Annotated in this window: 180 protein-coding genes, 1 other RNA gene and 2 pseudogenes (1 of these 183 cut by a window edge); 119 read left to right on the top strand and 64 right to left on the bottom strand. The window is 37.8% G+C overall.

The features are described from left to right. From ESZ36_RS13510 to ESZ36_RS13445, 14 genes and pseudogenes are all read left to right on the top strand, one after another. Window positions 1–393, top strand: the 3' end of a protein-coding gene (locus ESZ36_RS13510; protein ID WP_146788862.1) for a YcjF family protein. It extends 735 nt beyond the left edge of the window; 393 of the gene's 1128 nt are visible here — the last part of the coding sequence; its start codon lies beyond the left edge, outside the window; the stop codon is at window positions 391–393. A gap of 221 nt (window positions 394–614) precedes the next feature. Then, window positions 615–1430 (top strand): annotated as a pseudogene (gene phhA, locus ESZ36_RS13505) (phenylalanine 4-monooxygenase); the annotation flags it as partial. A 112-nt stretch (window positions 1431–1542) separates the two neighbouring features. Then, window positions 1543–1896, top strand: coding sequence for a 4a-hydroxytetrahydrobiopterin dehydratase (locus ESZ36_RS13500; protein WP_146788858.1), 354 nt, complete (start codon window positions 1543–1545; stop codon window positions 1894–1896). 177 nt (window positions 1897–2073) lie between these two features. Then, window positions 2074–3624: a transcriptional regulator TyrR gene (gene tyrR / locus ESZ36_RS13495; protein ID WP_146788855.1), complete on the top strand. Its 1551-nt coding sequence runs from the start codon at window positions 2074–2076 to the stop codon at window positions 3622–3624. Between the two features lie 195 nt (window positions 3625–3819). Continuing rightward, entirely contained in the window at window positions 3820–4809 is a 990-nt protein-coding gene (locus ESZ36_RS13490) for a fumarylacetoacetate hydrolase family protein (RefSeq protein WP_146788854.1), read from the top strand. 160 nt (window positions 4810–4969) lie between these two features. Further along, complete coding sequence (maiA, locus tag ESZ36_RS13485) at window positions 4970–5608, top strand: maleylacetoacetate isomerase (RefSeq protein ID WP_146788852.1); 639 nt, start codon at window positions 4970–4972, stop codon at window positions 5606–5608. A 214-nt stretch (window positions 5609–5822) separates the two neighbouring features. After that, window positions 5823–6734 carry a DUF3014 domain-containing protein gene (locus ESZ36_RS13480; protein ID WP_146788850.1) on the top strand — a complete coding sequence of 304 codons (912 nt, stop codon included), beginning with the start codon at window positions 5823–5825 and terminating at the stop codon, window positions 6732–6734. A gap of 130 nt (window positions 6735–6864) precedes the next feature. Further along, window positions 6865–6961: signal recognition particle sRNA small type (ffs, locus tag ESZ36_RS13475), an RNA gene on the top strand. A gap of 69 nt (window positions 6962–7030) precedes the next feature. Then, window positions 7031–8116: a site-specific integrase gene (locus ESZ36_RS13470; RefSeq protein ID WP_146788848.1), complete on the top strand. Its 1086-nt coding sequence runs from the start codon at window positions 7031–7033 to the stop codon at window positions 8114–8116. A gap of 265 nt (window positions 8117–8381) precedes the next feature. Next, complete coding sequence (locus ESZ36_RS13465; protein ID WP_146788846.1) at window positions 8382–8957, top strand: hypothetical protein; 576 nt, start codon at window positions 8382–8384, stop codon at window positions 8955–8957. Between the two features lie 835 nt (window positions 8958–9792). Next, entirely contained in the window at window positions 9793–10464 is a 672-nt protein-coding gene (locus ESZ36_RS13460) for a recombinase family protein (RefSeq protein ID WP_146788844.1), read from the top strand. Between the two features lie 57 nt (window positions 10465–10521). Beyond that, window positions 10522–11487, top strand: a complete 966-nt coding sequence (locus ESZ36_RS13455; protein ID WP_170235845.1) for an AAA family ATPase — start codon at window positions 10522–10524, stop codon at window positions 11485–11487. A gap of 7 nt (window positions 11488–11494) precedes the next feature. Next, window positions 11495–12091 (top strand): hypothetical protein, encoded by a 597-nt coding sequence (locus tag ESZ36_RS13450; protein ID WP_146788840.1) that lies wholly within the window; start codon window positions 11495–11497, stop codon window positions 12089–12091. Between the two features lie 1437 nt (window positions 12092–13528). Then, window positions 13529–16432 (top strand): TonB-dependent receptor domain-containing protein, encoded by a 2904-nt coding sequence (locus tag ESZ36_RS13445; protein ID WP_146788838.1) that lies wholly within the window; start codon window positions 13529–13531, stop codon window positions 16430–16432. Window positions 16433–16915: 483 nt separating this feature from the next. Here ESZ36_RS13445 and ESZ36_RS13440 read toward each other — a convergent pair whose 3' ends face one another. Beyond that, window positions 16916–17185, bottom strand: coding sequence for a late competence development ComFB family protein (locus tag ESZ36_RS13440; protein ID WP_146788836.1), 270 nt, complete (start codon window positions 17183–17185; stop codon window positions 16916–16918). 106 nt (window positions 17186–17291) lie between these two features. Then, a complete protein-coding gene (gene priC / locus ESZ36_RS13435; RefSeq protein ID WP_146788834.1) occupies window positions 17292–17975 on the bottom strand; it encodes a primosomal replication protein PriC in 684 nt (227 codons plus the stop codon). A gap of 663 nt (window positions 17976–18638) precedes the next feature. Here priC and ESZ36_RS22930 point away from each other — a divergent pair. The 14 genes from ESZ36_RS22930 (at window position 18639) to ESZ36_RS13370 (ending at window position 32259) form a co-directional block, all read left to right on the top strand. Next, window positions 18639–19721 (top strand): TonB-dependent receptor plug domain-containing protein, encoded by a 1083-nt coding sequence (locus ESZ36_RS22930; protein WP_246129102.1) that lies wholly within the window; start codon window positions 18639–18641, stop codon window positions 19719–19721. 63 nt (window positions 19722–19784) lie between these two features. Continuing rightward, the gene (locus ESZ36_RS22925; RefSeq protein WP_246129101.1) at window positions 19785–21290 is read left to right on the top strand and encodes a TonB-dependent receptor; all 1506 of its coding nucleotides are present in this window, start codon (window positions 19785–19787) and stop codon (window positions 21288–21290) included. A gap of 547 nt (window positions 21291–21837) precedes the next feature. Beyond that, window positions 21838–22617 (top strand): DUF3450 domain-containing protein, encoded by a 780-nt coding sequence (locus tag ESZ36_RS13425; RefSeq protein ID WP_146788832.1) that lies wholly within the window; start codon window positions 21838–21840, stop codon window positions 22615–22617. Continuing rightward, the gene (locus tag ESZ36_RS13420) at window positions 22617–23966 is read left to right on the top strand and encodes a MotA/TolQ/ExbB proton channel family protein (RefSeq protein WP_146788830.1); all 1350 of its coding nucleotides are present in this window, start codon (window positions 22617–22619) and stop codon (window positions 23964–23966) included. The genes ESZ36_RS13425 and ESZ36_RS13420 overlap by 1 nt, the downstream gene beginning before the upstream one ends. Then, complete coding sequence (locus ESZ36_RS13415) at window positions 23966–24490, top strand: MotA/TolQ/ExbB proton channel family protein (protein ID WP_146788828.1); 525 nt, start codon at window positions 23966–23968, stop codon at window positions 24488–24490. Before ESZ36_RS13420 ends, ESZ36_RS13415 begins: the two co-directional genes overlap by 1 nt. Before the next feature lie 12 nt (window positions 24491–24502). After that, window positions 24503–24904: an ExbD/TolR family protein gene (locus ESZ36_RS13410; RefSeq protein ID WP_011044506.1), complete on the top strand. Its 402-nt coding sequence runs from the start codon at window positions 24503–24505 to the stop codon at window positions 24902–24904. A 3-nt stretch (window positions 24905–24907) separates the two neighbouring features. Continuing rightward, on the top strand, window positions 24908–25519 hold the full coding sequence (locus ESZ36_RS13405) for an energy transducer TonB (protein WP_146788826.1): 612 nt from the start codon (window positions 24908–24910) through the stop codon (window positions 25517–25519). A gap of 5 nt (window positions 25520–25524) precedes the next feature. Then, entirely contained in the window at window positions 25525–26820 is a 1296-nt protein-coding gene (locus ESZ36_RS13400; RefSeq protein WP_146788824.1) for a tetratricopeptide repeat protein, read from the top strand. A 193-nt stretch (window positions 26821–27013) separates the two neighbouring features. Further along, window positions 27014–27439 carry an HvfA family oxazolone/thioamide-modified RiPP metallophore gene (locus ESZ36_RS13395; RefSeq protein WP_146788822.1) on the top strand — a complete coding sequence of 142 codons (426 nt, stop codon included), beginning with the start codon at window positions 27014–27016 and terminating at the stop codon, window positions 27437–27439. 270 nt (window positions 27440–27709) lie between these two features. Continuing rightward, entirely contained in the window at window positions 27710–28390 is a 681-nt protein-coding gene (locus ESZ36_RS13390; RefSeq protein WP_146788820.1) for a YehS family protein, read from the top strand. Window positions 28391–28544: 154 nt separating this feature from the next. Beyond that, window positions 28545–28940, top strand: a complete 396-nt coding sequence (locus ESZ36_RS13385) for a response regulator (protein WP_146788819.1) — start codon at window positions 28545–28547, stop codon at window positions 28938–28940. Window positions 28941–29056: 116 nt separating this feature from the next. Beyond that, entirely contained in the window at window positions 29057–29602 is a 546-nt protein-coding gene (gene apt, locus ESZ36_RS13380) for an adenine phosphoribosyltransferase (protein WP_146788817.1), read from the top strand. 29 nt (window positions 29603–29631) lie between these two features. After that, window positions 29632–31779 (top strand): DNA polymerase III subunit gamma/tau, encoded by a 2148-nt coding sequence (gene dnaX, locus ESZ36_RS13375; RefSeq protein ID WP_146788815.1) that lies wholly within the window; start codon window positions 29632–29634, stop codon window positions 31777–31779. A 153-nt stretch (window positions 31780–31932) separates the two neighbouring features. Further along, window positions 31933–32259, top strand: coding sequence for a YbaB/EbfC family nucleoid-associated protein (locus ESZ36_RS13370; protein WP_011044496.1), 327 nt, complete (start codon window positions 31933–31935; stop codon window positions 32257–32259). A gap of 302 nt (window positions 32260–32561) precedes the next feature. Here ESZ36_RS13370 and ESZ36_RS13365 read toward each other — a convergent pair whose 3' ends face one another. The 3 genes from ESZ36_RS13365 to bglX all read right to left on the bottom strand — a co-directional run bounded on the left by ESZ36_RS13365 (window position 32562) and on the right by bglX (window position 37120). Next, on the bottom strand, window positions 32562–32864 hold the full coding sequence (locus ESZ36_RS13365) for a hypothetical protein (RefSeq protein ID WP_146788813.1): 303 nt from the start codon (window positions 32862–32864) through the stop codon (window positions 32562–32564). Between the two features lie 209 nt (window positions 32865–33073). After that, window positions 33074–34822, bottom strand: coding sequence for a glycoside hydrolase family 3 protein (locus ESZ36_RS13360; protein ID WP_238383554.1), 1749 nt, complete (start codon window positions 34820–34822; stop codon window positions 33074–33076). 75 nt (window positions 34823–34897) lie between these two features. Further along, window positions 34898–37120 carry a beta-glucosidase BglX gene (bglX, locus tag ESZ36_RS13355; protein ID WP_146788809.1) on the bottom strand — a complete coding sequence of 741 codons (2223 nt, stop codon included), beginning with the start codon at window positions 37118–37120 and terminating at the stop codon, window positions 34898–34900. 381 nt (window positions 37121–37501) lie between these two features. Here bglX and ESZ36_RS13350 point away from each other — a divergent pair, with 381 nt between their 5' ends. The 6 genes from ESZ36_RS13350 to ESZ36_RS13325 all read left to right on the top strand — a co-directional run bounded on the left by ESZ36_RS13350 (window position 37502) and on the right by ESZ36_RS13325 (window position 47722). Then, window positions 37502–39016, top strand: coding sequence for an MFS transporter (locus ESZ36_RS13350; protein WP_146788807.1), 1515 nt, complete (start codon window positions 37502–37504; stop codon window positions 39014–39016). Window positions 39017–39752: 736 nt separating this feature from the next. Further along, window positions 39753–42737, top strand: coding sequence for a TonB-dependent receptor (locus tag ESZ36_RS13345; protein WP_146788805.1), 2985 nt, complete (start codon window positions 39753–39755; stop codon window positions 42735–42737). Window positions 42738–42865: 128 nt separating this feature from the next. Continuing rightward, window positions 42866–43597: a SapC family protein gene (locus ESZ36_RS13340; protein ID WP_146788803.1), complete on the top strand. Its 732-nt coding sequence runs from the start codon at window positions 42866–42868 to the stop codon at window positions 43595–43597. Between the two features lie 9 nt (window positions 43598–43606). After that, window positions 43607–44614, top strand: coding sequence for a cupin-like domain-containing protein (locus ESZ36_RS13335; protein ID WP_146788802.1), 1008 nt, complete (start codon window positions 43607–43609; stop codon window positions 44612–44614). A gap of 13 nt (window positions 44615–44627) precedes the next feature. Beyond that, window positions 44628–46118 (top strand): tryptophan halogenase family protein, encoded by a 1491-nt coding sequence (locus ESZ36_RS13330; protein WP_011044487.1) that lies wholly within the window; start codon window positions 44628–44630, stop codon window positions 46116–46118. Between the two features lie 272 nt (window positions 46119–46390). Beyond that, window positions 46391–47722, top strand: a complete 1332-nt coding sequence (locus ESZ36_RS13325) for a glycoside-pentoside-hexuronide (GPH):cation symporter (protein WP_146788800.1) — start codon at window positions 46391–46393, stop codon at window positions 47720–47722. Window positions 47723–48342: 620 nt separating this feature from the next. On the opposite strand, the gene ESZ36_RS13320 is transcribed toward ESZ36_RS13325, so the two are convergent. From ESZ36_RS13320 to ESZ36_RS13300, 5 genes are all read right to left on the bottom strand, one after another. Next, window positions 48343–49122 carry a polysaccharide deacetylase family protein gene (locus ESZ36_RS13320; protein WP_146788798.1) on the bottom strand — a complete coding sequence of 260 codons (780 nt, stop codon included), beginning with the start codon at window positions 49120–49122 and terminating at the stop codon, window positions 48343–48345. 117 nt (window positions 49123–49239) lie between these two features. Continuing rightward, the gene (locus ESZ36_RS13315; protein ID WP_146788796.1) at window positions 49240–49668 is read right to left on the bottom strand and encodes a VOC family protein; all 429 of its coding nucleotides are present in this window, start codon (window positions 49666–49668) and stop codon (window positions 49240–49242) included. Window positions 49669–49781: 113 nt separating this feature from the next. Beyond that, the gene (locus tag ESZ36_RS13310; protein WP_146788795.1) at window positions 49782–50621 is read right to left on the bottom strand and encodes an SDR family NAD(P)-dependent oxidoreductase; all 840 of its coding nucleotides are present in this window, start codon (window positions 50619–50621) and stop codon (window positions 49782–49784) included. A 249-nt stretch (window positions 50622–50870) separates the two neighbouring features. Then, window positions 50871–51500 carry a glycoside hydrolase family 16 protein gene (locus ESZ36_RS13305; RefSeq protein ID WP_246129100.1) on the bottom strand — a complete coding sequence of 210 codons (630 nt, stop codon included), beginning with the start codon at window positions 51498–51500 and terminating at the stop codon, window positions 50871–50873. 310 nt (window positions 51501–51810) lie between these two features. Beyond that, complete coding sequence (locus ESZ36_RS13300) at window positions 51811–53628, bottom strand: glycoside hydrolase family 3 protein (protein WP_146788793.1); 1818 nt, start codon at window positions 53626–53628, stop codon at window positions 51811–51813. Window positions 53629–54540: 912 nt separating this feature from the next. Between ESZ36_RS13300 and ESZ36_RS13295 the strand changes: the two genes are divergently transcribed. The 11 genes from ESZ36_RS13295 to ESZ36_RS13240 all read left to right on the top strand — a co-directional run bounded on the left by ESZ36_RS13295 (window position 54541) and on the right by ESZ36_RS13240 (window position 78345). Then, the gene (locus ESZ36_RS13295; RefSeq protein ID WP_246129099.1) at window positions 54541–55986 is read left to right on the top strand and encodes a malectin domain-containing carbohydrate-binding protein; all 1446 of its coding nucleotides are present in this window, start codon (window positions 54541–54543) and stop codon (window positions 55984–55986) included. A gap of 112 nt (window positions 55987–56098) precedes the next feature. Next, window positions 56099–59548, top strand: coding sequence for a hypothetical protein (locus ESZ36_RS13290; protein WP_146788791.1), 3450 nt, complete (start codon window positions 56099–56101; stop codon window positions 59546–59548). A 68-nt stretch (window positions 59549–59616) separates the two neighbouring features. After that, complete coding sequence (locus ESZ36_RS13285) at window positions 59617–60504, top strand: glycoside hydrolase family 17 protein (RefSeq protein ID WP_170235844.1); 888 nt, start codon at window positions 59617–59619, stop codon at window positions 60502–60504. Beyond that, window positions 60497–61507, top strand: coding sequence for a glycoside hydrolase family 17 protein (locus ESZ36_RS13280; RefSeq protein ID WP_246129098.1), 1011 nt, complete (start codon window positions 60497–60499; stop codon window positions 61505–61507). The genes ESZ36_RS13285 and ESZ36_RS13280 overlap by 8 nt, the downstream gene beginning before the upstream one ends. A gap of 207 nt (window positions 61508–61714) precedes the next feature. After that, on the top strand, window positions 61715–62845 hold the full coding sequence (locus ESZ36_RS13275; RefSeq protein ID WP_246129097.1) for a sensor histidine kinase: 1131 nt from the start codon (window positions 61715–61717) through the stop codon (window positions 62843–62845). Between the two features lie 50 nt (window positions 62846–62895). Then, on the top strand, window positions 62896–63723 hold the full coding sequence (locus ESZ36_RS13270; protein WP_146788789.1) for a LytR/AlgR family response regulator transcription factor: 828 nt from the start codon (window positions 62896–62898) through the stop codon (window positions 63721–63723). A 537-nt stretch (window positions 63724–64260) separates the two neighbouring features. Next, window positions 64261–64911: a PEP-CTERM sorting domain-containing protein gene (locus tag ESZ36_RS13265; protein ID WP_146788788.1), complete on the top strand. Its 651-nt coding sequence runs from the start codon at window positions 64261–64263 to the stop codon at window positions 64909–64911. 9 nt (window positions 64912–64920) lie between these two features. Further along, on the top strand, window positions 64921–75012 hold the full coding sequence (locus tag ESZ36_RS22550; protein WP_170235843.1) for a carbohydrate binding domain-containing protein: 10092 nt from the start codon (window positions 64921–64923) through the stop codon (window positions 75010–75012). A gap of 224 nt (window positions 75013–75236) precedes the next feature. Continuing rightward, the gene (locus ESZ36_RS13250) at window positions 75237–76016 is read left to right on the top strand and encodes a sugar-binding protein (protein WP_146788786.1); all 780 of its coding nucleotides are present in this window, start codon (window positions 75237–75239) and stop codon (window positions 76014–76016) included. Window positions 76017–76069: 53 nt separating this feature from the next. Then, entirely contained in the window at window positions 76070–77773 is a 1704-nt protein-coding gene (locus ESZ36_RS13245) for a glycoside hydrolase family 30 protein (RefSeq protein ID WP_146788784.1), read from the top strand. Between the two features lie 59 nt (window positions 77774–77832). Continuing rightward, complete coding sequence (locus tag ESZ36_RS13240) at window positions 77833–78345, top strand: phosphatase domain-containing protein (protein ID WP_146788782.1); 513 nt, start codon at window positions 77833–77835, stop codon at window positions 78343–78345. 68 nt (window positions 78346–78413) lie between these two features. Here the strand turns inward: ESZ36_RS13240 and ESZ36_RS13235 are convergent, their stop codons facing one another. Next, complete coding sequence (locus ESZ36_RS13235; RefSeq protein WP_146788780.1) at window positions 78414–79778, bottom strand: MATE family efflux transporter; 1365 nt, start codon at window positions 79776–79778, stop codon at window positions 78414–78416. Window positions 79779–79895: 117 nt separating this feature from the next. Here ESZ36_RS13235 and ESZ36_RS13230 point away from each other — a divergent pair, with 117 nt between their 5' ends. Beyond that, window positions 79896–80813, top strand: coding sequence for a helix-turn-helix domain-containing protein (locus ESZ36_RS13230; RefSeq protein WP_146788779.1), 918 nt, complete (start codon window positions 79896–79898; stop codon window positions 80811–80813). A 250-nt stretch (window positions 80814–81063) separates the two neighbouring features. Here the strand turns inward: ESZ36_RS13230 and ESZ36_RS13225 are convergent, their stop codons facing one another. The 6 genes from ESZ36_RS13225 to ESZ36_RS13200 all read right to left on the bottom strand — a co-directional run bounded on the left by ESZ36_RS13225 (window position 81064) and on the right by ESZ36_RS13200 (window position 88144). Next, window positions 81064–81303 carry a hypothetical protein gene (locus ESZ36_RS13225; RefSeq protein WP_146788777.1) on the bottom strand — a complete coding sequence of 80 codons (240 nt, stop codon included), beginning with the start codon at window positions 81301–81303 and terminating at the stop codon, window positions 81064–81066. Window positions 81304–81694: 391 nt separating this feature from the next. After that, window positions 81695–82687, bottom strand: a complete 993-nt coding sequence (locus ESZ36_RS13220) for a glucokinase (protein ID WP_011044463.1) — start codon at window positions 82685–82687, stop codon at window positions 81695–81697. Between the two features lie 57 nt (window positions 82688–82744). Next, entirely contained in the window at window positions 82745–83746 is a 1002-nt protein-coding gene (locus ESZ36_RS13215) for a LacI family DNA-binding transcriptional regulator (RefSeq protein WP_011044462.1), read from the bottom strand. A 77-nt stretch (window positions 83747–83823) separates the two neighbouring features. After that, entirely contained in the window at window positions 83824–85152 is a 1329-nt protein-coding gene (locus tag ESZ36_RS13210) for a glycoside-pentoside-hexuronide (GPH):cation symporter (RefSeq protein WP_146788775.1), read from the bottom strand. 66 nt (window positions 85153–85218) lie between these two features. Continuing rightward, a complete protein-coding gene (locus ESZ36_RS13205) occupies window positions 85219–86754 on the bottom strand; it encodes an MFS transporter (protein WP_146788773.1) in 1536 nt (511 codons plus the stop codon). A 58-nt stretch (window positions 86755–86812) separates the two neighbouring features. Then, entirely contained in the window at window positions 86813–88144 is a 1332-nt protein-coding gene (locus tag ESZ36_RS13200; protein WP_146788771.1) for a GH1 family beta-glucosidase, read from the bottom strand. A gap of 277 nt (window positions 88145–88421) precedes the next feature. Between ESZ36_RS13200 and ESZ36_RS13195 the strand changes: the two genes are divergently transcribed. After that, window positions 88422–89690, top strand: coding sequence for a sugar MFS transporter (locus ESZ36_RS13195; protein WP_146788769.1), 1269 nt, complete (start codon window positions 88422–88424; stop codon window positions 89688–89690). 147 nt (window positions 89691–89837) lie between these two features. Further along, window positions 89838–90745: pseudogene (locus ESZ36_RS13190) on the top strand (glycoside hydrolase family 3 N-terminal domain-containing protein); the annotation flags it as partial. Between the two features lie 364 nt (window positions 90746–91109). Here ESZ36_RS13190 and ESZ36_RS13185 read toward each other — a convergent pair. The 4 genes from ESZ36_RS13185 to ESZ36_RS13170 form a co-directional block, all read right to left on the bottom strand. Next, window positions 91110–91637: a sugar phosphate isomerase/epimerase family protein gene (locus ESZ36_RS13185; RefSeq protein ID WP_246129096.1), complete on the bottom strand. Its 528-nt coding sequence runs from the start codon at window positions 91635–91637 to the stop codon at window positions 91110–91112. Window positions 91638–91724: 87 nt separating this feature from the next. Further along, window positions 91725–93209, bottom strand: a complete 1485-nt coding sequence (locus ESZ36_RS13180) for a tryptophan halogenase family protein (RefSeq protein ID WP_146788767.1) — start codon at window positions 93207–93209, stop codon at window positions 91725–91727. 23 nt (window positions 93210–93232) lie between these two features. Further along, the gene (locus ESZ36_RS13175; RefSeq protein ID WP_146788764.1) at window positions 93233–94780 is read right to left on the bottom strand and encodes a tryptophan halogenase family protein; all 1548 of its coding nucleotides are present in this window, start codon (window positions 94778–94780) and stop codon (window positions 93233–93235) included. Window positions 94781–94880: 100 nt separating this feature from the next. After that, the gene (locus ESZ36_RS13170; RefSeq protein WP_146788761.1) at window positions 94881–97865 is read right to left on the bottom strand and encodes a TonB-dependent receptor; all 2985 of its coding nucleotides are present in this window, start codon (window positions 97863–97865) and stop codon (window positions 94881–94883) included. Window positions 97866–98304: 439 nt separating this feature from the next. Between ESZ36_RS13170 and ESZ36_RS13165 the strand changes: the two genes are divergently transcribed. The 6 genes from ESZ36_RS13165 to recR all read left to right on the top strand — a co-directional run bounded on the left by ESZ36_RS13165 (window position 98305) and on the right by recR (window position 107017). Then, window positions 98305–99708 carry an MFS transporter gene (locus ESZ36_RS13165; protein WP_146788758.1) on the top strand — a complete coding sequence of 468 codons (1404 nt, stop codon included), beginning with the start codon at window positions 98305–98307 and terminating at the stop codon, window positions 99706–99708. After that, window positions 99701–102109: a GH36-type glycosyl hydrolase domain-containing protein gene (locus ESZ36_RS13160; protein ID WP_146788754.1), complete on the top strand. Its 2409-nt coding sequence runs from the start codon at window positions 99701–99703 to the stop codon at window positions 102107–102109. The genes ESZ36_RS13165 and ESZ36_RS13160 overlap by 8 nt, the downstream gene beginning before the upstream one ends. Then, the gene (locus tag ESZ36_RS13155) at window positions 102106–102663 is read left to right on the top strand and encodes a gluconokinase (RefSeq protein WP_246129095.1); all 558 of its coding nucleotides are present in this window, start codon (window positions 102106–102108) and stop codon (window positions 102661–102663) included. Before ESZ36_RS13160 ends, ESZ36_RS13155 begins: the two co-directional genes overlap by 4 nt. Then, a complete protein-coding gene (locus tag ESZ36_RS13150) occupies window positions 102647–103405 on the top strand; it encodes a sugar-binding protein (RefSeq protein WP_146788752.1) in 759 nt (252 codons plus the stop codon). The genes ESZ36_RS13155 and ESZ36_RS13150 overlap by 17 nt, the downstream gene beginning before the upstream one ends. Before the next feature lie 299 nt (window positions 103406–103704). Then, complete coding sequence (locus ESZ36_RS13145) at window positions 103705–106188, top strand: beta-glucosidase (RefSeq protein ID WP_146789005.1); 2484 nt, start codon at window positions 103705–103707, stop codon at window positions 106186–106188. Between the two features lie 223 nt (window positions 106189–106411). Continuing rightward, window positions 106412–107017: a recombination mediator RecR gene (gene recR, locus ESZ36_RS13140; protein ID WP_146788749.1), complete on the top strand. Its 606-nt coding sequence runs from the start codon at window positions 106412–106414 to the stop codon at window positions 107015–107017. Between the two features lie 80 nt (window positions 107018–107097). On the opposite strand, the gene ESZ36_RS13135 is transcribed toward recR, so the two are convergent. The 3 genes from ESZ36_RS13135 to ESZ36_RS13125 form a co-directional block, all read right to left on the bottom strand. After that, window positions 107098–107496 (bottom strand): SUI1 family translation initiation factor, encoded by a 399-nt coding sequence (locus ESZ36_RS13135; protein ID WP_342779734.1) that lies wholly within the window; start codon window positions 107494–107496, stop codon window positions 107098–107100. Between the two features lie 167 nt (window positions 107497–107663). Beyond that, window positions 107664–108590 (bottom strand): electron transfer flavoprotein subunit alpha/FixB family protein, encoded by a 927-nt coding sequence (locus ESZ36_RS13130; RefSeq protein WP_146788747.1) that lies wholly within the window; start codon window positions 108588–108590, stop codon window positions 107664–107666. Then, window positions 108587–109339, bottom strand: coding sequence for an electron transfer flavoprotein subunit beta/FixA family protein (locus tag ESZ36_RS13125; RefSeq protein WP_146788745.1), 753 nt, complete (start codon window positions 109337–109339; stop codon window positions 108587–108589). Before ESZ36_RS13125 ends, ESZ36_RS13130 begins: the two co-directional genes overlap by 4 nt. Window positions 109340–109583: 244 nt before the next feature. Here ESZ36_RS13125 and ESZ36_RS13120 point away from each other — a divergent pair, with 244 nt between their 5' ends. Continuing rightward, window positions 109584–111245: an electron transfer flavoprotein-ubiquinone oxidoreductase gene (locus ESZ36_RS13120; protein ID WP_146788742.1), complete on the top strand. Its 1662-nt coding sequence runs from the start codon at window positions 109584–109586 to the stop codon at window positions 111243–111245. 226 nt (window positions 111246–111471) lie between these two features. Here ESZ36_RS13120 and ESZ36_RS13115 read toward each other — a convergent pair whose 3' ends face one another. The 4 genes from ESZ36_RS13115 to ESZ36_RS13100 all read right to left on the bottom strand — a co-directional run bounded on the left by ESZ36_RS13115 (window position 111472) and on the right by ESZ36_RS13100 (window position 115851). Further along, complete coding sequence (locus ESZ36_RS13115) at window positions 111472–112272, bottom strand: YggN family protein (RefSeq protein ID WP_146788740.1); 801 nt, start codon at window positions 112270–112272, stop codon at window positions 111472–111474. 5 nt (window positions 112273–112277) lie between these two features. Continuing rightward, on the bottom strand, window positions 112278–113966 hold the full coding sequence (locus ESZ36_RS13110; RefSeq protein WP_146788738.1) for a flagellar assembly protein A: 1689 nt from the start codon (window positions 113964–113966) through the stop codon (window positions 112278–112280). A 103-nt stretch (window positions 113967–114069) separates the two neighbouring features. After that, on the bottom strand, window positions 114070–114396 hold the full coding sequence (locus ESZ36_RS13105; protein WP_146788735.1) for a hypothetical protein: 327 nt from the start codon (window positions 114394–114396) through the stop codon (window positions 114070–114072). A gap of 156 nt (window positions 114397–114552) precedes the next feature. Next, entirely contained in the window at window positions 114553–115851 is a 1299-nt protein-coding gene (locus ESZ36_RS13100; protein WP_146788732.1) for a CinA family nicotinamide mononucleotide deamidase-related protein, read from the bottom strand. Window positions 115852–116272: 421 nt separating this feature from the next. On the opposite strand from ESZ36_RS13100, the gene ESZ36_RS13095 reads away from it, so the two are divergent. Further along, a complete protein-coding gene (locus ESZ36_RS13095) occupies window positions 116273–116662 on the top strand; it encodes a hypothetical protein (RefSeq protein ID WP_146788729.1) in 390 nt (129 codons plus the stop codon). A gap of 64 nt (window positions 116663–116726) precedes the next feature. Next, window positions 116727–117647 carry a 4-hydroxy-tetrahydrodipicolinate synthase gene (gene dapA, locus ESZ36_RS13090; protein WP_146788726.1) on the top strand — a complete coding sequence of 307 codons (921 nt, stop codon included), beginning with the start codon at window positions 116727–116729 and terminating at the stop codon, window positions 117645–117647. 36 nt (window positions 117648–117683) lie between these two features. On the opposite strand, the gene ESZ36_RS13085 is transcribed toward dapA, so the two are convergent. Further along, the gene (locus tag ESZ36_RS13085; RefSeq protein WP_146788723.1) at window positions 117684–118667 is read right to left on the bottom strand and encodes an RluA family pseudouridine synthase; all 984 of its coding nucleotides are present in this window, start codon (window positions 118665–118667) and stop codon (window positions 117684–117686) included. Between the two features lie 124 nt (window positions 118668–118791). Here ESZ36_RS13085 and ESZ36_RS13080 point away from each other — a divergent pair, with 124 nt between their 5' ends. Together ESZ36_RS13080 and ESZ36_RS13075 are read left to right on the top strand one after the other, a co-directional pair. Then, a complete protein-coding gene (locus ESZ36_RS13080; RefSeq protein WP_146788720.1) occupies window positions 118792–119130 on the top strand; it encodes a ribonuclease E inhibitor RraB in 339 nt (112 codons plus the stop codon). Window positions 119131–119223: 93 nt separating this feature from the next. Then, entirely contained in the window at window positions 119224–119439 is a 216-nt protein-coding gene (locus tag ESZ36_RS13075; protein WP_146788717.1) for a hypothetical protein, read from the top strand. 307 nt (window positions 119440–119746) lie between these two features. Here ESZ36_RS13075 and ESZ36_RS13070 read toward each other — a convergent pair whose 3' ends face one another. Both ESZ36_RS13070 and purL read right to left on the bottom strand, forming a co-directional pair. Beyond that, a complete protein-coding gene (locus ESZ36_RS13070) occupies window positions 119747–120433 on the bottom strand; it encodes a nitroreductase family protein (protein WP_146788715.1) in 687 nt (228 codons plus the stop codon). Between the two features lie 241 nt (window positions 120434–120674). Next, window positions 120675–124649 (bottom strand): phosphoribosylformylglycinamidine synthase, encoded by a 3975-nt coding sequence (gene purL, locus ESZ36_RS13065; protein WP_425457392.1) that lies wholly within the window; start codon window positions 124647–124649, stop codon window positions 120675–120677. Window positions 124650–124850: 201 nt separating this feature from the next. On the opposite strand from purL, the gene mltF reads away from it, so the two are divergent. Together mltF and ESZ36_RS22540 are read left to right on the top strand one after the other, a co-directional pair. Next, window positions 124851–126395, top strand: coding sequence for a membrane-bound lytic murein transglycosylase MltF (gene mltF, locus ESZ36_RS13060; RefSeq protein ID WP_146788999.1), 1545 nt, complete (start codon window positions 124851–124853; stop codon window positions 126393–126395). 217 nt (window positions 126396–126612) lie between these two features. Continuing rightward, the gene (locus tag ESZ36_RS22540; protein ID WP_170235842.1) at window positions 126613–126753 is read left to right on the top strand and encodes a hypothetical protein; all 141 of its coding nucleotides are present in this window, start codon (window positions 126613–126615) and stop codon (window positions 126751–126753) included. A 240-nt stretch (window positions 126754–126993) separates the two neighbouring features. Here the strand turns inward: ESZ36_RS22540 and ESZ36_RS13055 are convergent, their stop codons facing one another. The 9 genes from ESZ36_RS13055 to ESZ36_RS13015 all read right to left on the bottom strand — a co-directional run bounded on the left by ESZ36_RS13055 (window position 126994) and on the right by ESZ36_RS13015 (window position 135919). Then, window positions 126994–127737 carry a PP2C family protein-serine/threonine phosphatase gene (locus ESZ36_RS13055; protein ID WP_146788712.1) on the bottom strand — a complete coding sequence of 248 codons (744 nt, stop codon included), beginning with the start codon at window positions 127735–127737 and terminating at the stop codon, window positions 126994–126996. 170 nt (window positions 127738–127907) lie between these two features. Next, window positions 127908–130253: a serine/threonine-protein kinase gene (locus ESZ36_RS13050; RefSeq protein ID WP_146788709.1), complete on the bottom strand. Its 2346-nt coding sequence runs from the start codon at window positions 130251–130253 to the stop codon at window positions 127908–127910. A 148-nt stretch (window positions 130254–130401) separates the two neighbouring features. Continuing rightward, window positions 130402–130950 carry a tRNA adenosine(34) deaminase TadA gene (gene tadA / locus ESZ36_RS13045; RefSeq protein WP_146788706.1) on the bottom strand — a complete coding sequence of 183 codons (549 nt, stop codon included), beginning with the start codon at window positions 130948–130950 and terminating at the stop codon, window positions 130402–130404. Continuing rightward, window positions 130947–132113, bottom strand: coding sequence for a radical SAM family heme chaperone HemW (hemW, locus tag ESZ36_RS13040; RefSeq protein WP_146788704.1), 1167 nt, complete (start codon window positions 132111–132113; stop codon window positions 130947–130949). The genes tadA and hemW overlap by 4 nt, the downstream gene beginning before the upstream one ends. A 23-nt stretch (window positions 132114–132136) precedes the next feature. Continuing rightward, window positions 132137–132751, bottom strand: coding sequence for an RdgB/HAM1 family non-canonical purine NTP pyrophosphatase (rdgB, locus tag ESZ36_RS13035; protein ID WP_211357790.1), 615 nt, complete (start codon window positions 132749–132751; stop codon window positions 132137–132139). A 467-nt stretch (window positions 132752–133218) separates the two neighbouring features. Next, complete coding sequence (locus tag ESZ36_RS13030) at window positions 133219–133659, bottom strand: DUF4426 domain-containing protein (RefSeq protein WP_146788698.1); 441 nt, start codon at window positions 133657–133659, stop codon at window positions 133219–133221. Between the two features lie 86 nt (window positions 133660–133745). Continuing rightward, complete coding sequence (locus ESZ36_RS13025; RefSeq protein ID WP_146788697.1) at window positions 133746–134291, bottom strand: YggT family protein; 546 nt, start codon at window positions 134289–134291, stop codon at window positions 133746–133748. A gap of 60 nt (window positions 134292–134351) precedes the next feature. Further along, entirely contained in the window at window positions 134352–135173 is an 822-nt protein-coding gene (gene proC, locus ESZ36_RS13020) for a pyrroline-5-carboxylate reductase (protein ID WP_146788694.1), read from the bottom strand. A gap of 26 nt (window positions 135174–135199) precedes the next feature. Then, a complete protein-coding gene (locus ESZ36_RS13015; protein WP_146788692.1) occupies window positions 135200–135919 on the bottom strand; it encodes a YggS family pyridoxal phosphate-dependent enzyme in 720 nt (239 codons plus the stop codon). Between the two features lie 145 nt (window positions 135920–136064). Here ESZ36_RS13015 and ESZ36_RS13010 point away from each other — a divergent pair, with 145 nt between their 5' ends. Both ESZ36_RS13010 and ESZ36_RS13005 read left to right on the top strand, forming a co-directional pair. Continuing rightward, window positions 136065–137108, top strand: a complete 1044-nt coding sequence (locus ESZ36_RS13010) for a type IV pilus twitching motility protein PilT (RefSeq protein WP_146788689.1) — start codon at window positions 136065–136067, stop codon at window positions 137106–137108. Window positions 137109–137155: 47 nt separating this feature from the next. Then, window positions 137156–138283 (top strand): PilT/PilU family type 4a pilus ATPase, encoded by a 1128-nt coding sequence (locus ESZ36_RS13005; RefSeq protein ID WP_146788687.1) that lies wholly within the window; start codon window positions 137156–137158, stop codon window positions 138281–138283. Window positions 138284–138434: 151 nt separating this feature from the next. On the opposite strand, the gene ESZ36_RS13000 is transcribed toward ESZ36_RS13005, so the two are convergent. Beyond that, a complete protein-coding gene (locus tag ESZ36_RS13000) occupies window positions 138435–138983 on the bottom strand; it encodes a hypothetical protein (RefSeq protein ID WP_146788684.1) in 549 nt (182 codons plus the stop codon). Between the two features lie 284 nt (window positions 138984–139267). Between ESZ36_RS13000 and cobT the strand changes: the two genes are divergently transcribed. From cobT to ESZ36_RS12970, 6 genes are all read left to right on the top strand, one after another. Beyond that, window positions 139268–140446, top strand: coding sequence for a nicotinate-nucleotide--dimethylbenzimidazole phosphoribosyltransferase (gene cobT, locus ESZ36_RS12995; RefSeq protein WP_146788683.1), 1179 nt, complete (start codon window positions 139268–139270; stop codon window positions 140444–140446). Then, entirely contained in the window at window positions 140443–141285 is an 843-nt protein-coding gene (locus tag ESZ36_RS12990; RefSeq protein WP_146788680.1) for an adenosylcobinamide-GDP ribazoletransferase, read from the top strand. Before cobT ends, ESZ36_RS12990 begins: the two co-directional genes overlap by 4 nt. Then, window positions 141282–141833, top strand: a complete 552-nt coding sequence (cobU, locus tag ESZ36_RS12985) for a bifunctional adenosylcobinamide kinase/adenosylcobinamide-phosphate guanylyltransferase (protein WP_146788677.1) — start codon at window positions 141282–141284, stop codon at window positions 141831–141833. Before ESZ36_RS12990 ends, cobU begins: the two co-directional genes overlap by 4 nt. A gap of 14 nt (window positions 141834–141847) precedes the next feature. After that, window positions 141848–142648, top strand: a complete 801-nt coding sequence (locus tag ESZ36_RS12980) for a histidine phosphatase family protein (protein ID WP_146788674.1) — start codon at window positions 141848–141850, stop codon at window positions 142646–142648. Between the two features lies 1 nt (window position 142649). After that, window positions 142650–144245 carry a cobyric acid synthase gene (locus tag ESZ36_RS12975; protein WP_146788671.1) on the top strand — a complete coding sequence of 532 codons (1596 nt, stop codon included), beginning with the start codon at window positions 142650–142652 and terminating at the stop codon, window positions 144243–144245. Between the two features lie 137 nt (window positions 144246–144382). Next, complete coding sequence (locus ESZ36_RS12970) at window positions 144383–144799, top strand: putative zinc-binding protein (protein WP_146788668.1); 417 nt, start codon at window positions 144383–144385, stop codon at window positions 144797–144799. A gap of 103 nt (window positions 144800–144902) precedes the next feature. On the opposite strand, the gene ESZ36_RS12965 is transcribed toward ESZ36_RS12970, so the two are convergent. From ESZ36_RS12965 to ESZ36_RS12955, 3 genes are all read right to left on the bottom strand, one after another. After that, window positions 144903–146048 (bottom strand): hypothetical protein, encoded by a 1146-nt coding sequence (locus ESZ36_RS12965; RefSeq protein ID WP_146788665.1) that lies wholly within the window; start codon window positions 146046–146048, stop codon window positions 144903–144905. Between the two features lie 112 nt (window positions 146049–146160). Next, entirely contained in the window at window positions 146161–146463 is a 303-nt protein-coding gene (locus ESZ36_RS12960; RefSeq protein ID WP_146788662.1) for a DUF3301 domain-containing protein, read from the bottom strand. Between the two features lie 28 nt (window positions 146464–146491). Further along, window positions 146492–147544 (bottom strand): DUF3549 family protein, encoded by a 1053-nt coding sequence (locus ESZ36_RS12955; protein ID WP_146788659.1) that lies wholly within the window; start codon window positions 147542–147544, stop codon window positions 146492–146494. A gap of 148 nt (window positions 147545–147692) precedes the next feature. Here ESZ36_RS12955 and ESZ36_RS12950 point away from each other — a divergent pair, with 148 nt between their 5' ends. Beyond that, window positions 147693–148040 (top strand): YqcC family protein, encoded by a 348-nt coding sequence (locus tag ESZ36_RS12950; protein ID WP_146788656.1) that lies wholly within the window; start codon window positions 147693–147695, stop codon window positions 148038–148040. A 157-nt stretch (window positions 148041–148197) separates the two neighbouring features. Then, on the top strand, window positions 148198–149016 hold the full coding sequence (locus ESZ36_RS12945; protein ID WP_425457394.1) for a pseudouridine synthase: 819 nt from the start codon (window positions 148198–148200) through the stop codon (window positions 149014–149016). 141 nt (window positions 149017–149157) lie between these two features. On the opposite strand, the gene ESZ36_RS12940 is transcribed toward ESZ36_RS12945, so the two are convergent. Then, entirely contained in the window at window positions 149158–149736 is a 579-nt protein-coding gene (locus tag ESZ36_RS12940) for a 5-formyltetrahydrofolate cyclo-ligase (RefSeq protein WP_146788653.1), read from the bottom strand. A 153-nt stretch (window positions 149737–149889) separates the two neighbouring features. Next, the gene (locus ESZ36_RS12935) at window positions 149890–151329 is read right to left on the bottom strand and encodes a peptide MFS transporter (RefSeq protein ID WP_146788650.1); all 1440 of its coding nucleotides are present in this window, start codon (window positions 151327–151329) and stop codon (window positions 149890–149892) included. A 379-nt stretch (window positions 151330–151708) separates the two neighbouring features. Here ESZ36_RS12935 and ESZ36_RS12930 point away from each other — a divergent pair, with 379 nt between their 5' ends. The 9 genes from ESZ36_RS12930 (at window position 151709) to ESZ36_RS12885 (ending at window position 165738) form a co-directional block, all read left to right on the top strand. Further along, window positions 151709–154474 (top strand): SLBB domain-containing protein, encoded by a 2766-nt coding sequence (locus ESZ36_RS12930; RefSeq protein ID WP_146788647.1) that lies wholly within the window; start codon window positions 151709–151711, stop codon window positions 154472–154474. A gap of 360 nt (window positions 154475–154834) precedes the next feature. Beyond that, window positions 154835–156115 (top strand): Vi polysaccharide biosynthesis UDP-N-acetylglucosamine C-6 dehydrogenase TviB, encoded by a 1281-nt coding sequence (gene tviB, locus ESZ36_RS12920; protein WP_146788644.1) that lies wholly within the window; start codon window positions 154835–154837, stop codon window positions 156113–156115. Window positions 156116–156210: 95 nt separating this feature from the next. Beyond that, a complete protein-coding gene (locus ESZ36_RS12915; protein WP_146788641.1) occupies window positions 156211–157245 on the top strand; it encodes an NAD-dependent epimerase/dehydratase family protein in 1035 nt (344 codons plus the stop codon). A gap of 375 nt (window positions 157246–157620) precedes the next feature. After that, window positions 157621–159939: an ABC transporter permease subunit gene (locus ESZ36_RS12910; protein WP_146788638.1), complete on the top strand. Its 2319-nt coding sequence runs from the start codon at window positions 157621–157623 to the stop codon at window positions 159937–159939. Window positions 159940–160125: 186 nt separating this feature from the next. Further along, window positions 160126–161763 carry a phosphate ABC transporter permease PstA gene (gene pstA, locus ESZ36_RS12905; protein ID WP_146788635.1) on the top strand — a complete coding sequence of 546 codons (1638 nt, stop codon included), beginning with the start codon at window positions 160126–160128 and terminating at the stop codon, window positions 161761–161763. A 165-nt stretch (window positions 161764–161928) separates the two neighbouring features. Further along, on the top strand, window positions 161929–162768 hold the full coding sequence (gene pstB / locus ESZ36_RS12900) for a phosphate ABC transporter ATP-binding protein PstB (protein ID WP_146788632.1): 840 nt from the start codon (window positions 161929–161931) through the stop codon (window positions 162766–162768). A gap of 64 nt (window positions 162769–162832) precedes the next feature. Continuing rightward, window positions 162833–163534 (top strand): phosphate signaling complex protein PhoU, encoded by a 702-nt coding sequence (gene phoU, locus ESZ36_RS12895; protein ID WP_146788629.1) that lies wholly within the window; start codon window positions 162833–162835, stop codon window positions 163532–163534. A 217-nt stretch (window positions 163535–163751) separates the two neighbouring features. After that, window positions 163752–164432 (top strand): TIGR00153 family protein, encoded by a 681-nt coding sequence (locus tag ESZ36_RS12890; RefSeq protein ID WP_146788626.1) that lies wholly within the window; start codon window positions 163752–163754, stop codon window positions 164430–164432. Window positions 164433–164442: 10 nt separating this feature from the next. Next, window positions 164443–165738, top strand: coding sequence for an inorganic phosphate transporter (locus ESZ36_RS12885; protein WP_146788623.1), 1296 nt, complete (start codon window positions 164443–164445; stop codon window positions 165736–165738). Window positions 165739–165869: 131 nt separating this feature from the next. On the opposite strand, the gene ESZ36_RS12880 is transcribed toward ESZ36_RS12885, so the two are convergent. Then, complete coding sequence (locus ESZ36_RS12880) at window positions 165870–166148, bottom strand: peptidylprolyl isomerase (protein WP_146788620.1); 279 nt, start codon at window positions 166146–166148, stop codon at window positions 165870–165872. 427 nt (window positions 166149–166575) lie between these two features. Between ESZ36_RS12880 and ESZ36_RS12875 the strand changes: the two genes are divergently transcribed. The 9 genes from ESZ36_RS12875 to ESZ36_RS12830 all read left to right on the top strand — a co-directional run bounded on the left by ESZ36_RS12875 (window position 166576) and on the right by ESZ36_RS12830 (window position 178880). Further along, complete coding sequence (locus tag ESZ36_RS12875; RefSeq protein ID WP_146788617.1) at window positions 166576–167127, top strand: DUF2058 domain-containing protein; 552 nt, start codon at window positions 166576–166578, stop codon at window positions 167125–167127. Between the two features lie 516 nt (window positions 167128–167643). Next, on the top strand, window positions 167644–168012 hold the full coding sequence (locus ESZ36_RS12865) for a glutaredoxin family protein (protein WP_146788996.1): 369 nt from the start codon (window positions 167644–167646) through the stop codon (window positions 168010–168012). A gap of 151 nt (window positions 168013–168163) precedes the next feature. Continuing rightward, entirely contained in the window at window positions 168164–169180 is a 1017-nt protein-coding gene (gene msrP, locus ESZ36_RS12860; protein WP_146788615.1) for a protein-methionine-sulfoxide reductase catalytic subunit MsrP, read from the top strand. Between the two features lie 14 nt (window positions 169181–169194). Then, window positions 169195–169824: a protein-methionine-sulfoxide reductase heme-binding subunit MsrQ gene (msrQ, locus tag ESZ36_RS12855; RefSeq protein ID WP_146788612.1), complete on the top strand. Its 630-nt coding sequence runs from the start codon at window positions 169195–169197 to the stop codon at window positions 169822–169824. A gap of 121 nt (window positions 169825–169945) precedes the next feature. Next, a complete protein-coding gene (locus ESZ36_RS12850) occupies window positions 169946–172135 on the top strand; it encodes a bacteriohemerythrin (RefSeq protein ID WP_146788609.1) in 2190 nt (729 codons plus the stop codon). A gap of 257 nt (window positions 172136–172392) precedes the next feature. Continuing rightward, on the top strand, window positions 172393–173826 hold the full coding sequence (locus ESZ36_RS12845; protein ID WP_246129104.1) for an amidohydrolase: 1434 nt from the start codon (window positions 172393–172395) through the stop codon (window positions 173824–173826). 8 nt (window positions 173827–173834) lie between these two features. Next, window positions 173835–175136, top strand: coding sequence for an amidohydrolase family protein (locus ESZ36_RS12840; protein ID WP_146788604.1), 1302 nt, complete (start codon window positions 173835–173837; stop codon window positions 175134–175136). 251 nt (window positions 175137–175387) lie between these two features. Next, window positions 175388–177595, top strand: a complete 2208-nt coding sequence (locus ESZ36_RS12835; protein ID WP_146788601.1) for a patatin-like phospholipase family protein — start codon at window positions 175388–175390, stop codon at window positions 177593–177595. Window positions 177596–177956: 361 nt separating this feature from the next. Further along, the gene (locus ESZ36_RS12830; protein WP_146788598.1) at window positions 177957–178880 is read left to right on the top strand and encodes a D-hexose-6-phosphate mutarotase; all 924 of its coding nucleotides are present in this window, start codon (window positions 177957–177959) and stop codon (window positions 178878–178880) included. Window positions 178881–178897: 17 nt separating this feature from the next. On the opposite strand, the gene mutH is transcribed toward ESZ36_RS12830, so the two are convergent. Continuing rightward, a complete protein-coding gene (gene mutH, locus ESZ36_RS12825) occupies window positions 178898–179566 on the bottom strand; it encodes a DNA mismatch repair endonuclease MutH (protein WP_146788595.1) in 669 nt (222 codons plus the stop codon). A gap of 151 nt (window positions 179567–179717) precedes the next feature. Here mutH and rppH point away from each other — a divergent pair, with 151 nt between their 5' ends. The 5 genes from rppH (at window position 179718) to ESZ36_RS12800 (ending at window position 185541) form a co-directional block, all read left to right on the top strand. After that, the gene (rppH, locus tag ESZ36_RS12820) at window positions 179718–180233 is read left to right on the top strand and encodes an RNA pyrophosphohydrolase (protein WP_146788592.1); all 516 of its coding nucleotides are present in this window, start codon (window positions 179718–179720) and stop codon (window positions 180231–180233) included. A gap of 164 nt (window positions 180234–180397) precedes the next feature. Further along, window positions 180398–182752 carry a phosphoenolpyruvate--protein phosphotransferase gene (gene ptsP / locus ESZ36_RS12815; RefSeq protein WP_146788589.1) on the top strand — a complete coding sequence of 785 codons (2355 nt, stop codon included), beginning with the start codon at window positions 180398–180400 and terminating at the stop codon, window positions 182750–182752. Between the two features lie 85 nt (window positions 182753–182837). Beyond that, window positions 182838–183632: a sulfite exporter TauE/SafE family protein gene (locus ESZ36_RS12810; RefSeq protein ID WP_146788586.1), complete on the top strand. Its 795-nt coding sequence runs from the start codon at window positions 182838–182840 to the stop codon at window positions 183630–183632. Window positions 183633–183799: 167 nt separating this feature from the next. Beyond that, window positions 183800–184690 (top strand): prolipoprotein diacylglyceryl transferase, encoded by an 891-nt coding sequence (gene lgt, locus ESZ36_RS12805; RefSeq protein WP_146788583.1) that lies wholly within the window; start codon window positions 183800–183802, stop codon window positions 184688–184690. Next, a complete protein-coding gene (locus ESZ36_RS12800) occupies window positions 184690–185541 on the top strand; it encodes a thymidylate synthase (protein ID WP_146788580.1) in 852 nt (283 codons plus the stop codon). Before lgt ends, ESZ36_RS12800 begins: the two co-directional genes overlap by 1 nt. Before the next feature lie 174 nt (window positions 185542–185715). Here the strand turns inward: ESZ36_RS12800 and purU are convergent, their stop codons facing one another. Further along, entirely contained in the window at window positions 185716–186594 is an 879-nt protein-coding gene (gene purU / locus ESZ36_RS12795) for a formyltetrahydrofolate deformylase (protein ID WP_146788577.1), read from the bottom strand. A gap of 531 nt (window positions 186595–187125) precedes the next feature. Between purU and ESZ36_RS12790 the strand changes: the two genes are divergently transcribed. Both ESZ36_RS12790 and ESZ36_RS12785 read left to right on the top strand, forming a co-directional pair. Continuing rightward, the gene (locus ESZ36_RS12790) at window positions 187126–187587 is read left to right on the top strand and encodes an SRPBCC family protein (RefSeq protein ID WP_246129094.1); all 462 of its coding nucleotides are present in this window, start codon (window positions 187126–187128) and stop codon (window positions 187585–187587) included. Further along, window positions 187584–188408: a sterol desaturase family protein gene (locus ESZ36_RS12785; RefSeq protein ID WP_146788571.1), complete on the top strand. Its 825-nt coding sequence runs from the start codon at window positions 187584–187586 to the stop codon at window positions 188406–188408. The genes ESZ36_RS12790 and ESZ36_RS12785 overlap by 4 nt, the downstream gene beginning before the upstream one ends. A 113-nt stretch (window positions 188409–188521) precedes the next feature. Here the strand turns inward: ESZ36_RS12785 and ESZ36_RS12780 are convergent, their stop codons facing one another. From ESZ36_RS12780 to pabB, 3 genes are all read right to left on the bottom strand, one after another. After that, window positions 188522–189898 carry an L-serine ammonia-lyase gene (locus ESZ36_RS12780; protein ID WP_146788568.1) on the bottom strand — a complete coding sequence of 459 codons (1377 nt, stop codon included), beginning with the start codon at window positions 189896–189898 and terminating at the stop codon, window positions 188522–188524. A 599-nt stretch (window positions 189899–190497) separates the two neighbouring features. Beyond that, window positions 190498–191073: a CoA pyrophosphatase gene (locus ESZ36_RS12770; RefSeq protein WP_146788562.1), complete on the bottom strand. Its 576-nt coding sequence runs from the start codon at window positions 191071–191073 to the stop codon at window positions 190498–190500. A 72-nt stretch (window positions 191074–191145) separates the two neighbouring features. Beyond that, entirely contained in the window at window positions 191146–192645 is a 1500-nt protein-coding gene (gene pabB, locus ESZ36_RS12765) for an aminodeoxychorismate synthase component I (RefSeq protein ID WP_146788559.1), read from the bottom strand. A gap of 143 nt (window positions 192646–192788) precedes the next feature. On the opposite strand from pabB, the gene ESZ36_RS12760 reads away from it, so the two are divergent. Further along, entirely contained in the window at window positions 192789–194312 is a 1524-nt protein-coding gene (locus tag ESZ36_RS12760; RefSeq protein WP_146788556.1) for a fumarate hydratase, read from the top strand. A 124-nt stretch (window positions 194313–194436) separates the two neighbouring features. Here ESZ36_RS12760 and ESZ36_RS12755 read toward each other — a convergent pair whose 3' ends face one another. Further along, window positions 194437–194676, bottom strand: coding sequence for a hypothetical protein (locus tag ESZ36_RS12755; RefSeq protein WP_146788553.1), 240 nt, complete (start codon window positions 194674–194676; stop codon window positions 194437–194439). A gap of 104 nt (window positions 194677–194780) precedes the next feature. Beyond that, on the bottom strand, window positions 194781–195482 hold the full coding sequence (locus tag ESZ36_RS12750) for a pirin family protein (RefSeq protein ID WP_146788549.1): 702 nt from the start codon (window positions 195480–195482) through the stop codon (window positions 194781–194783). Between the two features lie 192 nt (window positions 195483–195674). On the opposite strand from ESZ36_RS12750, the gene ESZ36_RS12745 reads away from it, so the two are divergent. From ESZ36_RS12745 to ESZ36_RS12730, 4 genes are all read left to right on the top strand, one after another. Beyond that, window positions 195675–196583: a LysR family transcriptional regulator gene (locus ESZ36_RS12745; RefSeq protein WP_146788546.1), complete on the top strand. Its 909-nt coding sequence runs from the start codon at window positions 195675–195677 to the stop codon at window positions 196581–196583. A gap of 115 nt (window positions 196584–196698) precedes the next feature. Continuing rightward, window positions 196699–197253 carry a heme NO-binding domain-containing protein gene (locus ESZ36_RS12740; protein WP_146788543.1) on the top strand — a complete coding sequence of 185 codons (555 nt, stop codon included), beginning with the start codon at window positions 196699–196701 and terminating at the stop codon, window positions 197251–197253. Next, complete coding sequence (locus ESZ36_RS12735; RefSeq protein ID WP_146788540.1) at window positions 197246–198187, top strand: sensor histidine kinase; 942 nt, start codon at window positions 197246–197248, stop codon at window positions 198185–198187. The genes ESZ36_RS12740 and ESZ36_RS12735 overlap by 8 nt, the downstream gene beginning before the upstream one ends. A gap of 225 nt (window positions 198188–198412) precedes the next feature. Then, window positions 198413–198814 (top strand): YkgJ family cysteine cluster protein, encoded by a 402-nt coding sequence (locus tag ESZ36_RS12730; protein WP_146788537.1) that lies wholly within the window; start codon window positions 198413–198415, stop codon window positions 198812–198814. Between the two features lie 91 nt (window positions 198815–198905). Here the strand turns inward: ESZ36_RS12730 and ESZ36_RS12725 are convergent, their stop codons facing one another. From ESZ36_RS12725 to ESZ36_RS12715, 3 genes are all read right to left on the bottom strand, one after another. Further along, complete coding sequence (locus ESZ36_RS12725) at window positions 198906–199244, bottom strand: DUF805 domain-containing protein (RefSeq protein ID WP_146788534.1); 339 nt, start codon at window positions 199242–199244, stop codon at window positions 198906–198908. A gap of 67 nt (window positions 199245–199311) precedes the next feature. Then, a complete protein-coding gene (locus tag ESZ36_RS12720; protein ID WP_146788531.1) occupies window positions 199312–199683 on the bottom strand; it encodes a hypothetical protein in 372 nt (123 codons plus the stop codon). A gap of 137 nt (window positions 199684–199820) precedes the next feature. Continuing rightward, window positions 199821–200792: a LysR family transcriptional regulator gene (locus ESZ36_RS12715; RefSeq protein ID WP_146788528.1), complete on the bottom strand. Its 972-nt coding sequence runs from the start codon at window positions 200790–200792 to the stop codon at window positions 199821–199823. Between the two features lie 326 nt (window positions 200793–201118). Between ESZ36_RS12715 and ESZ36_RS12710 the strand changes: the two genes are divergently transcribed. Further along, window positions 201119–202786 (top strand): hypothetical protein, encoded by a 1668-nt coding sequence (locus ESZ36_RS12710; RefSeq protein ID WP_146788525.1) that lies wholly within the window; start codon window positions 201119–201121, stop codon window positions 202784–202786. A 202-nt stretch (window positions 202787–202988) separates the two neighbouring features. On the opposite strand, the gene ESZ36_RS12705 is transcribed toward ESZ36_RS12710, so the two are convergent. Then, complete coding sequence (locus ESZ36_RS12705; RefSeq protein WP_146788522.1) at window positions 202989–203795, bottom strand: AraC family transcriptional regulator; 807 nt, start codon at window positions 203793–203795, stop codon at window positions 202989–202991. Between the two features lie 184 nt (window positions 203796–203979). Here ESZ36_RS12705 and ESZ36_RS12700 point away from each other — a divergent pair, with 184 nt between their 5' ends. Then, complete coding sequence (locus tag ESZ36_RS12700; RefSeq protein ID WP_146788519.1) at window positions 203980–205185, top strand: MFS transporter; 1206 nt, start codon at window positions 203980–203982, stop codon at window positions 205183–205185. A 74-nt stretch (window positions 205186–205259) separates the two neighbouring features. Here the strand turns inward: ESZ36_RS12700 and ESZ36_RS12695 are convergent, their stop codons facing one another. Further along, on the bottom strand, window positions 205260–206183 hold the full coding sequence (locus tag ESZ36_RS12695; protein WP_146788516.1) for a LysR family transcriptional regulator: 924 nt from the start codon (window positions 206181–206183) through the stop codon (window positions 205260–205262). A gap of 177 nt (window positions 206184–206360) precedes the next feature. On the opposite strand from ESZ36_RS12695, the gene ESZ36_RS12690 reads away from it, so the two are divergent. From ESZ36_RS12690 to nudC, 3 genes are all read left to right on the top strand, one after another. Then, complete coding sequence (locus ESZ36_RS12690; protein ID WP_246129093.1) at window positions 206361–206930, top strand: cytochrome b; 570 nt, start codon at window positions 206361–206363, stop codon at window positions 206928–206930. A gap of 160 nt (window positions 206931–207090) precedes the next feature. Continuing rightward, window positions 207091–207690 (top strand): YceI family protein, encoded by a 600-nt coding sequence (locus tag ESZ36_RS12685; protein ID WP_146788513.1) that lies wholly within the window; start codon window positions 207091–207093, stop codon window positions 207688–207690. Between the two features lie 419 nt (window positions 207691–208109). Then, window positions 208110–209141 (top strand): NAD(+) diphosphatase, encoded by a 1032-nt coding sequence (gene nudC / locus ESZ36_RS12680; RefSeq protein WP_146788510.1) that lies wholly within the window; start codon window positions 208110–208112, stop codon window positions 209139–209141. A gap of 147 nt (window positions 209142–209288) precedes the next feature. On the opposite strand, the gene pcaF is transcribed toward nudC, so the two are convergent. The 4 genes from pcaF to ESZ36_RS12660 all read right to left on the bottom strand — a co-directional run bounded on the left by pcaF (window position 209289) and on the right by ESZ36_RS12660 (window position 213569). Continuing rightward, window positions 209289–210518: a 3-oxoadipyl-CoA thiolase gene (gene pcaF, locus ESZ36_RS12675; protein ID WP_146788507.1), complete on the bottom strand. Its 1230-nt coding sequence runs from the start codon at window positions 210516–210518 to the stop codon at window positions 209289–209291. A gap of 230 nt (window positions 210519–210748) precedes the next feature. Then, entirely contained in the window at window positions 210749–212059 is a 1311-nt protein-coding gene (locus ESZ36_RS12670) for an aspartate aminotransferase family protein (protein ID WP_146788505.1), read from the bottom strand. Next, window positions 212059–212802, bottom strand: a complete 744-nt coding sequence (locus tag ESZ36_RS12665; RefSeq protein ID WP_146788503.1) for a 3-oxoacid CoA-transferase subunit B — start codon at window positions 212800–212802, stop codon at window positions 212059–212061. Before ESZ36_RS12665 ends, ESZ36_RS12670 begins: the two co-directional genes overlap by 1 nt. Then, a complete protein-coding gene (locus ESZ36_RS12660) occupies window positions 212799–213569 on the bottom strand; it encodes a 3-oxoacid CoA-transferase subunit A (RefSeq protein ID WP_246129092.1) in 771 nt (256 codons plus the stop codon). The genes ESZ36_RS12665 and ESZ36_RS12660 overlap by 4 nt, the downstream gene beginning before the upstream one ends. A 128-nt stretch (window positions 213570–213697) precedes the next feature. Between ESZ36_RS12660 and ESZ36_RS12655 the strand changes: the two genes are divergently transcribed. The 3 genes from ESZ36_RS12655 to ESZ36_RS12645 all read left to right on the top strand — a co-directional run bounded on the left by ESZ36_RS12655 (window position 213698) and on the right by ESZ36_RS12645 (window position 216881). Next, a complete protein-coding gene (locus ESZ36_RS12655; RefSeq protein ID WP_146788500.1) occupies window positions 213698–214501 on the top strand; it encodes an IclR family transcriptional regulator domain-containing protein in 804 nt (267 codons plus the stop codon). Between the two features lie 99 nt (window positions 214502–214600). Next, window positions 214601–215956 carry a DNA recombination protein RmuC gene (locus tag ESZ36_RS12650; RefSeq protein WP_146788497.1) on the top strand — a complete coding sequence of 452 codons (1356 nt, stop codon included), beginning with the start codon at window positions 214601–214603 and terminating at the stop codon, window positions 215954–215956. 160 nt (window positions 215957–216116) lie between these two features. After that, window positions 216117–216881 carry a substrate-binding periplasmic protein gene (locus ESZ36_RS12645; protein WP_146788494.1) on the top strand — a complete coding sequence of 255 codons (765 nt, stop codon included), beginning with the start codon at window positions 216117–216119 and terminating at the stop codon, window positions 216879–216881. A 76-nt stretch (window positions 216882–216957) separates the two neighbouring features. Here the strand turns inward: ESZ36_RS12645 and ESZ36_RS12640 are convergent, their stop codons facing one another. After that, on the bottom strand, window positions 216958–218295 hold the full coding sequence (locus ESZ36_RS12640; protein ID WP_146788491.1) for a sodium-dependent transporter: 1338 nt from the start codon (window positions 218293–218295) through the stop codon (window positions 216958–216960). Between the two features lie 219 nt (window positions 218296–218514). On the opposite strand from ESZ36_RS12640, the gene ESZ36_RS12635 reads away from it, so the two are divergent. The 10 genes from ESZ36_RS12635 (at window position 218515) to ESZ36_RS12590 (ending at window position 230256) form a co-directional block, all read left to right on the top strand. Beyond that, on the top strand, window positions 218515–219174 hold the full coding sequence (locus tag ESZ36_RS12635) for an MBL fold metallo-hydrolase (RefSeq protein ID WP_146788488.1): 660 nt from the start codon (window positions 218515–218517) through the stop codon (window positions 219172–219174). Then, window positions 219174–219848, top strand: a complete 675-nt coding sequence (locus tag ESZ36_RS12630; protein WP_246129091.1) for an ion transporter — start codon at window positions 219174–219176, stop codon at window positions 219846–219848. The genes ESZ36_RS12635 and ESZ36_RS12630 overlap by 1 nt, the downstream gene beginning before the upstream one ends. Window positions 219849–220718: 870 nt before the next feature. After that, entirely contained in the window at window positions 220719–220976 is a 258-nt protein-coding gene (locus ESZ36_RS12625; RefSeq protein ID WP_146788485.1) for a hypothetical protein, read from the top strand. Between the two features lie 120 nt (window positions 220977–221096). After that, a complete protein-coding gene (locus tag ESZ36_RS12620) occupies window positions 221097–222224 on the top strand; it encodes a tyrosine-type recombinase/integrase (RefSeq protein ID WP_146788482.1) in 1128 nt (375 codons plus the stop codon). Then, the gene (locus ESZ36_RS12615; protein WP_146788479.1) at window positions 222224–224299 is read left to right on the top strand and encodes a hypothetical protein; all 2076 of its coding nucleotides are present in this window, start codon (window positions 222224–222226) and stop codon (window positions 224297–224299) included. The genes ESZ36_RS12620 and ESZ36_RS12615 overlap by 1 nt, the downstream gene beginning before the upstream one ends. Before the next feature lie 9 nt (window positions 224300–224308). Beyond that, window positions 224309–226288 carry a site-specific integrase gene (locus ESZ36_RS12610; RefSeq protein WP_146788476.1) on the top strand — a complete coding sequence of 660 codons (1980 nt, stop codon included), beginning with the start codon at window positions 224309–224311 and terminating at the stop codon, window positions 226286–226288. Then, window positions 226275–226907 carry a hypothetical protein gene (locus ESZ36_RS12605; protein ID WP_146788473.1) on the top strand — a complete coding sequence of 211 codons (633 nt, stop codon included), beginning with the start codon at window positions 226275–226277 and terminating at the stop codon, window positions 226905–226907. Before ESZ36_RS12610 ends, ESZ36_RS12605 begins: the two co-directional genes overlap by 14 nt. 51 nt (window positions 226908–226958) lie before the next feature. After that, the gene (locus ESZ36_RS12600) at window positions 226959–227387 is read left to right on the top strand and encodes a VPA1267 family protein (RefSeq protein ID WP_146788470.1); all 429 of its coding nucleotides are present in this window, start codon (window positions 226959–226961) and stop codon (window positions 227385–227387) included. After that, window positions 227387–229615, top strand: a complete 2229-nt coding sequence (locus ESZ36_RS12595; protein ID WP_146788467.1) for an AAA family ATPase — start codon at window positions 227387–227389, stop codon at window positions 229613–229615. The genes ESZ36_RS12600 and ESZ36_RS12595 overlap by 1 nt, the downstream gene beginning before the upstream one ends. Window positions 229616–229836: 221 nt before the next feature. Further along, window positions 229837–230256 (top strand): tyrosine-type recombinase/integrase, encoded by a 420-nt coding sequence (locus tag ESZ36_RS12590; RefSeq protein ID WP_246129090.1) that lies wholly within the window; start codon window positions 229837–229839, stop codon window positions 230254–230256. Window positions 230257–230686: the final 430 nt, after the last annotated feature.

Below are 230686 nucleotides of genomic sequence, written 5' to 3'. Positions count from 1 at the left end.
ATTGCTCTAAGCCCCGTTGCTTTAATAGATATGTTGATTATGTTATCGCGTAATTTACGTATGATAAATAAAATAGCAGGACTTTACGGCTTAAAATTAGGGTATTGGAGTCGTATTAAGTTAATAAAGCAAGTTTTTGTTAATATGGCTTATGCTGGCGCTAGCGAGTTAGTTGCTGATTTTGGCAGTGATATGTTGGGTGCCGAATTGTTAGGTAAGTTATCTGCCCGATTTGCGCAAGGATTGGGTGCTGGAATGCTTACGGCGAGGTTAGGCGCTAAAACAATGGAGCTATGCCGACCTATACCTTTTAAAGAAAAACCAAAGTTAACGCAAGTCCGTAAAAAAATTGCTCAGCAAATTAAAACCTTAGTCAGCCCTTCAAAAAAATAGCAGCACAATAATATTGTGCTGTAATTAATCATGTAACCTTTCATGTACAACAAATGCCTTTGTTTGTTTTTTGACCGTTTCGTGTTGCTTTATTTTATCTCCCTAGATGTCTTAAGATGAATACAGTAATAAAACAAAAATTTAATTCATTAACACCTTAACGTTAAGGCGTTTATGAAAAAATTATTTTATAAAAACGATAACAACGTCGCTTAAGAAGAAAGGTAAATAACATGGCAAAAGGAACAAAGTATGCTTCGAAGGTACCTGATGAACATGGCTTCATACAGTGGTCTACAGAAGAGAACCTCATTTGGCAAGAGCTGTTCACTCGTCAAATAACATGCATTAAAGATAAAGCGTGTGATGAATATCATGAAGGTTTAGCAAAATTAAACTTACCGACTGACCGAATACCTCAACTCGATGAAGTAAGTAAGGTCTTAAAAGCATCTACTGGTTGGGAATGTTACCCAGTTCCTGCATTAATAGGTTTTGGCGAATTCTTTAGATTACTCTCTGAAAAGAAGTTTCCTGTTGCTACTTTTATTCGTAGTAGGGAAGAAATGGATTACTTGCAGGAACCAGATATTTTTCATGAAATATTTGGTCATTGCCCATTACTGACCAACTCATCATTTGCAAATTATACCGAAGCCTATGGAAAAATGGGCTTAAATGCGACTAAAGAGCAGCGCGTGTTTTTAGCGCGCTTGTATTGGTTTACTATTGAATTTGGTTTGCTTGATACACCAAAAGGGCTGCGTATATACGGTGGTGGAGTGCTTTCTTCTCCTGGAGAAACCGATTACGCCATGAATAATACTGACGTTGATCGTAAGCCTTTTGATATATTAGATGTCTTAAGAACCCCTTATCGAATAGATATTATGCAGCCAATTTACTATTTGCTAACCAAAGTCTCTGATTTAGATGACATTCGAAAATTTGAAGTTGATGACATCATGGAACTGGTTGCTGAAGCAGAAGCACTTGGTTTGCATCAGGCTAAATTTCCGGTAAAACAAGCCAGTTAATATTTCTATAAAAAGTAAAAAATACTAACTCAGTACTAACTCAGTACTCATTCAGTGATGATTAAATAATAATTATTGCTAATAAACCTAAAGAATTGATTAAGGATAAATAATGACCGCACAATCAAACAATAAATTAGCGAGCCAAGTCTGTGAAGCTTGTCATGTTGACGCACCGAAAGTAAGTGACGAAGAACTCAAAGAACTTATAGGATTAATTCCTGATTGGGTGCCACAAGTACGCGATAATGTCATGATGCTTGAACGTGAATACAAGTTTAAAAATTATAAATTATCATGGGCATTTGCTAACAAAGTTTCTGAATTAGCAGAAAGTGAATTTCATCATCCGTCAATATTACTTGAATGGGGTAAAGTTACCGTAACTTGGTGGACGCACTCTATTGGTGGTTTGCACAAGAATGATTTTATTTGTGCAGCGAAAACAGATCAGTTGGGTGATTAAATCGTTCCAATAGAATAATTAGCCAAATAAAGACACAGCATATTATACAAAATGTAACTTGGTTAATGTTGTGCTTTCTTATCGTAAAAATTAGTTTACAATAGCCCTTTCTTTAAACTCTAGATTTAAATTCTTGAGTTGAATTCTTGAGTTAAATTCTTGATTAAGGGCTATTGAATGCGTTTGGAAATTACTTGTCATGACCGTGTTGGCATGGGACAAAAAGTATTAGGTATCTTTGTCGAACACGGCATTAATGTACGTGGCATTGAATTAATGCAACCTGGCCGTATTTTTATTAATATTCCCAGTTTAGATTTCTCTGATTTACAAACATTTATGCCACAATTACGCTTGCTTGAAGGAGTAGGCGATGTGAAAACTGCACCTTACATGCCATCTGAGCGTGAAAGAAATGAACTTGCTACCTTAATAAAAACCTTTCCAGACCCCTTTATATCAATTTACAGAAAGGGCAATATCCGAATTGTTAACACCATCGCCTCTAGTATTATTGGTGAGAGTGAAACGTCTCTAGTCGGTCAACACATTAGCTTGTGGTTGAAAGGTTTCAACTTTAATCGTTGGTTAGATGCCAATGATGTACTTGCTCAGACTCGACGTTTGAAATTCCAAGGTGATGACTTTGTCGCGGATATAATGCCAATTCACGTTGCTGATGAGGAAGACAAGCAAGTTCTTGCTGGCGCTGTGCTCATTTTAAAGTCTGAAGCACGACTTGGCCAACAAATGAATGTTTTTAAACAACCTAGTGAGAATACTTTTTCTGGTATTCAAGCAAGTTCAAGCGCAATGCGAAAAGTCATTCGCGAAGCTAAACGTATGTCGTCACTCGACTCTTCAATTTTAATCATGGGTGAAACGGGTACCGGTAAAGAGTTATTAGCAAGAGCGTGTCATGGTGCTAGTGAACGCGCAGAACATCCTTTTATGACATTAAACTGTGCCGCATTACCTGATGATGTTGCAGAATCTGAATTATTTGGTGTCGGTGAAAAAGAGCAAGAATCAAGTAAACGTGGAATCTTTGAACTTGCTGATGGCGGTACTGTATTTCTTGATGAAATTGGCGAAATGTCAGCCAAGTTACAAAGTAAATTGTTGCGAGTAATTCAACACGGCAGCTTTAGACGTGTGGATTCTGAGCAAGAAGTTACCGTGAATGTACGTATCATTAGCTCTACCAACAAAGATCTACTTAATCTTGTTTCAATAGGTGATTTTAGAGAAGATCTCTATTATAGATTAAACGTATTTGGCCTCACATTACCAGCGCTTAGAGAACGTCGTAGTGACATTTTACCACTTGCTGAGTTTTTTATTATCAAAGCCGCACAGCAAATTGGCCGTACCCATCTTAAGGTAAGCGATGACTGTCGTGATTTTATTGAGCACTATCCATGGCCGGGTAATATTCGTCAGTTAGAGAATGTACTAACACGTGCTGCTTCGTTGCTGGAGGGGGATGAGATAGAAACTACCCATTTACAGTTACCTGCTTATACCCGTGAACACGGCTATTTAGAACAAGAGTTCGAAGGTACCTTAGATGCTGCAGTTAAAAGCTTTGAAGCAGATTTATTACGTAAATTGTATCCTGCTTATCCAAGTACTAGACAACTCGCTAAAAAACTTGGCCTTAGCCACACTGCGATTGCAAATAAGTTACGTGAATACGATATTAATAAAAAGACAGTTAAAATTTAATTTTGTTTAGTTGAATTGATATAACTTGGCATCAATGCGTGTATTTTCGACAACTTGATAGTGTAATAAAAGCCGTAAAGAAAATTTTCCGTCTTGTTTTCACTAAGCTGCCACTATTGCTTGGTTGTCAGTGAAAAAATTCGTACCATACTTTTATGCTTTAAATGTATCGATAACTATTAGAAAGGTTTAAGAATGAAACTAGCAACACTTAAGAATAATACACGCGATGGTCAACTGGTAGTTGTTAACCGCGCTCTGGATAAAGCGGTAGTGGTTAGTCATATTGCTGCAACTTTACAAGCAGCTCTTGATAATTGGAGTGAGATTTCACCAAAACTAGCTGAAGTTTATCAATCACTAAATAATGATGAAATTACTGATACTTTAGTTTTTGAACAAACGGCATGTGAATCACCTTTACCTAGAGCTTATCAATGGGCTGACGGTAGCGCTTATGTAAACCATGTTGAATTGGTGCGTAAAGCAAGAAATGCTGAAATGCCTGCAACATTCTGGACAGATCCACTAATGTACCAAGGTGGCTCAGACGCATTTATTGGTCCTCGTGATGATATCTCAATTGCCAGTGAAGAATATGGGATTGATTTTGAATCTGAAGTTGCTGTGATCACTGATGATGTTCCTATGGGTATATCGGTAGAGCAAGCCGCGAATCATATTAAGTTATTAATGTTGGTAAATGATGTTTCTCTACGTAATCTTATTCCAGGTGAATTAGCGAAAGGTTTTGGCTTTTTTGCATCAAAACCTTCAAGTGCATTTTCTCCAGTAGCAGTAACGCCTGATGAACTTGGTGATGCGTGGGATGGCAAAAAATTGCACCTACCATTGACTACACATCTAAATGAAACGCTGTTTGGCCAACCAAATTGCGGTGTGGACATGACGTTTGATTTTCCAACGATTGTTGCTCATGCTGCAAAAACACGACCACTTTCAACTGGTTGTGTTATTGGCTCAGGTACGATTTCAAACTATGACCGTTCAGTAGGATCAAGTTGTTTAGCTGAAATACGTATGTTAGAAATAATTGCTGACGGTAAGCCAAGTACCCCATTTATGAGTTTTGGTGATACTGTTCGCATTGAAATGTTTGACAGTGAAGGCGCAAGTATTTTTGGCTCAATTGATCAAAAAGTGGTTGAGTATAAAGCGCAGTAATTTTTAAGTTGCGGTAAACTTATACATCGGCTTTAACTCAGCTTTTAAAATATAATAAAAAAATGCTAATTATCAACACAGGGCTAACTACAGTAGTTAACTTGGTCAGGTAATTAGCATTTTTGTTTGTAAAGAATAATAACCCTGATAAGGAAACACTATGAAACTTTATGGCTATTGGCGCTCAACAGCAGCGTATCGAGTCCGAATTGCACTGCACTTAAAAGGTATTGCCTTTGAGTCAATCTCAGTGCATCTTGTTAAGAATGGTGGAGAACAGCATCATAGTACTTACAGTGAGCTCAACCCAAATCAATTAGTGCCTACTTTAGTTGATGGTGATTTCTCTTTAAACCAATCTTTGGCTATTATTGATTACTTGGAACAAACTACCAGCGCAAACGCTTTATATCCAAAAGAAGCAAAAAGTAGAGCGAAAGTACATGCTTTAGCGTTAGATATAGCTTGCGAGATTCACCCCCTCAATAACTTACGAGTGCAGCAATATTTAACTAACTCATTAAATATAACCGATGAAGCGAAGCAATTATGGGTTGAATACTGGATGAATGTTGGCTTTATCGCTATAGAAAAGCAATTAGCGAGCAGTGCAGGGCTGTATTGTTTTGCCAATACAGTGAGTGTTGCTGATATCTGTTTAGTAGCGCAAGTTTATAATGCTCATCGATTTAACGTCGATATGAGCGCTTACCCAATTATTAATAAAATAGTCAAAAATTGTAATGAATTACCTGCTTTTATTAACGCATTACCAGAAAACCAGTCAGATGCACAGTAAGAGGGCTCAAACTCGTCGATGCTTTAAAAATATTGATATTAAATAGCCTTCCGTAAAGAAGTCGGCTATTTTTAAGTAATAGATATTCTTAAATAATAAATAGTACAAAAAACCACATAAAAAACAATAAAAAACGTTTTGGTGGTTGCATCACAAGAGAAAAAGCGTTGCAATAATACCTTACTCAGCATTAACAAAAATAATTCGGATGGCAATGGAAAATTCAGAACCTACACAACAACAAGAGCAGGACAAGAGTGAAAGAAACTCAGGTCCGCTTATTATTTTTATTGTTACGTTCATCTTAGTGGCTGTGGCTTTATGGCAGTTTTCGGGTGGAAAAATCGAAAAGCGCCCTATAGACTCAAGTGAATTATTAAAACAAGAGCCAGTGATGCCAGCTTCTCTCACTACACAAGAGCAGGAAGAAGATGAAGAGCTTATAGAGTTACCGCTAACTGTTGCTGTCGAAGATGTAGAGCCGATAGTACAGGAAGTGACTATCATTTTACCAAAATTAGATGAAAGTGATGATTGGTTACAAGCGAAGTTACCAGATTTAACTTGGCGAAATGAATTATTACCACTGCTAATCACGGATGATATTATTCGCCGTTTTGTTGTTTTTACCGATAATTTTGCTCAAGGCCAACTGGCCTATGAACATAGCCTTTTTATTCAGCCTAAGGAGAAGTTCTCTGTTGATGAGCAGTCAATCAATGTTGATAGCGAGCAAAATGTATGGGGATGGGACAGTAAGACAAGCAAGCGTTTTGATCTATACGTTGATTTGCTGCGCTCTGTGGATAGCACAACGCTAGTTAATTGGTATATTGATATGAAGCCATTAATTGATGAGGCATACAGTGAATTAGGTTATGAAGAAGATTTTACTCACACATTGCAAGATGCAATAACCAGAGTACTTGATATGGATCTGCCTAAGTCCACCATGGATGTAACTCGAACCAGTGTAATGTATAAATATCAGGATCCTCAATTAGAAGCATTAGAGGATAGTGATAAACTTCTGTTGCGTATTGGCAAAGAAAACCTATTGATTATTAAGTCGGTATTATTAGAAATTAATGAAAAATTAGCTAAAAAAGTAGAAAGTAAAAGTTAATTTAGATAATAAGAGTAAAAAACAATCAAGTAGTCGTTTTTTTCTAACTTCTACTTGCATCTGTTCAAATGATTAGCGATAATTTGCGCCGCTTTAAGGATATGATTCTTTAAAGCCTCTATGGTGACCCTTTCGGTCCCCTCGCAATGATACTCTGTGAACTCGGCCAGGTCCGGAAGGAAGCAACCGCAGCAGACGACTCATGTGCCGAGGTGTGGCTGATTGGGTTGCCACCAATCTCCCAATAAATCAATAGCTTAGACTCAATATAGCGTAACTGCTACATAGGGTGCTACATGCTTGCTACTAAAATTCCTTATCTTCATTGTCGAAATGGTATCTATTACTACCGAAATCAGTCCGTTTGGAAGTCTTTACGTACCCGTTGTAAAAAAGAAGCCTTTAAATTACTTATAAATGTTCTACACGGCACGATGAGAGAGGTCGATAAATCTCCCATGGAAGTGTCTTGTGATGCTAAAGCATCAAAGCCACAATCGTCTGCTGCGGTTGCTTCTACTCCTAAGTTTGGTTTACTAATCAAAGCTTACTTAGATGAAAACGGTCATAGATGGTCGTTGCGTGAATACACACGTATTGAAAACTCCCTTAAGTTCTTACCTAAAACTAACCTCAATAAAGAAGCTGCTATTGCGGTTAAGCAATCACTGTTAAAAATCAAAACAATACCAACATTCAACCGATACCTTAAATACTTCAATGCTTTCTTTAGGTGGGTTATCGCTAACAACGTAGAGGTGACTATCAATCCCTTTGATGGTTTAAAGGTTATGGAGAAGAAAACATCACAAGCCAGTAAACGTAATGCTTATAACCCAGAACAATTAGCTGAGTTATACAGATTCGCTAATAAGTACGGTAATAAAAGCATTCAGTACTGGTTGATTATGATTGGTCGGTATACAGGGGCGAGAATGAATGAGATATGTCAACTTAAGCCTAATGATATAACATCCGAGGCTATTCATATTCGAGGTGATGTTCTTAAAACGGATAATGCTAAACGCTCAATACCTACACACCCTAAACTGATTGAGTTAGGTATTCTTGAATGGGTAGCTGAATGTAAGAAAGAACGTTTATTTCATGAATGGCGACCAGTTAGAGGGAGCTTTAGTCATGCAGGGAGTCGTTGGTTCAGTCGTAATAATCCATTCAAGTCGGGTATCAAAGGTGAAAAAGCTACCGTAGATTTTCATTCACTGAGACATACGGTGGCTACTGAATTGAAACAAGGTGGTGTAGCTAGCCAATTCGCTGCTCAGATACTTGGTCATTCAAATGGCAATATCACTTATGATAGGTATGGGAAATGCGTAAATATATCAATATTGAAAGAGGCAATGCTGTTTATAAAGTGATGACTGTTATGTGCGCATTGCTGACTCTAGCAATTAATCTTTTTCCCTATATTTTCTAATGCGTAGTTCTATCATGTTATTTTTATAGGCGTATTACTGATAATTCTCAGTAATGTCCATCTTCATCTCTAAATAAAATCAACAAAAACAAAAACATAATAACAGTTTCAAATTAAAGACTATTGAGTTATTTTACTAAACAATCAAGTAGATGGGAGTTACTGAAACGTTTACATAATAAGTTGCTATATTTCAAGGATTGTTTATGCGTAAATATCTATATTTGACAGAAGTAGAATGGGCTGATGCGTGGATTAAAGGAGGTTTAATTCCAATTTCTCTTGCAAGCTCATATCTCTCAGAAGACCGTGCAGGAATATTTACTCCTGATGAAAACCTGATCCATGAATCCGCAGTGCCTATTCCTAGTCTAAGACAGCACGGGATTCATATTGAAGGTTCAAGAAATATAACTATAAAAAACTTCACAAGTAATGGAATTAAACAGCCAGATATCATCAAAGCCAATTACTACAAAGAAGACGGCCTTATTCTTTCATTTTGTAATACCTTTAGTGAAGATATAGCTAAAAAAATGGAAAAGAAAGCCTGTGTAGAAATTATTAATATTGAAAAACTACGTCAGAATATTGATAGACAACTAGGTTGTAAAGGTATCATGGATTCTTGTAGATATACTTCAGATCATAATCGTAATCACTTTTTAAAATCTAGCGAAGATTCATGGCAAGATGAATTTAGGTTATTTTGGAAAACGACTAGAGAGAAATGGGTTCAAATACCAGCGAACTCAGCAGAGTTGGTTAAAGTGTTCGATTGAAAGATAAGAAAATAAACAAGGACACGTAACTGTTGGCTTTTGCTCCTTCGTCGCTAATTTTAGCCGACAATTTTTTTCCTCTTAATGAGACGTTATCGATACAAAATCTAATCCAAATATACTATTCATATAAATGGCTAATGTCTCTTTTGTGGTATTAAGGGAAGTAGTTGCAGGTGAATTTGAATAAATGAATGATTTTAGTCCTCTGTGCCCCTTATTGATTAGGGTGTGTAGGGGGCTTTTTTCTTTTAGGTAACGCTACTGCCATTAAATCTGAGATTGGCAGGCATTACCCATTAGCTGTAAGAAACAGCCCTGTTTCAGCATGTTTTGACAAAACCTAAAGTTAAGTGCTTTGTAATCCTTTACCTAAAGGCCTTTTTAGGTGTTTTAAGGGGCGTTATCTTAAAGCCAATAAGTGCTACTAAAAGGGCGATAAGTACCCTTAAAACCTCTCTCATACGCCGTGATGGGGCGTTTGTAATTAGCCTTACCACCAATTAACGCACTGATTTATAACGTTATATTTAATAAATGACTCATCAGAATATATTTAATAGCTTAATAAAAGTGTATCCCCTTTACTTTTGAAACCCAAAATCGGGATCTGGCTCAAGTACACGTGTATAAAGGCTCTTAAAAGGGGAATGGCAATATTGATTGTTTCCGTAGCTATAGGCTTGGAGCGTTTTACCTTCTCCTTGTTCATTTAGGGCAGGGCTTATACGAACACAATATCACCTCACAAAATAGTTCATTTAAAGTTGTTGTTGACTTTATGAACCGATACCGTATAAACTCTAGACTCTAAATGAACTTACATGAGGTTGTTATGTTAGTAGGTTATGCAAGAACAAGTACTGTTGACCAAGTCGCAGGTTTTGAGTCCCAAATTAAAGAACTAACTAATATTGGTTGTGAGCGGATTTTTCAAGAGCAAGTAAGTAGTGTTGGTAAAAGAGAACAGCTTGATATTTGTTTATCATTCTTAAGAAGTGATGACGTTTTGATAGTCACTAAACTTGACCGTCTAGCACGTAGCGTATCAAATCTTCTATCGATTGTTGAAGGCATTGAAAATAAGGGATGTCAGCTAAGAATCTTAGATATGAACTTTGATACTTCAACTCCACAAGGAAAAATGATGCTTAGCGTGTTCGGGGCTGTTGCTCAATTCGAGCGTGAAATTATGTTGGAGAGACAAAGAGAGGGAATAGCTAAGGCAAAAGCAGAAGGGAAGTATAAGGGTCGCAAGCCTACGGCAATGGCAAAGGTTGATGAATTTAAGGCACTTGTATCTGAAGGTCTAAAGCCTTTAGAAATAATGGAGAGATTAAATATAGGTAAAACAAGTTTTTATAAACTTAAGCAAGCAACCTTGGAAGACATCGATAAAACTATATTAGAAAGCATATTATCTACCACTTATATAGATAACGAAGTAAAAGAATCTAAAGGGCTAAAGCCAATTGAAGCTTTGTCTAATTTGATAGTGAAAGACTAGCGAAAGATGGAGGAATTCTTAAGAAAAAGTGAGTATTTTTATAATCATAGGACAGACATGAAACCTTTACTTGATGGCTTTCTTTATGAATCGGAGTCATTGTTTTTCTATGGTGCAAGTGGAAGCGGAAAAAGTCTTTTTGCTTATGCATTTGCTGTAGCAATTGCAGGTGAATCTGGTGAGTTCCTAAGCATTCCATGCGCGACTAATAAAAAAGTTTTATATATAGATGGGGAAATGCATTACAACACAATTTGCGACCGTTTTGAGAGCTTGGGTGAATCAAATAATTTAGATTACCTGTCTAGTACAGACATGGTTAGTAATAAAGTTAATCCAATAAACTTAAACGAAGAAGTTAACTTTGAAGAGTTGGTGGATATAGTTATTAAGAATCAACATGACCTAGTAGTAATAGATAATGTTCGTACTTTATTTCAACTGACAGATGAAGGCAGTTCTGAGTCATGGCAAAGAGTAAATGACTTGATTTTTAGACTTAGAGCGGCAGGTGCTAGTGTAATTATGATTCATCATACTACTAAAGAAGCTTATAAAATTGATGGTGAATTGATTTGGTCTGGTTCAAGTAATGCAATCACTGTGGTGGATAGAACTTGTGGAATAGATAAAATAGCAGACCAATCCTTTTCTTTAGTTACAGGTATTAAAGAAGGGCGTAGTGGGGATGGTTGGAATATGGCTCTTAATGACATGGCCTTTAAAGTTACTGATAAAGGTCTGTCTACATTTGATTATCATTTAGATATTGTCGAACAATTAAATTCTTATCATTATTGGTTGCTTAACCAATTAGATATGAAATCGCGTGATAAATTAAAAGTCTTTAATCATCGTTTTGGTTTAGGCCTTGGAAAAAAACTCACTATCGAACCTGTCTGGGAAGCAAGTAAACATATGTGGCAAATGGTTGAAGACGATTTTGACTTATCTGCATTCAGGCATTTATTGAAAACTGGTGAATTACCTTCTCAGAATCCTGATAACAAACCACTTTTTTAGGTGACTAATGAGTAAATATGCAACTTCAATTGGTGAAGATAAATGGTTGTCAGACAACGGCTATAATAAGCAAGATTTACCTATTGTATATAAAGATAAAACAGGCAAAGTGAAACGGGCTTATCCTGATTTGATGTTATATCGTGAGGAAGGTAATGAATTAATCATTGTCGAGTATAAACACAACAGCGAGCTTAATAGGTATACATATTTTGAAGCGGCTGAAAAAGCTCAGTGTCGCTTGAGGGCTGATAGATTTAAGGTAAAGCCTGAATGCTTTATTCGTCTCCATAGTTGGAGTAATTCTATTCACAAACAAATAGCTGTTTTGCAATGGGCTAAAGAGTGGATGAAAGGTACTTCAGTAAAGCTAGTGATAGTTAATCCATCAATGCAAAAGCAAAGAGTAAAAATACTTAAAGGTAAAAATAGTAATCTCAAACTGACCTTTAATTATGCAAATAGAAATCAAATTGAAATGCTTACACCCCATGAGTTTAAGAATAAATATGAAGCGTATGGTCAGCTTTTATTAAAAGATAAAAGACTGGAAATGGCTGAATATGCAACTACCTATATTACTAATTACCTGAAAAATAGGTAGTAGTCTCCCTAAAACAGCCTGAAGAAATAGGGCAACATTGCAACACTAAGGGGGTACACTTGAACAGAGCTATATATAGTAGAAGGATGACAATAAACTCGAGATTATACTATATCAATATATAGGCTGCAAAACAGCCCTATATCTACTGGCAGCTTTATAAAGAGTGCAAAGCAACACCATTATCAAAAATTAAAGTTGATATTATCTGTGTGTTATTGCTACGGTAGTTGATACAATATAATTTAAATTAATCTTCTAACTATTTGATTTTAAACCAAACGGGACGAGTGTTGGCTCTGATTGGGTTGCCACCAACTCCCAATTTTATATCTCTCTTCTATTTACATCAAAAAATTCAAATGCTTTAGTGATAGCTTTTCTTTACTTTCATATCAGAAAAACTCTGAATATGATAATAAACTCATGTCGACTTTATGTTGAATATGACGTTTTGGTAATTGAGTTAAACCACAGATGTTACATCGATAATAAAACCTACATCGTATTTATGTTCAAACTTTGCCCAGACATAATTTTGTCTAATTAGTTTTTCGTAGAAGTTATGAATATCATCTGAAGTTTACACAAAAACTTTTGCAAAATAATTGGGCAAGTAATGCCAAATCTACTAAATAGTTCTACGACATCAATATAGAACGTTTTCCAGTACCCAAGCTCGCCTATTAATCTAACTTCTTTTTCAGTAGTAAATAAATGCCTAAAAGAAAAATTGCTATTTTGAATCAGGCGATTAGATCTCTATTTATTGTTTAATTTAACAAGCAGCTTTATTTGTTCAGAGAAATGATCAATCAGGGTAGTTAAACGGCTAATAGTCATTCACATTTAGAATTGGGTATATATAAGAATATATAGAATTCGTAATGTTTGAAAATAATCATTTTGTAATTAAAAATGTACGGGTAATTATTTTATCCATTTAAGGTGTTGTTTTTGTTGTAAATATTTCTATTTTAATTTATTTGTAAATTAGTGCTGTAGCACTAACTAATACTCTGTTTAATCTTTAAGTTTATGTTTTTATTGCTTATTATTTTTATTGTTGGTGTTTGTTACTTAATTGTAAATTTGTTAATGTTTTTTTTACAGTTATTTTTGAAGTGTAATTTATACATTGTTTTTAATGCATTGCTTGGTTGTAAGTAGTTGTAATTGTTGGTATTAATGTTGAGTTGTTGTTTTTGTTGAGTTGTTTCTGATATGAGTATTATTGTATCTAAATGTTAAAGTTATTACTATTTTGTTACAAATAGTGTTGACGATTCTGCTAATCCCCGTTTACTATCTTAATCGGCAGGTCAGGTCTTACAACTTGATAAGAGATAAACGAGGCAATATAGCCTTGAATCTTTTCGTAATAAAAACAAACAAATAAATAAACAACCAATCACTTATGTGATCCAGGGAGTAAACATGTATAACAATAGTAAAGTAGCTAAAGCAATACGACTAGCTATGATAGTGACTGCAAGTGCAGCAGCAACAATTTCAGCGCCAGTTTTTGCAGCTGAAGCTGATGAGCTTGAAAAAGTAGAGCGTATTTCTGTTACTGGTTCTCGAATTAAAAGAGCCGAATTATCAACACCATCTCCGACACTCACTATTGATGCAGCAGAATTAGTGCGTTTTGGTAACCCAGATCTTGGTAGCATGTTAGCTGAATTACCAGCACTAGGCGCAACAAGTACTATTATTGGTAACAATAATAGTAACGGTTCGGCAGGCCTAAGTTCTGTTGATTTACGCCGTTTAGGCACTAAACGTACTTTAGTATTAATTAATGGTAAACGTCATGTTGCCGGCTCTCCTGGTTCTGCTCAGGTTGATTTATCAACAATTCCAGCAGCGTTAATTGAACGTGTTGAAGTCATTACCGGTGGTGCTTCTGCAATATACGGCTCTGATGCTGTTTCAGGTGTTGTTAACGTTATCTTGAAAAAAGACTTTGATGGTTTAGAGTTTAATTTGACAGGTGGTAACTCAACTGAAAGTGTTGGCAATGAAAACTATACTTTCAGTGTGTTAGGCGGTACCGATATAGCTGATGGTAGAGGTAATATAACCTTCTTCGCTGGTATTGAAGATACCACTGAAGTGATGTCTGCAGCTGTTCGCCAATGGGATAGCTGGGGAACTGTAATTAACCCTGATAATGAAGGCGAAGAAGACGGCGTTTTTGATAAGTTCCGTCGACCTAATGTTGGTTCTGAAATGATCAATGATTTCGGTGTAATGAACCCATTTAGCGGCGATCGTTTTACTTTTGATAAAAGTGGCAATAGACAAGATGCTTGTACACGTAGTTTAGATAATAGTTTTGCTTTTGGTGAACTCGAAGCAAGTTGTGGTGATCGTGGTTTCTTCGGTGAGCAGTACGAGAACTATATCCCTGGCGTACAACGTACTTCAGTTGGTTCTACTATAAATTATGAAATCACTGAAAATATCAACTTCTCCGGTGACTTTAAATATACGAGAGCTGATATACAGCAACAATTCCAACCTAGTTTCCGATTCGGTAGTATTGATATTAATGTTGCTGATAACGCTTTCTTAAGTGATGACGTAAGAGCTGAGCTTGGTGGAACTGGTGAAGCTTCAATGGCTAAGTTCTTTGGTGAGCTCGGTAACCGTTCAGCTAAAAACACCCGTGAATTGTTCCGTTTTGTTGGTGGTATAGATGGTTTCTTCTCGTTAGGTGATACTGATTTAGATTATGAGTTATTCTACATTTACGGTGAAACTACCAATGACCGCGTAGGCGAAAATGACTTAATTCCGGGTAACCTAGTTGCGGGCATTGATTCAGTTATTGATCCTGCAACAGGACAGGCCGTTTGTCGTAGTCAGTTAGAAAGTGCGCAAGGTGCTGATTACACTGATCCTGCTACGGTTGATGCTGGTAGTTGTGTTGCTTATAATCCATTTGGTTTTGCTCAATCTTCTCCTGAAGCATTAGATTGGGTGTCTGCCGATGTAACGCGTCAAGATGTTATTAAACAAGAAGTGATTGGTGGTAGTTTAGCTGGTGATACCGGTGCGTTCTTCGAGCTACCTGGTGGTGCTGTTGTCATAGCCGCTGGTTTTGAGTACCGTACTGAATCATCATCAACGATTACTGATGAATTAACTAAAAGTGGTGCAACCACTAACTCTGCAACACCAGATGAGTTTGGTGAGTATGACGTAACTGAAATGTTCGTTGAAGTTAGCTTACCACTTATAGCCGGACAGTTTTTAGCTGAAGAATTAACACTTGATGCTGCATACCGTTATTCTGATTATTCTCATGCTGGCTCTGTTGATGCGTGGAAAGTGGGTATGGTATATGCTCCTATTGAAGATTTACGTTTCCGTGGTACTTACGGTGCAGCGGTACGTGCGCCAAACATTTCTGAAGCCTTTAGCCCACAATCACCAGGATTTGCACGTGTGAGCGATCCTTGTGATGCTGATAATATTCTTGACGATCCAGATCGTGTAAGTAACTGTGCTGCACTAGGTATTCCTGTAGGATTCCAGGCAAATGATAATGTAAGTATCAATACTTTCTCAGGTGGTAATGATGAGTTAACACCTGAAGAGTCAACTTCACTGACTGTTGGTACTGTATGGACGCCAAGCTACTTAGAAGGCTTCACAGTTACATTAGATTTCTACGATATTGAAATTGAAGATGCAATTATCGAAGTAGCCTCACAAGATATTGCTGATAACTGTGTGGATGCAACTGGCGGTCCTGATGCTGTTTATTGTGGTGCTGTTGATCGTGACCCAACAACGCATGATATTGACTTAGTTCGTTCTGGTTTCTTAAATGCATCTGCCTATAATACTTCTGGTATTGATTTAGAGATGCGATATAACTTTGCACTTGATAGCTTGGGTGCCCCAGGTGAACTACATTTAAGTTTATTCGTGAATAAACTGCTTGAGTTAGAGCAATTTGAATTTAAAGATCGCCCTGATGAAATTGATGTTGAACTTGGTGAAACAGGTGATCCTGAGTGGCAAGCACGTATGTCAGCAACTTATAGCTTAGATGATTTATCAGTTACTTGGCAATCTCGTTATATTGACCGTGTAGTAACTTATGATGTATCACCTGGCGGTGGTTCACCTGAAGATTTAGAACAAGGTTATATCCCTTCAGTTACCACCCATGATTTATCATTTAACTACATTGTTAGTGAAAATGTAAAAGTGAATGCAGGTCTTCGTAATATTTTTGATAAATTACCGAAAGGCTGGACTAATAATCCAATGTATGACCTAGTTGGTCGTCGTGCATATGCTGGAGTAACTGTTAATTTTTAACAGTACTTTTCAATTTATTTAGCTAGTTTAAAGCCTGAATTTATTGTTAAAGTGAAGTTCGTGTCTGAACTATGGGCCGTACTTCTAACTAAATAATAATCCCTAACCTTCGTAAGGTTAGGGATTTTTTTATGTTTAAAAATAAGTGGGTACAATATCTAAATGTTTTGAATTCGAAGGACTACTTTACTGCTACTTTTGTATTTTAATAAACAAAGTATTGAATATTCATTATGTTATGTAATGTTTGAGGGGATAACTATATCTAGAAAATAATAGATGACATTAAGTCAAATTGAAAAAGTATGCCATACAAAAGGTGAGTCAAGATTATGGAACAATACTAGGGCTTAGTTATTGATCGATTAACAGCTACAGCTCACCAATAATCTTAAACTGTTGGATAGGTCACTATATCGAATTTTCAGTGTATTCATATTTGTTGAAGTGTGGCTGATTGAGGTGCCACTAAACTTCAACCTTTTAGGTATTAACTCTATTTACATCCATAAACTCAAGAGCTTTAGCAATCGCTTTTTTTACTTTATTTTCCATCTCGAAACGTTCAGAAGGAGGCAAATAAAATGCCATGTCGACTTCATGTCGAATGTAACGAGTTGGTAATTGATTTAGAACCACACAAGTTAAATCAGCAATAAAATCGACATCATACTTTTCATCAAACTTTGCCGAGACAAAATGTTGCATAACTAGTTTTTCATAATAGTTATGAATATCATCTGAAATTTTCATAGAACCTCTTTTTAAAATAATTGAGCAAGTAATACTCTATCGAACTAATACAAAGAGTAACCTTAGTTAAAACAAATTGCGAGTACATAAGGTGATGATTTTATTGCTATCTGAGTTTACTTTTCTCTGCTTGCTCTATATTTCGCTCAATTGAGGAGATGGCTTTACGACACCGCCCTAAACGTTGGTGTAGAGCAAGTACTTCCTGTGATAGTTTATCAGTATTTGCGCTTTTAGAACGAATGCGTTGTTGCTCGCGCTCGGTGATCATATCCCTTAATCTTCTTTCGAACTCATGATGTTCACTTAACTGTTGATATAGCTGATGGCTTGAGAGTAAAACTGATTTAGCCATTTTATTATATGCATCGCTTTGCTTTAATTGAGCAGCCTTAGCTGCTTTTACTCGAACATTTTTTTTAGCGTCAAAGCTTGCTTGTGCAGCTTGGTGCATAGTTTGGTTAGATTGAATGGCATTCATTAATGCTGAAATCTGTTGTTCTATTCGTTGTAAGGAAGATTTTGCAAACTCAGCTTTGTTAACACTGTCTCCACTTAACGCATATAACCGAGAAAATTCATTCAATCGTTTTTTGACTTCTTCAACGTATATAAAAATTTTATCACTTTCAGTAGTAAATAAATGCTGGGAGAAAAGGTTGTTATTTTCGATCAATCGATGAGACTTTTGTTTGCTGTTTAATTGATCCGTTTGTTTTGCTTGAGCAGATATATGTTCTAGCAATGTTGATAAACGACTAATAGCAATTTCATGTCTATTTTGGGGCATATGTAGAGCAATAAAGTTATGTTAACAGCGATTATAGCGTAGTTCTGAGTAAAGAAAAAACAGTATTAAACGTACACATCAATAACCCAATGTAACAATAAATGAAATTTGTCACATTAGAAAAACTATGACTTTGTAATTATAAATGTACATCATGATTTTTATTTCGCCTTATATTACTGTTTATTAACAGTAAATTAAATTGGTTATATGTGCACTTTTATTTTGCTGAATCATTGGAGGGGTTCTTGATACTTAATTAAGTATTTGTAATTAATGGCTTTTTATGTTTGTTATGAATTTGTAAATATTTATAAGGTGTATTTTTTACATTTTTTATTAAAATAAATATTATCATTTTACTAAAATACAAATAAATCACTTAAATTGTTTTAATTCAATGTGTTGCTGTTGTTTTTTTATGAAATTAATTGCAGTAAATGTTTGTCAAAATGTATGTCAGAATGTGTCCATATGTTAAAAATATTACTATTAGGTTGCAATTGGTGTTGACGATTACTGTAATTCCCGTTTACTATCTTAGCCGACAGATCAGGTATACAACTTGATAAAAGATTAACTAGGCAGCATAGCCTTGAGTCTTTACAAAATAAAAAACAAACAAATAAACAACCAATCACTTATGTGATCCAGGGAGTAAACATGTATAACAATAGTAAAGTAGCTAAAGCAATCCGCGTAGCGATGATGTTCGGAGCAGGCGCTGCAGCAGCAATTTCAGCACCAACTTTTGCGGCTGATGAAGGCTTAGAAGAAGTTGAGAAAATTGAAGTAACTGGTTCTCGTATCAAACGTACTGATATGGAAGCAGCTAGCCCAGTAAGTATTTTTTCTGCAGCAGATATCGCAGCTTCAGGTGTTACTTCATTAGAAGGTTTCATCAAGCAGATCCCTGCAATTAACGGCGCACAATTAGGTTCTAACGTAAACAACGCTAGTGCTGGTTTTGCTACAGCATCACTTCGTGGTTTAGGTTCAGGCCGTACATTGATTCTAATCAATGGTCGTCGCTTTAACTCTGGCGATTTGAACTCTATCCCTACCTCGTTTATCGAGCGCGTTGAAGTTACAGCACAATATGATGTAACAGGTGAAGGCGACGGCGATACAGCTAAGTTTTCAATCGTAACTGGTGCCTCTAATGATAAAGGTAATGTTGTATTCTCAGTAGATTACACTGACCGTGAAGAAGTTACTCAAGCAGATAGAAAATACTCAGAATGTCCACTTTGGGATGATGGCGTAGGTACTGAAACATACTGTGGTGGTTCATCACATTCTTATTTTGGTCGTGTAAACGTTCCTGAAGTAAATCCTATGGGACTTGAAGCTGGTCGTTATGTAACACTTGATGGTAAAGCTGTACCGTTTAGCACAGCTGATCATGGTTATAACTATGCTGCAACTAGTTACTTAGTTACTCCGGTTAAAATATTCTCTGTAAATGCTGCGTCTACTTATGAAATATCTGACTCAATCACAGCATTTGCTGAAGGTGGTTATTCAAACCGTCAATCAAGTCAAAAAATGGCACCTGCAGCAACATTCTGGAGTGCTCCAGTAGGAGCTGATCATCCTGATAATATTTATGGTGTAGATGTTTCAATTAACCGTCGTATCACTGAAGGTGGTGGTCGTGGTTTTGAACAAGATACAAATGATTACCGCGTAGTTGGTGGTTTAGAAGGTGAATTTGACAACGGTTGGGGTTGGGATGTTTCATAAAACTACTCTCGCTTTGTTGATACACGTGTTAACACCGGTGAGTTAAACCGTCCAAATACTGAAATGTTGTTAGATCCAACGGCATGTGCAGCTGATGATGGTTGTGCAGCAGTTGGTTATTGGAACCCGTTTGCTAAAAACACAATGACACAAGAGCAAAGTGATTTTGCTTCAGTAACGTTCTCTCCTGTACGTAAAGGTACAACAACACAGTTTATGGCTAACTTATCTGGTGATCTTGGTGACCTTGAATTACCAGGTGGTGCTATTCAGTGGGCTGCTGGTTATGAACGTCGTACCGAGTATTACTTAAATGAACCAGATGGTGCTGAAGCATTAGGTCAAGTATATGGCCAAGCTGGTGAAAGAACGGAAGGTGATTATTCTGTTGAAGAAGTATACGCAGAATTTAACTTCCCAATATTATCAGGTGTACCTTTTGCTGAACGTTTAACGTTTACTGCAGCGGTAAGAGCATCTGATTATAGTAACTTAGAAGATACAGCAACTAACACTAAGTTTGGTTTTGAGTGGGAACCTGTAGATGGTTTATTAACTCGTGCAACATTTGCAGAGGGCTTTAGAGCTCCAAGCATTACTGAATTATTTGACCCTCAAGAGCAATCAGCCCTAAGTTATACTGATCCTTGTTGGAGTTACGGTTCAAGCACAAATGCAACACTTAAAGCTAACTGTGCAGCAGATGGCCTACCAGCAGACTTTACTTCTGATACGCAATCAAACGCTATCGTAGGTGGTAATCCAGATTTAGAAGCTGAAGAGTCAGAAAGTATTACTGTAGGTATTGTATACTCAGGTATCGAAAACTTCTCTGTTGCTTTTGATTACTTTGATATCAAAATTGAGCAAGGTATCGGTACTGCTGGTGTAGATAACATTGCTAATGAATGTTACAACAGCGTTGCTTTCTCAAGCCCATTATGTGCGTTAATTAAAGGTAGTAAATACGGTCCTTTAGATACTCCTCCTCACCCAACATCACCTCGTCGTAATGTAAGTGAAGTACTTTCAGGTGTATTGGTAACTAACGCTAACCTTTCAACGTTTGAAACTTCAGGTGTTGATTTTGACTTTAGCTACAATATGGATCTTGGTGGTGGTACATTTACTACTACCTTAAATGGTACATACTTAATGGCCTATGACTACACGCTTACTGCAGGTAGTGATACTATTGAAGCCGCAGGCATGGTTGCAGCTGACCAATGGGAAGGTAACCCAGCAGTTTTCGCTGAATGGAGAACTAACTTAGGTTTTAACTTCGCAACAGACGACTATTCAGCTAACGTGACTTTCCGTTACCAATCTGAAGGTGAGGACATTAGTGCGACAGATACTACGTTAGATTCAGTAGCTGATTCTGTAGTTTATACTGATATCCAAGGTACTTATTACATCAATGATACTTACACCATCTCTGCTGGTGCACGTAACTTGTTCGATGTTAAACCTCCTTACATTTCTAACTACGATGATTCGAATACTGTAAACTATTCTTATGATTTAGCGGGTCAATATTTATATGTTAAAGCTACTGCTAGATTTTAATCGCTAGTTAGTATGATTTAACCAATAAATTGTGAAAATATTACTAAGCCCTACTAAATAGTAGGGCTTTTTTTTTGCGATTTATTCGGTTTTTGTAAACATATCTTTATAATAATAAGTTCGTAATAACGAATGTTTTGCTCGTTTATCGAGCGTTTAACGCAAATAAATTTGACTTACTACGAAGATGTTAGTAAAACATACTTCTACAAAATTTTTGTCCCTTAAATTATGATTTCGACTCATCTATATTTAAGTAATTTTGTTAGTAATTAAGATATATTTTTTTATTAGTCTATTTCTTGCAGTCATTCAATAACGCTAAGTTATCGGTTTACTTCTAAAGATAGTTTAATAAAAAATACATAATATCGTCTTTTAAAGTCTCACCTTGACAGCACTGCTGTCATTTGGGATTATTGATTTGTTGTATTCATAAAAATTTACATATAAAAACGACAGACTTTTATATTTGAGGTAATCAACGGATTTACAAAATTTGTTTAATTCGGGTTATCAAAATTAAAAATAGCAATGGTTGGGAACTATGTCCAAAGTAAGTAAGAAAAGCCTCATCGCAACAGCGATGGTTGGCGCACTGGCACTAGCGGGCAGCAATATAGCTGCTGCTGACGCATTAACAGACCTTCAAAAAGCTGAAGCGAAAATCTTCAAGCAATCAACAAAGTCACAAGCTAAAATAAATAGCATTTACGAACAAACGCAAGACCTTCTTGCTGAGTACCGTAATACTGTTGATGAAGCTGACGTATTACGTGGTTATAACGACCATGTTCAACGTATGGTTGATGATCAAAAAGCTAATGTTGTTTCATTGCAAAGACAAATTGATAGCATCGACGAGTTTAAACAAGGTGTTGTACCATTAATGTACAAGATGATTGATACGCTTGAAACATTCATTAAGTTAGATGTTCCAATGAACATTGATCGTCGTAATGCTCGCGTTGCTAATCTTCGTGCAGTAATGGACGATTCAAATGTTACAACGTCTGAGCAATTCCGTTTAGTACTTGAAGCTTATGAAATTGAAGCGGGTTACGGAACTATCTTTGATGCTTATCAAGGCGAAATAGATCTAGGCGGTCGCACACTTACTGCTGATTTCGTTCATATGGGCCGTATTGCATTTGTAGCACAATCACTAGATGCGAAGCATTCTTGGTTATGGAACAATAATACACGTGCATGGGAAGAATTAGGCGATGAATATTTAAAGCCTGTTACCGATGCTATCCGTATGGCACGTAAACAACTTCCAATGGATTTAACTAAATTACCAGTATTTGCAGCAGGAGCGAAATAATGAAAAAAGTTATTAATTTTGTATTGCTAGCAGCGTCATTGACGACTGGTTTCGTAGCAACAACTCAAGCAAATGAATTAGATGATTTACTAAAACAAGTTAAAGCTGATCGCGTATCAGAAGCTAAACTTGATAAAAAACGTGAAGCTGAATTTTTATCTGAACGAGCTGATAAAACTGCTTTATTAAATAAAGCGAAAAAAGAATTATCAAATCAAAATGTTCGTAACAAACGTTTAACTAAAGAATATGCGGCTAATGAAATTACGTTAGCGCAAAAAGAAGTTGAATTAGATAATGCGACTGGTACTTTAGGTGAAATGTTTGGTGTTTCACGTGCTGCAGCAGCAAATGCATTTGGTCAAATTAGTACTTCAATTGTAAGTGCTGAATTTCCTAACCGTGGTGAAGCGCTTAACCGCATTGCTAACGCTAAAGAAATCCCAAGCATCGCTGATCTAGAAGAGTTATGGTTTTCTTTACAAACCGAAATGACTGAATCAGGTAAAATCTCACAGTTTAGTGTTGATGTTACTAATCTAGATGGTACTAAATCTACTGAAACTATCACTCGTATAGGTACGTTTAACTTAGTATCGGCTAACGGTTACTTAACTTATAATGATGAAGTTTCTCAAGTTCAACCATTACCTAAGCAACCTGCAGGTTACATAACTGAAACAGCATCTAACTTCTCTGGTGTAACTTCTGGTTATGCAGCTGTTTATGTGGATCCTTCTCGCGGCGGAATCTTATCTTTAGAAACACGTAAGAAAACGTTAGAAGAGTTCTTCCATGAAGGTAAAGAAGTTGGTTATGCCATCACGGTATTATTAATTTTTGGTTGTATCATTGCACTTGAACGTTTAATCGTTTTAGGTGGCATGAGCTCAAGAATTAAATCTCAAGAGAAAAATCTTGATAAGCCAAATGAAAATAACCCTCTTGGTCGTTTACTTAAAGTTTTCTATGATAACCAATCAGTAGATGCTGAAACGTTAGAGCTTAAACTTGATGAAGCCATTCTTCGTGAAACGCCTAAAGTTGACCGTGGTATAAACTTAATCAAAATGTTTGCCGCTATTGCTCCTCTAATGGGTCTGTTAGGTACTGTTATTGGTATGATCATGACTTTCCAAACGATAACCTTGTTTGGTACTGGTGACCCGAAAATTATGGCTGGTAACATCTCTCTTGCGCTTGTAACTACAGCATTAGGTCTAATTTGTGCACTTCCACTTATCTTAATCCACTCAGTTGTTGCTGGTAAGAGTAAGTCAGTGTTACAAAAATTAGACGAGCAGAGCGCTGGTTTAATCGCTGCTATTGCAGAGAAGGGGTCTAAATAATGTTATTCCTGATAGAGCTTTGGGAATCTGTCAGGGGTTTTATTGCGACGGGTGGTAACGTACTTTATGTTGTTGCCTTCGCACTCTTATTGATGTGGATATTGATGATAGAACGCTATTGGTTCTTAGCATCAGTCTACCCAACTATGAGAGATGATATCATCGCTCGTTGGGATGCACGCCAAGATACAACTTCTTGGTATGCACATCGAATTAGAGAGACTTGGATCTCCGAAGCAGACGAGTTACTTGAACAGCGTATGATAACCATTAGAACCTTAGTGGCAATGTGTCCTCTTATCGGCTTACTGGGAACAGTAACGGGTATGATTGGCGTATTTGAAGTTATGGCTGAACAAGGTACTGGTAATCCGCGTCTAATGGCCGCTGGTATATCGCAAGCAACTATTCCGACTATGGCCGGTATGGTAGCTGCATTATCAGGTGTGTTCTTTAGTTCAAGATTAGACGCTAAAGTTAAACTAGCAAAGGCTAAACTGGTTGACAGTTTACCTCACCACTAGAGAGATATATTCATGGCACGTAAACGTATTCGTGAAGACGAAGAAGCAGTAATTGATATGACACCGATGCTTGACATCGTGTTCATCATGCTGATCTTCTTCATCGTAACCACTTCTTTTGTAAAAGAAGCTGGTATTGAAGTAAATAAACCTAAAGCGGCTAATCAAACTAAGCAAAAAAATGCCAATATCTTTGTTGCAATCAAAGATAATGGTGAAATTTGGTTAGATAAAGGTCGAGTTGATATTGAGCGTGTTGGTGCAAGAATTGAAAAATTACTTGCTGAACAACCTACCGATGTTGTAATCATTCAAGCTGACAAAGATGCCAAACATGGTGTTGTTGTTAAAGTAATGGATGCAATTAAAGAGGCTGGTATAGATCGAATTTCTATCGCGGCTGCGAAGGGGTAAGATATGGTTCGCTTTTTAGTATCAATACTACTAGGCGTTGTAGTTACCTTTGGCTTATTTGCTTTTATGGCCTTTCTTGTTTCTAGCGGTGATAGAAACAAGGAAGAGCAACAAGAAAATATTATTGTAGAGGTAAATACTACTCCGCCAAAGTCTGCAGCAGAACAACGTCGACGTGTACCGCCGCCACCGCCTCCGCCGCCAAAAGCTCCACCGAAGCAACAAACACCGGAACCTGAAGCCAGCAATGATACTGGTGGTTTAAACTTCAACATGCCGGGTGTTCAAATGGCAGGTGCTTCAACTGGTTTGTCAGCTCCTGGAGCTGGTATGGGACGAGATGGCGATGCTACACCGATAGTTCGTATCGAACCTAAGTATCCGATTCAAGCTGCTCGAGATGGTAAAGAAGGTTATGTTATTCTTTCTTTTACTATCAACAAAATTGGTGGTGTTGAAGATGTTAAAGTACTTGAAGCTCAACCTAAGCGTGTGTTTGATAAAGAAGCCAAACGTGCACTTAGAAAGTGGAAGTACAAGCCGAAAGTTGTTGAAGGTAAACCTCTGAGACAACCAGGTTTAACGGTTCAACTTGACTTCAAAATGGGAGGTTAATAGTTATGTTTAATAAATTAGTGTTTAAAAATTTAAAACTTAAAAAATTATCGACTTCTCTTGTTGTGGTTGCCTCACTACTTGTTGCGCAAGCACCTTTTGCAAATTATGCAGAAGCTGCTGGTGCTGAGAAGGTTGAGAAGAAGAAGAAACGTCCTACGCAATTAGTTGGCCCACGTGTTGGTAAAAAAGTACAAAAAGCTTTTGAAGCTTATAGTGCTGATGATATCAAAGGTGCTCTAGTTATTTTGTTGGATATTGAAGCTTCAAAACCATATGACAAAGCTTATGTCTCTCGTATGGTTGCTATTATGTATGCAACGTTGGGTAACAATGATCAAAAAACTATTGAATATCTAAAGAAAGCCATAGAACCTGATCTTCTTAATGAAGTTGATCATAGCGACTCTTTAAAGTTATTGGGTGATATGCAGATGCAAACCAAAGACTATAAAGGCGCGCTAAAAAGTTTTTATGCTTGGATGGAATTCTCTGGTAAGAACGATGGTCCAACCTATGTGAAAATTGCAAATGCATACTACTCATTAAAGCAATTAGATAAGGTTATTGAGCCTGCGGATAAAGCTATTGCTGCTTTTGGTGATAAACCAAATCAGAACCCATACATCTTAAAAATTACTTCTTACTATGAACGTAAAATGTATAAAGAAGCTGTAACGGTTCTAGAAACAGTAATACAAGTTTTTCCAAAAAATAAGCAGTGGTGGACACAATTACCAATGTTTTACTTGCTGATTGAGGATTATGATAAAGCAGTTCAAACTCTTGATTTAGCATATAAACTTGGTCACTTGGATAAAGAAAGTCAAATTAAAACATTAGCGAGTTTATACTCTCAAACTGAAGCGCCTTATAAGGCTGCCCAGTTGTTAGAAAAATACATCGCTTCTGGTTTAGTTAAACGTGATGATAAAAATATCTCTACGTTAGCTAACGCTTGGCATTCTGCACAACATATCGATAAAGCGGCAGGTTATTATGGTGAATTAGCCAAAATGACTAGCAATGCGAAGCATTATCGCAAACAAGGTATGTTGTTAAAACAAGATGAGCAATTTTCTAAGGCAATTGTTGCTTTGAATAAGGCTATTGAACTTGGTGTTTCTAACCAAGGTCGTATTCAAATGAGTATTGCAGAATCATATTTCTATTTAGAGAAGAATAAGAAAGCATATGCGGCAATTCTAAAAGCCATGAAAGATCCTAGTGCACGTAAGTCTGCAAAGGGTTGGAAAAGCTTTATTGTTGATACAGCAAAACGCAAAAACGTCACTATTTAGTTATTACTAACTAAAATAAATGTTATAAAAAAGCCAGTTATCTTTAAAAGGGATAGCTGGCTTTTTATTGTATAAAATACAATACAGGTGAAATTTTTATTAACACTTGCAGGTCTATGTTAAAAGTCATATAACTAAATCTCAATAATAATGAGATCACTTCAAAATAAGCACAGATAAAAGGAAATAAATTATGAATATAGTTAAGAAATCAACAATTGCAATGGTAATGAGTTTACTTGCCTTCGGCCTTTTCACTAGTAATATTGCTAAAGCAGAGTCAAACCCATTTGCTTCAGGTGAGTTAGTCACTATCGTTACTGACCATAAAGATGGAAAATGTGGCGAAGGTAAATGTGGCGAAGGCAAAATGAAAGATGCCAAAAAAGCTAAATGTGGCGAAGGAAAATGTGGTGAAGGTAAAATGAAAGACGCCAAAAAAGCTAAATGCGGCGAAGGTAAATGTGGCGAAGGCAAAATGAAAGACGCCAAGAAAGCTAAATGTGGTGAAGGTAAATGTGGCGAAGGTAAAATGAAAGACGCCAAAAAAGGTAAATGTGGTGAAGGCAAATGTGGCGAAGGTAAGTCAAAAGAAAAAAGTAAAAAATGTGGTGGTTAATTAACCTCTCATGAATGAGCAATATTAAAAAATAAACGGGCAGTTGCCCGTTTTTTATTGCCCATGATTATCTAGATTTTACTCAGGTCGTTCTAAATAATAGGTTGATGTGCGCGGCTTAAAAGTAAATCCTACCGACGCTTATTGATAATTTCAAGAATATGAGAGGGTGAATGAGAGTGCCCTAGATAAGTATTTTAATAACATATAGGTTAGCCATTACCTTAGCGTGTATAATGGCGTAATTGTGCTTATGTATTGGATATTACCGTGAATAATAATGATGTTTTACGCAAGTTGCGTTATACCTTTAACTTTAATGATAAACAAATGGTAGCGATCTTTGCCTCAGCAGGTGAAGAAGTAAGTCGTGAGCAAGTCAGTCAGTGGCTGAAAAAAGATAATGATAGTGATTTTGTCGCCTTATTTGATACAAAATTAGCTGTATTTTTAAATGGCTTTATCAATGAAAAGCGTGGTAAAAAACCGGGTCCTATGGCAACACCTGAAAAGCGTTTATCAAATAATATCATTTTGACTAAACTCAAAATTGCACTAAACCTACAAGCTGAACAAATAATTGCATTATTAGAAAGTGTCGATTTTAGAATCAGTAAGCCAGAATTGAGTGCATTTTCACGTAAAGTTGACCATCAGCATTATCGTGAGTGTAAAGATCAAGTTTTACGAAACCTTTTACATGCTATAGATAAAACTTATCATGTTGAAAGAACAGGTAAAATAGTTAGCCCTACTACATCGGATCCTAAAGTTGCTGCAGGTAATTCAAAACCTAGTAATAATAAAAAGGATTTCGTTAAGAAGAAAGCTAATAAAGCAGCACCGGCATCGCCTTGGGTTGAAGGTGCAAGACCTAATGCAAGCAATGTTTATGTTAACCCAAATAGCACTGCTGGTTCTAAACGTCAAAAGCTTAAGCTGTCAAAGTAACTATCATGTTGGCATCTAAACAATACGTTTGTGCTAATTTGACGTTACATTACGATCATTTTGTTACGTAATATATCTACGTTAGCCCTATATACTCAAATAATTATAGGGTAACATTCGCGCCAAATTAGCTTTGAAAATTTAAAAATTGTATATGAATATATTAGTTGTTGATGATAATAAAACTGTTCAAGAAAAGCTTGCAGCGTTTATCATCTCACAAGGACACAATGTCGATTTAGCCATTAATGGTCTAGACGCATTAGGAAAAGCACAACAAGGAAACTATCAACTCTTTGTCATTGATCATTTAATGCCGTTGATGAATGGTTTACAGCTTACTAAAAACCTCAGGGCTAACCAGTTAACTTCGTCAGTCCCTGTGCTTTTTATGACCACACAAGGTTCTCACACACTTAAGGGCTTAGTTGAGTTTAGCCTTTTTGATAAAATAATTGATAAGCCAATTAATGAAGAACACTTCCTTACTATTTTATCTGAATTATCAGCTGTTCACTTTGAGAGCGATACACTGCAAGCTAATTTATAATTTTGCTTAACTAACCGTTTTATCGCTATAAAAAGTGGGGGAATTGTTTTATGCTCAGCATATCTATCTATTAACTTACTTTTAGAAACCGTATTCAATGGTTTTAACTCGTTATTATGAATAAAACACAGCAACAACAACTTATCAATGCGATCCATACTATTCCAGACTACCCTGTTAAAGGCATCATGTTTCGCGATGTGACTAGTTTATTAGAAGATGCAGAAGCTTTTAAACTGGTAATAGAACTTTTAGAAAATAAATATAAAGGTAAAGGCTTTACTAAAGTCGTTGGCACCGAAGCGCGTGGTTTCCTTTTTGGTGCACCTTTAGCGCTAGCCTTGAATATCGGTTTTATTCCAGTAAGAAAGCCGGGTAAACTACCTCGTCCTACCTACTCGCAAGCTTATCAGTTAGAGTATGGAGAAGATATTTTAGAAATTCATCAAGATGCATTAACCCCTGAAGATAATGTTTTAATTATTGATGATTTATTGGCAACAGGTGGCACCATTGAGGCGACTACTAAATTGATTCGCCGTTTAGGTGCACAAGTGCAAGAAGCTGGTTTCGTTATCTCCTTACCTGATCTAGGTGGAGAAAAATGTCTTGCAGAGATTAATATTACTCCTTATTCTTTGATACAATATCAAGGCGAATAGTTTATCCAAGAATCTAAAAGTAATTTAATATGAGTTATCAAGTCCTAGCAAGAAAATGGCGTCCAAAAAACTTCCAGCAATTGATGGGGCAAGAACATGTCGTCAATGTGCTTGCAAATGCTTTATCTCAAAAGCGTTTACATCATGCTTACCTTTTTACAGGTACGCGAGGTGTTGGTAAAACTACGATTGCACGGATTTTTGCTAAGAGCCTAAATTGCGAGCTTGGAATAACAGATAAACCCTGTGGAAAATGTGATGCCTGTATTGATATTGACCAAGGGCGTTTCGTTGATCTTTTGGAAATAGATGCAGCTTCTAAAACGAAAGTTGATGATACGCGTGAAATTCTAGATAACGTCCAATATGCACCCAGTAGAGGTAGATTTAAGGTTTACCTGATTGATGAGGTACATATGTTATCTCGTCATAGCTTTAATGCGTTACTAAAAACGTTAGAAGAGCCACCTGAGCATGTTAAATTTATTTTAGCGACTACAGATCCCCAAAAATTACCTATTACGGTATTGTCACGTTGCCTACAATTTCATTTAAAGGCGTTAACCGTCAAACAAATTGAAGATAAGCTTGCTGAAATATTATCTCAAGAACAAGTAAGCCACGAGCAAGGTTGTCTGACATTATTAGCTAAAGCCGCTCGCGGCAGTATGCGAGATTCATTAAGTTTAACCGACCAGGCTATTGCTCAAGGGCAAGGGAATATTAGCTTAACTAATATTCAACAGATGCTCGGTGGTATAGATCAAAACTGGGTTTATCAGCTGGTAATTACCTTACTAAAACAAGATAGCCAAGCGTTGATGGCTTTATCTCAAGAGATAGCCTCTTATGCGCCAAGTTATAGCCGTTTATTTGCCGAATTAATTCAACTATTTCATCAAATTGCTTTAATGCAAATAGTTGAGCAACCTTTTGATTTACCAGCAGACCTATTGGCTTTATTGAAAAAATTTAGTCAAGCTATGTCTGCTGAAGACGTTCAACTTTATTACCAGATAAGCCTTAATGGCCGTAAAGACTTACCGTACGCTTTTGATGAACAAGCTGCTTTTGATATGACGCTATTGCGACTATTTGCTTTTAAACCAATGCAAAAGTCACAGCTTGCCAATGAATCTATTATAAAAAATGGTGAGCAGACAACAGCGATTAGCTTCGATGATGATAACTTGTCAAAAACCACTGGAACCCTTTCAAATAATGCTGGCATAGCTAAAGCAGCTGTTACAGAGGCCGTTGTTGAGAGCTTAGCTGAAGTGGATATTAGTGACTCCGCTGCTGCTACGGAGAATACTCAACAAGCTGAGTTAAATGAGCAAATACTTGCCATTGAGCAACAAGCTAATGAACTTAAACAAAGTGAGAGTAAATCATTAAACCAAGCCCCAGCGCAGCAAATAACTCCTCAAGAAGTTAAAATATCAAAGCAAGCGCCAGTGGTGGAAAGTAATAAAGAACAGCAGTATACACCGCCGATTGTACCCAACGAGCAAGAAGGGCAGCTTAGTATCAATAGTCCGGTAGGCTCAGTACTCGCGACTCGAAATATGCTACGTAGCCGAAAAAAAGAGTTGGAGAAGCAAACAAAAAAGTCCAGTGACGCAGCTCTGCGTCAACCTAACAGGGCAGACAATAGTAAAGATAGAAGTAAGGACAGTGCTAACGCGACAGTTAAACCACAAGTACCATCAACTGAAAGCTTGGTAATTGCGCCTGAACCTGATTTACCGTTTCACCAAGATAGTATCGATCCCGCAAAAGTAACAAAAGCGAACCAAGTTGATAAATGGGCGCATATGATTGATTCAATGCAGCTTACTGGGCGTATTCGTCAATTAGCAATACATGCAACGATCAGTGAAAATTCTACTGATGATAATTTGATTCTTAAGTTAGATCAGGCAACTAGACATTTAAGTACTGAAATCGCTCATCAACATTTACAGAGCGCTATTTGTGAATTTTTAACGAGAGAAATCACGGTTACACTCGATATTGTGGAAGAAACGGTTGCCGACCCATACCAAATTCAATCGCAAATAAACGACAAACGTCTTGAGTACGCTACAACTTTATTAAAAGAAGATACCGTAGTAATTGCCTTGCAAGATACTTTTCAAGCAATTTTGAATGAAGAGAGTATTTCACCTCGCTAATGTTGAATGATAACTTTGAACGTTTCTTTTGGAACTGCCATTATTCTTTTAGAATAAATTCATTTCAAAACTTACAGTGTTTCAGGTAAAATACTTACATTGAGCATTTAAATATAATTTATAAACAGTCTACTTAGAAATATTGGAGAATAAATGATGAAAGGCGGAATGGGTAACTTAATGAAGCAAGCCCAACAAATGCAGGCTAAAATGGCTAAAGCGCAAGAAGAACTAGCGCAAATGGAAGTTGTTGGTGAAGCAGGCGCAGGTATGGTGAAAGTAACAATGACGGGTAGTCATAGTGTTCGTAAAGTTGAGCTTGATGACAGCTTAATGGAAGATGATAAAGACATGATTGAAGATTTACTAGCGGCTGCTGTAAATGATGCTGTACGTCGTGTTGAAGAGCAAAATAAAGATAAAATGGGCGCACTTACTGGCGGTATGCAATTACCACCAGGGATGAAAATGCCGTTTTAAATATAAATCCATTATATAACAGTGGTTTAATAGTTATTTAAAGCTAAAAAGTGGAAGAGGGGACAATATTAAGTTCATTTCAAAAGCTCTTTCTAACCCAATAAAAAAGCTCGAGAGGTTCTTGAGTTTTTTTGATGGAAAATCTGTAGTAACAATCTAATTATTTTAGTTGGCCGAGTTTATTAGTTATGTGATTAATATAATCTGGTTCGTCATCGTCAATCGATTCCCCCCGTATATTTTTTTATTAATCCTCTGTCTTTATACCCCATTTACTGTGCCAAAATTGTTTCCTGCCATTTTCATTGAACTTGGCTCAAAATAATAATTTCATATTGTTCAGCATCACTGAACAGTAGCTCTTTGCTGGATTTCAAGTTGATATGAATAAATTTTGCATTAAGAATAAAAAGAAATGCTGATTTCTTTGGTACATTTATTTTTTGAAATATTCTACTTGAGAGTACACTGGGATAATAAGGTGAAATAGGCATAGCAGAGCTATTTCTTACGTAATTATAAGAAATAATGTTACCTATCTCTTTAGAGATAAGCTCTCTCCCCATTCGTTTAGCAAAAAGATCTGCCATAGCTCTTACTGCCAATGTCCAGTTTTCCTTAGGCATTAAGCAGGTTGGTGGTACTTTGTGACATACTCCACAATATTGATTTACAATATCGGGATTATTGGCTTATTTTATTGGTGCTTTTGTACTTTTTTTGGCAATAGCGCTAACTTAAATAGAGTAAAAATAAAATTAGTGCTTTAGAGGTTGGCATTAAGTTGTCTCTGACAACGATCTTTTACTTGATTTTAATAATGTAATCCAAAACCTTGAGGGAATAGTGGCAAAGAGCTTGTTACGGTGTTTTTAGGCCAATCAAAGGATAGTTTACCTTGAAAATTAACATCTCCAAATATAACATCACTAATTCCTTGTCCTTCAGTACCAGGTAACCACGCGACAACAAATGCTGCTGACTCTTCAAGTTCTGAATTAATAATTAGTGTTCTACCCGATATTAAAATGACAACGACAGGTAATCCTTTATCAGTAAGTTCTTTAATTGTTGCATAATCTTCCGAGTGTAAGCTTTGTAATTCTATCGTGCTTCCATAAGGCTCTGAAACATTAATTTGACCATTTATTTGTGATCCTGCTTCTATAATAAGATTATCGTCATTTCTAATATCACCAAATCCTTCAGCGTAGGGGGTTTCACCAATGACTACAATAGCAACATCGTGATCATTTGCATTTACATGTTCAACTTGTTCTCTTAAAAACGCATTAGGTGCAATTTTTTTAATACCGTGCCATATCGATGTTGCTTGCTCAAACTCATCATTTCCTGAAACACCTTGCCAAGCTATTGTAAATCCACCACATTGATGACCAATGTTATTAGCATTTTTTCCTGTTACTAAAATACGTGCCGCTTTATCTAAAGGTAGTGTGTTTTGATGGTTTTTAAGTAAAACGAGTGATTTTCTAACTGCTTTACGTGCAACTTCTCTGTGCTCCATAGAGCCAAAGCTATTATCATTTGCCCATTTTCGTTTACTTGGTTTAGGGGCTTCAAGTAAGCCCATTGCGACTTTTACTGTAAGAATTCTACGTACAGCGTCATTAACTCTTGAAATTGATACTGTCCCTAATTCTACGTGGTTACTTAAGTATCGAATAAATTGTTTCCAGTTTTCTGAAACCAAAAACATATCAATGCCCGAATTTACGCCTTGTGCAATTGATAAGTAGAAATCGTCTGAAAGATAGTCAATGCCGTTCATGTCGGAGACGACAAAACCAGAGAACTTAAGCTGTTTTTTTAAAATATCAGTAAGTAGAAACTTATGGCCATGGCATTTGTCACCATTCCAGCTATTGAACGATGCCATGACCGTCATCACTCCCGAGTTAATCGCTGTGATGTATGGACTTATATGAGTTTTATTTAACACTTGCCACGAAATTTTGGCATCACCTTGATCAATACCGTAAGACGTTGCTCCGTCGCCAACCCAATGTTTTGCACAAGCGAGAATACCTTCGGTGTGTAGTTGATTTTGCAGTCCCGTAATAATGTTATTGACATATTTATTAGTTATATCGGGTGATTGTGAAAAACTTTCGTAAAACCGACCCCAATGCTGGTTTTTTGCAACCGCAAGATTTGGTGCAAAGGTCCAGTCAAGGCCACTGGCCAATACTTCTTTACGGGTAATGATGGCTATTTCTTTAATCAGTGCGGGATCGTTAGCAGCGCCTAAGCCGATATTATGAGGAAAAATAGTGGCTTGACAAAGGTTATTATGACCATGAATAGCATCTACCCCGAAAAGTAAGGGTATGCCATGATGACATGCATCTTTTACTGATGAGCTTTGCCAATAGCTGTCAGCCATTGTTAACCAATCTTTAAGTTTGTTTTCCCCAGGGGTAGAGCCCGCACCACACATAACTGAACCTAAATGAAACTTTTTTGCTTCTGCGGGCGTACAGCTTTGCCGTTCAGCTTGTGTCATTTGTCCAATTTTTTGTGCTAATGTCATATTTGACATTAGTTCATCCACTTTAGTTTTTATCACTAAGTTATTAAGTAATGAGTGCATATTATTTTTATATCCAGTAATTTCTCAATCTGTCACTTCAAATTCTGTTTTTAGCGTCGTGCTTGAATCCCCGCCGATCCAAACATGGAATAGTCCGGCTTCGGGTTTATATTCCATTTGTTGGTTATAAAACGCAAGTTCATCAGTGTGTAGTTTAAATGTGACTACCATGCTTTCACCTTTTCCTAAAGTGATTCGTTGAAAACCCTTAAGCTCTTTTATAGGGCGAGTTACATTACCAACAATATCTCTAATATAGAGTTGAACTACCTCTTCTGCATTATAATTACCAACATTGTTAATCGTTGCACTTACTTCAACAGCGCCCCCCATAGGAATCACTTTATTATTTAATTTGATCTTTGTATAACAAAATTGACTATAGGATAGGCCAAAGCCAAAAGGAAATAATGGAGAGAAATGAGTATCTAAATAGGTTGCAGTCATACCAAAGGAAGTTTGTGGCGCTCTCATTTTAATATTATCTATATTAATAAATTTTTCATCAATGGGGGGTCTGCCAGAATTTTTTTGTGCATAATAAAGTGGAATTTGACCAACCGTTCGAGGAAAGGTAACCGGTAATTTTCCTGACGGACTTTCTACCCCAAACAATAAATCAGTGATAGCAGGACCTGCCATTGTTCCTGGGTGCCATGCAAACAAAATGGCATCTACTTTTGAAATGATTTTTTCCAAAGTAATGGGCCTTCCAGCCATTATCACCAAAATAATAGGTGTCCCCGTTGCGTGGATTACATTAATCAGTTGTTCCTGAGCACCGGGTAAATCGATGCTCGACCGACAATGAGCTTCTCCCGATAAAATAGCTTCTTCACCTAAAAACATCAACGCTATATCTGCATTTATTGCTGTATCAATCGCTTCAGCGAAACCGTCGTGATGGTTGCAACGCGTGGTTTCCATCCCTACAGCATAGTTTATATTAAATGCGTTTTTGGCTACTTCTTTTAATGCATTCAAACACGTATGGCTTTGGTTTTCTTTACCATCAAAAGCCCACGTGCCCATTTGTTCATAACCATCATCTGCAAGAGGCCCTATTACCGCAAGGGTATTAATTGCCGATTTAGCTATGGGTAATATTTGATTATCATTTTTTAACAAGACACAACTTTTTATTACTGCTTCTTTAGCAATGCTTAGATGGTCTGTATTTAAACTATTTGATGGTTGATTTGGGGATGTAATGGCAGATTCAAAAAGCCCTAAGTTAAATTTCAGTGTGAGTATTCGTTTTACAACACTGTCAATTTTATCTAGGGAGATAACGTTATTATTCATTAAATGCTTCATGTGTTTCAAGTAACAATCACTGGCCATTTCCATGTCGATCCCCGCAGTACATGCTTTACCTGCAGCGTCATAATCATCGAAGGCAAATCCATGTATGACTAACTGTGGAACGGCTTCCCAATCACTGACTACAGGGCCAGAATAGTTCCATTCGTCGCGGAGTACAGTAGTTAAAAGCCAGTTGTTTCCTGTGACTGGTACACCATTTAAATCGCTGAAAGATGCCATAAATGTGGCAACTCCGGATTCGGCTATCGCTTTAAATGGGGGGAGATAAACGTTGCGTAGCTCGTTTTCTGGAATATTAGTTGTGTTGTAATCTTTTCCACCTTCACTTGCTCCGTAGCCTGCAAAATGTTTAGCACAAGCAGCAATTGAATTTGTGTCTGATAAACTGTCACCCTGAAACCCTTTTACCATTGAGTTTGCAAGGGTCTTACATAAATATGGGTCTTCTCCTAGACTTTCAGCAATTCTCCCCCAACGAGGATCTCGAGCAATATCGATCATGGGTGCAAAGGTCCAGTTTATACCACTATTTGAAGACTCTATTGCAGCAATCTTAGCGCACCGTTCAACAATTTTTGGCGACCATGTTGCGGCTTGAGCAAGTGGTATGGGAAAAATGGTGTTAAAGCCATGAATCACATCTCGACCAATTAATAATGGTATGCCTAGTGGTGATTCTTGTATAGCAATCCGTTGTAACTCGTTAATTGTGTCAAGGTCCACTTCATTAAGAATAGAACCTACATGTCCAGCTATGACCGCCTTGCGCATGTTTTTTGACACAATACATCCATCTCCAGAAAGTTGACTCATTTGGCCAATTTTCTCTTCGATAGTCATTCTCGATAGCAGTGTAAGTACTTCAGATTCTACATCCGAAAAATTTAACTCATGAACTTGTTGACACGATTTTGATAGCATTTACTTCCCTTAAATTTATTTGTTGGATTGCGTTGTTACGGATGAAAATATTATTCCGTATGTAAGTATGTTAGGAGAAGCTATATACCTACATTATTACTAATAATTCAGGATACAAGTTAAATACGACAAGGTGGACTTATCAGTAGATTATCTGGACTTTAAAAAGATTTTTTAGGGATAGTGGCGTTACGTTTCTAGGTGTTCATATTTGTATTAAATAGCATTATTGACCATTTCACCGTTTTTTGAAGGTCATCTCATCGTTTTAGTATTGAGTATTTTTCTTATCTATATAATGTGTTTTTTGTTCAATTATGCTCGGAGAACAAGGTGTAATTTTAGCATAGCACTCATAAAAATTAATATTGGAATAAAAATATGGCCCATACTGTAGAAACAAGTGATAGAGATAAGATTCCGTTTGTTCAAAAATTCATATATGGCTTAGGGGCATTTGTTAATAATTTATTGGGTGCTGCGATTGGCGGTATGCTTATTGTCTTGAATCTTGGTTTAGGGATGAACCCTGTTTTGGTAGGTCTTATTGGTGCCTTGCCTAGATTAACTGATGCGATAACAGATCCTTTAATGGGCTATATTTCTGACCACACTAAATCAAAATGGGGTCGTCGCAGGCCTTATATTTTCTTTGGCGCTATAGCAGCTGCAGTCATTTTTGCTTTACTGTGGCAACTTCCCCGAGATCAAAGTGAAAATTTTTATTTTTGGTTCTTTTTGATTGGTTCAATCATTTTTTATTTAGCTTATACCGTATTTGCAACACCTTGGGTAGCTTTGGGATATGAGTTAACGCCTGATTATCATGAACGAACTAGGCTCATGGCGGTACAAAATTTCATGGGACAAATGGCTTGGTTAGTGGCTCCTTGGTTCCTATGGTTTATGCAAAATGATATATTATTTGAAGATATGATTGAAGGAGCAGGGTGGTTAGCTATTATTATTGGCGTTTTTACTGTCTGTGTTGGGATTTTACCCGCTATATTTTTGAAAGAACGTTCAAAACATCAAGAAGAAAAAACAAACAAAGAAAGTTTGAATGTCAGCTCAAGTGATAAAAATGAAGCTAACGAAGAATTCCCAGCTGGCTTCAAGGACTTTATCAAGGGCTTTTTAACAACCATTAAATTTAAGCCATTTCTTTATTTATGCGCTGCAACCTTTCTAGTATTTAACGGTTTTATGTTGGTCTCTTCGTTTCAAACTTACGTCATTATTTATTATGTTTTTGGTGGTGATCAATCATTAGGTGCTGAATTTGCTGGCTGGGCTGGAACGGTGTCAGCAATATCAACATTTTGTGTTATTTTTCTTGTCACCAAACTATCTACCATAATGGGAAAACGTAATGCCTTCTTTTTCTCGACAGGTGTTTCTATTATTGGTTATGCACTTAAATGGGTTTGCTATACACCAGAAAGTCCGATGTTGTTGTTAATCCCTTCAATTTTTATTGCTTTTGGTCTAGGTGGATTGTTCACCTTAATGGGATCTATGGTTGCAGATGTATGTGATCTTGATGAATTGAATACCAAACAAAGACGAGAGGGAATGTTTGGCTCAATTTATTGGTGGGTTGTAAAACTCGGAATGGCTGTAGCACTCGCTGCAGGTGGTTTTCTACTCAATGCGACAGGATTTGATGTTGCATTAGCAGGCCAACAGTCAGCAGACACTATTTTCTTCATGCGTTTATGCGATGTGATTATCCCGATAATAACCTCGTTAATCGCTATTTGGATGATAATGGCTTATCCATTAACTGAAGATAAAGCGCGTGAAGTGCGAGAAGCTCTAGAAGCTCGACGTGGAAAAATGACCGTCGATGATGACGAACCTATACAGAACGTTGAATTAAATACTTCATCGTAAAGCTTCTTATATAATGCATACTCAAAGTCACTTGGGTATGCAGTTATAACAATCACACTAACTATACCCGTTACCAATCAAAGTGCAGGATTTCAGTGGGAATTAAAATGACTTTAGGCAAGGAAGATAATTTAAGCATAGTCACTATATGCTTTGATTATTTAACGACGTATAAAGTTATTTTAAGCCCATCATGTTGCTCAAGCACTCTGAAACATGCATCTTGAATGGTAGCGGGTATATGTATTCATTTCTACTTGTTCAATAGAACAATCACTGTGTTATCCCTACTGAAACACTCATAAACTCTGTCTCCATAATACATTCAAAATGTATTGAAAAGCTTAAGCGTAAACATAATACCCCCTAAGTTTACAGCGAAAACATTCCATCTAACCTCAATATTATTCACCATAGTACTAACATTGGCACGGTCCTAAAAAGTATTACCAAAGATAATCAATGACTTTTTAAACTTAACTACAGGGATAAATATGGGGCTTAATAGATGTAAATGCCCTTTTTTTAACTAGTCCACTTTACCTTGTAAAAGGGGGCGTTTGAGCGTAAAGGCATAGGTTTTCTATTTTGAAAGAGTAGTATCATATTTGGGCAATATGTACGATTTATTGTATTAATGAATATTATTTGATTAAAAATAGTGTCAGCTCAGAGAACACATTCGTTTACGCATAAATTATAAGGTGTTGAATAAATAGCATCAAGGGGAACTAATATGATCCAGAAAACATTTACTAAAACAAGAATTGCAACGAGCTTGTCACTGATACTTGGAGCAACTGCTTTACCTGCACTATCAGCAGAAGAAGTAAGTTTAAAAGATAAAGAAAACGTTGAAGTAATAGCCGTCACAGGTATCCGCAGTAGCTTAGTCAAAGCGATGGATATCAAACGTAGCGCACAAGGTGTTGTTGATGCTATATCATCAGAGGATATGGGTAAATTTCCTGATTCTAACTTAGCTGAATCATTACAGCGCATCTCTGGTGTATCAATTGACAGATCTAACGGTGAAGGCTCTAAAGTTACTGTTCGTGGTTTAGGTCCAGACTTCAACTTAGTCACTTTAAATGGCCGTCAAATGCCTTCGTCTAACCTTGAATCTACTGTCATTAGTAACTCTCGCTCATTTGATTTTGCTAATCTTGCTTCTGAAGCTGTCAGCGGTGTAGAAGTTTATAAAACTGCTAAAGCAGAAGTGTCAAGTGGCGGTATCGGTGCAACTATCAACATTTTGACAGCAAGACCACTTAATACACCAGGACAAAAAGCGTCTCTTGGGGTCAAAGCTGTGATGGACCAGTCAACTGACGAAGGTGATAGCGTCACCCCTGAAATTTCAGGTCTTTATAGTAATACTTTTGCCGATGATACCATTGGTTTTGGTATTTCATTTAGTCACCAAGAAAGAAATGGTGCAACTAAAGAGGCTGTTGTTCCACAATGGCATACTCAAGCCATTGCCCCCGTTGATGGCTGGAATGGCGGTATCAATAATACGGACTGGGAAGATGGTGATACATTCAACCGTCCACAACAATTTCGTTACAACTTTACCGAATTTGATCGCACCAGAGATAATGGACAACTTGTTTTTCAATATGCTCCAAGTGACCGCATCACTATTACTGCTGATTATACTTTTTCAGAACAAACGGTTGAGTCTACATCAAACGGCATTGGTGCTTGGTTTTGGGAAGGTGAAACTATTGATGGCAGCTTAAATGAATTTACAACAGGCACAAACCACTCTCCTGTTGTTTGGCATTCAGGCGCTGGTCCTGATTTATCATTCTCTACGTCATCAGATGCTTCAAAAAATACCAATGAATCAATTGGTTTAAATCTAGAATGGCAAGCTACTGATAACCTAAGATTTGAACTTGATTATCACGACTCTTCAGCAAAATCGAAAGCAGATAGCCCTTACGGTAATAGCTCAACTATGGAGTATGCCGTTAACTCTCGTCAGAGTACCACGATTGATTTTAGGCCTGACTTCCCTGTAATGTCTATTTCACAATTGGACGGTTTAACAGGCAGTCCCGCTGAATTAATTACAACAGGTAGTTCTTTAAGAAACAGCCAATTTGAAAATGATTTGTCTCAAATTCAGTTAAGAGGGCAATACGTTTTTGATGAGGGTGTTATCACGAGTGTAGATTTTGGTATCTCAAAAACTGAGAATGATATTAGAGCTTCGATTATGACGGCTCAGCGAGATACTTGGGGCGGTGAAGGCAGTGTAGATGATGTTACCGATAGTTTGTTTACGCCGGGTAGCAGCTCTTCTCAATTAGATAACTTACCAAGTACAGGAACTAACGCGGCAGGAGAAACAATTGACCTTTTTGACTTGTTTTACAATTTTAGTTTTGTCGATGCATCGAATGAAGTAGCCTCTTATGCTGCGCCAGCTAATAGTAATAACGAAGTTTCGCCTGGTATTTGGCCATGCGCAGATCGTTTTTGTGTGAATGAACAATGGACAACTGACGAACTTATATCAGAAGAATATACTGCTATTTATGCTCAAATAAATATGGAATTTGAAATTGCAGATATGCCCTTAGATATATCTGCGGGTTTCCGTTATGAAGAAACTGATGTTAAAGCAAGCGCAATGGTACCTGCATACACAGGTGTGGATTGGGTTTCTAACAATGAATTTTCAACAGTTGATACTGGAGAAAGCGCCTTTACTAACTTTGATGGCGATTATAATAACTTTTTACCTAACCTTGATATCAGTTTAGAGATTGATGATGATTGGGTAGCAAGAGCCTCATTCGGTAAAACACTTTCAAGACCTACCTACAATAATATTCGAGGTGGTGTTGGTATTGGTGAAATCAGACAAGGTTTTGCGACAGCTAGCAGTGGTGATCCGGGCTTAATTCCTTTTGAGTCTGTCAATGTTGATTTATCATTAGAATGGTACTTTGACGAAGGAAGTTATGCGTCTGTAGGTTATTTTAGAAAAGATATAGAAAACTTCATTGGCACAACGAAAAATAAAAGTGAATTATTCGGCCTTAGAAGTCCTACAAGTGGACCTCGCTTTGATGAAGCTATGGCTGCCGTAGGTAGTAGTGACAATACTGCCATTAGACAATATATTTTTGATAACTATCCAGAGTCAAGCACCATAACCGGCGTAGACGCAAGCGGAACCACAACAGGGCAAATACACTCTGTTGCCGAAGATGAACTAATTCAGTTTGATGTCACTGTGCCATTTAATGAGCGTGATGCTACTATCGATGGTTTTGAAATAGCTTTCCAACATGCACTTGAAAGTGGCTTTGGTATACAAGCCAACTTAACTTTCGTAGATAGTGATGCTGAATATGACCCAACCGTTTTTGACAGTCAATTTGCCCTTCCTGGCTTAAGTGATACTGCCAACTTAGTCGCATTTTACGATAAAAATGGCATACAAATTCGTATCGCTTATAACTGGCGTGATGAATTCTTAGTGAAAACTGACAACAACCTTAATAACCCGCGCATCAATGAGTCATACTCACAAATTGACATCAATGCGAGTTATAACATCAGTGAAGACTTAGTTGTGTTTTTTGAAGGAATTAACATAACAGATGAAACTCAACGTATGTATAGCCGTAGCAGAAACGAACTGTTAAATGCTATTCAAACAGGTCCTCGTTACAATATCGGCGCTCGCTATACTTTCTAACGACGTCTTTATAATTTAAAAAACCGCCATTGGGCGGTTTTTTATCAATTAAAACTAAATATGTCTATGCTTTACTGTTTATAGATAATTGTTTATGCGTAATATTTCAAATAAAAAAGAGATACATTATGTCAAATCATCAAATGTTGAATAATGAACAACATAGAAGCTTAAAGGTTGATACACAAAGAAGCTCTGAGTTAGGCGATAATATAATGCTTACACTTACCTTTCCTAATGAGTTTTATGATATTCAAGCTTATTATCCTATTGTTTTTCATAAAGATGAAGCAACAGAAAAATTTCAATCATACGCACTACTTGGCTTGGAAAAGAAAGAAAATTTATTTTTAACTAATGGCGATTGGGATTGTGGTTACCTTCCTCATACAATTAAGGCACAACCTTTCTTAATTGGTTTTCAGAACCAAGAAATAAATGGCAAGGTACAAAAACAAAGAGTTATCCACCTTGATGTCGATAGTCCTAGAATTAATAAAGAACGAGGTGAGAGCATATTCACAGAGTTTGGTCAAAAGACTCCTTTTATAGAGCATATAGGCGACGTTTTGGGAGAGATAGATAAAGGTTTTGCAGAGAGTCAAGATTTTCTAAACTTCTTAAATGAGTATAACTTACTAGAAAAATTTGTTTTTGATATAGAACTTAACGATAAAAGTCATAATAGATTATCTGGATTCTATACTATCAATGAAGAATCATTAAATAACTTAACATCTCAACAGCTGGCTGAATTAAGTCAGAAGGGCTTTTTAAAACCACTCTATATGGCAATAGCATCACTTCTAAATATGGGTGATTTAATCAAAAGAAAAAACAAGTTATTACAAACAACGTAGAGAAATAAAATGTTAGGAACTCTTAAAAAAATTGCCAGTGTAGAGGGTATATCTGCTTGTGATGTTCCTTCTTTTATAATCGAATCAAAACAGCCACTTATTTTAAAGGGCTTTATTAAAGATTGGCCCATGGTTAAAAAAGGGCAAGAATCTGAAGCCGCATTACAGCGTTATCTTTTGAAATATGCTAGTGGCCAAGATTTAGTCGTTGGTTGCGGAGCACCTGATATTGACGGGCGCATATTCTATAACAAAGCACTCACAGCGCTTAACTGCAAAGCCTATAAAATGTCATTAGCAGACTTGTTTGGACAAATAAATAAGTCCCAAGGTGATACACCTCCTTCTCTTTATTATATGGGTACAACACCTGTAGATGCATACTTCCCCAACTTAAGAAAAGAAAACAATATTCATATAGCAGGTAAATCACCCGCTATGAATATGTGGATGGGCAATGAAAGTACAATACCTGCCCATTACGATGTACCTAATAATATAGCCTGTAATATCTATGGCAAAAGACGTTTTACGTTATTCCCACCAGAACAAATTGAAAACCTTTATATTGGCCCACTTGATTTCACCCCTGCGGGACAATCAATAAGCCTAGTTGACTTTAAAAAACCCGATTTTATTAAATACCCTAAGTTCAAACAAGCATTAGCACATGCCCAAGTTGCGGAATTAGAAGCGGGTGATGCACTATTTTTACCCAGTATGTGGTGGCACCATGTTGAAGGTTTAGCACATTTTAATTTGTTAACCACATTTTGGTGGTCATCCACCGACCATCTTACTGATGAGTCTGGTAACGCTTTGCTTTATGCCGTTATGGCGCTTAGGAACTTGCCAAAAGATAAAAAAGATATTTGGTTCAATTTATTTAAATATTATATTTTTGAAGCGACGCCATTAGATCACATTCCAGAACATGCAAAAGGGATGCTCAATCCTCAAAGTGAAAAAGCATTACGAAAGTTTAAAGATTACCTAATTAAACGTTTACGCTATTAGTAAGGAATTACAAATGAATAATCTATCAGAAGTAAAAAATGTTGTTATTGCTGGCGGAGGAACCGCTGGCTGGATGGCTGCAACAGCATTAGCAAAACTTATTGGTAATAACTTAAATATTACCTTAGTTGAGTCCGATGAAATATCAACGGTTGGTGTTGGCGAAGCAACAATTCCCCCTCTGTTAACATTTCATAAAATGTTAAAGATTAATGAAGCTGAATTTATGAGTAGTGTAAACGCAACATTTAAACTCGGCATCAATTTTGAAAATTGGAAAGATAACGATAGCGAATATTTTCACTCTTTTGGCACTACTGGTAGGGATTGTTGGGCAACAACATTTTTACAATTTTACAATCGAAGTAAAAAAGAAGGCTATCAGGCAAAGTATGAAGAATATTGCTTAGAACTCCAAGCTGGACTAAATGAAAAATTCGCTCACCTGCCAAATAGTGGCTTGAAATACGCTTACCATATGGATGCAACATTATACGCAAAATTTTTACGTAAACTATCTGAAAAAAATGGCGTAAAAAGAATAGAAGGTAAAATAGAGCAAGTGAATATCGATGAGAAATCAGGTTTTATAAAATCTCTTACCTTGCTTTCAGGCGTAACTATAGAAGGTGATTTATTCATTGACTGTACGGGTTTTAGAGGTGTACTGATTGAGCAAGCTTTACATACTGGCTACGATGATTGGTCACACTGGCTGCCATGTGATCGCGCTGTTGCAGTGCAAACAGAAAGTACTGAAGAGCCTAAACCTTATACGCGTTCTATTGCCCATGAATCTGGATGGCAATGGAAGATTCCATTACAAAATAGAACAGGAAACGGCCTCGTCTATTGTAGTAAATATTTGAATGATGAAAACGCTGAGAAACTGTTGCTTGAAAATGTTGAAGGTAAAACATTAAAGAAACCTTTATTTATTAAATTTACCCCCGGCCAGCGCCGAAAACATTGGAATAAAAACTGTGTAGCCTTAGGTTTATCAAGTGGTTTCATTGAGCCTTTAGAGTCTACCAGTATACATTTAATTCAACGAGGTATTATTAGACTGATGCAAATGTTCCCTAAGATGGGGATAACTGACTCAGTAATAAATGAATATAATTATCAATCTGAAGAAGAAATTCGATACATTAGAGATTTTATCATTTTGCATTACCATGTTACCAATAGAAACGATTCAACTTTTTGGCGTTATTGTAGCAAAATGGATGTTCCAAGTTCATTGAGTCATCGTATTGAATTATTTAAAGAACATGGTTATGTCTTTAAAGCACCATGGGATTTATTTGCTGAGAATTCTTGGGTTCAAGTCATGTTAGGGCAAGGTTTGTCCCCACAAAATCACCATCCAATAGCTGATATGATGTCAACGAATGAACAAGACATGTTTTTAAATGGTATTAAAAATTCGATAGAGCAAACGGTCAAATCACTACCTACGCATAAACAATACTTAGATCAATATTGTAATTCTAAAGCCTAATTGATGTGTTGATGAACACTGAGACCTGCGCTACTTCAAGATGCAGGTTTCAGTATTTAAGCAGTATTGCTGAAAAATAGAGCAACAACAGCTTGATGCTTAATCTCTTCCAGTGTCAGGGCGAACAGTGACAATAATGATAAAAAGACAACAGTATTTTCAGCTTTACCTTTCATGGTAAATAACCGAAAAAAGTATGATGGTAATATCACCCAAGTATTGAATTCATTAATTCAACTATCATCATACCAAAGAATTAGAAGTGAGATTTTATGTTAACAATACGAGAAAAAATTGCCTATGGCTTAGGTGATACTGCCAGTAATATCATTTTTCAAACAGTGATGATGTTTTTGCTGATATTTTATACCGATGTCGTTGGTCTTTCTCCCGCGCTGGTGGGTACTTTATTTTTAGTGGTTCGACTTTTTGATGCGATTACTGACCCCTTAATGGGGGCTATGGCAGATAGAACTAAAACCCGATGGGGACAGTTTAGGCCTTATATTTTATGGTTAGCGGTGCCTTTTGGCATAATCTCAGTCATGGCATTTACTACACCGGACTTTTCCTATAATGGAAAAGTTGTTTATGCCTTTGCCACCTACACTTTACTTATGATTGCGTATACGGCGATTAATATCCCGTATTCTGCATTAGGCGGTGTATTAACAGCAGAGCCTTCTGAGCGTGTTTCTGTGCAATCTTATCGCTTTGTTTTAGGCATGTTAGGCGGGCTTATTGTCGCAGCCAGTACACTTCCGTTAGTTGAGTGGTTTGGTGAAGGTGATAAAGCCAAAGGTTATCAATTAACCATGATGGCGATGAGTCTTTTAGGTGTGGTGTTATTTTTATTATGCTTTAGTGGCACTAATGAAAGGGTCTCCACGCCCGCAGAGCAAAAAACGTCATTTTTTGATGACTTAAGATCACTTTGGAAAAATGACCAGTGGCGAATCTTATGCTTAGCGGGTCTCTTTTTATTAACGGGACAAGTATTAAGAGCGACTTTAGCTATTTATTATGTGAAATATGTTCTTAATCTCGAACAGCATATAACTTTGTTTATTACACTCGGAATGATTGGTAGTATTTTAGGGTGTGCTTTGGCTCAACCCCTTGCCAAAAAAGTTTGTAAGATCAAAGCGTATATAACGCTTCAATTAATCGCAGCATTCATATGTATCATCAGTTATTTTGTCCCTAAAGAATATGACATCATGGCCTTTGCATTGTTTTTCCTTTGGAGTTTCTTTTTACAAATGGCGACACCACTGTTATGGGCCAAAATGGCCGATACCATTGACTATGGCCACTGGAAAACAGGTGTTCGTATTACGGGAATGGTTTATTCTGCCGTGGTGTTTTTTATTAAGCTGGGTGTCGCTTTTGGTGGCGCTTTTGCCGGTTGGTTGCTTGCTTATTATGGCTACCAAGCCGATGTTGAACAGACGGAGGCGACTCAGCAAGGGATCTTATTGTCCTTTACTCTTTATCCTGCAATTGGCTCAATTCTAGTAGCTTTAGTGATGCGTTGGTATGTTCTTGATAATAAAAGGGTAGAGCAGATTCATGGTGAGCTCAATGAAGCACAACAAGCGTAATATATACCCGTTACCAATCAAAGTGCAGGATTTCAGTGGGAATTAAAATGACTTTAGGCAAGGAAGATAATTTAAGCATAGTCATTCTATGGTTTAATTATTTAACGACGTATAAAGTGATTTTAAGTCCATCATAGAAGCGCTTGAGCAACATCACTTCATCGTTGCTGTGACTTATAATGGCGCTACATGGATGTGGCTTATTAGAGAATGCAGGAGCATATTCTCCTGAATAACCATTATTTCATCACAGCGCCTTGAATTGAAATTGCTTAAGCACTCTGAAACATGCACTTTGAATGGTAATGGGTATATAGCTACTATTTATAAGGTTTAAACTTGCAGACGTATCAATAGCTCTATTTTCATGAGTGTTAGTAATCAAGTTAATTATATCGAGGAAATGGCTACAAACTGGGTGTTATAAAATGTTATCAAGAGTGGCTGGAAGATATTGACTATATACTTAAGCCTCAATTAATTAATTGAGGCTTGGTCTCGGCCTGTTAATTGAATTCATTACGTTGATTGGTTTTTGTATCGTTAATGACTTTTGTTGCACTTAAAACTTGATATTAAGGGGGGTAAATTTCCCGAGTCTGCATACATTCATGAAATAATTATTCCATGTTACCTACATATTTCATCAAATTTATATATGAATCTACATAATAGGCATCCTGATTATTCGCTAAGAAAGTTAATAACGCGGCATGAGCCTCGGATGAAACAGATAAATAATCTCCCCCCACACCATGAAAAATAATATTCACTAATAATATTTCAGAAGGGATATTTTTAATATAATCAATTAGTTCCTTTCCTGTTGAATTTGTTGGATCCCATATAAGAGAAAACCTTTTGTCAGCCCCGTGACCTTTAATCGCAGTAAAAAGATGATTTACTTTACTGAGGTACTCTTCACCACCGACGAGTAAATCACCACAGGGAACGGTATAAGTACGTTCGGTTTTGCCATCAATAGCTTTAAGAAAGGTATTAGCAATTGTCAGTTCCTCAACCATTTGTGAGGCGCTGTAATTATCAAGGTCATGATGTTCTTGAACCCACTCCCTATTTGGTAGTGAGGCACTGCATGGATGATAGATACTATGATTTCCTAGTTCATGGCCATTTTTTGCTGCTGCTCTCCATTCCCCCATTCGTGCATTCATCACAGGGGAGTTTGGAATGACATAAAAGGATGCTTTTAGATTATATTTATCCAGCTCAGGAATCACATTGTCCAATTGGCTGTTTAGGGCATCATCATAGGAAAGACTTACAGCTAATTTATTCCCTTTAGGCCAAGTGAAATCATTATTTTTAGCATGAGAGTTACTAGATACTGAAAATAGTAATGCTAAAAGTAGAAAGGTAGTTTTTATCTTAAAAATCATTTGAATTTCGCTCCAAAACGTAAATATTATAGTGCAGGTTTTTTAGTCGTTGTAGTCTCTACTTAGTGCTATAAAGTTGATTAGTTTTTGTATTGATGACGTCCAGTTTTTAGATCATTATTTTATGATTAGACTTCCATCTTCATTGAACTCCCAACAATCACCAAATGCTATTTCCCATAAATACCCATCTGGATCTGAAAAGTAACCACTATAGCCCCCCCAAAAAACATTTTTAGCTGGTTTTTCGATATTGCCACCAGCAGTCTTGGCTAATTCCAATATAGAATCTACCTCTACTTTAGATCGAGTATTGTGAGCAAATGTAACACCTGAAAATCCTGAAGGATTTGAATTAAGACTAGGAAATACATCTTCTGCTAGTTCATCTAAAGGGTATAAAGCTAAACACACACCACTAGTTTTAAAAAAAATAATACCATCTTCAGGCTTTTTCGATGATGGAAACCCAAGAGTTGTATAAAAATCAAAAGACTTTTTTAGGTTTTTTACACCTAACGTGATGATGCTGATACGTGGTTCCATGACTCTATTCTCTTTTAATAACTTAAACTATATAGCTTTAATATTTCATTAAAGTACGGATTTACTACTATTTTTCAGTGACTTACTAGTCCGGTTAAGTCCAGATCTAAACACTAAACGTCTTGTGCCGTTAAAGGGCGTGGTTGCTCTCCATTGATGTCAGTGAAACCATATTCTTGGGCAAGCTTTGCGGCAACCAATACCCGTCCCGATTTTTTCATGATATCAGTATCGCTAGCAAGTGCTACAACTGCCCGTCCAATAAATTGTGGTGATTCAGAATTGGATAAATCTAAATGCTTTGCAGCTTTCATTACCGACTCAGTACGTACAAGGCCAGGATACAGAGAAACAGCAGCAATATTATGTTCTCGTAACTCTTCTGCCATACACGCTACCATATGATCGGAGGCGGCTTTAGCAGTACCGTATGCTACTCCTTTGTCATTACGTTGAGCGGCGAAAAATGAAAGAGTAATTATAAGGGAATCTTCTTGCTGCATTAATAGCGGTACAGCAAGTACGCTGGATATATAATTGGCTCGAACTCCAGATTGAAACATAGCGTCCCAACGTGAAATTGGTACAGTCCAAAATCCATTTTCATGCCAGAACTCGGTACCATCAGTATAATGTTCGTAACCACCCCAAACATTATTAACCAGAATATTCAGTCGCTTATTCTCTGCATTAATACGATTAAACGCGGCTTCCACTTCAGAATCAATGTTATGGTCACATTGAATAGCCACACATTCTCCCCCTAATTTAATGACCTCTTCAACTGTCTGGTGGATTGTTCCGGACAGGCATGAAGCAGATTTCCCTTCCTCGACAGTTCTTCCCGTAATATAGACTTTCGCGCCTGCTTCGCCCAAGCTAAGCGCAATACCTTTTCCAATACCACGGCTTGCTCCAGTAACAAGTGCAACCTTACCGAATAGAGGTTTCATTCAAAGTCCTGAAAATTAATCCTTTTGAATAGTCGGATATTACTAAAACAGAGGTCTCAAAAAGACAGTGCCAATAGCCGAGCTAAAAGGAGGGGTGATATGGATACAAGCAGACATCAACGCATGTTCAGCGTTCAGCACCATTGGGATATCGGTAATAGCAACTGGCCATAAATAAGGCGATTCACCTGTAAATGTTCAAGGGATGCGACAAAGGTATCCCTGTACATGGTTAATGAAAAGCTACTATTAATACCAGGCTTCGTGCTTCACCCAATCGACTTCCATAACCCAGTTAGCGGTCATGGCTGAATCATTGATCTTGGCAAAATTCAAGATGGCGAAGAAGGGCTCAGCAAGTTTATCTGCTTCACCAGGGAGTCGATATACTTCAACTTCATCTAGGCGGAAAATAACATCATCGCCAACCCATTCCACTGAATAATCATGGTATTCGTCTAGCTTGGCTTCTTGTACCAACATTAGGGCTTGCCAATCACCGTCTCCACACTTGCCATTACTTTTAATGGCTCGTGCTGCATAATGATCTGGGCCGCCATCACTGTGATGCTCAAAAATATCAATTTCACCCGAGCCGACCATAGGCCAACACACGTTTTCATCAGGCTGTTGTACGGGGGGCTCATTATTTTGAGCACCGAGGAGCCACCAAGCAGGGAACATGCCGGATTGACCACTGTTTTCGACTTTTAAGCGAGCGGTCCATTTGCCTTTAACAAATTCCTTAAGATTTTTAGAAGCTATACGACCTGCAACATATTGGGTCTCCGGATGTTGTTTGCCATGTTTGTCAAAATTATCACAACTGCGTTTCTCGCCAGTATCGATAACTTTCAGCTTGATGCTGCCATTGCTCACTTCACGCGTGCCAAACTGGTTGTCTGGAACATAACATTGGGTCTCATTATTAACCCAGATGCGCTGATCTTGCCAGTTGTCGGGGTTGAACGTATCGAAACCATCGAAAAAATCAACGTGCCAATTGCTCACTGTGCTTTGTTGTTTCATTGACTCGTTAGTTGTTACTTCGCCAGAGCATGCAATTAGTAGTAATGCTGATGCAAGTGGGATCAGGGGTAAAGTAGACTTCATATATTCTCCAAGAGTTTAAATTGTTATATTCTGTTAAATTGGTTATTTCTGGTTAAGTAAAGGCGTTTTACCGACGTTAATAATCTTGTAAACCATAGCCAAATTTAAATAACTCATGATCAGCGTTCGGCGCTAGTGGTATATCGGTCACGGCAACCGGCCATGAATAAGGTGACTTACCTGTTGGTTTGAAGCCATTGGTGGCAAACAAGAAATCGGCAACACCAGCACCTTCAGAGCCGGGTAACCAAGCTGCTATAAACGCATCACTCTTGTCTAAATCTTCGCTAATAGCCAAGACCCGACCTGAAATAAGTATCACAATGACTTTTTTACCGAGACTTTTGCAGCCAGTAATGAGTTTTTTGTGGGCATCACTTAGCCATAACTCATCACTGTCGCCGAGTGCCTCGGCATAAGGAAACTCTCCAACTACCACTACAGCTTTGCTTGCAAGCATATCCGGATAACAACCCTGTTCAGCATATTCAACATGCATTCCTTGCGCTTTGATACCGTCATAAATGGTCGTTGCCCCGCGATAATTTTCTGTTTGTCCCTGCCAGTGAATAGACCAACCACCACTTTGCAGACCACTGTTATTGCCATGTTTACCGATCACGGCAATCGAGTCAGATGAGCTTAGTGGCAATGCATCATTGTCGCTTTTCAACAGCACCAATGATTCTCGCACCGCTTGTCGGGCAACCGCTCGATGTGCAGGGGAACCAACACTTTTGGCGAATTCCTTTTTGGCAAAGGGATCTGAAAACAGGCCAAGATTAAATTTCATGGTTAAAATTCTGCGCACGGCATCATCAATGCGGCTCATTGGGACAGTTTGATCAAGCACCGATGCTTTAAGTTTTGCCATGAACTCATTGTGATTGCCCGGTTGCATGGCTATATCAATACCAGCGTTGATAACGGTATGGGGATCTCCAAAGCGCAATCCGCCATTCCAGTCGCTAACAACAACACCTTCAAAGCCCAGTTCACCTTTTAATACATCGGTGACTAAGTGAGTATGTTGATGCATATTATGGCCATTATAAGAGTTAAACCCAACCATGATAGACGCAACGCCCTCGTTAACGGCCGCGGTGTATGGGGGTAAATAGTGTTCGCGCATGACTTGGTCAGTCATTATCGCATTTCCGCCTTCAACCCCGCCGTCAGTGGCGCCGTCACCGATAAAATGTTTTGCGGTGGCTGCTACCGTATCACGGTGGGCAAGGCTCGTTCCTTGATGTCCCTGAACAGACGCGATAACGGCCGCTGTGGTTAAATCTCTGTCTTCAGTATATCCCTCATAAACTCGTCCCCAGTGCTCATGTTGCGGCATGGCAATGCAAGGTGAAAACGTCCAGTTAAACCCCGTGCCGGCAACTTCTAATGCGGTAATTTGAGCGGCATGTTTAATCAAGCTCATATTTCTGGTGGCAGCCATACCAATGTTATGAGGAAAAATTACCGCACCTTCAAAGGTATTTTGACCATGAACGGCATCGACCGCAATCAGCAGCGGAATACCCAAGCGGGTTTGTAAGGCACTGGCTTGAAACTCATTAAACTTGTTTACCCAGTCCATGGCATTAGGCCCTGGTGTCGGGCCTTCAGTATGAATGATAGAGCCGATACGTTTATCACGGACAATTTCAGGGGACACATTATTGTGCCAAATTGATTGGGTCATTTGGCCAATTTTTTCATCCAAATTCATCACTAGTAACAGCGCATCAATCATCTGTTCCTGAGTTTTGTATTGGCACAAATCAAACTGCTGTGTTCCCCATATACAGATCACATTTGCGTCGACTTTAGTATTTTTTGTCCCAAAGGTTGTGCATCCAAAGATCACTAATGACAAAACTAATAACCACAATGTTTTCATCTCTGTCCTTTTTTATACTTTTTTACAGAACTTTGTTCTGGTTTCATTTTGTAAAATCAATGTAGACAAATCCAGCTTACTTAATACTTTTTCTTAATACTTTTTGTGGTGTTCTATCTACATTAAATAATCCCCAATGCTTTTCTGCATCCTTTAAATTATCCGGCTTTCCCTTCCATGGTTAATCAAATACCTCGAAAAAGAAGAAAGTGGTGTTGCTTGATTTAGCTCATTGTTTAATTTCATCAAAGTACTGTTTTTAATTTGCTTCGCTGGCGTGTTCACCAAATTCATTTGCACTAAGTGCCCAACCTCTTTCAGTAATGCTAAGCAGCTTGGCTAAAGCGTTTTACGGCGAGAGCTGTAGAATTATCATCAACCCTATAATTAATAGCGATATTAAATTTTTTTATTTAGTAAAAATGTTAGCTGTTTTTTTGTTATAAAACGGATTAAGTTTCATCAATTTTTTTCATATAAATTAAATTTTAAACCTAGCTAAGGGAATATCGACAATAGGTAACATATTGTTTAAATATTGAGCGCTGTTGGCCTGCTATATATCAGCAATAATAAATAACACTAATAATTATAATTTCAGGGTTGGTGAAATAATAATAGTTAAAAGCGGTCAAGCGGACTATCTGGAGGATGAAACGAACTACTGGCCTTGTTCTTATCATATATTTCAATTGTATTGGTCAAAGGACTATTTTACTGGCTTCATAGGAGTAATTTCTTAGATATATATTCTCGCTGAAAATAACTATTTGTCGTATTTACCGCACCCTCAGTCCGTTTTAACTCGTTTTGATTGTCATTATTTCAGGCTACTTTATTGTTGAATGTAATTATTTAATACCAAATAACAAATGTATTGTTTATTTACACTTGTTTAAGGTTTGAGAACAAATGAAAAAAAATTTAAACATTAATCGCTTGAAAAGCACTTTGCTTTCAATGACAGCCATCCTAGTTTTATGTGCATGCACTTCGGAGGAAAGTATAAAAACCATCCCAGCAACTAAACAGTCTTCTCAGCTATCCACTGAAAATGCAGTTAAAGAAAAATCGAACTCTCATGCTTTTAATCGCAATATTGTCTGGGCCGTTAATATCGGTGGAGAGCAGTATCAAGGTTCTGATGGAATCACATATCAAACTGACAGCTTAGTGTTAGGAGACAATAAAGGCACTATATATGAGGCAATTAAAGGATCGCAAGATAGTGCTCTTTTTCAAAGCTATCGCTTTGGCGATTTAACCATACAACAGCCAGTAGAAAATGGCAGCTATGAAGTTACTTTTAAATTTGTAGAGCCAGAAAACCCTGCTATTGGAGAGCGCGTTTTTGATGTGTACGCTCAGGGGCAGTTAGTTATTGATGAGCTTGATATAAAACTGGCACGCGATGGTAAAAACAAATCTGAGCTGGTACGTGCTGTTCATGATGTCACCGTCACTGATGGATTGCTTAATATTGAACTAAAGGCATCTAAAGGGCAGGCTATTCTAAATGCGCTCGTGGTACGTAAAACCACCACCACATCAGTAGAAATACAATCCTCAAATGATTGGGAGTTAGTTTGGAACGATGAGTTCGACTATGAAGGTAAACCGGATCCAAGCAAATGGAGCTATGACATCTGGCCTGCAGGTAAGGTAAATGATGAAGACCAAACGTACACTGATCTTCTTGAAAACGTTCAGGTTAAAGATGGAAACCTCATTATTACCGCTCACAAAGAAGACTATGGTAATGCTAAATACACGTCGGGCAGAATTCATTCCCAAGGAAAAGGTGATTTATTATATGGGCGTGTTGAAGTAAGAGCCAAACTGCCTAAAGGGCAAGGAACATGGTCTGCTATTTGGATGTTACCTAGTGATCCCTTTAAGTACGAAACAACTTGCTCACAAGATGAAGACTGGCAAGGAAATTCAACTTGTGATGCTTGGCCTAATTCTGGTGAAATTGACATCATGGAACATGTTGGTTACGACATGCAAACAATTCATGGCACTGTACATAATAAGGCATATTATTGGGTTAATTCGGAACAAAGAAAAGCAAGTTTCGAAGGTGAAACTGTTGACCAAGCTTTTCATGTTTACTCCATAGAATGGACACCAGAACATATTATTGTGTTCTTTGATGAAACCCCATATTTCTTTTATTCAAACGAGTCAACTGGTTGGGAGGCTTGGCCCTTTGATCATCCTTACCACGTTATTCTCAATCTAGCGATTGGTGGTTCGTGGGGTAGGGCTGGGGGACCCATTGATGACAGTATTTTTCCTGTATCAATGGAAGTCGACTACGTGAGAGTTTTTAAACCATTACCTGGAAAGAATTAACTTTGAATCCATTAACAAAATAACGAGTAGATACAGACGTAAGAATTAAACTGTACTGACTAATTTAAATATTTAAGTAGCACATAGGCCGCTAGTTAAGGTAGGAATTAACATGAAAAATTGTAAAACAGATAACAATCAAACAACCGGTGAATTCATTATGTTAGATGATGAGCGATATTACGCCATCAATAATGTTAACAACATGGCACCCTTTTTTATCAGTGTTATCTCAAATAGTGATCATTGGCTATTTGTATCCTCTACGGGTGGCTTAACTGCCGGAAGAGTTTCTCCAGAAACAGCATTATTTCCGTATATCACAGTAGATAGAATACATGAAAGTGATCTTCATACGGGTTGTAAGACGCTATTACGTGTTGATCACAATGGGGACATTGTAAATTGGGAACCCTTTAATCGTGAACATGACAATCGCTATAACATTACGCGTAATATATATAAAAACTTATTGGGCAATAAGCTTTGTTTTGAAGAAATAAATAATGATCTTCAGCTTAAATATAAATACACATGGGCGACAAGTGAAGAGTTTGGTTTTGTTCGTCAATGTGAGTTGGTGAACTTATCAGACAAAGCTGCAAATGTTGAACTTATTGATGGTTTTCAAAATATTCTACCTGCAGGAACACCACGTTTTACGCAAACTAATTCAAGTAATTTAGTTGATGCATATAAGTGGACTGAATTGGATGAAAGTTCAGGATTGGCATTTTTTACTGTTTACTCTGGTATTACTGATAGAGCAGAGCCTTGTGAGTCCTTAAAAACAAACACGGTATTTTGTTCAGGTTTAGAGCAGTCAAAAATATTACTGTCGTCTGAACAGCTAGCTAATTTTCGCACAGGAATGCCAGTAAAACAGGAAACACATAAACGTGGTATTCGTGGCGCATTCTTAGTGAATTCAACTATAACACTGGAGCCGCTTAAGAATAAAACTTGGCAATTTGTTGCTAATGTTGAACAAAGTCAAAGCCAAGCAACAAAACTGCGTAGTCAATTATCTCATACCTCAACATTGGAAAATAACATACTTTCGTCTATTGCGCAGGGCTCTGATGGCTTAGCTCGTATCATGGCAACAGCAGATGGTTTTCAAGTCACTGCAGAAGAAAATGTTTCTGTACACCATTACGCTAACGTGCAGTTTAATGTGCTGCGTGGTGGTGCTTTTGATGAACATTATCAAATATCGTCAAAAGATTTCTCAAGTACCGTTAACTTGTTTAATAGCGATGTTTATTTACGTCACCAAGAGTTTTTTAGATGTTTGCCTGAAAGCATCAATATTGAGCAATTACTTTCACAGGTTAAGCAACAAGAAGATCAACAGCTCGAACGTCTTTGTTATGAATATCTGCCGATATTTTTTGGTCTAAGACATGGAGACCCAAGTCGTCCATGGAACCAATTTGCCATTAAACTAAAAGATGACAACAACAATAGTTTGTTGACCTATCAAGGTAATTGGCGAGACATTTTTCAAAATTGGGAAGCGTTAACATTCAGCTACCCTAAGTTTATTGAAAATGTGATAGCCAAATTCGTTAACGCTTCCACCATTGATGGCTATAACCCTTATCGTATAACGAAAGAGGGAATTGACTGGGAGGTTGAAGAGCCAGATGACCCATGGAGTTATATCGGTTATTGGGGTGATCATCAGATCATTTATTTACAAAAAATGTTGGAACTTTCAAAATCGTTTCATCCAGAAAAACTGAGCGAATTGTTACGTCAACCACTGTTTAGTTACGCTAATGTGCCCTATAGAATAAAACCATTTAATGCCTTAGTTAAAAATGCCAAAAGCACCGTTACTTATGATGAAGAGTTAGCTGAACGAATTGAAAAACGTGTTAGCAAAATAGGTGCTGATGGTAAATTGATGCTCGACTCAAGTGGTGAAGTTTATCAAGTTAACTTACTTGAAAAGTTAATGGTACCACTACTTTGTAAGTTGGGTAATTTAGTGATAGATGGAGGCATTTGGCTAAATACCCAAAGACCTGAATGGAATGATGCCAATAATGCCTTAGTGGGGCAGGGGGTATCTGTCGTGACTTTATATTATTTACGCAGATATGTTTGTTTCTTGCAAAAGTTATTAGCGAAAGAGTCAGAATCGACCATTATTTCTAAAGAAGTAAACGATTGGATCGTTGAAACGGCTAATGCATTGAAGAAAGTGCGTCCGTTATTAAATAATGCACCAATAAGTGCCGATGAACGTTATCAATGTGCATTTGAACTAGGGCAGGCATCAAGTCGATACCGCGAAACCATTTACAGTCAAGAAGCATTCTCTGGAAAAATGTTGCAACCAATTGAAGAAATTAAGTCAATGCTTGAAGATGCCTTGGCTGCAATTGAGCATACTATTCACACTAATGAGCGCGAAGATGGCCTTTATAATGCCTATAACTTACTTGCCTTTGAACAGGAAAGCTTAACTATTGATGACCTTTATCCTATGTTGGAAGGGCAAGTGGCAGCGTTAAGTTCCGGCTCATTTAGCTCAGAGAAAGTTATCTCTGTGGTAGAGGCATTGTTTAAAAGCGATGTTTATCGTAAAGACCAAGATACCTTTATGCTATATCCAGACAGAAAGTTACCTAGCTTTTTGCAAAAAAACTGTGTTGATACTAATAAAGTTCAAACAAATCCTTTGTTAAAGCAAATGCTTAGAGAGCAGGATGAACGCATCATTTTGCAAGATAGTGATGGCGTATATCGCTTTAATGCAGACTTAACCAATGCTGATGATTTAATGACACAGTTAGATGCGCTGTCTGGTGTTTATGGCGATCTAGTTGAAATGTCGAGATCTCTCTTAGTCGCTATTTATGAAGAAGTTTTTAATCATCAGGAGTTTACTGGGCGTTCTGGTGGCATGTTTGGTTTTGAAGGTTTAGGTTGTATTTATTGGCATATGGTCGCTAAGTTATTACTAGCGGTAGAAGAAAACTTTTTCACTGCGGTAGATAATGGTGAAGATGAAGGTACTTGCACCCATTTAGGTAAGTTGTATTACCGAGTGCGTGAAGGATTAGGCTTTAATAAAACACCGAGTGAATATGGTGCATTCCCTGCGGACCCTTATTCTCATACCCCAAAACATGCCGGCGCTCAACAACCAGGGATGACTGGACAAGTTAAAGAAGAAATCCTTGCCCGTTTTGGCGAGTTGGGGATTAGGGTCAAAGCAGGCACAGTTCAATTTCAAACTAATTTACTACGCCCATGTGAGTTTGTTAAAGAAGTAACCCCATTTACTTATTTGGATGTTGATGATAATTGGCAAGAAATTACAGTACCTGAATCGGGGTTAGCCTTTACTTGGTGTCAGGTTCCCATTGTTTATCAAGTCAGTGATCGTGAAGAGTCAACATTGACGATTACATGGGAAGATGGGAGACAGCAAATCTTAAATCAATTGACGTTACCAGAGAAAGAAAGCTCAAACTTGTTCTTACGCAATGGTCATATTCGTCAAATTTCACTTAACCTAAATTCAACTCAGCTCTTCTCTGAATGAGATTGCTGAGTAAATAATACTAATAAAACGTTATTTGAATAATAAAACGAAATTTTTTGGAGTACAAAATGTCGAGTAAATACAATAAGTATATGTCATTGGCAGGTGTGAATTTTTCAAACTTGTCAGTTGATGAATTGCGAGCTTTAGCAAGCAATATTTTAACTGAGAAAATTCATGGCATATCTTTTAGTCCCTATGTTGAAGTACAAGGACCGGGTACACAAATTGAAGCGGAACAAATATCTGAGCGTTTAAACATAATTAAGCCCAATATAAATTGGGTACGCTCTTTTTCTTGTACAGAAGGTAATGAAAAAATCCCCGCTATTTCAAAAGCCAATGGCCTTAATACTATGGTAGGTGTTTGGTTAGATAGCGATCTAGAAAACAATGAAAAAGAGCTCGCTAATGCCATTTGTGCTGCAACAGAAGGACATGTCGATATTTTGGCGGTAGGCAATGAAGTACTACTGCGTGGTGATTTATCGGAAGAGCAATTGTTGGACTATATCAATCGCGCCAAACAAGCCTTGCCGAATGTTGAAGTGGGTTATGTTGATGCTTACTTTGAATTTGAAGATTACCCACGGATAGCCGATGCCTGTGATGTTATTTTAGCCAATTGTTACCCATTCTGGGAAGGCTGCTCAGCGGATTATGCGTTACTTTATATGAAAGATATGTATCGACGTGCCGTGAAAGCAGGTAAGGGCAAAAGAGTCATTATCACCGAAACCGGTTGGCCGAATGTTGGTACTGCTGAAAGAGGTGCAGAGCCATCGTATGAAAATGCCTTGAAGTATTTTATAAATACTTACTTATGGGCGGAAGAAGATGGTATCGAAATTTTCTATTTTTCATCATTTGATGAAACATGGAAAGTCGCTGATGAAGGCGATGTAGGTGCTTATTGGGGACTTTGGGATAAAGACGGGAAAATGAAATATGTTTAAGAAACACAGTGATAAAGTAGCAACAATTAGTTCAATGAATTTAAGCCATGCCAATGCTATTTGTTATTCTGGCTATCGTGATGGACAAAACCCAAGAGAGGGCATTTATCCAACGTATGACGAAGTTAAGGAAGACTTACTTATACTAGCAAGCAATTGGAATTACCTTCGTATTTACGATTGTGGACCACATGCTGAAATTGTTTTAGATGTTATTCGTATAGAAGCATTACATTTCAAAGTAATGCTCGGTGTTGATATGGCTGCTGAAATGAGTAACCCTCATTGTCCATGGGGTGCTGAATTTAGCGAAGAAACTCTTAGTGCTAACCGACAGAATAACTGTAATGAAATACATAAAATGATCGAGTTATCATTAAAGTATGATGACATTGTTTTCTCAGTATCTGTCGGTAATGAAGCTAGCGTTGAATGGACCGATCATATGGTGCCAGTGGATAGACTAGTGAATTATGTTCGTCAAATCAAAAAAGAAATTAAACAACCTGTTACTTTTTGCGAAAACTACGTTCCATGGACGTACAAATTGGAGCCTTTGGTTGCTGAATTAGATTTTATTTCCATTCATACTTATCCTGCATGGGAATTTAGAACAATGGAAGATGCGCTCGAATATACCAAACAAAATTATTATAGTGTGGCAAATCATTACCCTGATAAGCCAGTGATTATTACTGAAGCGGGTTGGACAACGGCATCAAATGGCAGGGGTATAGAACCGTGGAATGCTAACGAAGACTTACAGGCACATTACTATGAGGAATTGCTTGCATGGACAACACAAGAGAAAATATTAACCTTTGTCTTTGAAGCTTTTGATGAACCATGGAAGGGCTCGTCAGATCCACTAGAGCCAGAAAAACATTGGGGATTGTTTTATGTTGATCGCACACCTAAGTTAGTCATGAAAGACATATTCCCCAGAAAAACAACTCATGCAGATACAATCGTTAATATTAATACACAGGATGAAGTGGCCTAATTTCATTTAGCGGTGTAGCTTATTTAATAACCCTCGTTTTTTAAACGGGGGTTATTGTTTTTATAGACTAAGATAATGACTTAATGGTATTTATTATTTTTTACTGTTTGCGTTAAGGTGGGTCATACATGCGACGGATAGGAATTTTACGATCGATCCGGTTGATAATAAGTTGTAACATAATAAGTTGAAACGCCAGGAGACACTATGTCCGAACATTTTTTACAACAAAAATACAACTCTATATCAGAAAATCCTATCTACCTATTTTGGTTTTTACAGTTCTGTTTTTGGTCTTTTGTTTCTTTAATCAGTCTAGTTTCCTTAACACTTTGGTATGTTCAAATAGATGTTGCACACCTAAATCACACCTTTTTACAATCTTTTGTTGGTGTAGTATTCTCACTGCCCTTGTATTGGGTTTTTATGAGGTGTTGGAATACCTCCATTTTTATACGTGTATTCGTTAGTATTACTTCGGTATTATTGATTTCTTTTATCTGGACAGTTATTAGGGTAGAACTCTACATAAGACTGACGGGCACTGATGAAATTTGGACTCAATTTGGCGGTTGGTATTTTAGTAGTATCTTTATTTATTTTTGCTGGGCCGGTTTTTATCATGGTATTCGCTATTATCAATTATTGCAATTTGAACATGAAATTATGCTTAAAAAGGAAGCTGAAGCAAAAACAGAACAATTAAAAAGGTTAAGTGCACAGACCGTTGCAAGAGATGCCAAAATCAAAATGCTTAGGTATCAGTTAAATCCACATTTTCTTTGTAATACATTGAATGCGATAAACTCTCTGATTGAATCTGAGTTAGCAGAAAAAGCACAGCAGATGACGGTTCAGTTGAGTAAATTCTTACGTTATTCACTAGATAATGACCCTGATACTAAAATAGCGTTAGAATTTGAATTAAAAGCATTAAAACTTTATTTAGAAATAGAAAAAACTCGCTTTGGAGAGCGACTTCAACTAGATTTTAAAATATCAGAAGTAGCAAAATCCGCGTTAATTCCTAGTTTATTACTGCAGCCTCTTATTGAAAATTCGATGAAGCATGTTATTGCACAAAATGAAGAAGGTGGAGTCATAAGTTTATCGGCTGATGTAATTGATAATATGTTGGTACTAGAATTAAGTGATACAGGGGCAGCTAAATGTGTTGATATAAATAAAATTAAGAGTAAAACAGGCCGAGGTGTTGGACTGCGTAATATCGATGAACGCCTTAAAGCGTTATATAACGATAATTATGTATATAATCTTAATGTTAGACCTTCTGGTGGTTTAAAAAATACCATTAAATTACCACTGGATATCGGCTGAACCTGATATAGTTAATCAAGCATATAATTCAATGAAGGTTAGTTAGCTTTATGCCTAAATTAAGAACAATAATAGTTGATGATGAGCCATTGGCACTTAATTTATTACGTGCCAAATTAAATAAAGTTCCTGAAATCGAAATAATTGCTGAGTGTAAGAACGGTAGAGAAGCAATTGAGAAGACAATGGACTTGGCACCCGATCTGATCTTTCTGGATATTCAAATGCCCGGTGTTGACGGTTTTGGTGTTATTAAAAAACTCCAATCAGACATTGTACCCTTGGTAATTTTTACCACGGCCTTTGAGCAATACGCATTAGATGCTTTTGATGTACATGCTGTTGATTATATTCTTAAGCCAATAGATGAAGAACGAATTACTCGGGCAGTTAGTCGAGCGATTGTCCGCTTTGAAACCGAAGAAGAAACTGAGCATAAATCAAGAATTATTGGTGCAATAGATACCATTAATGAAAGAGAAAATAGTGCTAGTTCAAGCCAAAGCTCACAAGGGCAAAGTTCATTAGGCCAAAACAAGGGTAATCTAGAGCATAAAATAATCATTAAAGATAGAGATGATATTACTTTGCTAAAACAGGCTGATATTGAGTGGGTTGACGCCGCAGGTGATTATTGCTGTGTTCACGCTCAAGGTGTTACTCATATTAAGCGAAGTACGCTAAAAAACTTGTTAGATGATTTAGATCCATCAATATTTAAACGAGTTCACCGTTCAACAATAGTAAATCTTAACTATATTCAAAAAGTTATACCTCATACCAAAGGCGAATATTTTCTAAAGCTTGGAGAGTATGATCAAGTCAAAGTTAGTCGAAACTACCGAGACGTGATCAAGGACTTTTTATCTGACTGGTAGCGGAATATCCCTATATTTCGCAATCGATGACAGTTATTAAATTGAATTATGACCCGGTAATTCAACTTATGCATCTAGCTTTTACCGCTTGTCCTTAAACTGTCATACCCATATTCACCTTACTCCTTATAAAAAGTAATCATTACTGCGGTTAATTATTTCATAAATTGTGAATATTTGAAATTTGAGCCTCACTGTATCCTTTAATTGATGTCATCAATTTCCCATTCATCGCTGCTAAAGTCCATGTTGGCGCATTGTCATTTTAACTTATCCGATTCGTCTTTGACAAAGTCCATGTTAGCGCATTGCCGTTGTTTAATTAATCACCTAATAAGATGATTGATTGTCGCCTATGTTTCAGTATTTATTGTCTTTACTTGATTGATTTTAATAGGCGAACAGAAAACCAGTACTGTGAAGAAATATGATTAGTACGGTCATGTTCAAAAACATTCAAATTATCTCGATAACGTTGAATGTCTATTTATCAATTCTAAAGCTGGGATGCACTAACAAAAAATATTGGGGTAGAAGATGAATATATTAACAAAGGGGATTGCGGCATTAGGTTTACTGATTGTTGCCACACAATCTCAAGCGACGCTTATAACCAATGGTAGTTTTGGAACTACAGGGAGTTGTAATCTAAGTGGTTGGGAAGAATATGGTGATGTTAGCACAAATGATGTTTCAGGAGTGTGCTTGGCAGAACTTAAGGTTAACGATTTCCCTGATTTTGAAGCAGAATTATGGCAAGGACTCGCCTTTGATGCTGATACTGATTATGTCTTAACGATAGACTTTAATGTTGATAGCACTTTTCTTGATAACTTTTTTGATGACTATTTATCCATCAGTTTAATTAACGATGATTTCGATATTTTAGAGTTATTCTCACTGAATATTACGGGGACTGATAGTTTCTATGAATCTTTAGCAATAAGTGCTGATGAGCTTACCAGTTATACCAATCAAGGCTGGTCTTTATCATTTTATCTTTACGATGAAGGTGGTGAATTTGATGAAAACACCTCATTTGTTTCAATCAATAATGTATTTATTGAAGAAGCTCCCACTGATGTACCTGAGCCATCGAGCTTAGCAATATTTGCGCTTGGTTTTGCCGGTTTAATGAGCCGTAGAAAACTAGCGAATGAATTAGTCCGTAAATCAATAAAAAAATAAGGGCATCTAATGCAGATAAATAATTTCTTTAAAGGGTTTTGTTGCATATTTTTCTTACTATTGTCTAATGCAGCATTCGCTGATTGGGCAACACTCGACGATGATATTTCTATATCTACTTCTAAAGCGCGTTATGTTCGTGGACAAAACGCTTATATTGTTCAAATAAAAATAACCAATAATGGCTCTGAAGAATTTACAGGTCCGTTTCGCGTCTTAATCGAAAATTCTACACTTCCCGTAAAAGACCAAGATGGTACAACGGATACTGGCGTACCTTACTTCGATTTAGTACCAACTAAACTGACGCCTAACTCGTCTAAATCAGTAACCGCTCGATTCGAATATGCGCGTCGTAGTCGTCTTACTTTCGATACCAGCTTTCAAAGCAACCCTCCTCCAGAAGATGCCGATATTGACGGCGTTATTGATGATCTTGATTTATGTCCAGATACTGCTGCAGATGCTGAAGTTAATGAAAATGGGTGTGCTCTTACACAATTAGATAGCGATAATGACACCGTTAATGATGCCCTTGATATATGTCCTGACACAGCAATAGATGCTGACGTTAATGAAGAGGGTTGTTCCGCAGCTCAATTAGACGACGGCAATATTAGCACTGAGCTTTCTATCAATGGTGATTTTGAAACGGGCGATACTTCCGGCTGGACTTCATACGCAGAGGATAACAGTGGCTCTTTTTCGGCAACTAATGTTCAGGCTAAAAATGGTACTTTTTCAGGCAATCTTATTGCAAGCGTACCTGTAGACGGTGGCCCTGCATCGTTTCCTGTGATCAAACAAGCTAACCTAGGTGCGGGTACTGTTCCACCTAACACATCAATCACTATTTCGTTCGATTTAGTTGGTTCGGTCGAAGGGGCTGGCGGTGTTATTTTTGCTGAATTTTTCTCTGAGTTAGACGCCGGTGGTGTTTCTAAAGCTGAAATCCTAGGTGGTGCTCCGATTTTTCCTAACGGTACGTGGACTAATTATAGCTTCACAACGACCACTGGTAGCGATGCTAGCGGTGGAGTGACATTGCAACTTAAAGCTGACTGTGGCGCTAATGCAGGCTGTATGATCGATGCTTATTTCGACAATGTCTCTGTTATTATCGATAACGATGGTGGCGACAATGGCGGTGACGATACTGGTGGTGACACTGGCACAGGAAACAGCACTTATGGTCTTGAAGTTACAAGCGAAACTAGCGTTACTTTATTTGTTAATAATATCGGTTGGGCTGATGCTCATTACTCGGTAAATGGTGCTCCACAACAAAATGTTCGCATGGAAAATGCGGGTAATCATAACGCCCATACTGTTGAAGGTTTAATAAACGATGACGTGATTGTTTATTCATTCACTTATGAGCAAGATACTGGTGGCGCAATAGACTCTGAAAGCATTACCTATGTTGTTGGTACAGGCGAAGTTGGCTCCGGAGGTGGTGATACAGGTGGCGATACGAGTACAGGCGAAGAAGTGCTAGCTAATGGTAGTTTCGACTCCGGCACTGAAGGTTGGAACGGTGGAACTATTATCGCTGAAGGCGATAACAATGTTTTTGTTGCTGAAGTTGCAGCTCCGGGTAATCCTTGGGATGTTAACTTAAGCCAAATAATGACTATTATTCCTGATGCAACTTATGTTTTAATTTTTAAAGCAAAAGCATCAGTGGCACGCACTATTATTGCAGGCTTAGGTTTAGCGCACGACCCGTGGACTAATGTTACTGAAACAGCAGCCCTTACTCGAGATTGGCAAACATTCACTTACACCTTAACCACTTCTGGTTTTGGTGATGACAACAGCCGTGTTTTATTTGATATGGGCGCTGAAGCCGGTACGGTTTATCTTGATGATATTAGTGTAACACTGCAAAGCGGTGATGATACTGGTGAAGATGATTACGTAGATACTTCAACATACTTCCTTGAACCTCCTACAGATTACGTTCGTACTGCTGTTGATGCTAATGATCCAAGTACATACAACATTTCCAACTATGGTGCTGGTAATATTTCTGACAGTGTTAATCCAGATGGTTATACCTGCACTTATGATTATGGTAATTGGATAGGCAGCGCGGGTGTTACTGAACCTGGCGTGAGTGGTTGTGATCCTATTGGCACGCCTACTTATCTTCATCCACAAGTTATTGGCGATATAGCCAATGATCCAACACCAACTCATAAATGGTGGGGTTCAATTCCATTTCATGGCGAAATGGCGATTGGCGATCCTAACCAAGCGGCTTATATTACTCCAGACCCAATCGCCGCACGTGTATCTAATAAAGGTGTTCGTGTTCTAGGCATTCCTACAGGTATGCGTGGCGATGATGGCAAATTTGTTTATGCTATCCCTGATCCTTTCAACGAAGTATTTGACGGTATTGCCGTATCAAACTCTGTTTTTACTGAGCTTGATGCTTATCTTAAAGATTACAGCGACGGTTCGGTAACAGTACAATGGCAGTCAGGTAATAAACCAGTAATGGAAGCCACTTTTGTTCATGGCTCTCCTTATATTTACTTCAAAGCTTTTCGTGGTCAAATTGTTGTAAAAACTAAAGCTGCTGATGGCGGAGAAAAAGGTACTTTTTATCAACAAGGTAATAGCTTAGGTGTTTGGACTGACGTTGCGGGTATTCGTAATGACTTCCTTATCACCGGTGAAGGGTCAACTACCTTTGACGAGATTTCATCAAATGCGATTACGGTCAATAATGATAGCAATGAAATTACTTTAACCTTACTGCCGCCAAATGGCGCAATAACACCAAGTAATAACACCGCTGACTTCTTTGCTGCATTAGCACGAAATGTTGTTCGTAAAGTCGATATTGATTATTCAGTAAATCGTTCAGACAACAGCGTAACAGTTTCACACAGCTACCTTGATAGTGAAGGTAATGCGGTAGAAACGGCTGCTGGTATGTTACCAATGGCGTGGAAAAATAGTTCACAAGCCGTTAGTGCACATAAAGTACGAAGCGCACGTGGCATAGTGAAGTTTAGTCAAACATCGGCATTTTCTTATGAACTTCCATTTGTGGGTGTTTTACCTACGTTACCGTCAACTATCGGTGATTTTGATAATCAATACCTTATTGACTTAGTGACTGAATATCTTGATAAAGGTCCAGAGCAATGGAACCTCAATAATGATGGCAATGTTGCCAACGATACTTATTGGGCAGGTAAAAGCTACGGTAAAATGGCAGAGATGGTGGCAATCGCCCGCTCTATTGGTATGGACACCGAAGCTGATGCTTTCATCACTTGGTTAAAAGCTGAATTAGAAGACTGGTTTACTGCAGACACTAATGGCAGCTTAGATACACAAAAGTACTTCGTTTATGATGATGAATGGAGCTCTTTGTTAGGTATGCAAGAGTCATTTGGATCTCACCAAAGTTTAAATGATCATCATTTCCATTATGGCTACTTTGTTCGTGCAGCAGCTGAAATTTGTCGCGTAGATGCCGCTTGGTGTGGCAGCGACCAATATGGTCCTATGATTGATTTGTTAATTCGTGATTATGCGGCAAGCAAAGACGATAGTATGTTTCCATACTTGCGAAACTTTGATCCCGCTAACGGTTTTTCTTGGGCATCAGGTAATGCAAACTTTGCTTTAGGTAACAACAACGAGTCAACGTCTGAAGCAGCTAATGCTTACGGTGCTATTGCTTTATACGGCATGATCACGGGTAACGATGCGTTAATAGAAAAAGGCATGTATTTACACGCGTCATCTACGTCTGCTTACTGGGAATATTGGAATAACATTGACCGTTTTCGCAATGAGTCAGCTGATTACCCTGATCGTGGTAATGATTACGATAACTTCCCTGCGGATTATAATCGTATTAATACTTCAATTATTTGGGGAACGGGTAGTTCATTCTCAACTTGGTTTAGTGGTGCTTATGCTCATATTTTAGGCATTCAAGGTTTACCGCTTAACCCATTAGTTTTACATGTGGGTCAATACCCTGATTACATGAAGGAGTATGTTGCGCTTGGTTTAGAAGAGTCAAGCAACGGTAAGCCGTCTGGTTTAGCTGACGACCAATGGCGCGATATCTGGTGGAACCTTTGGGCGATGACAGATGCCGATGCTTCATTTGCTGATTATCAAACAATGGCACCTAATTATTCGACTGAAACGGGCGAAAGTAAAGCGCATACCTACCATTGGGTGAAAACATGGCAAGAACTAGGTCACTTAAAAACAGGTTCAGGTGATCTAACCGCTAACCACCCTGCAGCAGTTGCCTTTGATAACTATGGTAAAACTACTTATATCGCTTATAACTTTGGCGATACCTCAATAACGGTAACTTATAGCAATGGTCAACAACTCAATGTTGCCGCTAATAGCTTTGAAATCGTTACTGTTGGTGAAAGCACTGACCCTGGAGATTCAGGTACTGGCGGCGATACAGGTACTGGTGGAGATACTGGTACTGAAAATGAGCTATTAACTAACAGTTCTTTTGATAACGGTACTGAAGGTTGGAATGGCGGTAACGTTACGTTAGAAGGCGACAACAGTGTCTTTATTGCAGAGGTAGCAGCACCAGGTAACCCTTGGGATGTTAACTTAAGCCAAATAATGACCATTGTTCCTGATGCAACTTATGTTTTAAGCTTTAAAGCAAAAGCATCTGTAGCTCGTACTATTATTGCTGGTTTAGGATTAGCGCATGACCCATGGACAAATGTAGTTGAAACACCAGAGCTAACTACTGACTGGCAAACATTTACTTATACCTTAACCACAACAGGTTTGGGTGATGACAACAGTCGCGTATTATTTGATATGGGTGCTGAAGCGGGTACGGTTTATCTTGATGATATCAGTGTAACGCTACAAAGTGGTGGTGACACGGGTACTGGCGGTGACGACACTGGCGGCGATACTACACCTAGCGGTATTGCAGCTATTGATTTTGAAACTGATGGAGTAGGTGCAAACTTTGCTTGGAACGTCTTTGAAAATGAAGATAATCCAGCGGTTCAAATCGTTGCTAACCCATACTCTGGTAGTAATAACTCTTCATCTACAGTAGCAATGTTTACGGCGAGACAAGCTGGTGCTGCTTGGGCTGGTGCTGAATCAGCTCACGGTGAATTTGGCCCAATGACGTTAGATGCGACTAACAGCATTGTAAAAATAATGGTTTATAAAACTGTCATCAGTGATGTAGCGCTTAAATTTGCTATCGCTAGTGGTGGTGCTCAAGCAGACATTAAAGTAGCTAATACCTTAATCAATGAATGGGAAGAATTAACCTTTGATTTTTCAGGTCAAATTGGTACAGCTGAAAGTATTAACATTGATCAAATCATTGTATTCCCAGACTTTAATGCTGCTCGTGAACATGACAATGTTGTTTATTTTGACAACATCACATTTAATGGTGCAAGCGATACTGGCACTGGTGGTGATACGGGAGCTGGCGGAAACACTGGTACTGGAGTAGAGCTGTCTATTAATGGGGATTTTGAAGCGGGCGATACTTCCGGGTGGATCTCATTCGCAACTGATAACAACGGCTCTTTTGCAGCGACTAGTGTTCAAGCTAATGGCGGTACATTTTCGGGAAATCTAATTGCTAACGTGCCAGCTGAAGGTGGTCCTGCATCATTTCCTGTAGTCAAGCAAGCCAACATCGGTATTGGCACTGTAGTACCTAATACACCTATCACCATTTCGTTCGACCTATTTGGATCTATGGCGGGTGTAGGCGGTGTCGTTTTTGCTGAGTTTTTCTCTGAGCTAGACGGCGGTGGTGTTTCAAAGGCAGAACTGCTTGGTGGCGCACCCATGTTCCCGAACGGTACGTGGACTCATTATAGTTTCACGACTACTACAGGCAACGATGTAAGTGGTGGCGTGACGATGCAACTTAAGGCTGACTGTGGCGCTAATGCAGGTTGTATGGTTGATGCTTATTTCGACAACGTCTCTGTTACTGTTGAAAGTGATGGTAGTGATACTGGCGGTGGAGACACTGGCGGCGATACTGACACAGGTGGTGATACAGGAACTGGAGGTGGCACAGACACTGCAATATCTGATTTTGAAGCTGAAACTAGTACTTACGTATTTTCTGACTTTGACGGTGGCGTTGCGACTATCGCTGCGAACCCAGATATGTCAGGTGTTAATACCAGTGCTCAAGTTGGACAAATGCTGAAGTTTGCAGGTCAACACTGGGGCGGAACAACATATACATTACCTAGCGCTATAGATATTAGCGATACTGTTTTCACTATGAACGTTTGGTCACAACGTGCTGTTCCTGTTTTATTTAAACTTGAAGGCATGAATGTTGAAAGAATTGTTAACCATACTGGTTCAGGCTGGGAAATGTTAACGTTTGATTTTGCAGGTGAAACAGGCACAGGCGTAACCGCGATTACCTTGATTTTCGATTTAGGTATTATGGGTGATGCAGCAGGCGACCCTGCCAACTGGACATTCTACTTTGACGATATCAACATTGTTAGTGGTGGAAATGACGGTAGTGATACAGGTACTGGTGGTACAGAGCCAAGTGAAGATTGGTCTATGGTATGGAACGATGAGTTTGACGGTACCGACATTGACTTAAGTAAATGGGAACATGAAGTAAACTGTAGTGGTGGTGGTAACAACGAGAAACAATGTTATACCAGCAATCCAGAAAACTCATTTGTTGACAGTGGTATTTTAAAAATTGTTGCTAAACCAGAGTCTGGGCAAGCTTTACCTTATAGTTCAGCACGTTTACGTACTAAATATAAAGGTGACTGGAAATACGGCCGAGTTGAAGTAAGAGCTAAACCTCCACAAGGACAAGGTTCATTCCCTGCAATTTGGATGTTACCTACGGATGAAGTTTATGGCGGCTGGCCACATTCAGGTGAAATTGATATTTTTGAATCTGTTAATTTGAAAACAGTTAACAGCCAAGGTATTGAAGAAGCCTATGTGCACGGTAATCTTTGGTATGGTCGTAGCTGGCCAAATCAATCAAACAGTGGATCTCATTTCGGTTTACCTGAAAATGAGAACCCTGCTGACGGATTTCATACTTATGCAATCGAATGGGAAGAAGGCGAAATTCGCTGGTATGTTGATGGTTACTTATATCAAACACAATTAAGATCACAAGTGAATATTGACAGTGACGGCGATGCTAATGGCTTAGTTCACCGTGGTTGGTTTGCTGACTATGAGAATGAATTCCATTGGGATAACTCGCCATTTAACCAAGACTTCCACTTGATATTAAACTTTGCCGTGGGGGGAAGTTGGTCTGAAAATGTTAATAATGGTGGTATCGATGCCTCAGCCTTTAATGCTAATAATGCATTTGAATTTGATTATGTTCGTGTTTATGAGTGTTCAGTAAACCCAACGACAGGTCAAGGTTGTGCTAGCGTTCGTGATGGTTATTTAGATCCTATTAGCGAGGGTGGTTCATTAGTTGATGGTGATGCACCAACACCAATAAAACCTTCAACAGGTGAAGCAATTGATCTCGTTGTATTTGATAATGCTAATAATGAAAGTTGGCCTGCATGGAGCAGTAATGAAGAAACAACTTTTGCTATTGTTACCGATGATGTCGACCATGACCAAGTGGTTGAATTTTCAATGGGAGCAGCGCCGGCTGTCGTCGGTTTTAATACCTCTCAAGCGGATATTCCAGTAGCGTATGACGGTTCACCGATGTTAAATAACGGTTGGTTGGAATTTGACATGAAATTGGTGACGCCACCAAATAATGCCAATGCCAACTGGAATTTGAAAGTTGAACAAGGTGGTACAACGACTGAATCGCTTATTCAAATATCTACACCCACCGCAGAATGGCAGCATTATGCAATATCACTAAACGATTTAAGTAATGCTGGTTTAGAGCTAAACGGTATTGACGTTATCATGATTTTTCCAGATTGGGCTCAAGGTGAAGGTGCTGTCTTTAGAGTAGATAATATCACTATTTTGCAAGGTGAAAACACTGGCGGCGATAGCGGCTCTGGTGGAGACACAGGTGACGGAGATTCTGGTCCAGTTGCAGGTGAAGAAATTCTAAGCAATGGTTCTTTTGATAATGGCACTGAAGGTTGGATAGGCGCTGTTGCTGTTAATACCGAAGGTGATAATACTTTCTATCAAGCGGATATTGCAGTAGCAGGTAACCCATGGGATGTTAACTTAAGTCAAATAATGACTTTAATTCCCGGTGAAACTTATGTTTTATCGTTTAAAGCAAAAGCATCTATAGCGCGGAGTATGATTGCCGGTCTTGGTCTTAATTCAGACCCATGGACAAATGTTACGGAAACCGTAGCATTAACGACGGAGTGGCAAACCTATAACTATGTGTTCACTATTGCAGGTTTTGGTGATGATAACAGCCGGGTGTTGTTTGATTTAGGCGCTGAAGCAGGTTCAGTTTATATTGATGATGTTAGTGTTTCTATTCAAGCTAATACCGACGGAAATACTGGTGGTGGAGATACTGGAGGTCAAGTAGTTGACGATGAGTTTGTTATTATTTCTTCTACGGATGACACTGATGTTAGCCTTACCCCAGATACTATTGGTGAATGGAGCACTGGCACGGTAATTCAAGCTGATGTTACTTTTGATGGCTTAATGGGGTGGGAGCTTACTTCTAGTGCTAACTCACCAGAACAAGGTAACTGGGGCACTGTATTAGCTTTCCAAAACGGTATTTTGGGTGACTTTAGTTTATTCAACCGTGTTGAATTAACACTAGCGACTAGTGGCGGTTATGATGGTGGCTTTAAAGTGGCGATATCAGCTAACGGAGTTAGTAAAGAAATTAGCCTGCCTCTAGATCAAAGTATTGCAACTTGGCAAACAATTTCAATTGATGCTGCTGATATCCCATTGAACTTATCATCAATTGATTGGATTGCCGTCTATGGTATTGGTGGCCAAACAGGTGTTTCAACCATTAATGTTACTGACTTTAGTTTAGTTAAAGATGACATTATCGCGTTTGATAATGAAACGATGAGTGACTATGTCTTTATTTCATCCGATGCAGATATCACCAGCGACATCATTGTTGATGACGATAACAACAGTGCTGCTGGCAACATTATCTTTGGTGAGTGGAGCACAGGTACGACAATAAGCGAAATTAACTATTCAGGTTTAGATGCTATTCAACTTACCGCTGGTGGTGGTTGGGGTGCAGTACTTTCCCTACAGGGCGATATTTCTGATGGCGTAAATGTTGATAACTATGATGTAGATATGACGAACTATACCAACATTAAGTTTAAAGTTGCTTCACAAGGTGCTTTCGAGCGTTACGCGTTAACAATTGTCTCCAAAGTGGGTAACAATGAAACTGCTCAAGAAGTTAGCTTTAGTTTAGCAAACCCCGCTGATTGGAATAGCATTGATATAGATTTAGCACAGTACGGTGTTAATTTATCAAATGTAAATCAAATGGCATTGTTTGGTGTTTATGCGGGCGGCTCTGCTAGCCAAAAAATCTATATCACTGATATGGTGCTTTATGATTCGGGTAAAGTGGCACCAGCAAAAGACAGCTCAGATGATAAATTTGTATTTTTCTCTTCTAGCGGCGAGAGTTCAGATATGATCTTTGATGGCGATGACTCAGCGCATAATGGCAATACCACTATTAGCGAATGGTCAACTGGCACCACGCTAACATCTGATGTTGTTTACAATGGCTTAAATGCTTTTGAATTAACAAAAGGTGCAGGTTGGGGCGCGGTACTTGCGTTAATGGGAGATACTTATGGAGGTGTGCAAGAGTACAAATTAGATGTGGCTAAATATAGCACCATTAATTTCAAAATTGCTGCTCAAGGTGCCTTCTCTGCTTATTTTATCGATTTTATTGTTGATGGTGCAGAATTCAAAGTACCGGTTACGGTTAATAGTAACTGGACAGAGGTAAGCATCAATGTGGCTGATATACCACTTAACTTATCTAAACTTACACAAATAGCGATATTTGGTGAAGGTGGTGGTGTAGGTAATAAAATTTACATTACTGATTTAAATATTTCAAAATAAATAGCTAATTTATTAACTTCCTAGCCCTACTTACCTTTTGGTCAGTAGGGCTTTTTGATGTCTATACACATAACTACCTGCATACTTTCCAACTTACCGCAGCATTAATCCGCTTTAGCGTAATACAGTTGTCTTGTTGAAATCATCATTAGATGATGAATCATCAGGTTGTTAATTTCAGGGATTGTCTTGGGGATGAACTTCCACTAAAAGAGAGAATAATAATGACAAAAATAAAAGTTCTAAATGTTAGTTTAACAACACTTTTTATGTTGTTTTTTTTTCAGGCTCACAGTGCATATTCCAAAGAGTCTCATGCTCCTGAACGAACAGAATATTTTGCTCCTTACGCAGGAAAAGCGATTAAAGTTGATGGGATCGCTGACGAAAGTATATGGCAATCAGCTAAATGGCAAAACTTAGACCAACGTTGGTTAGGTCCAGAGTTTTCAAAAGAAGACTTTCAAGGCCGCTACAAAGTTGTTTGGAGCAAATCCAAGTTATATATTTTGACTGAAATTGTGGATGATATTTTAATTGATACCCATCGTGACCCATTAACTCAGTATTGGGATGATGACACGTTAGAGATATTTTTAGACGAAGATTTCTCTGGCGGTGATCATCAGTATAACCATAATGCTTTTGCCTACCATATGTCTTTGGACAATCAAGCGATAGATATAGGGACAAATAAACTTGCTCAAAGTTATTCACACCATGTTGAAAGCCGTTGGTTACAGCAGGGTAACAAGCTGTTCTGGGAGCTAGGCATTGAGATCTATCAAGATAATTACCAGGACGTTCTACAAGGAAAGGACGATAACAATAAAGCTATTGAGTTATTTGCAGGTAAAGTCATGGGCTTAATGGTTGCTTATTGCGATAACGATGGCAGCGAACTAAGAGAAAATTTTATTGGCTCTGAATCAGCCGCAGGTAAATCGCCTGACCGTGGTTGGAAAGATGCGGGCATGTTTGGCAAGTTAATTCTATCCAAGTAGATAGGTTAACTAAATTACCCATTAATAATTCTTTAGATAGTGGAAAGTGAGTCATGAAAAACAAAGCGATACTCATCGGGCTCATATCTTCTATAACGTTGACTGGCTGTATGTTTCAAGATCAAGGATCTCAAGTGAATAACAAGACGAAAGAAATTAGTTATCATTTATCAACAACAAGTGAAATTCTGTTAACGAGTGAGGCGGGTGCTAAAGTTTCACCACAGCCAAGCTTGACCTTTCAACAAGGTAAAGCTCAAGGTAAAGTGATTACCATTAGACCTGATATTATTAAACAGAACATATTGGGTATTGGTACTTCTTTTACCGAATCTTCTGCTTTTGTTCTTGCGCATTTAAGCAAAGAAAAAAGAGCAGAAGTCATGGAAAATATTTATGGTGAAAAAGGGGCTAATTTTTCCATTGCTAGAACTCATATTGGCGCGACAGACTTTGCTGTGGATGGTAAGTATTCTTATGCACCAGTTAAAGATGATGTAGAACTCTCGTCTTTTAGTATCGCTGTTGATCAAGATGGTTTTAAACAGCAAGACCATGCAGGTATTAAAGATGAGCAATTCGATTTATTGCCAATGATCAAACAAGCCTATGAAATTAAAAGTAAACAAAGTGATAAAGATTTAAGAATAGTAGCATCAGCATGGACAGCACCACCATGGATGAAAGACATTGAAGACTATTATATTAAACCTACAGCGAAAAATAACCATCAGGGAACAGGTGGGGAGTTAAAGCCGCAATATAGAGCAACGTATGCTGATTACCTTATTAAATACCTTGATGCCTATAAAAAAGAAGGCATTGATATTTGGGGACTAACTCCGGTAAATGAACCTCATGGTAATAGTGGTCAGTGGGAAAGTATGCATTTCACGCCTAAAACACAAAGTGCTTTTATTAAAGATCATTTGGGACCAAAATTAAAAGTAAGTGCTCATGAGAAGGTAAAATTACTCATTTATGATCAAAATCGTGATGAAATGGAGCATTGGACAGATGAAATATTAGCGGATAAAGAAACGGCTCAGTATGTTTATGGTACGGCGGTTCATTGGTATGAAAGTACAAATAAGGTTAACGAAGAAGTCTTTGATCGTGTTCATAATAAATTCCCCGAGTTTTCGATTATTCACACAGAAGGCACCATTGATGATTTAGGTAAAGATGCACCAGAAGGTATTTTAGATCCCATCCGATTTAAAGAGTCTAACTGGTTTAATAATGATAACTTTTGGTGGAATGAAAATGCGACCGATTGGGCGTATACCGCGACATGGGCACCAAAGCCAGAAGAACACCCAATTTATACACCAGTGCATCGTTATGCCCGAAACATTATTGTGAGTTTAGATCACTGGCTTGAAGGCTGGATTGATTGGAACATTGTACTCGATAGTAATGGTGGACCTAATCATGTTGGAAATTTCTGTGGTGCACCGATTATGATAGATACTGAAACGGGAGAGGTGTATTACACGCCAATTTATCATGTACTGGCTCAGTTTAGTCGAACGATCCGCCCTGGCGATAAAGCATTGCAAGTAGAAACTCAATTAGCTGGGCTAGATAGTGATGCATTGCATGCAAGTGCGGCCATGAGTAAAAGCAATTTAGTTAGTACACAATTGTTAAACACAACCAAAGCAGCTATTAACTTTTCACTACAAATTGGTGATCAATTTGTAGAAGTGTCAATTCCTGCTAATTCTGTTCAAACAATTCAAGTTCAATTATAAGTGCTTATATACAAGAGCATACTAAATGCTCTTGTATATATTAAATGTGAGAAAATTTAATGAATATACATCCCTTCGAAACCTTAGCACTGTCAAATGGGGCAAAGCTATTATTTACACCTTGCCCCGGAACTAAAGCTGTTAACCTTGAGCAGTCAATACTGCAACTCAAGCAACAGGGCGTATCTATGTTGCTTACCCTAATGTTTGATAAAGAAATGCTAGAAAATAATGCCATTAAGCTGCCACTGCTTTGCCATAAATATAAGATCCAATGGCTACAACTCCCCATTATTGATGATGAAGCCCCGCAAGAGGCGTTTCATCAAGAGTGGCAAAAGAAGAAAGATCGAATCCTGAATGAGATTAAGAATAGAGGGGTGGTAGCTGTACATTGCAAGGGGGGGACAGGACGAACAGGCACTGTTATTTCTTTATTACTATTACAACTTGGCTGGTCAGCAGATGAAATTAAACAAGAAGTACAATTAATAAAACCCAAAGCATTAAGAATTCAAAAGCAAATTAACTATTTAAATAGTCAGTTGAAAAACTCGGCAGATAAGTTTTGATTACTATTAAAAAGGTTTTTAATAGTAAAGGACAGTAACCGCGTTAAGTTAATTAAGCGTAGCGCCAACTACGCCATACTTTCAGCGGTTAGGTTTTTTAACCAGTGCCTAGTTTTCATTATGAAAATAAACATAACTGCTTTAATTATTTCCTCAGAGTAAGCGATGAGAGCGACCCAATACAGGGGTAACATAAAGTAGAATGCTGCCATAAATGTTAATGGTATGCTTATTATCCACATCCCCGATATATCTATGAACATACAATACTTATTATCACCTCCAGCACGCAATATCCCCATAGCAATAGTCATGTTGAATACTTTTAAACAGGTTCCAAAGCAAATCAATACCAAAATTTCTTGGGATAATGTGATTGTTTCTGATGATAAATTACTGAATGGCATAAAGACCAAATATTGATATTGGAGTAATATTAACGCAAGTAAAAAGGTAATGATTGGCGCACTAATAGCGTAGTTCTTGGCTAAAGACCATGCATTTGAAAACTCATTTTTACCTAAACGCTGACCAACTAAAATTGCGCACGCGGAAGCGAAGCCGAAAAAGAACGAAACGAGTAAACCTTCGATAGGGGCTAATAGACTCATGACAGCAAGCTCTTGTGTACCAATTCGTCCATATATCAGTTGATATACAAAAGTGCCTAAAGACCAAACGCCAAAGCTCAACATCATTGGCCAAACTAAGGTAAGTAATTTAGTCCACGCTTGTTTGTTATAAAAATCAGCACAAAAGAACGTTGTTGGAAAAATACTGTGCTTAACTTTTGCTAAGTAAGCAAGTATTAATAAAGCATGAAGTGCTCGAGCAAGCATTGTGGCTAAAGCAGCCCCAATGACACCCATTGGCTCTATACCTAAGCCACCTTTGATTAACCAATAGTTTAAAATAATATTAGTAATAATGGCGATGATACTAATAAACATAGGGAAAATTACTTGCCCAAGCCCCCTTAAGGCATTTTCAAATATCATCACAACGACAACAAAAATCAAACTAGGCATTGTTAACCACAAATAGCTGGTCCCTGTGTTTATAACGCTGGGATCTGTTGTGGCAATACCCATTATATTACCAGCGAATAAGAAGGTAATCAGTAATATAGGCAGTAATATTCCGGCAGCAATGACAAGCGTTTTAACAATTATTTGTCTAATCACACCTATTTGCCCTGCACCAAAGTGCTGCGCAGATAAAGTGCCAACACCAGAGGCAAGTCCCGCTAAGATTATTAAAAAAACAAATTGAATTCGGTTACCAAGCCCAACAGAAGCGACGGCAGTATCACCTAAGTGGCCCACCATCATAATGTCGCTCATACCTAGCATGGTGACCAATATGCTCTGTAAAGAGATAGGCCAAGCTAATTTAATACTTTGCTTTAATGATGAAGGTTCATTATTACTCATTGGTTTTAGTCATTATAGTTTACTAGAATATTGCATAGAATTATAAAATATAGTGATAAAATAAACATAAGTGAAATTGTCATGTATCATGTTTAAAACTATCCTTTTGGTGATTTTATGTGGCAAGATATTTTAAATATTCATCCTGATTGTATAGAGGATTTCATTAATTTTGATAAATTACCAGGCCAAGCAGCTAGTCTTATAGCCTTTGCAGGAATGTCGTATTTACAAACAGAGTATAAAATTGGAAAAACAGGTAAAGGAAATATTTGTTTAAATAATGAAAATAACAGCGGACATGTTCATTACTTAATTTCTACTCATGCAGGAGAGGGAAAGATCAAGCTTGGTAATAACGAATATTTAGTTAAACCCGGTAGTATTGTTTTACTGCCAGCAGGAACTCCTTTTTTGTATGAACTTTCGGGTGAATATTGGGAAATGTGTTGGTTGTTATTGCATGATTGCTCTGAATATAAGTTTGTTCATCAACTACATCCTTCAGTTTATTCCAGTATAAATGCGGAACGACTGTATCAAACAATGTCACTTATTAGAGAATTCCAACACGGTGAAAGTATTTATCAGTCAGATATTATATTGCGCTTAGTAGAAGTCTTAGTTTATCAAATTGCGCAAACACTGAATATGGGGCAACAACTAACAAAGCAACAACAAAAGTTTCACTCCCTAATACGACGTGTAAATAAGCAATTACAACTGTCTTGGACTGTTAAGCAATTAGCTGCAGAAATGCATATGTCTGAGCCGCATTTTTTTCGTTTATGTAAGAAAGAAATGGGAATGACACCAATCAAATTATTAACTCACACTCGCTTAGAATATGCTTGCTACTTACTTCGTTATACCCAATATAATTTAGACCAAATAGCTGACACAGTAGGCTATGGCGATAGTGCAAGCTTTGCTCACCGTTTTAAGAAAGACTATGGTTTAAGCCCTGGTCGCTGGCGTAAGGAACAGATTAATAATTTTCAATCTAATGACATTGAAAATGGTGAGCAAAGATAATTTTTATGTATAACAATCATTACTATAAGAGCTCTTAAGTTCTATCTCGTAAAGGGAAATGTCATTAACTTAAGGTAAAAAATGCCCTTGTAAGTGGGTAGAAAGTTAGGTAATTGTTAAATCAAACCCTGCTGCGGTACCTGTTAGTTCAACGCAATAATCCTGACTACTAGTTTAGCTGTCTTGGCGAGATCCATACATAGAGGGTCCCAACTTGGAATTTGAATTTGTTTCATATTATATACTCCACTTAGTTGTTTATTGTGAGCCACTTTTCATCAGACTGATGGTTTTCAACCAGCCCTTCAATTATTGCCATACCGTGTACGCCGTCATTTATACCCGGATAATCGAATGTATGAGGACTCGCAGCGTCTAAATATCCTTCAGGGTGTCCCATAGGCGTGCGAATATTAGCTAGTGATAATGAGGTATGATTACCACCCGTTCTTAGTATTTGTATTGGCTCCTTTAACCATTTTAGTATCACGCTTTTAGGTTCTTGTTGTTGCCATTCTACGCGGTCTTTTTCACCATAAATACGAATCGTTAAGTTATTCTCTTTGCCAGTAGCAACTTGATTTAAATAGTTTGCGCTCCTAGAGCCGAGTTAGGGGTTACAACATTAACCTCTATTGAGTTTGAGCCGTTTTTTTAGGGGACAAATAGGGGACATTTGCAGATTAAGAATGATGAAATTTGAATACCAATAATACTTTTTACGTCAATGAAAACGAGATCTAATGATAGTTAATAACAAATAATCAAGGTACCTTCATTTGGGATGAAAATGCCGTTTTAAGTCGCTTTTACAATCGAGTCTTTGTAATAAAAAAGCTCAAGATTACTTGAGCTTTTTATAATTCAACTGCTTACTTGAACTATGGGAAAACTTGATTGAGGTAAGCAGCTGCACCGAGTAATCCTGGTTGGCTTTCGGTAATGATGTAAGTAGGTATCTGCTCGTTTAAATGAGACATACGTCCTTTAGTTTCAAACCTTGCTCTAAACTCACTGTTTTTCAGATAATCGATAAACCTAGGCACTATGCCACCCGCTATGTACACGCCACCAAAAGAGCCCGTGGTTAATGCTAAGTTACCCGAAAAGCTTCCTAAAATTTTGCAAAATTGTGACAACGCTTGTTGGCATATAGGACAAGTTCCAGCTATTGCTTGAGTACTAATTTCTTTAGCGGATAACTTACTTTGCTCAGCGTTTGTCGCTTCTTGATTATTGATTATTACTAATGCTTGGTATATTTGTTCTAATCCATAGCCAGAAAGTAACTGTTCATAAGAGAGTCGTTTTTTAGTTGTTTTTAATTGTTGAAATATTTTTACATCAAGTTCATCTACCGGTGCAAAATCGGTATGTCCCCCTTCGCCACCTAAACAGTACCAGTGATTGTTAATGTTTACTAAATTAGCAACACCCAGACCAGTTCCTGGGCCACATACCGCAATAGGCTGTTTATTTTCGGCTTCGCCGTGACCAATTTTTACTTTTTGCTTATCACTCAATAACGGAATAGCCATTGCAATAGCAGTATAATCATTTATTAGCGTTAAACTATGTAATTTAAGCTCTTCCTTAAGCTGTTTTTGTGAAAACTTCCAGGGCAAGTTTGTCATCGAGATTGAGTCTGTATCAACAGGACAAGCTATAGCTAAACAAGCATTAACTTGGGAGTTAAGTAAGCCATTTTCCTTTAAATAATGATAAATCACATTACTTAAATGTGGAAAGTCCTTGCATTGATAAGTCTTAATTTCGTTGATATTATTGTCTTTATCAGTGATTGCTAGTCTGATATTGGTACCACCAATATCAGCCACTAAATTAATTACTTGAGTATCTTGTGAATTTTTCATTTTTTATGTTACTTCTCTTTCAAATGTATTTATTTTTTAACTGTACTGACCGTTGCGCTAAGTTTTGGAAATAATGGAATCTCTAGTGATAAGTGTCGGCTCAAAGAAGTGAGTAATAGAGATATTCTTTTGTTGATAAATATTTTTTAACACCAATTTCGCAGTCATATGCCCCATCGAATTTACCGGATTGTCTATCGTCGTTAGTTTGGGATAGGTATGGCGTGCAAAAATGATATTATCAAAGCCTATTATGGATAGATCTCTAGGTAGAGAAAGTCCTTGCTCTCGGGCATAAGTTATCGCGCCTGAAGCCATTTCATCATTGGCACAAATTAATGCACTAAATCCTTTGTTACTCTCATTGAAGTATTTTAAACCGTCGCTACCGCCTTTTTCTTTGAAGTCACCTTCAAAATATAAGGTGTCATTAAAAGAAATATTATTTTCTGCTAATGCTCGTTTATGACCTACTAATCTGTCTTTTGAATCGGCTTTAAATTGTGGTCCACCGATATAAGCAATAGCAGAGTGACCTAATTCTATTACTGATTGGGTGGCAAGATATCCACCTAATTCATTATTTAAGCTAATACAATTTTCACTGATCTCATCGACGTACCGACTCATTAAATAAACCGGTGTGTGGCCTTTACACAAATCAATGAGGTATTCATCGCTAACCGCTTCTACATGCAAAATAATAGCATCGCAATTTCGGCTAATTAAAAACTCGATACCGTCTTTCTCTTTATCTTCTTCACTGTGCCCAGTGGTAATAATGACATGTTTGCCCGCCGCTCTTAATTCGGACTCTATGCCAGCCATCATTTGGCCAAAGAATGGTCCATGTAATTCTGACACTAAAATTCCCACACTATTGGTTCTGTTTGATGCTAATGATTGCGCAATAGAATTAGGACGGTAACCAAGCTCTGCCATCGCATCCATAACTTTTTGGCGTGTTTTATCGCTAACTTGTGGGCTTTTATTTATCACACGAGAAACGGTTGCTAAAGAGACTCTAGCAAGTTTTGAAACTTCGTATATTGTCGCCATGTTATTCCTAGGTTGTGCAATTAAATTGTAAATAATTTGAGTAGTAACGGCAAAATTCTAGCATATTCGTCAATAAGTTACTTAGTCTCCGTGCTTAATTCTACCTGTATTTGAACGACTCTTTGTTCGATTAAGGTATATTTTCGCATTACCCAAGCTACAGCAAATGAACCTAATGCAGGTAAAACGGTAAATGATAATAATAAACCTTGCTTGGTAGCCTCACTCTGTTCTAAATCAGCTTGGTAACCGTAAAAAGTTAATAACCATCCAGCAAGTGCACCACCAATAGCAATACCCATTTTGATAAAAAATATTACGCCAGAATAAACAAGGCCTGTTACCCTAATACCTGTTTTTTTATGACCATAGTCAATGGTATCTGCCATTTTTGCCCACAGTAGTGGTGAAGCCATATCAAGAAAAAACTTCCAAGCAATAAAGGCGACAAACGCAAGAATAATTTGGTTGGGGGAAATAAGAAAACTCGCTAGGCATATAACTGCGGATAAACTTTGCAGTGCTATATAGGCTTTTATTTTACATACACGTTTAGCGAGCGGCTGTGCTACCGCGCAACCTATCATACTTGCCACTACGCCTAGTGTTAAAAATGACGTGATTAAATCTTCGCGCCCGAGAAAGTACTTAACATAATAAACAGCAAGGGTAAGGCGTAAAACTTGCCCCGTGAGTAAATAAAAAGAAGCAATACATAATATGCGCCATTGGTCATTCTTCCATAATGATTGCAGATTTTCTTTCATCGATGAGTCTTGGTTTTCTGGTGGTTTTACTCGTTCTTTTGTTCCTAAGAAACATAACAAAAACAAGACGACGCCTAAGCTGCTCATTGCGACCATTGTATATTGGTAGCCTTTTGCAGTATCGCCTTGGCCAAACCATTCCACCATTGGCATAGTTGCGCCTGCAACAATGACGCCGCCTAACATACCAAATACAAAACGATATGATTGTACCGTGACTCGCTCTTTTGCATCAGCAGTAATAACACCGCCTAAACCACAATAAGGAATATTGATTGCCGTATAAGCAATCATAAGAAGGGTATAAGTGACAAAAGCATAGATAACTTTATTATTACCGGTTAAGTCGGGTGTGGTGAAAGCTAATATACTGATCAAAGCAAAAGGTAGCGCTAACCACAGCAGATAAGGACGGAACTGTCCCCACTTAGTGCGGGTTTTATCGGCTAAGTTGCCCATGATTGGATCGGTAACCGCATCGATTAGTCGTACGAATAAAAACATAGTACCAACCACAGCAGGAGATAAACCAACAACGTCAGTGTAAAACAGTAATAAGAACATCATTACCGTTTGAAAGATTATATTACTGGCAGTATCACCTAAACCATAAGCAATTTTTTCTCTTACACTAATCATTAATATCCTACTTTTTTATTATCTAAATTTGTTCATGTAAGCTTAAAATAAAACTATTTAAAATTATTAAGCTGCAGCTAAAGGTGTTCTACGTAGGATTAATTCATTACCAATTTGTTTATTTTGCTTACAAGTTAGCGGGTAAAAAATCATTAAGGCAGCGCCAGCAAAGGCAAAGGAAGCTGGAATCCAGCTCATTAATAATTGCATGCCAGGCAGTGACGCTGCGATAGTTGATTTGTCCATGCCATCATAGCCATAGCCAGCAAGCACAACCAATACTAGTGCACCAGCAAAACCACCGCCGGTTTTTTGAACGAACGTTCCAGCAGAATAAATGAGGCCGGTTGCACGGCGACCATTTTTCCATTCAGAGTAATCCGCTGAATCACCTAGCATGGTAAAGAATAATGTTGGCATTATGGCCGCAAAAAATTCAGCACTACAACCTAAAGCAAAAATAGCACTAACATTGCCCTTAGGTACCCAATAAAAAGCAGTAGTAAGCAAACCACTTAGCAGAAGTGAGACAATAAACAATTGTCGTTTACCTAACTTTTTTGATAAATAACTTGTTGATAATGCGCCTAATATAGAAACGAGTAATAAGGCAATAAAGTATTTCCCTGCCATGAGTTCATCACCCACTTGGTATTTGAAATAGTAGGCAATAGTGCCGTATTTAATGCCATTAAACATCATAGTTAGAAAACCAATGCCGAGTAATATTAACCAAGGTTTATTGGTAAGTAAGTCAACCATATCTCTTTGAGTACCACCTAAGTTTTTAGGTGTTTTTTTGATTAACCTCTTAATGAGAATTAACATGGAGCCCATGATAATAACAAAAAATATGCCGCTATAAATATCACGGTAATAGAATAATAATGTCATCGCTAATAGTGGAAGAACAATAAAAGGTAGGTTTTTACTTAAATCGAGCAAGTCAGATTTTAAATTACTTGATTCATCAATGTTTGGCGTAACACGCTCTTTGGTACTCGCAAAAGTAATTAACATTAAGGCTATCAAAATTGCGGCAAATAAGTACATGCTATATTGATAACCTATGGCATCATTACCCTCACCAAAATAGGCAACTAAGTCAGGTAGAAAACCCATTACAAGCAAACCACCTGCAAAGGCACCAGCAAAACGAAAGCCAGATAAACTAGTACGCTCTGTATCACTTGGCGTCATCACGCCCATTAACGCCGAATAAGGTACGTTGTTTACTGTGTATGCAAGCGTCAAACCGATATAGGTTACATAAGCATAAATAAGTTTGTTGCTATAACTTAAGTCAGGAGTAGTGAAACTTAGTACCATAAACAAGGCTAAAAAAGGTGTTGACCATAATATCCAAGGGCGAAACTTTCCCCAACGAGTATTCGTTCTATCGCCAATCATACCCATTATTATGTCGGTTACACCATCTGATAAACGTACCACCAAAAATAGCATGGCGGCAGCGGCAGCGGTTAAACCAAAAGTATCAGTATAAAATACGGCTAAGTAAGCTAAAGCACCGCGCCAAACTAAATTAGCTGCAGCATCGCCCATGGCGTAACCTACTTTTTCATAAAAGGGAAGTTTAGTCATTTGGTTTCCTGTCATTTAACTGAGATGTTTAACTGAAATACTTAGCTGATACATTCAATTATCTATTCGTAATTAACGCTTTATAAGCAAGTCCGCTAGCTTTAATTGTTCTTACTTGTGTTTCATAATCGACATAAACAATGCCAAAGCGTTTCAAATAACCTTCAGCCCATTCAAAGTTGTCCATTAAACTCCAGGCAAAATAACCATCAACTTTTACACCCTGTTCAATAGCGTCATTAACGGCATTTAAGTGTTGTTGATAATAATCTACTCTATCTTGATCATTTACCACACCATCGATAATCTTATCAGCCATTGCCGCACCGTTCTCAGTGATATAAACAGGGGGAAGTCTGTATTTTTCATTAAGAGAAACTAAGAGTTCGGTAAAGGCTTTGGGATAAATTTCCCAACCAATATCTGTACGAGGTTCTGGGGGATCTATTTGTAAGAAGTGCTCATCAACATCGGCGCGATAAATCGCTCGTGTATAGAAATTGACACCTAAATAATCCATAGAATGAGCAATGATTGCCATATCCCCCTCATGAATATCAGGTTGTTGGGCAGCTGGCAGTGTCGATAAGATTTCTGGATACTTGCCATCAAACAATGGCTTTATATACCATTGATTAAAATAATCATCTGCAAAGGCTGCAGCAATTATGTCAGCTAAAGATTCCGATTCAGGATAACAAGGCGTAAAGTTAAGTACGATACCATTTAACGTATTAGGACTATTTTTAGCTAATACTTCCATTGCTAAGCCATGAGCAAGTAATAAATGGTGCGCTGCTTTTTTGCCAAATTCTTTTCCGATTATCCCCGGTGCATGAGTACCTACTTCATATCCTAAAAAGGCACTACAAAAAGGTTCATTTAGTGTTGCGTAAGCATGAACACGATGACCAAAAACCTTTGAAATTAAATTAGCGTAATTTCTGAATTCATAAGCGGTTTCTCGATTTAACCAGCCACCTTTATCTTCAAGATGCTGTGGCAAATCCCAATGATATAGTGTAACAAATGCTTTAATACGCTTGGACTTTAGCGTATCTAAAATGTTCATATAGTAAGCGACACCTTCTTGGTTTAGCTCACCTGACTCTGTTATTACGCGTGGCCATGAAATAGATAACCGATAGGCATCAACACCTATTGAATCAATTAATTCAATATCGTCTTGCCAACGATTGAAATGATCACAAGCCATTTCACCATTTGACCCATCAGCAATTGTATTTGGTGTGTCACAAAAAGTGTCCCAAATGCAGGGAAGTCTTGATGCTTTTCCACCTTCAATTTGAAATGAAGCGGTTGCTACACCGTATACAAAATCTTTTGAAAGCATTTTAGATTGAGTGGGTAGAGTCAGTTTGACAGTCATTAACTAAATACCTATTTCTTAAGCCAATTAATTTTGGCAATTATCTTTTTTTTATGTGAGCGCTTACAAAAAAGGTTGATAAATGTATCTGGATGCTCTTTAATATGGATGTAAGCGCTTACATTTAGGTTAGAGCTTTATAAGACTTAGGTCAACCATTTTCATGGTGTTTCAATTTAAATTTATTTAATGCATTGAAACATAACGTTTTATTTATATTTCATTAGTCAGTGACAAGTTAAGTAATAACAACAAAGTAATTTAAGAAGAGGGAATTATGGCAACGCATTCAAATTCAGGTACTTTTAATCAGGTGAACGATATGCCAGACAATAAAAATTTTGCATTCGCTCTAACGTCATTAACGTCGTTATTTTTTATGTGGGGGTTTATAACGTGTCTAAATGATATTTTAATTCCGCATTTGAAAGGCGTTTTTGATTTATCTTATAGTAAGGCTATGTTGGTACAATTTTGCTTTTTTGGTGCATATTTCCTTTTTTCATTACCCGCAGGAGCAATCGTGAAAAAGCTGGGTTATCAAAAAGGTATTGTTTTAGGGCTGCTCATCGCTGCTATTGGTTGCTTATTTTTCTATCCTGCTGCATCTATGCATAGTTATCCCGTTTTCTTGATGGCTTTATTTATATTGGCTAGTGGTATTACCTTACTTCAAGTATCAGCTAACCCATATGTAAGTATGTTAGGTGATGCTAAAACTGCATCATCTCGTTTGACCATGACACAAGCGTTTAACGCTTTAGGCACAACAGTAGCACCATTTTTTGGCGCCTTTCTAATTTTAAATGAAGCAGCTGATGCCCTGTCGCCCCAAACGTCAGCAGAATCAGTTCAAATGCCTTATGTTTTTCTAGCAGCTATGTTATTAGTTCTGGCTGCCGTTTTTGCTTGGTTAAAATTACCCAATTTATCCTTGGTCGAAGAAGACGCTCAAAAAGATGAACAAGAGGATAGTGGCAGTGCGTGGCAATATCGTCACTTGGTACTCGGTGCTGTTGGTATCTTCGTCTATGTTGGTGCTGAAGTTGCTATTGGTAGCTTTTTGGTCAGCTTTTTTGCCGAGCCTTCGATTGCTGGTTTAGAAGAATACCAAGCAGCAAAGTATATTGCTTATTATTGGGGAGGAGCTATGGTAGGACGTTTTATTGGTGCTGCTGTTATGCAAAAAGTTGCTGCGGGTAAAGCACTATTTTTTAACGCAACGCTCGCCGTTATATTGATTTTAGTTGCTGTATTCTCTTCAGGTACACTTGCCATGGTGGCAATTTTGCTTGTTGGTTTATGTAATTCAATTATGTTTCCGACAATTTTTAGTTTAGCCATTCAAGGCTTAGGTAAGCATACCAGTCAAGGTTCGGGTATCTTATGTTTAGCAATTGTTGGCGGTGCAATTATTCCTCTTTTTCAAGGTGTTTTAGCAGACAATATTGGTGTACAACCTGCATTTTTATTACCTATATTCTGCTATTTTTTTATTGCTTATTACGGTCTATCAGGCAGTAAAGTAAAAGCGATTGCCAACTAATAAATTGTTATCTATTTAACCTTTTGATTAAAAATTAGAAATTAAAATAAACAAGAAACAACATAATGAAAAAAAGATAAAAAATAGTCCAGGTGCCAGCATACTTTGCATGGCTATGGCATCGTTATTTGTTGGTTGGTTGGTTAGTTGGCTGGCTGTAATGGAAATAAACAAAAACAAGTAACGGACATAAAGCAGGATAAAACAGCTGGGTCATCACAAGTCTCAATAGCTTCATCTAACATTGATATCTGGCCGACACTTGATATAGCCGTTAAAACTGATGCTGATAATGAAGGAAAATAGTCTCGCTATTAAGCACAATGACGCTTGAGCAAAAAGTAGCATACATGATCCAACCCGAAATACGAGATATCACGGTTGAAGATATGCGTAAATATGGCTTTGGGTCTTATTTAAATGGCGGTGGCGCTTTTCCTAATAATGATAAACATGCCACGCCTGATGATTGGGTCAACCTAGCTGAGACCATGTATCAAACATCAATCGATGATTCTTTAGATGGTAATCGAATTTCTACTGTGTGGGGCAGAGATGCAGTGCACGGACATAAGAATGTTATTGGTGCTACTTTGTTCCTTCATAATATTGGTTTAGGGGCGATCAAGGTAATACTCTTTCATCGGAGCAAGAATTACTTGATGTACATGGCCAAGGTTATGTAGGTGGTTTAACCGCTGGCGCTCAATCTGTGATGGCTTCATTCAACAGTTGGCATGGTAAAAAATCATGGCTATAAATATTTATTAACGGATTTTTTAAAAGATAAATGGGTTTTGACGGTTTTGTTGTTGGTGACTGGAATGGTCATGGACAAATGAAAGGCTGTTCAAATGAAAGCTGTCCACAAGCGATAAATGCAGGTTTAAATATTTTTATGGTACCTATGGATACTTGGAAAATACTCTATGAAAGTACTCTTGCACAAGTTAACTGTGGTGAAATTGCACAAACGCGTATTGATGATGCCGTTAGCAGAATTTTGCGTGTTAAATTCAGAACCGGCCTTTTTTGAAAAGCCAGGTCCGTTAAATATAGACTTTACTGATGTTTATATTCGACCTAATAGCCTTGAACAAGCTAATATTTCTTGTCAATAACGCAATAAATTGTAGCTAACAAAATAAAAATTAACAGGTAGGTTTATTAAAGTTTTTCGATATATTGCTCTAATCCATTTTTAGACAAGGCAACTGCTGCTAAAGAACTCATGCCATTGGGGTATACATCTTGCTCAACAACTATCCATTTTGTCCCGCCAACATTTATATTAGCCTTTAACAGCCTCAGCCAATCAATTGTATCTCGACCAATAATAGGTTGTTTACCTTTAACTCCTTCGGGAATACATACTCTATAATGCGTGGTAAAGCTTCTATTAGGGTACTTATAAACATACTATACGGCATCTTTACCTGCATATGTTGTCCAACCTACGTCCTGTTGTAATACGACGGAATCCTTAGTATTCATGGCTAGATAGTCCCAGTAAGTAGTGCCTTTAAAGTTATCAAATTCGTGTTCATGATTATGAAAACCGGTTTTTATATTATAAGGTTCTAGCTTTGTATCAAGTTGATTGAGTAATTTTACCACCTCTTCTATACCTTGCGGATGCCAAGATCTGTCATCCAAACCAATGATCAAGGTATCAACTTGCAATTGATGATAAAAATCTACAGTTTTTTGAAAGTTGTCTTGATCCAATTGTTCAAAAGATACGTGAGCGCCGCTGGCTTTTAGGTCAATTGAATCTAAAAAGAGTTTTAATGCTTTGGCATCATTCGCATATGAGCCTAATTCACCGGCGAACTCAACACCGTCAAAACCCATGTTAGATAACGTCTTAAGTGTGCCATTAAAGTCTTGGTTAATGGCATCTTTGACAGACCAAAGTTGCACACTGAGTTTAGGTGTTTTTTTCATAGACTTCTCAACTGTGTGAGTGTTGATATTAACTAGCAAAAGCTATTAACAATACAATGCTAGTCGCTTTTACTTAAGCAGTATTTTTTAATAGTCTGATTTACAATAGCTTTGTATGAACTCTGCGTGACTAGGTAATTGTTCAACAGCATTAGTTATCGATGCTTTCAGGCTGCTCATGAAGTTCTCTAGTTCTTTATCATTCATTATTTCAGCTATTTTGTGGTATTGCGTTGGTTTAATGCCTTGGCCGAGCATTACTTGGGTCCAAGAGTCTACGCGGAAAATATCGCCATCGTCTAAAAAGACACGACCTGTATCTTTAAATAATTGCATTTTATGCACGAGGGAAGGGGGGATTTCCATATTTTTACAATGTAACCAAAAATTACTGTCTTCACGCTGAGTTGCTTTGTAATGTAGTATGATAAAGTCACGAACGGCGTTTAATTCTGAATTGAGTTTGTTATTGTATTCATCAATAGCCGATTGATGAATACCATCAAAAGGAAATAAGCGCAATAAACGGATAATTCCAGACATAATTAAATGAATACTTGTTGACTCAAGCGGCTCGATAAAACCACTTGATAAACCTAAAGCAACACAGTTTTTGTTCCAACCTTTACGACGGCGACCCGTGTTAAATTTGATGATTCGGGGTTCTGTAAGTAAATCCCCTTCAATGTTTGCTGTTAGCGTATTTATCGCTTCTTCATCTGAGCAATACTTACTACAAAAAACGAGACCATTACCGACACGGTTTTGTAATGGTATTCTCCATTGCCAGCCACTTTCACGAGCTATTGAACGTGTATAAGGTAAAGGTGCTGCAACCGCCTTGGTTTGCACTGCTACCGCCCTATCACAGGGTAACCAGTGTGACCAATCATCAAATCCAGTGTGAAGAGCTTGCTCAATTAAAAGCCCCTGAAAACCAGTACAATCTATAAAAAAATCACCTTCAACTATTTGGCCAGAAGCTAAAGTAAGCGAACTTATTTCGCCTGATTTATTGTCTTTATTGACCTGTTGAATTTTTCCTTCAACACGAGTTACGCCCAGTTTTTTACTAAATTCTTGTAAATATTGTGCGTAGCGTGTGGCATCAAGGTGATAAGCATAATTAATCGGCGTATTCTTTGATAAAGCAAACTTATTCGCTTTCGCTGCTTGCAACTCATAACAATAATCACCAAAGTCATCTTTAATACCCTTGCGAAGACCATGCAACCAAAAATGATGGAATTCACCTGCCCAACATTCTTTACCTGTGACGCCAAAGGAGTGAATGTAATGATCTCCTTGTTGTCCCCAGTTTTCAAATCCTATACCGAGTTTAAAAGTAGCATGGGTGGCTCGCATAACTTCTTGCTCATTAATACCGAGTAATTTATGGAATGTTTTTATCGGGGGTATGGTGGCTTCACCTACGCCTATTGAGGCAATCTCATCTGACTCAACTAAGGTGATATTTAAGTTCTTCCCTAGTAGTTTTGAAAAAGCTGCTGCCGCCATCCAACCAGCGGTACCACCGCCAGCAATAACAATATTTTGAATTTTATCTTTCATAATAACTACCTTTCACTGATGTTTTATTGCTTCACTTTTAACTTATCGAGTAATTCTCTATTAGAAGGTAAACCCGTAAGATATCTATCTATTTTGTTTTGTGTCTCTGCAATCGTTTTTTTCGCTAAGGGATTAGCCTCAAATTTTCTTGGGTTAGCGCGTTGCTCTGTTTTAAATCCCATACCATAGAGTACATATTGATAACTTGCTGAAGGAAATACTTCTTCATTTTGAACAAAATCATAACGGCTTGGAGGTTGATATTGCCATAGCTTTATCAGCTCCTGAAGTTCTTTACTAATGCTTTCAGGTTGTTGGTTATCTCGCCAGTATTGTGAGTCAGTGCGTTTACTTAAAATGTAATGTAATTTTAAAAAGTCGATAATACGCTGCCAGCGATAGTTAAACCTATCATTGAATCGTTTGGCGATTATATCCATATGGACACGCGTCACGGGTAACTCTTCACTGATCATGGTTGATGATAATTCAACCATGGCTAAGGCAGAAGCTTCAAGAGGCTCAAGAAATCCTGCAGACATACCGATGGCAACACAGTTTTTATGCCAAAATTTTTCTCTATGACCAGGTTCAAAAATTAATTTTTTAGGCTTGAGTAAATTAGCTTTCTCTTCGCCAACGGAATCGACTAGATATTGTCTTAATGATTTTTCAGCCTCAACATCACTCATATATTTACTAGAGTAGGTGTAACCAACACCTCGTCGTGTTTGCAAACCTATATCCCAAATCCAGCCAGCACTTTGTGCTGTTGATAACGTGGCTGAGTTTATTGGGGTTGCTTGATCAGGGTAGGGAACTTGTACAGCAAGGGCAGAATCATTAAATAAAATGTGCTGTTTATTGATAAAGCCAATATTAAAATGCTTTCCCAGCAGCAATGATGCGCTACCGGTACAATCAATAAATAAATCACCGTCTATATGGCCATGTTCTTTGGTACTTATGGCGCTAATATCACCATTGTCTGCAGAAATAATACCGTCCATATGAGCAACAATATGCTGAACATTTAATTTCGAAGTACAGTGTTTACGTAGAAGTGAGGCAAATTTCTTTGCATCAAGGTGATAGCCATAATTGGTAACGGCAGCGTAATTTGGCGTTGCCAGTTGTTTAGGTGCGAGACCTGCTTGGCAAACATGGCTTTGAATATTAACCGCATCAGCAAAAGCTTGCTCTGAATGGTTAGCTTGCCATGCGGCATGTAAATCTACGTGACCATAACCATCAGGTGTCATAAAGGGGTGATAGTAAGAGTCTCTGTCATCACCGGTTGTCCAACCTACAAACTTTGAACCCTGTTTAAATGAGGCATCACATTGTTGTAAAAACTCTTTTTCATCTATGCCAATTTTTTCTAACGTATTACGCATTGAGGGCCAAGTGCCTTCTCCAACACCGATACTGTTAACTTCAGGAGATTCAATCAAAACAACTTCTATACTACTTGCTGCATTGACACAATGTTCTGCTGCGAGGCTTCCGGCGGTAATCCAACCAGCAGACCCTCCACCAACAATAACAATTTTTTTAATAGCTTTGTCCATGTTAGCTCCTGCCTGATAGTAAAATCATTATAAAGTGTCATGCAATAAATGCCGTGCAAGTGCACGGCATTTATAAGCATAGTCTACTCTCTACTTTGAATTAGAAAGTATAACGACCACCTAAAGCATATCGTGCTTCTTGCTCTGATAAATTCCACAATTGTGCTGTGGTACGACCGTGAGTTCGAGTATCTTCACCGGTAATATTAATACCTTCGAAGAAGACAGATAGCTCTTCAGTAACTTGATAAGCAACATTAAAGTCAACCTGTGCGTATTCTTCTGTATAACCAGGCTCATTTATATATTGGGCTTGTGTATTTAAGAACTTGTCACGCCAGTTATAAGCAATACGTGCTTGGAAGTCATCATTTTCATACATTAGTATTAGGTTAGCTGTATCACTTAAACCAACAAGGGCAAACTGAGTTACCGATGGATCACCGTTGTTATCAAAGCCTACATCACCATTAACAGTGGTGTAGTTTGCTTGAAAACCAAAACCTGTTTCGCCAAAGAAATGCTGAACAGCAAATTCAAAACCATCGATTTTAGCTTCTTTATTGTTTACAAACTTAGTTACCGTAAAGTCCATTAAGGGATCTTCACCGTTAGGTAAAACATCATATTGAACTTCAAAATCTTCAGCTGGCATCGAATAGAAATCAACATTATTTTCGGTTGCAGCAACCATAGCAAATAAGTTGGTATCAGTTATTTCTTCACCTAATGCAGTTAACGCTAAAGCGGCCGCTTGAGCACGAGGGCCTGCAGTTGCATCACGTAAACCGTATACATTTTCTTCAACAGGTTGACGACCAGCGAAGTTATTAACACGCTTTTCATAATAACCAATCGATACATAACTCGTCTCTGCAAAGTACCATTCAGCAGATAAATCGATATTATTTGACTCTAATGGTAATAAACCAGGGTTACCATTAGAAGCCGTACCTAGTTGAACACCTGGCAAGCTAGTTGGGCCGGTCGGTCCGCTAACATCAGAAGCGGCAGCACTTAATTGATCATAAGTAGGTCGAGCAATAGTTTTACTGAAAGAGAACCGCGCTACAACATTATCAACAACTTCTATGTCAAAATCAAAACTTGGTAATGCATGGTCATAATTTGCATCGGCAGAGAAGTCTTGCATTCCATTACCGAAACGTACGTTAAAGTCATTATTACCTTCCCATGCAACCGCATTAGGTAGTGCGACATTAGCTGAAGAAGTGACGTCAGTACTTTCAAGGCGTAAACCAGCAGAAATGTTATATGGACGACCGCCTAACTCACCTGAAAGGTCAAGTTGAAAAAATGCAGCGGTAATATCTTCTTTAATTGTACGGTTAGTTGCAGATGCCCCATTGGCTACAAAGTCAAAGCCATATTGACCAGCAGCCCAAGCACCAATTTGTGAAGCACTACCGGTGAAACCTTGATTGAAGGCACCATTTTTATCAAAATCATTAATTTCTTTGGTGAAGTTAACTGGAGTTAAGAAACCAGCAGGTAATTCGCCTGGGTTTTCAACACCCCAGTTACCCATAGTATGCCGTGTTAAGCTTTGTACAGAATGACTCTCCATAGAACGAGACTCAATACCAAATTCGATACTGCCTTCCTCAAACTCATAAGCACCAATTAGGCGAAATTCATCAATATCAGTTTTTTGAGATGCATAGTTCATATCAAGAATTGATGTACCCACATCATCTTGATCAAGTATCCCGTTACAATTTAAACCTCTTCTTGGGTCACAATCATCAAAGTCGACTCGCATAGTTGGGTAGTCATTACTAAAATCTACACCTTGACCAGCAGAAATGTTTGCGCCTAAACCTGCATTAACCCAACTACCATATTCTGCATCAGGAGAACTATCAGCTGTTGAGCTATGTCCATCAAAAGTGATGTTGAAATAGTCATTAACGTCGTAGCTAATGTTCAGACCAATTGAATCATTTTCATTTACTTGGTTTAGCTCTTGTTGCGCTAAGCCTAAATCACGTGGGGGTTGAGCACCTCGATCTTCATTATAATCGATTGGAGTGGTTGTCGTTTCATCGTCAAAACCTAAACTAGATTTGTACGTGTCCATCCAGATAGATTGTTCAGCGCGTGCCTGAAAAGTATCCTGTTTTGAATAGGTGTAATCAAGCGTTGCAGTTAAAGATTCGACAGGTCTGAACTGTAAGGTAAGTTGAGCATTAGTACGCTCACGTTCTTGGTCGGTAATAAAGTAGCGTAAATCTGATGGCATTGAATAAAGTTGACCAATATCAGGTGCATTGTTTAATTGAATATCATCAGCTGCTTGTGGGATTGTGCCATCGAAGGCACCGGTTCGCCATTGATTAACAAATGCACCAGAGGTAGAACTATGTCGTTCTTGTGTATTAACTGTTAATGAGGCGCCAAACATCTCATCATCATCAGTCCAGCTGAATAAACCGGATAACTCAGGTGTAACATCATCACCTACACGGTTACTTGTATCCATGAGAGCTTTTGCACCAACACTAACATGCATGCCCGGGTTATCTAAGGGTTTGCCTGTTACTATGTCAATAACTGCGCCAATACCACCAGTAGCTATGTTAGCTTTACCTGTTTTATAGACAGAAACAGATTTAACAGCATCAGATGCTAAATTTGAGAATTCAAAGGCTCGTGAATTTGCGACACCACCACCAGCAGGTAAGCCAGATGCTGGCATTGTACGGCCATTGAGGGTAACCATATTAAAGTCGGGACCAAAACCACGTACGGTTACTTTACTACCTTCACCATTAGTACGATCAATTGATACACCCGTAATGCGTTGTAAAGATTCTGCTAAATTGGTATCAGGAAATTTACCAATATCCTCAGCTGAGATAGCATCAACGACACCAGAAGCATCACGCTTAATTCTTGTCGATTCTTTAATACTTGAAAGCATGCCAGTTACGGCAATGATTTCAATTTCATCACTGTCTTTCAAGCTTGCTTCTTCTGCTGATATTGCTGGCAGTGCTGTTACTCCAAGTATCAGTGATAAACTTGTCGCTATTCTTGTCTTAGTGAATATTTTCTTACTCATGTTACATCCCCAGTCGAGTGGACCATATTATATTATAATTATGTGTTGGTGTAAGCGCTTACATAATGATACAAAAAAATAAAACAAACCAGTATTTTTTAACAAGTTACAAATTAAAGTAAAATGTAAGCGCTTACATAAAGGTAAGTTAATAATAAAAATTGGTCAATAAATATTTAAATTTAAATTAAAGTTTATACACTAAACGAAGGTTTTACATACAATTGCATTTTTAATTTTTTTATATTAAAACTGTTATTAAACAAATCCTTATTGATTACTTTTTATCTTTAGACAAAATTCACATTGAAAAAGTTATAAATAACAGTATATTTGTAAGCGCTTACATTTAATTGTGAAATGGTTAAAAACTAAATGTAATACCTTTTTTGTGACTTAAAGAATCAATGTGAATTTTTCCAATAACAGCGAACCTATAATGATAAAAAAAATAAAACAGCATCAACTTAACTTAGGCGAGAAAATGGGTTACGCCTGTGGTGATATCGCCTCAAATTTTTATTGGCGGGTCTTTGATGTATTTCTGTTTATCTTTTATACCGATGTATTCGGCCTTTCTCCAGCTGCTGTCGGTACTATGATGCTGGTTACTCGGCTTATAGATGCTTTCTCTGATCCACTGATGGGGGCAATAGCTGATCGCACTAAAACAAAATTTGGTAAATTCAGACCTTACTTACTTTGGGGTATTATCCATATGGTGGCCGCAGGCGTACTTACTTTCACCGTACCCGATGTCAGTGATGGTAATAAGTTAATTTGGGCTTACGGCACTTACATCTTTATGATGTTGGCTTACACCTTCATTAATGTGCCCTATGGCGCTTTACTTGGTGTTATCACCCCTGATAGCCAACAAAGAACTACGTTAACAAGCTTTCGTTTTATTGGTGCGTTTTCAGGAGGAAGTCTCGTTGCTTATATGACGCCTGAATTGGTCAATTATTTGGGGCAGGGCAATGAAGCCTTAGGTTGGCAGTATACTATGTTGGTTTATGGTTTAATTGCAGCGGTACTTTTTGTAATTACCTTCTTATCCACTACTGAGCGTGTTTCCCCGCCGGCAGAGCAAAAAACACCGGTATTGCAGGATTTAAAAGACTTAACGCAGAATAAACCTTGGAAAGTCTTGTTTGTTTTAGCCCTTATTATCATGATGACCATTTCATTAAGAGGTAGCACGGGCACTTTTTATTTTAAATATTACGTTGAACGTCCTGACTTAATTGGCAGCTTTGCCATGGCTTATATGATTGCGTTAGCCATTGGTGCAGCATCTACGCCCCTATTAACCAAGTTTGTTGATAAACGTCGCTTGTTGATGATCTTGATGACTATTGTTGCGCTACTTTCGATCATTTTCTATTTTGTACCAAACGACAGTATTACCTTGATGTACGTTTTACAAATAATGATTGGTTTAGCATTGGGACCAAAATCACCGTTAGTTTTTTCTATGTATGCCGATACGGCGGATTACTCGCAGTGGCGAACAGGAAGACGGGCAACCGCGATGATTTTTTCAGCGGCAGCATTTGCTCAAAAGCTTGGCGGTGCCTTGGCTGGGGCTATGATTGGTTGGTTACTCGCCTCTATGGGGTATGTGGCTAATCAAGTACAAACGGGTGTCTCCCAAGAGGGAATTGTGTTGTTGATGACTTTGATCCCGGCAATTTTTGCTGCTATTGCCGTACCGTTAATCTACTTTTATCCGTTAGGTGATCAACAATTAGAAAAAATTCAGCAGGAATTATTAGGTCAACAAGAAAAGTCTAATATTGATGATGCTCAGCCAGTTACAACAGGAGCTGTTAATGTCTAAATTACCTTTATTCAGTATCGACACAGCAGTTGATGGCTTGAGTAAAATAAAGCTTACCAGCCCAACCAAATTGCCGAATGCAACCGGGTTTTTATGGAACCGCGCCATGGTTATGCAAGTGAATTGTCGGGGTTATGTTAATTCACAGTTTATGCAGCCAGAGCCCGCTAAATACTCTTACGCGCCGAATATGGAAGCCAAAAGTTTTATTCAACCAGAGCATAGTTATTTCAGCCATCATCCGGGGCGATTTTTTTATCTTAAAGATGAAGACAGTGGTGAGATCATTTCACTACCTTACGAGCCGATGCGCGTTCAACTTGACAAGTTTTCATTTGAGTTAGGCAATAGTGATATTACTTGGTCAATTGAACACCGTGGTTTGAAGATAACCATTAAAGTTAATTTAACTGAGGATGATTTAGTTGAATGCTGGTTTTTTTCGGTAACCAATTTAACGGATACCGTGAAAAATATTAGTCTATACCCGTATTTCTCTATTGGTTATATGTCGTGGATGAATCAATCGGCTTGTTATAACGAAGCATTAAATGCCATTGTTGCTGATTCTGTGACGCCCTACCAAAAAGTGGCGGATTACTTTACTAATAAGCAGTTAAAAGACAAAACCTTCTTTTTGAGTGATACCCCACCCACGGCGTGGCATGCCAACCAAAAAGACTTTGAAGGTGAAGGTGGCCTGCATCAACCGAGTGCATTACAAGCCGAGCTATTAGAAAATGTTGAAGCGCGTTATGAAACACCTGTTGCGGTTATGCAGTTTCAACAGTCGTTAATGCCAAGTGAACAGAAAAATTATCAATTTCTATTTGGTCCGGCAAAAGATGAGTTAGAGATAGCTGAAATTAAAGAAAAGTATCTTGGCCATCAGCAACGAAACAAAGCGGAACAATCTTATAGAGATTACATAGCACAAGGAAAAGCGTGTTTAACCATTAACAGTGGTAATGTCAGTTTTGATGATTTTTTTAATCACTGGTTACCAAGACAGATGTTTTATCATGGTGACGTGAATCGGTTAAGCACAGACCCTCAAACGAGAAACTATATTCAAGATAATATGGGCATGGCTTTTATTAATCCAGAGCGGACTCGTCAGGCCTATATCTTAGCTGTTTCTCAGCAAACCATTAACGGTGCTATGCCTGAAGGGGTTTTGTTACATGCGCAAGCTGAGCTTAAATATATTAATCAAGTCCCTCACGCTGATCATGGTGTTTGGTTGCCCATATGCCTGTCAGTTTATTTAAATGAAACGGCTGATGTCAGTTTACTCAGTGAAATGATTGCTTTTGCAGATTCAGCCCAAAAACAATCTTTTACCCGCCATATAGAGTTAGCATTGGATTACCTCATTAATGCCACCGATCATCGAGGTTTGAGTTTTATTGAACAAGGCGATTGGTGCGATCCGATGAATATGGTGGGATACAAAGGCAAAGGTGTTTCTACTTGGTTATCTTTAGCAACAGCATATGCCTTAACCACTTGGTGCGATATCTATGAAGAATACGACATAGGTATTAACCGACAAAAATATGATGAATATCGATTCGCAGCCAAAGCCATTAATAACGCAGTAAACGAATACTTATGGCATGGACAGTGGTTCGCTCGTGGTATTACCGATGACGGCCGTGTTTTTGGTACTGATAAAGAGTCTGAGGGGAAAATATTCATTAACCCTCAAAGTTGGGCCATGCTCAGTGGTGCAGCAAACGATCATCAGAAAATTGAAATGATTACTGCCATCACTAAGCAGTTAATTACACCGCAAGGAGTTATGATGCTGGCGCCAAGTTATACCAGTATGGTGGAAGATATTGGTCGAATTACGCAAAAACATCCAGGGGTGTCTGAAAATGGCTCAGTTTATAATCACGCGGCAATATTTTATATTTTCGCGCTTTATCAAGCAGGGCAAAATAATTTAGCTTTTGAGTTACTGAGTAAAATGTTGCCGTCGCTTGAGAATGCTGAAGTAACAGGGCAGTTACCTATCTATGTACCCAATTATTATCGCGGGGCTTATCATCAATTCCCAAAAAAAGCAGGTCGCTCAAGTCATTTATTTAATACCGGTACCACTTCTTGGTTATATCGTTGTTTAGTGGAAGAGTTGTGTGGGTTAAAAGGTTGTGCTCGCGGTTTACACGTAGCGCCTAAAATGCCAGCAACCTTGCCATACTTATCTGGTCAGCGACTCTTTAGGGGAGCGATGGTGAATTTTGATATTGAGCAAACCAGCGATATTACTGTCATGGAAGTCTTACTCGATAAGCAGGTCATCGCTGGCAATGTATTAACTGACTTAAAGACAGGGCAACACTATCAGTTACAAGTGAGGGTTCCAATGACAAGTGAGGATAACGTTAAATGACAAAATCATCACAGCCGTTGCCTAATTTGTTTATTGTTATGGGCGTTAGCGGTACGGGAAAATCAAGCTTAGCCAAACAAATGGCCGACAAAATTTCATTGGTTTTTATTGATGCGGATGATTTTCACAGTGCTGAAGCCAAAAAACATATGGCAGAAAATAAACCGTTGACTGACGACATGAGAAAACCTTGGTTAGACGCTATTATAAAGCATTTAAATTTACTGTCTCAACAAGGTAAATCGGTAACACTTGCTTATTCCGGCTTAAAATCAGCACATCGACAACTATTTAGAGAGCTTCCTTTTTATTGTCATTTTTTCTACCTAAATGGCAACAAAGAATTAATTACCAAGCGAATTATGCAACGTGAAAATCATTTCTTTTCACCTACTTTACTTGATAGCCAATTTGAAGCAATGGACCCCCCCTTACTCATAGAGCCAGATGTTAGCGCTATTAATATAGAACGACCTTTTATTTTAGTTGCTGATGAAATAAATAAACTTACTCAACAAATTATGAGGAAAAATAATAATGCCCAAGTATGCTGACTATTTTAAATTTATCATCACATTATTAATGGCAGTTTCAATGAATTGCTTTGCCCTTGAAGCGCTAAAATCACCAGAAAAAATGCGAATAGACGGCTTAGTAAATGAGGTTAGCTGGCAATTAGCTAAATGGCAGCCAATCAATAGTCTAATTTTAGGTGATAAACCAAGCGCGGACGATTTTTCTGGACAATTTAAAGTTATGTGGGACGAGCAACAGCTCTATTTATTGGTAGAAATTACCGATGACGTTTTATTCGATCAACATGCAGATCCGCGCCATCTTTATTGGGATGATGACTGTTTAGAAATTTTCCTTGATGAAGATGCCTCGGGTGGTAACCATCAATTTAATTTTAATGCTTTTGCCTATCATGTCGCCCTCGATAATCAAGCAGTAGATATTGGTGAGAAGAACGTAGATGGTTCAGATAACTTTGTTTTATTAAATGATCATATTACTAGTGTATGGCGGCGCAGTGAAAAATCGCCCAATAAAGTGATTTGGGAAGTATCTGTTCGGGTTTATGACGATAATTTTACTCTGGCTATGAAAAATCCAGTTGCAGTGACATTATTTGAGGGTAAAAAATTGGGTTTCATGCTGGCTTACTGCGATAACGATGGCAGTAAGGAACGTGAACATTTTATCGGTTCAACGGATATCAAAGCAGTCAATGGTAGTAAAAACTTAGGTTATATTACCGCCGATGTTTTTCAAAAGCTGCGCCTAATAAGGTAATTAAATTTCTTACCAAAATATCTACCGATATTATGGCAACAACAAGATAGAGACGCTTACATTTAATTGTGTGCCCAAAATCAACAAGTTTAAAAGGTTAGTTAATGAACGATACATTTACGAAAAATAAATTGAAAAACAAGTGGCAAAATAAGTTACAAAATACTCTGTTGGTTTCTGTAATACTGACTCTTAGTATTGGGCTTACTGCTTGTGTTAATGACAATAAAACCTTAATTACAAAACAAGGTGTTGCAGCGACTGAGGGTCGTCTAGCGACAGTAGAGCAAGATGTGGAAATGCTCCTGTCAAAAATGACTCTGCCAGAAAAAGTATCTTTGGCGCATGCCAGTGGTAAATTCCATGTAAACGCTATTGAGCGTGTCGGCATTCCTGAAATGTGGTTGTCTGATGGTCCTCATGGGGTGCGTCATCAAATTGAGCGTCATACTTGGGCATCGGCTGGTTGGACAGATGACCATGCGACTTATTTACCTCACCTTACCTCAGTTGCGGCCAGTTGGAATGTTGAAATGGCTCGCTTACACGGTCAAGTCTTAGGCGCTGAAGCACGCGATAGAAAAAAAGACTTTATTCTAGGTCCAGGCGTTAATTTAGCGCGTTTACCTTTATATGGCAGAAATTTTGAGTATATGGGGGAAGATCCAATCTTAGCGGCAAAGTTGGTAGTACCGCAGATTAAAGCTATTCAAGCAAATGATGTGGCCGCTACTGTTAAACATTATGCGTTAAACACGCAGGAGTTAAATAGAATCGGCGTCAATGCTAAGCCCGATGAACGTACCTTAAGAGAAGTATATTTACCTGCCTTTGAAGCCGCGGTTAAAGAGGGCGGGGTGCTTGGCATGATGGGATCATATAATCAATACTATGGTACTAATGCTAATCAGAGTAAGCATTTAGTGATGGATATTTTAAAAGGCGAATGGGGATATCAAGGGGTATTACTTACTGACTGGCATGTTGATATTAATACTTATGATGCTGCAGTTAACGGTTTAGATTTAGAAATGGGTACAGATGTTGCTGATTATCAAGATTACTTTTTGGCAAAGCCTTTTTTAGCAATGATCCAAGCAGGAAAAATTCCTGAATCAGTGGCAGATGAGAAGGCTAGACGTATTTTAAGAGTGCAACATAGTATAGGTATGTATGACGAAAATCGTTCACCAGGGTCAAGAAATACTCAAGCGCATCAAGCTGCGGCACGTAAGATTGCTACCGAAGGTGTGGTGTTATTAAAAAATGATATTGTCGGCTCTAAACCGGTATTACCGTTAGATAAAAAACGAGTCAAAAATATTTTAGTTCTTGGCCCTAATGCAGATAAAAAACATGGTACAGGTGGCGGTTCATCAGAAGTTAAATCTTTGTATGAAATCACACCACTACAAGGTTTAAAAGCAAAGTTTGGTGAGAATGTAAATATTACCGTGATGAGAGCACGTAGTAGTGAATTGTCTGCAATTGCCAGTGATTATGTTAATAGTCGTCATTGGACGGGTACACCAGCATGGAATATAGCTTACTTTAATGAATCAGCAAGGGTGAATTTACAGGAACAATCTTGGATAGTTGATTCTAAGTTTACAGCCAAAGACTCAGCCAACACTCAGTTCATTACGATGACGGCAACAATCAAACCTTTAACGACAGGCTCACATCAATTGAATGTTGAAACATTAGGTGATTTTCAATTAAAAATAAATGACCAAATTGTCATTACTCATCAAGTTGATGATGTCGAAACTGCTAATTCAACTAATTCAACTAATTCAAGTGATGTGAGTAAAGTTACAGCATTAAGTTATGAAATTGAATTAACGGCGGGTGAAAGCTACTCGTTTGAAATTGAATATGATGGCAGCGAACATTTCACTTTAGGTTGGAATGCGCCAGGTGAATTGTTCAGTAGTGAGGCCGAGTATATCGCCGCAGCTAAAGCCGCAGATGTTGTGATCTATTTTGGTGGTTTGAGTCACGGTGACGACAGAGAGTCAATCGATCGAGTGGATATGAAATTGCCTAACTCGCAAGATGAAATTATTAGTAAGTTGATTGCAGCCAATGAAAAAACAGTAGTGTTTCTTGTCGCTGGCTCAGCTGTTGAAATGCCTTGGGTAAAGCAAGCCAAGGCGATTGTTTGGGGTTGGTACGGAGGGATGGAAGCGGGCCATGCGTTTGCAGATATCTTAACAGGTGATGTTAACCCGAGTGGAAAAATGCCGATTACCTTACCGGCTCATCTGGAAGACACCGCCCCCATTGCTCTTAATGATTATAACGCCAAAGAAAGTTTATATAGTGAAGGAGTCTTTATTGGCTATCGCTGGTTTGAACAACAACATATCAAACCAACCTTTACCTTTGGTCATGGTCTTTCATATACCCAGTTTTCGTTAACTGACATTAACCTATCCGCATCAACGATAACTGCTGATGAAGGTATTACTGTGACCGTGGAGGTTAAAAATACGGGTGTTGTCGCTGGTGCTGAGGTTGTGCAGTTATACCTACATGATAAAAAGGCCAGTGTTTCAAGGCCGATGAAAGAGCTAAAAGGGTTTGCCAAAGTTTATTTAGCGCCAGGAGAAAGTAAGCAAGTTAGTATTTTCTTGAATAAACGTGACTTATCTTTTTGGGACGTTAACATCAATGACTGGTTGGCTGAGGCAGGGGAATTTGAAGTACTGCTGGGAACTTCACTTGATAATATTCGCCAAAAAGCTAGTTTCACTTACCAAAATAAATACGAGCAATAGTTACTGGTGTTATACCAAATGGATTCATGGTTGCTAAAGACTGGACTAGCTAAGTTATAGCTAGTCATTGAACGACGTATATATATTTCAAGAAGTCACTACTATTTACCGGTTAAGTTGATTAAAATTAGCTATTAAATAGTGGTGAATCATTAATTATTGTTTGTGTTTGCGAATAACTTTTCAGGTTCACGTATTAAAATATAAAATTAAATGGTTAGTTATGAAATTTAGTCCACTGGTTCAAGAGTTAATTGATTCATTAAAGTGTTTACCTGGCGTTGGCGCAAAATCAGCGCAACGCATGGCATTTCAGTTACTTGAACGTAATCGTCGTGGCGGTAGTAAACTTGCTAATACCTTAGCGAAAGCCATGACTGATATTGGTCATTGTCAGCAGTGCCGAAATTTTACCGAAGAAGCATTATGTGAAATCTGCCAAAGCCCAAAACGTCAACTTTCAACTACCTTGTGTATTGTGGAAACGCCAGGTGATGTTATTGCCATTGAACAAACGGGCGAGTTTTTTGGCAAGTACTTTGTCTTGATGGGGCATTTATCTCCTATTGATGGCATAGGGCCAGATGATTTAGGCCTAGATATTTTAGCTAAGCAATTTTCTACAGGTCAATTTAGTGAGGTTATTTTAGCAACTAATCCGACAGTGGAAGGTGAGGCGACAGCACATTTTATTGCTGAATTGGCTCAGCAGCATCAAGTTAATATCTCTAGAATAGCCCACGGTGTCCCTGTCGGTGGGGAATTAGAATATGTAGATGGCAATACACTATCGCATGCCTTATCTGGCAGAAAAAGCTACCAGATTTAGTGCAGGTCTAACTCATACCGGCACTATATAACTCATATATAGCTATCTATGTATTAAAGTGGTTTAAGTTGAGGAAAGCGTTAACCGCCGGTAAACTTAACTTTAAAACCGGCCTTTTCGAGTACTTGCTGTATAACGTCGCGTTTGTCGCCTTGAACCTCGATGGTTTCATCAACGACGGAGCCACCGCTGCCGCAAGTTTTTTTAAGTTTTTTTGCTAACTCTTTTAATGCTTTATTATCTAGCCCTAAGCCACTGATAACAATAACGCCTTTGCCTTTTCGGCCCTTAGTTTCGCGCCTTACTCTGGCAAAACCATCACTTGGCGTAATATTTTTTTCTTTTTGTTGGTTGATACGGCCTGATTCTGTTGAGTAGACTAATGAGTCATCACTCGCGGGTGTAGGCTTATCTTGCTCTATTGGTGCTTTACCAAATGCAGCAGCTAAATCACTTAAACTCGATAAATTATTTTTCATAAATCACTCAATATTCTTAAATATCACTATTAACTAAACCTGCTTCACAAATTTTAGACAAAATAAAACCACGTCTTATTTCCATAAGCGTGGTTTTATTATATCAATATTACTTTGTGCTTAGTACTGTTTAAAGGACTGCTTGAAAGTAATGACTAATGTTTGAGTTATAACTTGCTTTCTAACTCTGGTAACGCATCAAATAAGTCAGCAACAATACCATAATCAGCGACTTGAAAGATTGGCGCTTCAGGATCTTTGTTGATAGCAACAATAACTTTTGAGTCTTTCATACCAGCTAAATGCTGAATAGCACCACTAATACCTACCGCAATATATAAGTCTGGTGCAACAATTTTACCTGTTTGACCAACTTGCATATCATTAGGAACAAAGCCTGCATCAACCGCAGCACGTGATGCACCAATTGCTGCGCCTAATTTGTCAGCAATACCGTCAAGTAATTTAAAGTTATCGCCATTTTGCATGCCACGACCACCAGAAATAATAACGCCTGCTGCGCCTAAGTCAGGTCGCGCAGATACAGTTAACTCGTCGCTTACATGGCTTGATATACCAGCATCAGTTACAGTATCAAGGTTAATTACTTCAGCAGTACCATCTGTCGCAACGGCATCAAAGCCAGTAGTACGAACAGTGATAACCTTCTTGTTATCTAAGCTTTGTACTGTCGCAATAGCGTTACCGGCATAGATAGGTCGAACAAAAGTATCACTACTTTCAACGTCAATAATGTCAGAAATTTGAGACACATCTAATAAGGCAGCAACTCTAGGCATAAAGTTTTTACCGGTAGTTAGCGCAGTTGCTAAGATATGTTCATAGTCAGCTGCTAATTCAGTGACTAATAAACTAATATTTTCAGCAAGCTGATGTTCATAAACGGCATTGTCACAAACTAATACTTTGCTTACGCCATTTACTTTTGAGGCAGCTTCAACAGCATTTTGACAATTAAAACCAGCAACGAGTAATGTTATATCACCACCAATTTTTTGCGCGGCGCCAACTGTTTTTAACGTCTCAGTTTTTAACGAGCTGTTATCGTGTTCAGCAATTACTAAAATACTCATGAGATCACCTTGGCTTCATTTTTTAATTTTTCAACTAATTCATCAATGCTTTCTACCACAATACCAGCTTGACGCTGTGCAGGTGGAGTAACTTTTAATAATTTAGTACGAGCTGTTAAATCAATGCCAAAATCTGCTGCAGGTTTCACTGCTAATGGTTTACGTTTAGCTTTCATAATATTAGGTAATGAAGCGTAACGAGGTTCATTTAAACGTAAATCTGTGGTCACAATAGCGGGTAAATTAAGCGCAACAGTTTGTAAACCGCCATCTACTTCACGGGTAACATTAACTTTTTCGCCTTCAACTTTTACAACTGAAGCAAATGTGCCTTGTGGCATACCTGTTAAAGCAGCAAGCATTTGACCTGTTTGGTTATTATCACTATCAATAGATTGCTTACCTAAAATTACAAGTTGCGGTTGCTCTTCTTCAACAACTTTTTGTAGTAATTTAGCAATATTTAGTGCGTCTAAGCTTTCATCAGTTTCAATTTGTATGGCGCGATCTTCACCTAAAGCTAATGCAGTACGCAATTGCTCTTGGCAAGATTTATCACCGACAGAAATTGCAATTACCTCTGTTGCTATACCCGCTTCTTTTAAACGAACAGCTTCTTCAACGGCAATTTCACAAAAGGGGTTTATAGCCATTTTTGTATTGGCAAGATCTACATTTGATTGATCGGGTTTTACCCGAACTTTGACGTTATAGTCAATAACACGTTTTATCGGAACTAATACTTTCATCGTAGCCTCTGAAAAGTTTTGTTAATTTAAAAAATAAATAATAGTTAAAAGATACTCTTGCTTTACGTCAACGTCAACGTAAACTTGGTTAAAACTTTTAAACTAAGATACAATCTAACGAAATGCTTGTAACAGTGTCTTGCTTGGACATCTGTTATAAGATACTATCAAACACTTGTTTGAATATCAAACGCATGTTTTAATTTTAGCGAAAAATATAAATATAATAATACTTGGAGATCTTATGGAACGCGAATCGATGGAATTCGACGTAGTTATTGTCGGCGCTGGCCCTGCAGGTTTATCGACTGCTTGTAGGTTAATGCAATTAGCACAAGAAAAACAGCAAGAATTAATGGTTTGTGTTGTTGAAAAGGGATCTGAAGTTGGAGCCCACATTCTTTCTGGTGCTGTGTTTGAACCAAGATCTTTAAATGAATTATTTCCTGATTGGCAAGAGCGAAATGCACCATTAACGACCAAAGTTACCGGTGATGATATTTATCTATTGAATAATGAAAATTCAGGTATAAAATTACCTAACTTTGCTGTGCCTAAAACTATGCACAATGACGGTAATTACATTGTTAGTATGGGCAATGTTTGCCGTTGGTTAGCTGAACAAGCTGAACAGTTGGGTGTTGAAATTTTCCCTGGATTCCCTGCGCAAAGTGTTATTTATAATGACGATGGTAGCGTAGGCGGTGTTATCACTGGCGACATGGGCTTAGATGCTGAAGGTAAAGAAAAAGATTCATTTATGCCGGGTATGGAATTACGCGCTAAATACACTGTTTTTGCTGAAGGCTGTCGAGGTCATTTAGGTAAAGAGTTAATCGAAAAATTTAATCTTGATGAGCAAAGTTCTCCACAACATTATGGTTTAGGTTTTAAAGAAATTTGGGATATTGACCCAGCAAAACATCAAGAAGGTCTAGTGGTACATACTGCAGGCTGGCCATTAAATAAAGATACTAATGGTGGTGGTTACCTTTATCATGCAGAAAACAACCAAGTGTTTGTTGGTTTAATTATCGATTTAAATTATAGCAACCCACACTTAAGTCCTTTTGATGAATTTCAACGTTATAAACATCATCCTAAGATTAGCCAGTACCTTGAAGGTGGTAAACGTGTTTCCTATGGCGCTCGAGCTATGGCAAAAGGCGGTTTTAATTCTTTACCTAAAATGACGATGCCAGGTGCATTATTAGTAGGTTGTGATGCTGGTACCATTAACTTTGCGAAAATTAAAGGTAATCACACCGCGATGAAGTCTGGCATGATTGCCGCTGAAGCGATTGCTCAAGCATTGATTGTTGGAGACGCTATCGCAGAGGAAGGTAAGCAAGACTTAACCCAGTTTACGCAACTTTATAAAGACTCTTGGTTATATGAAGAGTTATACAATACCCGTAACTTCGGTCCAGCTATGCATAAGTTTGGTACCATGTTGGGCGGCGCTTACAATACTTTAGATCAAAACTTTTTTGCTGGTAAATTACCGTTTAACTTTAAAGATGATAGCGTAGATTATGCTCAATTAAAGCCGGCAGCTGATATGCCAGTTATTAATTACGATAAACCAGACAATAAATTAAGCTTTGATAAACTCTCTTCAGTATTTTTATCAAATACTAACCATGAAGAAGAGCAGCCTTGTCATTTAAAACTTAAAGATGCAGATATTCCAATTAGAGTGAATTTAACTAAGTATAATGAGCCTGCACAGCTTTACTGTCCTGCTGGTGTGTATGAGGTTGAAAAAACTGAGCAAGGCGACAAGTTTGTCATCAATGCTCAAAACTGTATTCACTGTAAAACGTGTGATATTAAAGATCCTAGTCAGAATATTACTTGGGTTACGCCTGAAGGCACTGGTGGGCCAAACTACCCTAATATGTAATATGCGCTAATCAACTGATTCTCATCTTTAAAGCCCAATATACGCGACTAAGTATCTTGGGCTTTTTGCTGTTTAGGATTTGATAAATCTGAGTTGCTATAATTCAGAAGTTATAACTCAGAAGCTATAATCGCTATAAAATAAAGCAACCTGCGCAAGGGAGTACTTACTTATACAGGTTGTTATGAGTTCTAATGTGTCGATGTGAGGGGATAAATATATCGTGCTAGTTCGATGATTCGATTAGGTTATAATCTTTTAATGCTGGTATGGCTTGGTGAAGCTTTGTTTCTAGTTGATCTAGGTAAGTCAGTTGTTGACAAAAATTTGCTGCTTTTTCATCTAATGCTTTAGCTCTTTCCGCCACTTCTAGCTCCAAACCTTTACTGAGTGTTGTTAATCGTTTATCAAAAGTGGTTATACGTGTTTCACCATCGTCTTCACTGCTATTATCATTGGCTAAAATTGATTGGCCAACAGCTTCTAATATCGTACCGATAGAGGTTGAAATCATCGCTTCAATTTCTTGTTCGAATTCTCCGGTAAACATTTCATCCAAGTTATTTAAGTCTTGTGGGGCGATATAATAATTATTAGCACTTTGATTAAAGCGCGCGCGAATTCGCCACTTTAGTTCTTCAAACTTAGCCTGTACTTTTTGCTGTGAAGCGCTATTTTCACCGGTTAGACCGGCAACTACTTCGTTAACTGCTTTTAACCCGATATCAACGCCTTCAATAGCAATAGAGACAATTTCAGGTACTTGCTCACGAATACCAACACTAAAGCTAGTCAGCAATTGTTGTTGCTCGTTAGATAGAGGTATTTCTCTACCTTTAATGAAAAGTTGTGTGGCATTATTTATTTGTACTTGGGTTTTAGCTTTATCGACAATCCTAATGTGTTTAGGGTCAATAATGACCCCATAATTAAGGTTAATAGAGCATTGTTGAGCATATGCTTGCTGGTAAAAAGGCATAAGCGTTAGAACAAAGAAGCTGGATTTAAGTACAGATTTGATAGCCATGGCTGTTAAGTATTCACTATTGGGTCAATTAAGATTTTTCGCTCTCGGTATATCATCTTACTTGGACCATATTCACGACGAGACCTCTCATTAAAGTCTCCAACAATTAGTTCTACGCCGTGATAAAGCTTCTCTGTTGCTTCAACGTAAACACTGGCTATATACTCTTGAAGACTATCTTCGATGATTAGCTTTTCGTTAAGTATTTCACCCATTTGATTAGCATGATACTGATAGGTTGGTACAATTTTAGCTACTAATTCTGGCCTTGCTTTTTCTTTTGGTAATTTCTTTAATTTATTGATTGCTGCTTTCAGTTCGTTTGTTTTATCAGACTCTATTTTAAGTCGTTCTTCTAATTGGTGAATTTCATCTTTGAACTTGAGTATTTTATGTTCAAAATTAATAATGGTATTACTACCCGCCGTTGCGCCAATTATACCTGCATGAACCGAAGTACCTACTTTGGTGTATCCACCAATCAATTTTCCGTTGGCTTGCTCATCTTTTCCAATCCATAACCGGCCACTTATATCTAATGTACTGTGCAACAATTGATTTTCAATACGAACATCTTGGTAACAAGTAATTTGGGCATATTGGCCATACTTTGCATAGATGCTTCCTTTTGCGCTGATATTCACACTCATTGTAATGTTAGTAATATGTTTTTTTTCAATATCATGTTTTCGGCCAATAATACCACCAGAAATAGTGATATCACCACCCGCTTCAAGGGTTGCTGACTCAACAAAACCACCTACAGTGATATCACCAGAAGCAGTTACTTTCATACCTTCAGTAACATCACCATCAATAATAACACTACCGGTAAAGTTGATATTACCAGTAGCAACAGTGACATTTTTAATCTTATAAATCTCATCAACTTCCATACCGTTATTAATGAGTTTAGGTAAGCCAACTTTTTCAGAAACCAGAATGTTTGTATTTTTCGGACTTATATTAGTCCCTTCGCCAGCGACGAGTTCAACATCATTGCCAGGCTCTGGCGATAGCGGGGTAGCAGTAACAGTATAGCCTTGTTGTCCTTGAGTTAAAGGCACTTTTTTTGCAATAGGATCGCCTATGTTTACACAGATGATATCGCCTAAATCTCGCATATCGACACTACCATCTTCTCGTTTTTTAGGTTTTAAAATCCTTGCTTGTGCACTTTCAACTAAAGGTTTTATTAGGGCATCTTTTCCATTAACCGCGATTTTCCCTGTAGCAATTTGCATATCAATCTGACTATTAGGGATTTGTTTTGCAGCAAGTTGCGCAAGTTGAATTAAATGCTCTTTACTAAAGCCTTTTTTTACACCCGCTTCTTGGGCTGCGTTTAAGATAGCTTTTGCAGATAGATGTTTACCACCCTGAGCGCTGGTAATTTCAGCGGTAGCACCCATTTCATCTGATTCTATAGTAATACTAACTTTCGCATCTACGCGTTCTAGTACTTGATAGCGAATTGTTCTGCCTATTTTCTTATCCTGTAGAGGTTTTAAAACATCATTTAACTCAGCAACGGCATTTTTAATATTACCGTTGTTAATGCGAAGTTTTGTAAATTCTGATGCATCAATTAGTTCTTTGATACTCAAGGTAGATATGGTGTCACCACCTTTAATTGGCTCTAAGACTAAATCTATATTATTTTTTTTATTACAGATTAAACTGGCTTTGGTCATTACGCGGGCTCCCCCAAACCGTTAAGTACTGCTGAGCCAAGTAACGGTTAGGTGCTGTTCTTTTATTATATAATTATTATGAGTATGTAGTTTATGGACTTTGTTACATATAATGATTTTGATGAATTTTAATAAAGCTGCTTGTCCCTTCCTTAGAATAATCTATTTTATATTCTATGCCATCAAGTGCCTGAACAAACAGGAGTGTCTTTTCTTCACCAAATAATTCTGCAGACGAAATATCAACAATATCTTGATAAGCTTTCTTAGCAATAGAGCGTTTCGCAGGAATTTCACCCTTATATATGCCTATACCACGATGGCTAATAATAACAACGGGCTTCTCACCATTGATTATAAGTAAATCGAACTTTTTTACTTTGTGAATAACGGTATTTCGACCACTGGTTATAAAATTTCTCTCTATCAAAATAGGCTCCTGAAATTAATCTATCATTTCTATTTGTTATTAGTCTTAATATATAAATTTTTACTAAACTAAGCAATGACTAAGCAGGCTTCTATCTACCTATACATTATTCTAGTTCATAAGTTTGTTAACTTTTTGTCTATCCTTGTTGACACTTCACTGTTCGGTAAAGGAGCGTTCTATTATATAGTTAGGAATTGACGTTATGTTTTGCTGATATCGGCGGAGTAAATCTAAGCCAATGGCTGCTACAAATTCTTGAAATTTAACTCTTTTGTAAGGTAGTAGCAAACATTGAGTTTTGATGTTGTTAATACTACCCCAAGCAAGCCATACTGTGCCTACCGGTTTTTCTTCAGTTCCGCCGTTTGGACCTGCTATACCTGATACCGCAATAGTAATATCTGCAGCAGACTTTACTAATGAACCTCTTGCCATAGCAACAACTACCTGTTCACTTACAGCACCATATTGCTCTAAGAGGTCAGAGGGGACATCAAGCATGGCTGTTTTCATTTCATTACTGTAGGTCACAAAACCTGCTTCAAAGTTCGTAGATGAACCGCTAACCTTTGTTAATTTACTCGCAATAAGGCCGCCAGTACATGACTCTGCTGTGGTTACTTTTAAGTTATGTTGTTGTAATTGAATAAGAAGGTGTTCTGCAAGCGATTTGGGTTTTTCTTGAATTTCAGCGATTAAATGATCTCCAAGAACGTTGGCTAGTTTTTTTTGCCATATCGACTTCAACGCTAAACCTTTTTTAGTATTTGTGGTGAGTTTAACTTCAAGTAACGGCATTCCTGCGCGAAAGCCCAAATCAATTGTTGTTGGCCATTGGGGGAGTTGTTCATTAATTATTTTTTGCAAACTTGATTCGCCAAGACCAAATATCTGTAAGCGAGTAACGTCAGTGATCAATTCACTTGGTAAGTCTGCAGAGATAGCCGGTATTATTTGCTCTATAAGCATTGTTTCTAGCTCATGAGGAACGCCCGGTGTGCAGTAAATATCACACTGGTTATAACGTACGGAAAAACCAACAGCACTACCATTTTTATTTGCTATTATTTGGCAATTTTTAGGTAATATGGCTTGTTTTAAGTTAGGACCGTTTAACTCCGCGCCCCGTTGCTGACACCAGTTGGTTAAATGAGTCAGCGCCTGCGGGTGTTGGCTTAATTCTTCTTCAATGGCTAGTGCTAAAGCTTGTGCGGTTAAATCATCCACCGTTGGTCCTAAGCCACCATTGATAATTAATATATCACTGGTACTAGCCATGTAAGTTATTTCACTAACAAGGAGCGCTAAATCATCAGCTACCGTAACCTTACGGTTGATACCAAGTCCAATGTCTTTCAGTACTTGTGCCATCATAGCTGAGTTACTGTCAACAATATCGCCTGTCATCAGCTCATTCCCTGTTAATAATAACTGTACTTTTGGGGCCGACATAGTTAATTTCCCTTAATGGTTTTAATTGCTGACAAATTTAAACCTTTTTTAGCTAAACTAACATCTAATTTTTATGTAGAGATCACGAAAGTAGCAAATGGATTAAGTTATTGTATAACGCACAGCTGCAGCAGCTAGTTTTGAACAAGCAAAATAATTGAGAGATAATAAGTTAAACATAGATAGGTAACATTTAATTAATTTCAGGATGTTTTTAAGTTGCTATAGACTAGCCCTAAATAGCACCTGTTTACATAAGAAAATACAGCGTTATCTAATTTGACAATTGAATAACTTTTCACAGCATCACTTTTTACCTTAAAATAGACACAAACTTGTTGATAAGACTTGTGGTTTTTAGATGGTTAAGTAATAACTTAAACTTTTAGTTCCACATTGCAAAACATTAGGAAAACACATAGTGAGTAAAACTAGTTACCCCCGAGCGTTGCTTTTTGGACGCTGGTATCGAAATGATATTGATGAGCATGGCAATGAAACCGTTGAATATGCTCAACTTAGTAGCGATGGCAGTTTTGAGTTTACCTTTATAACACTTGATATAAAGGGAAATATTATTGAAGAAATCACTGAACTGGGTGATTGGGGTCTAGTAGCAGACATTCACTTTACAATGACTAAAAATGAACTTATTAATGAAGAACTCTATGCTGCTGACTTAAATAATGATGATAATTATCAAGCATATAAGGTATTATCATTAGACCATCAGATATTTCACTACCAGCATAGATTAACGAATGATGAATATATCATGAGACGGGTTGTTGATAACCCCGGTCATTGCTAGAATGTTCGACAAGAATTTACCGATTTCCCTTATTGAAGTTAAATAAAAGAATTAGAGATAGTTAATGAAACGATTAAAAGCAGCAAGCTTAATGACCGCAATAAAAACTCCTTATACTGATAAAGGAGAGGTTTGTTTAAAGACTTATGATTTCTTAATAGAACAACAGATTTCTGCTGGCGTTGACGGCATAATAGTTGGCGGCACTACTGGTGAAGGGCATTTACTGAGCTGGGAAGAGCATTTAATGCTAATAGCTCATTGTGTTAACAACTTTGGCGATAAATTAATTATTGTTGGTAATACTGGCAGTAATAATACTCGCGAAGCAATAAAAGCCACTGAAAATGGTTTTGCTATTGGTATGGATGCAGCGCTACAAATTAATCCTTACTATGGTCGTACTTCAATTAAAGGTGTTAGCGAGCACTTTAAACGTGTTCTTGAAATCGGTCCTGCTTTTATCTATAACGTGCCAGGAAGAACAGGACAAGATTTAACACCAGAAATTATCGAACCTTTATCAACGCATAAAAACTTTATCGGTGTGAAAGAATGTTCTGGTAACGATCGCATTGCCTATTATGAAAAACGAGGTATTGCTTGTTGGTCAGGTAACGATGATGAATGTTATGTAGGACGTCATGTGCATGGTTCTCATGGTGTTATTTCTGTTGCTTCTAATATCATTCCTGGCTTTATGCGCCAATTAATGGATAAAGATAATGTTGAGGAATCAGCTAAACTTAATGATAATTTGCAAGGATTGATGAAGTGGCTATTTTGTGAGCCTAATCCTATTGCCATTAACACCGCCATGATCATGACTGATGCTGTTCCTAATAACTTCCGTTTACCTTACATAGCACTTACTAAGGAACAACGTAAAGTTGGTTTTGAATTATTAAAAGCGATAGAGACAAAAGACTTAGTTGGTGACAGCTTATCTTTACTTGAAGACAGTGATTTTAACTACTGTATTTAGTCGCTATATTCTTGTAATTTAAGCGTACGTATAAACTTAAAGCCTCAGTGATAACTGGGGCTTTAATATTTCTGGTAACTCAAAAAAATGCTCTTGTTCAATGAGGGGCTTACCACCTGCTGGCGTAATCTCAGCTGTTAGCGGACAAACAAAACGTAAACTAACCGCACACAATTGTAAATTACACTGTTCATTTGCATCCGCTACCCCATGCAACCTATCACCGACTACTGGCATTCCAATGCTTGCCGCGTGTAGTCTTATCTGATGCTTTCTGCCACTGTCTATTTTCACTTTTATTAGCGAACGATCTGTAACGTCATCATAGGCTAAGCAAGTAAAAGTACTACGAGCACTTTTTCCATCAATGGCACCTTCAATTACTTCTGGCTGAGGTCTTGTATTATGATCGCCATGGACAATGATGTGATAATGTTTTTCGAGTAGATGATGTTCAAACATATGAGACAACGCACGTGCAGCGGTTTTACTATGGGCAACAAGTATTAATCCAGTCGCTGCTCTATCTAATCGATGTACAATAAAAGCTGGGCGTTCGTTAGGTAAGTTTTGCTGAGCGAAACGTGCGATGGTGCAATGGTCACTCCATTTAGAGCCTTGAGATAACATACCGTAAGGCTTATACCAAACACTGTAATCAATTAAATCGGCAATTAATAATGCTTGTGGAACAGGCGCTGAGAGCACTTCTTTATTGAAATAAAAGTGCAGTTCATCACCAACTAACAATTGTTTTTTTACCCGACGCAGTCGTTGTGTTTGTTTTTTATTTTTTGCCGGCGTTAACCATAATGCGCCTTTGCTTATCGCCTGTTTTAACTCAGCTTTTGACAGCGAAATACTGTGCCCATGACCATAATTTTCTAATACTGAAATGGCAGTACAATTTTTCTGTTCAGTGACACAATTCTTAGTGATCAGAATATGCCATTCAAACTTTTGCTGGCTTTGAGTTGGGCTTTCACCTTGTGTGTCTGAACAGGTTTTATTTACGGGCATATTTCAAATGAGTAACGAGGACTTTGTAGTTATTTTACTAGGTTTATTCACTTAGCAAAGCTAAAATATCGAAATCAGGGTAATAACCTTAGATAATATTAAATATAAATAAATGAGAGTAACTATGACACGTGATTTAACGCTTTACCCGGAAGATGAAATTGGCAATACTCTTTGGCAGATGCAAGAAAGTGGTGAAGATTTAATAACTGAGCGTGAAATTGAATTCTCAGTATTATTTCCTGAACAGGAACTCGCGCTTAAGTTCGGCCAGTTATTATTAGAAAACAATCAAAAACTGTCTTTTACTCCATCAGAAGCACATGCCGATTTACCTTGGGAAATTACCGCTTACCCACAAATGCCGGTGACCTATGAGAATATTAGCAGTTATCAAGAGCTGTTAGAGTCAAGCGCGGCACCTTTAAAAGGCCAATTTGATGGTGTTTATTTTGTTGGCTAATGTCAATAATTAATGAAGTCACTCTCCATTAGCGTTGGCTTCATAATTAATGACTTCACTTTAGTGACCTCCCATTAGTAAGTAATAAAGATTATGAATATAGATATTAAACAATTCGCAGCACTACAAAAGGCGAGTAAAGAGTCATTCTTTGAGCAAAAAAAATTGCTTAAGCAAGTCATGTCAGGAAGAACAGTTCCGTGTAGTATTTGCAAGCAACCATTAAAGCTTTATACGCCAGAAGAAGGTGTACTTACTGGTATTCGTTGCGCAAAAGGTTGCACCGATATAGCGTTAGATTTTGCCTAATTAGGAGCTAAGGTTATCTATACCCGTTACCTTTCATAGTGCTCGATTCAGAGTGCTTGAGCAATGTCAGTTTGAGGCGCGTCAATTAAATCAAGGTTACTCCCTATTTCCTTGTCGTAACAATAAAATGATATTGCTCAAGCGTTTCTATGATGGGGCTAAAAACGATTTATACTTCGTTATTGGTTTTGAGAATGGAACAACCATTTCTTGCAATCAATGCCTTGCCTAAATCGTTTTTTTCTCCCACTGAAACAAGCATATTGAATGGCAATGGGTATATTACTTAATAAGTGCTTATTCGCCCTTATAGAAAAGTAGTTATATCTTCTAGGCTCTTTTTCACTTGTGCATGAGCAGGTACGGTAGCATCATGTGCAGGATAGCCAGCAATGAGTAACATATAAGCACGCTCATTATCGCCACGTTGGCAAACCTTATTTAAAAAAGACATCGGTTTTGGTGTATGCGTTAAAGTAGCTAAGCCAGCATTATGCAGTGCGGTAATCAATATTCCAGTAGCGATACCAACCGATTCATGGACGTAATAATTAGTCTTTTTATCTTCCTCGTTTTCCACTTTAGTGATACCGCCTTTTTTCTGACTAAAAATAGCAATTAACCAAGGTGCATGTTCTAAATAAGGTTTATTAGCATCGGTACCTAAATCTTTTAAAGCATCAAGCCATTCGCCACCTGCTCGACCTTCATAAAACCCACGTTCGTGAAATTCAGCTTGTTCTCTTATCTGCTTTTTAATCTCTGATGAACTAATCGCTACAAAGTGCCAAGGTTGATGATTAGCGCCACTTGGCGCTGTACCCGCTGCTTTTAAGCAGTTCTCAATGACTTGCTTATCGACTGCTCTATCACTGAAGCTACGAATAGAGTGACGGCGTTTCACTACATCATAGAAAGCTTGCGATCGGGTTAACATTTCAGCTGCAGGATATTCAACGAAGTCAGAAAGTGGAGAGCAGTCATGTTGTTGCATAAGCAATATGTCCTTTATTATTTTTAGTTAGTCGCTTCTATAGAGAGAATCGCCTTATTGTAACAATATTTTAACATTGGAAAAAAGGCAATAAAAAACCGACAGCAAGTGTCGGTTTTTAGTTTGTCGAATTAATCAGAGTATCTTGAAGCTGATTGAGTCAAGTTCACGAAGAAAGCACGGAGCTGACGAATGTCAGTTAGTACTTTCGACAAAGAACTTGGCTTTAACAGCAAAAAGATTAGCCAATAAAAGCACGAGCGTTACGGAACATGCGAACCCAAGGTGAATCTTCACCCCAGCTATCAGGATGCCAAGAGTTAGCAACCGTTCTAAATACACGTTCAGGATGTGGCATCATAATAGTTACACGGCCATCAGTGGTGGTTAATGATGTAATACCATCAACAGAGCCATTAGGGTTGGCTGGGTAAGTTTCAGTAACGTCACCGTAGTTATTTACGTAACGCATTGATACCGTACCTGAGTTGTTAGCAGCATCAATAGCAGCATCAGAACTAAACTCGGCATGACCTTCACCGTGCGAAACAGCAATAGGCATACGTGAACCTTCCATGCCTTTAAATAACACTGAAGGACTCTCTTGAATTTCAACTAATGAGAAGCGTGCTTCAAAACGCTCTGATTTGTTTTGTACAAAGTGAGGCCAATGCTCTGAGCCAGGAATGATGTCTTTTAAGTTAGACAACATTTGACAACCATTACACACACCTAACGTGAAGGTATCTTCACGTTCGAAGAATGCTTTAAACATTGCTCTAGCATCGGCATTAAATAAGATTGATTTTGCCCAACCTTCACCAGCACCTAAAACATCACCGTATGAGAAACCACCACAAGCAACTAAACCATTGAAGTCAACTAAGTCAGTACGACCTGATAAAATGTCAGACATATGCACGTCAATAGCAACAAAACCCGCTCTATCAAAAGCTGCAGCCATTTCAACATGCGAGTTAACACCTTGCTCACGTAAAATAGCAACACGTGGGTTAACAATTCCGTCAGCACTATTTTGTGCATCTTTTACGATTAAATCGCTAACTATGTCTTCGTTAATATCAAACGTTAATTCGGTGTTTAAGCCTGGATCTTCAGTATCAAATTTAACATCATGTTCTTGTTGCGCACATTCTGGGTTATCACGAAGTGACTGCATTCTGTAAGTCGTTTGTGCCCACACGGTACGGTAATAAGTACGAGAGTTTTCTAAGACCACTTCACCATCGCGGCTAAAGCGAATAGTATCTTCGTTATTGAGTCGACCGATATCAGTACATAAATCTAGAACACCGTGCTCAGCTAAAATAGCGTGAATGGTGTCAACATCGCTTTCACGAATTTGAATAACTGCACCTAATTCTTCATTAAATAAAGTGGCTAAATCATCGCTAGCACCGGTTGATATTTTACTGATATCAATATCAACACCAGTATGGCCAGCAAAGGCCATTTCAGTAACGGTAGTGAATAAACCACCGTCTGAAATATCATGATAAGCAATAACCTTTTCAGCGCGAACAAGTGCTTGCATCGCATTGAAGAAACCTTTTAATACTTCTGCATCGTCAACATCAGGGGTTTCACTACCAAGCTGTTTATAAACTTGTGCTAAACATGAACCACCTAAACGCTTTTTACCTTTTGACAAGTCGATAGCAACAAGGCGAGTGTCACCTTTATCTGTTCTTAGCTCAGGAGTAACTGTTTTACGGATATCTTCAACAACACCAAAAGCGGTAATAACAAGAGAAAGTGGTGAAGTAACCGATTTTTTCTTGCCATCTTCTTCCCACTGGGTTTTCATCGACATAGAGTCTTTACCCACTGGAATGGTTAAACCAAGCGCTGGACAAAGCTCTTCACCAATAGCTTTAACTGCTTCGTAAAGACCGGCATCTTCGCCTGGGTGACCTGCTGGAGACATCCAGTTAGCTGAAAGCTTAATACGGTTTAACCTCTCACCGTCAGAACCAGCAATATCAGTACCAGCGATGTTCGTCAGTGACTCAGCTACAGCTAAACGAGCTGAAGCCCCAAAGTTTAGTAAAGCAACAGGAGTACGCTCACCTAAAGACATTGCTTCGCCGTGGTATGAATCAAGCGCTGAGGCAGTTACACCACAGTCTGCAACAGGAACCTGCCAAGGACCAACCATTTGGTCACGATTAACCATACCGGTTACTGAACGATCACCAATAGTGATAAGGAACGTTTTCTCAGCAACGGTTGGTAAGCTCAAAATTCTATCTGCAGCGTCAGTTAATGTGACATTGCTTAAATCTAATGAGTCGCCAGCAGCGGTTGCCGTTTTAACGTCTTTAAATATTTTAGGAGTTTTACCTAGTAATACGTCAAGTGGTAAATCAATTGGCGTATTTAATTTCTCATCATTAGCGAAATGTTCATCAGTAACGGTTAAGTGTAATTCTTCAGTTGCGCGACCTACAACAGCATAGGGTGCACGTTCGCGGGCACATATTTGTTCAAAAGCAGCTAAATTTTTGTCAGATACCGCAATAACATAACGCTCTTGAGATTCATTACACCAGATTTCATGAGGCGCCATACTACGCTCGTCATTTGGTACATTACGCAGTTCAAAAACACCACCACGGCCGCCATCAGAAACTAATTCAGGGAAAGCATTAGATAAACCACCTGCACCAACATCATGAATGAAGGCGATTGGATTCTCTTCACCTAGTTGCCAACACTTATCGATAACTTCTTGGCAACGACGTTCCATTTCAGGGTTCTCACGTTGAACAGAAGCAAAGTCTAAACTTTCAGCTGATTGACCTGATGCCATTGATGAAGCCGCACCGCCACCTAAACCAATGTTCATGGCCGGGCCACCAAGAGCTATTAAGTTAGCGCCAACGATAATTTCGCGTTTTTGTACGTGTTCATCACGAATGTTACCTAAACCACCAGCAAGCATAATCGGCTTGTGATAACCGCGTACTTCTTTACCGTTAAACGAGTTAACTTCTTCTTCATACGTACGGAAGTAACCTAAAATAGCCGGACGACCAAATTCATTGTTAAATGCAGCGCCACCTAATGGGCCTTCCATCATAATATCGAAAGCAGTAACAATGCGGCTTGGTTTACCAAAATCAGTTTCCCAAGGTTGTACAAAATCAGGAATACGTAGGTTAGATACAGAGAAACCCACTAAACCAGCTTTAGGTTTTGAGCCGATACCTGTTGCGCCTTCGTCACGAATTTCACCACCTGAGCCTGTTGCAGCACCAGGGTAAGGAGAAATTGCCGTAGGGTGGTTATGGGTTTCAACTTTCATTAATATTTTAATGTCTTCATGGTTATAACCATAAACATTCGTTTCAGGGTTAGGGAAGAAGCGACCGCCCTTATTACCAACCATTACCGCGGCATTATCACTATAAGCGCTGAGTACGTAATCACTGTTAATCTCATGGGTATTACGGATCATTTTAAACAAAGATTTTTCTTGTTTAACGCCGTCAATAGTCCAGTCTGCGTTGAATATTTTATGGCGACAATGCTCAGAGTTTGCTTGTGCAAACATGTAAAGCTCAATGTCGTGAGGGTTGCGACCTAATTTACTGAAGTTTTCGAATAAATAATTAACTTCGTCTTCTGCTAATGCAAGACCTAATTCAATATTGGCTTGAACTAAGGCATTTTTTCCGCCATTTTCAATATCAATTACGGTTAACTCGCCTGGTTCACTACTCGCGAATAAGGTACTTGCTTGGGCGAAATCATTAAAAATACTTTCCATCATACGGTCGTGCAATAGCGCGTTTAACTGTGTTTCTTGATTGGCGCTTAATTGTGCATCACTTTCTAATGTTACGTAATAAGCAATACCACGCTCTAGACGCTCCACTTTAGCTAAACCACAGTTGTGGGCTATATCAGTAGATTTTGATGACCAAGGAGAAATAGTGCCTGGACGAGGAGTCACTAATAAAAACAAACCAGCAGGTTGATGTTCTTCAATTGTTGGGCCGTAAGTAAGTAATTGCTGTAAAACTTTCTCTTCACTTGCGCTTAATTCTTGATTAAGTTTAGCGAAATGGGCGAATTCAGCATAAATGTCATTTACTGGCAGTTGTAACTGTTCACATTGAGCTAATAGTTTTTTAACTCTGAAGTCAGAAAGTGCTGGAGCGCCACGAAGGTTTTTAATCAACATCGTCATAGGGTAATCACCAAGTTTTATGTAAGGTTTTGATTGGCCTTTATATGCTAAATTTGCATAGTAAACGCTAACCGAAAATTTCGCGCGTATTATAGTTGAAAATAAGGCTTTTGTTAACGGAAAAAGTCAAGTAAAAACTTAACACTAGTGTCAGGTAAAAAGTACTTGGCTATTAGAACAATACACGACACAATTGAGACCATGACTAAATATTTATCTTTTTCAATAAAACCTAAGCTCACTAGTAAGTTAGTGGTTAAGTTTACCTCGTTGCTCTTGGTTATTTTCACCACGGTACTATTAAGTGCTTGTGATAAAGAAAATGATTCTTCAAGTTTGTCTCGAATTTTGGCTAGAGGTTATATCAATGTAGGCACGATTTTTGGCCCAACAAATTATTACACCACAGCAAATGGCTTTGCTGGTTTTGAATATGAGTTAGCAAAAGAATATGCAGATTCACTTAATGTTGAATTACGTATTGTCCCAACGTATAGCCTAGATGAACTTTTTATTAAATTAAATACCGGAGAGGTTGACTTACTTGCTGCGGGATTATCAATGACGGATAAACGCTTACAACGTTTTAGATTTGCTCCTAGCTATGAAACTATTAGTCAAAAGTTAGTGTTTAAACAAGGTAATGTTAGACCGAGAAAAGTTGCTGATTTAACAGGAACGTTGATGGTGACCTCAGGGTCAAGTTACGTAGAAAATCTTGAAAAGCTAAAACAAACAAATAGCGAATTGGCTTGGCAAGAATCAACAGAGTTTGATAGTGAAGAGCTACTGAGAAAGGTCTTAAGCGGCGAGATAGATTATACTATTATTGATAGTAATAACTTAGCGATTAACCGTCGTTATTACCCTGAGATTAGTATTGGTTTTAGTATTAATGAACCTGAGCCGTTAGCTTGGATGGTAAGTAAAAATAGTCATGATGATATTTTAGCAAGCTTAGTGGAGTTTTTTGGCACAGTTCATCACGATGGTACTTTGCTGGCGCTGGATGATAAATACTATGGTCATATTGAACAGTTTAATTATGTTGAAACGAGAACATTTATTAAAGCTGTGGCAGGGACTTTACCTAAGTATCGATCGTTCTTTGAGAAATATGCGCAAGAACTAGATTGGCGTTTACTAGCCGCTATTAGCTACCAAGAATCACACTGGAATCCAACAGCGCGCTCATACACAGGTGTTCGCGGTATGATGATGCTGACATTAGCAACAGCGAAACAAATGGGTATAAAAAGCCGTTTAGATACAGAGCAAAGCATTCAGGGGGGCGCAAAGTACTTTAAGCGTATGATTGCCATGATGCCTGATAGAATTCCGACACCTGATCGTATTTGGTTTGCGTTAGCTTCCTATAATATAGGTTTTGGTCACTTAAATGATGCGAGAATTATTACCCAACGCCAAGGCGGTGATCCCGACCGTTGGGTGGAAGTTAAAAGTCGTTTGCCATTGTTACAACAGAAAAAGTATTACAAAAACACTAAACACGGCTATGCACGTGGCGAGGAGCCCGTTCGATACGTCGATAATATTCGTCGATATTACGACACCTTAAGTTGGCTAGATGAACAAGCCAAAAAGCAGGCGATAGCACTAGAGCTGGCGCAAGAGAAGTCACAAGCTTTATTAGTAAATAAATCAGTAAATGAATCGACTTCAGATGAAAAGGCTACTGAAAGTACTTTAAAAGAGGAAGAGCTAGCAACTGAAACGGCTCAATAAAGGGGGGAAGCTCTTTATTGCTAGAATTAATATAGTCAATTATTTTCTAGCTAAGGCACTTTCTAATATAAATATTGTTACTTAAAGCAGAGTTTATGCTGGCTTTTATAACAGAAAATAAATGATAGTTTTCTTGCTATACTTTTCAATGTCATAAAACTGTCATGATAGCAGGCTATAGTGATCTGACTATTTAACAACCAATTGGAAAAACAACATGAAAAGACCATTGAAAAATAATCAACGCAGAAAACAGTTAAACCGTCAGCATCATAAAATGACCGCACGTAGACAATCTCATTTTAACCAAACAATAACTGAATTACATGAATCGCCAGCCGTTAGCCAACTTAATTAGATAAAACTAAAGCCAAAGAGCACATCATCAACCTTGGTTGATAGCTATTCCATCAAATGGAATTAGCTAAAGCCTATGGTGGGTAATCATTATTATTGATTTTTACACCAGCTTGAATATCATCGCTATTTACACGTCCTATAAGTAAAACATCTTCGAGCAACTGCCTTTATAAGTGATTACATCGTCATCACTTAGGCTAAATAATCCAAATAAATGCCGAATTAATCTATATTTACTCTATTTATCGTTCAAATGGATTAAACCTACGGTGAGATTATCTCTACTATTTTTAGCTATAGCTTGCTCAACCATATCATCACATACATTTTTTTCAATAGAGAATTCAGATAAGTAATGATTGATTTCTCGGTTAGTTAAATAATCGTGTAAGCCATCGGTTGAAAGCATAATAGTATCACCACTATCTATCGCAATAGTTACGGTATCAACAACTATTTTTTCTCGGACACCAATTGCTTGTGAAAGTAAGTTTTTAGTCTTAGCACTCTTTGCTGTTGCAGCGCTGATTGCACCTTTATTGACTAATTCTTGGAGCATGGTGTGATCAATTGTTTCTTGTACTAAGTTTTTATCTTTTAACGTGTATGCTCGAGAGTCACCAACCCAACCAAGGTGGCATTTATTATTTTCGATTACCATTAATACGCCTGTAGTACCCATTCCTTGTTGGCCCATTGTGTTTTTTGCTTGCTTAAGAATGCTTAAATTTGCGGCATTAAGTTGCTCTGTAATCCATGTCAGCCAATTAGCTTGGTTAGTTATGGATACTTTACCCCAGGCATATTTGATATGGTCAACTAACATGGCGCTAGCAATTTCACCGGCATTGTGCCCGCCCATACCGTCAGCAATTAGCATCCAAACAACATCTAGCTCTTTATGAATGCCATAACTAATAGCATCTTCGTTATTGTCTCGAATCGAGCCCTGATGACAAAGGGATTTAATGTGATAATTCATAGGGGTTAACTGTTTCTACCTTTATCTTATTACGCAGCATCTATGCCGCATCGCTATTTAACCGATTAATTTATACCCATTATCTCATCACAGTGCCTTGAATTGAAATAGCTCAAGCACTCTGAAACTTACATCTTGATTGGTTACGAGTATATAGTTTGTACTACTTGTTAATTAGCCGTGATTTTAAAATCTCGTTTAAGTGCATTCGTTAATGCCAATTTAAATTCTGACATTGATTGGAAGCGCTTATCAATATCTTTATGCATGGCTTTACTACAAATACGCATCGCACTTGTTGGTAAATTAGTATTGTGTTGATTAACGGCAATAGCCTTCGCTTTAGTTATTTGATAAGCCACCGTTGCTATGGACTCTCCTTCAAAAGGTAAGTGGCCACAAAGCAATTGATAAAAAGTTACGCCTAAGCTGAAAATGTCGCTGCGACCATCAACTTTTAAGCCTAATATTTGTTCTGGAGACATATAATAGGGGCTGCCCATAATGATGCCAGTTCGGGTGTTACTGTTATCACTGACATAAGCTATACCAAAGTCCGTTACTGTAACTTTGAGCAAGTCATCATCATAAATAATATTAGCTGGTTTGATATCACGGTGAACAACATTTTGGTTATGGGCATATTCTAGCGCATCAGTTATCTGAATCAATAATTGATAAACTAATGGCGTAGGAAGTATTTTATCAGCTTGAGTAAATAATGATAATGGCGCGCCTGTGAGTAAATCCATGGCGATGTAACCTAGGTGATTATCTTCGCCTACATCATAAATAGTGACGATATTGGCATGACTTAAACCACCCGCTGTCTGTGCTTCTCTAAAGAAACGCGCTTTGGCTTCACCAAATTCTGGCGAATCAATGTCATCACTTAATTGTAATGTTTTTATAGCCACATGACGGTTTATTTTAGGATCAACGCCTTGATAAACGATGCCCATCGCGCCTTTTCCTAAAACCCCTTCTACTTGGTAGCGGCCAAAATTTTCAACTGACATCTGATGATTCATTGAGGTTTTAATATTTACAGGGTTATCAACTATAACTAATGTTTGTTCAATATCATTTTTAGATACGGGTGAAGGCCTATTTATCGGTGGAAATTGATTATGACTCGCTGCATTGTTGTTTTCTTCTGATAAAGAGTTGCTGTGTTTTACTTGGGGAGGTTTCACCCGTTTGTTAGTTAGTATATTTTTTATCTTAGATTTAATTCCTAACTTAATTTTTTGCCTCATTTGGGGCTTTACTTTGGCATTAGATGGCGCCGTAACTTCTTCAATTGTGTTCGAAGAAGCTTGGTAATTAAGTGCAGCTAAAAATAACCTATATTCTTTTTGATAAGCAAGTAGTAAAAGCCATGTTCCCATTATCGAGATTATTATCGGGGTAACTTCAAGCCATTGTCGTTGATTGAAAAAGAAATATTGTAAAATGAAAAGCAACACGACGTAACTAAGTACACCAATCGATTGCTGCTTTAAGGATAATCGACCTATGAACCAGGTTAGGGAAATACCTAATAACAAGAGCAACCAAGCAAATAAAATAATAACTAGACTCTGATACACATAATCTTCTTGAACCAATTTACTAAGTAATGGCTTGAGTATTTTATCCTGAGAGTAGTTATTATCGGTAATGAAGATGACTTTGTAATTAGGTCTAGAATTAATGTTAGCGCTTGAAGAATATTGTTGAATGAACTGATTAACAGAGCTTAACCTAGGTAAAGCAGTCTCTGATTTTTTTCGATTTATTTGATTAACCGTGGGTAAGTTTCCTGAAATAAATACTTCTCCAAAAAAGCCTAAAGGGTATTTTTTAGGAGCTAAAGTATTTGCCTTCGTTAGTAAGCTTAATTGCCAATTTTGTTCGATGAGTAGTTCGGTATTTGAACTGAGCTGCTTTACTATTTCGCCTGGTAAAGTGAGGTATAACATTCCTTTTTTTTGCCATATCAAAGGAAAGGCTTGTCGTTCACTTTGCAATAAAGGTGAAAAAATAAAGTACCTGGAACTTAACATCTCAGCGTCTGTTGTTGACGAAAAACGGAACCAATTAAGTAATGGTGAAAAAGGCATTGTCGCTTGAGACTTTAATGGTGATGCTGAGGTAACTTGATTTGAGCCAATAACAATTTTATTCTTACGCGGTTTTGAGGATAGGTAATCCTCAAGTTTATCGATAAAATTGTTTGATTGTTGACCTAGGAAGGTTATCTGACTATTGGGGTAATACGACAAAAGAGTCGTTATTGATTTTATATTTTGTCCATTGAACTCGGACTGTAATGTTAAAATATCGCTAACATCTAAGCTCGGTTTATTATCCGATAAAACAGGAGACGACTTAAGTTGGCTTAGCCATTGAATATTTAATTGATTTATCTGGTTTAGGCCGCCGATAGAAGCATACCAAAAGGAAAATCCCCAGAATAATAAAAGTAGATAAAACCAACCCGTATGATAGATGGGCAGAAAACGTTTGACCATGTGTAGTGAGAACCTTTAGCTATTTTTAGTATTATTATTTTGCTGTTGCTATGCCTCTATTAATACCTGAAAGTGTGTGGCATATCAAATTTAAGCTAACAAGTTAGCCAAAACCTCTCGTTAACAAGACAATCTAATTTATTGAGTGTTAAACCAAGGTGTCTTTAGCGGCTTTTTTGGCTAGTTTTTTTTCTTTTCTACGTCGCTTAAAAAATGAAGATAACAACTGGCTGCAATCTTCTTCCAGGATACTTGAACATACTTCTAATTGGTGATTTAACTGTGGGCTATTTACTAAATTAAAAGCACTGCCTGCAGCACCTGTTTTTAGATCGCTGCAAGCATAAACCAAGCGATTGATTCGACTATGTACTAACAGACCAGCACACATAGGGCAGGGCTCGAGAGTTACGTACAAAGTGCAGTCAAGCAAGCGATAATTATTAAGAAACTTTCCTGCCTGTCTGATGGCATTCATTTCAGCATGACTTGATGGGTCGTTAAGCATAATTGATTGGTTAAAACCCTCACCAATGATCTTTCCTTGATGCACTACCACGGCGCCAACAGGAATTTCATCATGTTGCTCAGCTTGTTGCGCTAGTTCAAAGGCCCTTCGCATAAAAGTTAAATCAAGTCGTTCTTGTTCTTCTGTGCTTACTGTCAGTGTTGAGTTTACTGAGGATTGCTCCGTCACAAGAATATCTCCAGTAAGTCATTTAAATATCGTTGTCCTAGTTGAGTTACCAACCAATATTCTTCATTGTCTCTCACTTCACATGTCATGAGGTTCTTTTGTTGAGCTTCTTTAAGTAAAGGTAATACCACGCTTATATTAAGGCCTGTACTTGTTTGGAACTGTTCAATGCTAAAAGCGCTGTGCAGTCTTAGCTGGTTCATCATGAACTCAAAAGGGCGTTCACTTTCATCAACTTGTGATAATTTGTCTAAGAAATCACGATTATCATCTAAATAACCCTTAGGGTGTTTTACTTTAATGGTACGCATTATTTTCTGAGTTCGACTATCAGTAATTTTTCCATGGGCACCACAGCCAATGCCAAGGTAATCTCCATATTGCCAGTAATTTAAATTATGCTGACATTGATAGCCTGGCTTAGCGTATGCAGAAATCTCATACTGCTGATAACCTGCTTCATTGAGTAACTTAACGCCCTGATCCTGAATCTCCCACAAAATATCATCAATAGGTAACTTAGGCGGTTTAGAGTGAAAAATGGTATTGGGTTCAATCGTTAATTGATACCAAGAAATATGATTAGGATTTAGGCTGATAGCCGTTTTTAGATCATCAAGGGCATTATCTAACGATTGGTTAGGTAAGCCATGCATTAGATCTAAATTAAAACTGCTGACACCACTTTCTGTTGCCAATTTTGCCGCTACTTTAGCTTGGTCACTATCATGAATTCGGCCAAGCTTAATTAATTTATCAGAGGCAAAACTTTGAACTCCGATAGAGAGTCTATTAACACCTGCCTTGAAAAAACCAATAAATTTATCTGCTTCAACCGTGCCAGGATTTGCCTCTAAAGTGATTTCTATATCTGCTGCATGGTCAAAACGACCGAGTACTTGTTTTAGCAAGCTTTCAATATAGGCAGCAGAAAATAAACTTGGGGTGCCACCACCAATGAATATTGAATGTAAGGGACGGGTGGTTAACCCAAAGCGCTCAATATCGGCATCTAAGTCCGTAATCAGCGCAGCTACATATTCTTGCTCGGGAATCGCATTTTTGACTGCGTGTGAATTAAAGTCACAATAAGGGCATTTTTCCACACACCATGGAATATGAATATAAAGTGATAGGGGCTGATTTTCCAACAGTTCTAACATAAGTAAAGGGCTCTAACTTACTTTTATGAGGTAGCTAGCGCTAGTTTTTCAACTAACTTAGCTAATGCTTGACCACGGTGACTTAGTTTATTCTTCACTTCACGTGATAGCTGTGCTGAAGACATTTGTAAATCATGTTGCCAAAAAACAGGATCATAGCCAAAGCCTTGTTCACCTTGCTTAGTTCTAGAGATCGTACCTTCCCATATACCATGACAAATAACTGGTGTCGGGTCATTTTCATGTTTCATATAAACCAAAACACAGTGGAAACGAGCAGTTCGTAATTCGTCGGGAGTATTGGCTAACGCAGTTAAGAGTTTGTTGGTATTGTCATCATCAGTGACTTCACCTTCAGTGATATCTGCCGCGTATCTAGCCGAATAAACGCCCGGTGCACCATTTAGCGCATCCACTTCCAAACCAGAGTCATCAGCAATAGCGGGTAAGCCAGTGATCTTTGCCGCATGGCGCGCTTTAATAATGGCATTTTCTACAAAGGTGGTACCTGTTTCGGCAACTTCAGGAACACCAAACTCACTTTGCGGTACTATTTCGATCGATTGCTCAGCCAGTAAATGGGCTAATTCTTTAACTTTACCTTGATTTCCAGTGGCTAATACAACTTTTGACATGATGGTTACCTGTGGCTATTTGGAGCTTTATTGATGGGACTATAATCGCGCTATTCTATCCTAGAAATGGATGTTTCGCTAAAGTTAACAGCAAAAAAAAGAGCTTTTAAAAGCTCTTTATATCTGAATATATACCCGTAATCATTCAAGATGCTCGATTCAGAGTGCTTGAGCAATTTCAGTTTGAGGCGCGTCAATTAATTTAGGGTTATTCCCTATTTCTTTGGCGCAACAATAAAATGATATTGCTCAAGCGCTTCTACGATGGGGCTAAAAATGATTTATACGTCGTTATTGATTGTAGAGAAAGACGCTACATGGATGTAGTTTATTAGAGAATGCAGGAGCATATTCTCCTGAACAACCATTCTCTACAATTAATGCCTTGCCTAAATCGTTTTTTTCTCCCACTGAAACATGTATTTTGAATGGTCACGGGTATATGTTAATAATTAAACTATGTCAGCCTATTAATCCACATAGAAGGTTTGCGAGAATTTCAATTGCTGCTTTTCTTTGCCATCATTAATCATGATATCAAAGTGAATCGTCTCTTCATTGCTATAGTTAACCTGCGCAAGGTAATAAATAGCGCCACCTTCTTTGACTTCTTTAAACTCTAAATCTTTAAATTGACCTAGATTATTTTTGGCTTTTCCCGTAATACTAACCGTTTTTGATGGAGTATTTTTCTGGCTATTATCTAATACTGAAATATTGATTAAACCATTATATCGACTACGCGTAATGCCATAGACTTTAGCAATTTCAGGCGTAAAAAATGTTGAACCAATAGCCATATAATGCACATTCATATTGCCTAGTTTTTTCATGTTCTCAGCACTAACATTGCTCATCAAAAACAAGCTAAGACTAAAGGCAATAAATAATTTTATGATTGAAGTTTTCATGTGGAGCTCCAAAAAAATATAGAGGATTTAAGTCTGTTCTATTACATATCTTTAGTATAGAACAGACCAAAAAAAATACTATTGTTTTACAACGCACCCCAGTAAGGTAATGAGTTCGAAAGTAAGATATTAATGACATTCATCACCAAAAAGGCCAATAACATCGATAAATCTAAACCACCCATATTGGGTATTATTTTACGAATAGGGTTTAAAAAAGGTTCAGTCAATTGGCTAAGAACCATTAACGTTGCATTATAACCTTGAACAACCCAACTCATGATCGCCATAATAATCATGATAACAAAGAGTAGAAATCCAGCTTGTTTTAATAATACTAATAAACCGATGTAAAAAGCTAACACGCCTAAACTCTCACCGGACAAAGCAGCGAGGGTAACAAATTTCAATGTTGCTACTACATAAGCAATGAGTATTGTTGCTAAGTCTAAGCCACCTAGCCCAGGAATAACTCGGCGAAGTGGTATTACTAACGGGTTACTTACTTTGACAATAAACTGACTTAATGGATTATAAAAATCAGCTTTAACCCATTGTAGCCATACACGCATGATTAAAATCATTAACAAGGCGTCGAAGACGAATCTAAGCAAATAAATAATTGCTTCCATTTTTTTTCCTCTACTTAATTTGAGTTACTTTGAATTTGTTAGAATTAATTTAATACGTTTTTATTTAGCCATTTCTTCAGCACGAGCAATAGCGGCATTCATGGCATTTTTAACTATTTCTTCTATACCATCAGCCTTAAAACGTTCTATTGCGGCATGTGTTGTACCACCTTTTGAGGTGACATTAGCGCGCAATTCGCTGATAGGGGCGCTGTTGTGAGCCACCATTTGGGCAGCACCAAGCGCGGTCTGTTGCACTAACATACGGCTTTCTTCTTCAGAAAAACCATACTGTTTTGCTTGTTGTTCCATCGCTTCCATAAACAAGAAATAGTAGGCTGGAGCAGAGCCAGCAACAGCGATAATATTATTAATCTTATCTTCTGTGTCGAGCCAAATACTTTTGCCAACAGCGTTAGTAATTTTTTCTGCGCTGGCCTTTTGTTCTACAGTAACTTCTTTGGAAGCAAATAGACCACTCATACCTAGACCAAGTTGAGAAGGAGTGTTTGGCATTACACGAACTACAGGAGCAAGGTTTGTCGTCTCGCCTTTTGATAACGCTGATTGAATTTGTTCAACGGTAGTCCCAGCAGCAACAGAAATGAATAGCTTTCCTGTTATATCGATTGCTTGGCTTATTTGAAAACAAACATCAGTGATAAAATGTGGTTTAACACAAAGCACAATTACGTCGGCGAACTCACTGGCTTTGATATTATCGTCCGTTTGTAACACACCAAATTCTGTCGCTAAATTTAGTCTCTTAGCTTCAGAAGGGTTGGCTACTATAATGTCTTGGGGAGTGATACCAGAATTAACTAAACCAATAATTATGGCGCGTGCCATATTGCCGGCACCTATAAAGGCTATTTTATTCATAAAAGGGGTTCCTAAACGATTAATGGTTAAATTTTATTTTCTCTGGCACCAAAAATGGCGGTGCCAATTCTTACCATGGTTGAACCGTGGGCTACAGCGTTGTCTAAATCATTAGACATGCCAAGAGAGAGAGTATCAACGCTGGGATATTGCTTTTTAAGTTGGATAAACAGTTGCTGCATTTGTTCATAACAGGCTTTAGGGGCATTTTTTTCAGGAACAGCCATTAAGCCTCGCAGGGTGAGTTTATCACAACTATCAACAATTTTAGCAAGAGAAAAAACCTGCTCAATAGTTATACCTGACTTTGACTCTTCATTGCTAATATTCACTTGTAAACAAATGTTTAGCGGAGTATTGTGACAATTATCATCCTTGAGATGTTGATTAAGACGCAAGGCTATCTTTTCTCTGTCAACACTATGAACCCAAGAGAAATTACTAGCAATTTGTTTCGTTTTATTCGATTGGATAGGACCAATAAAGTGCCAAACTATCTCTGGTAGATGTGTTAACTCTGCTATTTTCTCTACCGCTTCTTGCAGGTAATTTTCACCAAAATCGTGTTGACCTGCTAGATACGCTTGTTCAACGAGTGAAGTTGGCTTAGTTTTACTAACGGCTAATAGCGATACAGGAGATGATTGTTTTGATAATTCGGCAAGGGGAGTTAATCGACCACTTTGTTGACAAGCTTGCTGAATTTGCGCTTTAATTTTATTAAGATTATCTTTTATATTTATCATGTTAAATATTGAGCTATGTTAACTTATCTTATTTTCTGGTTAGTATAACCTATTAAATTATTACCTATTAAATTATTACCTATTAAATAATCACCGATAAAAGATAATATCATTATTTTTTATCACCCTATAAAAAGAGGCTTTTATGGATATTACCGAACTACTTGCATTTAGTGTGGAACATAACGCATCAGATTTACATTTATCAACCGGCACACCGCCGGCTATTCGTGTTGATGGTGACGTACGTAAACTTAATATTCCAGCCTTTGATGGCAAAGATGTTAATGCGTTAGTTTATGACATTATGAATGATCGTCAGCGTAAAGAATATGAAGAAAACTTAGAAGTCGATTTCTCATTTGAAGTACCAAACTTAGCACGTTTCAGGGTTAATGCTTTTAATCAAAATAGAGGCCCCGCAGCAGTATTTCGTACAATCCCAAGTAAAATTCTTTCACTTGATGATTTAGGATGTCCTGAAATATTCCGTGAAATATCAGATACACCACGTGGCTTAGTGTTAGTTACAGGCCCTACCGGCTCGGGTAAGTCAACTACGTTAGCTGCGATGGTCGATTATATTAATGATCATAAGCACGATCATATTTTAACCATTGAAGATCCAATAGAATTTGTACATGAAAATAAGAAATGCTTAATCAATCAACGTGAAGTTCATCGAGATACGTTAAGTTTTGAAGCGGCATTACGCTCAGCATTGCGTGAAGATCCCGATGTTATTTTAGTAGGTGAAATGCGTGATTTAGAAACCATTCGATTAGCAATGACCGCAGCAGAAACGGGTCATTTAGTTTTTGGTACCTTACATACAACTTCAGCACCAAAAACTATTGACCGTATTATCGATGTATTTCCAGGCGAAGAGAAATCGATGGTCCGCTCAATGTTGTCAGAGTCACTTCGCGCGGTAATCTCACAAACGCTAATTAAAAGAGTCGGTGGTGGACGTGTTGCTGCTCATGAAATTATGATTGGTGTTCCTGCTATTCGAAACCTTATCCGTGAAGATAAAATTGCCCAAATGTACTCTGCGATTCAAACCGGTATGCAACATGGCATGCAAACTATGGATCAATGTCTACAAAATCTTGTTAACCGAGGCATGATCACTAAACAAGATGCGATGGAAAAAGCGGTCGATAAAAATCAATTTTCAGGTTTTTAAAAATGATGTTTTGTGAATGTATAAATGAATGGAAAAGAGGACAGTAAATGAATCTTCATGAATTATTAGAAAGAATGGTAAAAAAAGATGCCTCTGATATGTTCGTTACGGCTAAATTACCGGTAAGCGCTAAAATAAATGGTGAATTACAGCCTATAGATGATGTGGTTTTAACTGCGGAACAATCTTTAGGATTAGTATTTGATGCTATGAATGATAAGCAAAAAAATCAATTTAATACCGACAAAGAATGTAACTTCGCGATTGAAATTGATGATATAGGACGCTTTCGTATTTCTGCTTTTTGGCAACGAGATATGGCGGGTATGGTTGTTCGTCGTATCGTTACAGATATTCCCGATGTTGATGATCTAGGTTTACCACCGATTCTAAAAGATGTTGTTATGTCTAAACGAGGTTTGGTGCTATTTGTTGGTGGTACAGGTACGGGTAAATCGACATCAATGGCATCATTGATAGGTTATCGTAACCGCAACTCTTATGGCCATATTCTTACCATTGAAGACCCGGTAGAATTTGTTCATGAGCACGGAAAAAGTATGATTACTCAACGTGAAGTTGGTTTAGATACTGTATCCTTTGATGCGGCACTGCAAAGCTCATTACGTCAGGCGCCTGATGTTATTTTAATTGGGGAAATTCGAAACCAAGAGATAATGGAGCATGCGCTTAGTTTTGCAGAAACTGGGCATTTATGTATAGCTACTTTACATGCTAATAATGCAAACCAAGCTATTGACCGTATTATGCACCTTGTGCCAGCGGATCAGCATGGGAAGTTGTTATTTGATTTAGCGTTAAATCTTCGCGGCATTATTGCTCAACAACTTGTACCGACAAAAGATGGTCATAGCCGAATAGCTGCCATCGAAGTATTACTTAATTCTCCTTATATTAGTGAACTCATCAAAAAAGGAGATATTGGTGGTATTAAAGAGGTAATGGAAAAATCAAATGAGTTAGGTATGCAAACGTTCGATCAAGCATTATTCAACCATTATCAACACGGCATGATTACTTATGCGGATGCATTACATCATGCTGACTCGCCGAATGATTTACGTTTAATGATTAAATTGCGCAATAATGAGCAGGGCGGTACAGGCGGATTATCAGGTGTAACGTTAGATGGTTTTGACTCTACAGATAACTAGAAACGATTAAGTTTTCAGATTGTGAATGACAAAAACTGATATTTACCTAGGTTAAACTGGGTAAATATCAGCTTTTTACTAGATAAAATAAGTATACTTATTTTATCTAGTAATCTTTAGCCTGACTATTAAATCAGACTCATGAATGTTATTACTTATTATTACTTGGCTTTGAGCTATTGCCAACATAATAGTAAATTGTCCATGTCGTGGAAAATAAACCTGACGTTGGTACTAAGTGCGTTGAAAAAGTCACTTTCTCATTCGATTCGGCATCATGATTGGTAAAGGTTGTTTTCATACCATCGTCATGTTTTCTTTTACTTTCTTCCAACTGCCACTGTTCACCTAAGCACTCCTGCGTGACTCTTTTAGCACTTTGGTAATAGCTTTTAGCAGTTTCTTCATTCGGCGCTACTAGGTTGCAAGAATAGGTATGCTGTTTGCCACCCCATGAAAAAACCTGGCAGTTTTCACCAAAAAGCTGATATTTAGCTTTCCATATATTACTCACTCGCCCTGCAACATTGATCTCTTTTAATGAAGAAAAATCATCATAATAAGCACTTTTAAGTAAATCGAGTTTAGTGCAAGCATTAGTGGTGGGCATGATGTTTGTGGCAATTTTTGTATTTTGATTAACGCAACTTGTTAATAAAACACTAGAAAGGATAAGGGTATATTTTGCATATGTTTTCATAAAACTATATCAGCCTGACGTAAAATTTTAAGGTAATACCAATAAGTTAGTTTGATTGGTATAAATACTTTCTAGTACTGATGGTACAGAGTTTTAACAGTTTTTCCTAGTTAACATCGGAGTAAATGTTATTAGGTAAAATATTAACATCTTATGTCAGAACATAAAATTATGATGTATTTAACGACATATCATAGTGAAAAAGAGTTATGTTTTTAGTGATTTAAATAGCTTAAAATAATGTCATTATTTTTCTATATTCAACAACTATTTAGACTATCCCAATGATCCCCATCTCGTCTTTAAATGTAAAAGCCTTAGAATTTATACAAACCAAAATTGATAACAAAACTAAACCATTAGGTGCATTAGGGGCACTAGAGCCTTTGGCTCTGCAACTTGCTTTGATCACTGAGCAAAGGCATCAAAAAAGCTTGGACTTTAATCGCGCAGATTTTAGTAATTCTGACCTTAAGCGTTCTGGCCAAATCAGTATAAATAATCCTATTATGCTAGTTTTTGCTGGAGACCACGGTATAAATGATCATAATGTCAGTATTGCGCCCAGTGCAGTGACTAAACAGATGGTAATTAATTTTTTACGAGGTGGTGCCGCGATAAATTGTTTTTGTCAAAGTAATGATATCGCTTTAACTGTGATCGATTGCGGTATATTACAGCCTATCTCCCCTGATGAAGCCCCTCAAAGCGCAGGGGATGCAATGAATAGTGTCAACTTTATTGAGCAACGACTTGGCGCAGGAACAAGTGATTTTTCAGTTCAAAGCGCTATGTCAATCATACAAGTAGAGCAAGGATTCGACTATGCAAGACAACTAGTTGATGCACAAGTTGACCAAGGCGCTGAGATATTGTTATTAGGTGAAATGGGCATTGCTAATACTAGTTCTGCTGCTGCATTAATGTCGGCTTTAACTTTATTTAGTGTTCAAGAATGTGTTGGACGCGGTACCGGCATTACTGATGAGCAATTAGAGAAAAAAATAGCCTTAATTGAAAGCGCACTTCAACGAGTTAAGATATCAGAGAATAATTTTGAAAATTTAACTCAAGATGAGATTATATCACTGTTATCTGAGTTAGGCGGTTTTGAGATAGTTCAAATGGTCTCTGCTATATTATCAGCGGCGACTGCTAGCATACCGGTTGTCATTGATGGATTTATTGTCAGTGTCGCTGCTTTAGTAGCACAGCGCTTAGATAAAAATGTAGCCAACTACTTAATTTTCTCTCACGTTTCTCAAGAACATGCCCATCAAATATTGCTTGAAGAACTGATCTCGGCGCAAACATTTAATGAGTCAAGCAGCCAACCTTTATTGAATCTAGGTCTTCGCTTAGGTGAAGGCACAGGTGCAGCACTTGCTTTGCCTTTAATAAAAGCCTCTGCAAGTTTTTATAATAATATGGCTAGCTTTGAAAGTGCGGGAGTCACAGTATGATTGTACGGGTAAATGAGCGCCTAAAAGGTAAAATAACTGCGCAGCTTAATTTATTTTATTTGGCGTTAAGCTTTTTTACTCGTTTACCTGTTCCTAAAACCATGGATTATTCAGAAGCCTTATTAAATAAAGCTAATCGATACTTCTCCTTAGTGGGCTTAGTCATTGGTTTATTTCTCGCGTTAAGTTATGTCTGCTTTAGTACCTTTTTACCCGCCAATATATCTATATTGTTAACTATGACGATAAGCTTGTTATTAACAGGCGCTTTTCATGAAGATGGTCTAGCTGATATGGCTGACGGCATAGGCGGTGCTTTCACAATAGAAAAACGACTGACTATTATGAAAGATAGTCGAATCGGTACTTATGGTGCCGTTACCTTAGTGATGGCTTTATTATTAAAATTTACATTGCTGGTAAACCTAGCTGAGCAAGATAGTAATCACTTACTTTTAGCTATTATATTAGCAGAAGCTTTATCCCGAGCAGTTGCTGGAAGCTTAATCTCTTCTATGCCTTATGTGAGTGATATTGAACAAAGTAAGAGTAAACCATTAGCCCAAGCACAATCCTCATCAGAATTAACTCTTTTACTCTTGATAGGTTTAGCTCCGCTCATTTTTTATTCTAGCGAAGTAATTTTCTCATTGTTGATCGTTTTAGTGTTGTTTCGCTGGCTATTTAAGCAGTGGCTCATGGCGAGAATAGGTGGTTTTACCGGTGACTGTTTGGGTGCAGGACAGCAACTCTCTGAGCTACTTATTTATTTAACACTTGTTTCTTATATTGATAAAGATATTTTCACAGGACTTTATTCTACCGGAGTTATAGGATGATTCATTTTATTTTAGGTGGCGCTAGATCGGGTAAGTCACGATTTGCCGAGCAACAAACACTGGAATTGTCAGTAAAACACGGTAAGAAAACGGTTTATATTGCTACAGCAACGGCCATTGATCCTGAGATGGACAATAGAATAGTTCAACATCAAAAAGATAGAGGTGATAGTTGGCAATTAATTGAGTGTCCATTAGCACTTGCTGAAAGATTAAGTAATCTTGATAACAATAATGTCTACTTACTGGATTGTTTAACACTATGGCTAAACAATCAACTTTATGCTGTTGATGAACAGAGTCGTGATCAGCAAGCCCAACATTTACAAACTGAAATAGACAGATTAGCCACGCGCTTAGCCGCTATCGATGCGGATATAGTTATTGTCAGTAATGAGATAGGTTTAGGTGTGATACCAATGGGTGAATCTACGCGTTTATATGTTGATTATTGTGGTTGGTTAAACCAGAAGGTTGCAGAAGTTTCCGATAAAGTGACTTTGGTCACCGCTGGTATACCGCTTTGTATAAAAAATAATGATGTGTAAGTCGTGAGCTTAATATGATTGAAATTGACTTAATAAGACATGTTAAAGTCTTGGGTAAGCCTGCTTTATATGGCTCTACTGATGTTGCTGCTATCGCTACAGAAAATGCGCGTTTACTTGAACGTTTAATGGCACAACAAAAAACGTCTAATGCTTATCAAAGTGTTGTCTCCTCTTCGTTGATACGTTGCCAGAATCTAGCGACAGAGTTTTCATTGTTATGCCAATTACCTTTAGAGATATCACCAGAGTTACAAGAGATGAACTTCGGGTGCTTTGATGGTGTACCTTTTGATGATCTTCTCTTCGAAGGTAGTGATTTTGAAGCTGAACATCAAGTTGATGAGAAAACTCAATTGCTTTGGTCACAACTCGAAGCCTTTTTTCAGGCACCTGCTGACATTATATTACCAGAAGGTGAAACTCTGTCAGACTTTCATCACAGAGTAATGAAAGCTTGGCAAAACTTGATACAACAGCAAATAGGCATTGTTACTAAACAAGAAGAAAGTTTTCAACTAGAGCAGGGGCAGGTCAAAAAAGAATCGGACACCTTTAGAAAAAAACCTAGACGAATTTTAGTTGTTGCTCATGGTGGCGTGATTCGCATGATATTAGCAAATATATTAGCGCTAGATTGGCAACAAGCTAGCTGGCATCAAAAATTACAGATTGGTCATGGTAGCATTTCCCGCATTTTGATTAGTCAGCCTTATCAAGATAAACAATTTGATCAAGCAGTAAAGCAAACACAGTACCAGCAATTAAACCAACAAGTAACGACCATTGCTATGCCGTTTCTTGAGGAAAAATAAAATGAAAGCTAAGCAAAGTAACAGCCATTCTACATCCAGCTCTTTTGAGATAGCGCAATCAAGTCAATGTAAAACCTTGATGATACAGGGAACAACTTCTGATGCTGGGAAAACGACGCTAGTGGCGGGCCTGTGTCGTGTGTTTTCAGATTTACACATTAACGTAGCACCCTTTAAACCCCAAAATATGGCGCTTAATAGTGCGGTTACTCCTTGTGGTGGTGAAATTGGGCGAGCACAAGCGTTGCAAGCTAAAGCGGCGCGCTTAGCGTTAGATGTAGATTTCAATCCTATCTTACTCAAACCTAATAGCGACACTGGCGCGCAAGTTATTGTTCACGGTAAAGCGCTTATGCATAGATCATCGTCAAATATGGAGGCTAGTGAGTACCAAGATTATAAAAAAGTGGCTATGAAGGCTGTGCTGAGTTCACATCAGCGGTTAACACAACAGTATGATTTGGTTGTTGTTGAGGGAGCAGGAAGTCCAGCAGAAATAAATTTACGCAAGGGGGATATTGCTAATATGGGCTTTGCCGAAGCCGTCGATTGTCCGGTTTTAATTATTGCTGATATTGATAAAGGTGGCGTTTTTGCACAGCTAGTTGGTACCTTGATGTTGTTGTCACAATCAGAGCAAGACAGAGTCGTTGGTTTTGTGATTAATCGCTTTCGCGGTGACATTAAATTACTCGAATCTGGGTTGACATGGTTAGAAGAAAAGACCAATAAACCTGTGCTGGGGGTTTTACCCTATTTACACGGCTTAGATATTTCTTCTGAAGATGCATTAGTAACAAAACAGGCACTCGTAGAAGGGACATCGACTTCATCAAAAGTTCGTGTTGTGGTCTTAGTTTATCCACATATGAGTAATCATACGGACTTTGATGCTCTGCGCCATCATGAAGATATTGATTGTCAGTTCCTTTTTGCTAAGGGATCGAAAGATGAGATTAATCCTGAAAAAATAGCTATTCCAGCTTGTGATCTTATTATTTTACCTGGTAGCAAAAATGTCCGTAGTGACCTTGATTTTTTACGTCAACGAGGCTGGGATGACGATATTGCGAAACATTTACGTTATCAAGGCAAGGTGATTGGGGTTTGCGGTGGTTATCAAATGTTAGGAGAGTTGATTGCAGACCCCGAAGGGTTAGAAGGGCAACCTGGCGTAAGCGAAGGCTTAAGCTATTTTGCGATGAATACAGTATTAGAATCTAAAAAAACGTTAATTAATGTTTCAGGTGTTTTGGAATTGACGCTGCAAAACGCCAATATTAGTGGTTATGAAATTCATGCCGGTGTGAGCACTCTTATTAATGACGGGGATAAATTATCTCACTTACTGACTATTGAAGGTGAGGGACAGGGATTATTAAGTGATGATGGTCAGATAGCAGGTTGTTATCTGCATGGACTGTTTGATCAACCCGAGGCTTTACAGCTCTTTATGAATTGGCTTGGTTATGATGTAAGTAAAGCGCCCAGTATTGAAATACTTGAAGAACAGGCCATTGAGCGAGTAAGTAAAGCCTGTCAAGCACACTTAGATATGGTGAAAATAAAACAAATAGTTACAGAATGGTACAAATAACCACAGATCTATCATGGGTATTATTTACTGTAATGATCTAAATCAATTCGTCGTTATGTTTACTTGTTAAAATGCTCCTATTGGTAATGTTGCCAGCGCTAGTAAGGTAACTAATAGGTAGCTAAGGAGTGACTTTAATGTCGAATGTACATAAATTATCGAAAATAATCAGTGACAAAAATAATTGTAAACCAATAGTTTACTCTTGTTCTGGTTGCTCAAACCTTGCGCAAATGGCGCATAATATTTCATTAACCCTTGATGGTGATGGGATTGCTGAGATGTCTTGTATTGCTGGCGTAGTGGGTAAAATAGAGCCTATTCTGGCAATGGCTAAATCAGGTCGACCTATTATAGCCATTGATGGCTGTGCGTTAGGTTGTACAAAAGCTTGTTTAGATAAAAGTGCTATAAAAACAGATCATTATTTTAAAATTAGTGACTTAGGGTTCGAAAAGCGTGATAAGTGGGATGATTCTCTTACTGAGAATACCGTTGCGATGAAAAGTGTTTATGCGAGTTTAATAGAAGCGGGTATTGGCTTTGCTCAATAAGTCTTTTATTAAAAGCTTTTGATAGCCCAAAGAACATTAAAAAAGCTGCCAATAATATTGAGCAGCTTTTTTTGTATCTATTTTTTGAAAATAAATTACTTATTTATGCGTCTTGCTCTAAGAAAGGTGCGTATTGATTGTGCTTACCCAATACCGCTTGGCTTCCTTTAAGAGAAAAGCTATAACCACAGAGTGAAAATTTACCGCGAAAAGCTAGCGCTTGTATTAACTCGCCACTATCAAGGGGTGAAAAACTAGCAAAATATTCACTACCATTTTCAACCAATACAGTTAAAGGACGGATTGAAGAGCCCTTATTAAACTTAATACTTTGACAACTTTTATCACCGTTTATTGATAATTGTGACCAGAGCTCGCCATTAGCAACTTGATCGGCTTGCCAATGAATAATTACGCCTTGATACTCTGATAAGTATAAATTGAAATTATCAGGCATCGCGAGTAAATGATTTTTATTGGCAAGGATATTAACAGGTACATTGTTAGGCGACACTTTCGTTTCACCCAATTCAACACTATTAGTATTTTCCTGTGGTGGATTGATAGCGTTAATTGCGCTATTAACCAATACTGCGATAAAAATTAGCGATACAATGGCGATAATCCCTAGCTGTAATTTACGATTACCAAGAAACGTTATGCGAATAAGTTCGCCAATATCAGTATGTTTACTCTCAGGGTCATAATCAGATTGCTCATTAGGTGTAATATTTTGTTCAGCGATAGTGTCATATGCATAAAGCTGTTCACTAGCGCCATTAGCAGCTAACGTTGGCTCAATGCGTTGATTATGAGTTTTCATGACGACGGTTTTTTGTTTATAGCGACTAAGGTCAACAGGACCGTAATAACCCAAAATATAATTATTTTTTTCTTTTGTACCTTTACTAGGGTAGGTAAGGAGAAGGGCTGCACTTAATACCGGTAAAATCAATAAATAATAACTGCTGCTGTTCTCAAGAAGTAAGCTCAAAACACCAGTAAGTAGAAGCAGACCGCCTGGTACCAATTGCCAATTTTTATTAAGTTTAGCATCATGTAAGCGGCGCTTTGCACTGCAAGTAAGTACAGCGGTTAATATTAATAATATGGTAAAACTAACTACTATATAACTAGAGAAAATTGCAGAGCAAAAGATAAAGCCCAAAATAGCAATTATTGATGTTGTAAAAAATCGACTACGATCATCAAACCCTTTTAGACAAAAAGCTGCTTGTAAAAATGGCACGAAAACTCCAAAAAGATAGTTAAATTAGGTGTTTGTTGCTTATTAGCATAACACTTAATTATTGGTATTCATGATTTAGCATAACCATAATAATGGTTATGCTAAATCAGTATTAATTCACTCGGTAAGCGGGTAAATCGATTTTCTCTAGCTTTAAGCCATAAAGTGTTAAGCAGCCTTGATTGTTTGATTCTCCATCACCACTAAAATCAAAGTCAAAAACACTATAAATGCAAGGGCCGTGTTTCTTGGTAAATTTGAATCTACTAGAGCGTCTTGCCAGTGAGATGAACTGCAAACCACCGTCTTTACAGTAACGATGAACATGACGTTTAGCTGCTTCAGATACTTGTCTTAAATAAACAAAGTACCAACAAAATAAACAAAAAAGTAATAAATAATAAATATTTTCCATAAATGATACTTTCCACAATTAAGAATAACTAAGTTTGGCTAAATAACTGTCCAATAGCTTGTGCTAGTGCCGGTGAACGATTTTCACTGCGAATGCATTGGAAAGCAACAGGTCTAATTAGTGGGATAGTCGCTAAGTCTTTAAAAATGCTAGAAAATAATGGTAAGTCATTATTACGGAGTAAATGTTCAAAATAACACATAAGCATTTTTTCATCAGCTAATGCCTGCCAGCATCTTCCAGATAAAGTGATGAGTAACTCGCTACTTACTTGTTGTTTACTCAAAAGCTGCTCTATGATTTTTTTCACATGAATATGGTGACTATTGGCTGCCAGTGCGCGTAGCAACTGCATTGCTTTTGTAGATGTTTGTGGGCTTGTTAGTGCGCTTTCTAATGCAACTACCAGTGCGTCAATTAAATCAACAGGATATTGCTCATTTTCTAAGGCGCTACAAACGGGAGACAGCACTTCGTCAGGCAAGTGAGGCAGCGCGTTGAGTAACAACTCACTATGATTATCATGCTTAATTCTCGCAATAAAATCGGTAATACCTTGTACGCCCACAGCTTGCCAGTTATTCCAATCAGAACCATGACTGAGGTATTGTTTAAAAGGGGAGAAATACGCACTAGGTTGTTGCTTTAAATCAACTTTTATTTTGCTGTTTAAGCTAGCTAATTTATATTGTGCTGGAGTGAAAAGGTAAGGGTTACTACTGAGTAACTCTTCCTGTTTTTTAGAGGTTTCTTGAGTTAAGTCAGCACCTAAAGCTTCAACAATAATAGCAATAAAGTGGTTTCTTGCCCCTTGGTTTAATAAGCCATGCTCATCAAGCGGTAATTTCAATAACCATAAATAAGGCTGTGAAGATTGTTTCTGCCAAAATGCTATAGCAATACAAGCACACCCTTGAGTAGGTGTAGGATAGGGCAATTGATTTAATTCAACTTTTTCAAATTGCTCTTTAGGTAATTTACTAACTAGTCGACCAATATCATAAAGGCGGTATTGTGAACCTGAAAGTTTAAGTAATTCTGATAGGGTAGCTATGTTCGCTGCTGGTGCTGTGTCAGTCATAAAGTCAAAAATATTGCCGCTTGTTATAGCGTCTTATTATAAGGATAATGGCGCCATTAACATAGTAAAATTATTTATCTGAAATAATTTACCTGTAATTATCGATCTTAACCAATCACCTTGAAGAACCGACCGTAAACAATCACAAATGATGATAAAAAAAGACCCAGAACGTATCAGTGCTTTGCTTGAAGAGTTAACTATTGAGCTTAAATTACTTAAGCTTTGGCAAATACAGCCGCCAAGTGCAGCAGAGCTTTCAAGTAGCGCACCTTTTTGCTGTGATACTTTAGCATTTGAGCAATGGTTACAATTTTTATTTATTCCTAAGATAGCTATGATGATAAATCAACAACAATCATTGCCTGCAAGAATTTCTTTAACGCCAATGGCTGAAGAGACTTTTAAGTGCTTATCAACTAATGCCCAACCTTTACTTGATGTTATCCAAAAAATAGATAATACATTGACTGAACAAGGTAAACACAATGATTGATATCGATAACGCTATTATAGGAATGAAACAAACTATGGATGTTAAAATGGACTTAAACTCAGATCGGTTGTTAACTCAGGACTTAACTCAGGACTTAAATCAGGCTATAGGGCCAGAAGAAAAGCCGATACTTAATATCCTCTATCAAGATGAATTTATGGTAGCGGTTGATAAACCTGCAGGATTATTTGTTCATCGAAGTTATATGGATAAAGATGAAATTTATTTTGCTTTGCAGTTAGTTCGTGATCAAGTAGGGCAATATGTTTATCCCGTTCATCGACTAGACAGACCGACTTCGGGTGTACTTCTTTTTGCTTTAACTAAAGATGTTGCTACCAAGCTAAGTGAAGCTTTTGCCAATAAAAGTAGTCAAGCTAACTTAAATTCTGACGATGAGCTTAAGGGCAATGCTCAGCATAAAACTCAGGTGGTACAGCAAGATCAAGTCGAAGAACTTACTACTGATAGAAATATCGATGGTAGTGATTTAGCTATGGTGAAAACCTATTATGCTTTAGCACGTGGCCACTTAGCAGTACCTGCAGACTTAATTGATCATCCACTGAAAGAAAAGCTAGATAAGTTGGGGGATAAAAATGTTAGTCATAACAAACCAGCACAATCTGCGCAGAGTTATTATCAAGTAAAGCAACAAGCGAGTTTACCAATAAAAGTCGGTAAATTTGATAGTGTTCGGTATTCTTTAATTGAAGTACGCCCTATTACTGGCAGACGTCATCAAATTCGTCGTCATTTAGCACATTTACGTCATCCTATTTTAGGGGACATAAACTACGGCGATAACAAGCAAAACCCATTTTTTATCGAGCACTTTGGTTTTAAACGTTTGATGTTAATAGCTAAATCATTAGAATTTAATCATCCCATTAGCAATAAAAGAATCAAAATATCAGCGCCGTTTGATGATCAATGGCAACAAGTTTTTTCCTCGTTTGAATGGCCACTCATCTAGAGTAGTCATTTTTCTACTGCTTATATACAAGCTACCTCAAAATGTAGCATTAGCCGATGTAAAGCTTAGAACTAGTCGGGCCGTAATTTGTGTGCAGCTATTAACTTGTACTAATAATACGTCGACTCTAAGCTGAAACAGCTAAATAAATTGATAGTTTTTACTTGGTGTAATTATTTCGGGTAAAGGAATATCCCAACTTTCGGTAGGAACCTTTTCAACGAGCTGGCAGTCGTGCGCTAATCCAATAGGGTAAAGTTTTGTCTGTTGCCACTGAGCGAGGCTTCTATCATAAAATCCACCACCCATGCCTAATCTCGCGCCAGAATTATCAAAAGCTACTAAAGGCGTGCAAATAATATCAAGCTGCTGTAACGGACAAACTTTAGTGACATCTAATTGTGGCTCTAAAATGCCATACATATTGCTAACTAACTTGGTATCTTGTTGGTAATGCAAAAATAGTAAGTTCCCCTTACTGAAAGGATGTACTACTGGTAGGTAAACGTCTTTGTGATTCTGCCAACACCAATCTATAAAATTTGCAGTTGATAATTCCCCATCATTACTCAAGTAGATTGCAATACGCTTAGCTTGCTGGATTTGATTATGGTTAGACAATCTTTCTGTTAACGCCGTAGCCGCATTAGACTGTTCAGTTACTGATAGTGCATTACGGCGTTGTCTGATTTCTTTTCGTAATTGTGAACGAGTATTCATTGTTGGGTTCATCATTAAATAGTTAACGGCTATTAATTATCGACTATTATTGCCGACATTAATATCTGCTTTAACATCTGTTTAAAAAATAAAAAAAGCTGGATGATTGCTCACCCAGCTTAATATTATTCTCTAAATTGTAACCTCAACTCATTAATTATGAGTTTCAGTAACACCTTCGTGAGTACCAGTAACCGATATTTCTTGTTCGATTTTCTCTTCTAAATTAGAAGGAATATCGCCTTCTGCACCATGCATCCATTCAACTAACTTACCAGCAGATAGGTAGATGATAAGACCGGTAATTAAAGCACCTACACCAACACCCATAAAGATGTTTGCTGCATTATTAACCATCTCTTCACCTTCACCAACGAATGAGCCAATAAATGCGGCTAAGAAGTTAGATAAGGCAGTAAAGAAGAACCAAATACCCATTAATAATGACGTAAATTTAAGTGGGGCTAATTTCGTTACCAATGATAAACCAATTGGTGATAAACATAATTCACCTAAGGTATGGAATAGGTAAGCAAAAACTAGAAATAACATGCTCACTTTAACTGCAACGTCACCACCTTGAACCATAGTAGCCCAGAACATAACGAAGAAACCTAAGGCTAAAAACAACATCGCCAAAGCAAATTTCTTCGGAGAAGTCGGTTCATTTGAACCCATCTTAACCCAAACTGAGGCAACAAAAGGTGCTAATAAAATAATGAACATTGCGTTTAATGATTGAAAAGAAGAAGCAGCGATTTCAAAACCAAAGAGAGTACGGTCAGTAAAGTCAGAAGCATAGATAGTGAATAAGCCACCTGCTTGCTCAAAGCCCGCCCAGAAAACAACTGAGAACATGCTCATAATCAAGATAACTTTCATGCGGTCCATATCTTGAGACGTTAATGGCGCATGAGATTTTTGCTCACCTTTAGTGCGCTTAGCTGATGGAACTACACCAATATCACCTAAATATTTGTTAGCCAAAGTAAGTTGAAGTGCCAAACCAATCAACATACCACAACCTGCTAAGATGAAGCCGTAGTGCCAGTTAACTTGCTCACCTAATATACCGACAGTTATTGGCGCTAAAAAAGCACCTAAGTTGATGCCCATATAAAAAATAGTGAAAGCAGCATCACGTCTGTGATCGCCGTCGTCATAAAGTTCGCCTACTAAACTAGAAACATTGGCTTTAAATAAACCATTACCGGTAATAATAAGTGCTAAACCAAGGTAAAATACCGTTTCTTCCATGCCAACAATCATTGACTTTGGAATACCTAAGGTAAAATAACCTAATGAAAAAATTATCCCGCCCCAGATAATAGCTTTACGCTGACCAATATAGTTATCAGCTAACCAGCCACCTATTACTGGTGTTAAGTAAACAGCCATAGTGAAAAAGCCATAGAGCCTTAACGCTTCTTGATTGGTCCAGCCAAAACCACCGTCTTGAACAGAGGCAATAAGATAAAGTACCAATAGGGCACGCATGCCGTAATAACCGAAACGTTCCCACATTTCAGTACCAAATAAAAGGAAAAGTCCTTTTGGGTGGCCAAACAGCGTACCAGCATTAGGTTGAGTCATATCATTATCCTAGATTTTATTTTTATAATCATTATCGTTAGTTTTTACCGTAAAATTTTAAGTTTAGCTTTTTTAGTAAAGAGAGTGTTATACCCGTGTGAACAAATAAAGGCAAGTTTTGGCATAAATCAATGATTACCTTGCTTTGGGAGGTGTAGAGAAATGTTTCCTAGTGCTTACTGAGAGACCGCGCCATATTATAGGCGTCTAGCTTGGTTAACATATTGTTTGCATAACGATATGCTGGTAAACTTTGTCGTCACTAAATTCAGTGACTAAATTTAGTGTTCTTGGAATTAGATTCTTGAAATTATTCAGGGATAGGCAGGCCTTAAGTTTAAATTTATTACCGTAAGGGCTATATAGGAATTAGTGCAAAATGATAAAACCCATCAAAATTTTTTTTAGAGGCTATAAAGCTTATTCTTTAAGTTTTCCGATTGTTACTTTAATGATAGTGCTTACTTTTATTCTCGGGGGATATTCAACGCAAGCGTATGCTCAGGAAATATCGCCTCAGGAAATAGAGCAATTTAAAAAACTGCCAAAGTCACAGCAACAGGCTCTCGCTCAAACCATGGGTGTTGACTTCGCTACTTTAGAGAAGCAATTGAAGGCTTCTGGTAAAACTGGAGGTCAGTCGGCCAAAACCGAAACTTTCCCACGCGGAACTCAATTCGATGCTGAAGGTAATCCTACATCTGAAGAAGAATCAGAGGAGCTAGAAGATAGTGAAGAATTAAAACCTTTTGGTTATGATGTTTTTGCTAATTCACCACAAACTTTTGCCCCTATGATGGATATTGCTATTCCAGCAGATTATATCATTGGTCCAGGTGATAAGATCTCTATTCAAGTATTTGGTAAAGAAAAAGATGAACTTGAATTAACGGTAAACCGTGAAGGGCAAATTATTTTCCCCTCTCATGGACCTTTTACAGTCTCAGGTTTATCATTTAATGAAATGAAGCGTTTGTTGACCGCGCGTATTAAAGAAAAAGTTATTGGTGTAGATGTTGTTGTCGGTATCGCTTCTTTACGTTCTATGCGTGTTTTTGTTTTAGGTGATGCTCATAAACCAGGGCCTTATACTTTAAGTTCATTATCTAGTATTACTCACGCTATTTTTGCGGCGGGTGGCATCAGTGATATCGGTAGTTTACGTAATATCCAACTTAAACGTGCTGGTAAGTTAGTTACTACCCTTGACCTATATGACCTGTTGATTAAAGGGGATTCACGTAGCGACGTATTATTGCAATCTGGCGATGTTATTTTTATTGCACCTAAAGGCAATGCTATCAGTGTTGAAGGTGAAGTTAGACGCCCAGCTATTTATGAATTGAGTCAAAATGAAAGTTTTAACGATGTATTAGCTATGTCTGGTGGGCTTTTACCAACAGCCTTTGCTAAAACAACCCGTGTTGAACGTTATAATCAAGACTCCTTACGTACTGTGGTTGATATCGATCTAACTAACATCAATGATTTAGCTAAAAAAGCACAAGCAGGTGATGCAGTTTATGTAATGAAGGCTGCGGAGATGTTTGAGCAATCTATTACCGTTATTGGTGCGGTAACTCGCCCAGGAAAATACCAGTGGCAAGCAGGCCAGCGTATTACCGATATATTCCCTAATATTGATTCTCATTTATTACAGTCGGCTGACCTTAATTATTCTATTGTTGTGCGTGAAATCGACATCGCTCGTAATATTGAGATTCTACAGTTTGATTTAGCCAAAGCTATTTCAGCGCCAAAATCAAAGGATAATATTGTCTTACAAGGCAATGATAAGATTTTGGTTTTTGCCAATATTATTAAATTAATCGACAGTAAAATTAGTTTGGATTCTTTGGCTTTTACTCAAGATAATCTCGCCAAAAAAGAACAGCAATTAGCTAAAGAAAAGTATAAGAAAAAACAATTCTGGCTAAAGTACGGTGATAGTGAGCAAATCGATCAGCTTGATAGTGAAGAAGCTGCAGCGGCGAAATTGGTTGAACAATCTATTGCTCAGTTTAGTGGTGGTGAGTTAGAAGAAGAGCTTGACCTTAAAGAGTTAACGCTTTTCTCTCGTCAACGTCTATTGATGCCCATTATTGAAAAGTTAAAACGCCAAGGCAAGTCCGGTCAACCCATCCAATTAGTTGAAGCAGATGGCGAAGTGAAGTTTCCAGGGATATACCCGTTAGCTAAAAATGCCCGCATATCAGATTTAATTGCTGCTGCTGGTGGTTTGACTGAGTCGGCTTATGTAGTTCGTGCGGAAGTGTCTCGCAATCAAATTATTAATCATAGGGCGCAACAAACGTCCATAATGTTCAGTTTAAGTGCTGCGCTTGCTGGCGATGAAAAAGATAATGTTTTATTAAGCTCAAAAGATAGATTGAATATCCATCAAATTCCAGCTTGGAGTGAAAATAACGTTGTTGAACTTCGAGGTGAATTTGTCTTCCCTGGTAAGTATACGGTACGTCGCGGTGAGAGTTTGGCCGACTTAATAACTAAGGCCGGTGGTTTTACCAAATTTGCCCATCAAGATGGCTCTGTTTTTACGCGTGTGCAACTACGCGAAATTGAGCAACAGAACTTGTTAAAGTTGACCGCGGATTTACGTATAGAAATGGCTTCTAAATCTATGACTGATCAAAACTATTCTCAGTCTTACGCTGAAGTACAGCAAATGTTAGCTGATATGGCTAATGTACAGCCAGTTGGTCGTTTAGTTATTGATTTACCTAGGGTAGTTGATAACAAAAACTATGATGTCTTACTTGAAGGCGGCGATGTGTTGTACGTTCCTACTATGAAAAACTCAATTAATGTTGTCGGCCAAGTACAAGTTACTTCATCACATGTATACGACGTTAATTTATCGGCAGATGACTATTTAGCCCAAAGTGGTGGAAGTAAAAAGCGCGCCGATGAAGACCGAATCTATATTATTTCTGCTAATGGTAGTATTAAAATGATGGAGAGTGGCAATTGGTTTAGCAGTGATGCCGGTGATAGCTTAAAATCAGGTGATACCATCGTTGTACCACTTGATGCCGAGTATATGAACAACTTGGCATTGTGGACTAGTGTAACAGGCATAATCTACAATTCGGCAGTTGCAATTGCTGCTATCAGTGGTATTTAATTGAAACGGCAATAGGTAATGGTAAGTTTATATCATTATCTATTACTAAATATTTAAAACAGTAATTAGGGTCTGTTGATCTTTCACGGTTAAATTTTGTTCGAGATAAAAGCGTTTTAATCGCGGCGAGTAGTGTGTAGCCTAGTCATTCTAAGCAAATACTACTCAACAATGAGTAAGACGCTTTTAGCCGAATCCTTCGGACAGCGTTTGTTGGTCATTTTTACGGCGTTATCGCCTTTTTATGTGGAACAACCACATGACAAAGGTTCTGCCTTGTATAAATACCCAACAAACCGCTGCAAAAACAATCTCGAAAGTTCAACAGACCCTAATATAAATACAATAAATGGACGTAGTATGTTGCACTCATTAGAAAATGTGAAGCTAGGCATTATAGGTTTAGGTTATGTTGGTTTACCGCTAGCGGTAGAGTTTGGTAAAAAATATCCAACCTTGGGTTTTGATATCAACACCAAGCGTGTTGGGGAATTAAAACAAGGTCATGATTTTACTTTAGAAGTATCAAGTGAAGAATTAGCTGATTCTGAATTTATTTCATATTCTGCTGACGTTGACGATTTAAAAAATTGTAATATCTATATTGTCACAGTACCGACGCCTATTGATAAACACAAACAACCTGATTTAACACCACTAGTAAAAGCGAGTGCTATGCTAGCCAAAGTGATTAATAAAGGTGATATTGTCATTTATGAATCAACAGTATATCCAGGAGCAACGGAAGAAATTTGTTTGCCCGAAGTTGAGCGTCATTCTGGCTTAGTGTTTAATCAAGATTTTTATGCAGGTTATAGCCCTGAACGTATTAATCCAGGTGATAAAGAGCATCGAGTAACGAATATCTTAAAGGTAACCTCGGGCTCAACGCCACAAATTGCTGAATTCATTGATAGCTTATACAAATCAATTATTACTGCGGGTACTTATCAAGCATCAAGTATACAAGTGGCTGAAGCGGCAAAAGTTATTGAGAATACTCAGCGAGACCTAAACATTGCCTTGATCAATGAGCTTGCTGTCATTTTTAATAAACTTAATATTGATACCGAAGAAGTATTAAAAGCCGCCGGTACTAAGTGGAATTTTTTACCGTTTAGACCTGGTCTAGTTGGCGGTCACTGCATTGGGGTTGATCCTTATTATTTGACTCATAAAGCACAATCGATCGGTTATAACCCAGAAGTTATTCTTGCGGGTCGTCGTATTAATGACTCTATGGGCGAATATGTGGTTTCACAGTTAGTGAAAACTATGCTTAAAAGAAAGTTACCGGTTAATGGCGCTAACGTATTAGTGATGGGATTAACCTTTAAAGAGAATTGCCCTGATGTGCGAAATACCAAAATTGTTGATATTTTGTCTGAGTTAGCTGAATTTGATATTAATGTTGATGTATACGATCCTTGGGTTAATCCTGAAGACGCAAAACATGAATATAATGTTGATTTAATTTCAGCACCTAAGCCTAGCTTCTATGACGCGGTTATTTTTGCAGTGGCTCATGATGAGTTTAAAGCATTATCTGCAGATGAAATTAAGGCATTGATGAAAGAAGAACATGTGATTTATGATTTGAAATATATGCTAGATAAAGAGTTAGCTGATATTCGCTTATAAATTATTGGACTTTAACTCACTTAGATATACACAAAATACCCTTAGCTGAATATTCAGCTAAGGGTGTCTTTTTAAAGAAAGGACTATTTAATAAAATGACTCAATTTCAAAAGATTAAACAAGAGCTACTCAATTCACCTAAGACTTGGCTTATTACAGGTTGTGCTGGCTTTATCGGTTCAAATCTTTTAGAAACACTGCTTTTATTAAATCAGAAAGTCGTGGGTTTAGATAACTTCGCTACGGGTCATCAGCACAACTTTGATGAAGTTCAAACACAGGTTTCGGCAGAGCAATGGCAAAACTTTTATTTTGTTAAAGGTGACATTCGCCAATTGGAAGATTGTCAAACCGCATTAAGCCATTACGAAAATGGTGTCGACTACATCCTCCACCAAGCAGCGCTAGGCTCAGTGCCAAGATCAATTGCTGATCCCTTATTAACAAACTCAGCAAATATTACCGGTTTTTTGACTATGCTAACGGCAGCTAAAGAAACACAAGTTAAAAGCTTTGTTTACGCTGCATCAAGTTCTACCTATGGTGACCACCCAGCATTGCCTAAAGTCGAAGATGCTATCGGTAAGCCGTTATCTCCTTATGCAGTCACTAAATATGTAAATGAGCTTTATGCCGATGTGTTTCATAAAACCTATGGTTTGAATTGCACCGGTTTACGCTACTTTAATGTTTTTGGTAAAAGACAAGACCCAGATGGCGCTTATGCTGCAGTAATCCCTAAGTGGACAGCTGCGATGATTGCTAACGAGGAATTACTTATTAACGGTGATGGTGAAACCAGCCGTGATTTCTGTTTTGTTGAAAATGCCGTACAAGCTAATATTTTAGCCGCAACAGCAAATGATGCCGGTAAAAACCAAGTGTATAATGTTGCCCTCGGTGATAGAACTAGTTTAAACACCTTATTTAATAGTTTGAAAGTTGCCTTACAAGCAAATGGTGTTGATTATCAAAAGTCGCCTACGTATCAAGATTTTAGAGCAGGGGATGTTAGACATTCACAGGCTGATATTTCTAAAGCAAAATCTTTAATTGGCTTTGAGCCTGAGTTTAAGATTCAGCAGGGTATAGACAAAGCGATGCCTTGGTATATTAAATTCTTGAATTAAAGGCTCTAAACATTCCACGACATCGTTGCTTTTGATAGTAATAGCCAGCTATTACTCAATTAAACGTCTTGTTCTGTAAAATTTATTCTTATTACTTATGTTGAAATTGAGTTTAACCATTAATCAATTTAATGATTAATGAGCTAAACAAATAACTCCCCGTTAATTCTTAGTCGCAAGACTAGGTAATAAGAATATTCAACAAGCAGCTCTCATTTAGAGCTGCTTTTTTATTCCCCTAAAATTTATTTTCTAACCGATTTTCTGCTGTAATAAAATTGTCACATAACTGACTTATACTTCGCTCAGTTATTTTTATCATATTCTCTATATTCAATGAGCTATTTTTAGCTTGTTGATAATAAGGTTAATTAAGTGGCAAGTCTTATTAGTTCGAATCGAAGCCGTGGGGTTAAAAATTCATTGGCAAAATGGTTGATTACCCTCGGTGGTATTAGCGTTTTGTTTACCCTGGTGCTGATTTTTTTGTATTTACTTTACGTCGTAAAGCCTATTTTTGACTCTGCACAAATTGAGCCGAAGGTTAGTATTAGTCTTGACTTAACAACTAATGAAAAAGTGTTAAGTACTGGCGTTGATGAGTTACAAGAAGTGGCTTATGAAATTACAGAAACTGGTAACATTGATTTCTATCATTTAAAAGCCAGCGCACCTGAAGCAGACAACCAGTTTACTGTTGGTGATAATGCGCTTTCTATGTCTTTACTTTCAAATGAAGACTTCAATCAAGAAAAAGTGGTTAATGTAGTTAACTCTTTTTCAGCGAATAAATTACTTCATACCACCAAGGGTAAAACATTACTAATTCAGCCAAGTTTTTATGCTAAATATGCTAATGATACCCGTGAAATAATCCCTCAAGTAAATTATCCCCTCGGTCAAAGTTCATTAATAATTGATGAACAACAAACACCGCTTTCTCAATTAGCCTTTGCAATGGATGATGAAAGAATTGTTTTTGTTGCTTTTACTGAAGATAAACGTTTAATAAAAACGAGCTTTATTGCTGAAGATGATTTCAGTTCTTCTAGTGATGGAGATGATGTTGAATACGAAACTATTTTTCAACAAATTGAGCTGACTGATGATGTCATTGATGAAATAAAAGTAACACCCGATTTAAGTTTAGCCTTTATCCGAAGCGCTTCAACGGTATATGTGTATTCACTAAACGATGACGAAGAAGTCAGCCTTAAAGCAACAATTACACCGACCCTAGATAATAGCGATACTTACCTCACCTCTATGGCACTGCTTTCAGGAAGTAGTTCTGTTTTGCTTGGTGATAGTAGTGGTCGAGTTAGTCAGTGGTTTGAAGTCTCAACAGAATCAGGTCGTCAGTTTAAAGAAATTAGAACCTTTGATGCAAATGATAAAAACAGCCAAGCATCAAACGCGATAACCGCTATTTATACTGAGCAATATAGAAAGAGTTTTTACACCATGACCAATAACGGTATGGTCAATGTTTTTTATACCACCAGCTCGGCACATCTTTGGCAAGGAAAGCTTTCCTCAGCTCAACCAGAAGCGTTTGCGATAGCGCCTCGGGCTAATGGCTTGATTATTATTGGTAATGATCCTCTTGATGCTTCTAATAAAAGCTTACAAGCATTTAGTGTTCATAATGAACATCCAGAAGTTACTTGGCAAGCGCTATGGCAGGAAGTTTGGTATGAAGGCTACCCTGAGCCAGACTATATCTGGCAATCAACATCAGGCTCTGATGATTTTGAAGGTAAGTTTTCTCTAGTACCTATTTCTTTTGGTACCATTAAAGCGGCTCTATATGCGATGTTATTCGCAGTACCTGTCGCCTTAACTGCTGCAATATATACTGCCTATTTTATGACACCGGGAATGCGTAAAAAAGTTAAACCTACCATTGAAATGATGGAAGCATTACCTACCGTCATTTTAGGTTTCTTAGCGGGTTTATGGTTAGCACCGTTAATGGAAGAATATTTACCGGCAATATTTCTACTTTTTATCTTCCTACCTCTATCGACACTAATAACTGCATTTGCATGGCATAACCTACCAAATAATTGGAAAGATAAACTGCCAGAAACGTTAGCGCCACTATTACTGATACCTGTGATGATATTAGCAATTTATGCGGCATTCTCTTTATCAGGTGTACTTGAATTAGCCTTTTTTAATGGGGATATGCGTCAATACCTAACGAACGACCTTGGTATCAACTTTGATCAACGTAATGCTTTAGTTGTTGGCATTGCGATGGGTTTTGCTGTTATTCCTACCATATTTTCGATGGCTGAAGATGCAATATTCAGTGTTCCAGGCCACCTAACTAGCGGTTCATTAGCATTGGGGGCAACGCAGTGGCAAACACTTGTTAAAGTGGTGTTGCTTACGGCAAGTCCCGGTATATTCTCTGCGGTTATGATGGGGCTTGGTCGCGCGGTAGGTGAAACTATGATTGTATTGATGGCAACGGGTAATACCCCTATTTTAGATTGGAGTATCTTCCAGGGTATGAGAACGCTCGCAGCAAATATTGCCGTAGAAATGCCAGAATCTGAAGTGGGAAGTTCCCATTATCGAATCTTATTCCTGGCTGCCTTTGTGCTCTTTATCTTCACCTTTATTTTCAATACAGCAGCAGAGTTTGTCCGTCAACGATTACGAGAAAAATACAGCTCAATGTAGTAGATAATATTTTAAGTTTCAGATACATCAAACAATTTTAAGAAAAAGTAGCTATTCAGCTTTAAGCTAGATTGCTCAATTTAAAAGAAAAAGCACGGAGTTGATGACTATCAATGAGTACTTTTGATACATAAATTGGGCTATCTAGCGACAAGATAATAGTTACTTACTAATTAAGAGTTATTTATGAATAAGTGGTTTAAATCAGGTTCACCTTGGATATGGCTTTCTGCGGGTGGCGTAAGTATCAGTTTAATTTCAGTGTTAGGTCTGCTTTGGCTTATCGCATCACGCGGCTTGTCATATTTCTGGCCAAGTGAGCTATATCAATTTGAACTTACCGATCAACATGGCGCTAAAAGTGTTGTTATTGGTGAAATCTACGATAGAGAGCAAATCCCAGTAAGCCAATTAGCACATTTAAATTTGGCGCTTGATCCAGAGCAAGAAATATTAGAACGTCTGTTAATTAAAACAGGTAACCGAGAGCTGGTTAGTTTAGATTTTCGTTGGTTGTTAAGTCATAACATTCAAAAGACGCAAACACCAAAAGACTTAGTCGTTGTTGAACGTCGTACTAATGGTAATTTTTACGGTTTTATTGAAAGCGTTGTTGTTGATGGAAAAGAAGTAGATAAAAATAAGTTGTCTGAATTATTAACGCGTGTTGATAATTTTCAAGAGCAGATTGATGATTTGCAAAAGTCAGACATCGGCGCTATCAACTATCAGTTAGAGCGTTTGCGCTTAAAAACGCGTAAATATCAATTACAAGATAAGCTAACACCTGAGTTACAAGCACAAATTGACAGCGAAATAGCGACACTAAATCAAGAGTACGCATTATTGGAACAGGAATTGATGGGATATCGAGAAGAGATATCGCGTGATCATATTGTTATGCGTGCTATGGATGGTCAGTTAGTAACGATAAACTTTGAATATATCCTGAAAGTTACTTTTAATAATCAACTGAATATTATCGAGAAAACAGGTTTATTCTTTAGTCACATAGCATCCTTTCTAATAGAAGACCCTCGTGAAGCTAATACAGAGGGTGGTGTATTTCCAGCTATTTTTGGTACCGTGCTTATGGTGTTATTAATGACGGTCATCGTGTCACCCTTTGGTGTCATCGCAGCTATTTATTTACATGAATATGCAGGTAAAAATGCTTTTACCAAGTTGTTACGTATTGCTGTTATCAATTTAGCTGGCGTGCCATCTATTGTTTATGGGGTCTTTGGTTTAGGCTTTTTTGTCTATATGGTTGGTGGTTCACTCGACCAATTGTTTTATTCTGAAAATTTACCCAGTCCTACCTTTGGTACACCAGGTGTTTTATGGTCAGCGTTAACACTGGCAATATTAACTTTACCGGTAGTTATTGTTTCAACAGAAGAAGGCTTATCACGCATTCCTTCGGCGATGCGCCATGGTTCACTAGCGTTAGGTGCAACCAAGGCCGAAACGTTGTGGCGAATCATTTTACCTATTGCTAGCCCAGCTATTATGACGGGTATTATTTTAGCAATTGCCAGAGCTGCAGGCGAAGTAGCTCCATTAATGTTGGTAGGTGTGGTTAAAATGGCGCCTAATTTACCTTTGGATGGCAATTTCCCCTTCTTACATTTAGATAGAAAGTTCATGCATTTAGGCTTTCATATTTATGATGTCGGTTTCCAAAGTCCAAATGTTGAAGCGGCAAGACCTCTGGTTTATGCAACAGCTTTACTCTTGGTAAGCATTATTGTTGCTTTGAATATGACCGCCGTTTCAATCCGTAATAAATTACGTGAAAGATATAAGATGTTAGAGCATTAGTTTGCTCATATAGCAATTAGTAATGAGTAACTTGAAGTTACTCATTACACTTAGTAATTTAAAATTAGTAAGTATTCATTAATAAATAATGATTAATAATTTTAAATTCATAACGATCAATTAGTAAATAACGATTAATGAAAAGTAATTAGAGAAACACCTATTATGATTTCTATTAGCCCAAAAGCGTTAGCGACTGGCTCAGATACAACAATTGAAAAAAAGTTAGATTTAACTAATTTAACCCCAGAACAAGTTGCCTTGGATATTAATAAATTAAATTTATTTTATGGTAAAAAACAAGCGCTAAATAATATTACTATGTCTATTCCTAAGGGGCAGGTAACAGCATTCATTGGACCAAGTGGTTGTGGTAAATCAACGTTATTACGCTCTATTAACCGTATGAATGATTTAGTTGATAATTGCCATATAAGTGGCGAGATAAACCTTCATGGCAGTAACATCTATGATAAACATGTTGATGTTGCAGAGCTAAGACGTAAAGTCGGCATGGTATTTCAACGACCAAATCCTTTTCCTAAAACCATTTATGAAAATGTTGTTTATGGTTTACGTATTATGGGCGAAAACAACCGAAGAAGGCTTGATGAGGCTGCTGAGCAATCCTTACGTAGTGCGGCGCTTTGGAATGAAGTAAAAGACAGGCTGCACGAGAGTGCCTTAGGTCTATCGGGTGGTCAGCAACAACGTTTAGTTATTGCTCGTGCTATTGCTATTCAACCTGAGGTTTTATTGCTTGATGAACCGACTTCTGCACTTGATCCTATTTCAACCTTGACCATTGAAGAGTTAATCAATGATCTTAAAAAGCAATTTACCGTGGTAATTGTTACGCATAATATGCAACAAGCGGCACGTGTATCAGATCAAACAGCATTTATGTATATGGGTGATTTAATAGAGTACAGTGATACCAATACTTTGTTCACCACGCCGCTTAAAAAGAAAACTGAAGATTATATTACTGGCCGTTACGGTTAACCGTAATGAGTAAATAGCTATTAATTAAATAATATCAAAGCATATACCTATTAAAGGACATCCCATGGATAATTTACAAATTGGTCGTCATATTTCTGGCCAGTTCAATGAAGATTTAGAACGCGTCATCAATAATGTTATGCAAATGGGCGGTTTAGTTGAGAAACAATTAACAGATGCACTTGCTTCTGTTGAGCAATCAGATGTCGCTTTGGCAAAACAAGTCTTAACTAACGACTATCAAGTTAATGCTTATGAAGTCAGTATTGATGATGAATGTACGCGTATTATTGCTAAGCGCCAACCAGCAGCAGGCGACTTACGCTTGATCATGGCCGTTGTAAAAACGATTGCTGACTTGGAGAGAATAGGTGATGAGGCAGAGAAAATTGCTAAAGTAGCCTTAGAAAGCTTTTCTTCATCACAGCAAGATTTACTGGTTAATCTCGATAATCTAGGTCGACGAGTACTCGAATTTTTACAGGCTAGTCTTGATGCTTTCACTCGAATGGATTGTGAAACTGCGATTAAAATTCACCAAATGGATGACAAAATAAACCGTGAATATGAAGCGCTTATGCGTCAATTGATGACCTATATGATGGAAGACCCACGTTCAATTCCGCAAGTTATGACGGTTATTTGGTCAGCACGTGCACTCGAACGTATTGGTGACCGTTGTCAAAACATCTGTGAATACATTATTTACTTTGTTAAAGGTAAGGTTGTACGTCATACCACAGCAGAAGATATGAAAAAGTTATAACTCACTTGCATGTAATGTGAGTAATTAAAATTATAATAAATTCAATTAATTAACTATGCACTATACTAGTGTTTAGCAAAAAATAAATTACACTATTGCGCTTACTTAATAAAGGCATGCGTTTAAGCTGATATTAGCATTTAACATTAGAAGTTAAATGGGGTACTATCCGCGGCGAATAGCAATGACGAGAGTTAGACTGACTGGAAACACAATTATGGCTAAAAATTCAATCTTAGGTGTATTTGCAAAATCACCGATAAAACCGTTAGTAAAACATATTCAAATAGTTGTTAAATGTAGTAAACAACTAATCCCATTTTTTGAAGCATGTACTGCACAAGACTGGAGTGATGCGGCTAAAGTTCGTCGTAAACTCTCAAAATTAGAGCAAGATGCTGACGCCTTAAAACGTCAATTACGTCTAGAACTTCCGGGTGGCTTATTTATGCCAGTTGATAGAGCTGACTTACTTGAACTAGTTTCTCAACAAGACAAAATAGCGAACAAAGCAAAAGACATCGCTGGTCGTGTTCTTGGACGAAAACTTGAAATACCTGTTACCTTACAAGCGGAATTCTCTATTTATCTAGCGCGTTGCATTGATGCTACCGAAAAAGCAGCTGAAGCGATTAATGAATTAGATGACTTATTAGAAACAGGCTTTCGTGGACGTGAAGTGGTATTGGTAGAAAAAATGATCAGCCAGTTAGATGCTATCGAAGATGATACAGATGACTTGCAAGTTATTTTGCGTAAAAACTTATTAGCGATTGAAAAGGATTTGAATCCAGTTGATGTAATGTTCTTATATCAAATTATTGATTGGGTTGGTGATTTAGCCGACCTTGCTGAATGTGTAGGTGCACGTTTAGAAATTCTTCTCGCTAGAAAATAGGGTTTATCTGATGGAAATTATACTTAACTCAGGCGGCACTTTTGTAATTCTTGCCGCTGTTGTTGGCTTCTTCATGGCATGGGGCATTGGTGCCAATGATGTAGCGAATGCAATGGGAACCTCTGTTGGCTCAAAAGCATTAACGATTAAACAAGCCATTATTATTGCTATGGTGTTTGAATTTGCCGGCGCTTATCTTGCCGGTGGTGAAGTAACGTCAACTATTCGTAAAGGCATTATTGATGCTAGTTACTTTATCGATAGCCCAGAACTACTAGTTTACGGCATGATTTCAGCATTATTTGCTGCTGCTACTTGGTTACTTATTGCTTCTGCATTAGGTTGGCCGGTATCGACTACACACTCAATTGTTGGTGCCATTGTTGGTTTTGCTGCGGTAGGTGTTAGTGCTGATGCAGTTGAATGGGGCAAGGTAGTTGGCATCGTTGGTAGCTGGATTATCACACCACTAATATCAGGGATTATCGCCTTTATTATCTTTAACAGTGCGCAAAAGCTTATTTTTGATACGGATAAACCACTGCAACAAGCTAAGCGTTGGGTTCCTGCTTATATGTTCCTTGCTGGTTTTGTATTATCACTGGTTACTATCAAAAAAGGTCTTAAGCACATCGGCCTAGAAAACGTCGATTTAGGCTTTGTTAACTTTGAAATCAAAGGCGCTGGCGGTTTCTATTTGGCAACTATTGTTGCAGTTATCGTTGCTATTATTGGTAAATTCTTTATTAGCCGCTTAAAGTTTGATGAAAACCTTGCTAAAGAAGCACACTACGTTAATGTTGAAAAAGTATTCGCAATATTGATGATTGTTACTGCGTGTGCAATGGCATTTGCTCATGGTTCAAATGATGTTGCCAATGCTATTGGTCCATTAGCTGCCGTGGTTAGTATTGTTGAACAAGATGGAGAGATTGCTGCTAAATCCGCAATTGCTTGGTGGATATTACCACTATGTGGTTTTGGTATTGTTGCCGGTCTTGCCTTGTTTGGTCATAAAGTTATTGCAACTATTGGCCAAGGTATTACACATTTAACGCCAAGTCGTGGTTTCGCTGCTGAATTAGCCGCTGCCAGTACTGTTGTTATTGCTTCAGGTGCTGGATTACCTATCTCAACCACACAGACTCTTGTTGGTGCTGTGTTAGGTGTAGGTATGGCACGTGGTATCGCAGCTATTAATTTAGGTGTTGTACGTAACATTGTTGTTTCTTGGGTTATAACCTTACCTGTTGGTGCTGGTTTATCTATTGTCTTCTTCTGGATTATGCAGGCAACATTTAGTTAATCACTTATTCCTGATAAACAGAGTCAAAAAAGCCGCAACTTGTTGCGGCTTTTTTATTTTCTTTATTTAATCACGACACCTAAAATACCTTGATTAAATAGTTACCTATTTAACTCTTTAGCTAACTAGATTTAGCTACGTGCAGTAACTTCTAATAAGTGGTAACCAAACTGAGTTTGTACAGGGCCTTGTACTGTATTTAAAGGAGCTGAAAAAACAACTTTATCAAATTCAGGAACCATTTGACCTGGGCCAAAGCTACCTAAATCACCACCTTGGGCATTTGATGGGCAGTTCGAATGTTCTTTAGCCACTTCAGCAAAGTCTTTACCTGCTTCAATTTCTGCTTTTAAGGCTAAACATTTTTCTTCTGTATCCACTAAAAGGTGGCGTGCACTTGCTTGAGACATACTTCTTTCCTATTTCTGTATTATGAAATTATAACTATTTTAAAATATTTATAATTGAGCAAAGCTACATTAACGCATTTAATTAATAATTGAAAGTCAGGTAAATATAAGTAATTTATTAGCCCTTGAATTCATTGAACTATTAGCTTTAAGGAAAGCATGTTTGAAATGGCTTAACCTATTGTAAAGTCCTTGTGCCATGGTTTTCGTACTTTAAAAGAACGACAGCTATAAGTAAGTAAAAGATTAACTTTAGCGGTAAGAGTAGCGTACCCGTATTAATCATGAGGATGAATTGTCCTTACGTTAACTATTGCTATTGTAGATTCGCACTTCAACTTAAATATAGGTAGAATAGTGGCAATTTTTGATTCACCTATTGTACTGATACTGTGTTCATATCGTACTAAAGCCGTAAGGATTACCGATGGCCTCCCTTCAAGATCAATTGCTCAAAGCAGGATTAACCACTAAACAAAAAACGCGTCAGGCTAATTCTGATAAACGTAAGAAAAATAAACAGCAACGCAGCGGTGTTGAGCATGGTGCTAGCCTGCAAGAGCAAGTAAAGCAAGATTTAGCGCTATCAAAAGCTGATAAGCTTGCTAAGGATACAGCGCTTAATGATGCAAAAAATATTGAGATTGCTAATAAAGAACAACAATTACGTATCAAGCAAATTCTTGAGCATCACCAACTAACAGGTGTGAGAGGGGAAAGTGAATATAATTACACTTTCGATAATAAAGTTAAAAAATTAGCGTTAGATAGCAAAACGCATAAAGCGTTAGTAAATGGTCGTTTGGCACTGTGTGGTTTGAATGAAACGACCTATCTTGTCACCAGTGAAACGGCAGAAAAAGTAGCCGAGCTTGATAAAAATATCATACTTGTTCAGAACGATAAAGTTGACGCTGAAGAAACCGATGAAAATGATCCGTACGCTTATTATCAAATTCCAGATGATTTGATGTGGTAGAGGGAATTGAGGACAGCACTTTATCTATACCCGTTCCACTTGAAGATGCATGATTCAGCTGGAATTAGAAGCGCCTTTTGGCAAGGCATTGATTGAAGAGAATAGTTATTCTATTGTCGAAATCAATAACGTGGCATAAAGCGTTTATAAACCAGCCCTTCGGGGAAACCTGAGTAAACCATATTCGTCGTTACATTTGTTTTTAAGGGCGCTACATGGATGTAGCTTTTTAGAGAATGCAGGAGCATATTCTCCTGAATAACCCTTCATAAAAAATGTGCCTTGATTATGATTCCCTCAGATTTCCTGAAATGAGCATTTTCAAGTGGAGCGGGTATAAAGAGTTTTCCTTGGTTAACAACGGGCGGATAAATGTTCGTTGAATGTGTTAGAATGCTGCAAAATTAGGTGTCGAGCACACCAATAAAACTAACCCTATTACAATGGCTAGCATAAACAATATGTTAGCTTTTTTTAGATTTATTTGATTTACAAGAGTTGTTATTTATTATGTTGATGAAAGCTATCCGTTGGCCAATAGGTCAATTAATTTTATTACTAAACCTTACTTTTTCACCACGATCGCCAAAGCGTGCCGCAGACGAGCAAGCCAAAATTGACGATAAAACGCGCACACTAAGTTTGTATCAATTACCATCATGCCCATTTTGTGTGAAGGTTCGACGTACTATGAAGCGTGAAGGTTTGCAAATTGAGCTGCGTAATATTAATGGTAAAAATGACTACAGTGAAGAGCTTATTCGTGAAGGCGGTAAACGTAAAGTACCTTGTTTACGTATTGAAAAAGAAGATGGCCAAGTTCAATGGTTATATGAGTCAAGTGATGTAGTTAGCCACTTGCAAGGGTTAACTAAGGCTGCCTAACCCTAATTATTTTTATACTCACTAATATTTGATTAAAATGTTAGTGAGTGTTGATCTCTCTGGCTAATTATAAAGTTATTATTGAAATTATTTATCATAAAAATGTGTCTATTAGGTTAATCACCTGTTTAGAAAACTAGTAGGACCTTTTATGTTGATAAAAACCCCATCTAAATCCGCTCTAAAAACATCCGACATTACTGATGAATCAGTCTATATACAACGCCGTAAACTTATTAAAAGTATGGGGTTTCTCGGTGCTGGTGCTTTATTAGGCTCAGCAATATCTAAAACAGCCAGTGCTGGTTTTTTTGATAGTAAAGATGCTGATTCAGGCAGTTTTAAAACAACGCCATTAAAGTTTACTTCGGATAAAGATAACCTTTCTTTAATTAAAACTCCGGAACAAAAAGTTATTAGCCACAATAATTTTTATGAATTTGGCGCTAAAAAAAATCAACCCGCTGAATTATCTCAAAATTTTAAAGTGAATCCTTGGCAGCTAACTATTTCAGGTGAATGCGATAACCCCATTACGTTAGATTATGATGATTTAACGACACTATTTGCCCTAGAAGAACGCATTTACCGACTTCGTTGTGTTGAAGCTTGGTCTATGGTGGTCCCTTGGATTGGTTTTTCTTTAGCTGACTTATTAAAAAAAGTCGCGCCAAACTCATCGGCTAAATACGTGCTTTTTGAAACACTCCATGATCCTGAGCAAATGCCAGGTCAAAGTGATAGACGCCTAGGTGGCGGTATTGCTTACCCTTATGTGGAAGGACTACGTATCGACGAAGCGATGAATCCACTGACTTTAATGAGTGTCGGTTTATATGGTAAAACTTTACCTCCACAAAATGGTGCGCCAATTCGCTTAGTTGTGCCTTGGAAGTACGGTTTTAAGAGTATTAAATCGATTGTGTCAATTAAGTTGGTACGTGAAAAACCTCAAACAACGTGGAATAAACTCGCAGCTAACGAATATGGTTTTTATGCCAATGTAAACCCAGCGCATGATCATCCAAGATGGAGTCAAGCCAGCGAAAGGCGGATAACCTCTGGCGGCTTGTTTGCTCGAAACCGTATTGAGACCTTACCTTTTAATGGCTATGGTGAACAGGTAGCGCATATGTATAAAAATATGAATTTAAGTAAGTATTATTAGGACTTTGTTGTTATATGGTTTTCACTACATCGCATAAAGTTTTGCTATTAAAAGTCGTTATTCATTTGGCGGCTTTCTTACCATTACTTAACCTATACTATCTTGCTTTTAATGATCAGCTTGGCGCTGATCCCGTGCAGGAAGTCATTCATTTTACCGGTATTGGTGCTTTTAACTTGTTATTAGTAACCTTGACTGTATCACCTATTGCCAAAAGATTTAAACAGGGCTATTTATTACAGGTAAGACGTTTACTCGGTTTATATACTTTCAGTTATGCGTTCATGCATTTACTTAACTTTTTGGTTTTTGATTTACAGCTTGCTTGGTCTTTATTTTTTAACGAAGTTGTTAAACGGCCATACATTACTATTGGGATGATTGCTTTTGTTTTATTAACAGCGCTTGCTATTACTTCCCTTGATCGAATTAAACGGAAAATGGGTAAATCATGGCAAAGTTTGCATAATTACAGTTATTTTATTGCCATTTTAGTGTCAGTACACTTTTATTGGTCGGTTAAATCAGAGATTATTTCACCATTATTCTACATGGTGTTAACGGTTGCCTTATTAGCATTTCGCTATAAAAAAATTAAAACTTTGATCCTGTCTATATTTGTTAAAAATATAAGGTCAAAATAGCTCTTTTTACATTGGTATAACATTGCTTTTTTCTATAATCTACCCGTCCTAATCGGATGATAAATATACAAGCTAATGTTTCACTAAAGTGAAGTGTAATTAAAGGGAAGTTTAAGATTTTATGGCAGAGCTAGTTTGGGACGAGGGAATGAGTGTCGGCATTGATAGCCTAGATAACGACCATAAAAAGCTCATTGCCATTTTAGCGCAATTGATGTCTGCCAAAAATGAAAAACTTGGACAGGACGATATTGATGTTATTTTTGAAAGACTTGAAGGTTATTGTCAATCACACTTTGCTCGAGAAGAGGCCTTTTTAACTAAAATCGATTATAAGGAGCTTGATGCCCATAAATTGAGTCACCAAGCATTTATTAAGAAAATACCACAGTTAAAAGAACAGTGGTTTGCCAAGGTTACAGAATCTGAGGCAGTAAAAGATAAAATTATCTTATTTTTACAACAATGGTTAATAAAGCACATTTTAGAAGAAGATCTAGACTATGTACCCGCCATACACTGCTTTCAAGAGTTTAGTCGTTATCAAAAAGATAAAAAGGCTAAACATCCCTGGTTAAGATTTTTTTCAGTAAAATTGTCTCACTGCCTTATTTTAAGCCATCGCGTTCTAATCACAACACTGCTCCCTGTTGCGACAGTGCTGTTACTGTGTTCATTTATTCTTCAAGACAATTATCAACGCTATGACAATATCTCTAAGGTATTAGGTCTTAATGCTGTTATTGAACAAGTGAATGGTATTAGTCACTCATTGCAAGCCGAGCGAGGTTTGTCTACCGGTTACACCAGTTCAAACTATAGACGTTTTGCTGAACAACTAAGACAACGCCGAAAAAATACAGATGCTAAAATCCAATATTTTTTATGGTTACTCGATCAGTCCGCCAACCAAGAAGTGAAAATAAGTGTCCGTCGCTATATGACTAATTTTCAAGAAGTAGTAGCGAATTTGTCGCGTCACCGAATGCATTTAGACCAGAAGATCGTAAGTTTTGAAGAAACGTATCATGCTTATACTCAATTAATTGGGCAGCTTTTATCGGTATCGGACCATTTAGTTCATATAGAAATAGGCTCAAGTCACGCCAATGATATTTCAGCCATTAATGCCATATTACGTTATAAGGAATTTATGGGGCAAATCCGTGCTATTGGTATGAAAATGGATGAAAGTCATCAAGAAAATATTTATGAAAATGTCGGTGTTAGTTTATTGGTAGGTAAACAATTAAATACCTTACGCATATTTGAAAATTCAGCTAACGCAGCTCAAAAAGCGATTTGTGGAAGCTATTGTGATGCTATTGCTCAGCGTCAATATTTAGAATCTTTTTATCTAGAAACAATGCAGTTTAACGATAAAAGTGTCAGAGCCGCAAGATGGTTCAAGGTGATGTCAACAAAAGTCGATAATTTAAATAGTGTGGTTGAAAGGCTTATCAGCGAATTTGATGAACAAATATACATTGAAAGTCAGCAGTTGAAAAAAGAAGGTTATTTGATCATTCTTGCCATGTTGATATTTTTGTTGGCGGCTATATTCTTTGCGTTAGTGCTTAACTACAGCATTATTAGCCCAGTAAGAAAGCTCACCTACGCATTAAATGATATGTCTGAAGGACAGAATAACATTCACTTTAATCATATTGATAGCAAAGATGAAATTGGCTCTATGCAATTAGCTTTTGAAAAGCTTCGCCGTAAATTACTTCAAGGTGATGTTTATAAAGCTACGGTTAGTCAGCAGCAAAAAGAGATTAAATATCGAAAGTCTCAGCAGGATCATTTTCAACAACTAGCGTTGACTGATGCCTTAACAGGTGCGGTTAATCGTCACCATTTTAACGAGGTGCTTGATCAAGAAATAGCTCATGTTAATAGTCATGGCAGCCCACTATCTATTATGCTGTTAGATATCGATCACTTCAAAAGTGTCAATGACCGCTATGGTCATGGTGTCGGAGATGAGGTCTTGGTAATGTTCTATCAAACTTGTGTTGAAGCAGTCCGTAGTAGTGATGTTGTTGCCCGTATTGGCGGAGAAGAGTTTGTGATTATTATGCCAAATACTCAGTTGGTCAATGCACAAAAATTTGCTGAACGTTTACGTCAAAAAATAGCTAAACTTGAAATAAATATTGCTAACAAACAAATATCTGTAACGGTCAGTATTGGGGTAAGTCAGTGGCAAAGTGAATATTTTACCAATGCTGAAACGTTTGTCGCCCATGCGGACAAATCTCTCTATCAAGCTAAAAATAGTGGAAGAAATAAGGTTGTAGCTGCTTAACAGTGACTTTCAAATGATAATGTTGTAAATAAACGTAGATAAGTGACTACTTATCGTCATTACCTTGTTGTTTTATCAAAATAAATTTATGGTGTTAAGCATTATTTTTCGTTACAGGAATAACAATGCTTAAAACGTCATTACCGCGTAATTTAGTTACCTCAGATTCAAACAATAAGTCCATTCAAAAAACTATCAGTCAGCTTATTAGTCAATTTATGAGTAAAAAAGCTACGTTTACTTTACTCACCACCACCATGTTGTCGTTGGGCTTAACGGCTTGTTTACCCAATGAAAAACAAGATGCGAAAGTTGTCATCAATAAAAATCCTTACCCGAGCACCTATCAAGCGTTACCTGCTGAAAGTACTTTATTCACAAATGCCACAATTTTAACGGGTACAGGTGAACGTATCAATAATGGGGATATTTTGTTAGTTAATGGCAAGGTTACCCAAGTAGGTACTGATTTATCGGCAGAGCAAGCCACTGTTATTGATATGAAAGGCAAATGGATAACGCCAGGTATTATTGATGTTCATTCACATTTAGGCGTTTATCCTAACCCAGAAGTAGAGTCACACTCTGATGGTAATGAGATGACGTCTCCTAATACGTCGGAAGTCTGGGCTGAACATAGTGTTTGGCCACAAGACCCCGCTTTTCAAGCAGCTCGTGCTGGCGGTATAACGAGTTTACAGATTTTACCTGGTTCAGCTAACCTATTTGGCGGTCGCGGTGTTACGTTACGCAACGTACCGAGTGAGACTATGCAAGGAATGAAGTTTTCCGGTGCGCCTTATGGATTGAAAATGGCTTGTGGTGAAAATCCCAAACGTGTTTATGGTCGTAGAAAAATTTTACCCTCAACCCGTATGGGTAATGTTGCTGGTTACCGAAGTGCTTGGCTTGCCGCTACAGAATACAAACGTGATTGGGATAAATATGACAGTGACTACAGTGCAGGGAAAAACCCTGATGCGCCCAAACGTGATTTAGCACTTGATACCTTAATGGGCGTTTTAGAGGGGGAAATTTTAATTCATAACCATTGTTACAAAGCGGAAGAAATGGCGGTAATGATTGACCTTGGTAATGAATTTAATTATCACTCAGGTACCTTTCATCATGCAATTGAAGGTTACAAAATCGCAGATTTATTAGCTGCTAATGGTAATTGTGCTGCTATGTGGCCAGATTGGTGGGGATTTAAAATGGAAGCTTTTGACATGGTTGAAGAAAATGTTGCCATTGTTGATGCCGTTAAAAATTCTTGTGCCGTAGTTCATTCTGATTCAGCGACAACTATTCAACGTTTAAATCAAGAAGCAGCGAAAGTGATGCACCGCGCTAATGAAAATGGTTTTGCCTTAAAAGAAGAAGATGCCATAAAGTGGATCACTGCTAATGCAGCTAAATCTTTAGGTATTAACGATGAAGTAGGTAGTCTAGAAGCTGGTAAGAATGCTGATGTTGTCGTTTGGAATATGAACCCGTTTAGTGTTTATGCTCAAGCTGAACAAGTGTTTATTGATGGTGCTAAAGTTTATGATCGTTTTGATGAAAAATACCAAGCTTTAAGTGACTTTTTACTTGGTCAACAGTTAGATAATCACGTTAGCAAAGCTGTTACTCAATTAGAAAATAATTCAACAACTAATGCGGCGACTAAGCCAGCAAACAAAAAATAGGAATCACAATGAAAAATACTCAATTACTCACTTCATTGCGCTATGTTTTGCTTGGCGCTCTTAAGGTAACAACTAGTGTTGTTCAGGCTGAATCAATCGCAATTACCAATGCTACTGTTTATACCGTAGCTAAAAAAGGTGTTTTATCCCAAGCAACGGTTTTGATTGATGAAGGAAAAATTACCGCTGTATATAGTAACGATGAAGTGCCTGAATCGCTTAGCGCGGACACTATTATCGATGCTAAGGGACGCATTCTAACCCCAGGTTTTATTGCAACGCATAATTTACTTGGTTTAGTTGAAGTGGGGGCAGTTTCCGATACTCGCGATAGCTCGGATAAAAAAGCTGATATTACTTTTGATGCCAGTTTAGCATTTAACCCTAAGTCTACTTTAATCGCTTATGCTCGAAAGGGTGGTATTACGAGTAGTTTAGTTATGCCCTATGGTGGTGAAGATGTTATTACGGGCCAAAGTTTCGTTGTTAATTTATCAGGTGATTTTGATAGTGTGATCATGCCGCAAAATGCAGTGATTGTTTCGCTGGGTGCTTCGGCTAAAGGCTCTCGCGCAACAAAGCTTCAAACGTTAATCAATGAGCTTGAAGATGCGCAAAAAGCATTAGCTAAAGCAGAAAAAGCTAAAGCTAGTCGTAAAAAAGTTAAAGAAGAGGACGAAGAGAAAGAGGCCAAAGAGCCATCACGATCAGAGTTGGTTCTAAATGAGCTATTATCGGGAGATAAGCCTTTAATTGCTTATGCTGATAGGGCGACTGATATCTTAGCTTTACTTAAACTGAAACAGAAGTTTAATCTTAATTTGGTACTCGCTGGCGCAAGTGATGCGGTATTAGTTAGCGATGAAATAGCTAAAGCCAATGTTGTTGTGATGATGAGTGCTATTGATAACTTACCTAGCAGTTTTGACTCGTTGCATAATTCACTTACTAACGTTGCTAAACTGACTGATGCTGGTGTAAAGGTGATTATCAGTAATAGTGGTGAAAGCTATAATATCAATCAATTACGTTTTGATGCGGGTGTCGCGGTTGCCAATGGTGTCGCTGAAACTACCGCTTTGGCGGCAATTACAGCTAACGTTGCTGATAGTTTTAACTTAAACTCTGGTCGTATCGCGGTTGGTAAAAATGCTGATTTAGTTTTATGGAGTAGTGACCCCTTTGAAATAAGCAGCAAAGTTGATGCTATGTGGATTAACGGTCAAGCAATGTCATTAAAATCACGTCAAGATGCATTACGCGAGCGTTATACCGCCGAAACGGATATGCCACGAGCGTACACTAAATAATTTTTGAGAAGTTATAGCAATCGTACTAATTTATTGTACGTTTATGTACTATTAAATTAATCCTGTATTTTAAGTACTATTTAAAATACAGGATTTTCTATTTTAATCGACTCAATGATTGAAATAACCCACTGATCACATAGCGCTTGGCAATCAGGACATGGCATCAAGAGAATAAACTTGTATTTTAACCTCCATTCTCTATGATTGGAGTAATCTCACACTAACTAACTCTTTTATAAGCAACTATCATGCGTTTCATTATTATTTTATTTTTAATACTTCAACTGACTACTTTGGCTTTTTCGGCCCATGCTAGAGACAAAATTGGTCTGGTGTTAAGTGGTGGCGGTGCTAAAGGCTCAGCTCATATTGGTGTACTTAAAGTACTCGAACAGCATAATATTCCCATCGATTATGTGGTAGGAACTAGTATTGGTGCCTATGTTGGTGGAATGTACGCGTTAGGTTATGAAGTGAGTGAAATTGAAGCCATTATGCTAGGCATGCCTTGGGATGAAAGTTATTCTGACTTTATACCGAGAGAATCATTGGCTTATGATAAAAAACAGCATAGAGATAGGTATAACTTATCAATACGATTAGGTTATAGCGATGGAGAGTTTAAAGTTCCACATGGGTTGTTGTTAGGTCAAAGTGCTTACCAAATTCTGCAACGTTCAACGGATACTGTTAGCTCTTTTGATAGTTTTGATGATTTAGCAATCCCTTATCGCGCTGTTGCTTCTGACATCGCCACAGCGAAAATGGTCGTGCTTGACTCCGGTAGCGTTAATGAAGCTATGAAAGCCTCAGCAGCGGTACCCGGAATTGTAGCAGCCGTAGAAATTGATGGTAAAACGCTAGTAGATGGCGGCATTACCAATAACATGCCCATTGATGTAATCAAAGCAATGGGCGCCGATATTGTTATTGCTATTGATATAGGTTCGCCGCTCGCTGAACAAAGTGAGCTAACCAGTACGGTATCAGTGCTCAATCAGTTATCTACAATTCTCACTAACAATACTAGTTTGGCGCAAAAGGCATTACTTACTGATAGAGATATTTTGTTGCGCCCCGCTATTGATAAGTTAAGTACTACTGACTGGTCTGTTATGCCAGAAGCCTTGAAGTTAGGTGAGCAGGAAGCGCAGTCACACTCACAAGCGTTGATGAAACTAGCAATCAATGATGTTGATTATCAAGCCTATAAAAATCAAAAAAAGATGAAGGCAAAAAAGTGGTTTGATGCTTTACCCAGACATATAACAAAGATTAAAATTAACAATAATTCCAAAGTAGAGAACGACATAATTGAGAAAGTTTTTGCGGTTGAGTTAGGAAGAAAACTCACTAAAGAAGCATTGGATTTAGCTATAAATAGGGTCTATGCGTTAGATAAATTTGAGCAAGTCACGGTTGAATTTGATGATTCGCCAGAAGGACGAATTATCACTTTAACTACTCAAGCTAAGTCTTGGGGACCCAATTATTTTGATTTTGGTTTTAACTTAAAAACAGATTTTTCTGACCAATCTATTACGTCAATCAATATGTCTTATTTGATGACAAATGTTTCGATGAATGGCGGACGTTGGTTAAATGAGCTTGAACTGGGTTGGGAAAGTTTACTGGCGAGTGAGTTCTATCAACCGCTTAATCACAGTCATGATATATATAGTAGAGCAAGAGTCTCTTTTGCCCAAGATAAATGGGAGAAAACAAATTTTCGTGAAGAGCTCAGAAATGAGTATTATCAAGGGACGGTAGCATTGGGCTATGATTATTCCTTTAAGGGAATCATTGAGTTAGGACTCATTGCTGAGACAGGTGATCTTTCTCTTGATAAACCAGGTACCGATGACTTTGATTATGACAGTTACGGTAGTTTTATAACCTTTGGTTACGATACGCTTGATAGTATTAATTTCCCCACTGATGGTAATAAATTATTAATTGAAGTGAAGTGGTTAAAAGATGAATATTCTCCTCAATTAAGTGATATAGAAAAAGATAAGGCGATTACCTATACCCTTGATTGGCGTGGCGCTATAGGAATTAGGGGTCATACTTTTGTTGGAATCGCCTCCTTTGCGACTATCGATAATGAAAGCGACTTTAGTGTCCATGTAACTGAATTAGGTGGCTTTCTAAACCTTTCAGGTTACCAAGAAGATGCGCTAATTGGTGTACATAAAGTCTTTGCTGCAGTTGTCTATCAATATGATTTAGGTCGTGAAATACCTGGTGGTTCAGGTTTACCTATTTATTTAGGCACAAGTGTAGAAGCCGGTAATGTTTGGGGGGTTGAAGACAGGATTAAGTATAATGATTTAATCAGTTCAGGCAGTATTTACCTTGGCACAGATACCAGTTTTGGACCTGCAGTATTAGGCATGGGCTTTGCGACTAGCGGAGAATATTCATTCTTCTTGTCGATAGGTAAGAACTGGTAGTGATAAAGGTGAATATTTTTATACGACTTGGTATTAAGTAAAAGGAGCGAGGTAACATTTTATGCTATCAAACAGCCTCTTCTTTTTATAGAATTTAGCTGCTTATAAAATTTGCACTCGTTGATATATGCCCAAGCTACCTAAAGATGTGTGTTTCAGGACGCATGAGTTCCTCAGACGTCCCCGCAGGGCTGGCTTATAAACGCTTTATGCTGCGTTATTGATTTCGACAATAGAATAACTATTCTCTTCAATCAATGCCTTGCCTAAAAGCATTTATAATTCCAGCTGAAATCTGCCTCTTCAGGTGATTTTGGTATAAAATTTATATTTTCATAACCTAACCATATTAGTTTATTCCATGACAAAAATACTACTAGATAACGATTTTTCTCAAGTTACTTCAATCACACTAAACCAAGACAGTGGTGAAGAATGTTTTGAGGGACTCAATATTTCTCATGCCTATTGCCAAGCAAAGGTAAGTTTATACGGTGGTCAGGTATTAAGCTTTAAACCTGCTGATCAGAAAGATGTCTTATGGTTAAGTAACAATGCTAGCTATCAAATGGGAAAAGCGATTAGAGGTGGTATCCCTTTGTGCTGGCCTTGGTTTGGTCCTAATGATAAACAAAGCCAATATATTGCTAAGAATCCAGACACAGAATTCAAAGCGGTCAACCATGGTTTTGCTCGTCAGCTACCTTGGCAGTTAGCAAGCATTGAGGCGGATGAAAATGGTGTTACCTTAGTGTTAGTATTAACCGGCAAGAACCAGCACCCGCTCTGGCCTAATGCTTATAGACTAACGCAAACCTTATTTTTTGGTCGTAGCCTTAAACAAACACTCGAAATGAGTAACCTCTCTCAAGAAGATGCACAATACTCTGTCGCCTTACATAGCTACTTTACTGTCAGCAACCCAAGCAACGTCAGTATCGATGCATTAACGGGAGTTCGTTATAATGACAAATTAACGGGCAGTTCAAGCATTCAGCAAGAATCTGTAAGTTGTGTTGGTGAAATTGATCGTGAATATCATTGTAGTGACAAAATGACTGTTATCGATAATCATTGGCAGCGTAGAATTGACATCGTAAGCAGTAATTGTCAGCAATGGGTGTTATGGAATCCCGGTACTGAACTAGCAAACACTATGGCAGATATCCACCCTCAAGGTGAGCAAAACTATGTTTGTTTAGAAGCGGCAAATACTAGCTGGCAAGCTTTACCAGCGGGTGAAACGGTTATTATCTCTCAAGAGATAAATGTGACTCAACTCTAGCGCTGTTCAGCTCGATGTTAGTTAATTCTCAAATAACGATGCAGTAAACTTTGCGTGAAGTTAATCTTAAGGTAAAAACCACGGGGTAACGTCATAAAAGGTTTACCATTACGATCGAACGCTTGTGTTCTTGCTTTGTTGTTGGCCGCTTTGGGCCTTAGCTGCATTACTTGCCCATGTTTACCATGAATATTTTCTACTTCACCTAGTACAATCATGTCGGTGAGTTCTTGCCAGTCTTGGGCTAATAATGCTTCTTCTTCGGCGTTGGGTGACCACAAAAAAGGTGTGCCTACTATACGCTCACTTATTGGCACATCTTTTGGCGTGATCACTGGCACCCATAATACTCGCGCTAGTTTCTTGCGCACATAGCAGTTATGCCAATTTACGCCAACAAGGCCAGTTAAGGGGGCAACACTGACAAAGGTTGTCTCAAGCGGTTTAGCTTGCTCATTAATAGGCAATGATTTTAACTCAATACCTAAGTGGGGGAAATCAGGCTCAGGCCTAGAGCCAGCACTAGCACCTAAAATATGCTCCAGTAATAAACCGATCCAACCTTTATTACGGGTTAAGTCTTTTGGAATGACAATACCCGCTTGCTCAGCCAATTCACCTAATGTTAAACCGGCTAAATTTTTAGCGTTGTTCATGAGTTCTTGTTCAGAAGAGGGTATGTTCATAAAAGAAGCGACATTAACCAGGAAATATTTTCTTACTAAGGTTAGTGACTATTATCATAGATTTACTAAAAAAATTAAAGTAATCATTTGCTCCACTGACGTTAATATGGTTGAATTGAGGCAAGTATTTTATATATTGTCAGGAGTTCCTGTGATCGATGCCGAAGGCTATCGCGCCAACGTCGGCATAGTAATAATTAATGAAATGGGACAAGTATTTTGGGCAAGGCGGTATGGACAACATTCATGGCAATATCCACAAGGTGGAGTTGATGAAGGTGAGACTGCTGAACAAACCATGTATCGAGAACTACATGAGGAAGTTGGTTTAAAACCTGAACACGTGAAAATTGTTGCTTCTACTAAGCATTGGTTAAAATATAGATTACCAAAACGTTATATTAGGCATGACTCTAAACCCGTTTGTATTGGTCAAAAGCAAAAGTGGTTTTTATTAAAGCTTACTGCAGCTGAGTCATCAGTTGATTTACTTCATAGCTCGCATCCTGAATTTGATGACTGGCGATGGGTAAGTTATTGGTATCCAGTCAGACAGGTAGTGTCTTTTAAACGGGATGTTTATCGAATGGTCATGAAAGAATTTGCTAATTTTGCTTTACCGCTAACGTATGAAAGGCGACCAGATCGCCGTAAACGTAGGGCTTAATAACAAAAAAACCTAATTATTACTATGATTGTAAATTCGCGTTAAGAATCCTAATAGCCCACTTTATTGTGGGCTATTTTTTTATAAATTTTCACTTTACGTTAACCATGAATTATATCGAATGGACTATTCTATTAATCCGTTTAGTATTACTGAGGAATTAAATGTTAACTACCTTGCGTCGAATAGTATTAGAGTTTAGTCAAGAAGCTGAACTTCAAAATGCGCTTGAACGTATGGTATACAGTGTAAAAAAAGCGATGAAAACAGATTGTTGTTCAATTTATCTCGCTGATTACCACCAACAACATTTTTTATTAATGGCGTCCGATGGCTTGGCTAAAACGTCAGTAGGTGAAACGAGTATTGGTTTCTCTGAAGGATTAGTCGGTTTAGTTGGTCAACGAGAAGAGCCGTTAAATATTGCTGATGCTCAGCAACATCAAGACTATATGCATGCGCCAGAAGTTGAAGAAGATGATTTCAATGCTTTTTTAGGCACACCTATTATTCACCAACGTAAAGTACTTGGTATTTTAGCTATTCAGCAAAAAGAGTCTCGTCATTATACTGAAAATGATGAAGCTTTTTTAGTGACACTTTCGGCGCAACTTGCCAGTGCTTTAGCGAATGCTGAAGTTAAAAACTTGCTAAGTCACCAACAGCAAAAAAATCATGGTGTAAAGCAGTTACATGGTATTGCTGGTGCTCCAGGTATTGCTCTAAGTGAAATTATTGTCTGCCAACCGCAAGCTGATCTTGCTGCGGTCTCATTAAAAAAATCTACAGACAGCCAAAAGCAATTGCTGCGCTTTGAGCAAGCAGTTGAAAAAACGCGTATAGAATTTAATGTCTTAAGTAGTCAGTTAAGTGAAGCTATAGATGACGACAGCTTAGCTATTTTTGACGTGTATAAACAATTGTTAGAGCAAGCTAGTTTAGGCCACGAAGTCGCGGCTAAAATATCAAAAGGCTGGCGCGCCGATAGCGCATTGAAGTTAGTGATTGAACATTATATTAGCCAGTTTGAAGCCATTGAAGATAGCTACTTTCGTGAACGCGCAAGTGATATTCGAGATTTAGGCACTCGTTTATTGGTTAATATTCAGCAGCAAGCAAAAGAAGAGCTGGAGTTACCAAACGAATTCATTTTATTGGCACAAGATGTCAGTGCATCCTTGGTTGCTCAATACCAGCATCAGGGATTGTTAGGGATTATTTCTTTATCGGGCTCTAATAACTCTCACGCCGCCATTTTAGCGCGTTCATTAGGCTTACCAGCCATAATGGGAGTCAATGCATTTGTGCTTGGTCAGTTGCATCAGCAACAGGCGATCATTGATTGTTATAGTGGCGAGTTATTTATTAACCCAGATGAAGGGTTAATACAAGAGTACCAATATTTATTGAGCCAGGAAAAAGCGCTGACCAATAAAGTCATGGAAGTAGCGCAGTTACCTTGTATTACCCAAGATGGCAGAGCCATTGAAGTATTACTTAATGCGGGGTTATCAGCCGGTTTTGAACACTCAACTAAACTTGGTGCATTGGGTATTGGCTTATACCGTACTGAAATACCTTTTATGAATCGTAACTGTTTTCCGTCAGAGCAAGAGCAAACTCAGTTATATCGTAAAGTGTTACAGGCTTTTCCTAAACACGGCGTCACCATGCGTACTCTGGATGTTGGCGGCGATAAATCATTGCCATACTTCCCCATTAATGAAGAAAATCCTTTTCTTGGTTGGCGCGGCATACGGATCACCTTAGATCACCCTGAAATATTTCTGGTACAAGTACGTGCCATGTTACGGGCAAATCAAGGATTAAATAACTTAGAGATTATGTTGCCTATGATCTCGGGTGTTGAAGAAATTGATGAAGCAAATAGATTAATTAATCAGGCATTTTTTGAGCTTAAAGCTGAATTGACCAAAGATATAACGACAGAACTCATGTCAGTTAGTAATGAGGATGGTCATTTAACGCTCCAACAAGCACAACAAAAAGCGCAAGCGGTTTCTGCCAAATTAGTACGGCCCAAAGTCGGTATTATGTTGGAAGTGCCATCGGTTATTTTTCAAATGGAAGCCTTGGCTAAACGTGTTGATTTCTTTTCTGTTGGTAGTAATGATTTAACACAGTATTTATTAGCAGTCGATCGAAATAATAGTCAAGTAGCTAATTTATATGATGCTTTTCATCCTGCAGTTTTAAACGCTTTAAATAGTATTGCGCAACAATCAGCGCAATATTTAACACCCATTAGTTTATGTGGAGAACTCGCCTCACAACCTGCAGGGGCCATTTTATTATTGGCTATGGGTTTTGACAAAATTAGTATGAATGGCCATAACGTTCCTCGTATTAAGTGGGTTATTCGCCATATTTCCTTTGAACAAGCGCAAAATATTTTAGATAAAGCATTAACATTAACAACAGCTAAGCAAGTGCACAGTTACCTTAATGAACAGCTTGAAGTACTCGGTCTTGGTGGATTTATTCGGGCAGGTTATTAGTTTTAGCCTTAACCAATAAAGACAAACGACAAACCCACGCATAGTTTTTATTCCATATTTAGGAGCGGAATTTCCGCAAAACAGAATGATTTTAACCGTATTAATTTCTTGTATCGTTTTAGGTAGTGTTGTTGGTTTTTTAGCGGGCTTATTGGGTATCGGCGGCGGTCTCATCATAGTACCCGCATTGGTGTATTTACTTCCTATGGTGGGCGTTAGTGGCGATGTGGTTATGCCCATGGCACTAGGTACTTCTTTAGGGGCGATTGTTATCACCTCAACGAGTGCAGCATATGCTCATCATCGAAAAAAGAATATTCCGTGGCAGTTGGCAAGACAGTTAATGATCTTAGTTGCGGTAGGGGCATTGGTAGGAGCCTTTATTGCTGATTCACTTTCGAGTGAAGCATTAACGAGTTTTTTCTCTTTCGTCGTTATTTTACTCGCCGCTTATATGTTGCTCTCTATAAACGCCTCCAAAGAAAGGTCGTTACCCGCCACTTACGTATTGCAATTACTAAGCTTTATAACGGGTATCATTTCAAGTTTAATGGGCATTGCCGGTGGTGCTATTTTAGTGCCATCATTGAGCTTTTTTGGTGTACCGGTTCGACACGCAATAGGTATTGCAACCGCTTGTGGTGTAATGGTTGCGCTGTTTGGTTCCCTTGGATACATAATTACTGGATTTAATTTACCCAATCTTCCTGACTTGAGCTTAGGATATCTTTATTTACCTGCTTTATTAGGCATTGTAATAAGTTCATCAATATTTGCGCCAATAGGCGTTAAATACGCGAGTAAACTACCGGTAAAAACCTTGAAGAAATTCTTTGCCGTTTTTCTTATTTTCGTCGCTATTAAAATGATGATAGGTTAATGTTTTTTCTGTGGGTACTTTGCGGTTTTACAGCGTATAATATTGCGCAATAAAATATCTATTCTTACCACGATATTTAACCGATAAATTTTAGAGATATTATTTTATAATAATATTTAGTTTTTAATTTACTACTTTAACCTCTATTTTCTAGAGATGGACAAGCAATGACAGATAAGTTTTTACAATTTCCGGTGATAGACCCAATTATATTTAGCATTGGCCCGGTATCATTACGTTGGTATGGCACCATGTACCTAATTGGCTTTCTTGCGGCTATGTTTATGGCAAACAAGGCTGCTGATAGAAGTAACGGTTTATGGACGCGCGATCAAGTAAGCGACTTATTGTTTTATGGATTCTTAGGAGTAATTCTAGGTGGCCGTGTTGGTTATGTTCTATTTTACCAATTCGAGTATTTCTTATCAGACCCTCTCTATTTATTTGAAATATGGCAAGGGGGTATGTCCTTCCACGGTGGATTATTAGGCGTAATTCTCGCGGTATTTATTTTTGCCCGTAAAACCAATAAATCCTTTTTAGTGGTGGGCGACTTCGTTGTCCCCTTGGTACCTATTGGCTTAGGAATGGGCCGCTTAGGTAATTTTATTAATGCAGAGTTGTGGGGCCGTCAAACCGATGTGCCTTGGGCAATGGTTTTCCCAACCGATCCATTACAAGTGCCACGTCACCCGTCGCAATTATATGAATTTGCTTTAGAAGGTGTAGTACTCTTCGCTATCTTATATGTAATTAGCCGTAGAACACGAAGCCTAGGACTAGCATCTGGTGTCTTCTTAATTGGTTACGGTGTTTTTAGAAGTATTATCGAATTTTTCCGTGAGCCTGACGCGCACCTTGGTTTGTATTTCTCCTTTATTTCTAAAGGGCAGATCTTAAGTATTCCGATGATATTAGCGGGTATACTTATTATTTATTTAGGATATTTATCGCAACAAAAATCAGCTATTGCTCAAGGTAGTTCGGCTGCGGATAAAAAAAAACCAGCAGCTGGCGATAAAAAGGCCAATAAAAAATCAGTAAAAGGAAATAGTTAATGCGCGCTTATTTAGATTTATGCCAACGAATTATCGATGAAGGCACTTGGGTTGAAAACGAACGCACAGGTAAACGTTGTTTAACCGTGATTAATGCTGATTTACAATACAATGTTGGTGCTAACGAATTCCCCTTAATAACTACCCGTAAAAGCTTTTTTAAGTCCGCCATTGCTGAGTTTATTGGTTATATCCGTGGCTACGATAATGCCGCTGATTTTCGTAAATTAGGTACTAAAACGTGGGATGCTAATGCTAACTTAAATGATGCTTGGCTTAACAATACTCACCGAAAAGGTGAAGATGATATGGGCCGCGTTTACGGGGTTCAAGCTCGTTCATGGGCTAAGCCTGATGGCGGAACTATTGACCAGCTGAAAAAGATTGTTGATAACCTTAAAAATGGTATTGATGATCGCGCTGAGATTATGACCTTTTATAATCCTGGTGAATTTCACATGGGCTGTTTAAGACCTTGCATGCATACCCACAACTTTTCGCTACTTGGTGATACTTTGCATTTAACTAGCTTTCAACGCTCATGTGATGTTCCGCTAGGGCTTAACTTTAACCAAGTACAAGTCTTTGCCTTTTTAGCGATAATGGCGCAAATAACGGGCAAAAAAGCAGGTATGGCATATCATAAAATAGTGAATGCTCATATTTATGAAGACCAGTTACCGCTTATGAAAGAAGTTCAGCTCAAACGTGAACCGTTAGCGTTACCAAAGCTTATCATTAATCCAGAAATTAAATCGTTAGAAGATCTGGAAACTTGGGTAACAATGGATGACTTCAAAGTTGAAGGTTATGAATGCCATGAAGCTATTAAGTACCCATTTGCAGTGTAGTAATTAAGAAGACTTGTTAATTATTAATATAAAAAAGGCCACTTTATAAAGTGGCCTTTTTATTATCTGCTGTGTGAGTAAAAGTCGTTAACTCAATACAGATAAAAACAACTAAAGTCGTTGTTATTGAACGTGTATTAATACCAATTATTTACTTGCGTGCTTGGTATTTTATTACTTAGCAAATACAACGGATTTTTTACCGTGTAAGAAAATTCGATGTTCAATATGACAACGTACCGCGCGAGCGAGCGTTAAACATTCTATATCACGTCCTTTAGCTGCTAGATCTTGAGGGTAGTAACTGTGGTCAACAGTTTCAACGCCTTGGCTAATAATTGGTCCTTCATCAAGATCATCACTGACATAATGGGCAGTAGCGCCGACTAATTTAATGCCACGATCATAGGCTTGATAATAAGGTCTAGCGCCTTTAAAACCAGGTAATAACGAGTGGTGAATATTAATGGCTTTACCAGAGAGTTTTTTAAACATTTCACTAGAGAGTACTTGCATATAACGTGCTAATACCACGAGATCTGCTTCACAATCTTCAATGATCTGAAGAACTTTAGCTTCTTGTTCTGGTTTAGTTTCCTTACTGATAGGCAGATGGTAATAAGGAATATCATGCCATTTGGCCAGTTCTTCTAAATCTGGATGGTTAGAGATGATTGCTGGAATTTCAATATTAAGATCACCAGTACGATAGCGGTATAATAAGTCATTAAGACAATGATCGTGCTTTGACACCATGATCACTACTTTCGATTTATAAGGACTAGATGCCAGTTCCCACTGCATTTCAAACTCACTGGCTTTTTGTCCGAATTGTTGGCAAAAATCTTCTCGATTAAAATTTGTTGCCGTATCGGCTCTAAACTCTATACGGATGAAAAAACGCTCTTCATCAGTATCATCAAACGAATGAATTTCATTAATATAAAACCCTTGTTCAAACAAAAAGCGGGTAACTACATTAACTGTGCCAGGCTGGCTAGGGCAGCTCGCGGTGATAACGTGGGTTTGCGATACTGGTTTGATATCGGACATTTTCGATCCTCTATTTTAATTTTAAAAGCGCTGAGTTTGATAAGTTCAAATTTTAGCGGCTTTATTATTGTCGGTATTTATTCCCTTAAGCGGTTTGAAAAAGACTTAAGGGGGTGTTGTTATTATGTAAATAATGGTTAACCCGTATTATTGACTGCCTTGCGGATCCATAACCAAATATAGTCAAAAAAACTAATGTGAACAACTCATTATAACTGATCTTAACCAAGACGAAAATGTGATTAACAGCCTTAGCGAAGATAGTTCTAACAATTTTTCAACAGGAAACTATCTATGCAGATCATAGTCAGTTAATTTGTGCTTTAGTTTGGTCATATTCATGAAAAAGCCACTAGTAACGTATCATTAGTACTTTTGAGTTTATATAAAAAGGCACTGTTCAAAACACTCCCATTGCTTGTTATTTATCATTTTTATTTCACCGCAGAAAAAATAAACACTTGTTGTTTTAGGCTAACTCTGCTTGAATCGAGATAATTAAACGCTTGTATGAATTATCTGGTGAAATTTATGATTACCATTGAAGTAACACAAAAAATATCAGCTCCAGTAGAGCAAGTATGCCAAATTTTATTAGACCATCCAAAATTAGAACGATTTTTTAATGCCAAAATTAAAACAACACAAATACAAAATGAAGGGGAATTAATTGGAGGGAAAGGCGCAGTTCGCCAAATCACTATCGGTAAAATAGTATTTGAAGAAAAAATTATTAGTGCAACTAATGAGCACATTTGCTATCGCATTATTGGTAACTGGCCGGTATCAGATCATCAAGGCGATATTCAATTAACATCACTTGGCGTTGACAACCAAACTACGCAACTTGACTACATTATTAAATTTAATGGGCCAAAATGGTTGCCATCCTTCTTGTTAAAGTTCTTTGTTGCCAGTGATATTAACAAAGCAATGAAAAAGTTAGCGGAGCACTTTGAAGACGGGCACATTTCAGTGGAGAACATTGCATGAATATTGAAGTGATCCTATTGGCGTTGAGTCCAATATTTTTAGGCTTTATAATTTATGAGTTTGTCAAACACCGTAAACTTTATGACATTAAAGACAGCATGGCCAACACCGTCTTAGCACTTTTACATCAAGCATCAGATGCTATCGCTCTATTATTATTAATGCCGTTTTTTTATTGGTTACATCAATTTGCAGTGTTTGATATCACGCTTAGTTTTATAACTGTTTTCATAGCTTTTTTATTACAAGACTTTCTCTACTATTGGTTTCATAAAGCGTCACATCATATCCATTGGTTGTGGGCAGCACATGTTGTGCATCACAGTTCAACCAATATGAATTTCTCAACTGCTTTTAGACAATCGTTAATGTATCCATTAGCAGGTATGTGGATTTTTTGGATGCCAATGATAATTATTGGTTTTGATCCGAACACCGTTTTTACCGTGGTTGCACTTAATTTGGCATATCAATTTTTTGTTCATACGCAAATTATTTATAAATTAGGTTGGTTTGAAAAAATATTGAATACGCCTTCACATCATCGAGTGCATCATTCAACCAATAAAGCGTATTTAGATAGAAACTTTGCCGGTGTCTTAATTATTTGGGATAAAATTTTTGGTACTTATGTTGAAGAAAATGCTGAAAAAAATGGTCCTTGCCGCTACGGTATCATTGGTCAAATCAAATCTAATAATCCGTTTTACATTAGTTTTCACCAGTGGACCTACCTATTTAAAACGGCTTTCAACGCTAAAGGATTAAAAGCTAAGTACCGGGTATTATTTACTTATCCAACAAGTTCAGTTGAAAAATAAAAATACGAAACAAAAAAGCTCCAGTAAGTATCACTTACTGGAGCTTTTAAATTTTTAACTTTAACTAATCGTTCTAACCGATAGCTTCAACTAAATATTTTAAAGGAGACTGACTAACACTCGATAATATTAACCGCTAAACCACCACGTGAAGTTTCTTTATATTTAGTTTTCATATCATTACCAGTTTCCCACATAGTTTTGATTACTTTATCTAAAGATACTTTTGATGTGCCATTACCACGAAGTGCTAAACGAGAAGCATTAATCGCTTTTACAGAGCCCATCGCATTACGTTCAATACAAGGTACTTGTACTAAGCCGCCAACTGGATCGCATGTTAATCCTAAATTATGTTCCATACCTATTTCAGCTGCATTTTCTACTTGAATGGGAGTACCACCCAAAATTTCAGTTAATGCGCCAGCAGCCATTGAACAAGCTACACCAACTTCACCCTGACAGCCAACTTCGGCGCCAGAAATAGAAGCGTTAGTCTTGTATAAAATACCAATGGCTGCTGCGGTAAGTAAGTAACGAATACAATCATCATCAGAGACTGGCTTAACAAACTTGTCGTAGTAACAAAGTACAGCAGGAATAATACCTGCAGCGCCGTTTGTTGGTGCTGTAACTACGCGGCTTCCGGCAGCATTTTCTTCATTTACCGCCATTGCGAACAAGTTAACCCAGTCCATAGCAGTAAGTGGATCGTTAGAATTTTCCACCATCAAAGAGCGATGAAGGGCAGGGGCTCTTCGATTTAAGTTTAGACCACCTGGTAGAATACCTTCAGTAGCAATACCGCGGTCAACACTCGCTTTCATAGCATCCCAAATTTCAATTAATTTAGTGCGTATGGTCGCTTCATCGTTTAAGCACTTCTCATTATTCATCATAATGGTACTAATACTTAAACCATGCTCTTTAGCTTCTTGGAGTAATTTATCGCCAGTAGTAAAAACATGAGGAGGCTTGATATTCGTGTGTAGCGATAATGCTTTATCTTTTTCTTTTTCGAAGTCACAATCTTCTACAATAAAGCCACCGCCAATAGAATAATACGTTTGTTCTAATACCAAGGTATCCCCTTGATAGGCATACAATGTCATCGCATTGGAATGAGCAGGCAATGTTTTCTTGCGATGATAAATAATAGCGTCATCTTTAGGGAAGCTGACTTCATGAGTACCATTGAGTGATATTTTTTGGCTGCTCACAACTTCTGCTAAAGTCGACTCTATTGACTCAACAGGGATGTTTTCCGGTGTTTGACCGGAAAAGCCTAAAATTACAGCTTTACCCGTACCATGGCCAATACCTGTTTGTCCTAATGAGCCGAATAGTTCACATCTAGCTCTGTCGACGTTATTTAATAAATCTTGTTTAACTAACGCATCAACGAAAAGTTTCGCGGCTTTCATAGGGCCCACTGTGTGTGAGCTTGATGGACCTATGCCAATAGAAAACATATCAAATACACTAATCATAATTTTTACCTTTGCTCTGCTTATGTAATAGACACTATTCTTTAATTATAGACTCAAACCCCTCTAAGCGACAGCTCGGTGAAATGGACTGCTACAATATCAAATTTGGATTGTTTCATCCTTTTCCGAATTATAGTTGGTTTTTGTTAGAATAATGGGATTATTGTCGATTAATTTTATCGGTAGTAATTCTAGCTGAAAGTGAGCAAATAAAGAACCAAAATATTCAACTATTAAATAACTAAATGCACTAACAAGGTGATATATACCCAAGCTACTTTAAGATTCGTATTTCAGGACGCTTGAGCGAGTCATGATCAAGGCGCCTCTTTTTATTAAGGGTTATTCGGGAGAATGTGCTCCTGCATTCTCTAATAAGCTACATCCATGTAGCGTCCTTAAAAAAGGTGGCAACGAAGAACATGCTTTGCTCAAACGTCCCCATAGGGCTGGTTTAGAACCGCTTTATGCTGCGTTATTGATTTCGATAAGGACGCAACCATTCTCTTCAATCAAAGCCTTGCCTAAAGGCTTTTCTAATTCCAGCTGAAACCTGAATCTTCAGGTAGATTGGGTATATTGATGAACGAGCGAATTAACTAGTTGATGTGGGCAACTAAATCTTTGAGCATTACCGCGGTGGCGCCCCAAATGTTGTAATCTTTATAGGGAAGAAAGTGCACGTTGTGTTGTTTGCCACCTTTGTGGGCAACAAAAACATGGTGGTCAGTAGTGGTTAAAAAATGCTGTAGAGGTACTTGAAATACTTCAGTGACTTCATTTTCATCTATTTGGTAAATTTGTGAACTGGCTACAATGGCGATAATTGGCGTAACTTGAAAACCACTAATAGTCTCATAGGGTGGTAATTGACCTGCCACTGTTACGGCTTCACGAGATAAGCCTATTTCTTCAAAAGCTTCTCGAAGTGCGGTATCTATAAGTGATTTATCTTCTAGTTCTACTTTTCCGCCGGGGAAACTCACTTGAGATGGGTGATGTTTAAGGTGGCTAGCGCGTTTAGTTAATAATACTTGCAAGCCCTCACCATTCTCCGACTCGACCAAAGCGATGAGTACCGCGGCTGATCTTAGTGGCAAAGGGTGCTGATAGTTATGCTCAGACTCGGCCAACTGTAATAAATTAAAGCGTAATAAAAATTCATCTTTAGTCATTGGTATTACTCTTTAACAGTACTACTTATTAGTAATAATTTTAGTTGTCTTAGTTAATGGGTTAACTCAAGCCTACACCTGATTGAGTTTTGATAATACCGGCAAAATGCAATTAACTTTATCAAAGGTTTCTTGATACTCGCTTTCTGCGGTTGAATCAGCCACTAGCCCACCACCAGCCCAGCAATGAATTGTCTTCTCGTCATTAAGGGAAGTACTTGCTGGCGTTTCGCTTGGCAGACAAATTAAGGTGCGAATAGTAATACTGGTATCCATGGTGCCACAATTGGAAAGGTAGCCAATTGAGCCGCAATAAACACTGCGACGGTGTGGCTCTAACTCTTCGATGATTTCCATCGCGCGTATTTTAGGGGCACCCGTAATAGAGCCCCCCGGAAAGGCACCGCGCAGTAAATCAGTGGCATGTTTATCACTAGCAAGTGTACCTTCTACTGTACTCACTAAGTGATGCACGGCAGGGAAGCTTTCAATATCAAAAAGTTTTGGTACCTTTACCGAGCCAGCTTGACAACTTTTACTGATGTCATTACGCAGTAAATCAACAATCATTAAATTTTCAGCATTATCTTTGCTTGAATGCCTTAATATTTCGGCATTTTTGGCATCTTGAATTTTATCATCACTGCGTGGCATTGTGCCTTTAATGGGTTTGCTTTGTACCTTACCTTGCGATAACTGTAAAAATCGTTCAGGGGACACACTTAAAATGGCCGCGTTATCTAAGCGAATAAAAGCAGAGAATGGTGCTTTATTTGCTGTTTTTAGGGCTAAGTAAGCTTCGAACTCATCACCTTGGTATTGGGCACTAAAGCGTTGTGCTAAATTAATTTGGTAACAATCACCGCTTAATAAATAATTTTGTACTTTATTAAACTTTTCAATGTAACCGGCTTTATCCATATTGGCTTGCCAGCGACTAGTTAAGTGAAAACTCTCAGCGGTCGCATCGGGTTTTCCCTTTGTAGGTGTTATATTTGAAGACACAGTGGAATTAAAAAGTGCTACTTCAATCTCGGCTCGTTTGTCATCAGGGCAAACTAAGTAAAATTTTGCTGAGTTTTTATCAAAAATAACAGCGCGATCATAAAGACCCACAGCCATCTCAGGCAAATTAATGTCTTGTTCCGCTAAATTAGGCAGTTGCTCAAATCGACGACCTAAGTCATAGGAGAAATAACCTAATGCACCACCTAAAAAAGGCAGGAACTCATGTGGTGAGTTTGGTGTTGTAAATAACTGTGCTTGTAGTTGTTTTAGTAGTAATAGCGGATCATCAGTACTTTTCTCACTAATTTTCTTTTCAGGATAATAAACATCAGGAAAGCAAATCTCGGTACTAACACCTTGTGCTGTTAGGGTTGCAATGGGCTGCCACACTAAAATATCAAAACGGCTATCAATATGATCACTATTACCTGAATCTAGCCACATAGCCCAAGCTTGTTGAGCCATAGGGGCAAATATTGCTTCTGCTGTAGTACCACTTTTCAGGGACAGTTCTTTAGCTGAGATAACAGTGGTTGGGTGTGTGGCAGTGATTGTCTGGAACAAGGTTTTTATTACTCTAAGTATTCGCTAGTTAAATAGTTATTATCAGCCATTTGCTCTGGCAGCACTTTCAATAGCGGGTTATTATGTGTATTAGAATTATTATAACTTTCAACCACGCATTATTAAAGCTAATAGAGAGCACTATGGCCATCATTAAACAACAAGACGTAATCTATAGTATTGAAGATGCATTGCAATATATTTCTTATTATCACCCGATTGATTTTATTCAGGCACTAGAAAAAGCCTATAACAAAGAAGAATCAACGGCGGCAAAAGACGCAATAGCACAAATTTTAATTAACTCACGTATGTCAGCACAGGGTAAACGCCCAATCTGTCAAGATACCGGTATTGTTACCTGTTTTGTTAAAGTAGGTATGGAAGTTCAGTGGGATAAAACTGATATGACCGTGCAACAAATGGTTGATGAAGGTACGCGTCGCGCGTATTTAAATCCTGATAACCCATTACGTGCATCTATCGTTGCAGACCCTGCAGGCGCTCGTATAAATACTAAAGACAATACTCCAGCAGTTGTACATATTGATATGGTTGCTGGCTCTGGTCTTGAAATAATGATTGCTGCTAAAGGCGGTGGTAGCGAAAACAAAACTAAAATGGCGATGTTAAACCCATCTGACTCGATTGCTGATTGGGTAGTTAAAACCCTACCTACAATGGGCGCAGGTTGGTGTCCACCAGGTATGTTAGGTATAGGCATTGGTGGTACGGCTGAAAAAGCAGGCGTCTTAGCGAAAGAAAGCTTAATGGACCCGGTAAACATTCAAGATTTAATTGAACGTGGTCCAGAAAACGCAGAAGAAGAGTTACGCCTTGAAATTTTTGAGCGTGTAAATAAATTAGGTATTGGTGCGCAAGGTTTAGGTGGTTTAACAACCGTCGTTGATGTGAAAATTAACTCAGTACCAACGCATGCGGCTTCTAAACCTGTTGTTATGATCCCTAACTGTGCAGCTACTCGCCATGTACATTTCCATCTTGATGGATCTGGCCCTGCTGATTTAACACCACCTAAGCTTGAAGAATGGCCAGAAATCACCTGGGAAGTCGGTGAAGATGTTCGCCGTGTGAATGTTGATGATTTAGGTAAAGCTGATATAAGCGATTGGAAAACAGGTGAAACTGTATTACTTAGCGGTACTATTTTAACGGGTCGTGATGCAGCGCATAAACGTATTCAAGACATGTTAGCTAAAGGCGAAAAACTGCCTGTAGACTTTACTGATAAGTTTATTTATTACGTAGGCCCTGTTGATGCCATTGGTGATGAAGCGGTAGGTCCTGCTGGCCCTACAACAGCAACACGTATGGATAAATTTACTGAGATGATGTTAGCTGAGACAGGTCTTTTAGGCACTATCGGTAAAGCTGAACGTGGTGCTGAAACTTGTGAAAGTATTAAAAACCATAAGTCAGTATACTTAATGGCTGTAGGCGGCGCTGCTTATCTTGTTTCAAAAGCAATCAAAAAAGCGAAAGTGGTTGCCTTTGAAGACATGGGTATGGAAGCTATCTATGAGTTTGAAGTAGAAGATATGCCGGTAACTGTTGCCGTTGACAGCACTGGTGAGTCTGCTCATGTAACAGGTCCTGAAATTTGGAAAGTTAAAATCCAAGACGCTGAAGACAAAGCAAAATCTTAATTTGAGGTTTAGCTTACTGAGTCTAACTAGGACTTAACGACACTTGATAAAAGGCGCTTATAGCGCCTTTTTTGTGCCTGCCTACTTTTGAATTGTGAGATATCTGGTATAGGCATATAAAATGTTAAGTTGTGGTGTAACTTTTTAGACCATTTTTTTCAGTCTTTTCTCGGACTAATATTTTCATAGTGATAGGCATCACAATATAAGAAATAATAGGCACAATGATAGCGAGCACAATGCAAACTTGCAGCAAATTATTTTCGGGTAAATAGGGGCTAATCCATGTAGGAATAAAATACACTAAAGGAAGCAATGAGATATAGTTAATCAGTGCAAGCAGGTGTTTGTTAGGTGGGATCATAAATTACTCATCGGACTATGGTTTCTATAATATCGTTAACGAATAAATACGAACCGATGATGATACATAGCCCAATATTTAACTATTATATTTAACTATTATGTTTAACGTTGACCAACCACGACTACTTCTAAGTCGCTGGTGGCTAAAATGTTAGTTTTATAGCTACGAATTAAATCTCCGTCTTCTGCACTAAAATGATTATTTTCATCCGAAAAATCAGCTGTGCCTTTAGTGACATAAGCGAGTACTTCTTCGCTAAAACTAATGCTTTCACCCGAAGCTAAGCGCACAATATCTATGGTTGTTTTGCTGGAAAAAGTTTCATTCTGGTTTTTTTGTCCCCCAGACTCTTTACCTCCATAAATGCGGCTGACACCTTTTGCCTTTAATGAATAATGCTTATATCCAGCAGGTTGTCCTGCCACTTCAGGTAATACCCACAACTGCAACAAGCGGTTTTTAGTGCTATCAGGGTTTATCTCATTATGTGAAAAACCTTCACCACCAGCACGTTGAACTTGTACTTCACCGACGTTTAAACTTTGGCCATGCTTTAAAGATCCTTCGTGGCTTACTCGACCAGCCATCATGATTGAAATAACGTCAATTTCTTTGTGAGGATGCATGTGAGTTTCGCCATGAGGGTTAAACTGTGCGTCTGCTAAATAAACAAAGCTGCCAATACCATCAAAAGTATTAGGCGCTTTACGTGAGCCAAAAATACGACGGTCAGTTACCAAGCGGTGTTCGGTTAAACCGGCAAAACCGCCTAAAGGTAATGATTTTCTGCTGAGTACTTGCATGTTCTGCTCCTAATAATAGAGTAAGTTGTTTCAGTGAATACAATCATAAGCGTTATACATTGTTTGATAAATAGCACTTTGTTGATATGATAATCTCATTATCAACAACAATGATGGTGTGTTGAAGGGAGTGTGAACAGGGACATTTAATCTCACGCTTTACATAACGTTTTGTGTTTAGGAAATACAGTAATGGAACATGATTTAAATGACATGATGGTTTTCTTAGCCGTAGTTGAAACTGGCAGCTTTACCCGCGCCGCGGACAGGCTTGGTATTCCTAAAGCCAATGTCAGCCGAAAAGTATCGCGTTTAGAGAAAAACCTTGCCGTTACTTTACTCGAACGCTCAACACGCTCTCAGCATTTAACTGAAGCAGGACGTCGTTACTTAGCCCATTGCAAACGCATTCATGAAGAACTCGATTTAGCGACAGCCTCAGTTTGTGAACTTTTTCATAACTATACAGGCGAATTAAAAATTGGGGCATCTGTTGCTACCGGGCAACAAGTCTTAAGACCTGCACTTGGCAGGTTTATGCATCAGTATCCTGATCTTAAAGTACAGCTTAACTTAGTGAATAGACGCGTTGACTTTATTGAAGAGGGCTTTGATGTAGTCATTCGCATAGGGCAATTAAATGACTCGATGTTAATTGCAAAAAAGTTGGGTGCTATTAACCGAAAAATATTCGCCAGCCCAAGCTATTTAGCCAAGCAAGGTAATCCAGATAAGGTTGAGCAACTAACTGAGCATCAATTGCTGATAATGAACCCACTTAATATTTCAGGTAATAATGACTTAAAGTTACCACTAAGCTCATCATATAATGAGGAATTCATCTTAAGTTGTCAGCCACGTTTATTAGTTGATGATTTCTCCATGCTCAAACAAGCTATTGTTGATGGTTTAGGTGTTGCGGTATTGCCTGATTACATGTGTCGTCAAGAAGTGGCTTCAGGTCAATTAGTTAATATACTACCTGACTGGGGCATGGCAAAAGTTGACATTTATGCACTATACCCAAAACATCGAGCAAAAATTCCTAAAGTTAAAGCCTTCATCGATTTTGTGAGTGAACTCTATGGTGAAGTCCTGTAGTAATGCTACGTTATCTATTGATTTTTATATCAGTTATGGGTTTAATCAATTAAGTACTAAACTGGACTAATGTAATTAGCATTTTAGTTATATAAATAAAAATAATGGGGATATTATGCAAGGATCTATATATACAGCATTCTCAGATATGATTGTTGAACAAATGGGAATGGAGCAGTGGAATGAGTTAATTGAACAAACGAATCCACCGTCACATGGAATATATACAAGCGGAGAGCAATACCAAGACAGTGAACTGATAAACATGGTGAAAGCACTATCGATTAAAACCGGTATTGAAGTTGACCAGTTAATTGAAAAGTTTGGCCGATATTTATTTAAAAAACTATACGATACCAGCCCAGTAGACATCTCCACAATAGGTAGCTTAAAGAGCTTTTTACTTGCGATAGATAACCTCATTCATGTCGAAGTAAAACGTCTTCATCCCAAAGCTTATTTACCCACCTTTGAATATGAAACGGTAGATGATAATACCCTTATTATGTATTACAGCTCTAAGCGTAAATTATGTCATGTGAGTATCGGCTTAATTTTTGGTGCCGCGGATCAATTCAATGAAAAAGTATCAATAGCGCACCCCGAATGTATGCATCATGGGGCTTCGCGTTGTAAATTAGTGGTAACGTTTGAAGGTCACAATGAATAAGCCAGACCCATATAAAGTTGCCTATGAGCGAGAGCGAAAAGCGAGATTACTTGCTGAGCACTTATTAGATAACAAAACGCGTAGTCTTTATGACAATTGTATTAAGCTTGAGTCAACCGTAAAAGAATTAAAAACAACTCAGCATCAGCTCATACAATCTGAAAAAATGGCTTCGATAGGTCAACTTGCTGCAGGCGTTGCTCATGAAATAAATAATCCAATAGGTTACTCAATCAGTAACCTATCTATGCTGTCTGAATATGTCGATTCATTGTTAATGTTAGATGATTTTATGAATACTCATTTGCCCTCATTAGCATCACAAGATATTGCACAAGCATATCAACAACTGAGGGAACGAGAAGACATTGATTATATAAGAGATGATATAAAATCGATGCTGTCTGAAACAGACAAAGGTCTGAATAGAGTTAAAGAAATTGTCAGTAATTTGAATAAAGTGAGCCACTCTGGCTCTTTTGAACAAGAGCTTTGCGATATTAATATGCTCATTGAAGAGTCTCTTAAAGTCGTATGGAATGAGTTGAAATATTGCTTAACAGTAAATAAACACTTTATAGGATTACCTAAAATTTATTGTCATCCTGGTGAAATTAACCAAGTGTTGTTGAACATGTTTATAAACGCGGCTCATGCAACAAAAGACAAAGGTGCTTTGGATATAACTACCGGAATTAAGCAGGAAAAAGGAAGAGATTACCTGACTATTGAAATAAGCGATCATGGTGATGGTATACCTCAGGAGGTAATCAATAAGATTTTTGACCCCTTTTTTACCACTAAACCTGTAGGTGTTGGTACCGGATTAGGTTTATCAGTCTCTTTTGGGATTATTGAAAAACACAAGGGCAAAATAGAGGTGACTAGTGAAGAAAATCAAGGCACAACTTTTACCATTTATTTACCTTGTTAGCGGTTAACTCATAATTCACTTAGCTACGATTTACTTATGATTTAGTGATAGCTTAGCTAAGAATGCAGTATGTCAGCTAGTAGCGCAGCTTTTTATAGTGCATCAGTTAACGCGAGTATGGGCTTTATGCTTCAACGCCACACTAGAAAAATAGTAACAGTCAGAGAACTAAAAACAGCATCGGTGATATAATGAAGCCGTGTCTAGCCAATTAAATAGCGAACTATGAAAGATTGTAATCAATGCGGAAAATGTTGTATCAAATACGGAGGCGGTGATCTTTCTGCAACAAAAGAAGAAATTGACCTATGGGAAATATTTAATCCAGACATTTTCAAATACGTTATAAACAACGAAATATGGTTCGACCCTGAATCAGGTGCAAGGTTAACAAGCTGTCCCTTTCTCGATATAGCTGCCAAAAAAAATCCGCTTGACCCAAATATGTATACCTGCAGCATTTACTTAGACAGACCAGAAGACTGTCGTCATTACCCTAGTCTTATTCCTGAAATGATTAGAGATGAATGTGAAATGATTGAAGTAATAGATTTAGCTAATCCCAAAAAAGCGCAAATAAAATTAGATATAATAATGGAAGATAGTCGCCCGGCAAGTTTTACTTAAGGCTTATCGAAATATAGTTACCTCCCCAATATACTGAGGAGGTAATTAATCTACGTGACGTTACTTGCCACGCTTAGTTAGCTTGAAGGTTTTATGCGGTAGTACCAGACTTAGGGTTAACACCATAATCATTTGCATCATGTCCATCTTGAGCTAAGAAAACGATAAGCACAATAAAGCCAATGACAGGAATTAATACTATTAACTGCCACCATCCTGAACGACCGGTGTCATGTAATCTTCTTGCCGCTATACTAATACTTGGGATTAATAGTCCAAGACCGACCAATGCTGAAATGGCATCCAAACCAAGAACCGCTAAAACAACATTGATGATCATATAAATAAGTATGAACATCCAATACTCTTCTCTGCGTGCTCTGCCGGTGAAATCAGCATATTTTTTTAGTGCGCCTGTAAAATAATCCATTTTGGACTCTCCTTGTTGTGAATAACTTTTATAAACTAACATTTGATAGTTTGCGTGGTTACTCTAATTAATCAAAGACATAAGGGCAAGCACTATACTCATTAAAAGCATCATCCCAACGCTGAACGTCATTAGCTCGTCTCCAGCGACCATGATAAAACTGCATCAAACATGTGCCTTGTTTTAATTTTATAACAAGCGTATCAAATTCATTTACTTCACCATAAGTGGGATACGTATCGGAAACACCCCATGATTTAGCTTGATTTGTTTTTGCAAAACTCTTCCAAAATGAATCAATATCACTCCACTCATTTCTTTCGGCATTCCAAACTTGAAGCGTGCCTGAATCACTTTTATTAACAAAGCCATGGTCTGTTTCTTTAGCGTGAACATTGGTAATCATGAAACATAGAATAAAAATAAATAAAGTTTTCATTAGTGACTCCTAGTAAATATCGCAACTTATTATGTAGAGCTATCTATAATTAAGATCTACGTTTATGAACGTTAATCTATCTTAATTACTTTTAGTATCAAAATATTAAATAAATATTGTTAGTTATACTTTTAGATTTATTTATTCAGAGAGGGAGACTTTTCACTGGTGATAACTTTGGTTAACCAGCGGGTAAAGGCTAACATAGGAGCATAGTTAAGTTTGTCATTGGGGCTTACTAAGTAATAGCCATTATCGGTAAGTTGGGGTTTGTTACAAATCACCTGTAATTCACCTCGTTGTAATTCACTTTCAATTAAAAACCTTGGTAATAAAGCGACGCCAAGACCAGCTACTGCAGCATTAGTTGCTATAGAGAATTGCTCAAAGTGCATGTCTTGCAGTGTTTTTGTCTTTGATTTTTCATTTGTTGTTGAGTTGACTTTATGTTCATCAAACCAGCGCTGCCAAGCATTAGGTCTGGTTGCTATATGCAATAGTGGTAAATTAATTAAACTGGCACAAACATTATCGGCCTTTGCTAACTCTGCTTGTTCGAATAATTTGGGTGAGCACACAGGAACGCTTTCTTCGGCCATTAAAAAAGTACAGTTGGCTTGCGTCCAATCAGCTTTACCAAAATGAATAGCGCAATGAATATCCTCATGAGAAAAATCAAATTGTGACAGCTTACATACTGTATTGATGGTGATTTGTGGGTGTTTTGCTAAAAAATCGGCCAATCTGGGCATTAACCACCGAGAGCCAAACATGGGTAATATTGCAATATTAAGTATGCCACCATCGGGGTTTGTCATGAGGTTTAGTGTTGCGGAACGTATATGACTTAACGCCGAATTTACTTCTTTAGCGTAGGTTTTCCCTGCTTCGGTTAGCGATATATTCTGCTTATGACGATTAAATAAATTAACGCTTATTTGCAGCTCTAGTGCATTTACTTGTCGGCTAATAGCCCCTTGCGTTAATGCTAGATCTTTTGCTGCTGCGGTAAAACTACCTGTTCTTGCTGCAGCATCAAAGGCGGCCAACATACTGGTACTGGGGAGTAACTTTTTTGATTGTGGACTTTCAGCAGGCAGTGAGTTCATTGGCTAATTAGTTCATTGTGTAATAGGAATTTGGATAATAGTTAATAAGCTGGCCAAAATTGTTGAGCCATTTTTACATGCTTGCCAGTATAACTAAGGGAAGGTTTCACTTTATTACTTAATATCAAACAAGCTCAATAAAGGGCGTTTTTATTGAGGTCATTACCAAAAGTCATAACTTGGTGATTTTTACTCGTTTGATTCACTTCGCACTTTCTTTGAAAATCAGATCATAAAATATTTATTTCGACTTCAAATTTTAACTTATTACCTTATAAAAAGCGTGAACTCATCAATGTATTGAGCTTGCACTAGAGAGCCCTGTTATGACCGATTCCACTTCTAAAGTTTCAGCAAATAAAGCGCAGCATATTGATGTTGCGGTGCATAACCCACAAGAGCTTGAACCTAAACAGGATGGCAATGTCCATGTTCGAAACAGTGGTATTAGTGATGTCAGCGAAATTGATATTAACTATATGATGGATGTATATCACTACAGTGATGACGTTCGTAAAACGATTAAAGATGAAAAGCTACTGTCACCGGGTTTACTCAGCCGCTTGCATGCGTCTTACCCACAGCATTCGGGCTTGCTAGATAAAGCAGCCCATATGTTCGATGAGAAAGATCAATACACTGGGCTTTCAGGCTTTCGCCGTGTGGTTGAAATTCTTGAAGCTAATAATATTGATATTGGTGATATTGAAGAGCGGGAACTATTTATTGAGGTTTACCGATTTTTAGCGACTAAGCACAGTTTAAATAGCATTGACTGGACTAACTTTTATGAAGATTCTGTTTTTCAGTTAGTGATGCCACAACCTAATATGATTAACAAAGTTACCGTGGCTGAATACTTAGCGGCAAGCGTGACAGAAAAAAAAGTTATCGTTGCAGAATACCAAGAAAAAACCAGTCCGCACGATGGTAATCAACAGCTCAATAAACCTTGGTTTGAAAACGAGCAAGGTGAAATAGAGTTTCTTGATGGTAGTCAGCATAAGTACCCTCAATGTCAGTTGATTTTTGATAAAACCACCCAAAACTGCTTTTCATTTTGTACTTACTGTTTCCGTCATGCGCAAGTTCGTGGTGATGAAGATATGTTTATCCAAAAAGAAATTGACCAAATTCATCGTTATTTAAAAGTGCATAAAGAAGTCACTGATATGTTAATTACCGGTGGGGATGGTGGTTATATGCCAGCTAGTCGTTTTGAGCAATATGTCACGCCATTAATGGAGGAGCGAGACTTATTGCACATTAAAACGGTTCGTCTTGCCACACGTGCATTAACTTTCCAACCAGAAATGATTTTAAGCAGTAAGTACGACAAGATGTTAGCCGTATTTGATAAAATGCATGAAAATGGTATTCAACTGGCATGGATGGCGCATTTTTCTACGCCGCGTGAATTGTTAAACCCAACCACTATTGCTGCTATTCGTCGCTTGCAACGCCACGGTGTGGTTATTCGTAGTCAAAGTCCTATGATGAATCACATCAGTTTATTCGAGAACCAAGATGGCTCAATCGATATCGATCGCAGCGCGCAAAACTGGATAGATTTATCTAATATCTTAGGGACTATGCTAATTAGTTTTCACTCTATGTATTGCGCCAGACCAACAGGTGAGCATCATTACTTTACCGCGCCACTTAGTGCTGTTAGTAAAATATTTGATAAAATATACCGTGAATTACCGTCGATTAACCGCCCATCACGTCACCTTTCTATGACCACATCTGCGGGTAAAATCTCAATAATGGGCGAGTGTGAAGTTGGCGGAGAACGAGCCTTTGCATTGATGTTCACCGAAGGACGTAACATGAAGTGGATGGACAAAGTATTTTTAGCGAAATATGATGAAACCACGAATGATGTGAAATTACTTAAACCCTTTGATACGGATAAGTTTTTCTTTGAAGATGAACTGGCGACAATTGAGCATGATTTAGCGGCAGCATTAACTAATCGATTAAAACTATAATCTAAACTACAGGTCAAAGTTGCAAAGTAAAAGAGTAATACTAGCGACCGGCTAATTATTACTCTTGAAAAGGCTCGTTTAAAAGCTCTGTTAAATTAGCAGGGCTTTTATATTTTAAACACAGTTGAACCCAACTATCTCAATTCGACTAAACTGTGCTTTGCTTAATACAACTAAGTTGAGCTAGGCGCAATGTTATAATCTATGTCGCAAGATACTTTTTAGGTGAGCAACCTAACTGTTTTTTAAAAGCGGTAATAAATGCCGAAGTGGATTCATAACCCAGCTCAAAAGCGATATCGATAAGTTGCGTGTTACTGTTAAGTAACTCTAATGATTTTAATATTCTCAGCTTTTGTTTCCATCGACTAAAACCCATGCCATAATTTTGATTAAACAACCTATTTAGAGTGCGACTTGATGCACCTACTTTGAGTGCCCATTGCTCAATGGTTAATTTATTTGCTGGTTCTTGATTCAAGGTTTCAATGATAGGGAAAAGTCTTTTGTCTTGAATCGTTGGCATGAAAAGTTCATTACTTTTTGCTATCGCTAAGCGGTCTAATAATACCAGCAGAAAACGACGCGTTTCTTCTGTTTCTTCATAATCTTCCGGCCAGCTTGAAATCTCTAATATTAATGACTTTAATAAAGGATCAACTGTTAATGGGCGTACTCTATTACCTAACATCTCACTTAATATCGGGTCGATATATAAACTACGATAGCTGACTTTGTTTTTGCAAAAGTGTTGATGCGTAATGCCAGGGGGAAGCCAAAGTGCTTGCTCTGGCGGAATAACAAAAACACCCGCATCAGTTTCAATATGCATAACCCCAACACAAGAATAGGAAAGCTGTGACCATGGGTGAGAATGGCTAATAATCTGAGTCATGGGCTTAAATTCAGCAGACAATGGTAATACCGAACGAGGCAAGCTTGGGTAAAGCCGGCTAGGACTTTGCTGATGCCATGCACGTTTTGTCTGAATTGATAAACTAACTTTCATAATTGTCGCTATTGGTCATATTGAAATCATCATATAATGGTCATTGTAGCGACACAAGTTGAACTTTATAAAAGCGCTTGGAGAGTTATTATTTTTTGACATTTAATTACCTTGTGTGAACCTCTGCATTTGAATTATTCAGTGTCAGTAACCTAGTGTTAGTTATTTAAGGCAATAAACCCGCATGGAAAAAGTAACCACAGAAAAAGCAATTTCAGTTTTAGCTGAGCAAGGTAATAAATGGCATAGTCCTTTTGTTTTCTTAGCCATTGCCAGCATTGTAATGTCAGTTACTTTTGCCGGTTGGATGGCTATGCTCAATAATTTTGTTATTGAACAAGCTGCCTTTACGGGGGCTGAAATAGGCATGTTGCAGTCTTTAAGAGAAATCCCTGGTTTCTTAGCGTTTACCGCAATTTTTGTATTATTGGTGTTTACCGAACAAGTCTTTGCTTTAATTTCTTTGTGTCTACTATCCATAGGCGTGGCTGTTACAGGGTTCTTTCCCAGTATTTATGGACTTTATGCAACAACGGTATTGATGTCTATTGGTTTTCATTATTACGAAACCTTAAATACTTCATTAAGCTTGCAGTGGTTTAAAAAAGATGAAGCTGCGGTAAAGCTTGGTCAATTAATGTCAATAAAATCTGCGGCTTCACTGACTTGTTACGCTTTGATTTGGTTGGGCTTCAGTATTTTTTCTACTAGTTATCAAGTGATGTATTTGTTTTTTGGTTTAAGTGGTTTATTACTGACGTTATGGCTGGCATTCTCTATGCCTAAGTTTGTAATGGATCATCCTCAGCATAAAAAAATAATTTTAAGAAAACGTTATAGTTTGTATTACTTGCTGACTTTTTTAGCGGGAGCCCGTCGACAGATATTTGTTGTTTTTGCTGGTTTTCTTATGGTTGAAAAGTTCGGCTACAGTGTTCAGCAAATCACAGTGTTGTATATGATTAACCATGTAATTAACTTCTTTTTAGCACCGAAAATAGGCGTTTGGATTGCAAAAGTAGGTGAGCGTAAAGCGCTGACTCTTGAGTATTTAGGACTAATTACTATCTTTGTTGGTTATGCGCTGGTTGAATCTGCCAATGTGGCTGCTGTGCTTTACGTAATAGACCACTTATTTTTCGCTATGGCTATTGCATTAAAGACTTACTTTCAAAAAATTGCTGACCCTAAAGACATTGCTTCAAGTGCTGGGGTTAGTTTTAGTATTAATCATATTGCTGCCGTTGTTATTCCTGCTACTTTTGGTTTGGTTTGGCTTCATGATCATTCGTTAGTCTTTTATGCCGGCGCATTTATCGCATTACTCTCTTTAGCGGCAAGCCGTTTTGTTAATACGGATAAGCATACCCCATCAAACTCTTCACTTTAAAATAATGGTTGAAAGTGAGCTATTGAGTGTTGATAGCCACTTGTTCTCTTCAACAATACAAGTAGTCAGGATACCTAGTCTTTATCAGATGTTCTATTTGCAGCGCGTAAATGTTCTCGTTCAATATCTGATAGCGCCGCTTTTAAAAAGTGATAAAAACATTGAATGCGGGCGCTATGCTTTAAATCTTTATGATAAACAAACCAGATAGATTCACCATTTTTGGGGATATCTAAATCGATCTTAACCATTGATGGATTTAGACTTGCTTGATGATCACTTAAAGGGCCGATGCCCATACCTGCGATAACCGCATCGTGAATATCGGAAAAGTTATTACTTTGAAAAACTATTCTGTTTTTATCTATTTTATCAACAATATAATTAACAAAGGGAATGCGATATTTCTCAGGTGTCGGTAACACCCATTGGTGATCGTTAAACTCACTGATGGTTTTGGGTTGACCGAATTCATCGATGTAGTCTTGTGTCGCATGATATGCCGTTTGTAATTGGATTAAATTTTTAACAACAAGATCAACACCAACAGGGCTTGGGCCTGCTCGTAAGGAGACATGTGCAGCACCTGAATCGAGCGGTACAATATCATCAGTAGAAATAAGTTTAAGACGGATTTTTGGGTACTTAGCTCGAAATGCTTTTAATGCGGGAGTGATCACAGGAGAAAATGAACTGACCGTGGTGATCCTTAGTTCGCCACTAATATCACCTTCAACATTTTGTAGTTTATTTTCCAAACTAGAAAACTTTGCCAGCATTTCGGGCATTTCATCCATTAAAACACAACCAGCATCTGTAAGCTTATAACCTCGTTGATGGCGAATAAACAGTTTTACTTCAAGTGCTTGCTCTAATTGATTGATGCGTCTTAATACGGTGGCATGGTTTATTCGCAGTGATACGCCCGCTCGACTTAAGCTACCATCAAGTGCGACTTGATAAGCTATTTTATAATCATCCCAAGAAGTATCTTTCATTTTTAATCCCACACTATAAATTATATAAAACGCATTTAGCTGTGCATATTTGCACAATAGTTTCGCATTTATTGCTATTTTTTAATAGGTTTTAGTTCGTTATAGTAGCTTTAACAATTTGACAGGGATATTGTTAGCTTTTTAAATAAAGCGCTAACAGAAAAGATAGATGACACGATGAGTAATAGCATATTAAAGAATACCGAAAACAGTTATGGCCTCATTGCCATTATGTTTCATTGGCTTATGGCAATAAGCATCTTTTCCTTATTCGGCTTAGGCCTTTATATGGTTGAACTAACTTACTACGATGCTTGGTACAAAGGTTCGTTAGATTTACATAAGAATATTGGTATAACGCTTTTTGTGGCTTTGATGTTAAGAATCGTTTGGCGTGTGGTTAATGTTACACCAAAAAATGCCGATGAATCTGCAAGTGAAATTGAAAAAAAAGCAGCACACTATGCCCACTTAGCACTTTATGGTTTGATGGTTTTTTTGATGATAAGTGGTTATTTAATATCAACTGCAGATGGCAGAGCTATTGATGTTTTCGGTTTACTATCGATACCGGCATTGCCTTTAGATTTTGCTAACCAAGAAGATATTGCTGGCATTATTCATGAAGTTTTAGCATGGACCTTAATTTTACTTAGTGCTGGTCATGCGCTTGCTGCACTTAAACATCACTTTATTAATAAAAATGACACCTTAGTACGTATGGTCAAAGTAATACCTAGAAAATAACTAATTAATCAAATATCTAAAAAAAATATAAAAAATATCGAACTAAATCAATAAATAAAGAACTAATTAATTTACCTAATATAGAAACATCTAAGTTAACGCATTCAATATTAATTTACACATCATTCCTCTTAATTAGAGAATAGACAAGGAATATCACATGAAAAAGACATTAATTACCACCACACTAGCAACCACGTTATTAGCAAGCTCGCTATTTGCAGCTATAGCGCCAAACACAGCACTTGCCGCCGATTACAAAGTAGACGTAAAAGGTGCACATGCCTCTGTACAATTTAAAATTAAGCATCTAGGTTACAGCTGGTTATTAGGTCGTTTTAATACTTTTGATGGCAATTTTTCTTATGATGATAAATCACCTAACAATGCAAAAATTAACATTGAAATAGACACTAAAAGTATTGATTCGAATCATGCAGAGCGTGATAAGCATCTTAAAGGTAAAGACTTCTTAAATGTTAGCAACTTCCCTAAAGCTACTTTTGTTAGTAACAGTATTAAATTTAGCGATGATGAAAACGCTATTGTTACGGGTGAATTTACTTTAAAAGGTGTGACGAAAACTATTTCATTCCCAGTAGTAAAAATTGGTGAAGGAGAAGATCCTTGGGGCGGTTATCGTGCTGGTTTCTCTGGAACCACTCACTTTAAGCTAGCTGATTATGGTATTACTTACAATTTAGGCCCAGCGTCAACACAGGTTGAAATGTCGTTGAACATTGAAGGCGTAAGAATTTAATTTTTACTTTGTACTGGTAATTAAGTGATGAACGTTATTTAATAAACTTAACGTTTAAAAAGGACTAGCCCTTGGTGATAACAAGTACATTAATTAATTGACCACTTAGCGAGAATTAAAAGGCTTAGAGGCAAGGCATTGATTGAAGCGAATGGTTATTCCCTTCTCAAAATAAATAACGCCGCATGTAAGCCTTTTAAACTCGCCCTTGGGAGTTCATTAGCAAACTAATAACCGCTCAAAATTAAAGAAATATAGAATGACTATGTTTAAATAATTTTGATTGTTTTAAGCTCGCTAATATAACTCTAAGCTAATCAATTTATTAGTGTAATTGGTATTAGTCCTTTTCTTTTGTGCGCTTTATCATTTCAGGTAACAAAAGACACTTAGCTAGTAACTGATAGCAAAGGAATATTATGACATTAGCGTATGGCAATATGCCGTTAGATAGAGGGACCAATCAACGCAAGAATAAGCGCTGGTTAGCTGCTGAGTTTACCCGTGAAGATACTTTATTTTGCGTTATTAATGATGGTCAGTGCCTATTTAATAAAGAAGAAGTTCTTTCGCCAATTTATCTTAGTAAATCACAAGTACCTACAGTGAATGTTGATAGTTGCATTTACTTAGGTAAAGGAGATTTAGGTCTCCAGAGCTTAGACAATAACACTTTAGATACCAGCACTGCTGGTAACAGTAATATCCATCAACCATCTGCTATTTCAATTTTTGCTATCGATTTTAATAAATTACGTTTTTCCACACAAGAAGCGTTAAGTGAAATGGGTCAATGGCAAGGGCTTCGAAAAGTGACGGCTAATTTGTCAGCTATTGATGCATCAATATTAGCGTTAGCTAAAGGATTAGTTCATTGGCATATAAGCCATCAATTTTGTGGTCAATGTGGACATGCTAATCGTTCAGTTGAAGCAGGACACGCAAGGCGTTGCTCTGATTGTCGAAATATGAGTTTTCCTCGAACCGATCCTGCGGTGATCATGCTGGTAGAAAAAATGTTTTCCGATGGTATTCCACGTTGCTTATTAGGTAGACAAGCGAGTTGGGTTGAGGGTATGTACTCAACGCTGGCCGGTTTTGTAGACCCTGGAGAAACGCTCGAGCAAGCAGTAATTAGAGAGGTCGTTGAAGAAACTGCCATACATGTTGAAAACCCACAATATATTGCCTCGCAACCTTGGCCATTTCCAGCCTCGGTAATGTTGGGTTTTACTGCTGTTGCGACGTCAGAAAAAATTGATATTAGCCAAGATGATTTAGAAGACGCTCGGTGGTTTTCGCGCGAGCAACTGGTCAACTTTGGCGTTAATAGTTCAGTCATTGCAGGGGAAGATAGCGCTGATAACCCACAATATAAATTGAGTAGTGGTGATTCTATTTCGTCCTACTTGATCACTGCTTGGAAGAATAAGGAAATAGGGCAGTATTAGTCGCAGGCTAAAAGCGAACAAAAGATAGAGTCTTTAAGGCTCAAAAAAAGGGAGGTTAATTAATAATTAGCCTCCCTTTTTTGTCATTTAATTCTTTTCGCTATCGATTTATTTAACGGGTTTCACGATAGTTTATATTGCACCTATTTACTGTGCATTCTCACTGTATCTTTCACTATATCGCTCAATTACCATCGCAATGCCTTGGCCAACACCAACACACATAGCGCAGAGTGCATAACGTTTACCACTGCGCTCAAGCTGTTTTGTTGCTGTGATTAATAAACGTGTACCACTCATGCCTAATGGATGACCCAGAGCAATGGCACCACCTTGTGGGTTTAAACGTGCGTCATCATCTTCAAGACCCAATTCACGCGCACTGGCAAGGGCCTGTGCAGCAAAAGCTTCGTTGAACTCAATAATGTCCATATCATCAATGCTAAGGCCCAATCGTTTTAGCAGTTTGGCACTCGCTGGCGCTGGTCCAATACCCATAATTTCAGGGGTAACACCAATTACGGCAGAGCCAAGTATTCTTGCTTTTGGCGTTAAGCCATTCGCTAAGGCAGCTTCTTTACTAGCGAGAATGACGGCTGCAGCACCATCATTTACACCAGAAGTATTACCAGCGGTGACTGAGCCGCCTTCTCTAAAGGGCGTTTTGAGAGTTGCTAGCTTCTCTAATGGGCTAAGACGCAAGTGTTCATCTTTTTCAACGATAACATCATCACCACGGCGTTTCGAAATAACGACAGGTACTATTTCTTCGGCAAATCGACCATCATCTTGTGCTGCCTTGGCTTTACTTTGACTCGCAAAAGCGAATTTATCTTGAGCTTCACGGCTAATGTTAAATTGCTCAGCAACATTCTCCGCCGTTTCAGGCATAGAATCTGTACCATAGGCGGTATGTAATTTTTGATTAACAAAACGCCAGCCTAACGTGGTATCGAATAATTCAGCGTTACGTGAAAAAGCGGTTTCAGCTTTCGCCATTACCATAGGTGCGCGCGACATGCTTTCAACACCGCCAGCAATTAATATTTCAGCCTCGCCAGCTTTAATAGCATTTGTCGCCATTGCAATGGCGTTCATACCTGAGCCACATAAACGGTTAATGGTGCAACCTGCCACTTGGGTAGGGTAACCCGCTAACAAAAGCGCCATACGAGAAACGTTACGATTGTCTTCACCTGCTTGGTTGGCACAGCCTAAAATAACATCGTCTACTTGGGTTAAATCTAATGTTGGGTTTCTGTCTTTCAATGCTTTAAGTGGAATTGCAGCTAGGTCATCAGCGCGAACTGATGATAAAGCGCCAGCATATTTTCCAATCGGCGTGCGTACGCCATCACAGATGTATACGTCTCTCATTTTCTATTTCCTTTGTAGGTGTCACTACTTCGTTATTGGAATAATTTCGTTGTCAAAAGTACTCATTGACGCGCGTCAACTCCGTGCTATTTCCTATAAATTAATTCAAATACCTTTGAATTGAACTCCTACACCTTATATTTTGAGTCATTCCCGAGTTTAAAATAGGGAGTCGAGTTATTTTAATGCTAATATTTTTGCTTCAGATACAACCGAAATAACAAAGCGTGTTATGCCATTTCTGGCTTTATTAGTTCAAAGCCATCTTTTAGTGCACAGACTAAATGATCTATTTCTTTTTCACTCATGGCGGTTGATAACGTTGCTGTGCAAGTATTTATCATCATAATGCCATTATCGAATAAATGATCGAGTAATTTAGTGATTAATTGGTTTTCTTTTTTATCTACATAGCTTTCACGGTAGTTTTTAGGTGGCTGTGCTTTTAGATGTATTCTAAACATACTGCCGGCACCTGTTACACAAGCATTGATACCCACCTCTACTATGGCCTGAGTAATTGCTTCTCTAGCATAGGTGGCAAGTAGGTTAAGCTTAGTTACCGCTGCTTGATCAAAGTCTTTCATGGCGGCTAAACCTGCTGTCATGGTAATTGGATTGGCCGAGAAAGTGCCGGAGTGAGGTAATAAAACTTTTGGCTCCGTTGGGTCGAGTACTTTCATCACCTTATCACAACCTGCTAAGGCGCCTGCGGGGAAACCGCCACCAATAACTTTTCCCATCGCGGTTAAGTCGGGTGCAACATCATAGTTTTGTTGAGCACCACTGTAATTAGTTCTAAAGGTAATAACCTCATCGAATACTAACAGTGATTTATTATCACGGGTCCACTGGTGTAGCGCATTAATAAAAGCATTGTTGGCGGGAATTAAGCCAACTCGATGAGGTAATAAATCAACTAAAACACAGGCGATTTCATCTTTATGTTGATCTAAAATCTTAATCGCTCGTTCAGGATCATTAAACGGTATTACCACAACATCTTCTAATGCTTTTGGTGGTGTACCCTCGGCTACAGGGATGCTATTTGGGTTATCGAGCTCTCCCCAATTACTTGGGTTTGCGGTTTGGCTTACTTCAGCATAATCGTAAGCGCCATGATAAGCCCCTTCAACTTTGGCTATTTTAGCTTTACCTGTATAGGCACGCGATGCTTTTAACATTGCCATTACCGCTTCGGTGCCCGAGTTAACAAACCTAATTTTATCAAAGCTTGGTACTCGATCGCATAAAAGCTGTGCGTAGTTAACTTCAGCTTCGGTTGCCATGGTAAAACAACTGCCTTTAGCTAGCTGTTCTGATACGGCTTCAACAATTGCAGGGTAGGCGTGACCATGAATCAATGAGGCCATGTTATTAGCAAAGTCGATGCGAGTTATACCTTCTACATCGGTAACATAACAGCCTTCACCTTTATCAGCGTAAAATGGATATGGCTTTCTAAAAATAGTATTACGACTAACACCGCCAGGTAATACCTTCAGCGCTTTATTAAATAGTTTTTCGCTTTTATTTGCCATTACTGCTGCGCCTTATGTGTGGTGTTAACGATATGATTATCTGCTATGTTATTTTTTTTTGAGAGTCCGTTAATCAGCGCTACCCCTGTGCGCTCTTGTACATAGTCAAAGCTAATACCAGGCGCTAACTCTATAAGCACTAAACCGTTTTCGGTGACATCAATCACACATAAATCACTATAAATTCGATTAACAACCTTCTGGCCGGTGAGCGGAAAAGTACATTCAGGCAATATTTTAGCTGCCCCTGTTTTAGTGGTATGTTGGGTAAGAATGTAGATGGTTTTAACGCCAGCAACTAGGTCCATCGCTCCACCTACGGCGGGAATAGCGTCAACGGCGCCGGTCGACCAATTGGCTAAATCTCCTTTCATTGATACTTGCATTGCCCCGAGTACACAAACATCTATATGATTGCCGCGGATCATGGCAAAGCTGTCACCGTGATGAAAATATGAGGCGCCTGGAATTGCTGTTACCGCTTTTTTACCGGCATTGATTAAATCAGCATCAAGCTCTTCATCGGAGGGAGAATTACCCATACCAAGTAAACCATTTTCTGTGTGGTAGATAACCTCTCTACCATCAGGAACATATTGAGCGACTTTTTCAGGAATACCTATGCCAAGGTTTACATAGCTGCCATCTTCAATATCTTGTGCACAGCGCTGTGCCATTTGCTCTCGGTTCCAGCCAATTTGAGTTGTTGCCTCGAGTTTTTGATTTTTTGCTACTTGGCTCATGCTTGTATTGCTCCCGAGTTTATTTTCTCTAGACTATTTGTTGCAGATGCTTTTACTTCTGGATAGGTAATGCCGTCTTTCACCAGTTGAGACTCTTGTTGTGGTTGGCTCACCTCAATTAACGCATTAACGAATATGCCAGGGGTAATGACGTTTTCGGGATCAAGATCACCCAATTCAACCATTTCATTGACTTGCACTAAGGTTCTTGTTGCCGCCATAGCCATAATTGGCGCAAAGTTACGGGCAGTTTTGTTATAGGTTAAATTACCGTATCGGTCAGCTTGCTTAGCTTTGATAAGAGCGAAATCAGCCTTTAGGCTACGTTCCATAACATAGTCATCGCCCTCAAAATTTCGGAGTTCTTTGCCATCTGCAAGCGGCGTTCCGACTGACGTTTTAGTGAAAAAAGCAGGGATTCCAGCGCCACCAGCACGAATGCGTTCGGCTAACGTACCTTGCGGAACAAGCTCTAGTTCAATTTTACCACTGCGGTACAGTTCTGGAAAAACGAGAGAGTTAGCAGTGCGTGGATAGGAGCAGATCATTTTAGCCACTTGACCATTTTCAATCAGGGCAGCTAAACCTACTCGACCACTGCCTGTATTGTTATTAATGACGGTTAAGTTTTTTGCCCCTTGATCGATTAATGCGTGAATTAACTCTATCGGACTACCTGCTTCACCAAAACCACCAATCATTACGGTATCGCCATCTTTTATATCGGCAACAGCACTAACGCAACTTGCTACTCTTTTATCTATCATTTTGTCCTACTCATCTCATGTTCGGGGCTTTATTCACCCGGCAATATTTAAAGTTCACTAAAACAAGTTGTGCGCTATGCGAACATTTGTTAGTATGTCGAACATTATTGTAGGTTTGAGATAATTCAATGTCAAAGCAAGAACAAGGAAAACATGATGATGATCAAGTTATGATCAAATCATCCGAAATCGTACAATCCTTACTTAAGGGCTTGCTAGTTATTCAGGCCTTTAATCAGCACAGACCGACGATGACATTGTCTGAAGTTGCTACTGCCACAGGTTATACACGAGCAGCCGCGAGGCGTTTTTTACTGACCTTAGTAAGTGAAGGTTATGCTAAACAAGAAGGGAAGCTGTTTTCGTTAACGGTAAAAATACTTAACTTGGGTTTTTCTTACCTCGCTTCTCAAGATGTTTGGCAGAACGCAAAACCTTTAATGCAGCAATTAGTTGAGCAACTCAATGAGTCATGCTCGGCAGCAGTATTAGAAGGTGAAGATGTTGTCTATGTTGGACGTGTTGCCACCACCAAGCGGATAATGTCTGTTAGCCTAAATGTAGGTACTCGCTTACCTGCCTTTGCAACATCATTAGGTCGAGTACTGTTAGCTGACATGACAGATAAGGCATTAAATGACTTTTTAACAACCTGTCGAGTGAAGCAATATACTGCCTTCACGCTCACTAACAAAGCAGAGTTAAAAACTGAAATATCACGAGTAAATCAGCAAGGTTATTCTTTAGTAGAACAAGAATTAGAGCTGGGCCTAACCTCTATTTCGGTTCCGGTGCGAAATCAAGCCGGAAAAGTTCTTGGTGCGTTAAGTATCAGTACACATATTTCTCAAACAATGAAACAGCAAATATTAACGACTATTTTACCCGCACTAAAAGTCTGCGCAGGTGCTATTGAGCAGCTAACTTATTAAAATACTGGTTGAATATAACGAGTTATGTTTTAATACCTTATAAGTACTGTAATAAAATACAGTGTTAAGTGCTAGTTTTCCTTGAGAGTAATATCAATTATGAATTTTTCCTTAGAGCCACAACACCTTTTACCACTCGCACTAACATTGGCATTAGTATTTTTATTTATGCTGATATGGGTGTTATTTCGACTAAGCAGTATTAACAGTGCTGTGTTAGCACAAAACTCTGAACAAGAAGATCGCGTAAAAGCGTTACTAGACCAGCAGTTTGCAGAACAGTTATTACATTTACAGCAAAATTATCAACAAATTAACCAGCAACAAATATTGCAAGCCCATGATAAACAGCAACTGCAATTATCAAATAATATTGAACAGCAAATGGCTGATTTACGTATTAAACTCATGCGGCAAATAAATGAATTACAAACTCAGCTAGCCACTAATCAAAGCCAATCATTAGATCAGGTGATTAAGCACCTAAATAATACTGGCCAAGCTAACCGAGAAGAGTTGGCTAAAACACTGGCACAAAGCAGTGATCAAATGAGTAAGCGTATTGATGGTTTGACCCTAGCGACCGATAAACGATTACAAGAGATTAGTGGTCAAGTAGAAAAACGCTTGGCTGAAGGCTTTGAAAAAACCACCAAAACCTTTAGTGATATTTTACAGCGTTTGGCGTTAATTGATGACGCGCAGAAAAAAATCACTGAATTATCTACCAACGTAGTGAGCTTGCAAGAAGTACTTAATGATAAGCGCTCACGGGGCGCCTTTGGTGAAGTACAATTAAATAGCTTAATTAGAAATGTGTTACCTGAACAAAGTTTTAAACTTCAACATACGCTATCAAACGGTAAAATTGCCGATTGTGTCCTCTTTTTACCCAAACCTACGGGTAACGTTGTTGTTGATTCTAAATTCCCGTTAGAAAACTATCGAAAAATGGTGGACTTTGAAACTCATGAAGCAGAGCGAAAATCAGCTCTGCGTCAGTTTAAAGTCGATATAAAAAAACATATCAATGATATTAGTGATAAGTACCTGATTGATAACGAAACAGCTGACGGCGCGATTATGTTTATTCCCGCAGAGGCCATTTTTGCCGAGATTCATGGACACCAAAGTGACCTCGTTGAATATGCAAATAAGAAACGTGTTTGGCTGACATCTCCCACGACCTTAATGGCAATATTAACAACGGCACGCTCGGTACTTAAAGATGAAGCGACGCGTCAACAAATTCATATTATTCAGGCGCATTTATCCGATTTAGCACAAGACTTTAGTCGTTTTAAAGGCCGTTTTGCTAACCTTGCTATGCATATAGATCAGGCGGCAACGGATGTAAAACAAATACATACTTCGGCAGATAAAATATCTACCCGTTTTGAGAAAATAGAGCAGGTGGATCTCAGTGAAAAAGAATCTTTAGAGTTGCATGACTAAAAGTACTCTTAGGACCATTTTCCTATCTAATCATAGAAATTTACTACTATTTACCGTTCTTTTATGGTTAATTGGTTATTATGATTAATAGAAAAAGTGTAATGTCGATAATCAGTTCTTTTATTCTCGTTTATAAGACTCTGTCAGTGGGTTGTTTTATATGATTAAAATATTATACCGTTTGCTCTTATTCTCCCTATTATTTACATCAAGTTCGATAATAGCTAAACAAGATCTAAAAATAGGTGTTGGCAATTTTTCGCTTTTTTTGGGGGACGAAAATAAGCAAGGCTTGTTTCTTGAAATTACCGAAGAAATATTTAAGCAATTACCAAGATACAATGTGAAGTTTATCTATATGAGTAATTATAGGTTGTTACATGAAATTAATTCAGGCAAAAGAATAGATGTAGCATGTAATATATTCTCTAACTCACAAGTTGAAGGTTTTTTATCCGCGCCTATTTTTCGCTATACCGATGTAGCCGTGTCAAAAAATTCAACCGAACTAAAGATAAATAAAGTTTCCGATCTAAAAAGGTTTTCTGTTGCTGCCTATCAAGGGGCTAAAGATTTACTTGGGGATGATTTTAAAGAAATGGCGCTCGCTAACTCTAAATACAGTGAGCATTCAAAGCCTGATGAGACCACTTATTTGATGGTTGCTGGCCAGAAAGATATTCGCATCGGAGATATACATATCTTTTTACATGACTTAGCAGATAAACGTTATATAAATGAAGAAAAAATAGAGGCTAAGGATTTCACCATACATAGGCTTTGGCCAGACGTATATTCACATATGGCCTTTAAAGATGAGATGCTAAGAAACTCAGTCAATGATGTAATTAAAGAACTAACGACTGATGGAACCATAGAGGCCATTTATCTTAAACATCGAGAGCCCCTTCACACTTCTTTCTAATCATTAGCAACAACTAGTATGGTTAGCTGAACATTCAATCCCTTTAACTCGTCTCAATAAGAATCAGAGATAGCGATTAAAAAGCTACATTAATAAAAACTACGACTAAAAGAACAGGGCAGATAAAGCGTAAATAAAAGCCAAGTAATTTTAATGATGTGTGCTTATTTAATTGAGCAATATCGGTAAGTTGATTACCGCGTTTCCACAACCAACCAACAACGATGAAGTAAAATAATGACATCAGTGGTTGTAAAATAGTGGTTAGGAGCTGGATCACTAAGCCAAATAGTTGCTCAAAAAAGGCGATGAGAAACATACTAGCAATAAATACCAACCCAGAGACGAACCAAGTCGCACGTTTTCTTGTCATCGCTTTATCTTCAATTAGATAAGCAACAGGTACTTCAGTTGATGAAATGGTTGAGGTAAGAGCTGCAATTGATAATAGTGAGAAAAAAGCAAAAGAAACAAGTAAACCAACGCTTCCCATAGAGCTAAATAGTGTTGGTAAAATATTAAATATAAGTTGCCCTTCACCAATGAGATGACCGTCTACAAATACTTCTTGTCCGGCATGTTGAGCGACAAAGAGTGCAGGGATAATAAGTAAACCAGCAATAAAGGCAATAAAGGTATCAAGTAACGTTATCGATAATACTAACTTGCCAACACTTTGTCCCTTAGGCATATATGAGCCATAAGCCATCATAGCGCCAACACCAATAGCGAGTGAGAAAAAAGCTTGCCCCATGGCTGAAATAACCAACTTTGGCTCAGTGACTTGACTAAAGTCAGGGACTAAGTAAAGCGTCAAACCTTCTTCCGCCCCCTCTTGTTGTAATATATAAATAATTAAACCAAGCAGCATCACTAATAACATTGGCATTAATCTCGCTGACCAACGCTCTATGCCACTGTGAACACCTTGATGGACGATAGCTGCCCCTAGCACGATAAATATCGGAGTAAATATTACATTTCGGAGCGTACTTGAGGTCGATAGCCAATGAGATAAGTCCATTAAACCGACTAATTCAGCTAATGATGCTAGCGCATGCGACAGCATCCAACCTGCTACTATGGTATAAAAACTGAGCATCATCATAGCGCCAATAATACCTATAATGCCGGCAGAGTGACCGAGGTTTTTGAAGCGCTTACCACAAGCGTTAGCTAAGGCGGAAACTGGATTAGTTTGTGCTTGATTGCCAATGTAAATTTCCGCATAAAGTGCAGGTAAAGCAAGTAAAAAAGTCACGACTAAATAAACAACTAAAAAGGCACCGCCACCATTATTTGCCGCCTGAGTGGGGAAGCCCCAAATATTGCCTAAACCTATTGCAGCACCTGCTGCCGCGAGAACAAAACCAAGACGAGAATGAAAAGAGTCACGAGAAGAAGCAGTGGTCATAAATAGTGAGTAGTCGATAAAATTAGTTGCGCAAAGCTTACCGAGTTAAGACGCTTAGGGGAAGTACTATTCATTGCTTTTGTTACATTTTTGTTAGCACTATAGCGGGATGATATTTGGATATTAAAACTAATCCAATATGCTGAAATCCTGCACTTTGAATGATAACGGGTATATAATGCTGTCTTTTTGTAAATAGAAACAATTGAAGAGCAAGATATGTTGAAGCATGAAATTATTCCGGTAACTCCTTTTGAGCAAAACTGTACTTTATTTTGGTGTAGTGACACTAAAAAAGCCGCGGTAGTCGATCCTGGTGGTGATATCGAAAAAATTAAAGCGGGTATTGCCAAACATGGCTTAACACTTGAAAAGGTTCTTATCACGCATGCACATATTGATCATGCCGGTGCAACTGATGCTCTGGCAAGTCACTACGATGTGCTGATTGAGGGGCCACACAAAGAAGATCAGTTCTGGATAGATGGTATTGATGATCAAAAGCAACGCTTTGGTAGTTATTTTTCGTATGCGAAAAAATTTACGCCAAATCGTTTTTTAAATCAAGGTGATACGGTTAGCTTTGGTAATATTGTTATGGAGGTGTATTTTTGTCCGGGTCATACACCGGGTCATATCGTATTTTTCCATCGTGAGTCAAAACTTGCCCAAGTTGGCGATGTGTTATTTAGTGGCTCGATAGGGCGTACTGACTTTCCTCGTGGGGATCATGCAACGCTAATTAATTCTATTCGTAAAAATCTATTCCATTTAGGTGATGATGTTCGTTTTATCCCAGGTCATGGCCCAATGAGTACCTTTGGAAAAGAACGTCGCAGTAACCCCCATGTAAGTGATGCAGCGGTAGGAATAAGATAATGAGTCTTTTAGTACTAAAAGCTCAACGACAATTAAGAAAAATAGATAATAGTAAAGTTTTTCAAGGTATTGTTATTGCAGTTATTTTATTGTCTGCGTTGTTGATTGGCGCAAAAACACATAATTTATCTTCTAACGTCGTTGCTATTTTATTGCTAATGGATGTTGCGGTTACCGTATTTTTTGCGGTAGAAATATCTATTCGTTACTTAGCTTGCCCAAAGAAAAAGAGTTTCTTTAAAAGTGGCTGGAATATTTTTGATACCATCATTGTTATTGGTAGCCTAGTTCCATCGGGTGGCTCTGGCGTATTACTCGCTCGTTTATTGCGCGTATTTCGTGTTTTGCGTTTAGTATCCATGGTGCCAGAATTGCGCTTACTGATTAATGCATTACTCAAAGCGATACCTCGTATGGGCTATATCGCGCTACTCATGTTTGTTATTTTCTATATCTATGCTGCGATTGGTAGTATGTACTTTCACTCGATTAATGAAGTGTTGTGGGGCGATGTATCCATCTCTATGCTGACTTTATTTCGTGTCGCCACTTTTGAAGATTGGACAGATTATCTCCCCTTGTTCTTTTTGGTTCTTTTTGTTGACAAGAGTCATAAATATCCTTGTATTTTTATGACTCTAAAATATCAACAAATGTCATGGTGTTATCGATAAAAAGGTTTGAGATCTAATAAATTGATTTAAGAGCTAAACTCATTATTAAGCGACTTACTCTTTTGAGTGGTCGCTTTTTTATTTTGTGACAAAAGAAGAAAAATTTTCAATTCAATATATGTGCTTGCATAGATACTGCCTACTATTCTCGATCAAAAATACATCGATATGAATATTTTCCTGCTTCAAAGTACCAGCTTTAACTAACTCCCGCTGAAAAACAATGAACAGGACAATGGCATTCCAAAGCATATTATTCGATGATATAAACGAAGATGGCTAAAAGTAGTAAAGAAAGTCGATACAAAAGTTGGCAAAGCAAAAAAAAAAGGTGATGCAAAATACGCATGGCATATCGGCACCAAATCAAATGACTACTTAAAATAAATGAACATTTTCAAAGACTACGTAATTATTTTGCTAACAAGGCAGACTACAAATTGGTTTATTCAGTAACTATCTCATGCTGGTTCAATTGAAAACTACTTACCCCTTACCTCTGCTTTTCTTCAAAATATCAACAGGCAGTAAGTGAGTATCAAATCAGAGGGGGGACGCGTGATTTTATAAGTTGGGCACTGCACCGAAAAGTCTGACTTAGTGAGGAGAGAATGACTTCACTTACCAAAAAGTTAATGCGAATCGCATGGACTTTTAATCAACAAACCCCTATCAATATAGTGTCATGTTAATGCATTTAGTTCCTGTCAATATAGTGTCATATTAATGCATTTAGTTCCTGTCAATATTGTGTCATATTAATGCATTAACTATTTGAATTTTATTGCTATTTTGTGTTGAATTCATCTTGATTTTTGACTATGATTTTTAGTGCGTGTTAACTAAGCTTTTTGTTAGAGAGGTACTACAGTGGAAAAGAAAGATATTAGCTCTAACTATCACAAGCTAGAAAAATGTTGTGGTGAGTTTTTTGATGAAAAAGAGAAAATATATTTTTTTCCCCTAATAGCTAGTTGGGCAGGCTCAGATAGACAAGCTGTTAGTTGGTTTCAAAATGAGAAAATCCCAGCTCTTGGAGGAAAGACAGGGCTAGAGATCTGCCGAAATAATCAAATGAATGATTTTCTTCATTATATCCGCCAAATAGAGTATGGAGGCTTTTCTTAACGCTTTGTCATAAATCGTTAAGATCTCATATCTATTAATTTGGTGCTTTTGACACATTCACTAAATACTCTTGTCCGCAGATCTCAAACCTGTTTATCAGTAACACATGGGGTGATAAAAATGGATGTAGCTAAAGTTAAAAATGTATCTTCTGGAGGTCGATATTTAGAGTTTTATTGCGTGGTAAATAATGATGGTATTCCTTTGCTTGAGCCTGGCCTCTATCTTCTTGACTTAGCTAAAGCTGGCAATGCTATAAGTACCACTGAAAATTACGCTAGAGTTTTGAAAGACTTTTTTGGAGTTTTAGATAGCAGTGGAGGAGATCTAAAGTACGATCAAGTTACTGACGCTCAGATGACAGGTTATCTTAATGGTTACAGAGTTCAAAAATTAAAAAATTCACCTGAAACGGTTAACTATCATGCAACTATATTAAATGAGTTTTATAAGAAAATGGCTAATTTGGGGATCTCAGATAATTTGAAAAATATCTCATTTACGTGGGAAGGTCTAAAAAAAGTCAAAAATAAAAAAGAAGTTCTATCAACTGAAATACTTCAAATTTACATGGATAAAAAATCTTTTGAAGAGGATGTACTTGCTAATATCACTGCTACTAGTGCATTTAAACGTGAAAGAGACGAGATTGCGCTTAAGTTAGGGTATTACGCAGGGTTTAGAACGCATGAATTGGTAAGTTACGATAACCTGAATGTAAAGGAATTAAGAAAGTTACTTCCTAAGCAAAAGGATTGGACTCCCAAATCAATGAAATTAAAGATTATGGGAAAGGGGAATAAAATGAGATCGGCACAAGTAAGTGTCGAATTGGCTGAAGCAATTTACAATTTTATTTGGAATCGAGGATCGCACCTTACAGGATCTTTAATGGCTGCTAAATCGGGTAAAGACCTAGTCGATAAGAAATTTGGCACAAAGCTCTTTGAAAGGTGTGTGAAAGCTCGGATTTTAAAGGGGGTGGAAAACATAGATGATTGGCTTGCTCGCCGTTATCACACTTTAAGAAAGTGTTACGCGACAAATTCAGTAACCTACTGTTATAAAAAGGGTAAAGACCCAATGGTATTTGTGAGTCAATGGATGGGCCATACGGATTATGAGATGACCAAAATATACGTATTCTATTATGCTGTTGTGATGGGTAGGGTTGACATATTAAACACACTTTCATTGAAGGACAGTCGATACGAAAGATATAACAAAAAAAAGAAGGATGAAGATTAATGAGACTTGAAAGTATCACTATAAGAGAATTGAATCACTACGAATTCTCTGTGGGGAGTATTAACTATGTACTCCCGAGTGATTTTCGAGATGTACCTTTATTTTTATTTTATATTGATTATATGCATAGTCCCAAGTTTAAGGTGTGTGTCTTGGATTATCGAGTAAATATAGCTAGGGAGGTTATTTCTTTCATTGGTGTCGCAAGTGATCAAATAATACAGCACAAAGCTATGCCAGAAAAAATTTTTAATACATACATGCAGTTCATTAAAGGTGGTGTTACTGGTAATACGGTTAGGTCAAGGCTTAACTGGCTTCTGTATCCACTCAGGTTATATGGAGAAGAACGCTCCGTGACGTCCGAATACTGGAGAGAAGAATTTTTACAGTTATTATATAAGGCACCTGTTTTAAAGGGGAGTAATACAACGCCTAATCCAGATTTAGTATCAATGTTTACTAATACGCCATACGACAATACAGAGGCCATTAAATCATTAAGGTCTGTATGTTGTTATATAATTCTGAAGTTTGATGAAAAAAGAAAACTTTTTATTAAGCACCCCAATGTCAAGGGGTTTGCGATAGAAGCCTACCGAAAATCTACGGATTCTTTCCCGTTAATGGGGATTCCTTCGACTCATATACATGACCAATATAAAAATGCCCTAAGATTACATGCTCCCCTTTTTAACGCTGTAATAGAAGAGAATGATAATTGGGTTTTAGAGCGATTATCTCACAATTACCCCCCTCCTCTATGGTATATGCCTCAAGAGAATGACTCGTTAACTAGGAATAAATCATGGTTTAAAAAATGGGTGCGGCTTCCGAAAAAAACGAATCAATATACTGTTAAAACAGCGGTTGTTGTTGATAAGAAAAAAACGACTCATACAGCGACGAATGGTTATATTTTAAATGATATTTATGGTCTATCTCACGAACAAGTGTTCGCTATGCAATGTCTGCTTGCATCAGAAAGAATTCAATCCTCAGGCATTCGTGATTTGTGCTTAAAAGATATTGTCATTAACGACAAAGGCGTACAAATTGGTTATGGGAAGAGGCGAAGAGGCATTGATTCCGCAACGTTAATATATCGAAAAGGTTCACTTATATACAAGGCTTATTCAACTTTTATTGATAGATTTAAAGAACAGCACACAGGCGAAAACCCTCTTTTGATACAATATCATAAAGATTCAGGGAAAATGGATATTTTGGGACAACTTGGACTTACCTCATCGAGAATGCAAAAATTCTTTACGGATATGGTTAATGAGAAGACAGAGTTACACAATAATTTGATGAAGGAGGTTGGAGAGGACGCGAACCCTTTTTTGTTTTATGTTAAGAACTTAATATCTCATAATCATCGAGCTAAAAAAGGTCACGCTTCCTATGGAACCGATAGTAATGTTGTTGAGGGTGTTTTATCTCTTAGTATTAACGCTATTGCAATGTCAAGGGTAAGAATGGATGACAAAATAGACAACACTAGCAATAAAGAGGTTGATCAAAAACTAAACGAAGAACTAGGTGCAGAGCTAACGGCCCAGAGCTTAGCTACGAAAAAAAACGTTTATAATGCTCGTTCCAATTCTCCTGAAAAAATTAAGTCTTTGAGATCCTTTGCATCCCAAGTTGGGGACTCTATGGAACAAGATGCATTACTGGTTAGCGATCTTTTTAATAAAACCAAAGTCCTAGATATGAAATCGTTCAAAAAAGAGTTAGGCATAAATGATAGTGCAATTGAAGCGGAAGATTTGTATGAATTGATTGAAAAAGAACTTGGGGATGTCATTGGTGATATTGGTGATATTGAATTAAACAATAAGAGAGTTGTGGTAGCTACTCCTTTAACTGCTGCTCTTATAATTTCCAAAATTAAACACATTGAAAAAGAATTGCCAAGAATTAAAGTTGATCATGAGAAAAAAGCAGTCAGGTTTAAGGCACACCATTCGTATTTAACATTATTGTTAGATGAATTTTCGCAATCAATTTTAGCAGAAGGCAAGGCGAAGTCTAAAAAGTTTAGTTTTCCATTCGCGTCATTAATATAGGGGATATAAATGAAAGTAACACAGTTAAAGTTTCAAGATATAAAATTTCCTAATATTAACGACTTATCGAGTGAGATATTGTTTGTCACGAACGATAAGGTTTCTGCTGCTGATGATTCACCAAAAATATGTGAATTCGAATTCAACAGCGAAAAATTGAATATGTCTGATTTATGGCTATCCAATTTCAAGACCCTATTTATTCAGAAGTGTGGAGGCGTAGATGTAAATACTAGACAAATAACGTGTAATATTAACACTGCCAAGGCATATCACTCTAACCTTAGGCGGATTTTTATTTGGGCAAGTATGAATAAACCAGATACGCCAATGAGGAACTGGACGGAAGAAGATTGTCAAAAATTAATATTAAGCACTTTACAAAATCAAATCGATTTTTACATAGAAGGCAGCATAGCTCAAAGAAATTGTGAAAATATTGAAATACTTGGGCACGGTCCAGTTGAATCACTTTATTCACTATTGCTAGACTCAAGAAAGCTATATCTTAAAGGGATGATTTATGATGGCATCAATGTCACTCTACCTAAAACTTTCCTAATGAGTACGGTAGAACCGATACTTAAAGATCATGGCATCGTTCCCCATGAATGGCGCGAAGGGAATGGGTGGGACTCTTTGCCGATTGTTAATGCCATGCTTAATTTAGGTCACGCTATAGAGGTTATTAGAAGCGAAGAAACTAAGTTAGCTGTTGCATTTTTTAAGCATCAGCAAAGTGTCAATTCCATCAGTCACTTACAGTTGTTTAATAATGGATTCTTTGAAGAGTTTTGCGCTTCACCATTCATTACCCCTAATGGGAGGAAAAGGAAGGTTGGAGTTGTTAAAGCTTACACAGCGTTAAAAAAATTATTTGAAAGTATACTTGGTTACGAAGTTGTGGGAATGCCTTTCAACTATGAAGAATTGGTTCAAACTATACGACGGATCTATGGTGCTGCTCTCACTATATTTTTATCATTAACAGGCATCAGGATAAGCGAAGTTAGCTCAATTTATGCAGACGACTATAAGCAAGAAAGCGATGGCGTTTGGGTGTTCAAAAGTGATCTTGTAAAAACGAATTACGGATTAACAGAAGTCAGAACTATGTCAGGGTTGGTTGCAGAAGCTGCTAACATTATGGTTGAAGTATCTTATACACAAAAGGTGCGTCGAGACGACGGGATTCGTCCACCACTGTTTGCCCAAATGCACCAATCAAGATTTAAAACTACGAAAAAATTCACATGTGCTAGTGAAAACACTCTACGTAGTATTCTGAGCAATCATTATTCTTTGTCTATTGAAAAATACGGAAGTCAATTTGCTAATGTATGCAACCATTTGCATCCGCATATGCTTAGACACTCTTTTGCTGAGTTTGCTATAAGGAGATTTGACGGAAATGTGCTTGAAGCAATTCGTCAGCACTTTAGGCATGCCTATGGCAGTAAATTCACCAAAAGGTACACAGATAATAAACTTACTGAGGAAGTGTCAGAAGAGATTGAGAGGGATTATATAGATGAGCTAGTGAAAAGAATGGCATTTGATGATATTGATGATGCGTTCGTAGGGCACTTAGCATTGTTTATTAAAAGAAAAGTTAAAGATGTTGCTGTTATAGAGCCTTCAGAGGTTGAAGAATTACTGAAGGAGGTATCAGAGAGCATAGAGAGTATAGAAGTCCACGAATATGGAATTTGCATAGTAATAAAAGAGACTAAAGGATTGTCGAAATGTCTAGATAAAGAGACGCAATCTCCAAATATTGAAAATGGATGTTTCAAATTATGTTCCGGCTGCCTACATAATGTGAGTAGCAAGAACAGTAATAAAGAAGAAATTACTCGAATTGTTATTTCTCACCAAGAGTTTTTAAAGGAGTTCCCTATTAAAACCCGTGCTCACTCTGTTAGTAAGGAAGTGGTTAAAAACGGAACAAAGATATTAGATGAGTGGGAACAAGATGATAGATCTTAGTCAGTTTTCTGTACCAGACTCTACCGAATCAGGTAAAGAGCCAATTTGGGTTGCTGACCTTTCTCCAAAAGCAAAAAATTTATTCGATTCATTACAAGTAGAATTTAAAGATATTAAGGAACGAATCGATAGGCGTGTATTAGAACTTAGAGAGCAAACTCCGGAGACACCTATAGAAAAGTGTGTAAAACATCTGACGATAACAGAAAGAACTATTGTCGTGATGCAACTCTGTGAGAGGCTTAATATTAACCGCTCCAATATTCGAAAAGATCGTAAAAGCATACCAAAATTACTGGGGCATATAAGCAATCTAAACGGGAAGCTTTCAATTTATTGGAGTGATGTTGTTGGTAATATCACATCAGGTAAACGCTTAACAAAGCCAGAATTGACTTCATTAAAGTCTGATCTTGAGCTGCAACTACAAAACGAAAAAAATAAGAATCTGGTTGATTATTTTGAGGCAGCTTTAAATTCACAAGTATTGGATTCGCATGCTGCATTGGCGCAAAAACACAAAGATTTGAAAAAAGACTATGATGTTGCTCAAACAACTATCGCACAATTAAGAAAAGCCAATAGTGAGCTCACTCTTCAGTTAAACCGTAAGGGATAATCATGGTGAGTGGAAAGGAAAAAGCGATTATCAGAAGAAAAAGGAAATCGAATGAGCTCCGTAGACAAAGATATTAATACAGAAAAATGGCGTGTTTGGGTAGATAGCATGACCGATCAAAAATATGTAGATATCATATCAAGAAGTGGCCAATTGAATCGCCGATTAATTGCGAAGGGGTGTGGATTTTCTAAAACGACTTTGAGAGATAATCCCGATATATGCCCAGAACTTAAACAACTTGAAGATGATTTAAGAGATCGCAATGTACTCCCTCAGTTAACTGAAAAAGGTGAAAAAGAGTTACTAAAGCCAAAAGATATACAAAAAGAATCAACTAAAGCTGCTAGAGAGCAATCGAGAGTGCCAGACTTAGAACAGCAGATAATAGAGCTTAAAGCCGAAAATGCAGCCCTAAGAGGGAAATTTGGGCGTTTTAGCGAGTTAAGTGATACGTTTGCGGACTTAGGTGAGCTTTAATGATGCAGACAGGATACGAGGCTGATTTGACCGTTCGAATTACGAAAATATTCACTAGCACTAAAAAGACTAAAGATTATATTCTTTTTAGCGCAGTATCCGTTCATAAAACAGAGCATAGGGTTCTTAGTAAAATTGATTACTACACGATAAAAGCTCCTGACACTATTTCACCAGATCCGCACGAAGGTGAAATATGGTCGATTAAAGGTAATGCTAGTTACGAAGAAACGCCTAGTTTTGATGGTAAGTATTATATTAAAAAACATCATGTTAATGTTGTAAAAGCTGAACTAATTCTTTCTAAAAACCCCATTGGGTTTAAATCATTTATTGCTGACACACCTCATTTCAAGGGGATTGGTTTGTCTACAGCCGAGAAGCTTTGGCAAGAGTTTGGCGAGAATATATATCAAATTTTAGAAAATAAAGATCTAGCTAAACTTATGACATTAAAAGGATTGGGAAAAATATCTGCTGTAGCTTTAATAACAGGGTTTGAACAATTCTCTTACCTAAAATATTCAAAATTCTTCACAGAACATGACATCCCAGTAGCTATTCAAAAACGTATTTATAAATTCAATGGAGTGACAGACGGTTCGTTAGTAAAAAAAGAGGATATTGAGTTTGATCCTGATCCAACTGTTTTGATCAAATCTAATCCATATTCCCTTAGCACTTTTGGAATGGACTTCAAGCTAAATGATCGAATTGCAAAGGTGCACTTTGATATCACAGATTGTGACACTCGAAGATTGGTTGCTGCTGTAGTTGAGGTGATGAGAAAACATGCATCTAAGGGGCATACTGTTGCACATCGTTCACAATTAATAAAACCATTAAAGGAAATGTTAGGATCTGATGATTTAGCGAGTAAGGCGCTTGAAGGAGGCTACGATAAAAAAGCATTTATCATCTATCCTAAAAGCGGCATGTATCAGTTCACTTCAACTTATATTATGGAAAATACTGTTGTAAAACGTCTCTTGAAATTACATGAGCTAGGCGAGATATATGATGAGGTCGAAGATGCTGCTTGTATTAGCGCATTTCAGTCAGTCCCTTTTAATTTGGAACCACAACAACGTGAAGCAGTGATGACTTCAATTAGCTATGCTATTTCTTGCATAACAGGCGGTGCGGGAACGGGAAAAACAACTGTACTTAATACTGTCCTAAATGCTTATGAAGAAATTGGTTATAAGATAAAAGCTGTAGCATTAAGTGGTCGTGCAGCTATGAGGATGCGTCAAAGCATTCGTCGACCATGCTCAACCATAGCTAAGTTTTTAAGAGAAGATGCAATTGAGGATGTAGCTGATAACAAGTTTTTACTAGTCATTGATGAGAGTTCAATGATTGACTTGCCAACCATTTTTAAGATCGCCACCCATATTGCACCTGAGGTTCGGATCTTATTCGTTGGTGATCCGAACCAACTCCCTCCTATCGGTGCCGGAAAAATACTTGCTGATATAGTAAAATCGAGATTAATACATAACACTGAGCTAAGCATAGTGAAACGACAAGGGGCAAGTAGTGGCATACCGGAATATTCTAAGTTAATAAATGAAGGGGTAATTCCTCCTAAGCTCACCACAGGAGCCATTACGTTTCATGATACAGGATTTGAATTTGTTGTAGATAAATGCGTTGAACTATATCATCAAGCCCCAGAAAATAGTCGTGTGGTAACCCCTACTAATGCCTTAGTTGATAAAATCAATGCAAAATGTCAACTTGAGTTAAACCCTAATGGAAAGCGAATTGAGTATGAAAGGGATGGTCAACATTATCGCGATAATCTCTATCAAAACGATCCTGTTTTATTTACACAAAACAACTATGACGTTGGCGTTCAAAACGGCTCTTTAGGTAAATTAATTTCTGTTGAACAAGATGGAAGTATATTGGGTGAAGTACAAATGGATGACTTTGAAGATGAAGAATCTGAATTTGTCTCATTAACTGAATCATTGCTTTACACATTAAAAGCAGGTTATGCGATAACCCTCCACAAAGCGCAAGGTTCACAGTTTCCTAGGGTTATAGTTGCTTTGTCAGGAGGAAGTAATTTAGATCGAGCGTGGCTCTACACTGCAATCACAAGAGCCGAAGAAGAAATTCATATTGTTGGCCCAAAAGAAAAATTAATCAGTGCTATTAAAACTCAAAGTAATGCGAGTAAGCGACAAACCTATTTGCAGGAACTTTTAAAAATATAAAAAATAAAATTATTACATTGAAGAGTGAGTACAGGTACAAGCGGAAATAAACTGTGTGTCAACGCGAAGCGTTGCCCACAACTTATTCTGCATTCTTGCGTAGCAAGATGTGCCAGTAGTTGAGCAACTGGTAGGTCAATACTTGAGTTTTTTTTCGCAACAGGCATTCTACTGGAGAGCTAGTAAAACTCAATATTGATGACATTGATTTCAATGGGCTTATGGTACGAGTACACGGTAAAGGTAAGAAAGAGCGCCTAGTGCCAATTAGTCTTCGTGGTTTTGAATGGATCGCTTTTTACATTGGTAAAATTCGCCCTATGTTCCCATTTATTGGCTCAGGTAAATCGCTGTTTTTAGCCAATAACGGCAAACGTTATGTACCTGGTAAGTTATCGGATATTGCTTCACAATATGTGAAACTAGCAGGGTTTGACCAAACTGGAACATGTCATTTATTCCGCCATAACACTGCAACCACCATGTTAGATAATGGTGCTGATTTGAGACATGTACAGGAAATACTTGGTCATGCCAGTATTCTCACTACGCAGTTATGCACTCACGTTAGCCGTAAAAAACTCACCCAAGTTTATAATGACACACATCCTTCAGCCCAAGGTGGTAGTGGGTTATTTTGATACATATTCTTGAAATATACCTTCTAGATCAAATATGTAACTTGCCACAGTTCCTTTCTTAAAGCAGACTAAGTGAATTAAAAAATTTAACGATTAATGAAACTTTAAAGGAAAAGGATTTTATGGGTAAAAGTGCTGTAGTTTTTTATTCTTCTGACTCTGAGAAGGAAACCGTTAATAAAAGAGTAACATTATTAAATGAACAACTTGAATAACCCTAACTCGCTCCGGGGCACAATGTATGGTCCGCCTCGATATTGCAAGTAATAATATCGATAACGTAGTTGGTTTGCGCTAATGTATTCGGAGTCTTTTTGGGTTACCAAATATATTAGGCCCAGCTCCACGATGAGATCCGCGCTAGATTGTCCTCAAAAGCGCCAAAGCATACTTAAAAAGTTGCTGTAGTGCCCCACAGGTCTTCAACCTA

Origin of the sequence: Colwellia demingiae (genome assembly GCF_007954275.1) — a bacterium.
GTDB lineage: Bacteria > Pseudomonadota > Gammaproteobacteria > Enterobacterales > Alteromonadaceae > Colwellia > Colwellia demingiae.
This window is presented reverse-complemented; position numbering and strand designations above follow the sequence as displayed.

Excerpts from the sequence above, each read along its gene's own strand:
- ESZ36_RS13500 (WP_146788858.1), top strand. The coding sequence starts at position 1,543 with ATGACCGCACAATCAAACAATAAATTAGCGAGCCAAGTCTGTGAAGCT.
- tyrR (WP_146788855.1), top strand. The coding sequence starts at position 2,074 with ATGCGTTTGGAAATTACTTGTCATGACCGTGTTGGCATGGGACAAAAA.
- ESZ36_RS13490 (WP_146788854.1), top strand. The coding sequence starts at position 3,820 with ATGAAACTAGCAACACTTAAGAATAATACACGCGATGGTCAACTGGTA.
- maiA (WP_146788852.1), top strand. The coding sequence starts at position 4,970 with ATGAAACTTTATGGCTATTGGCGCTCAACAGCAGCGTATCGAGTCCGA.
- ESZ36_RS13480 (WP_146788850.1), top strand. The coding sequence starts at position 5,823 with ATGGAAAATTCAGAACCTACACAACAACAAGAGCAGGACAAGAGTGAA.
- ESZ36_RS13470 (WP_146788848.1), top strand. The coding sequence starts at position 7,031 with ATGCTTGCTACTAAAATTCCTTATCTTCATTGTCGAAATGGTATCTAT.
- ESZ36_RS13465 (WP_146788846.1), top strand. The coding sequence starts at position 8,382 with ATGCGTAAATATCTATATTTGACAGAAGTAGAATGGGCTGATGCGTGG.
- ESZ36_RS13460 (WP_146788844.1), top strand. The coding sequence starts at position 9,793 with ATGTTAGTAGGTTATGCAAGAACAAGTACTGTTGACCAAGTCGCAGGT.
- ESZ36_RS13455 (WP_170235845.1), top strand. The coding sequence starts at position 10,522 with ATGAAACCTTTACTTGATGGCTTTCTTTATGAATCGGAGTCATTGTTT.
- ESZ36_RS13450 (WP_146788840.1), top strand. The coding sequence starts at position 11,495 with ATGAGTAAATATGCAACTTCAATTGGTGAAGATAAATGGTTGTCAGAC.
- ESZ36_RS13445 (WP_146788838.1), top strand. The coding sequence starts at position 13,529 with ATGTATAACAATAGTAAAGTAGCTAAAGCAATACGACTAGCTATGATA.
- ESZ36_RS13440 (WP_146788836.1), bottom strand. The coding sequence starts at position 17,185 with ATGAAAATTTCAGATGATATTCATAACTATTATGAAAAACTAGTTATG.
- priC (WP_146788834.1), bottom strand. The coding sequence starts at position 17,975 with ATGCCCCAAAATAGACATGAAATTGCTATTAGTCGTTTATCAACATTG.
- ESZ36_RS22930 (WP_246129102.1), top strand. The coding sequence starts at position 18,639 with ATGTATAACAATAGTAAAGTAGCTAAAGCAATCCGCGTAGCGATGATG.
- ESZ36_RS22925 (WP_246129101.1), top strand. The coding sequence starts at position 19,785 with ATGTTGTTAGATCCAACGGCATGTGCAGCTGATGATGGTTGTGCAGCA.
- ESZ36_RS13425 (WP_146788832.1), top strand. The coding sequence starts at position 21,838 with ATGTCCAAAGTAAGTAAGAAAAGCCTCATCGCAACAGCGATGGTTGGC.
- ESZ36_RS13420 (WP_146788830.1), top strand. The coding sequence starts at position 22,617 with ATGAAAAAAGTTATTAATTTTGTATTGCTAGCAGCGTCATTGACGACT.
- ESZ36_RS13415 (WP_146788828.1), top strand. The coding sequence starts at position 23,966 with ATGTTATTCCTGATAGAGCTTTGGGAATCTGTCAGGGGTTTTATTGCG.
- ESZ36_RS13410 (WP_011044506.1), top strand. The coding sequence starts at position 24,503 with ATGGCACGTAAACGTATTCGTGAAGACGAAGAAGCAGTAATTGATATG.
- ESZ36_RS13405 (WP_146788826.1), top strand. The coding sequence starts at position 24,908 with ATGGTTCGCTTTTTAGTATCAATACTACTAGGCGTTGTAGTTACCTTT.
- ESZ36_RS13400 (WP_146788824.1), top strand. The coding sequence starts at position 25,525 with ATGTTTAATAAATTAGTGTTTAAAAATTTAAAACTTAAAAAATTATCG.
- ESZ36_RS13395 (WP_146788822.1), top strand. The coding sequence starts at position 27,014 with ATGAATATAGTTAAGAAATCAACAATTGCAATGGTAATGAGTTTACTT.
- ESZ36_RS13385 (WP_146788819.1), top strand. The coding sequence starts at position 28,545 with ATGAATATATTAGTTGTTGATGATAATAAAACTGTTCAAGAAAAGCTT.
- apt (WP_146788817.1), top strand. The coding sequence starts at position 29,057 with ATGAATAAAACACAGCAACAACAACTTATCAATGCGATCCATACTATT.
- dnaX (WP_146788815.1), top strand. The coding sequence starts at position 29,632 with ATGAGTTATCAAGTCCTAGCAAGAAAATGGCGTCCAAAAAACTTCCAG.
- ESZ36_RS13370 (WP_011044496.1), top strand. The coding sequence starts at position 31,933 with ATGATGAAAGGCGGAATGGGTAACTTAATGAAGCAAGCCCAACAAATG.
- ESZ36_RS13360 (WP_238383554.1), bottom strand. The coding sequence starts at position 34,822 with ATGTCAAATATGACATTAGCACAAAAAATTGGACAAATGACACAAGCT.
- bglX (WP_146788809.1), bottom strand. The coding sequence starts at position 37,120 with ATGCTATCAAAATCGTGTCAACAAGTTCATGAGTTAAATTTTTCGGAT.
- ESZ36_RS13350 (WP_146788807.1), top strand. The coding sequence starts at position 37,502 with ATGGCCCATACTGTAGAAACAAGTGATAGAGATAAGATTCCGTTTGTT.
- ESZ36_RS13345 (WP_146788805.1), top strand. The coding sequence starts at position 39,753 with ATGATCCAGAAAACATTTACTAAAACAAGAATTGCAACGAGCTTGTCA.
- ESZ36_RS13340 (WP_146788803.1), top strand. The coding sequence starts at position 42,866 with ATGTCAAATCATCAAATGTTGAATAATGAACAACATAGAAGCTTAAAG.
- ESZ36_RS13335 (WP_146788802.1), top strand. The coding sequence starts at position 43,607 with ATGTTAGGAACTCTTAAAAAAATTGCCAGTGTAGAGGGTATATCTGCT.
- ESZ36_RS13330 (WP_011044487.1), top strand. The coding sequence starts at position 44,628 with ATGAATAATCTATCAGAAGTAAAAAATGTTGTTATTGCTGGCGGAGGA.
- ESZ36_RS13325 (WP_146788800.1), top strand. The coding sequence starts at position 46,391 with ATGTTAACAATACGAGAAAAAATTGCCTATGGCTTAGGTGATACTGCC.
- ESZ36_RS13320 (WP_146788798.1), bottom strand. The coding sequence starts at position 49,122 with ATGATTTTTAAGATAAAAACTACCTTTCTACTTTTAGCATTACTATTT.
- ESZ36_RS13315 (WP_146788796.1), bottom strand. The coding sequence starts at position 49,668 with ATGGAACCACGTATCAGCATCATCACGTTAGGTGTAAAAAACCTAAAA.
- ESZ36_RS13310 (WP_146788795.1), bottom strand. The coding sequence starts at position 50,621 with ATGAAACCTCTATTCGGTAAGGTTGCACTTGTTACTGGAGCAAGCCGT.
- ESZ36_RS13300 (WP_146788793.1), bottom strand. The coding sequence starts at position 53,628 with ATGAAAACATTGTGGTTATTAGTTTTGTCATTAGTGATCTTTGGATGC.
- ESZ36_RS13295 (WP_246129099.1), top strand. The coding sequence starts at position 54,541 with ATGAAAAAAAATTTAAACATTAATCGCTTGAAAAGCACTTTGCTTTCA.
- ESZ36_RS13290 (WP_146788791.1), top strand. The coding sequence starts at position 56,099 with ATGAAAAATTGTAAAACAGATAACAATCAAACAACCGGTGAATTCATT.
- ESZ36_RS13285 (WP_170235844.1), top strand. The coding sequence starts at position 59,617 with ATGTCGAGTAAATACAATAAGTATATGTCATTGGCAGGTGTGAATTTT.
- ESZ36_RS13280 (WP_246129098.1), top strand. The coding sequence starts at position 60,497 with ATGTTTAAGAAACACAGTGATAAAGTAGCAACAATTAGTTCAATGAAT.
- ESZ36_RS13275 (WP_246129097.1), top strand. The coding sequence starts at position 61,715 with ATGTCCGAACATTTTTTACAACAAAAATACAACTCTATATCAGAAAAT.
- ESZ36_RS13270 (WP_146788789.1), top strand. The coding sequence starts at position 62,896 with ATGCCTAAATTAAGAACAATAATAGTTGATGATGAGCCATTGGCACTT.
- ESZ36_RS13265 (WP_146788788.1), top strand. The coding sequence starts at position 64,261 with ATGAATATATTAACAAAGGGGATTGCGGCATTAGGTTTACTGATTGTT.
- ESZ36_RS22550 (WP_170235843.1), top strand. The coding sequence starts at position 64,921 with ATGCAGATAAATAATTTCTTTAAAGGGTTTTGTTGCATATTTTTCTTA.
- ESZ36_RS13250 (WP_146788786.1), top strand. The coding sequence starts at position 75,237 with ATGACAAAAATAAAAGTTCTAAATGTTAGTTTAACAACACTTTTTATG.
- ESZ36_RS13245 (WP_146788784.1), top strand. The coding sequence starts at position 76,070 with ATGAAAAACAAAGCGATACTCATCGGGCTCATATCTTCTATAACGTTG.
- ESZ36_RS13240 (WP_146788782.1), top strand. The coding sequence starts at position 77,833 with ATGAATATACATCCCTTCGAAACCTTAGCACTGTCAAATGGGGCAAAG.
- ESZ36_RS13235 (WP_146788780.1), bottom strand. The coding sequence starts at position 79,778 with ATGAGTAATAATGAACCTTCATCATTAAAGCAAAGTATTAAATTAGCT.
- ESZ36_RS13230 (WP_146788779.1), top strand. The coding sequence starts at position 79,896 with ATGTGGCAAGATATTTTAAATATTCATCCTGATTGTATAGAGGATTTC.
- ESZ36_RS13220 (WP_011044463.1), bottom strand. The coding sequence starts at position 82,687 with ATGAAAAATTCACAAGATACTCAAGTAATTAATTTAGTGGCTGATATT.
- ESZ36_RS13215 (WP_011044462.1), bottom strand. The coding sequence starts at position 83,746 with ATGGCGACAATATACGAAGTTTCAAAACTTGCTAGAGTCTCTTTAGCA.
- ESZ36_RS13210 (WP_146788775.1), bottom strand. The coding sequence starts at position 85,152 with ATGATTAGTGTAAGAGAAAAAATTGCTTATGGTTTAGGTGATACTGCC.
- ESZ36_RS13205 (WP_146788773.1), bottom strand. The coding sequence starts at position 86,754 with ATGACTAAACTTCCCTTTTATGAAAAAGTAGGTTACGCCATGGGCGAT.
- ESZ36_RS13200 (WP_146788771.1), bottom strand. The coding sequence starts at position 88,144 with ATGACTGTCAAACTGACTCTACCCACTCAATCTAAAATGCTTTCAAAA.
- ESZ36_RS13195 (WP_146788769.1), top strand. The coding sequence starts at position 88,422 with ATGGCAACGCATTCAAATTCAGGTACTTTTAATCAGGTGAACGATATG.
- ESZ36_RS13185 (WP_246129096.1), bottom strand. The coding sequence starts at position 91,637 with ATGAAAAAAACACCTAAACTCAGTGTGCAACTTTGGTCTGTCAAAGAT.
- ESZ36_RS13180 (WP_146788767.1), bottom strand. The coding sequence starts at position 93,209 with ATGAAAGATAAAATTCAAAATATTGTTATTGCTGGCGGTGGTACCGCT.
- ESZ36_RS13175 (WP_146788764.1), bottom strand. The coding sequence starts at position 94,780 with ATGGACAAAGCTATTAAAAAAATTGTTATTGTTGGTGGAGGGTCTGCT.
- ESZ36_RS13170 (WP_146788761.1), bottom strand. The coding sequence starts at position 97,865 with ATGAGTAAGAAAATATTCACTAAGACAAGAATAGCGACAAGTTTATCA.
- ESZ36_RS13165 (WP_146788758.1), top strand. The coding sequence starts at position 98,305 with ATGATAAAAAAAATAAAACAGCATCAACTTAACTTAGGCGAGAAAATG.
- ESZ36_RS13160 (WP_146788754.1), top strand. The coding sequence starts at position 99,701 with ATGTCTAAATTACCTTTATTCAGTATCGACACAGCAGTTGATGGCTTG.
- ESZ36_RS13155 (WP_246129095.1), top strand. The coding sequence starts at position 102,106 with ATGACAAAATCATCACAGCCGTTGCCTAATTTGTTTATTGTTATGGGC.
- ESZ36_RS13150 (WP_146788752.1), top strand. The coding sequence starts at position 102,647 with ATGCCCAAGTATGCTGACTATTTTAAATTTATCATCACATTATTAATG.
- ESZ36_RS13145 (WP_146789005.1), top strand. The coding sequence starts at position 103,705 with ATGCTCCTGTCAAAAATGACTCTGCCAGAAAAAGTATCTTTGGCGCAT.
- recR (WP_146788749.1), top strand. The coding sequence starts at position 106,412 with ATGAAATTTAGTCCACTGGTTCAAGAGTTAATTGATTCATTAAAGTGT.
- ESZ36_RS13135 (WP_342779734.1), bottom strand. The coding sequence starts at position 107,496 with ATGAAAAATAATTTATCGAGTTTAAGTGATTTAGCTGCTGCATTTGGT.
- ESZ36_RS13130 (WP_146788747.1), bottom strand. The coding sequence starts at position 108,590 with ATGAGTATTTTAGTAATTGCTGAACACGATAACAGCTCGTTAAAAACT.
- ESZ36_RS13125 (WP_146788745.1), bottom strand. The coding sequence starts at position 109,339 with ATGAAAGTATTAGTTCCGATAAAACGTGTTATTGACTATAACGTCAAA.
- ESZ36_RS13120 (WP_146788742.1), top strand. The coding sequence starts at position 109,584 with ATGGAACGCGAATCGATGGAATTCGACGTAGTTATTGTCGGCGCTGGC.
- ESZ36_RS13115 (WP_146788740.1), bottom strand. The coding sequence starts at position 112,272 with ATGGCTATCAAATCTGTACTTAAATCCAGCTTCTTTGTTCTAACGCTT.
- ESZ36_RS13110 (WP_146788738.1), bottom strand. The coding sequence starts at position 113,966 with ATGACCAAAGCCAGTTTAATCTGTAATAAAAAAAATAATATAGATTTA.
- ESZ36_RS13100 (WP_146788732.1), bottom strand. The coding sequence starts at position 115,851 with ATGTCGGCCCCAAAAGTACAGTTATTATTAACAGGGAATGAGCTGATG.
- dapA (WP_146788726.1), top strand. The coding sequence starts at position 116,727 with ATGAAACGATTAAAAGCAGCAAGCTTAATGACCGCAATAAAAACTCCT.
- ESZ36_RS13085 (WP_146788723.1), bottom strand. The coding sequence starts at position 118,667 with ATGCCCGTAAATAAAACCTGTTCAGACACACAAGGTGAAAGCCCAACT.
- ESZ36_RS13080 (WP_146788720.1), top strand. The coding sequence starts at position 118,792 with ATGACACGTGATTTAACGCTTTACCCGGAAGATGAAATTGGCAATACT.
- ESZ36_RS13075 (WP_146788717.1), top strand. The coding sequence starts at position 119,224 with ATGAATATAGATATTAAACAATTCGCAGCACTACAAAAGGCGAGTAAA.
- ESZ36_RS13070 (WP_146788715.1), bottom strand. The coding sequence starts at position 120,433 with ATGCAACAACATGACTGCTCTCCACTTTCTGACTTCGTTGAATATCCT.
- purL (WP_425457392.1), bottom strand. The coding sequence starts at position 124,649 with ATGACGATGTTGATTAAAAACCTTCGTGGCGCTCCAGCACTTTCTGAC.
- mltF (WP_146788999.1), top strand. The coding sequence starts at position 124,851 with ATGACTAAATATTTATCTTTTTCAATAAAACCTAAGCTCACTAGTAAG.
- ESZ36_RS22540 (WP_170235842.1), top strand. The coding sequence starts at position 126,613 with ATGAAAAGACCATTGAAAAATAATCAACGCAGAAAACAGTTAAACCGT.
- ESZ36_RS13055 (WP_146788712.1), bottom strand. The coding sequence starts at position 127,737 with ATGAATTATCACATTAAATCCCTTTGTCATCAGGGCTCGATTCGAGAC.
- ESZ36_RS13050 (WP_146788709.1), bottom strand. The coding sequence starts at position 130,253 with ATGGTCAAACGTTTTCTGCCCATCTATCATACGGGTTGGTTTTATCTA.
- hemW (WP_146788704.1), bottom strand. The coding sequence starts at position 132,113 with ATGTTAGAACTGTTGGAAAATCAGCCCCTATCACTTTATATTCATATT.
- ESZ36_RS13030 (WP_146788698.1), bottom strand. The coding sequence starts at position 133,659 with ATGAAAACTTCAATCATAAAATTATTTATTGCCTTTAGTCTTAGCTTG.
- ESZ36_RS13025 (WP_146788697.1), bottom strand. The coding sequence starts at position 134,291 with ATGGAAGCAATTATTTATTTGCTTAGATTCGTCTTCGACGCCTTGTTA.
- proC (WP_146788694.1), bottom strand. The coding sequence starts at position 135,173 with ATGAATAAAATAGCCTTTATAGGTGCCGGCAATATGGCACGCGCCATA.
- ESZ36_RS13015 (WP_146788692.1), bottom strand. The coding sequence starts at position 135,919 with ATGATAAATATAAAAGATAATCTTAATAAAATTAAAGCGCAAATTCAG.
- ESZ36_RS13010 (WP_146788689.1), top strand. The coding sequence starts at position 136,065 with ATGGATATTACCGAACTACTTGCATTTAGTGTGGAACATAACGCATCA.
- ESZ36_RS13005 (WP_146788687.1), top strand. The coding sequence starts at position 137,156 with ATGAATCTTCATGAATTATTAGAAAGAATGGTAAAAAAAGATGCCTCT.
- ESZ36_RS13000 (WP_146788684.1), bottom strand. The coding sequence starts at position 138,983 with ATGAAAACATATGCAAAATATACCCTTATCCTTTCTAGTGTTTTATTA.
- cobT (WP_146788683.1), top strand. The coding sequence starts at position 139,268 with ATGATCCCCATCTCGTCTTTAAATGTAAAAGCCTTAGAATTTATACAA.
- ESZ36_RS12990 (WP_146788680.1), top strand. The coding sequence starts at position 140,443 with ATGATTGTACGGGTAAATGAGCGCCTAAAAGGTAAAATAACTGCGCAG.
- cobU (WP_146788677.1), top strand. The coding sequence starts at position 141,282 with ATGATTCATTTTATTTTAGGTGGCGCTAGATCGGGTAAGTCACGATTT.
- ESZ36_RS12980 (WP_146788674.1), top strand. The coding sequence starts at position 141,848 with ATGATTGAAATTGACTTAATAAGACATGTTAAAGTCTTGGGTAAGCCT.
- ESZ36_RS12975 (WP_146788671.1), top strand. The coding sequence starts at position 142,650 with ATGAAAGCTAAGCAAAGTAACAGCCATTCTACATCCAGCTCTTTTGAG.
- ESZ36_RS12970 (WP_146788668.1), top strand. The coding sequence starts at position 144,383 with ATGTCGAATGTACATAAATTATCGAAAATAATCAGTGACAAAAATAAT.
- ESZ36_RS12960 (WP_146788662.1), bottom strand. The coding sequence starts at position 146,463 with ATGGAAAATATTTATTATTTATTACTTTTTTGTTTATTTTGTTGGTAC.
- ESZ36_RS12955 (WP_146788659.1), bottom strand. The coding sequence starts at position 147,544 with ATGACTGACACAGCACCAGCAGCGAACATAGCTACCCTATCAGAATTA.
- ESZ36_RS12950 (WP_146788656.1), top strand. The coding sequence starts at position 147,693 with ATGATGATAAAAAAAGACCCAGAACGTATCAGTGCTTTGCTTGAAGAG.
- ESZ36_RS12945 (WP_425457394.1), top strand. The coding sequence starts at position 148,198 with ATGGTAGCGGTTGATAAACCTGCAGGATTATTTGTTCATCGAAGTTAT.
- ESZ36_RS12940 (WP_146788653.1), bottom strand. The coding sequence starts at position 149,736 with ATGAATACTCGTTCACAATTACGAAAAGAAATCAGACAACGCCGTAAT.
- ESZ36_RS12935 (WP_146788650.1), bottom strand. The coding sequence starts at position 151,329 with ATGACTCAACCTAATGCTGGTACGCTGTTTGGCCACCCAAAAGGACTT.
- ESZ36_RS12930 (WP_146788647.1), top strand. The coding sequence starts at position 151,709 with ATGATAAAACCCATCAAAATTTTTTTTAGAGGCTATAAAGCTTATTCT.
- tviB (WP_146788644.1), top strand. The coding sequence starts at position 154,835 with ATGTTGCACTCATTAGAAAATGTGAAGCTAGGCATTATAGGTTTAGGT.
- ESZ36_RS12915 (WP_146788641.1), top strand. The coding sequence starts at position 156,211 with ATGACTCAATTTCAAAAGATTAAACAAGAGCTACTCAATTCACCTAAG.
- pstA (WP_146788635.1), top strand. The coding sequence starts at position 160,126 with ATGAATAAGTGGTTTAAATCAGGTTCACCTTGGATATGGCTTTCTGCG.
- pstB (WP_146788632.1), top strand. The coding sequence starts at position 161,929 with ATGATTTCTATTAGCCCAAAAGCGTTAGCGACTGGCTCAGATACAACA.
- phoU (WP_146788629.1), top strand. The coding sequence starts at position 162,833 with ATGGATAATTTACAAATTGGTCGTCATATTTCTGGCCAGTTCAATGAA.
- ESZ36_RS12890 (WP_146788626.1), top strand. The coding sequence starts at position 163,752 with ATGGCTAAAAATTCAATCTTAGGTGTATTTGCAAAATCACCGATAAAA.
- ESZ36_RS12885 (WP_146788623.1), top strand. The coding sequence starts at position 164,443 with ATGGAAATTATACTTAACTCAGGCGGCACTTTTGTAATTCTTGCCGCT.
- ESZ36_RS12880 (WP_146788620.1), bottom strand. The coding sequence starts at position 166,148 with ATGTCTCAAGCAAGTGCACGCCACCTTTTAGTGGATACAGAAGAAAAA.
- ESZ36_RS12875 (WP_146788617.1), top strand. The coding sequence starts at position 166,576 with ATGGCCTCCCTTCAAGATCAATTGCTCAAAGCAGGATTAACCACTAAA.
- ESZ36_RS12865 (WP_146788996.1), top strand. The coding sequence starts at position 167,644 with ATGAAAGCTATCCGTTGGCCAATAGGTCAATTAATTTTATTACTAAAC.
- msrP (WP_146788615.1), top strand. The coding sequence starts at position 168,164 with ATGTTGATAAAAACCCCATCTAAATCCGCTCTAAAAACATCCGACATT.
- msrQ (WP_146788612.1), top strand. The coding sequence starts at position 169,195 with ATGGTTTTCACTACATCGCATAAAGTTTTGCTATTAAAAGTCGTTATT.
- ESZ36_RS12850 (WP_146788609.1), top strand. The coding sequence starts at position 169,946 with ATGGCAGAGCTAGTTTGGGACGAGGGAATGAGTGTCGGCATTGATAGC.
- ESZ36_RS12845 (WP_246129104.1), top strand. The coding sequence starts at position 172,393 with ATGTTGTCGTTGGGCTTAACGGCTTGTTTACCCAATGAAAAACAAGAT.
- ESZ36_RS12840 (WP_146788604.1), top strand. The coding sequence starts at position 173,835 with ATGAAAAATACTCAATTACTCACTTCATTGCGCTATGTTTTGCTTGGC.
- ESZ36_RS12835 (WP_146788601.1), top strand. The coding sequence starts at position 175,388 with ATGCGTTTCATTATTATTTTATTTTTAATACTTCAACTGACTACTTTG.
- ESZ36_RS12830 (WP_146788598.1), top strand. The coding sequence starts at position 177,957 with ATGACAAAAATACTACTAGATAACGATTTTTCTCAAGTTACTTCAATC.
- mutH (WP_146788595.1), bottom strand. The coding sequence starts at position 179,566 with ATGAACATACCCTCTTCTGAACAAGAACTCATGAACAACGCTAAAAAT.
- ptsP (WP_146788589.1), top strand. The coding sequence starts at position 180,398 with ATGTTAACTACCTTGCGTCGAATAGTATTAGAGTTTAGTCAAGAAGCT.
- ESZ36_RS12810 (WP_146788586.1), top strand. The coding sequence starts at position 182,838 with ATGATTTTAACCGTATTAATTTCTTGTATCGTTTTAGGTAGTGTTGTT.
- lgt (WP_146788583.1), top strand. The coding sequence starts at position 183,800 with ATGACAGATAAGTTTTTACAATTTCCGGTGATAGACCCAATTATATTT.
- ESZ36_RS12800 (WP_146788580.1), top strand. The coding sequence starts at position 184,690 with ATGCGCGCTTATTTAGATTTATGCCAACGAATTATCGATGAAGGCACT.
- purU (WP_146788577.1), bottom strand. The coding sequence starts at position 186,594 with ATGTCCGATATCAAACCAGTATCGCAAACCCACGTTATCACCGCGAGC.
- ESZ36_RS12790 (WP_246129094.1), top strand. The coding sequence starts at position 187,126 with ATGATTACCATTGAAGTAACACAAAAAATATCAGCTCCAGTAGAGCAA.
- ESZ36_RS12785 (WP_146788571.1), top strand. The coding sequence starts at position 187,584 with ATGAATATTGAAGTGATCCTATTGGCGTTGAGTCCAATATTTTTAGGC.
- ESZ36_RS12780 (WP_146788568.1), bottom strand. The coding sequence starts at position 189,898 with ATGATTAGTGTATTTGATATGTTTTCTATTGGCATAGGTCCATCAAGC.
- ESZ36_RS12770 (WP_146788562.1), bottom strand. The coding sequence starts at position 191,073 with ATGACTAAAGATGAATTTTTATTACGCTTTAATTTATTACAGTTGGCC.
- ESZ36_RS12760 (WP_146788556.1), top strand. The coding sequence starts at position 192,789 with ATGGCCATCATTAAACAACAAGACGTAATCTATAGTATTGAAGATGCA.
- ESZ36_RS12755 (WP_146788553.1), bottom strand. The coding sequence starts at position 194,676 with ATGATCCCACCTAACAAACACCTGCTTGCACTGATTAACTATATCTCA.
- ESZ36_RS12750 (WP_146788549.1), bottom strand. The coding sequence starts at position 195,482 with ATGCAAGTACTCAGCAGAAAATCATTACCTTTAGGCGGTTTTGCCGGT.
- ESZ36_RS12745 (WP_146788546.1), top strand. The coding sequence starts at position 195,675 with ATGGAACATGATTTAAATGACATGATGGTTTTCTTAGCCGTAGTTGAA.
- ESZ36_RS12740 (WP_146788543.1), top strand. The coding sequence starts at position 196,699 with ATGCAAGGATCTATATATACAGCATTCTCAGATATGATTGTTGAACAA.
- ESZ36_RS12735 (WP_146788540.1), top strand. The coding sequence starts at position 197,246 with ATGAATAAGCCAGACCCATATAAAGTTGCCTATGAGCGAGAGCGAAAA.
- ESZ36_RS12730 (WP_146788537.1), top strand. The coding sequence starts at position 198,413 with ATGAAAGATTGTAATCAATGCGGAAAATGTTGTATCAAATACGGAGGC.
- ESZ36_RS12725 (WP_146788534.1), bottom strand. The coding sequence starts at position 199,244 with ATGGATTATTTTACAGGCGCACTAAAAAAATATGCTGATTTCACCGGC.
- ESZ36_RS12720 (WP_146788531.1), bottom strand. The coding sequence starts at position 199,683 with ATGAAAACTTTATTTATTTTTATTCTATGTTTCATGATTACCAATGTT.
- ESZ36_RS12715 (WP_146788528.1), bottom strand. The coding sequence starts at position 200,792 with ATGAACTCACTGCCTGCTGAAAGTCCACAATCAAAAAAGTTACTCCCC.
- ESZ36_RS12710 (WP_146788525.1), top strand. The coding sequence starts at position 201,119 with ATGACCGATTCCACTTCTAAAGTTTCAGCAAATAAAGCGCAGCATATT.
- ESZ36_RS12705 (WP_146788522.1), bottom strand. The coding sequence starts at position 203,795 with ATGAAAGTTAGTTTATCAATTCAGACAAAACGTGCATGGCATCAGCAA.
- ESZ36_RS12700 (WP_146788519.1), top strand. The coding sequence starts at position 203,980 with ATGGAAAAAGTAACCACAGAAAAAGCAATTTCAGTTTTAGCTGAGCAA.
- ESZ36_RS12695 (WP_146788516.1), bottom strand. The coding sequence starts at position 206,183 with ATGAAAGATACTTCTTGGGATGATTATAAAATAGCTTATCAAGTCGCA.
- ESZ36_RS12690 (WP_246129093.1), top strand. The coding sequence starts at position 206,361 with ATGAGTAATAGCATATTAAAGAATACCGAAAACAGTTATGGCCTCATT.
- ESZ36_RS12685 (WP_146788513.1), top strand. The coding sequence starts at position 207,091 with ATGAAAAAGACATTAATTACCACCACACTAGCAACCACGTTATTAGCA.
- nudC (WP_146788510.1), top strand. The coding sequence starts at position 208,110 with ATGACATTAGCGTATGGCAATATGCCGTTAGATAGAGGGACCAATCAA.
- pcaF (WP_146788507.1), bottom strand. The coding sequence starts at position 210,518 with ATGAGAGACGTATACATCTGTGATGGCGTACGCACGCCGATTGGAAAA.
- ESZ36_RS12670 (WP_146788505.1), bottom strand. The coding sequence starts at position 212,059 with ATGGCAAATAAAAGCGAAAAACTATTTAATAAAGCGCTGAAGGTATTA.
- ESZ36_RS12665 (WP_146788503.1), bottom strand. The coding sequence starts at position 212,802 with ATGAGCCAAGTAGCAAAAAATCAAAAACTCGAGGCAACAACTCAAATT.
- ESZ36_RS12660 (WP_246129092.1), bottom strand. The coding sequence starts at position 213,569 with ATGATAGATAAAAGAGTAGCAAGTTGCGTTAGTGCTGTTGCCGATATA.
- ESZ36_RS12655 (WP_146788500.1), top strand. The coding sequence starts at position 213,698 with ATGTCAAAGCAAGAACAAGGAAAACATGATGATGATCAAGTTATGATC.
- ESZ36_RS12650 (WP_146788497.1), top strand. The coding sequence starts at position 214,601 with ATGAATTTTTCCTTAGAGCCACAACACCTTTTACCACTCGCACTAACA.
- ESZ36_RS12645 (WP_146788494.1), top strand. The coding sequence starts at position 216,117 with ATGATTAAAATATTATACCGTTTGCTCTTATTCTCCCTATTATTTACA.
- ESZ36_RS12640 (WP_146788491.1), bottom strand. The coding sequence starts at position 218,295 with ATGACCACTGCTTCTTCTCGTGACTCTTTTCATTCTCGTCTTGGTTTT.
- ESZ36_RS12635 (WP_146788488.1), top strand. The coding sequence starts at position 218,515 with ATGTTGAAGCATGAAATTATTCCGGTAACTCCTTTTGAGCAAAACTGT.
- ESZ36_RS12630 (WP_246129091.1), top strand. The coding sequence starts at position 219,174 with ATGAGTCTTTTAGTACTAAAAGCTCAACGACAATTAAGAAAAATAGAT.
- ESZ36_RS12620 (WP_146788482.1), top strand. The coding sequence starts at position 221,097 with ATGGATGTAGCTAAAGTTAAAAATGTATCTTCTGGAGGTCGATATTTA.
- ESZ36_RS12615 (WP_146788479.1), top strand. The coding sequence starts at position 222,224 with ATGAGACTTGAAAGTATCACTATAAGAGAATTGAATCACTACGAATTC.
- ESZ36_RS12610 (WP_146788476.1), top strand. The coding sequence starts at position 224,309 with ATGAAAGTAACACAGTTAAAGTTTCAAGATATAAAATTTCCTAATATT.
- ESZ36_RS12605 (WP_146788473.1), top strand. The coding sequence starts at position 226,275 with ATGATAGATCTTAGTCAGTTTTCTGTACCAGACTCTACCGAATCAGGT.
- ESZ36_RS12600 (WP_146788470.1), top strand. The coding sequence starts at position 226,959 with ATGAGCTCCGTAGACAAAGATATTAATACAGAAAAATGGCGTGTTTGG.
- ESZ36_RS12595 (WP_146788467.1), top strand. The coding sequence starts at position 227,387 with ATGATGCAGACAGGATACGAGGCTGATTTGACCGTTCGAATTACGAAA.
- ESZ36_RS12590 (WP_246129090.1), top strand. The coding sequence starts at position 229,837 with ATGGTACGAGTACACGGTAAAGGTAAGAAAGAGCGCCTAGTGCCAATT.